The organism is Pseudomonas sp. LBUM1653 (assembly GCF_059716115.1).
The window spans coordinates 6,226,981-6,456,161 of the sequence record NZ_CP166803.1; the positions used below are offsets into that span (position 1 = coordinate 6,226,981).

Consider the following 229,181-nt stretch of genomic DNA (forward strand, 5'->3'; position numbering starts at 1 on the left):
TCTGGCCGGTGAAGCTGATCGACCTGTCGCTCAAGGGCTTGCTGATTGAGCGACCGGACCCCTGGCTGGGCGATCCGCAGGAGGACTTTTTTGTCGACATCCATCTGAGCGAAGACATCGACATCGAAATGGATGTGCAGTTGACCCATCAAGACCATGGGCAATTGGGTTTCGTGTGCAGGCATATCAGCCTGGAGTCGATTGAACGTCTGCGCCGATTGATCGAATTCAATCTGGGTGATCCGCTAGAGCTTGAGCGGGAACTGGGCGCCCTCATCGAAATCTGAATGCACCCCTGTAGGAGCGAGCATGCTCGCGAAAAACGCATCGGCGACGCGGGCAACCAGAAGCACTGCGTTATCGTTGACGTTTTTCGCGAGCATGCTCGCTCCTACAGGGGACTGGTGTTATTCGAAGAGGGCGTCGAGTGCCTGCTCCAGACGGGTGACCGCGATGATCTGCAAACCCGGCGGCGCCTCTTTCGGTGCATTGCCCTTGGGCACGATGGCACGTTTGAAGCCATGTTTGGCCGCTTCCTTCAGGCGCTCCTGACCACTTGGCACCGGACGCACTTCGCCGGACAGACCGACCTCACCGAACACCAGCAGATCATGGGGCAGCGGCCGGTTACGCAAACTGGACATGACGGCTGCCATCAATGCCAGGTCAGATGCCGTTTCCAGTACTTTCACCCCACCGACCACGTTGAGAAACACATCCTGGTCGTGGGTGGGTATGCCGCCGTGCCGGTGCAAGACTGCCAACAACATTGCCAGCCGGTTCTGATCCAGGCCCAGTGTTACCCGGCGCGGATTGGCCAGGTGACTGTCATCTACCAGCGCCTGGACTTCCACCAACATCGGCCGTGTGCCTTCCCATGTCGCCATGACCACACTGCCTGGGACTTCTTCCTGGGCACGGGTCAGAAAAATTGCCGAAGGATTGGAGACTTCCTTCAGGCCCTTGTCGGTCATCCCGAACACGCCCAGTTCGTTAACTGCGCCGAAACGATTTTTTACCGCCCGCAACAAGCGCAGGCGCCCGTCTGATTCGCCTTCAAAATACAGCACGGTGTCGACCATGTGCTCCAGCACTCGGGGCCCCGCCAGGGCGCCCTCCTTAGTCACGTGCCCCACAAGGAAAATCGCGGTGCCGCTCTGCTTGGCATAACGCACCAACAGCGCCGCGCTTTCGCGAACCTGAGACACACCACCCGGTGCCGATTGCAGTTGCTCGGTGAAAATCGTCTGGATCGAGTCGATCACCATGACCCGGGGCTTTTCCAGCCGGGCGGTAGCAATGATGGTTTCAATGCAGGTTTCGGTCATGACCCGCAGCTGATCCTGTGGCAGCCCCAGGCGTCTTGCGCGCATGGCCACCTGCTGCTGCGACTCTTCACCCGTGACATACAGCGCCGGCATGCTCTTGGCGAGATTGCACAAGGTTTGCAGCAGAATGGTGGATTTGCCGATGCCGGGATCACCGCCGATCAGCACCACCGAACCGTCAACCAGGCCGCCACCCAGCACCCGGTCAAGCTCACTGGAAGCCGTGGAGAAACGCGGGACTTCCTCGACACTCACTTCAGCCAGGGTCTTGATTTGCGCCTGCTGGCCGGTCCAGCCGGTGCGACCGCTGGGCGCCGCCGCCCCGCCGCTTTCCACCATGGTTTCAGTGAGTGTGTTCCAGGCGCCGCACTCGCCACATTGTCCGGCCCATTTCGGAAAGGTTGAGCCGCACTCAGTGCAGCCGTACATGCGCTTGGCCTTGGCCATCTGAACTCCCGGCAAAAACCGCGATGATAGCTCAGGTCGGCCGTCTCGGTATGTCGCGATTGATGCCAAGCAGTCTTAAGCGAATAATTCAATCTCAACACTTATAATCTTGGTCGATGGCCCTCAAACACTGGCTATAAAGTACACGACCAACATTGAAACAAAGCAGAAGTTATTGTTTTGCATATAAACACACCAGAACACCTGCCCCGCCCAACAACTCTAGCAAAAAACCTATACAAAAATTAACCATTCAATATCCAGACGTACAGCTATACCCTTGAAAAACAGTCATACAAATATAAACACGTAGTTTTTTGCCGACTGAATTTGACTGTCAAATTGGCGCCTGCTCTAAAAACCAGAATACCTCCTATAAGACTTATGACTGGCGGGCATCGAAACCCTCAAATCACATAGTGCAACCCACAGCGACTTTCTCGTATACCACTCACCTGATTGCCAAGCGCCGAGAGGCAGCTGCGAAGAAATGACCTCGCGTGGCGAAGAAGTATTTTAGTAAACTTTTTACCACTGGTCCGGTCGATTGCAGGCGGCCCCCGCAGGCAGTCGTTTCGAGCAGGATGCGATTTGCTGATTTACACTGCGTTCACCAACCTCATCTGTAACAAGGAAATGACCTATGGGCGTGATAAACGAGTTCAAGGCCTTCGCGGTCAAAGGGAATGTGATCGACATGGCCGTCGGTATCATCATCGGCGCTGCTTTCGGCAAGATCGTAACGTCGTTTGTTGGCGATGTGATCATGCCCCCTATCGGCTTGCTGATCGGCGGGGTGGACTTCAGCGACCTGGTCATTACGCTCAAGGATGCCCAAGGCGATGTCCCGGCAGTGGTCCTGGCGTACGGTAAATTCATTCAGACCCTGATTGACTTCATCATCGTCGCCTTCGCGATCTTCATGGGCGTCAAGGCCATCAACCGCCTCAAGCGCGAAGAAGCCGTCGCGCCCACCCTGCCTCCGGTTCCGACCAAGGAAGAAGAGTTGCTCGGTGAGATTCGCGACTTGCTCAAGTCCCAGAACAATCGACCCTGAATCCAACGGCGCCTTCAAAGCGCCGTTTTTTTTTACCAGAAGTTCTCCACCGCCACCTGACCGGGCCGCCGGCTGAGGCTCAAGTGCATGTCTCGCTGCTTGAGCAATTTGCGCGTGTCTTCAATCATCTGCGGGTTTCCGCACAACATCACTCGCGAATGTTCAGGCGTCAGCGCAACGCCAGCCTCCCGCTCCAGTTCGCCGTTTTCAATCAGGGTGGTGATCCGTCCGTTCAGGGCACCCGGGTGCCGCTCGCGAGTCACGGTGTTGATGAGCTGCAACTTGTGGGCAAATTCCATCAAATAGTCGCGCTGCGCCAATCCGGAGATCAGTGCCTGATAGGCCAGCTCTCTGGACTCCCGGACGCTATACACGAGGATGATTCGCTCAAATTTTTCCCAGACCTCGAAGTCCTGCAGGATCGATAGAAACGGCGCCAGCCCAGTACCTGTGGATAACAGCCACAAATCACGCCCATCGACGAAGCGGTCGAGTGTCAGGTACCCGAAAGCCTGCCGATCGACCAACAGCGTGTCGCCAATGCCCAGCCGGCTCAGCTCGCTGGTGAATTCGCCGCCGGGCACGACGATGGAAAAGAACTCGAGAAACTCGTCGTAGGGTGAAGACACCATGGAATAGGCGCGCCACACCGTACTGCCGTCTGCCTTGACTACGCCCAGCCGGGCGAATTGCCCTGCGCGAAAGCGAAAGCCCGCGTCCCTCGTAGCGCGCAGGGTGAACAGGTTCGGCGTCAACGGCTGGACGTCGAGCAAGGTCTGACGGGTAAATTTCTCTTCACTGGCGGTCATGGGGTGCTCCCTTCAACACATAACCGAAGTGTCTCGCAAAGCGGTTCGCAGAAACACCGGCGATTTGTAGTGTCTTTAGAGAAACATTATCGATTGCATGATTACCCCAATCACCTCCCAAACTTAACTACTTAGTTACCACAACAAAAACATAATGCAATCACATTAACATCAACATCAACATTCAATACATATTTCAAACTGAATCACATTAGAACCAGAAACTTTATTAAGAAATTGGATAAAAACAAAAAATTCTCACCGCCCTGTATGAAATATCCTACACTCCGTGCCTATTGGACATTGGATCCATACGCCCCCCCCGAGCTGATAAAAAGCGAGCCAGAAGATGGAAAGGTGGAAGGAGTCACAACTCAGAGAGATAGCCTGCGCAAAGGAGATAGACACCGCCTATCAGGTATCGCTCCGTTTCGCAAAAAACATAGGTTATAAATTTTTCGACTTTTCAGTCACTTACAAAACCAGATCTGATCAAGTAAATACACTGAAACTCAATAATTACCCTGCAAGCTGGAACACCGAATATGATCAAAAAAAGTTTAGAGACATCGACCCAATAGTGGCTCATTGCAATCAAACTATGTTGCCAATTCTTTGGAGTGAAGAGCTCTTTTCCAAGGTCCCAGCGATGTGGGAAGCGCTTGGGCTGCAAGGATTTCAGCACGGCTGGTCGCAATCGGTACATGATGATGAGAGCGGTCTGTGTAGCATCCTGAGCCTGGCCAGGAGCCATTGTCCAATCAGTGCGTTTGAGTTGTACGAGAATCTCGGTTTTTCCGTCTTCATGGGACGGCATCTGCATGCACTGGTTGCACAATCGCTTCCAAAACGCTCGCCAGAACTGGCTACTTCGCATTTGTCGTTGCGGGAAATCGACGTGCTGAAACTCGCAGCCGATGGCAAGACGGCCTTCGAGAGCGCCAGGATTCTCAATCTCAGTGCACGCACCGTCAATTTCCATGTGCAGAGTGCGATTGGGAAACTGGGCGTCAATAACAAGATTTCGGCAGTCATTGCTGCGGTCAAGGCCGGTTATCTCAGCAGCGGCGCGCTGCGCTGATCACAAAAACCTGCGAGTAATCCAAAAGAAAAAAACGTACCATTTGCATCCTTCTTGAGTGTTGACGTGTAAAACATCATGCCGCAGTTCACTCGGACGGTCCCGCCCGCAACAACGCCTCAGGGCCGCGGAACATTCTTGTACATCTATTATTCAGAGCCTCCTGCCCGATGCCCTTGCTCGAAACCCCGTTCGCCCAGCTCGACCTGATCCGCCAGCCCGAACAGCAAAACGAACCGCTGCAAGCTTTTGATGCTGCAGATGAGTACTTGCTCAATCATCTGGCTGAACAGCTGCCCACGGCGAATACGCGGGTGCTTGTGCTGAACGACAGTTTTGGTGCATTGGCCGTCAGCCTGGCAGGCAAGGTCAATGTGACCAGCAGTGGCGATTCTTTCCTGGCCTTGCAGGGGCTGGAAAAGAACCTGGCCCGTAATGGCCAGGCGTTTGATGCCGTGCCCCACGTATCGGCCAGTGAACCCTTCACGGGGCCGTTCGACCGAGTGCTGATCCGGGTACCGAAGACACTGGCATTACTGGAAGAACAACTGATCCGCCTGCAAGGCCAATTGGCTCCCGGCGCCCAGGTGATTGCCGGGGCAATGATCAAGCATTTGCCGCGTGCGGCCGGCGACCTGCTTGAGCGCTATATCGGCCCGGTGCAAGCTTCGTTGGCGGTAAAAAAAGCCCGGCTGTTGATCGCCACAGCCCAAGCCAAAGCCGCCGTGGTGTCCCCCTACCCGACCCGCTACCGACTGGATGATCCTGCGATCGAACTGCTCAATCACGCCAACGTGTTCTGCCGTGAAGGCCTGGACATCGGCACGCGAGCCTTCCTGCCACACCTGCCGAAGAACCTCGGCAGCGCAAGGGTCGCCGATCTCGGTTGCGGTAACGGCGTGCTGGCCATCGCCAGTGCCCTGCAAAACCCCGAAGCCCGCTACACGCTGGTCGATGAATCCTTCATGGCGGTGCAATCGGCCGCCGAGAACTGGCGCGCCACGCTAGGTGAACGGCAGGCGATCGTGCGGGCGGGCGATGGCTTGGCCGGGCAGGAACCCCAGTCGCTGGATGTGGTGCTGTGCAATCCACCGTTTCACCAACAACAGGTCGTCGGCGACTTCCTGGCCTGGCGGATGTTTCAGCAAGCCCGGGAGGCGCTGGTGGTGGGCGGTGCACTGTACATCGTCGGCAACCGTCATTTGGGCTACCACAGCAAGTTGGCGCGGTTGTTCCGCGGGGTCGAGCAAGTGGCGGCCACCCCGAAATTCGTGATCCTCAAGGCTCGCAAGTAACGCGCAAAAAAAACCCTCCAGCTCAGGAGGGTTGTAAGTCCGCGCCTGAGGGCTGCGCGATGGGATGTCGTTTCTTTCAGTGAGTGCTCAGGCCTGCGGCGTTCATGAACATCCGCATCAGGCTGGCCACAATGAACAGCGCACCGACGCTGCCAGCCCAGATCATGGCCAACCAGCCGAGCCGCTGCCACAGCGGCTTTTTTTCGGCTTCTTCAATGTCGTGCAAGGAATGTTTACCGGTCATTGCTTCGATCTCCTTCCGATCGATGGCGCCGTGGCTGACGCCAACGCGGGTGCGTGACTAGTGGTAACCGTCTTCATGGGTGACCTTGCCGCGGAACACGTAATAGCTCCAGAAGGTGTAACCCAGTATGAACGGGATGATGAACAGCGTACCCACCAGCATGAAGCCTTGGCTTTGCGGTGGTGCAGCAGCGTCCCAGATCGAGATCGACGGCGGCACAATGTTCGGCCACAGGCTGATGCCCAGGCCGCTGTAACCGAGGAAGATCAGCACCAGTGTCAGCAAAAATGGCGTGTAGTGCGCGTTGCGGGCCACGGCACGGATCAGGCCATAGAGCGTCACCAACACCAGGATCGGCACGGGCAGGAACCAGAACAGGTTCGGCAAGGTGAACCAGCGGGCTGCGATCTCGGCGTGGGCCAGAGGGGTCCAGATGCTGACGATACCGATCACCGCCAACAACACGAACGCCAATGGTCGCGCCAGGTCGTGCATCTGTTCCTGCAACTTGCCTTCGGTCTTCATGATCAGCCAGGTGCAACCGAGTAGCGCATACGCCACCACCAGTGCCGCGCCGCAGAACAGGGTAAAGGGTGTCAGCCAATCCAGCGAGCCGCCGGCAAACTGCCGATCGACCACCGGCAAGCCATCGATGAACGCCCCCAGGGCCACACCCTGGAAGAACGTCGCGGCAATCGAACCACCGATGAATGCCTTATCCCACAAGTGACGCTTGTCATCCTTGGCCTTGAAGCGGAACTCGAACGCCACGCCGCGGAAAATCAGCCCGATCAGCATGAAAATCAACGGTAGGTACAACGCCGAGAGCACCACCGAATAGGCCAGCGGGAAAGCCCCGAACAACGCCGCACCGCCCAGTACCAGCCAGGTTTCGTTGCCGTCCCAGACCGGGGCGACGGTGTTCATCATTACGTCGCGGTCGGTCTTGCCGGGAATGAACGGGAAGAGAATGCCAATGCCCAGGTCAAACCCATCCATGACTACGTACATCATGATGCCGAAGATGATGATCACGGCCCAGATCAGCGGAAGATCAATACCCATGATTCAATTCTCCTTGGTCACGATGTGGTCGGCATCGGCATGATCGTCGTCAGCTGCAGAGAGCGGACGTGCCGGCGTACGTTTCTGCCCGGGACCACCGTCGTTGGTTTCCTTGCCTTCGTCGATCTTCGGCCCCTTGCGCACCAGGCGCATCATGTAACCGAGGCCGGCACCGAACAGGGCGAAATACACCACGACGAACAAGATCAAGGTGATGCTCATCTGCATGAAACTATGATTGGAGGACGCATCCGCCGTGCGCATCAGACCGTAGACCACCCACGGCTGACGACCGATTTCCGTGGTGAACCAGCCGGCGAGGATCGCGATCAGGCCGGACGGCCCCATCCACAATGCCAGGTAGAGGAAAGGCCGCGAGGTGTACAGCTTGTCGCGCTTGCGCAGCCACAGGCTCCACAAACCGGTGAAGATCATCAGGAAGCCAAGGCCGACCATGATCCGGAACGACCAGAACACAATGGTCGAATTCGGTCGGTCCTCGGGTGGGAATTCCTTGAGCGCCGGCACCTGCTTATCCAGCGAGTGAGTCAGGATCAGGCTGCCCAGGTACGGAATCTCGACGGCGAACTTGGTTCTCTCTTCTTTCATGTCCGGCCAGCCGAACAGGATCAGCGGCGTCGGCTCGTTGCCGTGGTTCTCCCAGTGCCCCTCGATCGCGGCGATTTTGGCCGGCTGATGTTTCAGTGTGTTGAGACCATGGAAGTCCCCGATAACGGCCTGGATCGGTGCGACGATCAGCGCCATCCACATCGCCATGGAAAGCATCTTGCGGATTGCCGGGTTGTCCTTGCCGCGCAGCAAATGCCAGGCCGCCGAGGAGCCAACGAAGAACGCCGTGGCAACAAATGCCGCCGTCGCCATATGCATAAGGCGGTACGGGAACGACGGGTTGAAGATCACCGCCAGCCAGTCGGTGGGAATGACCTGGCCGTTGATGATTTCAAACCCCTGAGGCGTTTGCATCCAGCTGTTGGAGGCGAGAATCCAGAAAGTCGAGATCAGCGTGCCAATGGCCACCATGACCGTGGCGAAGAAGTGCAGGCCGCGTCCGACCTTGTTCCAGCCGAACAGCATGACGCCGAGGAAACCGGCTTCGAGGAAGAATGCCGTGAGCACTTCGTAGGTCAGTAACGGACCGGTCACCGAGCCGGCGAAGTCCGAGAAGCGGCTCCAGTTGGTACCGAACTGATAGGCCATGACCAGTCCGGAGACCACACCCATGCCGAAGTTGACGGCAAAGATCTTCGACCAGAAATGGTAGAGGTCTCGGTAGGTGTCGTTATGGGTTTTCAGCCATAAGCCTTCGAGTACCGCCAGGTAACTGGCCAGGCCGATGGTGATGGCTGGAAACAGGATGTGGAACGAGATAGTGAACGCGAACTGAATTCGGGCGAGATCAAGTGCCTCTAAACCGAACATAAGTCTTCCTCTGTCAGGTAGTACGGCTGCGGGCTCGAAGCCTGCACCCACGGCCCCCACGGATATGGAGTGTGGCGATTCTCTGTTTGTTCTTTTTTTGCTCGCATCACAACGCAGGGAGTCTGGCCAACCGGCCGCCGGATCAATTCCTTCTGTGGGTTTTGATCTGGATCAAGCAACGATGAAAGAGTAGTCCCATTTGCAGGGATGACCCGCGTGGTCTTTTGCCGCGTGACAAGTTGCCTCACGGTTTCAGTCACAGGTTGAAATGAATTCCCGGGGAGGCAGTCAGCAACCAGCCAGTGAAATCGATGCTTGGCTAACGAAATTTTCTCCCGCGGCAACTTCCTGTTACAGGTTGGTGATAGTCTCGCCCTTTCCCTCCCCAGACTTGCCTTCAAATGCCCAGCCAAGAGCCCTTACTGTTACGTCGCCATCGCCCTTTCATCGCCTTCTGGCTGGCCCGGGTTTTTACCGCAAGCGGTTTTCAGATGCTCACCGTGGCCATTGGCTGGAACCTCTACCAACTGACCGGCAACGTGCTTGACCTGGGCCTGGTCGGGCTCGTGGAGTTCGCTCCGCGCGTGCTGTTCATGCTGCACACCGGGCATGTCGCCGATCGCTACGACCGGCGCAAGGTCGCGGCCATCTGCCAGTCGCTGCAAGCGCTGATCGCCCTGTCGCTGGCGATCGGCAGCGCGACCGACCATGTCACCCGGGAAATGATCTTCATCCTCGCGTTCCTGCTCGGCGCCGCACGCTCATTCGAAATGCCGACCACTCAAGCCTTGCTGCCGAGCATCGTGCCCAGCGCACTGTTTCCCCGGGCCGTGGCCGCCGCGCAGTCGGCCCAGCAATCGGCGACCATCGTCGCCCCGGCCCTCGGTGGCTTGCTCTACGCCTTCGGCAGCGTCTGGGTGTATGGCCCGACGGTGATCCTGTACATCATCGCCTGCGCGCTGATGCTGAACCTGCCCGCCCGGCAAACACCCCTGAACAAGGGCAAGGCCACACTGGACTCACTGTTGGCGGGCATCCGTTTCATCCGCAGTCGCCCGGACATTCTCGGGGCCATTTCCCTTGACCTGTTCGCTGTCCTGCTGGGGGGTGCGACGGCGTTGCTGCCGGTGTTCGCCAAGGACATTCTGCTGACCGGTCCCTGGGGGCTTGGCCTGCTGCGATCGGCACCGGCGGTGGGTGCGCTGCTGATGTCGCTGTTCCTGGCGCGGTTTGCCGTGGAACGCAATGTCGGACGGGTGATGTTCACCGCTGTGGGTGTGTTCGGCGTGGCGACGATCGCCTTCGGCCTCTCGACCTCGTTCTGGTTTTCGTTGGCCGTGCTGGTGGTGCTGGGCGCGGCCGACATGATCAGCATGGTGATCCGCGCATCCTTCGTGCAACTGGAAACCCCGGACGAAATGCGCGGCCGGGTGAGCGCTGTGAACGGTCTGTTCATCGGGGCTTCGAACCAATTGGGCGAATTCGAATCCGGCCTGACTGCCCACTGGTTCGGCACCGTGCCGGCAGTCGTTATGGGAGGGATTGGCACTCTGGTGGTGACCGGGACCTGGATCAAATTGTTCCCGACCCTGGCCAACCGCGACCGTATGCATGTGCCAGTGGAAGAGGCGAAGGCCTGAGGCTGATCACAAATTTGCCGACCAGGTGCAATACATAGTTAACGCATAGGGTGTAATGTATCGCCTTACACTTCCCCCATGATCAAATCCTTTCAGCACAAAGGCCTTCGTGGCTTCTATGAAACAGGTTCGACTCGGGGGATTCTTGCAGATCATGCGAAACGTCTGGGCCGCATGCTGCAATTCATGGAGCGCGCAGTGGTACCCGGCGACCTCGACCTTCCAGGGTGGCGGTTACATCCACTCAAGGGAGAGTTGGCCGAATACTGGTCACTGACCGTTTCCGGAAACTGGCGGGTTATCTTTCGTTTTATCGGGTCGGATATCGAACTGGTCGACTATCTGGACTACCACTGACAGGAGGCAGGACATGCCCATGCACAACCCGCCGCACCCTGGCGAAACACTGTTGATGGATGTATTACCAGAGCTGGGCATCAGCGTCGCGGAACTCGCCCGGCACCTTGGGTTTGCACGCCCGCATCTGTCGCGGGTACTGCATGGACATGCGCCAGTCAGCCCGGATTTGGCCGTGCGTCTGGAACGCGCTGGAATCGGCAAGGCCCGCATGTGGTTAGGGGTTCAGACCGACTACGATCTGTGGCAAGCGGAGCAGCGTGAGCAACCGCCCATCAAACCCATCGCCGCTCACGCCTGACGCCGTCTAAACCACCAACTCCCCCGCCACCATCGCCCGCGTGGCTTTGCCGCACAGCTGTTCCACCAGCGTCAGCGCAAATGCCAAAGCGCCACCCGAGCCTTGGGCGGTGATGCAATTGCCGTCGACCACCACCGGTTGATCGACGAAGTTGCAGCCCGACAATTGATGGCTGGCCGAGGGCAGGCAAGTCATGCGGCGCTGGCGCAGCACGCCGAAGGTTTGCAGGGCTATCGCGGGCGCTTCGGCAATGCCGGCGAACAGGCGTCCCGCCGCGGCCTGGTCCTTGATCAATTGTTGCAGGGGTTGGTGGGCGGTCAGATGTTGCGCCCCTACGGCTCCGCCAGGCAGGACGATCAGATCGAACGGCTGGGCCAGCAAATCCACCAGCATCGCATCGCACGTCAAGCGCGTGCCTCGGGCACAAGTGAGCATGCGCCGCCCCTCGATGCTGGCCACTACCACTTCGACCTTGGCGCGGCGCAATACATCGATCAAGGTCACTGTCTGCAGGTCATCAGCGCCCTCAGCGAGGGTAATCAAGGCTCGAAAGGTCATGGGAACAATCCACGGAAGGGTTCCTAAAGCGTAGTCAGCTTTCCTGACGCTTGTTCGGGCCCCTGTGGTTACTTGATGTAAAGCTGGGTCGACATCGTGTTGCCCGGCGCGTTGATCGAGGTGTTGCTGAAGGTGAATGTACCTTCCTGCTTACCCGCCAGATTGAAAATGTACAGGTTGCCGACGACCTTGGTCCTTTGCGAGCAGTCGGTCAGGTTGCCGTTGTCATAGGCACATACCGGCGTACGGGTGCCATCCACTTCGAAGCCATCCAGCGCGACATGGGGCTGGCTGCGACCGTAGCCCACTTCCAGCACGTAGATCCTGATGTTCGGGCCCGCGTGGTTGCAGCGGGTCTGCGCCTGCCCTTCGTCAATCGTCTCAAAACCACAGCCTGGCGACTCGACCTTGAGCACTTTTACCTGGGTCAACGGCGGTGCCGAAGCCGCCGAGGCCGATTGTGCGGCCAGCGACAACGCCATCAAGACACCAGACATGATCGTCAGACGCTTTTTCATCCAGTTACCACCGCAAAAAACCAGCGCGCAGTATGGCTGGTTTGGACTAAACGCAAAACATCGACGACGATCACCGCCATAAGCAGCCATAACCCCACGCTGCTGGTATGATGCGCGGCTTTTTCCGGCCCACAGTATTTTCCCAGGCGCGTTCAGCGGTCTGTGCTTTGCTGTTGAGGTCGATACATTCACGGCGCCGGGCGCGCCACGGGGAGCAGACATGCTGGAAAGGCTGTTTCAACTCAAGGCACACAACACCAACGTGCGAACCGAGATTCTGGCGGGCGTCACGACCTTCTTGGCCATGGCCTACATTCTGTTCGTCAACCCGAGCATCCTCGGCGAGACCGGCATGGACAAAGGCGCCGTGTTCGTCGCCACCTGCCTGGCGGCAGCCATCGGCTCCACAACCATGGGCCTGATCGCCAACTACCCGATCGCGCTCGCGCCGGGTATGGGCCTGAACGCATTCTTCACCTACACCGTGGTCCTGCACATGGGCCATACCTGGCAAGTGGCGCTGGGTGCGGTGTTCATCTCGGCCGTGTGCTTCTTCCTGCTGTCGATCTTCCGCATCCGTGAATGGATCATCAACAGTATCCCGCTGCCGTTGCGCTCGGCCATTGCCGCCGGTATCGGCCTGTTCCTGGCGCTGATCGCCCTGCACAACGCCGGCATCGTGGTCAGCAACCCGGCGACCATGGTCGGCCTCGGCGACCTGAAACAACCGGCACCGATCCTCGCCACCCTCGGCTTCGCCCTGATTGTTGCCCTTGAAGCCCTCGCCGTACGCGGTGCAGTGCTGATCGGCATTCTGGTAGTGACCACTGTTTCCATCGTGATGGGCTTCACTCCGTTCGGCGGCGTGATGTCGATGCCGCCGTCGCTGGCCCCGACCTTCCTGCAACTGGACATCAAGGGCGCACTGGACATCGGTCTGGTCAGCGTGATTTTCGCCTTCCTGTTCGTCGACCTGTTCGACAACTCCGGCACCCTGATCGGCGTCGCCAAGCGCGCCGGGCTGATGGGCAAGGACGGCCACATGCCTAAGATGGGCCGCGCGCTGATCGCCGACAGTACCGCCGCGATGGCCGGCTCCCTGCTGGGCACCTCGACCACTACCAGCTACATCGAATCCGCCGCAGGCGTGAGTGCCGGCGGCCGCACCGGCCTGACAGCTGTCGTCGTGGCGATCCTGTTCCTGCTGGCGCTGTTCTTCTCGCCGCTGGCCGCCAGCGTTCCCGCGTTCGCCACGGCACCGGCGCTGCTGTTCGTCGCCGTACTGATGACATCCGGCCTGGCCGAAATAGACTGGGACGATATCACCGTCGCCGCACCGGTCGTAATCACCGCGCTGGCCATGCCGTTTACTTATTCCATTGCCAATGGCATCGCCTTCGGTTTCATTGCCTGGACCGCCATCAAGCTGATGTCCGGTCGTGGCCGTGAGCTGAATCCGGCGCTGGTGATCCTGTCGATTCTGTTCGTGATCAAGCTCGGTTGGTTCAACGCATGACTTTTGATTCCCAGGCCTACACCGTCCAGCTCGAAGACAAGGTCACGCGCCTGCGTGACCTGCTGGCCCCGTTCGACGCACCCGAGCCGGCCGTCTTTGACTCGCCGCTGCAAAACTTCCGCCTGCGCGCCGAATTCCGCCTGTGGCGCGAAGCCGGCGAGCGCCACTACGCGATGTTTTCCCAGGAAGACAAACGCACGCCGATCCTGATCGAAGAGTTCCCGATCGCCAGCCAGCGCATCAATCAGTTGATGCCGCAGCTCAAGGCCGCCTGGCAAGCCAGTGCCGCCCTGAGCCACAAGCTGTTTCAGGTGGAGTTCCTGACCACCTTGGCCGGCGATGCGATGATCACCCTGTGCTACCACCGCCCGCTGGACGAGCACTGGCACACAGCGGCCTCGAAACTGGCTGCCGATCTTAACGTCAGCGTGATTGGCCGCTCGAAGGGCAAGCGCGAAGTCATTGGTCACGATTACGTAGTCGAGAAACTTGAAGTCGGCGGCCGCACCTTCAGCTATCGCCAGCCCGAAGGCGCCTTCACTCAGCCAAATGGCACCGTGAACCAGAAGATGCTCAACTGGGCGTACGATGCGCTTGGTGATCGCCCGGACGATTTGCTGGAACTGTATTGCGGCAATGGCAACTTCACCCTGCCACTCGCCACCCGCGTGCGCAAAGTGCTGGCGACCGAAATCAGCAAGACCTCGGTCAATGCAGCGCTGAGCAACCTCAGTGAAAACGCTGTGGATAACGTCACCCTGGTGCGCCTGTCCGCCGAAGAACTGACCGAAGCGCTGAACGAAGTGCGACCGTTCCGCCGCCTGCACGGCATCGACCTCAAGAGCTACGAGTTCGGCAGTGTCTTCGTCGACCCGCCCCGCGCCGGCATGGACCCGGACACCTGCGAGCTGACCCGACGCTTCGACAACATCCTCTACATTTCCTGCAACCCGGAAACCCTGGCGGCCAACATCGCCCAACTGCACGACACCCACCGCATCACCCAATGCGCGATGTTCGACCAGTTCCCGTGGACGCATCACATGGAATCCGGGGTGCTGTTGACTCGGCGGTGATTGCAGAGGCCACAAACAAATCAGCCGTCATCACGACGGCTTTTTTGTGCCTGCTCAAAGGACAACGTCGACCTTGCGTGGACGTCCACCCTTCCTGCCGTTGGCCCGCGCAGCCTCGGCCTTGGCGGCGCTGCTCTGGCGGCCATTGCGCGAGGCAATTACCGATGCGGCCATGGCCATCAATGGCTTGCTCGCCGAGATCATGCCGGCGAGAGATACATGCAGATCCTTTCCTTCATGGCACAGTGCGGTACCCGCGTAGCCAACGGTCAGGCCTGCGAAATCCTCGACGTCGTAACCATCGAATTCAGGATAATTCACCACGGGCAGCAATACGCCGCTGCCATCCTCGAAGCTTACCGCCAGACAAGGTGCCAGGAAGGTAACTGCCGTCGCGTGAAGACTGTTGTTCCTGCGTAATTTCCCACGCTCAATCGCTTCGTCCAGGCTACGTTCCGTTATCGGGGTGTCTGCCTGGGCCTTGGCTTTTACCGTTTTCATAACTCGATCTCCACAGCTTCCCGTGTACTTATCAGGAATAACCGCGTCTTGTTCGTTTCAGGTTCGTAGCAAGCCGAGCCAATCATGTTGGTTGTGCTGGCAATCCTTTTCACCACAACGATTTCGTTGCTTTGCCAGTCCCACAATTGATTATCAAGGCAGACCGTGTGCAGTTTTCTCCACCAGATGCCACGGGCACGCAGCAAATGGACAGGTTGCTTGAGCGACTGACATAACCCTTCCAGCACCGCCAACGTCGGCCGGCGCGAGAGTGGAACAACGTCCCAGAGCTCAACGCCGTTGTGCCAGAAGCTGAACTTGAATCGAGCATTCCAGCCTCCTCCATCGACATGCGCATGGGGCGGACAATGCTCGTCACGCAACATGATCTCCACCGAGAGCCCTTTGTAGCTGCATACTTTCATGCTAACCCATCCGTTAGGTTATTGAGTCGAAAGATTCGACATTCCCTGGAAAACCTGACGACCGGCGCGACGCACCCAATCGTCAACACGCCTCTGAGACTAGCGCTCAGCAGCGCCTGGTACCGACAGCGGCCCCGGCAAAATCGTAAGCATTGCTTTCACCACACCCACAAAAAAGCCGTCGTTCAGACGGCTTTTTGTTTTTCGTGAAATCATCCCGGCAGGTTTTTTCGATACTCAGTCGTGGTAATCCCCTTATACCCCCAGTTATCGGTGTCGACTTCCTCGATCACGATGTGGGTCAGCTCCGGCGGCTTGCCGAGCACGCGCTGCAAGGTCTCGGTGATTTCGGCGATAACCTGGGCTTTCTGCTCCCGGGTTACGCCGTCTCGGGTGATGCGTACGCTGACGAAAGGCATGCTGCTTCTCCTGCTCGCTCATTAAGTAAGGCTGACTGTATCTGCGTGCGGGCATTTGATAAATACTGATTCACAGACTTCATTTGATCCCCGGTGTAATCAATCATGCAGCGACAATTCGACGATCTCCAACTGGGCAGCATCGAGCTGTTTTGCCTGGCCGCCGAAGCCGGCAGCTTCACTGCCGCAGCGCTGGTGGCGGGTGTCACGCCGGCCGCGGTGAGCCGCTCGGTGTCGCGCATGGAAGAACGTCTGGGCGTGCGGCTGTTTGCGCGCACCACCCGCAGCGTAAAGCTGACCGACAGTGGTCGCCGCTATTACGAAGAGTGCCGCCAGGCGCTGGCGCAACTGGTTGAAGCCCAGCGCGAAGTCATGGGTCAGCAGCAAGTGCCCTCCGGGACCTTGCGCATCAGTATTCCGACCACCTACGCCCACCATCGCATCCTGCCGTTGCTGCCTGAGTTTCGCGCGCGTTTCCCGGCGGTGAAGGTCGAGTCGCACATCAGCAATCGCAATATCGATTTCGTCGGTGAAGGTTATGACATGGCCATCCGTGTGCGGGCGATTCCAGATTCCGGCCTGATCGCCCGGCAACTCGAAGACGCCGCGCTGGTGATGATTGCCAGCCCTGATTACCTCAAGCGGGCCGGGACGCCGCAAACTCTCGATGACCTGCAACAACACGAATGCATTCAGTACGAACTGCCCAGCAGCGGGCGGCGCATTGCCTGGTTGTTCAATGACAATGGCGTGCAACGGGAGATTCTTGCCGAGGGAAACTTCAGTTGTTCCGACGATGTATTGGGTGGCGTGACCTTGGCGAAACATGGTGCGGGATTGTTTCAGACCTATCGATTTATCGTCGAGAAGGAACTGGCCGATGGCTCGCTGGTGGAAGTGCTCAAACCTTATGGGGGGCGTTCGCGGCCGTTTACCCTGCTCTACCCGCAAAGTCGGCATATGCCCTTGCGGCTGCGGGCATTCATCGATTTTTTGGTCGAACATTTGCCTCGTTAAAAGACCGTCCGATCACCGCACACAATCCGCCCACTAGCCAGCTGTCCAATTGACCAAATTAACCATCTAGTACATTTTATCTCCACAGGCTGAAACCTCGGCCATGCCAAAAATAATAAGTGGAGAAACCTTGATGTCCCCTATCATTCTGGTGCTCAACGGCCCCAACCTGAACCTGCTTGGCACCCGTGAACCGGCGACTTACGGCCACGAAACCCTGGCTGACATTTCCGCCATGTGCGGTCGAGCCGCCGAAGAGTTCGGACTGGCAGTGGAGTTTCGCCAGACCAACCATGAAGGCGAACTGCTCGACTGGATTCATGCCGCCCGCGGCCGTTGCGCCGGGATCGTGATCAACCCGGCTGCCTGGACGCACACCTCGGTGGCGATCCGCGACGCGCTGGTCGCCAGCGAACTGCCGGTGATCGAAGTGCACCTTTCCAACGTGCATGCCCGTGAACCGTTTCGGCACCACTCCTTTGTCTCGGCCATTGCCACTGCGGTAATGGCCGGCTTCGGCAGCCATGGTTATCGCCTGGCCCTGGAGCACTTCAGCCAACGTCTGAAGGGGTGAGCATCATGAACAAGAATCAAACGGTACTGGCCGGCCTGATCGGCGCCGGCATCCAGGCTTCCCGCACCCCTGCCCTGCACGAGCATGAAGGCGATGCCCAGGATTTGCGTTATCTCTATCGCCTGATCGATCTCGATCAACTGCAACTCGACACCGACGCCCTGCCCGAGCTGCTGCTGGCCGCCGAGCGCATGAACTTCACCGGCCTGAACATCACCTTTCCGTGCAAGCAGGCGATCATCCCGCTGCTTGACGAGTTGTCGCCAGAAGCCCGGGGTATTGGCGCGGTGAACACCGTGGTGCTGAAGGACGGCAAACGCATTGGCCACAACACCGACTGCCTGGGCTTTGCCGAGGGTTTTCGTCGTGGCTTGCAGGGCGTTGCCGTTGAGCACGTCGTACAAATGGGCGCCGGTGGCGCTGGTGCGGCGGTGGCTCACGCGCTATTGAGCGAAGGCGTACGGCAACTGAGCATTTTCGATGTGGAAATCAACCGCGCACAGAGCCTGGCGGACAATCTCAATCAACATTTCGGCAGTAACCGCGCGGTGGCCGGTCATGATTTGGCACTGACCCTGGCCGAGGCTGATGGCCTGGTCAATACCACGCCCATGGGCATGAAAAAACTGCCAGGCATGCCGGTGCCGGTCGAGTTACTGCGGGCTGAGTTGTGGGTGGCGGAGATTGTTTATTTCCCGCTGGAAACTGAACTGCTGCGCAATGCCCGTGCGCTGGGTTGCCGCACGCTCGATGGCGGCAACATGGCGGTGTTCCAGGCGGTGAAGGCGTTCGAATTGTTCAGCGGCGTGGTACCGGATGCGCAGCGGATGCTGGCGCATTTTCAGAGCATGAATGGTTGATGCAATATGTAGGAGCCGGCTTGCTGGCGATGGCGATCGTATAGACGCTATCGCCATCGCCATCGCCAGCAAGCCGGCTCCTACAAAGGCGATTCACCCAGCTGAATTACGCTTGCAGGTATCGCAAAACCGACTCGCAAATCATCTCTCGATGGCGCTGCTTGATGCTTTCGTCCGGCAAGTCGATCTGAAAGATCTCGCCGAAGGTGTGGCGGTTCGACACGCGATAGAAGCAGAACGAACTGATCAGCAAGTGCACATCCAACGGTTCAAGGCCGGCGCGGAACAGCCCTTGCTCGGCACCGCGACGCAGGATCTCGCCCAGTGAGTCGAGGATGGTGTTGTTCATTGCCTTGATCGCATCGGAGCGTTTCACAAATTCGGCGTTGTGAATGTTCTCGATGCTGACGATGCGCACGAAATCGACGTTGCGGTCATGGTGATCGAAGGTGAACTCCACCAGCCGCCGAATCGCTTCCACCGGCGCCAGCTCCGCCAGGTGCAGACGGTTTTCGGTGTTGCGGATATCGCCGTAGAGCTTTTCCAGCACCTCGACGTAGAGCTGTTCCTTACTGCCGAAGTAGTAATAGATCATGCGCTTGGACGTGTGGATGCGCTCGGCGATGGCATCGACGCGAGCCCCGGAAAGCCCTTGCTGAACGAACTCGACTATCGCTTCTTGCAGGATGTTCTCGCGAGTTTTTTCCGGATTGTTCTTGCGACTCTTGCGCGGCTCGGCAATCGGTTGATCAGGTGCTGCGGAGAGTTCTGAAGTCATAGTCATTGCGGGCTCACGGCCATCACTGCACAGGCTGGCGATTATGAGCCGCGCCGCACAGTGAAGGAAGCCGTGCGGCAGCGGTTTCTCTACGTGATTACGATTTTCCTACAACTTTGTCTGACGTACGGCACCACTTCGGGACTTTGCCATTGCCGCCAGGCGTACCGCGACGTTGGCCGCGCCGTAACCGGCATAGCCGTTCTTGCGCTGGATGATCTCGAAGAAGAACCGCCCTTCGAACGGCTCAGTGTACACATGGAAAAGCTCACCGCCCTGGGCATCGCGGTCGTACAGCACGTTGTAATAGGCCAGTTCGCTGAGGAATTCGTCGTCGAAATCGAAGCGTGCCGCCAGGTCATCGTAGTAGTTGAGCGGAATATCCAGCAGCGGGACGCCCGCCTCCTTGGCGCGACTGACTTCGGCAAAGATGTCGTCGCAATCAAACGCAATGTGGTGCACGCCGGAGCCGCGATAACTCGACAACGCGTGTGAGATGGCGGTGTTGCGGTTCTCGGAAATGTTCAGCGGCAAGCGGATCGAACTGTCACGGCTGCGCAGCGCGCGGCTCTTCACCAGACCATAGGGATCAGGCAGCACCACTTCGTCATCGGCCTCGAAATCCAGCAGGCTCTTGTAGAACAGCACCCAACTGTCGAGGCTGTCGGCGGGCAGCGCCATGGCCATGTGGTCGATGCGCTTGAGGCCGCCGCTGCTCACCGCGGTCGGCTGCAGGTTGAAGTCGGTACCATAGACATCGGCGTCTTGATCGACGAGGTAAATCAGGCTGCCATCCGGCGCGCGCACGGCGGCCAGCTCCAGCTCATTGGGGCCGACCAATCCGCGATATGGCTGGCCTTTGTAGGCCACCGCCCGGGCCAGCGCGCTGGCACTGTCCTTGACTCGCACGGCAGTGGCGCACAGCGATGGACCATGCGCCTCGAAGAAACTGTGGCCGAACGAGTAAGGTTCGGAGTTGAGGATCAGGTTGATATCGCCCTGGCGCAGCAGGCTGACGCTCTTGGAGCGATGCTGACCAGCCTTGACGAAACCCAGCCGCTCCAGCCAATGGGAGAGCTTGGCGCCGAGGCTCTCGTCCACGGCAAATTCGAGAAACTCGATGCCGTTGTATTCGCTGGCCTTCGGCGTCTCGAACAGAATCTCGGGATTGGCGGTTGGCTTGGCCTCCTGGGCCAGGCGCTCGCGGGTTTTTTCTTCCAGGTACAACAACGAGCGCAAACCGTCAGCAGCGTTGGCCCGTGGCGGCGCGGCGCGGAAACCGTCGTTGAAGATCTCCAGCGACAGCGGCCCGGTGTAGCCACTCTTGATGATCGGCGCGAGGAAGCCAGGCAAATCGAATTCGCCCTGGCCCGGGAAGCAACGGAAATGCCGGCTCCACTCAAGCACATCCATGGCCAGGATCGGTGCATCGGCCATTTGCACGAAGAAAATCTTGTCGCCGGGAATCTCGGCGATAGCGCTCGGGTCGCCCTTGAGCGACAAGGTGTGGAAACTGTCGAGCAATACACCGAGGCTCGGATGATCGGCCTGACGGACGATGTTCCATACCTGTTGCCAGGTATTGACGTGACGCCCCCAGGCCAGCGCTTCGTAACCGATACGCAGGCCTCGCGCACCGGCGTGCTCAGCCAGCAGGCGCAAGTCGTCGACTAGAATCTGTTCATCACCGATGGAATCGGCCGAGGCGTTGCTGCACACCAGCACCAGATCGGTGCCCAATTCCTGCATCAGGTCGAACTTGCGTTCGGCCCGCTCCAGGTTGCGTGACAGACGGTCACGGCGGCAGCCTTCGAAGTCCCGGAACGGTTGAAACAGGGTGATGGCGATCCCGAGATCGGCGCACATCTGTTTAATTTCTCGCGGGCTGCCGTCGTAGTAGAGAAGGTCGTTCTCGAAGATCTCTACGCCGTCGAAACCGGCGGCGGCAATGGCTTCGAGTTTTTCCGGCAGGGTACCGCTCAAGGACACGGTGGCAATGGAACGCTGCATTTTTCGACTCCCGGTGGTGGAGGCAATCTTGTTTGGGGCACTGACAATCCCTGTAGGAGCCCGGCTTGCCGGCGATCTCGCGGACGCCATCGCCGGCAAGCCGGGCTCCTACAGGGATCGCGTTTAGCTTTGAGTGAATTATTGGCTGCGCGACCCCACACAGCAATTCAAAGTGTACTACCCAGTTAGTTTTGCGTGCGATTATCGAACACAATGGCCTTTGACGAATTGACGATTTTTTGCTCAATGCGCAACATCAACACCACATTGAGTCCGGTCATGAACCGCCGGCCTCAGTTACCAAAGACCCTGAACACCACATAAAAATTTCAAAAACCGGGTATATGCTCATGCGCTCATTCAACGCCTTGCTCACTCGAACCACCGTCATTACGCCCTGCCTGGCGTCCATCCGAACCTTGCGCACCGCCGGCATCCCCGTGCCGCTCGCTGAATAAACCGTCAGACGACGAAACCAGCCGATCAGTCCTGCGCCCATCGCCATCGATTGATCACGCGCCCTTGAAGTCCCGACGAGCTTTGCTTGTCAGTCATTGAACGGATGGCACACATGAATCCTACACCTAGCTCACGCATGGCTCCGGCCATGAGCGCTGCCTCTGGCGGCATCGGCGACAAAATCCGCGGCGCCATGGCTGTCGGCAAAACCCGTTGGGGCATGCTGGCGCTGGTGTTTTTCGCCACCACCCTGAACTACATCGACCGCGCCGCTCTCGGCGTCATGCAGCCCATCCTGGCCAAGGAAATGAGCTGGACGGCGATGGACTACGCCAACATCAACTTCTGGTTCCAGGTCGGCTACGCCATCGGTTTCGTGATACAAGGCCGCTTGATCGACCGGGTCGGCGTCAAGCGCGTGTTCTTCTGCGCCGTGCTGCTCTGGAGCCTGGCGACCGGTGCCCACGGGCTGGCCACTTCGGCGTTCGGCTTCATGGTCTGCCGCTTCATTCTCGGCCTGACCGAAGCCGCCAACTACCCAGCCTGTGTGAAAACCACGCGCCTGTGGTTCCCGGCCGGCGAGCGCGCCGTGGCCACCGGTATTTTCAACGCCGGTACCAACGTCGGTGCCATGTTCACCCCGATGCTGTTGCCGCTGATCCTCCACGTCTGGGGCTGGCAGGCGGCGTTCCTGTGCATGTCGGCATTGGGCGGGATCTGGCTGGTGTTCTGGGGTCTGAAGTACTTCAACCCGGAAGATCACCCAAGCGTCAAACAGTCGGAACTGGACTACATCCAGAACGAAGTGGAACCGGAACAAGCTCGCGTACCGTTCTCGAAAATCCTGCGCATGCGCGGCACCTGGGCCTTCGCCCTCGCCTACTCGATCACAGCGCCAGTGTTCTGGTTCTACCTGTACTGGCTGCCACCGTTCCTCAATCAGCAATACAACCTGGGCATCAACGTGACCCAGATGGGCATTCCGCTGATCATCATCTACCTCACCGCCGACTTCGGCAGTGTCGGTGGCGGGATCCTGTCCTCGTTCCTCATCGGTCGCGGCGTCAACCCGATCAAGGCGCGACTGATGTCCATGTTCCTGTTCGCCTGCTGCATCATCGGCGTGATCATGGCGGCGGGCTCCAGCAATCTGTGGGTCGCTGTGGCCGCGATTTCCCTGGCCATTGGCGCGCACCAGGCCTGGACCGCGAACATCTGGAGCCTGGTGATGGACTACACGCCCAAGCACATGATGAGTACGGTGTTCGGTTTCGGCGGCATGTGTGCGGCGATTGGCGGGATGTTCATGACCCAGTTGGTCGGCCACATCCTGACCGTCACCAACAACAACTACACGGTGCTGTTCACCCTGATCCCGGCGATGTACTTCATCGCGCTGATCTGGATGTACTTCATGGCACCGCGCAAGATTCCGAAAGTAGAAGACTGATGTTCCCTCGGCGCAGGCCCGGTTTCGGGCCTGCGCTTTTTTTGTGCCTGTTTTTTATGAATTCATGAATGTTCACTCATGCCAAGGAGGTCAAACCATGTCGCCAGGTCACCTGAGCATCGCCAAGCGCGCCATGATCAGCTTCGGCCTCATCGCCTTGCTGGTCCTGTTGCAAGGTTTGTTCGCCCTCAAGCAAGTGGCCGAAGTGCGTGCCACCGGCCAGCACACCGAAAACGTTTCCCTGCCCAGCACCCGTTATCTGGGAGAAATTCGCGACTACGTCCTGAGCATTCGCGTGCTCAGCCTGCGCATGGCGCTTAATCGTGAGCCCAAGGTGCTCGACGCGACCGTCACACGCCTGCATCAAGTGCAGGGCTGGCTTGCACAAGCACTGGACAAGTTCACCCCGCTCGTAGGTGACTACAACCGGGTCCCGTACGAAAATTTCGTTGCGACGGTCACCCGCTACCGTCAGGCGCTGGCGCAATACGAAAGCCTGTCGCAGGCAAACCGCCTCGAAGAAATGACCGCGCTGCTCAATGGCAAAATCCAGGATTACTCGACCCAGACCGGAGACCAGTTCGCCGAACTGGTGGCGCTCACCGCCAACGAAGTCAGTCAGTCAGCAGCGCAAGCCGACACGCTCTATGGCCAGGTGAAGGTCACGGTGTTCGGGGCCTTGCTTGGCGTGTCACTGCTGACCGCGCTTCTCGCCTGGCTGTTGATTCGCAGCATCGTGGTGCCCATCCGCCAGGCAGTGGAAGTGGCCGAGCAAGTAGCCGCCGGCGATCTCGGCACGCCGATACAGAGCCAGGGTAGCGATGAAACGGCGCGCTTGCTCACTGCCCTGTCGATCATGCAGAGCAGCTTGCGCGACACCCTGCAACGGATCAGCGCCGCATCGAAGCAACTGAACGCAGCTGCCGAGCAAATGAACCAGAGCACTCATCAGGATTCCGGGCGACTGCAGCAGCAACACAACGAAATCGAACAAGCCGCCACCGCGGTCAACGAGATGACGGTTGCCGTGGAAGAAGTCGCACGCAATGCAGTCTCGACGTCTGACAGCACACGCCAGTCGACACAGCAGGCCAGTCAGGGCCAGGCGCGAGTCATCGAGACACTGGACTCGATTCAGGCAATGAGCGCCGATGCCGGCACGGCCCTGCAACAAGTGCAAACCCTGGCCGAGCAATCCCGGGAAATCGGCAAGGTGCTGGACGTGATTCGCGCCATCGCCGAGCAGACCAACCTGCTGGCGCTCAATGCCGCGATCGAAGCGGCCCGGGCCGGGGAAGCCGGGCGTGGTTTTGCGGTGGTCGCTGATGAAGTGCGCGCACTGGCCCATCGCACCCAGCAATCGACCCGGGAAATCGAACAGATGATCGGCCGGGTTCAGGGTGATACCGAGAGTGTGGTGTTGTCGATGCACAGCAACAGTCAGCGCGTCGCCCAGACCCTGTCGATCGCCGAACAGGCCGGCATCGCCTTGGCGCAAATCACCCGGGCCATGGAGCAGATCCACGAGCGCAACCTGGTGATCGCCAGCGCATCGGAAGAGCAAGCCGCAGTGGCCCGCGAGGTGGACAGGAATCTGCTGAACATCCGCGACCTGTCACTGCAAAGTGCTGATGCCTCTACCCGTACCAGCGCCACCAGTCAGGAGTTGTCGCAATTGGCCGCGGGCCTGCAAAATCTGGTGGTGCGCTTCAGGTTTTGAGTGACCTCAGCGGCGGCTTTGTTGCCATGCCGCCGCCAGGCCACTGCAGCAAATAATGGCGATCCCGACGATAGTGGTCAGGGTTGGCGTGTGGGAAAACAGCAGCCAGCCCAGCAGGCCGGCGAACACGATCTGGCAATAGCTGAAGGGCGCCAGCAAGGCCGGCGCCGCATGGCGGAAGGCCTGGGTCAAGAACAGGTGCGCCGTCATCCCACAGGCGCCCAGCGCCAGCATCATTGCGCCGTGCAGCAAAGTCGGCACCTGCCAGAAGAACGGCACCAGCGCACTCATTATCAGGGTGTTGCACAGCCCGGCAAAGAAGTTGCTGGTGGTAGGGCTGTCGATCTCACTGAGCTTGCGAGTCAGCAGTTGGTAGAAGCAGAAAAACAACGCCGAGCACAGCGGCAGTAGCACCGCCGGAGTGAATAAATCACCACCGGGGTGAACGATGATCAGCACCCCGATAAACCCGCAAATCACCGCCAGCCACTGGCCCCGCGTCACCCGTTCCTTGAGCAGCGGCACCGACAACGCCGTGACCAGCACCGGTGCGAGGAAGTTGACCGACGTTGCCTCGGCCAGCGGGATGTACATCAACCCGGTGGTAAAGAACAGGCTGGTACCCAACAGGCATAACGCCCGAATCAGCTGCAGCAGCGGCCGCTTGGTACGCAGCACGCGCAGCCCGGATTGCGGCAGGAATATCCCGGCCATCAGCAAGGTATGCACCACATAACGCGCCCAGACCACCATGACGATCGGATAGAACCCGGAAAGGTACTTCGACAATGCGTCATGGCTGGAAAACAGGAAGGTTGCGACAACGATCAGCAGGATCCCTTTGAAGGGCTGATTGACGCCGGAAAGCGGGGTGCTGACGGTCATTGGGGTTCCTTGTTCAAAATCAAAAGCTTCGCGGGACCTAGGTCAGCCGCGCGAGCAATTCCCGGGTTTTACTCAATGCCATCTGCGCCCGGTCCAGCCCACTCACGCCCTGCTCCAGCAGTTGCACGGTGGGAATCTCCAGGCTCAATGGAATGTTAGCCGGCAAACACCGCAACAGCCCCGGCAGATCACAATCGCCATCGCCGGGAAAACGCCGTTCATTACGCGCCTGCCGCAAGATCTCGGCCATGTCTTGCGGCCTGGGCCCCGCCACGTCACACAACTGCGCATACCGTAACCGTGAGGGGCCAACCCTGGCCAGATCTTCCAGCCGCGACCCAGAGCGATCGAAGTGAAAGGCGTCGACCAGCACCGCCGCGTTTTCACGCTCGGCCTTTTCAACGATGCGCACGGCTTGCTGCAAATCGCGCGCGTCGGTCCAGGGCATGAACTCCAGGTGCGGATGCAGCCCGTAAGGCGCCGCCAGATCACATAGCCTTGCAAAATTTTCCGTCAGCCGCTGCTCGTCAGGATCGTTACCCGCCACCAGCAACTCACTGGCACCGAATTCGGCACCCACTGCCAGCACCTGCTCGAAATCGGCAACAACGGTGTCCGGTTTAAGCCGCAGGATTTCAACATCCAATACACGAATGCCGGTATCGCGCAGACGCGCCAGGGTCTGGCGCCGCAGATCGTCATCTGCCAACAGCGCGAAATGGTGTTCCTGCGGCGTCGCCGGCACCAGGCGCAAGCCGACATGGCTGTAACCGGCTCGTGCCGCGACCTCGACCATGTCCGGCGGTGACAACTCCAGCACGGTCAGACTGGCCAGGGAAAAGATTCGTTCACTCATGGTCAACCCTCGATCCAGGATGGTGCGCAAGCGCGGCCGGTTTCGGCGGCCTCGCGGATGGCTTCGATCAAAGCCAGAGTACGGGCGGCATCGGCAACACTCACCAACGGCTCGACTTCCCGGCGCGCGACGCGCACGAAGTGTTGCAACTGCAAACGCAAGGCTTCATCGCCACTGAAACTTTCCTGAGTCTGCACCAACGACTCATGCCATCCACCATCAGCTTCTGCGTAATGCCAACGCTTGAGTTGCGGAATACTCAACGCCCCGCCGGTCCCGGCCAGCAAGTAGCAGGGTTGGTCGTCCTGACGCGGGTAAACCGGGTTTTCCCCGGAGTCCAGCTCCCAACTCCAAGGTGCCGCCACCGCATCGGACCCGGTCAGACTGCCCAGCGCACCGTTGTCGAATTGCAGTAGCACTGCCGCGCAATCTTCATTGGCAAACCCGCGTACCGCGTTGCTGGTGATGGCCTGAACCTGCCGCACTTCGCCGCACAAGTGCCGCAGCAGATCGAGGTCGTGAATCAGGTTGGTCAGCAACATTCCCGCACCGGCCTCGCGGCGCCAGGGTGTTTCGAAGTAGCTGTCGGGCTTGCGCAACTGCCAGAGCGCCGTCACCGTGGTCAGTCGACCCAGTGCACCACTGTGGACAAGTTCATGGGCGCGGACGATCAACGGATTGTGGCGACGGTGATGGCCCACCAGCACGGGTACGCCCGTGGCTTTCGAAGCCGCCACCAGCTCGCGGACTTCATCCATGTGCACGCCCACCGGTTTTTCCAGAAGCACCGGCACGCCCGCAGCGAGGCAGTCGAGGGCAGTGCTGACGTGAAGGGTATTCGGATTGGCGACAATGACGGCGTCTGGCTTTGCCTGCTCCAGCATCTGACGATGATCGGCGAAATACCCCACGCCCCATTCAGCCGCGAGACCTGCCGCTTGCGGACCCGGATCGGCCACAGCGCACAGGGTCCCATCAGTCAGGGATTTGAGATGCTGGTAATGCTGCTGGCCCATGTTGCCAGCGCCGATCAGGGCAATTCGAAGGGGCGAACTCATGGAGCGGTCCTCTTGTGGTTATTGTTGGAGGATGAATTCCGACAATTTAGAACCTGGTTCCAGATTCTTACACAAGCGTGCATTGAAAGTGTTCGAACAGCGCACAGCTTTAGCAAGCTCACCCCCTATCAAATGTGGGAGCGAGCCTGCTCGCGAAGACGGAGCGTCAGTCGAAATCAATGCCAGCTGTTACACCGCTTTCGCGAGCAGGCTCGCTCCCACAGGGGTTTTGTGCAGGACTCAGCTGAATAGCTCCGACGCCAGACTCGCCGCCGACAACTCATCGGTAAACGCCAACAACAACGGCGCCAGTTCGTGCAGCCGCGCCCCTGGCATCCGCGCACTCGGTCCGGCGATGCTGAGCACGCCGATCACCCGACCATCACCGGGATGGCGCACCACCGCGGCAATCGCCGAGGTGCCTACCGCCGAACTTTCCTCGACACAGGCGTAGCCCTGCTCCCGTGCCAGGCGCAAGCGTTCAAGCAATTCAATGTTGGACCTTGGGGCATTTGGGCCCAGATCCAAAGGCCGGTCCGCCGCCTGGCGTTCCACCAGCGACAAGGCTTCGGCATCGCTCATGCACGCCAGCCAGGCATGACCGGAGGCGGTGTAGAACAGCGGTGCATCTCGGCCCATGTCCGGGTCATAGCGCAGCCCGGAACGAGCCCCCTGAGACTTGGCGATCCAGGTCTGGCGCTCACCTTCGATGACCCCCAGGCGCACCAGTTCGCCGGTTTCCTGAGCCAGCCGGTCGAGCACCGGTTGCACGATATCGGCACCGCTGCTCGACAAATAACGGAAACCCATCGCCACCAGCCTGGTCGACAAGTGATAACGCAAGTTGTCCGGATTCTGCCGTACATAGCCGAGCCGGATCAGCTCGGCAAGTAACCGGTGAGTGGCACTTTTGGGGATGCCCAGTTGCTCCGCCAGCACCTGCATCGGCAGGCCACGAGGGTCGCTGGTAAGGCTTTCAAGCACACTGAAAACACGTTCGATCTGACTGCCGGCCATGGGGATATCCACACAAAATTTGCTCGATTCTAGAAGACAACGTCAGGAATGCGAAATCTGGAACTGCCTGTCCGATTACCGCCCGCTTTACGCAGCCTCGACTTGCCGGCCCTCTTCCGGCCTCATATATTTTCTGGAACCAGATTCCAAAATAATAAACCCCGGAGCTTAAACCATGCCTGCCCAACCGTATTGCCCTCCCGACATCGACTGCGATGTGCTGATCGTCGGCTCCGGTGCGGCCGGACTGGCAACGGCCGTGACGGCGGCATGGCATGGCCTGAAAGTGATAGTGGTGGAAAAAGACCCGGTTTTGGGCGGTGCCACCGCCTGGTCCGGTGGCTGGGCGTGGGTACCGTGCAATCCCCTGGCCCGACGCGCAGGCATCGTCGAAGACGTTGAACAACCGCGCACTTACTTGAAACACGAACTGGGCGATCGGTATGACCCTTTGATGATCGATGCCTTCCTGGAAGCCGCTCCGCGCATGGTGGCGTTCTTTGAACAACACACCTCGCTGCAATTCGCCGACGGCAACGCGATTGCCGACATTCATGGCGACACGCCGGGCGCCGGTACCGGTGGGCGTTCGGTGATCGCTGCACCCTATGACGCGCGCAATGTCGGCAAGCTGCTCAAGCGACTGCGTAAAACCATGCGCGAAACAGCCTTCATGGGCATGCCGATCATGGCGGGCGCAGACCTTACCGCGTTTCTCAACCTGACCCGTTCGTTGTCGGCGACCTGGCACGTTACACAGCGTTTCACTCGCCATTTGCTCGACCTCGCCGTGCATGGTCGGGCGATGCAACTGGTCAACGGCGTGGCGCTGGTAGCGCGCCTGGCGAAATCCGCCGACGATCTTGGCGTGTTGCTGTGGGAGTCGGCACCGGTTACCGAGCTGTTGCGCGAGAACAATCAGGTTCAAGGTGCGGTGGTTCGCACCGCCAAAGGTTCGATTCGCATCAAGGCACGCAAGGCCGTGGTGCTTGCGGCCGGCGGTTTCGCCAATGACATCGAACGGCGCAAGGCTCTGTTCCCCCGCACGCCGACCGGACACGAACACTTGGCACTGCCGCCCCTCGGTGTGTCCGGCGATGGCCTGCGGCTTGGCGAGAGCGTCGGCGCCCGAGTCGACACCAACCAGGCATCGCCGGTGGCCTGGGCACCGGTTTCACGAGTGCCACACCGTGATGGCAGCAGCGGCCACTTCCCGCACATCATCGAGCGCGGCAAGCCGGGGATCATCGGCGTGCTGAGCAACGGCCAGCGTTTCGTCAACGAAGCCAACGGCTACTACGACTATGTGACGGCCATGGTCGCCTGCGCCCCGCCCGGGGAAGAAGTGGCCTCCTGGCTGATCTGCAGTCATGGCTTTCAGCGACGTTATGGCCTGGGCATTTCCCGGCCGTTTCCGGTACCGCTGTCATCCTTTATCCGCAGCGGTTATCTCAAAACCGGCAAGACCCTGGAGGAATTGGCACAGGCCTGCGGAATCGACCCGGTCGGCTTGCGCACGACCGTGGCGGACTACAACCGATACGCGCGTAACGGCCAAGACCCGCAGTTCGGCCGCGGGTCAACGCCCTACAACCGCAAACAGGGTGATGCGCTGCAGCAGCCCAACCCCTGCGTCGCGCCGATCGAACAAGGGCCGTTCTATGCCGTGAAAGTCGAACCGGGTTGTTTCGGCACCTTTGCCGGGCTCAAGGTCAATCAACACGCCCAGGTCCTCGACGACTCGGGCCAGGCCATCACCGGCCTGTATGCGGCGGGAGGCGACATGGCCAGCATCATGGGCGGCCACTACCCCGCTGGCGGCATCAACCTGGGGCCGGCGCTGACTTTCGGCTACATCGCCGCGCGCCATATCGCCGGCATCACTGCTTATGAAAAGGAGATCGACCATGACGCACATCGTTAATGCCCAGGGTTTGAACATGCCCAAGCTCGGCCTCGGCACCTGGCCAATGCTTGGTGAGGAATGCACCCGAGCCGTGGAACAGGCCCTGGCGATGGGTTATCGACACATCGATACCGCTGCGGCCTACAACAATGAGGACGCTGTCGGTCAGGCGCTGGTGAACAGCCCGACACCCCGCGAACACGTCCATGTCACCAGCAAAGTCTGGTGGGACCAGCTGCAACCCGACGCCATGCGACATTCCATGGACCGCAGCCTCAAGGCTATGCGCAGCGATTACGTCGACCTCTTCATGATCCATTGGCCCAGCACCGATTGGGACTTGCCGCGTACGATCGAAACCCTGGTGTCATTCAAGGAGCAGGGGCTGGCGCGCAATATCGGCGTGGCGAATTTCCCGCTGCCCCTGCTGCGCACAGTAGTCGAGGAACTGGGCGCGCCGCTGTCAGCCATTCAGGTCGAGTACCACGTGCTGCTTGGCCAAAACGCTCTGCTGGACTACGCCCGTCAACAGGATCTGGCACTGACGGCCTATTCGCCGCTGGCACGCAATAAGGTGTCGGATGTTCCGGTTATCCAGCAGATTGCCGCCAAACACGGGGTATTGCCGACCCAGGTCGCACTCAAATGGCTGCTGGATCAATCGAATGTGGCTGCTATCCCCAAGGCCAGCAGCGAGGCAAACCAATTGGCTAACCTGGCAGCGCTCACCGTCAACCTGGATGATCAGGATCGTGCGCTGATCGCCGGCCTGTCCAAGCGCGAGCGCCAAGTCAGTCCGGAGTTTGCACCCGTGTGGGACGCGTTCGATCGATAACCGCGAAAGGGCCACTTTCGATGTGCGACAGCCATCGCATTGACTGTGGCCTTACCAAACCTTACACATTTCACCCACACGCCTTTGCCAGTGCGGTTATTCATAGACTTGGCTACACGCCCCATCAATCTATGAGAGACCGCTAACATGCTATGGAACAAGGCAAGACGCAGCAAAAACGTGGACGACACACGCGAGGGCAAGGATGCCCGCATGCTTACAGGGACAACATTGGCTGCCGGGCTGGCCGCCGTCGCCCTGGCCAGCGCAGGACTTTATTCGACACTTGAAACGTCACCGGACGCTCCTGCGCTCGCGCCCTCCTACACCCTGAACCGCCCCCTCCCTCAACCATCGATAGAGCCTGAAGAAGATCTGCAGCTGATGTTTGTTCAGTCAGTGTTGGGCGATACCGAAGACACCTGGGACCAACTGTTTGCGCAAATGGGCCGGCACTATCCACACCCCACCCTGACGCTGTTCAACAACGGCGTGGTCTCGGGCTGTGGTTTCGCCAGTTCCAGCAGTGGCCCGTTCTATTGCCCGAGCAATCAGCAGGTGTATCTCGACCTCGAGTTTTTCAGCACGCTGGAGCAGCAGTTTTCAGTGGTTGGTGACTTCGCACGGGCCTACATCATCGCTCACGAAATCGGGCATCACGTACAGCTTGAACTAGGCCTCTCCGAACCCTTCGAAAAAGCCTTGCTCGAGCAACAACCCGTCAGCGGCGATGGCGGACTGGAAGTCCGCGCGGAGTTGCAGGCCGACTGCCTGGCCGGTGTCTGGGCTCACCATGCGCAACAGCGCCTGGACTGGCTGGAGCCGGGGGATATAGATGCCGCCCTGCATGCCGCGGCAACGTTCGGTGACGACCACCTGCAAGGATCGCGCAATGCCCAGGTTCGGCCAGAGACATTCAGCCACGGTACTTCCCGGCAGCGCGTGAACTGGTTCAAGACCGGATTTGCCACAGGCCTGGCGGAGGCCTGTGACACCTTCACCGCCGATGTCCTGTGATACCCGCCCGCCAATGAAGCCTCAAATGTCACTGCCTGGATAGAACCGCTGCCACTCATGGCTGTCTGACGACCGGACTGGCGCCGCTCCCACTGAGCAGCAACACTCATCCCACGGTTCTTTACCCGCAACATCAGAGGATTCCCACATGCTATGGAAAAAAGGTCGACGCAGCGACAACGTGGTCGATGCCCGTGGCGATGATGTCGGAGGCGGTGGCGGCGGGATGCGTTTTGGTGGCGGCAAGGGCCTGAGCCTGACGGCGATCGTGCTGATCGTAGGCATCGGCTGGATCACAGGCCAGGACCCGATGCAGATTCTCGGACAACTGACCGGGCAGATGGGTGAACAATCGGCGCCGACCACGTCCCAGACGCGCAAGGCGCCACCGGCCAATGATGAAGGGGCCGAGTTCGTCCGCTCGGTTCTCGGCGATACCGAAGATACCTGGCGTCAGATTTTCCAGCAGGCGGACCGGCAATATAAGGATCCGACCCTGGTGCTGTTCAGTAACCGGGTCAATTCGGCCTGCGGACTGGCAACATCGGCGACTGGTCCCTTCTATTGCCCCGCAGACCAGAAGGTTTATCTGGACATGGCCTTCTTCCAGGAGATGTCCCAACGCTTTGCTGCCGCGGGCGATTTCGCCCAGGCCTACGTGATCGCTCACGAAGTCGGACACCATGTACAAACCTTGCTCGGTGTTTCGGCGAAGATGCAGGTCGCCCGCCAGCAAGGCCGGCAGATGGAAGGCGATGGTGGTTTGCTGGTGCGCCAGGAGCTGCAGGCCGACTGCCTGGCCGGGGTCTGGGCCAACAATGCGCAGAAGCGTCTGAACTGGCTGGAGCCGGGCGATATTGAAGAAGCGTTGAACGCTGCGAACGCCATTGGCGACGATCGCTTGCAGCAAAAGGGTCAGGGCCGTGTGGTGCCGGACTCATTTACCCATGGTACGTCAGCGCAACGGGTGCGCTGGTTCAAAACCGGATTCGCCCAGGGCCAGGTTGGCCAGTGCGATACCTTTGCGGCGAAAAATCTGTAAATGAAGAAGTGGTGGTTAGTCGTACTGTTCACCTGCGTAACGTCCCAGGCTGCGGAGCACGGGGTCAAGGAAATCAGCCCCGGGCGCCTGCTGTTGAAATCCGGTGAGATCGCGGTGGGCATAAGCCCGGCCCCGGCAAAAATCGAGCGCGTATTGATCATCGTCCATGGTCGCCTGCGCAATGCGCAAACCTATCTCCAGACCGCCGAACACGCGGCCGAACTGGCCGGGCAAAGCGCTACGACCCTGGTGATCGCCCCGCAATTTCTCAATGAAACCGACGTTGCGCAGCACCCGGTGGCGGACACCGTTTTACGCTGGCAGGGTAATGAGTGGATGGCCGGCGGTGAATCCACAGCGCCATTTCGTCTGAGCACCTACGACGCGCTGGACGAAATCGTCGCCCGCCTGGGTGATCGTCAGCAGTTTCCGGATGTGAAGCAAATCGTCATTGCCGGTCACTCGGGGGGCGCTCAAGTGGTTCAGCGCTACGCTTTGCTGGGCCACGATCAGTCGGCCCTGGAAGCCGCCGGCGTGCAGATGCGCTATGTGATCGCCAACCCCTCTTCCTACACCTATTTCGATGAGCGTCGGCCAGTGGCCTTCAGTCATGCAGGGTGTCCGCAATTCAACCGTTGGAAGTACGGGCTGACAGATTTGCCTGCGTACGCAGAGGGACAAACTGCCGCGCTGCTGCAGGAAAAGTACCTCAAGCGCGACATCGTTTATCTGCTGGGGCAGAAGGACGTCGATCCGAACCATCCAGCGCTGGATAAAACCTGTGAGGCAAAGGCCCAGGGTCCGTATCGATTGGCCCGGGGACGCTACTACTTCGCTTACCTGAAGCGGCTGCAACCGCAAGGGTTGCAGCAGCAACTGGTTGAAGTGCCCGGTGTCGGGCATAACGGGGACGGGATGTTTACATCGCCGCAGGGGCAGCAGGCGTTGTTTCCGTAGCAACGAGGGCGGCGCCCGCGCAGGGCCCTCAAGCCGACAGCATCTGCCGCAACTCGACACAATCCGCCGCATGCCAATCGGTCAGCTCCGGCCACGGATTATCCGGCAGATTGACCAACACCGTCCGCGCTCCCGCCGCACGTCCGCAATCCAGGTCAAAACGGTAATCACCGACCATCACCATCTCGCTGGCCGACACATTCCAGGCTTCGGCCAGTTTCAGCAATCCACCAGGATGCGGCTTCGGTGGCGCCTCATCGCGGCCCAGCACATCGTCTACCGCAAAGCAGTCGGCCAGGCCGATAGCCTCCAGCGTGACATGCGCCAGTTCGCGGGCATTGCGCGTGAGAATGCCCAGGCGATAACCGCGGCCGGCCAATTCACGCACCAGCTCCACAGCCCCCGGTGCCGGTTTCGAACCTAGCGCCAGATCTCGCTCGTGCTCGAGCAACCAGGCGTGTTTGGCGTTGGCTTCATCGACCGGCAGTGCCGCCAGATGCGTCAGGATGTCGGCTTCAGCCGGGATCGCCAACGCTACGCGAATCGCCGCGAAATCATGCACAGCCACCGTCAGGGTGCCGTCCATGTCGAACACCCAGTGGCGCACATCGGCCAGGCTCATGCCCAATCCTTGCGATGGCGAATCAGGCCTTCCTGGGTGACCGAGGCCACCAGTTGCCCGGCGCGGTTGAATACGCTGCCACGGGAGAACCCGCGGGAATTGCCGGCCCATGGGCTGTCCATTGCGTACAACAACCAGTCATCGGCGCGCAGGTCAGCGTGGAACCACAACGCGTGGTCGAGGCTGGCGACCTGCATGTCCTTGTGCCAAACCGATTTGCCGTGGGGCTGCATCGAAGTGGTCAGCAGGCCGAAGTCCGACGCATAGGCCAGCAAATACTTGTGCAATGCCGGGGAGTCGGCCAAGGCGCCGTCGGCGCGAAACCAGACGTATTTGATCGGATCGCTGGCTGTCGGGTTGTAGGGATCTTCCTCAGCGACTGGCCGGAATTCGATCGGTTTCGGGCACAGCAGTTTTTCACGCATGTGCTCGGGGATCAGGTGAGCGCGTTGCTGGGTCAGCTCCAGTTCCGATGGTAGGTTTTCCGGCCCGACCACTTGCGGCATTTGTGTCTGGTGCTGGAAACCTTCTTCGTCGTACTGGAACGAGGCGCTGCAGGTGAAGATCGGCTGACCCTTCTGGATCGCCGTCACCCGGCGTGTGCTGAAACTGCCGCCGTCGCGCACCCGGTCAACGGAATAAACCACTGGCAACTTGGCATCACCAGGGCGCAAGAAATAGCCATGCATCGAATGCACATGACGCGCCTCTTCAACGGTCTGACTGGCCGCCGACAGCGACTGACCGAGCACCTGGCCGCCAAACAGCTGACGAAATCCCAGGTCCTGGCTGCGGCCACGGAACAGGTTTTCTTCGATCGGTTCCAGGCTCAGCAGGTCGACCAGATCATCCAACACTTGGCTCATTCAGACTCTCCTCACACAACGCAATGCCGCGCAGTCCTGGCTGCGTCGGTCGATTCAGTTTCTGGCCGGTGCCAACATAGGGGCCATTGTAAACGTCCGTGCCAGGTTATCCATGCAAGGTTTGCAGCCATTGTTCACGGCTGATGCGATACAGCACGTGATGACGCAGGGAATGATCGAGGGCAAGCCTGGGATGATCGAAGTCATCGGCCGGATCGTGATGCATGCCGATCGCCTGCATGACTTTCTGCGACGGCAGGTTGCTGACCGCGGTAAAGGACACGACTTCATTCAGTACCAAGCGATCAAACCCGCAGCGCAGAGCGGTCCATGCCGCTTCGCTGGCATAACCCAGCCCCCAGTGCTCGCGCGCCAGGCGCCAGCCGATTTCAATGGCCGGGGTGAAAGGCGCGTCGAAACCGACCACGCCCAGACCGGTAAAACCGATGAACTGGCCGGTGTCTTTGCGCTCTAGCGCCCAAAGGCCAAAGCCATGCTCGGCAAAGTGCTCGCGAACCCTGCCAATCAACGATGCACTTTCCGATCGGCTCAAGGGTGCCGGAAAATAGCGCATGACCTGCGGATCGGCGCACATCGCGGCAAACTCCGGCAAGTCCTCATCACGCCACTGCCGCAACAGCAATCGCGCGCTCGCCAGTTCCAGTATCGGCTCCATCGTCCCCCTCCCCCAATTCCATGCCGTCAGTCTACAACGCTGGTAGGATCCTTCACTCATTCCGAAACGAAATCATCATGCCGCTGCCGCTGATCTACCACGAAGACTACAGTCCCGAGTTTCCGGCGGATCACCGCTTCCCCATGGACAAGTTTCGCTTGCTGCACGATCACCTGGTGGACAGCGGCCTGACTCGCGACGCCGACCTGCTGCGTCCACAGTTGTGCCCACCGCAGATTCTCGCCCTCGCCCATGACCCTTCGTATATCGAGCGCTATATGAGTGGCGATTTGTCCCGCGAGGACCAGCGACGCCTCGGCCTGCCCTGGAGCGAAGCCCTTGCCCGGCGCACGGTGCGCGCGGTCGGCGGTTCGCTGCTGGCGGCGGAGCAGGCGCTGGAGCATGGCCTGGCCTGCCACCTGGCTGGCGGCACGCACCATGCGCATTACGATTACCCCGCCGGGTTCTGCATCTTCAATGACCTGGCGGTGATCAGCCGTTTCCTGCTGGAGAGTGGTCGGGTGAATCGGGTGCTGATCTTCGACTGCGATGTGCATCAGGGTGACGGGACTGCACGAATTCTGCACAACACTGCGGATGCTGTGACCGTTTCCCTGCACTGCGAGAAGAACTTTCCTGCACGCAAAGCCGAAAGTGATTGGGACATCCCACTGCCCAACGGCATGGGCGATGCCGATTACTTGAAGGTGGTAGACGATGCGCTCAACTACCTGTTGCCCCTCTATCAGCCGGACCTGGTGCTGTATGACGCCGGTGTCGATGTGCATAAGGACGACGCGCTCGGTTACCTGAAGCTGACAGATCAAGGCGTCGCCGCTCGCGATGAAGCCGTCATGCGCCATTGCCTGGGCCGAGACATTCCGGTGGTCGGAGTGATCGGTGGCGGCTACAGCAAGGACCGTAAGGCTCTCGCCCGCCGTCATGGCATCCTCCATCACAGCGCCCAGCGGGTCTGGCAGTCATCAGGCTGTCACTGAGTTGTGGATGCTTTACCCACAATGCCTGTGGAACCGCCTGTGGATAACCTGCGGGAAAGGGACTGCAGGCCATGTGCCGTATAGGCTACAGCGTGGCGGTTGTTTTTTGATCAGCTCTTGAATACACCGATGCCCCCTGTGGGAGCGAGCTTGCTCGCGATAGCAGTGTGTCAGATACATACAGGCTGAATGTGCCGCCGCCATCGCGAGCAAGCTCGCTCCCACAGGGATTTGGGCTGATAGAATGCCCGGCTTCATTCCGCCAATCCGCAGCCCACGCCATGACCCAGCACTCAACCTCCTCCCCTTCCAATGTCGCCATCATCGGCGGCGGCCCCGCCGGCTTGATGGCGGCTGAAGTGTTGAGTCAGTCCGGGATCAAGGTCGACCTGTACGACGGCATGCCTTCAGTGGGGCGAAAATTCCTCCTGGCTGGCGTCGGCGGCATGAACATCACCCACTCCGAAGCCTACCCGGCCTTCCTCTCGCGCTATGCCGAACGCGCACCGCAGATTGCGCCGCTGCTGCGCAGCTTTGGCGCCGATGCGTTGTGCCAGTGGATACATGACCTGGGCATCGAAACTTTTGTCGGCAGTTCCGGCCGGGTATTTCCAACAGACATGAAAGCCGCGCCGCTTTTGCGCGCTTGGCTCAAGCGCTTGCGCGATAGCGGCGTAGTTATCCACACCCGCCACCGCTGGCTCGGCTGGGATGATCGCGGCGGTTTGCGCATCGACAGCCCCGATGGCGAAAAAACCATTCAAGCCGATGCCATACTGCTTGCCCTCGGTGGCGGTAGTTGGTCGCGCCTGGGATCGGACGGCGCGTGGATGCTGCCACTGGAGCAACGCGGTGTAGGACTCGCGCCCCTGCAACCGAGTAATTGCGGCTTCGAGGTGCAGACCTGGAGTGATTTGATGATCAGCAAATTCGCCGGCGCGCCGCTGAAAAACATTGCCATCGGCCTCAATGATGACGTGCCAAGGCTGGGTGAATGTGTGATCACTGCGACCGGGATTGAAGGTAGCTTGATCTACGCCTTGTCGGCACTGATCCGTGAAGCAATCAACCAGCACGGCTCGGCGACCATTCATCTCGACCTTCTTCCAGGCCGACCTGTGGATAAAATCCAGACTGCATTGAGCAAGCCGCGTGGCTCACGCTCGATGGCTAAACATCTGCACAGCCAGTTGGGTATCGACGGGGTGAAAGCGGCGTTGTTGCGAGAGCTGACATCTGCCGAAACCTTTACCGACATGGCATTGCTGGCCAAAGCGATCAAGGCGTTGCCAATGACACTGGTGAAAACCCGACCGCTGGATGAAGCCATCAGCAGTGCTGGTGGTGTGTTGTTCGAAGCAATGGATGAACGATTGATGCTCAAGCAAATGCCTGGCGTGTTTTGCGCGGGCGAGATGCTGGATTGGGAAGCGCCAACGGGCGGCTATCTGCTGACTGCGTGTTTCGCCAGTGGGCGAGCGGCGGGAATGGGGATTGTTGAATGGCTGCAGCGCACGGGCTGAAGACCGAGTTGAACCCTTCGCGAGCAGGCTCGCTCCCACATTTAATCTTTGGTGCTCACAAATAGTGTGTTCACAGAGATCCACTGTGGGAGCGAGCCTGCTCGCGAAGGCGGCCTACAAGACGCCGCCGCTAATCAAGGTTTGCGCTTACGCGGCCCAGTGTTGAACACCGGTACCTTGCGCACAGGCTTGATCGAAGGCTCCGCTGGCGCAGCTTCCCCGCTATCCACCCACTTGCCGAGATTGCGTTTACCGCCACCACCCGACGCTTTGGGCTTCTTCGGTTTCTTCGGCTTCTTCATCACCTGACCACTGGCATCGGTGTCCGGCACGCGATGCTCTGGCTCGAAGTCCGGCTCGTTCTGACGCTTGAGTGTCTGACGGGTCAACATCTCGATGGCCGACAGCAGATTCACTTCATCGGCGCACACCAGGGAAATCGCCTCGCCGGTCGCCCCCGCGCGCCCGGTACGACCGATGCGGTGGATGTAATCTTCGGCCACGATCGGCAAATCGAAATTGACCACCAATGGCAGGTCTTCGATATCCAGGCCTCGGGCCGCGACGTCGGTGGCGACCAGGATCTGCACTTCACTGAGCTTGAAGCGGTCCAGCGCACGCTGACGGGTCGCCTGGGGCTTGTCGCCGTGGATGCCATCGGCGTTGATGCCCAGGCCCTGGAGTTTTTCCACCAGCGCGTCCACGCCGTTGCGGGTCTTGGCGAACACCAGCACCTGCTTCCACTTGCCCTTGCGCATCAAGTGCACGAACAGTTCTGGCTTGCGCTTCTTGTCCACCGTCACGATCCATTGCTTGACCGTATTGGCAGCGACGTTGCGCGGGCTGACTTCGATGCTCAGCGGGTCGTTGAGCATCTGCCCGGCCAGCAGGCGGATATCGTCGGAGAAGGTGGCGGAGAACAGCAGCGTCTGGCGCTTCTTTGGCAGCGCCTTATAGATATTCGCCAGTTCCTCGGAGAAACCCAGGTCGAGCATGCGATCGGCCTCGTCCAGCACCAGGGTTTGCAGCTGATTGAACTTCAGTGCGTTCTGGCGGAACAGGTCGAGCAAGCGGCCTGGGGTCGCCACCAACAGGTCGACGCCGCTGCGCAGCTTCATCATTTGCGGGTTGATGCTGACGCCGCCGTACACCGCGTAGGTACGCAGCGGCAGGTTCTCGGCATATTGGCGCACCGCTTCGTGAACCTGCTCGGCCAGTTCTCGGGTCGGCACCAGAATCAGCGCACGCACCGAGTTGGCGGTGACTTTCGGCCCTTCCATGGCCAGCAACTGCAGGAGCGGCAAGGCGAAACCGGCGGTCTTGCCGGTGCCGGTCTGGGCGGCGGCCATCAGGTCGCGACCGGCCAGCACCGCCGGAATGGCTTGTGCCTGAACCGGCGTCGGAGTCTGGTAGCCGAGCGTCTCAAGGGAGCGCAGCAAGGGTTCGATCAGGCCAAGGGTGGCGAAAGTCATGGGAGTACCGTAGGAAAATTCAGCGCGATTGTGCGAAACAGGTGTGCAATGGCGCGCAGTTTACCCTAATTCACACGAGATTCTGTCGGCACCACCGTCACCACTGGCCGTTGCGGTGTGCGGCGCCATTGCGGCAGGCCAATCAGCACCACGGCACTGATGATCACCAGCATGGCCAGCGCTTCCTCGATGCCAATGGTCTCGCCGACAAACACGATCCCCAGCAACACGGCCACCGCCGGATTGACGTAGGCATAACTGGTGGCCGCCGCCGGACGCACATGCTTGAGCAGATACATGTAGGCATTGAAGGCAATGATCGAACCGAACACGGTCAAGTACGCCAGCGCCGCCCAGCCCTCGATGGGTGGGACCTTCTCCAGGTGTTCACCGCTCACAGCGCTACCGATCAGCAACACTACGCCGCCGACCAACATTTCCACGGCACTGGCCATTGCGCCTTGAGGCAACGGCAGGTGTTTGCTCCACACCGAACCGAAGGCCCAGGTTGCCGCGGCAAAGATCAGCAACGCCGCACCCAGCGGACTCGATTGCAGGTTGGAGCCGAGGTTGAGCATGGCAATGCCGATCATCCCGAGCGCAATCCCGGCCCATTCGAGACGGGTATTACGCGCGCCCCAGAAATATCCACAGAGCAAGGTAAACAGCGGCACCGTCGCCACTGCCAACGCAGCGACACCGGAGGCCACGCCCGTGTGTTCAGCCACGCTGACCGCACCGTTACCGCAGGCCAACAGCAAGACGCCGATGATCCCGGCGGCTTTCCATTGCACCCAGGTCGGGGCCGGCGCCCCGCGCCAGCGCAGGAAGGCGTACATCAAGGTCCCGGCGATGACGAAGCGAATCCCCGCAAGCAGCAACGGCGGCCAGTACTCCACACCGATGCGAATCACCAGGTAGGTCGAGCCCCAAATCACGTACAGCGCGAAAAAGGCAGCGATTAACGGCAAGGGAAAGCGACGTAGACCAGGCATGGGGGGGCAGCTCACAGGCAAGACAAGTGAACGGCTATTCTAGAAAGGCTGACGCCGGAAAATAAGTTACAAAACCTGTTTAAAGCGTCGGTACACTTTTCAAAACACGGAGTTCGGCGCTATAAACCGTGTTTTCGAAAGTCCGTCATTTTCAGGAGTTGCCTCGATGGATAAGTACGACCGCATGCTGCTCAGCGCCCTGCTGGAAAACGGTCGCGCGTCCTACGCCGACCTGGCGCGCAAGGTCAACCTCTCCGCCCCGGCCGTGGCCGAACGCGTAGCCAAACTCGAATCCAGCGGCGTGATTACCGGTTACCAGGCGAAGGTCGACATGGCCAAGCTTGGCTTGCCGATCCAGTGCGTGATCGAACTGCGCTTGAACCAGCACGGCAACCAGAAAGCCTACGACGACCTGATCAAGATCCCGCAGCTGACCGAATGCCACCGCGTGACCGGTGACCCGTGCGTGATCATGCAGGCGGCGGTGGGTTCGATGCCGGAGCTGGAAGATTTGATCAACCGGATTGCCACGTTTGGCTTCAGCAAGACGTCGATTGTGTTGTCGAGTGCCATCGAAAAGCGGGTGCCGTTGGGGCAGTTGGAAAGCAATGGCAAGGCGATTTAATTGTTGTAGGTGATCCCCTGTGGGAGCGAGCCTGCTCGCGAAAGCAATTGATCATTCAACATTGATGTCGACTGACACTCCGCTTTCGCGAGCAGGCTCGCTCCCACAGGGGAATCGTGTCGCGGTCAGAATCCGCGATGCCGCTTCAGATGCTCATTGACCTTCGCCGCCGGCACTTTCTGCAACTTGCACAACAGATCATGGGACAACTCGCGCAACCCATGCTTCTGTCGCAACTCCTCGGCCAGGTGCGCCGTCAGGTTAGCCGCCATCTCGGCATCGGCCATGGCCCGGTGGGCCTTGCCGGTGTGGGGCAGGTTGGCGAAGGTGGTGAGGGTGCCGAGTTTGTGGTTCGGCGCGGCGGGCATCAGGCGCCGGGCCAGCAGCAGCGAACAGGCAAAATTCTGCAGGCGCGTGCGTTTGATCCGCCCCAGTTCAAAGTCCCAGAACTTCTGGTCGAACGCGGCATTGTGGGCCAGCAAAGGCGTGCAGCCGACGAACTCGTTGACCTCATTCATCACCTGCTCGGCCGAAGGCGCGGTGCGCAGCATGGCGTTGCTGATTCCGGTCAGTTGTTCGATGAAGCCCGGGACGCGCACGCCGGCGTTCATCAGGCTCTGGTAACGCTCGACGATGCGCCCTTGCTCAAGGATCACCACGGCAATTTCCGTGGCCCGGCAACTGCTGCTCGGCGAGATCCCGGTGGTTTCAAAGTCGATGACTGCTATGCGTTCCAAACCTGTTTCAACTCCGTAAAAATCAATTCTTGAGCAGCAACGCGCCTTCGATCGGCACGTAGCGGCTGGCGGCGCGGATCAGCGAGTTGGCCGTCAGGCCCGGTACCCCGTAGGCCACCGCTTGCACGCCGTGCTTGCTGATGATGCGTTCCAGCAGCATGTCGAAATCACCGTCGCCAGAGGCCAGCACCACTTCATCGACATGGTCGGCCGCGTCCATGATGTCGAGGGTGATACCCACGTCCCAGTCGCCCTTCGCCGAGCCGTCGCTGCGCTGGATATAGGGCTTGAGCTTCACGGTGAAACCGAGGTTGCGCAGGATCTGCTGGAACTGCTGCTGTTTGCTGTCGCCACGATCGATCGCGTAGGCGTAGGCCTCGACGATCTCGCCTTGCTTGCTGATGTCAGCCCACAACGCGGCATAGTTGAAATGGCAACCATAAGCCTGGCGCACGGTGTAGTAGAGGTTCTGGACATCGGCGAACACTGCGATTTTTTTCACCGGACACCTCATTAACGCGCAGGCAGGATCAGGCACCAGGCCCGAAAAGTCGCCCAGTATGCCAGCCAAAAGGAGTGTTTCGCGAATAATCGGCCCGAAGCGCCGCAGCGCCCCGGACGAATGGCGTATCAGACGAAGGAGTCGTCGCCATCGAAGAACGATGAGCTGTCATCGCTGTAGTCGGCGTCGGCAAGACCGCCCTGGTCGTTGGCATAGGAATCGTTGCCGGCCACGCGCTGGTCATCGCCCCAGCCATTGTTGCCCTGGTCGTTGACCTGGGCCGGTTCTTCCTTGATGACTTCGACGATTTCCTGCGCCGGCTGATTGTGCTGGAACAGACTGCTGATGCCTTGTGCCAACATCACGCCACCCGCCACGCCGGCCGCGGTTTTCAGCGCACCACCGAGAAACCCGCTGCCCGGTGCTGCCGGGGCCTGTTGCTGGGGTGCATAGCCCTGCTGTGGAGACCCACCGAAGTTCTGCTGCGGCGGCTGCGAGTTGAACGATGGACGCGCCGGCTCACGCCAGCCGCCCCCACTCGACGCCACCGGTTGCGCGGGCGCAGGCTGCGGATCACGACTGCCGCCACCAAAGATGCTCGACAAAAAGCCACCGCTGTTCGGCGCTGCAGTCGCCGTTTGCGCCTTGGCTTGCTGCAGTTCGGCCTGCAATTGCTGGATTTGCGCAGTCAGTTGCTTGTTCTGCCCGTCGAGGCTCTTGATCGCCGCCTCTTGCACCAGAATCGCCTGGGTCATGAAATAACCTGCCGCCGGTTGGCGTGTCAGGTGTTCCTTGATCCGCGCCTCGGCCCGGGCATCGCGCGGGGCTGAGTCCGTCTCGGCCTGTTGCAGCCGGGAAAACAGTCCATCGATCAGGGTTTGTTCTTCGCTGTTCATGGCGACCTCGTAGATTGCCGGGAAAATCGTTGCCTTTATCCACAAAGGATAAGGTGCTCGACCTTAATGGAGGCTGAAACAAGTTGTTTCAATGACCTTTACCGAACGTTTACGTTTGCGTCCTCCCGCGCATCATCGGTTAAAGTGGGCAACTGCTTTCAACCTGCGATACCAACTGATGAATCCGTTAGATGTACTGCGTGACTCCTTGTATTTCTTCAAGCGCAATCTGCGCCAGATCGTGCAGCTGTGCCTGCCACTGGTGATCATTGAGGCCCTGTTGCAACAAGTGGTCGACCACTCCACCGAGCCGGACAGCTTCCCGGGTATCAGTGTGATCGTCGGTTTGCTGGTCTATCCGCTGTACACCGCCGCCCTGATCCTGTTCCTCGACGCCCGCAGCCGTGGCGAATCGCCCAGTAATCGCGAGCTGCTGTCGAGGTCCGCCTATTTGTGGCCGCGTTTCGCCTTGCTGACCGCCCTGAACACCCTGCTGATTCTTCTGGGCTTGTCGCTGTACTTCCTCCCGGGCATCTGGCTGATGGTGACCCTGGCTTTCGGCGAGTACCTTCTGGTGCTGCGGGGCCTGGCGCCGTTGCAGGCCATGAAGGAAAGCCTGCGTCTGACCCGTGGCCATTTCCTGCGCATCCTGGTGTGCATCCTGTGTGTGATGGGGCCTTTGTGGTTGCTCAAGGGCGCAACGTTGGCGGCGTACCCCGAGCCGCAGAACCCGGCGATCTCGCTGCTGATCGACAGTGCCCACAGCTTCCTGCAGCTGTTCACCAGCGTGGTGCTGTTCCGCCTGTTCATGCTGATCAGCGAAGTGCCGGAAAAAATCGATGGCCCACGATGACCGTGGGCGACCGCCCGTCAGTCGGGTATGCTCGGGGTCAACTTCCGTAACGCGATAAGCCGAGCCATGACCCGACTGCTGCGCTACACCTTGCTGGGATTGTTGATCGTCATCGGCTTGGCTTGGGTGATGGTCTACAGCCTGACCTGGCGCCCCGAGGCCAAGGAAGTGATTGCGGCCAGTTGCAGCACCCAGGCACCGACGCTCGCCCCGGGCCAGGCGCTGAAGGTCATGACCTGGAACGTCCAGTACCTGGCGGGCAAGCGCTATGTGTTCTGGAATGACCTGGCCGCAGGCGCCGACGATTCCCCCACGCCGGAAGACATGGCCTTCAGCCTCGACGAAGTGGCGCGGGTCATCCGCGACGAGCAACCGGACGTCGTGCTGCTGCAGGAACTCGATGACGGTGCCAAGGCCAGCGACTACCAGAACCAGCTCAAACTGCTACAGGAGCGGCTCGCCGACCTGTATCCGTGCAGTGCCCATGCCTTCGACTGGAAGGCTGACTTCGTGCCGGATCCGCACATTTTCGGCAGCGTCGGCCGGCAACTGGCGACCCTGAGCCGCTATCAGATCGAGCACGCCGAGCGTGTGCAATTGCCGATCGCATCGGCCAACCCGATCAGTCGCCAGTTCCAACCGAAAAACGCCTTGCTGGTGACCTACCTGCCATTGAGCGACGGTGCCCAGCTCGCTGTCCTCAACACCCATCTGGACCGAGTGACTCAACCTGACGAGACGTTGCAAGCCCAGGTCGCGGCTGTGGCCAAGGCCCTCGACAAGTTCGAAAGCCGCGGTACGCCCTGGCTGATCGGTGGCGACTTCAATCTGCTGCCGCTGGGGCAATACCAGCGCCTGCCCAGCGAACAGCGCACCCCCTACTCCGCCGACAGCGCCCTGCATGTGTTGTGGGACAAGTACCCGATGATCCCCACCAACAACGAATCCGGCGGGATCGACCGCGCGCGCTGGCTGACCCATTACCCGAACGATGCCGGTTTGAACGGCCCGGACCGGACCGTCGACTATCTGTTCTACAGCCCGCGGATCAAACGGGTCGAGGCGATGGTCCGGCAAGACGATACCCTGCGCATCTCCGATCACCTGCCGGTGATTGCGCGGTTTCTGCTGCCCGCCGCGCCGTAGATCGCGGCGTCATTGCTTGCGCGGCTTGATCCGTGCCGTGGCTTCGGCCACCAGCGGGTCGTCCGGCCAGTAATGTTTCGGGTAGCGTCCCTTCAGGTCTTTTTTCACCTCGGCGTAGGTGCTGCGCCAGAAATTCGCCAGGTCCTGGGTCACCTGCACGGGCCGCCGCGCCGGGGACAGCAAATGCAGCTTGACCACTTGCCGGCCACCGGCGATGCGTGGGGTTTCGGCCAGGCCGAACAGTTCCTGCAAGCGCACCGCCAGGATCGGCGGCTGTTCGCTGTAATCCAGACGAATCGATGAACCCGATGGCACGCTCAAGTGGTGGGGCGCCAACTCGTCCAGCCGTTGCGGCAGTGGCCATGGCAACAGGTTGTGAACGATGCTCGAGAGGTCGAGATTGGCGAAATGACTGAGCCGCGAGACTTTGCCCAGATACGGCATCAGCCAGTGCTCAAGGTTGTTCAGCAGAGCAGCGTCGCTGACATCTGGCCAATCGCTTTCGCCCTTGCTACCCAGGTCCAGTTGGCGCAACAACGACACCCGTGCCTGCCACTGACGCAACTCCGGGGTCCACGGCAACAGCTCCAGGCCTTTGCGCCGCACCAGATTCACCAATGCCTGACTGCGGGCGTTTTCATCGAGACCGGTGAGCGGTTCGCGGCTGAGGATGAGCTCGCCAACCTTGCGTTGGCGCTCGGCCCGCAGCACACCTTCGCGCTCATCCCAATCCAGTTGATCGACGCAACGCACCTGTTCGGCCAGTACCGAGTCGAACAACGCCGGATCGAAATCCGCCGCCAGATAAATCCGCTCTTCACGCTGGCCCTGACGGCTGCCGAGATCGGCGATCACTAGCCACGGCTGTTTCATCAGGCTGTCGGCTTCGGCAAACAGCGCGGCGCGACCGTTGGCCAAGCGGTACTCGGCGCCACCGGCACGGCGCTGCTGGGCGACGCGGTCGGGATAGGCCAACGCCAGCAACGCACCGAGCCAGCGAGGATGGTCGGGATCGCTGACCGGCTCCGACGCCTTGCCGCGCAAATAGCCGCGATATTGCCGCGCCAGTTGCCGGACTCGTTGTACGCCGCCCTGAGCACCACGAGCGCCGCGCGCTTCGCCGGACAACAGCGCCAATCGGCTGTGCAAATCGGCGCCAGCGCCACGCAGGATATCGCGCTCGCCGAGCAATGCCGCAACATCGCAGGCCATGTCGGCCAAGCCGAGCGCCTGTCCGCGTAACAACAAGTGCGCAATACGTGGATGCGCCGGCAGTTCGGCCATGGCCTGGCCGTGACGGGTCAGCGCTTCGCCATCCAATGCGCCAAGACGAACCAGCAAGTCCTGAGCCTGTGCATAAGCGGCTGTCGGAGGCACATCAAGCCAAACCAATTGGCCCGGTGTCACACCCCAACGACCCAACTGCAGCGCCAACCCGGCGAGATCCGCCGATAGAATTTCCGCACTGCCATATGCCGCTAATTGTTCGTGCTGATCCTGCGACCACAAGCGATAGCACACACCCGGTTCCAGTCGCCCTGCCCGGCCCGCACGCTGGGTAGCGCTGGCCTTGGAAATACGCTGGGTGTCGAGGCGGGTCATGCCGCTGCCGGGATCGAAACGCGGCACCCGCGCCAACCCGGCGTCGATCACCACCCGCACGCCGTCGATAGTCAGGCTGGTCTCGGCGATATTGGTGGCCAGCACCACTTTGCGTTTACCCGGCGGCGCCGGATCAATCGCCGCACGTTGCGCGGCGAGGTCCAGTTCACCGTGCAACGGACAGAGCAAGACCTGAAGGTTATCGCCCAGCGCATCGGCCAGTTGTTGATGCACGCGACGGATCTCGGCCTGCCCCGGCAGGAACACCAGCACGCTGCCGGTTTCATCGCTCAAGGCTTCGAGGATGGTCTGCACCAGCCGTGGCTCGATGAATTCGCCTGCCTGGAATGGCCGGCCCCAGCGCATCGCCACCGGGTACATACGGCCTTCGCTGCGCAGGATCGGCGCGTCGTCCAGCAACCCGGCCAGCCGTTCGCCTTCCAGGGTGGCCGACATCAGGAGGATTTTCAGTGGCTGATCGTCGCGGAACAGTTCCCGGCCATTCAGGCTCAGGGCCAGCGCCAGATCGGCGTCGAGACTGCGTTCGTGGAACTCGTCGAAGATCAACAAGCCCACGCCTTCAAGCGCCGGATCGTCCTGCAAACGCCGGGTGAGTATGCCTTCGGTGACCACTTCGATACGGGTGTTGGGGCCGACCTTGCTGTCGAGCCGAATGCGATAACCCACGGTTTCACCGACCTTTTCGCCCAGCTCACTGGCCAAGCGCTCCGCTGCCGCCCGCGCGGCCAAGCGGCGCGGTTCGAGCATCAGGATGGTCTGCCCGGCCAGCCACGGCTCGTTGAGCAATGCCAGGGGAACACGGGTGGTCTTACCGGCGCCGGGCGGTGCTTCGAGCACGGCTTCGTGGCGTGTCGCCAGGGCGTCACGCAGGGCGGGTAAAACTTCATCAATCGGCAAAGAAATCATGCTGGCTCCAAAACAGAGGGCCGAGTATAACGGCGAACTGCTGGACGTTAGTCAGGGTCTTAATTCATACCGACGACGTTTCGTTTTCCAGAAGACTCAGGAGATTTCATATGCGTGTTCCCTTTCGCCTGATTGGCGGTGTTTTGGTCGCGACCCTGCTGACTCAGGTCACCGCGTGCGGGTCGATTTTCTACCCCGATCGCCGTGGCCAGATCGATGGCAAGATCGACCCGGCCATCGCCGTGCTCGACGCCGTGGGCCTGCTGTTCTACGTCATCCCCGGCCTGATCGCCTTCGCCGTGGACTTCGCCACCGGGGCAATTTACTTCGAACCGGGCAAGACTGCCCAGGTCGACCCGGAAAAACTCAAGGAAGCCATTGGCGCGGACGGCAAGGTCGATAACCTCAAGTTGCAGACTATTCTGCAGCGTGAACTGGGCCGCAGCTTGCCGCTGGACGATCCACGCCTGATCCAGCACAAGGGCAGCACCCAGCAACTGGCCATGTTCGGCCTGCAACCCGCCGCGTAACCGGGGCACGCCAAGGAAAATCCGCACCCATGATCACAAGCGTCGAACACGCCCGCCTGCTGCGGCTGGCGACCCGTGCCTCGGTGGCGGTGGCTTGCACCCTGATCATCGCCAAAGCCATCGCCTGGTGGCTGAGCGGCTCGGTGAGCATGCTCGCCGGGTTGACCGACTCCGCACTCGACGGCGTGACTTCGCTGCTCAACCTGCTGGCGGTGCACTACGCCTTGCGCCCGGCCGACGACGATCATCGCTATGGGCATGGCAAGGCCGAGTCTCTGGCCGGCATGGCCCAGGCGCTGTTCATCGGCGGCAGTGCGGTGTTGATTGCACTGCAGGCATGGGACCGGCTCAAGCATCCGGAACCGGTGGGCGCACCGTGGATCAGCATCGGGGTAATCGTGTTCTCGCTGGGCCTGACCCTGGCGCTGCTGATGTTGCAGCATCGAGTGGTCAAGGCCACCGGTTCCAACGCTGTGCGCGCCGACGCCCTGCATTACCGTTCGGACATGCTGCTCAATGGCAGCATCCTGGTGGCGCTGGTGCTCGCCGGGTTTGGCTGGCATCAGGTCGACGCCTGGTTCGGATTGGGGATTGCCGCCTACATCTTTTGGAGCGCGGTTACGATCGCCCGGGAAAGTTTTGCGGTATTGATGGATGAGGAACTGCCGCCGGACGTCAGCCAGCACATGCTGGAACTGGCTTGCAGTGTGCCCGGGGTGTTGGGCGCACATGATTTGCGTACGCGGATTTCCGGCAACCAGTGGTTTGTGCAGTTGCACCTGGAATTGCCGGGGGAACTGACCCTGTCAGTCGCCCACGGCATCAGCGATCAGGCCGCCGATGCGATTCATGCCGCCTACCCGCGGGCCGAAGTGCTGGTACACGCCGATCCGCAGGAAGTCGTCAAAGCCGCTCAAAACGTCACCCGATAACCGCGACTTGCCAGGCAACCGCCCTGGGCCTGACGGTAGGTCTGCAGCACCGCCGGGTCGGGTTGATAGGTATCGACCCGCGGGTCAAAACCACTCTGCTCGACCGCCCAGCGGTAGCAATCGTAGCCATCCTGGTTGACCTGCCCCGGTGACTGGCCGTTGGCCGGATAAGCCTCCACGTCGTAGCCATTGCCGGTCGCCAACGGTTGGCCGGGCGGCTCGACCACCACGTAATCCTGAGTGCTTTGCTGATAGGCGTAGTAGGAACCAGCCGCCAGGAACAACAACGAACCCCCGATCCAGACTTCACGGGCATAATCGGGCAGGTACTGGACGCGAATCCCGCGCGGCGGCTGCACCACCACATAACGCGAGCCTTGTGGGCGATACCAGTAGCCACCGGAGTAGTAGTAATCCCGGCCACCATAGGGCACGCGGTAGTCGCGCTCCGGGAAGCGGTCGATCACGTGCCCTGGACGATACTGCGGGCCAGGCCCCCAGCCATTGCCGTGGCCGCTGGGACGACCCTGCCAATGGTTGTTGTCATTGGACGGTGCGCCGATATAGCCATTCCAGTGCGGGTTAGGATCATTGCGCCGCGGCTCGTCCTGATAGTGACCACGCCGCGCTGGCTGAGTCTGTTGCACAGTGTCGGGTCGAGGCTGGATGGGCAAGTCATTGGCCGGCAGTTGCGGCGGTGGTGGCGGCGAGCGCACCCGGCTGTTGTAATCCGGAGGTGGACGGTTCTGCGGCTGGTCGGCTTGCGATTGCGCATTGACACTCACCTCTATACCGACAATCAGCAAACCAACACCGGCCAAACGCCAGATGCGCGATCTCATGCTTTTCCTCAATGCGGGTCAGGGCCTGTAGGTAAGACTGAAAATGCAAAGGCCGGTTCTGCAACAGGTTATCAGTCGCGAAACTTATTTATTGAGGGCAGGTGGCAAATTGCGGGCAAGAAAAAGGGGAGACCCGTCGGCCTCCCCTTGAGAACTTCGTCCGTGCTCGACGCTTTTGACGTCGGCTCACCTCACGCCGTCTTCTGGACAGTGTGCAGCTCGGGGGCCAGCACATCCCCTGTGGGGGTGGCGACCGCGGCGGGCCTGATTCGGCGGGCCGCATTGGACTGTTTGTCCGAGCAGTGATTCTGGTGATAAGAATAGGCTCGGAGCGCCAGCAGAGGATTGCGAAGATTGCTCAAATAAACATCACTTGCGCAATTTTTAACCCTGGATAGATAATCTGTCGCAATAGTTATGACAAGGGACCGTTTGATGAGCAAACTTGACCGATATGACCTGAGCATTCTGGCTGAATTGCAGCGCGACGCGCGCATCTCCAATCAGGAGCTGGCCGAACGCATCGGCCTGTCGCCTTCCCCCTGCTCACGACGGGTCAAGCAACTGGAAGACGATGGCTACATTTCCCGCCAGGTCGCCCTGCTCGACCGCAAGATGCTTGGCCTGAGCCTGACGGCGTATGTACTGATCGGCATGGACCGGCACACGCCGGAGCGATTCGAAAATTTCGAAGCCGCCATTCGTACCTTGCCGCAGGTACTGGAATGCAGTCTGGTGACCGGGATGGATGCCGATTATCAACTCAAGGTCGTGGTGCCGGACATGGACCATTATCAGAAATTGCTGCTGGGGCATCTGACGCGGATTGAAGGGGTGACCAGTGTGCGGTCGAGTTTTGTACTCAATCAGGTTTTGAACAGCACCGAACTGCCTTTGACACATCTGCGCAGCTGAGGACGCCTTCGCGAGCAGGCTCGCTCCCACAGGGATCTCACATGCGCTGGGGATTCACTGTGGGAGCGAGCCTGCTCGCGAAGGGGCCGGCACAGGCGACGAATAGCTGCGACACACCGCCGCAGGTCAATACTTCGTGAAGACGGCGTGACGTATACTCGCCGCGCCCTTTTAGCCTCGCCCGCGCCGGAGATGTTCAATGGATCCTGCAGTATTCGAAGAGTGGATGATGACCGCCCTGGTCAGCATCCTGATCATTTTCATGGGTTTCATCGTCTGGGATTTGGCGAAGAAGTCCAAGGCCGGACGCTTTGGCTCATTCATTCTGTTCTTCGTGCTGGGCCTTGGCGTCGCTGCATTTGTGATCAAAAGCGTGGTGATCGGCCTGATCGAATCCGGCACTTTATAAGCGCGCCGGCACCTCCTTCCACTGGCCCTGCTCGAGCCCCTCGATCGACCAGTCTCCGATCCTGACCCGCACCAGCCGCAACGTCGGCAGTCCGACCGCCGCCGTCATGCGGCGCACCTGCCGATTACGGCCTTCGCGAATCACCAGCTCCAGCCAATGGGTCGGCACACTTTTACGAAAGCGTACCGGCGGGTTGCGCGGCCACAATTGCGGTTCATCCAGTTGCCGCGCCTCGGCAGGCAGGGTCATGCCATCGTTCAATTCGACACCGTCACGCAAGCGCTGCAATTGCTCAGCGCTAGGCTCGCCTTCGACCTGCACCCAGTAGGTCTTGGCCAGCTTATGTTTCGGGTCGGCGATGCGTGCCTGGAGCTGACCGTCGTTGGTCAGCAGCAGTAGACCTTCGCTGTCGCGGTCCAGCCGTCCTGCGGGGTAGATCCCCGGAACATCGATGTAGTCCTTGAGGGTCGCGCGCCCTTCTGCGTCGCTGAATTGCGTCAACACATCGAAGGGTTTGTTGAACAGGATCAGCTTGGGCGCGGCCGGTGGCGCCTTGGCGATACGGCGCGGGGCTGCAGGGGATGGCTTTGCGCCAGGGCGGCGGGAAACAGGACGTTGTGGACGGGACATGGCGAAAGAACATCTAACGGTCAGGGCTGCTAATGCTAGTAGCCCGACCGTTAAATGACCATCGCCAAATCAGCGGAACGGCGGCTCGTCGAAGCTGCGCAGTTTTCGCGAGTGCAACGAGTTGAGCTCGGTGCGCAGCAAATCCACGGCTTCGATACCGATTTTCAGGTGCTGGCTAACCGCGCGTTCATAGAAGGCATTGGCCGAACCTGGCAACTTGATCTCGCTGTGCAGGGGTTTGTCCGACACACAGAGCAGCGTGCCGTAAGGCACCCGCAAGCGATAACCCTGGGCCGCGATCGTGCCGCTTTCCATGTCCACCGCCACTGCGCGGGACAGGTTGATCAGCGGCCGCTCCTGGGCCCAGCGCAGCTCCCAGTTACGGTCGTCGTAAGTCAGTACGGTGCCGGTGCGCAGGCGCTTTTTCAGCTCGTCGCCCTTCTCGCCGGTGATGTTCGCCGCCGCTTGCTGCAAGGCCATCTGCACTTCAGCCAAGGCCGGAATCGGGATGTTCGGCGGCACGACCCGGTCAAGAATTCCGTCACGGCGCATATAGGCGTGGGCCAGCACGTAGTCGCCAATGGTCTGCGACTGACGCAGGCCGCCACAGTGGCCGATCATCAGCCAGCAATGCGGACGCAGCACCGCCAGGTGGTCAGTGATGTTCTTGGCGTTGGACGGCCCGACGCCGATATTGACCAGGGTCACGCCGTGACCGTCAGTGGCGATCAGGTGGTAGGCCGGCATCTGGTAGCGATGCCAGACCACTCCTGCGGCAATCGCCGAGGCTTCGCCGTGATCCATGCTCTTTTCGATGATCACGTTGCCCGGCAGCACCATGCGCACGAAGCGCGGATCTTTGCGCAATTGCTCCAGGCCATGGACGATGAACTGGTCGACGTAACGGTGATAGTTGGTCAGCAGGATCCATGGCTGCACATGCCGCCAGTCACTGCCGGTGTAATGCACCAGTCGGCGCAGGGAAAAATCCACCCGGGCCGCATCGAACAGCGCCAAGGGCAGCGGATCTGTGTTTTCCCAATCGTACAAACCGTCGGCAATACCGTCGGTCGCCGCCGACAGGTCAGTACTCGGGAACACCCGCGCCAGCACGGCGGCGGTGACACCGGAACCGGCCAACTCATCGCCCTGCTCGACCACGTACGGATAAGGAATGTTCTGCTGGCTGACACCGACCTCTACCGTCACGGTGAAGTCGTGCATCAACGGCACGAGTTGCTCCAGCAGGTATTTACGGAAGGCGGCGGGATGGGTGACGGTGACGCTGTAGGTGCCCGGCAACTGGACCTTGGCGTAGGCGCGCGTGGTCTGCGGGACTTCGCCCTGGCAGTGGTAGGTCAGACGCAGTTCGGGATAACGAAACATCGCCCGTTGTTCGGCGTCCGGCTCGACACGATCCTTGAGATATTGCTTGAGCGCCTGGCTCAGTGCGGTGGTTGCACGATTGTGCAAGAGCGCAAGCCGGTCTACAGCTTGCTCGGCGGTTTGAACGACAATAAAAGCTTCGGTCACGATCAGCATCCTGTGTTCTGACTTGCAGGCCTTCATCTTGCCTGTATCGTCGCTTCACGGGAACAGTGGTGACACAAATGCAGGATGCACCGCAGCTCCACTGTGGGAGCGAGCCTGCTGTGGCGAGGGGATTTATCCCCGTTCGATTGCGAAGCAATCGTAGTCCAGTCAGCGTGTTCTCATTCAAGAACGCGCTGACTGGATTCAGGGGCGCTTCGCACCCCAACGGGGATAAATCCCCTCGCCACAGCTCGCTCCCACAGGGGACGGTGTCGTTCAGAAACCTTGCGGGGTCGAACGAGCAACAATCGCCTCCACATCCACCCCCCGCGGCAACGCACCATACGCCCGGCCACCACCATTCAGACGACTGGCGATAAACCCATCACTCACCGCCGCATTCCCCGCCTCCAGCAGCAGTTTGGCCTGCAACCCCAAGGCGATGTCTTCGGTCAGTTGCCGGGCCCGGTATTGAATGTCGCTGGTGTCCTTGAAAGCGCTCTGCAGCTGGCTAATGTGCGCGGCCAGGCGTTTGTCGCCATGACCATCGCCCAACTCGCTGAACAACGCATCGAGCACACCCGGCTCCTTGGACAGGGCTCGCAGCACATCAAGGCATTGCACGTTGCCAGAGCCTTCCCACGTAGAATTCACCGGTGCCTCGCGGTAAAGGCGCGGCAAGATGCTGTCTTCGACGTATCCCGCCCCGCCCATGCATTCGGCGGCTTCGTTGATCATGGCCGGCGCGCGTTTGCAGATCCAGTACTTGCCCACCGCCGTCACCAGTCGGGCGAACTTGGCTTCCTGGGCGTCGTCCAGATGATCGAGCGCCCGACCCATGCGCAGGCTCAAGGCCAGGGCGGCTTCGCTTTCCAGCGCCAGGTCCGCCAGCACGTTCTGCATCAGGGGCTGTTCGCTGAGCAACTTGCCGCCAACCCTGCGGTGGGCGCAGTGATGGCTGGCCTGGGTCAGTGCCTGGCGCATCAACGAACTTGAGCCGACCATGCAATCGAAACGGGTCATGGCGACCATCTCAATGATCGTCGGCACGCCGCGCCCCTCCTCACCGACCATCCACGCCAAGGCACCGCGAAACTCCACTTCGCTGGAAGCGTTGGAACAGTTGCCGAGTTTGTTTTTCAGGCGCTGGATGTAGAACTGATTGCGCGTGTCGTCCGGACGATGCCGCGGCAGCAGGAAACAGGTCAGACCCTTGTCCGTCTGCGCCAGTGTCAGGAAGGCATCGCACATGGGCGCCGAACAGAACCACTTGTGCCCCACCAGTTCGTACGCCTGGCCCGGACCGCTGGCTCCCACCGGATAAGCCTTGGTGGTGTTGGCGCGGACATCGGTGCCGCCCTGCTTCTCGGTCATGGCCATGCCGATCGTGACGCCGGCCTTGTGGGCCATGCCGACATTGCGCGGGTCATACTCGGTGGACAGAATCTTCGGCAGCCATTGGTCCGCCAGGTCCGGTTGCAGGCGCAGTGCCGGGACGCTGGCAAAGGTCATGGTCAACGGGCAGCCGCTGCCGGCCTCGGCCTGGCTATGCACGTAGGTCATGGCGGCGCGGGCGACATGCGCGCCGGACTGCGGGTGTGCCCAGGGCAACGAAGTCAGGCCATGCTCGATCGCCGTGCGCATCAGTTCGTGATAGGCCGGGTGAAATTCCACCAGGTCGATGCGATGACCATAGCGATCATGACTGCTGAACACCGGCTTGTTCTGATTGGCCAGGAACCCCGCCGCCATCAGCGGTCCACCGGCGAGAGCGCCGTATGCATCGATCCGCGATTCGGCCCAACCGGCCCCGAAACGCCGCGACCACTCCTGCAGGGGCAAGTCAATGCGATACAGGTTGGCGCCGTCCAGCGAGGGTGGCTGGTTAGTGACTTCGTGGGTTTCGGCGAACTGATGCAGGTTCATGACGGGGCTTCTTTGGTCAGCCAAGGGACTTCAGTTAAGCACCGCCCCCTGGCCGATCAAAGTGTCATATCTGCCTAACTGTCGGCGCTTTCGCCCTGCTCAGAACAGAGCACTCGACGATAAAGCGCGACCTGCAAGTCCTCGAATTTTACCGGCTTGCTCAAATGGTCAATCATTGCGCCGCTCGGGCAGCGCTCCCGGTCAGTACCCAGGGCGATCATGAACACCGGCACTTGCGCGCAACCGGGCAACGCCCGGATCTGACACCACACGGAAACACCGTCCAAGGCCTGCAACTGACAATCGACCAGCACCGCATCGAAGGTTTCGCGATGCAGCAGATCGAGCGCGGCGAGACCGCTGTCAGCTGTGCGCACGCGGAACCCGAGCTTGAGCAACATACCGCGCATCACCAATTGATTGACGTTGTTGTCATCCACCAGCAATACGCTGCAATCCTGAGGCAGACGCAGTTGTGACAACTGCCGCGTCGCGAGCGGCGTGGCAGGTCGCTGCGCTGCTGGCATGTCAAACTCGACGTCAAGCTGGAAACGGCTGCCACGCCCCGGCTCGGAGCGGTGTGTCAGGCGCCCGCCGAGCAGCTCCACCAGTTGCCGGCAGATGGCCAGGCCGACACCCAGGCCGCCGTACTCGCGCGTCATCGAACCGTCGAGCTGGAAGAAGCGCTGATACATCGTCGCCTCCCCAAGGTCGGTGAAGCCGATGCCGGTGTCGATCACCGCAAAGGACAACGCCATTCGCTCGGGGTTGACTGTTTTCCCGGTGACCCGCAGCGCCAGTCCGCCGACTCGGGTGAACTTGATTGCGTTATCCAGCAGGCACTCCAGGCATTGCGCCAACTTGGCGCTGTCGCCGTGCAGGCGATCCGGCACACCCGGTGCCACATCGACCTTGAAGTCCAGCGACTTGCTCGTGGCATTGCCGTAGAACTGGGCGCGCAATGCGTCCATAACGGCACGCAAACTGAAGGTGGCCGGGGTCGCCTTGAGCTTGCCCGCCTGCAGCTCGGTCAGGGTGAGAATGCCATTGACCATGCGCATCATGTCCCGCGCCGATCCCGCGGCCGTTTGCTGATATTGCTCCAGCTCAGGGTCCATCTCGACGGTCTGCATCAGCTCCAGCGAACCGATCACACCATTCATGGGCGTGCGCAACTCGTGGGTCAGGGTGGCGAGGAATTCGTCCTTGAGCTTGTTGCTGTGTGCCAGTTGCTGGTTGAGCACCTCAAGCTTTTGTCCCGCGTCGAGCAGGGTTTGCGCCTGCTGCTCGCGCATGGCGTTGATGCGGTCGGCCAGGGCCATGGACAGCAGCGCCACTTCGATGGCCGAGCCAATCTGGCTGGAGTACATGGTAAGGAACACATTCGGCAGGTAACCCAGCACCATCAATGTATTGATGATGCCGCCGAGCAGGAACGCCGACCAGGCAATGATGAAATAACGCGCGACCCGCAGGCCACGCAGCCAGGCAAAAATCCCCGCGGCAAAGATCACCACCGTGAAGGTCAGTGCCAGGGTCGTGGCCAGGCGCAAGGCCAGGGCGTAGCTGGTCATCAGGGATAACCCGACCACCAGCGCGCCAAATGCCACCAATGTCAGCAGCAAGCGGTCCATCCAGCGGCTGAGGGTGGCGGTCTGCAGGAAGCTGCGGGCGAACTGGCTACCGAACAACCCGGCACACCCGATGAAAAAGGGCGTCGAGGCGTTGGCCCACCAGGGATTGTCTGGCCAGAAGTACTGCACGGCGGCGCCGTTCACCGACAGCTGATACAAACCGAACGAGGCGATGTAGAAGATGTAGTAGAGATAGCTGGTATCGCGCACGCTGAGGTAGATGAACAGGTTATAGACCAGCATCCCCAGCAATACACCGTAGATCAGCCCCAACACATAGAGGCGTACCGGCTGGTCTTCGAGGTACGCAGTACTGGACCACAACGTGACCGGCGCCTGGATCGACCCCTGGCTTTGCAGGCGCAGATACAGGGTTTGCGCCTGGTCAGGGGTAAAGTCCAGCGTGAACAGGTAGTTGTTCTGGCGGATTTCGCGACTGGCGAACGGCAAGGCATCGCCGGTCTGCCTGGCCAATTGATAGTTGCCGCTTGCATCAGGCAGATACAGATCAAGGTGATCGAGCGGCGGGTAAGCCAGTTCCAGCAGCCAGGTCCGTTGCGCAGCCGGATTTAGAGGGCGGTAATGCAGATCGATTTTCAGCCAGAACACCGAACGCGAATAGCCAGCGTTGAGGGTGGCTTTATCATGCGCCTTGAAGTTGCCGGCCGCCGCCTGCGCACGGACATCCGCGACAGTCGCCTGACCACCCACGTCTTCAAACACTTGCAGGGTTCGTCCGAGGGGAAGGCTTTGGGTGAGTTCATTGAACTCAACGGCGTTCGCCAAGAGGGGCAAATACAACATAAACATCAACAAATAGCGCATTTATGCCCCAGCGTGGCCCGTCCGGTTTTGTCAGGAAGCCCCCCATTCCTTTTGAGTAGACGTAAAACCGGTGATACCTGTTATTGATTTGGATCCACTCTAGCATAGCCGTTGATGGCTAATGAGCACTACAGAAACTTTTCGCACAAAGGCTCTAGAACGGGCGTTCCAGCGAAGATTATTGAGATAGAGCTGTTCTGTCGAACAGAGAGCGACAAGTGCTCGAACCCAAGCGTAATTTCCCGCATCACCGTTTATTGGCCGACGCCCGAAAAAAGATGTTTGGTGGTAAGCTCGCGCACCATGAATATCTACAGCTCTCGCCCCGTTGTCCTCTGTCTCTCCGGCCACGACCCAAGTGGTGGCGCCGGCTTGCAGGCAGATATCGAAGCCCTGCTCGCTCAGGGTTGCCATGCGGCTCCGACCGTCACCGCCCTGACCGTGCAAGACACCGTCAATGTCACTGACTTCCGCGTCCTCGACCGTGAGTGGGTGTTGGCCCAGGCCAATGCCGTGCTCAACGATTCCGAAGTCGCGGCCGTCAAGCTCGGCATGCTCGGTTCCCTGGAAATGGTCGACACCGTGGTCGAACTGCTTTCGGCGCACCCGCACTTGCCGGTGGTCTGTGACCCGGTGCTGCGCGCCGGTGGTGGTGGTCGCCTGGGCAAGGACGAAGTCGGCTATGCCATGCGCGAACGCCTGCTGCCGCTCTCGATCATCGCCACCCCCAACCTTCCCGAAGCCCGGATCCTCGCCGAACTGCCTGAAGGCACCGCGGACCAGTGCGCTGAAAAACTCCTGCCGTTCGTCAAACACCTGCTGATCACCGGCGGCCATGGCGATGAAACCGAAATCCACAACCGCCTGTACAGCCGCGATGGCTTGCGCGAAACCTACACCTGTCAACGCCTGCCTGGCAGCTATCATGGCTCGGGCTGCACCCTGGCCAGTGCGCTTGCCGGCCGTCTGGCCCAAGGTGAAAACCTCGCCAGTGCGGTACAGACAGCGCTTAACTACACGTGGCGCACCCTGCGCGATGCGGAGCAGCTGGGCAAAGGCCAATTCGTGCCTCGCCGCCTGCCACTGGACTTCTGTTCGTAACTATCTATCAGCACTGCGGTGAGGCTTGTCCGATGAAACTACGTGGCCTGTACGCCATTACCGACAGCCAGTTGCTGGCCGGTAAATTTCTTTCGTACGTGGAGGCGGCGCTGGAAGGCGGCGTCACCCTGCTGCAATACCGCGACAAGAGCAACGATGAGGCCCGTCGTCTGCGCGAGGCCGAAGCCCTGCGCGATCTGTGCGAACGCTACAAGACCCAGTTGATCATCAACGACGACGCCGAGCTGGCGGCACGCCTGAACGTCGGCGTGCATCTGGGTCAGACCGATGGCCCGCTGTCGCCGACCCGCGCCCTGCTCGGCTCCAAAGCGATCATCGGCTCGACCTGCCACGCGCAACTTGAACTGGCCGAGCAAGCGGCAAAAGAAGGCGCCAGTTACGTCGCCTTCGGCCGCTTCTTCAATTCCAACACCAAGCCCGGCGCACCGACCTGCAGCCTCGGCCTGCTCGACCAGGCCCGTAAGCAGTTGCACCTGCCGATCTGCGCGATCGGCGGCATCACCCTGGACAACGCCGCCCCGCTGGTGGCCCACGGCGTCGATCTGCTCGCCGTGGTGCATGGCCTGTTTGGCGCCGAGAGCACGGCTGAAGTGACCCGCCGCGCCCGCGCATTCAACGAATTACTAAAAGTCTGAGAGCCCGATCATGTCTCGTTCCGAAACCCTGTTTGCCAATGCCCAGAAACACATTCCCGGTGGCGTGAACTCGCCGGTCCGCGCGTTCAAGAGCGTTGGCGGCACGCCGCTGTTCTTCAAGCACGCCGAAGGCGCCTACGTCACCGACGAAGACGACAAGCGTTATGTGGACTACGTCGGTTCCTGGGGCCCGATGATCCTCGGCCACAGCCATCCGGACGTCCTGGACGCCGTACGCAAGCAGCTTGAGCACGGCTTGTCCTACGGCGCGCCGACCGAGATGGAAACCCAGATGGCGGATCTGGTCTGCTCGCTCGTACCCTCGATGGAAATGGTGCGCATGGTCAGCTCCGGCACCGAAGCGACCATGAGCGCGATCCGCCTGGCCCGTGGTTTCACCGGTCGCGACAGTATCATCAAGTTCGAAGGCTGCTACCACGGTCACTCCGACAGCCTGCTGGTCAAGGCCGGCTCCGGCGCCCTGACCCAAGGCGTGCCGAGCTCGGCGGGTGTGCCGGCGGCGTTCGCCAAACACACGCTGACCCTGCCGTTCAACGACATCGACGCGGTCGAGGCCATGCTCGCCGAAGTTGGCCAGGACGTCGCATGCATCATCGTCGAGCCGGTCGCAGGCAACATGAATTGCGTGCCGCCGGCCCCAGGGTTCCTCGAAGGCCTGCGGACCCTGTGCGACAAGCACGGCGTGGTGCTGATTTTCGACGAAGTGATGACCGGCTTCCGTGTTGCCCTCGGCGGCGCCCAGGCTCACTACGGCGTGACACCGGACCTGACCACCTTCGGCAAAATCATTGGCGGCGGCATGCCGGTGGGTTGCTTCGGCGGCAAGCGCGAAATCATGTCGCGAATCGCCCCGCTGGGTCCGGTTTACCAGGCCGGCACACTGTCGGGTAACCCGCTGGCGATGGCGGCGGGCCTGACCACCTTGCGCCTGATCAGCCGTCCGGGCTTCCACGACGAACTGACCGACTACACCACTCGCCTGCTCGACGGCTTGCAAGTGCGTGCCGATGCGGCAGGTATTCCGTTCGTGACCACCCAGGCCGGTGGCATGTTCGGCCTGTACTTCAGTGGCGCCGACGACATCGTGACTTTCGATGACGTGATGGCCAGCGACGCAGCCTTGTTCGGCCGCTTCTTCCACCTGATGCTGGAAGGTGGCGTGTACCTGGCGCCTAGCGCTTTCGAAGCCGGCTTCACCTCGATCGCCCACGGCGACGCCGAGTTGAAACTGACCCTGGATGCCGCCGAACGCGCATTTGCTGCACTGAAGTAACGCCGTAGCGCTGACGCTGGCCATTGCCGGCGTCAGCCTGCACTCCTGCCCTTTTTCCTCCTCATCTGCTAATAATCCCCGTTCAGTGGCCGATATATTTCCCGCGCAGCAGAAAAACGAGTAAAGACTTTGTAAGGTTGGCCCTGCTTATTTCATAATGCGCGCTTATTGGATCCCCTCGATGGGTCCGCGCGCCCCTCAGAGGTAAGTCGATTCCCATGAACCGCACCGGCCGCGCCCTTTCACTGGGCTGCCTGTTGCTCCTTCAGCCCCTGCTCGCGCTCGCACAAGCAGGCGGTAACTCGTTGTTAATCCCAGCGATGGGTCGCTGCACCCTCAATACCCAGCCGCAAGACCTGGCCCAGGCACTGGCTGCCTGCCAGAAAGCGTCGGATGAAGGGGATGCTCAAGCGCAATACGAGTTGGGTGAGTTCTACTACGAGGGTAAAAACGCGCCGCGCGATCTCAACAAAGCCCTGAACTACTTCGAAAAGGCCTCGCTGCAAGGTCACGCCCAGGCACAATTCAAACTCGGCACCATGTTCTTTCACGGCGAAGGCGTACCGGCCAATAACATCCAGGCGTATATCGTGCTGAAAATGGCGGCGGTCAACGGTGCGGAAGAAGCGCTGGACACTGCCGACGAAGTCGCCGAGAAAATGCCGCGCCAGGAACTGGAAGTCGCCACTCAGGTGCTGGGGCAGATTTTCCGCAAATACCTGATGGAATTGCAGAGTGCCGATGGGCGTACGCCGTTCGCGCCGCTTCCCTGATTCTCATATCGCTCTGGCTGCCCCTTTTCGCGAGCAGGCTCGCTCCCACAGTTGATCTATTGCGTTCACAACATGTGTGTCCAACGGTGATCTATTGTGGGAGCGAGCCTGCTCGCGAATGGGGCAACTAGGTCTTGAGGCCTACTTCTCAGGCATCGGCACCGGAAACGGCATCACATTGCCGACCGTGCCGCGGGCTTCGCTGATTTTCGGTGTGCCCAGGCGCTCGACCTCGTCGATGCGCACGATCGAATGCATTGGCACGAAACTGCGCACGACCCCTTCGAATTGGGCCTTGAGCTTCTCTTCGCTCGGGTCTACGACTACCTGTGTGCGCTCGCCAAAGACGAACTCTTCCACTTCCAGGAAGCCCCACAGATCGCTCTGATAGATCTGCTTGGCGTACATTTCGAACACCTGGCCCTGATTGAGGAAAATCACCTTGTAGATTGGAGCTTCACGTTTGGTCATGGTGGGCGAGCAACACATCGGGGGATAAAAATGAGGGCGCGAACTATAGCATAGCCGCTGGACGCGCAGCGGTAGGAACCTGAGTACATGTTCCCTATAATGCGCGGTTCTTTGAATCACGTGATGACTCTGTCCATGGCCAAGAAGCTTTACATCGAAACCCACGGTTGCCAGATGAACGAGTACGACAGCTCGCGCATGGTCGATCTGCTGGGCGAACACCAGGCCCTGGAAGTCACCGCGCGCGCTGAAGACGCCGACGTGATCCTGCTCAACACCTGCTCGATCCGCGAGCGCGCCCAGGACCGTGTCTACTCCCAACTGGGCCGCTGGCGCGAACTGAAGCTGGCCAACCCGGACATGGTGATCGCGGTCGGCGGCTGCGTGGCCAGCCAGGAAGGCGCCGCCATTCGCGATCGCGCGCCCTATGTCGACGTGGTATTCGGCCCGCAAACCTTGCACCGCCTGCCGGAAATGATCGACGCTGCGCGCATCACCAAGCTGCCGCAAGTCGACGTCTCATTCCCCGAAATCGAAAAATTCGACCACTTGCCCGAGCCGCGTATCGACGGCCCGAGCGCCTACGTATCGGTGATGGAAGGTTGCAGCAAATACTGCACGTTCTGCGTGGTGCCCTATACCCGCGGTGAAGAAGTCAGCCGCCCGTTCGACGACGTGATTGCCGAAATCATTCACCTGGCCGAACACGGCGTGCGCGAAGTGACGCTGCTCGGGCAGAACGTCAACGGTTATCGCGGCACGACCCACGATGGTCGCCTGGCGGATCTGGCCGAACTGATTCGCGTGGTCGCCGCGGTCGATGGCATCGACCGCATCCGCTACACCACCTCGCACCCGCTGGAATTCTCCGACAGCCTGATCCAGGCCCACGCCGACGTGCCGGAGCTGGTGAAACACCTGCACCTGCCGGTGCAATCGGGCTCGGACCGAATCCTCGCGGCGATGAAGCGCAACCACACAGCGCTGGAATACAAATCCAAACTGCGCAAGCTGCGCGCTGCTGTGCCGGGCATCTGCATCAGTTCGGACTTCATCGTTGGCTTCCCCGGCGAGACCGAGAAAGACTTCGAACAGACCATGAAGCTGATCGAGGACGTCGGCTTCGACTTCTCCTACTCGTTCGTCTACAGCCAGCGCCCGGGCACACCCGCCGCCGACCTGGCCGATGACACGCCGGAAGTACTGAAAAAAGAACGTCTGAACGCCCTGCAACATCGGCTGAACCAGCAAGGTTTCGAGATCAGCCGACAAATGGTCGGTTCGATTCAGCGGATTCTTGTAACCGATTATTCGAAAAAAGACCCCGGCGAGCTGCAAGGCCGGACCGAGAATAACCGTATCGTCAACTTCCGCTGCGACAATCCAACCCTGATCGGCCAGTTCGCCGACGTGCATATTGATGCCGCGCAGCCACACTCGCTGCGGGGCTCGCTGATCCCGTAACCCCGCAATACCCTGTGGGAGCGAGCTTGCTCGCGATGACGGTCTGACATTCAACATATGAATCGCCTGACCTGACGCCATCGCGAGCAAGCTCGCTCCCACAGGGATCGTTGTTTGACCCAGGGTTATTTAAGAGCTTTCGCACCCGCGCCACTGGCGCTATCCTTGAATCATCCCAATTGCCCCAGGGCGGCTAAATACGACCTTGAACGCACCCATCGAACCACATCGTTTCATCCTCGAGCCTTTTGAGGCTCGCCGCTTCGCCAATCTGTGCGGGCAATTCGACGAGCACCTGCGCTTGATCGAACAACGCCTGACCATCGAGATCCGCAATCGCGGAAACCAGTTCGAACTGATCGGCGAGCCCAAACACACCACCTCCGCGGAAAACCTCCTGCGCCGCCTGTACCGGGAAACCAAGGGTACCGAGCTGTCGCCGGACCTGGTTCACCTGTTCCTGCAGGAATCCGCCGTCGAAGAGCTGGACAACCACTCGCCCGCCGAAGCCAGCGTCGCCCTGCGCACCAAAAAAGGCATGATTCGCCCTCGCGGCTTGAATCAGCTGCGCTACGTGAAGGAAGTCCTCGGCAACGACATCAACTTCGGCATCGGCCCGGCCGGTACCGGCAAGACCTATCTCGCCGTCGCCTGCGCAGTGGACGCCCTGGAACGCGAACAGATCCGGCGCATCCTGCTGGTGCGTCCGGCGGTCGAAGCCGGTGAAAAACTCGGTTTCCTGCCCGGCGACCTGTCGCAGAAAATCGACCCGTATTTGCGCCCGCTCTATGACGCGCTCTACGAAATGCTCGGTTTCGAACACGTCGCCAAGCTGATCGAGCGCCAGGTGATCGAAGTCGCGCCACTGGCCTACATGCGCGGCCGCACGCTGAACAACAGCTTCATCATCCTCGACGAAAGCCAGAACACCACGGTTGAACAGATGAAAATGTTCCTGACCCGGATCGGCTTCGGCTCCACGGCCGTCATCACCGGTGACATCACCCAGGTCGACCTGCCGAAAGGCACCAAGTCCGGGCTGCACCACGTGATCGAAGTGCTGAAAGATGTTCCGGGTATCAGCTTTACCCATTTCATGCCCAAGGACGTCGTGCGTCACCCGCTGGTGCAGCGCATTGTCGAGGCCTACGAGCGCTTCGAAAATCGTGCCACCGATGAAGCGCCAAAGGACAGCCGACGCGATGCTTGAGCTTGATCTGCAAATCGCGACCCAAGCGCCTGCCCCCAGCGAAGCCGAGTTCCGCCAATGGTGCGAACTGGCCCTGCGCCAGCGCACCGCCGACTCCGAGATGACCATTCGCCTGGTCGACGAAGCCGAGGGCCGCGAACTGAATAACACCTGGCGGCAAAAGGATTACGCCACCAACGTCTTGTCGTTTCCTGCCGATGTGCCAGACGAGTTTCTCGACATCCCGCTGCTGGGCGACCTGGTGATCTGCGTGGCGGTGGTCGAGCGTGAAGCCGCCGAGCAGGGCAAGGAACTCAAGGCCCATTGGGCGCATCTGGTGATTCACGGCTGCTTGCATCTGCTGGGTTACGACCACATAGATGATGACGAAGCCGAAGAGATGGAAGCACTGGAACGAACGTTGCTTGCAGAACTGGGCTATCCCGATCCGTACGCGGACGACGAAATCGAAGTCCCCCCTACCGAAACAACAAAGGATTCAGAGTAATCGCTATGAGCGAAGATCGATCGAGCAACGGGCAGAAGTCTTGGCTGGGTAAGCTCACCCAGGCTTTTGCCCACGAGCCGAAGAACCGCCAGGAGCTGCTGGAGCTGCTGCGCGATGCACACCAGAACAAACTGCTGGACAGCGAAGCGCTGGCCATCGTCGAAGGCGCTATCCAGGTTGCCGACCTGCAAGTACGGGACATCATGGTTCCGCGTTCGCAGATGATCAGCATCAAGGCGACCCAGACACCTCGCGAGTTCCTGCCTGCCGTGGTCGACTCGGCCCACTCCCGCTACCCGGTGATCGGCGAAAGCCACGATGACGTGATGGGTGTGTTGCTGGCCAAGGACTTGCTGCCTTTGATCCTCAGGGAGAACGGCGACAGTTTCAACATCAAGGACCTGCTGCGCCCGGCCACCTTCGTGCCGGAGTCCAAGCGCCTGAACGTGTTGTTGCGCGAGTTTCGCGCCAACCACAATCACATGGCCATCGTCATTGACGAATACGGCGGCGTGGCGGGCCTGGTGACCATCGAAGACGTGCTGGAGCAGATCGTCGGCGACATCGAAGACGAGCACGACGTCGAAGAAGACAGTTACATCAAGCCACTGCCCAGCGGCGACTTTCTGATCAAGGCCCTGACGCCGATCGAGAACTTCAACGAGTTCTTCGACAGCGAGTTTTCCAACGACGAGTTCGACACCGTTGGCGGCCTGGTGATGAGCGCGTTCGGGCACTTGCCAAAACGCAACGAAATCACTGAAATCGGCGCCTATCGCTTTCGCATCCTGAACGCCGACAGTCGGCGGATTCATTTGCTGCGACTGACACCTATCGCCCGGTAAAAATCTAAGGACTGAAATGCGCTGGACAACCCGCCCCGGCTGGCCCGGTAACCTGCTGGCCGTGGCGGCCGGTGCAATCACCACCCTGGCCTTGGCGCCGTTCGATATCTGGCCGCTGGCACTGCTGGCGGTCGGGCTTTTCTATGCCGGTTTGCGTGAACTGAATCCACGCCAGGCCCTGGGGCGTGGCTGGTGTTTCGGCTTCGGCCTGTTTGGTGCCGGCACCAGCTGGATCTACTACAGCATCCATCACTTCGGTGGCGCGTCGGTGCTGCTGGCTGGCTTCCTGATGCTGATCTTCACGGCGGCGATAGCCTGGTTCTTCGCCCTGCCCGCCTGGATTTGGGCGCGCTGGCTGCGGCGCAACGAAGCACCGCTGGCGGACACCCTGGCATTCGCGGCGCTGTGGGTCGGCCAGGAAGCGTTTCGCGGCTGGTTCCTGACCGGTTTCCCATGGCTCTACTCCGGCTACAGCCAGCTTGACGGCCCGCTGGCCGGTCTCGCGCCTGTCGGCGGGATGTGGCTGATATCCTTCACCCTGGCCCTGACTGCCGCATTGCTCTACAACGCCATGCGCCTGGTGCGCACGGGACGTAAAGGCTTTATCGCCGTGGGCGTCTTGCTGCTGGCAGGCCCGTGGGTGGCTGGCATGGCGCTCAAGCAACATGCCTGGACCAGCCCCTCCGGTGCGCCGCTGAGCGTCGCGGCGATCCAGGGCAACGTCGAACAAAGCATGAAGTGGGACCCGGCGCAGCTCAACGCGCAACTGGAGCTGTACCGCGACATGAGCTTCAGCTCGAAACGGGTCGACTTGCTGATCTGGCCGGAAACCGCGGTCCCGGTGCTCAAGGAGTCTGCCCAGGGCTACCTGGACATGATGGGGAAATTCGCCGCCGAGCGGGATTCGGCCATGATTACCGGCGTGCCGATCCGCGAAGTCGTCCACCAGCAGAAACGCTTCTACAACGGCATTACCGTGCTCGGCGAAGGCGATGGCACTTACCTCAAGCAGAAGCTGGTGCCGTTTGGCGAGTACGTGCCGTTGCAAGACGTGCTGCGTGGCCTGATCGCGTTCTTCGACCTGCCCATGTCGGACTTTGCCCGCGGCCCTTCCGACCAGGCCATGTTGCAAGCCAAGGGTTACCAGATTGCGCCGTATATCTGCTACGAAGTGGTATATCCGGAGTTCGCCGCCGGCCTTGCCGCGAAAAGCGACCTGCTGCTGACCATCAGCAACGACACCTGGTTCGGCACGTCCATCGGCCCGCTGCAGCACTTGCAGATGGCGCAGATGCGCGCGCTCGAGGCCGGCCGCTGGATGATCCGCGCCACCAACAATGGCGTGACCGGCCTGATCAACCCGTTCGGCCAGATCACCACGCAGATCCCGCAGTTCGAACGCGGCATCCTGTACGGCGAAGTGGTGCCGATGCACAACCTCACACCGTACCTGCAATGGCGGTCGTGGCCGTTGCTCATTGTTTGTGTGTTGTTATTTGGCTGGGCATTGATTGCCAGCCGGATGGCCAAGACCGTTTAAGTTTCGCGGCGCCACGCAAAAGATCGCAGCTTTCGGCAGCTCCTACAGTGGATTGCATTCCAATTGTAGGAGCTGCCGAAGGCTGCGATCTTTTGATTTTCAGCGGTAGAAAAGCGAATACCCGATCTGCCCCGCCGCCTCATTCAACAACTGCCCGCTACGCCAGATTGCCTTGAACTCGGGCATCCAGCCGCCCAGTGGCTCGGCGTTGTCCACGCTCAAAAACCCCACTGGCGCGGGTACCACTTCAAACCCGGCCTTCTGAAAACTCCAGACCGCTCGCGGCATGTGCCAGGCCTGGGTGACCACTACTACGCGCTTGATACCTTCAGGCAACAAGACCTCGGCACTGAATGTCGCGTTCTCCCAGGTGGTTCGACTTCGCCCTTCCTGCCAACGCACCGCCACGCCGAAATCATCACGTAATGAGTCAGCCATCAGTTTGGCCTCGCTCGGCGGCGTGCCGTAATGCAAACCGCCACTGGTCAGGATCGGCAAGCCCGAGGCCTTTGCCAGGCGAGCGGCATATCGCTCACGCTCCAGAGCCACCCCGGTGGGTTGATCGCTGCCCCAGGCCAGATCACCCCGTTCGCGCCCGGCCCCCAGCACCACGATCGCATCGGCGCGCCGGGCCAACGTTGCCCATTCGTCGCGAGCCAACGGCGCTTCACGCTCAAGAAGCCCGGCGCCCCACTGCACCATCACCGGCAGGCTCATCAGCCAGAAGCCACCCACGCCCAGCGCAAAGCACCAACCGGCAAGCCGCGGTCTTGAGCGGCGCCACCACCAGGCGAGCACCAGCAACAGGATAAGAATGCCGGGCGGCATCAAAAGGTGTTTCACGAAATAGCGAAAAGGCATCGGGCATCTCCTTAAAGATGCCCGAAGCCTAAGTGGGTTGACGCAATGGGACAATAAATACGGAAGGACTATGCTACAAAAAACCGTGGAGCATGGCTCTATGCGTTATTTGCACTGCAGGGACCGGACCTTTACCGCATCTCTGCCAGCTACTTTGTCCTTGAGCCAGATGATCTTGGCCGAACGTGGTGCGTCGAGTTGCTTCACTGCTTCAGACAAGCATCCCTGCGTTTCACGCTCACTGCGATCGAGGTACGCCTTGACCAGTGCAAACTCTGCGGGGCTCAGGCCACGCAACTCCAGTTCCAAAGGGCGTTCGTCGCGCAGCCGACCAGCTGTTTTGGCTGCATCAAGGGCCATGCCCAAACGATCGATCAGTCTTTCGTACAACTCCGGTTTTGTAACTTTTTGCCGTGACTCAACCATCCCTCACCTCATTGGAAGATAAGACCTACTCCCCAGTTAGAGCTTAGCTTCCATCGACAAACCGGCTGGACGCCGCGACCAACGGCCCTCGCAGCGGTTTTCACGAGACGCGCGGCAGTAATCAGGGTTTCCCTCGATAGAGTGCGGTCATGTATGCTACGGCGCTTCCTGTAACTCCACTTCCAGCTCCTCTGGACACCGAAACGCCGAATTGGCGTGTTCACCGTCCAGCGTCGCATTGAAGAGGATTAGGCCACCCCTATTCAGTTCAAAAGTAGCCATGCACGAACAATATCAGCCCCGTGAAATCGAAGCCGCCGCCCAGTCGTTCTGGGACGAGCAAAAGTCCTTTGAAGTCAGTGAACAGCCAGGCAAGGAGACTTTCTACTGCCTGTCGATGTTCCCTTACCCCAGCGGCAAGCTACACATGGGGCACGTGCGCAACTACACCATCGGCGACGTGATCTCCCGCTACCAGCGCATGCAAGGCAAGAACGTCCTGCAACCCATGGGTTGGGACGCCTTCGGCATGCCGGCGGAAAACGCCGCGATGAAGAACAACGTAGCGCCCGCCAAGTGGACCTACGAAAACATCGCCTACATGAAAAGCCAGTTGCGCAGCCTGGGCCTGGCGGTGGACTGGTCACGCGAAGTGACCACCTGCAAACCCGATTACTACCGCTGGGAACAATGGCTGTTCACTCGCCTGTTCGAAAAAGGTGTGATCTACAAGAAAAGCGGCACCGTGAACTGGGACCCGGTCGACCAGACCGTCCTGGCCAACGAGCAAGTAATCGACGGTCGCGGCTGGCGTTCCGGCGCGCTGATCGAAAAGCGCGAAATCCCGATGTACTACTTCAAGATCACCGCCTACGCGGATGAGCTGCTGGAGAGCCTCGACGAACTGACTGGCTGGCCTGAGCAGGTCAAGACCATGCAGCGCAACTGGATCGGCAAATCCCGCGGCATGGAAGTGCAGTTCCCGTACAACGTCGATTCCATCGGCGAAGCCGGTGCACTGAAAGTCTTCACCACCCGTCCGGATACCCTGATGGGCGCGACCTACGTCGCCGTGGCCGCCGAGCACCACCTGGCCACCCTGGCCGCGCAAAACAACCCTGAGCTGCAAGCGTTCATCGCTGAATGCAAGGGCGGCAGCGTCGCCGAAGCCGATGTCGCCACTCAAGAGAAAAAAGGCCTGCCGACCGGCCTGTTCGTCGAGCACCCGCTGACCGGCGAAAAACTGCCGGTATGGGTCGCCAACTACGTACTGATGCACTACGGCGACGGCGCGGTCATGGCTGTTCCGGCCCACGATGAGCGCGATTTCGAGTTCGCCCACAAGTACAACCTGCCGGTCAAATCGGTGGTACGCACCAGCTCGGGTGAAACCAACCCGGCACCATGGCAAGACGCCTATGGCGAATACGGCACACTGATCAATTCCGGCGAGTTCGACGGCCTCGACTTCGCGGGTGCCTTCGACGCCATCGAAGTCGCGCTGATCAAGAAAGAACTCGGCGCCTCGCGCACCCAGTTCCGCCTGCGCGACTGGGGCATCAGCCGTCAACGCTACTGGGGCTGCCCGATTCCGATCATCCACTGCACTGCCTGCGGTGACGTGCCGGTGCCGGAAGATCAATTGCCAGTCGTACTGCCGGAAGACGTCGTACCCGATGGCGCCGGTTCGCCACTGGCGCGCATGCCCGAGTTCTACGAGTGCAGCTGCCCGAAATGCGGCCAGCCTGCCAAGCGTGAAACCGACACCATGGACACCTTCGTCGAGTCCTCGTGGTACTACGCCCGCTACGCCTCGCCGCACTTTGAGGGTGGCTTGGTAGAAAAATCCGCGGCCGACCACTGGTTGCCGGTGGATCAGTACATCGGTGGCATCGAACACGCGATCCTGCACCTGCTTTACGCGCGCTTCTTCCACAAGCTGATGCGCGACGAAGGCCTGGTCAGCTCCAACGAGCCGTTCAAGAACCTGCTGACCCAAGGCATGGTGATCGCCGAAACTTACTATCGTCGTGAAGCCAACGGTGCCTACACCTGGTTCAACCCGGCAGACGTCGAACTCGAACGCGACAGCAAGGCCAAGGTCATCAGCGCCAAACTGATCGCAGACGGCCTGCCGGTGGAAATCGGTGGCACCGAGAAGATGGCCAAGTCAAAGAACAATGGGGTTGACCCACAGTCGATGATCGACCAGTTCGGCGCCGACACCTGCCGCCTGTTCATGATGTTCGCCTCGCCTCCTGACATGAGCGCGGAATGGTCCGACTCTGGCGTAGAGGGCTCGCACCGCTTCCTCAAGCGCGTCTGGCGTCTGGCTCAAGCGCACGTGACCCAAGGCTTGCCGGGGAAACTGGACGTTGCCAGCCTGAACGACGAGCAGAAAGTCATTCGCCGTTCGATCCACCAGGCCATCAAGCAGGCCAGCCACGACGTCGGCCAGAACCACAAATTCAACACCGCCATCGCCCAGGTGATGACGCTGATGAACGTGCTGGAAAAAGCCGCGCAAGGCACCGAACAGGATCGCGCGCTGGTTCAGGAAGGCCTGGAAACCGTGACACTGCTGCTGGCGCCTATCACCCCGCACATCAGTCACGAGCTGTGGCATCGCCTGGGTCACGCCGATCCGGTAATCGACGCCGGCTGGCCGGTGCTGGACGAGAGCGCGCTGGTGCAGGACAGCCTGACGCTGGTCATCCAGGTTAACGGCAAACTGCGCGGCCAGATCGAAATGCCGGCCAGCGCCACTCGCGAAGAAGTCGAAGCCGCCGCTCGGGCCAACGAGAACGTGCTGCGCTTCGTCGATGGTCTGACCATTCGCAAAGTGATCGTGGTGCCCGGAAAATTGGTCAACATCGTCGCCAGCTAATTGGATCAGGCGCCCGGCCACGCCGGGCGCCGAATAAAACCTTTCGGGCCGTTTGATTGGCCCACATGGTTTCAAGGGGAGCAACACAATGATCAAACGCAACTTGCTGGTGATAGGCCTCGCGGTCTTGTTGAGCGCCTGCGGCTTCCAGCTGCGTGGTACCGGCACCACCGACCTGGCGCTCAAGGAACTAGACCTGAGCGCCCGCGACGCTTACGGCGAAACCGTGACGCAACTGCGCCAGATGCTGACAAGCAGCGGCGTCAAGGTCTACAACGGCGCGCCTTACAAACTCATCCTGACCGACCAGCAGGAATCCCAGCGCATCCTCAGCTACGCAGGCGCCGGTCGCACTGGCGAATATCAACTGAGCACGGTGCTCAGCTATGACATTCGCGGCCAGGGCAACCTGCCCCTGCTGAGCGACAAACTCGAAGTGCAGAAGGTGTTCATCCATGACGGCAACAACCTGGTAGGTTCCGACCAGGAGGCTAGCGATGCCCGCAAGGAAATGCGTCGCGAGCTGGTTCAACGCATGATGTTGCGCCTGCAGCAATTCACCCCGTCCCAGCTGGACCAGTTGCAGCAAACCGCCGAAGCCAAGGCCAAGGCGGAAGCCGCGGCACTGGAAGCGGCGCAGAAGGCTGAGGCAAACACGCCGCGTCAGTCGCCAATCGAACTGCCTCGGCAGTAAGACTTACGGGGCGCTCTGGCGCCCCGTTTGCCCTCTCTTATGAAGCTCGCTCCCGCCCAACTCGCCAAACACCTGCAAGGCGCCCTCGCGCCGGTCTACGTCATCAGTGGCGATGATCCCTTGCTGTGTCAGGAAGCCGCCGATTCCATTCGCGCGGCCGCACGCCAACAAGGCTTCGACGAACGCCAGGTGTTCGCCGCCGACGCCAGTTTCGACTGGGGTACGTTGCTGCAAGCCGGCGCCAGCATGTCGCTGTTCGCCGAAAGACGCTTGCTGGAATTGCGCCTGCCTTCCGGCAAACCCGGCGATAAAGGTGCCGCCGCGCTCATTGAGTACTGCTCGCGACCGGCCGAAGACACGGTGCTGTTGATCAGCTTGCCGAAGCTCGATGGCAGCGCGCAGAAAACCAAATGGGGCAAGGCGCTGGTCGAAGGCCAACAGACCCAGTTTGTACAGATCTGGCCGGTGGATGCCAACCAGTTGCCCAGCTGGATCCGTCAGCGCCTGTCCCAGGCCGGGCTATCCGCCAGCCAGGACGCCGTCGAGCTGATCGCCGCCCGGGTCGAGGGCAACTTGCTGGCCGCCGCCCAGGAAATCGAAAAACTCAAGCTGATGGCCGAAGGCGGCCAGATCACCATTGAAACCGTACAAGCCGCGGTGGCCGACAGTGCGCGCTTCGACGTTTTCGGCTTGACCGACGCCATTCTCAATGGCGAAGCCGCCCATGCACTGCGCATGCTCGAAGGGCTTCGCGGTGAAGGTGTCGAGCCTCCGGTGATTCTCTGGGCCCTGGCCCGGGAACTGCGTCTGCTAGCCAACATTTCGTTGCAATACAGCCAGGGCACGCCGCTGGACAAAGCCTTCAGCCAGGCCAGGCCGCCGGTGTGGGACAAGCGTAAACCGCTGATGAGCAAAGCCCTGCAACGCTATTCGGCGCAACGCTGGGCGCAATTGTTGCTCGAAGCCCAGCGCATCGACGCACAAATCAAGGGTCAGGCGGCGGGTTCGCCTTGGATGAGCTTGAGTCGCCTGACATTGTTGATGGCTGGGCAGAGATTGTCGTTGCCTGCCGAGTAAGGCGTTAGACCGTGGCATGTTCGCTCCCTGTAGGAGCGAGCATGCTCGCGAAGAACTCAAGGACACTGCTGGCTTTCAGGATGCCCGCGTCATCGTTAACGTCCTTCGCGAGCATGCTCGCTCCTACAGGGAAGGCGTCCGAAAGGTCCTACATACTGTAGGGGCTAGACAGCCCCCTAATTCTCGCCGATGATTTGCCCCGCAAAAACCACTCACTTGCGAGAGCCCATCATGAGCAAAAAGCCATCTAAACATGGCCCCAACAAGGCCAAATCCATTGTCGCCCAGCCATTGTTCCGCAGCCGCCAGGAACGAGCCGGCAAGGGCAAAGGCAGCTACCGCCGCGAAGCCTTCCAGTCTGACAACTGGGAGGCTTCTTACTTTCTGGCGGCCTGAAAGGCAAGCATTCGCTCAACATGTTAAGGTCTGTACCTGATTCGTTTTCCCTGGACCCGTGCATGCCCTTTTGTCTTTCCCGTCGTTGGCAGTTTCGCCAACTGATTGCTGCCTCCAGCCTCATTTTGCTAGTCGCCTGCGCGGAAAAACCCACCGCCGCCGACGCCCAGCCGATTCAGACCCTACCTGTCGCCACCGCCCCCGCGGTCATCGCGCCCGTGGTTCCGAGCGGCGAAAACCTCGACATCCAGCCAACCCAGACCTTCGCTGAATGGCAGGCGGGTTTTCGCAAGGACGCCCTGGCCGCCGGTATCCGTGCCGACCTGTTCGACCGCGCCTTCGCCAATGTCAGCCTCGACCCAAGCGTGATCCGCGCCGACCGCAGCCAACCGGAATTCGCAAAACCGGTGTGGGAGTACCTCGACGGTGCCCTGTCACCGCTGCGGGTTCGCAAGGGCCAGGCATTGGTCGACGAGTACGCCGGCATCCTGCAAAGCATCGAACAGCGCTACGGCGTCGATCGCCAGGCGCTGGTCGCGGTGTGGGGCATGGAGAGCAACTTCGGCCAGTTCCAGGGCAGCAAGTCGGTGATCAACTCACTGGCAACCCTGGCCTACGAAGGCCGCCGCCCAGGCTTCGCTCATGCGCAATTGATCGCCGCCCTGCAAATCCTCCAGCAAGGCGATATCGAACCCGACAAAATGCTTGGCTCCTGGGCGGGCGCCATGGGCCAGACCCAGTTCATCCCGACGACCTACAACACCCATGCCGTGGACTTCGATGGCGACGGTCGCCGCGATATCTGGGGTAGTGCCACCGACGCCCTGGCGTCGACCGCGCACTACCTGCAAAGCTCCGGCTGGCAAAAAGGCCAGCCGTGGGGCTTTGAAGTGCAGTTGCCGGGCAGTTTCAACTACATTCTCGCCGATGGCTCGATTCGCAAGAGCGTTGCCGAATGGCGGCAACTGGGCGTGGTGCTGCCCAACGGCGGCCAGTTCCCGGCAGGCTCCGAGCAACTGTCCGCGGCGCTGCTGTTGCCGGCGGGCTATCGCGGCCCGGCATTCCTGGTACTCGACAACTTCCGCGCGATTCTCAAGTACAACAACTCGTCGTCCTACGCCCTGGCGGTGAGTCTGCTGTCCGAGCGCTTCAATGGCGCAGGGCTGATCAGCGGCACGTGGCCCAAGGATGATCTACCCCTGAGCCGCACCGAGCGGATCGAACTGCAAAACCTGCTGAGCGCGCAGAACTATGACGCGGGCGCTGCCGATGGGATCATCGGCGCCAATACCCGCAAGGCGATCCGCAGCGCCCAGCAGTCGTTTGGCTGGCCGGCGGATGGTTATCCGACGCACAAGTTGCTGGATGGATTGCGCAACCGCTGATGCTTCCCTGTAGGAGCGAGCATGCTCGCGATGGTCGACAACGATAACGCTTGTTTACTGGCTAAACGCAGCGTTCTTGAGTCCATCGCGAGCAGGCTCGCTCCCACAAGGGCGAGGAGTTTCTAGCGCCTGACGACATTTTGTTCCAGCACCAGCTGCTGGCTACCCGCATCCAGCTTCACCAGCGCCCCCATCGGCAGCGTCAGGTTCGGATTGCAGTGCCCGCTGCGCCAGCCGGACAGCACCGGGATGCACAAGGGTTCCAGGGTCTGCTTGAGCAATCGGTCCAGGGCCTGTGCCTCTACCCCCGCTATATCACCCACCAGAACCCCGCGCAGCTTGTGCATCACGCCCGCCAGGCGCAGATGGGTCAACAGCCGGTCGATGCGATACAGCGGCTCGTTGATGTCTTCGATAAACAGAATGACACCCGCGGCATCAATCTCGAATGGCGTGCCCATGGTCGCGGCAATCATCGACAGGTTACCGCCTAGAAGGCGTCCATGAGCGACACCCGGCACGATCGTCGTCAAGGGGCGGCCAACCGGATGGGGAAGCACGCTTCCGGCCCTGTACTGCCCCCTGAGCATGTTGAAGAATGAGGACTCGGTCGGTGGCAGCCGCTCACCCAGCAGATCGGCGTTGAGCAGCGGGCCATGGAAGGTTACGAAACCCGCGTAGCGGCTGATCGCCAAATGCAGCGCGGTGATGTCGCTATAGCCGATGAATGGCTTGGCGTTGTGGCGCAGCAGCTGAAAATCGATACGATCAAGCAGCCGCGGCGTACCGTATCCGCCACGCAGGCAAATAATGGCATCGACCTCAGGGTCAGTGAACGCGGCGTGCAGGTCATTGAGTCGCACCTCGTCGCTGCCGGCCAGGTAGCCGTCCTTCTCGAACACGCCGGGAAATATCCGCAGCGAATACCCACGAGCACGCATCCAGGCAATGGCTTTATCGGTGTCCAGCGCTGCCGGACCTGCGGGCGCGATAACAGCGATCAGCCCTTGCATCGGCAAGGCCGGTACAGGCGTGTGAGGCATGAGCGTCGGGTCAGGTCTTGCGGTCATCCATGGATCTCCCTGCATGAAAGCATCGAGCACACATTAGTCAGGAAACGCCGACAAACAGAAGCGGATCAAGCATAGCGCTGTCGCAGGAAAAGACTGATTTCCTTGTGAGACAGGCAAAAAAAGCCCGCAAGGCCGATTGAACGTTGCGGGCTGTTTCTTTCATGGTCGGATCAGGACGACATCAACTCGGCCTTGACCAACTTCGCCTGCTCGTCGGCGTGGTATGAGGAGCGTACCAGCGGACCGGAAGCAACGTTCTTAAAGCCCATTTTGTAACCTTCCTCGGCGAACCAGGCGAAGGTGTCCGGGTGCACGAAACGCTGCACCGGCAAGTGGCTGCGCGACGGTTGCAGGTATTGGCCCAAGGTCAGCATATCGATGTCGTGCTCGCGCATGCGCTTCATGACTTCGATGACTTCTTCGTCGGTCTCGCCCAGGCCCAGCATCAGGCCGGACTTGGTCGGGATGTGCGGCATCATCTGCTTGAAGCGTTGCAGCAGAGTCAGCGACCACTGGTAGTCCGAACCCGGACGCGCGGCCTTGTACAGGCGCGGCACGGTCTCCAGGTTGTGGTTGAACACATCCGGCGGCTCGGCCGCGGTGATTTCCAGGGCGATGTCCATGCGGCCACGGTAATCCGGAACCAGGGTTTCAAGCTGCACGTTCGGCGACAGTTTGCGGATTTCACGGATGCAGTCGGCAAAGTGCTGGGCACCGCCGTCACGCAGGTCATCGCGGTCCACCGAGGTGATCACCACGTACTTCAAACGCAGGTCGGCGATGGCGATGGCCAGGCTTTCCGGCTCATTGACGTCCAACGGTTTCGGACGCCCGTGACCGACGTCGCAGAACGGGCAGCGACGGGTGCAGATGTCACCCATGATCATGAAAGTCGCGGTGCCGCCGGAGAAGCATTCGCCCAGGTTCGGGCAGGAAGCTTCTTCGCACACGCTGTGCAGCTTGTGTTTGCGCAACAGGGCCTTGATGCGGTCGACTTCCGGAGAGACCGGAATACGCACACGAATCCAGTCAGGCTTCTTCGGCAGCTCGGTGGTCGGAATGATCTTTACCGGGATGCGTGCAACCTTCTCGGCGCCGCGCAGCTTGACGCCGGCTTCAACCTTGGGACGCGGGGCCGGGCGCTCGGAGACATCGAGCGTCGGGATCATGGTTTGCACTGCATCAGTAGTCATATCAGTCGATTCCGCCCGTGAGGGTCGTCTGCTCAGCATAGTCGAGGTGTTTGACGAGCTGCGCGCGCAGCCGGGCACTTACCTCGGCAAATTCAATCGATCCTGCGTGATCGCTCAGCTGGGTCATCGCCAGCCCGGCGTAGCCGCAGGGATTAATCCGTCGAAACGGTTCCAGGTTCATGTCCACGTTCAGGGCCAGGCCATGAAAGGAACAACCGTGGCGGATCCGCAGCCCCAGGGAGGCGATTTTCGCGCCATCGACGTACACGCCCGGAGCATCCGGCTTGGCCGCAGCAGTCACACCGTAACTGGCAAGCAGCTCGATCAGGCATGACTCCATGCGACTCACCAGGTCTCGTACGCCGAAACCCAGCTTGCGCACGTCCAGCAACAGGTAGGCCACCAGTTGCCCGGGGCCGTGATAGGTCACCTGGCCACCGCGATCGACCTGCACCACCGGGATATCTCCCGGCAGCAGCAAATGTTCGGCCTTGCCGGCCTGGCCCTGGGTGAAGACCGGCGGGTGCTCGACCAGCCAGATCTCGTCGGCTGCATCGCTGCCGCGTTCGTTGGTAAAGCGCTGCATGGCGTGCCAAACGGGCTCGTAAGCCATCTGGCCAAGCTCGCGAAAGCCCAGCGTGCCGGACATCACAGCACCATGTGCACGAAACCGGTGGCCCGCAGTTCGCTGTTGATGTTGTACAGCTGGTCCTGGTCGGTCGCGACGATGTGCAACTGGATAGTGGTGTATTTGCCGTTGCTGCTTTGACGCTCGTCCACACGCTCATCGTTGATCTTTGCGTGTTTGCGGACGATGTCGATGATCTTGTCCTTGTTGCCCACACCCGTATCGCTGATCACCTTAACCGGATAATCATTGGCAGGGAATTCAATCTTTGGCGCCTTTACTTCGGTATCGGTCATGGCGTAACGGCCTCGTAAGCGTAAGCCGTGGCGACGGCAAAGCCCCGCGCCGGGTCAGCGCGGGGCCTTGCAGGAGCACACTATCAGTTGAACAAGCCGTAGAAGAATAGACGGATGCTATCCCACATGCGACGGAAGATACCACCCTCTTCGACGCCATCCAGAGCGATCAGGTCGGCGCTGTGCACCACCTTGTCTTCCAGTTTGACTTCGACTTTACCGATCACGTCGCCCTTGGCGATTGGCGCGATCAGTTGCGGGTTCATGGTCATGCTGGCAGCGAGCTTTTTCAGCTGGCCTTTTGGCAGGGTCATGGTCAGGTCTTCAGCCAGGCCGGCCTTGACTTGATTGGTGGAGCCTTTCCAGACAGGCGCCTGAGCCAGCTCGGCACCTTTCTGGTAGAAGGTCTGGGTTTCGAAGAAACGGAAACCGTAGGTCAGCAGTTTCTGGGTCTCGGCAGCGCGAGCCACTTCGCTGTTGGTGCCGAACACCACGGCGATCAGGCGCATGCCGTCACGTACGGCCGAAGACACCATGCAGTAGCCGGCTTCGTCGGTGTGACCGGTTTTCAGGCCATCGACGGTCTTGTCGCGCCACAGCAGCAGGTTGCGGTTCGGTTGCTTGATGCCGTTCCAGAAGAACTCTTTCTGCGAGTAGATCGCGTAGTGAGCCGGGTCTTCGTGGATGATCGCGCGAGCCAGCACAGCCATGTCGTGGGCCGAAGAGTAGTGCTCAGGGTTCGGCAGGCCGGTCGGGTTCATGAAGTGGCTGTTGGTCATGCCCAGGTCAGCCACGGTCTTGTTCATCATGTCGGCGAACGCGTCTTCGCTGCCGGCGATGTGCTCGGACAGTGCAACGCTGGCGTCGTTACCCGACTGGATGATGATGCCGTGCAGCAGGTCGCTGACGGTCACTTGCGAGCCGACCTTGATGAACATCCGCGAACCGCCGGTACGCCAGGCGTTTTCGCTGACGGTCACCGGATCGTTTTCACCGATCTGGCCGCGACGGATTTCGAGGGTCGCGATGTACGCGGTCATCAGCTTGGTCAGGCTGGCTGGCGGCAGACGCTGGTCACCATTGTTTTCGACCAGCACGTTGCCGCTGCTGGCGTCCATGAGCACGTAGGCCTTGGCGGCCAGTTGCGGTGGCGACGGCATCATCTCGACCGCGAATGCGGCAGGCGAGAGGAGCAGCGGGACTAGAAGGCACAGGCGTTTGGCAAAGGTGGTGATGTTCATCCGTCTCTCGAAATCGCTAATGGAAACTGCCCAAGGGCAAAACTAATCAGATGACTCTCTAACGAGTCATCGCGTGTTCAGCTGCTCACTCTGTAACCCTTGCCGGGCTTTTGTTCTTCAAAGAGCCAACAACCTGGTCCACCCCCCAAAACCGCAGATGAACCGTCAATCAAGTTCTACGTATTACTCAGTGGCTTACTCAGTCACGACGCTCGGCGAACCGAGGTTGGCCAGGCGCACACTGTTCTGTACTTGCTGGATTTCACCCGGCGAACCGATCGGCCCCAGGCGCACCCGATGCAGGGTCTGCTGATTGCGCACGATCGAGCTGATGAACACCGGAGCGCTCACCATCCCGCTGAGCTTGGACCTCAGCAGTTCGGCAGCGTCCGGGTTGGCGAACGCGCCCACCTGCAGATACTGGCCAGAGGCTGGTGCAGAAGCGTTTTTTTTTGCATCCAGTTGTACCGGGATAACGGGGGCGGCATGTTGCTGCGGCGGTGGCGTCCATTGCTCGACGGTGCCGGCCGAGGCCGTTAGCACCGGGGCGCTATTCTGCGCGACTTTCGGCTCATTGAGCATCAATGGCGCCGGACGGCCTTTGGCGGCCCACCATTGCTGCGGGTCGATGCCTTCGACCTTGACCCGCGCGGTGCCGGTTTCGGCGTAGCCGAGCTTCTTGGCGGCCGCGTACGACAGGTCGATGATCCGGTCCGAATAGAACGGACCGCGGTCATTGACCCGCAGGATCACAGTCTTGTTGTTGTCCAGGTTGGTCACCCGGACGTAACTCGGCAGCGGCAAGGTCTTGTGCGCAGCACTCATACCATACAAGTCATAGACTTCACCGTTGGCGGTGTTCTGGCCATGGAACTTGGTGCCGTACCAGGACGCCGTGCCCGACTGCACGTAGGTCTTGGACTCTTGCAACGGAAAATAGCTTTTGCCCAGTACCGAGTAAGGGGCGGCCTTGTACGGGCCGGTGTGCAGGGTCGGCGTGGCGTCCGGGATGCGCGATACATCAACGTCCCACCACGGCGCGCCATCCTTGTGCGCGCGGTTGATGTCCAGCCCCGGCGTCGAGCGCACGGCGGTGGAAGTCTTCTGCGCTGGCGCGCGGCTGGTTGAACAACTGGCGACCAGCACTGCCAACGCGGCAAATGCCATCAGCTTCAGGGGTTTATTCATAGGCAATGCCCGCATTACTTGACGCCCCGTGCTTGGACCAGCTGTTCAGACAGTTGATGTACGGCCATGGCGTACATCACGCTGCGGTTATAACGCGTAATCGCGTAAAAATTCTTCAGGCCCATCCAGTATTCCGGGCCATTGTCGCCTTCCAGGCGGAATGCGGTAACCGGCATATCATCGCGCAGCGCATCATGACTTGACCAGCCCAGGGCCCGCAACTCTCCAACGGTTTTAGTCGGCTCGATCCCGGTGGTCAAACCTTCGTCCACCTGTTCGCCGCGCACATCGGCGCGGCTGACCACCGGCTCGCCGGCGACCCAGCCGTGTCGTTTGAAATAGCTGGCGACGCTGCCGATGGCATCGTCCGGGTTGTTCCAGATATTGATGTGGCCGTCACCGTCGAAGTCCACCGCGTAGGCGCGAAAGCTGCTGGGCATGAACTGCGGCAAGCCCATGGCGCCGGCGTAGGAACCCTTGAGGGTCAGCGGATCGACCTGCTCTTCCCGGGCCAGCAGCAGGAACTCACGCAATTCCTTGCGGAAAAATTCGGCACGGGGAGGATAGTCGAAACCGAGGGTCGACAAGGCGTCAATTACCCGAAAATTGCCGGTATTACGGCCAAAAAAGGTTTCAACGCCGATAATCGAGACAATCACCTGCGCCGGGACGCCGTATTCCTGCTCGGCACGGGCCAGCACGGCCTCATGCTGACGCCAGAAGTCGACGCCACGGGCAATTCGCGCATCGGTGATGAACATCGGCCGGTATTCGTTCCATTGCTTGACCCGCTCGGCGGGTTTCGAAATGGCATCCAGGATCGATTGCTTGCGCTGCGCCTCGCGGAACACGCCCATCAGCTGCTCACCGGCGAAGCCATAGTCGCGGGTCATTTCGCCGACGAACTCGGCCACTTGGGGCGAGCCTTCGTAATCGCCGGCCAACGCATACTGCGCAGTACCAAGGATGCTTACCAGGCCGACCCATGGCGCGAATCGAGTCGCCCAGCCACGCATTACTTGCATTGAACTCTTCACCTTATTCAAACCTGCGCGATCCACTTGCGATGGGTATGGATCGACATCAAAACCCCAAACGCTGACAGCAGCGTCACCAGCGAAGTTCCTCCGTAGCTAATGAACGGCAACGGCACCCCCACCACCGGCAACAGGCCGCTGACCATACCGATGTTGACGAAAACATACACAAAAAACGTCATGGTCAAGGCGCCCGCCAGCAGCTTGCCGAACAATGTCTGCGCCTGAGCGGTAATCACCAGCCCACGACCGATCAACAGTAGGTAGATCAGCAGCAGCGCACAAATGCCCACCAGGCCGAACTCTTCCCCCAGCACCGCGATAATGAAGTCGGTGTGGCTTTCCGGCAGGAAATCCAGGTGGGACTGGGTGCCCAGCAACCAGCCCTTGCCGAACACGCCGCCGGAACCGATCGCGGCCTTGGACTGAATGATGTTCCAGCCGGTACCCAGTGGATCGCTCTCTGGATCGAGGAACGTCAGGATTCGCTGCTTCTGGTAGTCGTGCATGATGAAGAACCACATGGCGATAGCCACGGGCACGGCGGCCGCCAGCACACTGAGAATCCAGCGCCAGCGCAGGCCACCCATGAACAGTACGAAGGCGCCGCCCGCCAGAATCAGCAGCGACGTGCCGAGATCGGGCTGGCGCACGATCAGAATGAACGGCACGCCAATCAGCATCAGACTGACACCCACGTGCTTGAGCTGCGGCGGCAGCGTGCGCTTGGACAGGTACCAGGCGATGGTCGCCGGCATGAGGATCTTCATGAACTCCGAAGGCTGGAAGCGGACGACCCCGGGAATGTTGATCCAGCGTGTGGCACCCATGGCGTTATGCCCCATGATGTCCACCACCAGCAGCAGCATCACCCCGACCACATACCCCAGCGGCACCCAGCGCGCCATGAAACGCGGCTCGAACTGGGCGATGACGATCATCGACACCAGGCCGATACCGAACGAAGTGGCTTGCTTGGCCAGCAGATCCCAGCTTTTGCCACTGGCCGAATACAACACGAACAGGCTGCCGGCGGCGAGTGTCAGCAGCAGGATCAACAACGGTCCATCGATGTGCAAGCGCTGCAACAGCGTGGCACGGCGGCGCATCACATCCTCGCTGGAGAGCATGCGATCGAAATTATTCATCACGGGCGGTAGCCTCTGCGGTGTTAGGGCTGGCGTATTCGGCCTTGAGATGACCACTCTGATCCAGCAGCCAGGCGTCCATGATTTGACGCACCACCGGCGCGGCCACGCCCGAGCCGGATTCACCGTTCTCGACCATTACCGACACCACGATCTTCGGATCGTCGGCCGGCGCGAAGCCAACGAACAGGGCGTGGTCTCGATGACGCTCCTGCACCTTGGATCGGTCGTACTTCTCGCCTTGCTTGATCGCAACCACCTGGGCTGTACCACTTTTGCCGGCAATCCGGTACTGCGCGCCGATCGAAGCCTTGCGCGCGGTGCCTCGGGCACCGTGCATGACCTGCTGCATGCCATGGTTGACCCGCGTCCAGTCCGACGGATCGCGCAGGATGATGTCCGGCATCGGGTTCTCATCCACTGGCTTTTCGCCTTCGATGGTCTTGGCCAGGTGCGGACGGTTCCAGACGCCTTTGTTGGCCACCAGTGCCGTTGCCTGGGCCAGTTGCAATGGCGTCGACTGCATGTAGCCCTGCCCGATCCCCAGAATCAGTGTTTCACCCGGGTACCATGCCTGCCGACGGGTCGCACGCTTCCATTCCCGGGTCGGCATCAGCCCCGGCGATTCTTCGAACATGTCCAGGGAGACCTTCTGGCCAATGCCGAACTTGCTCATGTACGCCGACAACCGATCGATCCCCAGCTTGTGGGCCAGGTCATAGAAGTAGGTGTCGTTGGAGCGCATGATCGCCGTGTCGAGATCGACGAAGCCGTCACCGGTACGGTTCCAGTTGCGGTACTTGTGATCATAGTTGGGCAGCATGTAGTAGCCAGGGTCGAACACCCGGGACGAGGCAGTCACCACGCCCGCATCCAGACCGGCAATCGCCACCGCCGGCTTGATGGTCGAGCCTGGCGGGTACAGACCGCGCAGCACGCGGTTGAACAGGGGCCGGTCAATGGAGTCGCGCAGTTCGGAATAGGCCTTTGAACTGATCCCGGTCACGAACAGGTTCGGATCGAAGCTCGGCTGACTGACCATCGCCAGGACCTCGCCGGTTTTCGGGTCCAGGGCCACCACCGCACCACGACGACCACCGAGCGCGGCTTCAGCAGCTTCCTGCAATTTGATATCCAGGCTCAGGACGATGTCCTTGCCGGAAATCGGTTCAGTACGCTTGAGTACCCGCAATACACGGCCCCGAGCGTTGGTCTCGACTTCCTCGTAACCCACCTGACCGTGCAGCTCCGGCTCGTAGAAGCGCTCGATGCCGGTTTTGCCAATTTGATGGGTGCCGCTGTAACTCACCGGATCCAGAGACTTGAGCTCTTTCTCGTTGATCCGCCCCATGTAACCCACCGAGTGCGCAAAGTGCGCGCCCTGCGGATAGTGACGGACCAGCTGCGCGACCACTTCCACCCCGGGCAGGCGGAACTGGTTCACGGCAATACGGGCGATCTGCTCTTCGGTCAATTCAAACAGGATCGGCACCGGCTCGAACGGCCGTCGCCCCTGACGCATGCGTTTCTCGAAAATCACCCGGTCCTCGGGCGTCAGCTCCAGCACCTCGACGATCACATCGAGCGCTTGCTGCCAATCGCCAGAGCGCTCGCGAGTCATGCTCAGGCTGAAGCTGGGCCGGTTGTCGGCAATCACCACGCCGTTGCGGTCGAAAATCAATCCGCGAGTCGGCGGAATCGGCTGCACATGAACGCGGTTGTTTTCCGACAGGGTCGAGTGGTATTCGTACTGGATGACCTGCAGGAAATACAGACGCGCGATCAGCACACCAATCAGCACCACCACTGCAATGGCCCCGAACACGACGCGGCCACGCACCAGACGGGCGTCTTTTTCGTGGTCCTTGATGCGGATCGGTTGGGACATGAGGGCAGAACTACTTGTGGTAAGGGTGGCCGGACAAGACTGTCCAGGCACGATACAGCTGCTCGCCGATGAGGATTCGCACCAGCGGGTGCGGCAACGTCAGCGGTGATAGCGACCAGCGCTGATCGGCACGGGCGCAGACTTCCGGTGCCAGCCCTTCGGGGCCGCCGACCATGAAATTCACTGTGCGCGAGTCCAGCCGCCAGCGATCGAGCTCGACCGCCAGTTGCTCGGTACTCCAGGGCTTGCCGTGGACTTCGAGGGTGACAACGCGCTCGTTCGGCCCGACCTTGGCCAGCATGGCTTCGCCTTCCTGACGGATGAAGCGCGCCACGTCGGCGTTCTTGCCACGGGTATTGAGCGGTATTTCCACCAGTTCCAGCGCCAGTTCGGACGGAAGACGCTTGGCATATTCATGCCAGCCTTCTTCCACCCACTTGGGCATGCGTGAACCGACGGCGATCAGTCGCAGTCGCACAGCCGTTCCTTATTCCTGGTCTTTGTTGAGCTTGGTGAAATGCTCATGACCGACTTCAGGGCTGTGGTGTTTGCCATCAGCGGCACGGCTCTGCTCGGCACCTTTCCACAAGCGCTCCAGGTCGTAGAACTGGCGGGCATTGGAGGTCATCATGTGGACGATCACGTCGTCCATGTCCAGCAGTACCCAGTCGCTGTCGCCCTTGCCTTCTTCACCCAGCGGCTTGATGCCCAGGGCCTTGACTGCTTCGCGGACCTTGTCCAGCATCGCGCCGATCTGGCGGTTGGAGGTACCCGTGGCGATGATCATGTAGTCGGTGATGCTCTGCTTGTCGCGAACATCGATGACCAGCACGTCCTGGGCCTTGACGTCTTCCAGGGCGGCTACGGCGATCTTGACCAGTTCGTCGCCTTTAGGCGGCTCGGCAGCCAGGACCTTCTCAGGCAGCGGGGCACTCTTGAATGTGCCTTTGCGCTTAACTTTGTTTACTTCGTTGTTCGTCATATAAAACTCGTTTTGCTCGTTTGTTCGGGCGCTTCAATACACGTTGTTGCCACGTGCCTTGAGGCACTCCTATTCAGTTCGACGCACGGTAAAGTCCGTGCGCATCGATGTAGGCCAGGACCGCGTCGGGCACCAGGAAACGTACCGACTTACCGCTGGCCAGCAGTTGACGGATCTGGGTGGCGGATACCGCGAGCGGCGTCTGCCAGACGAATGCAATCTGTCCGCTCGACCCCTTGAGGGCCAGCGGGTCGCTCACCGAGCGCGCTGCCAGCAGGTTGCGCAAGGCATCCGGCGGTTCGCTGTCGGCATCCGGGCGTTGCAACACCAGGATATGGCAATGCTGGAGCAACTCTTCCCAGCGGTGCCAAGTGGGCAGGCCGCAAAATGCGTCCCAGCCCAAAAGCAGAAAAACCTGGTCATCCGCGGCCAGTTCGGCGCGCATCAGTTCCAGGGTATCAATGGTGTAGGACGGTTTGTCCCGCTGCAATTCGCGGTCGTCCACCACCAACGGCGCCACTCCGGCCACCGCGCACTCGACCATCGCCAGCCGGTCCTTCGCCGACACCTGCGGCGTACCCCGATGGGGTGGCCTGGCACTGGGCGTCAGGCGCAGCTCATCGAGCGCCAGCGATTCGGCGACTTCCAGCGCACCACGCAAATGGCCCACATGCACCGGGTCGAAGGTCCCGCCCAGTACGCCGATGCGTCGAGGTGAAGGCGCGCTGGCGGTTACCGGGGCTGACGGGTCGAGGTCGCCCAAGTCAGACCGGCTCCTGTCCGCGCAGCTGGCCATCACCGACCACCACGTACTTCTCGCAGGTCAAACCTTCGAGACCGACCGGTCCACGGGCGTGCAGCTTATCAGTAGAAATGCCAATCTCGGCACCCAATCCGTATTCGAAGCCATCGGCGAAGCAGGTCGGGGTGTTGATCATCACCGACGAAGAATCGACTTCAGCCACGAAACGCCGGGTGTCGCCCTGGTGTTCGCTGACAATCGAATCGGTGTGATGGGAGCCGTAATGGTTGATGTGCTCGATGGCCTGGTCAAGCCCGTCGACCACGCGGATCGACAGGATGGGCGCCAGATACTCGGTGCTCCAGTCCTCTTGCGTGGCCGGCACGGCATCGATGATTGCCCGGGTGCGTTCGCAGCCGCGCAGTTCGACGCCTTTTTCGCGGAACTGGGCCGCCATCGCTGGCAGGAAATCTTTGGCAACGGTTTGATCGACCAGCAGCGTTTCCATCGCACCGCAGATGCCATAGCGGTAGGTCTTGGCGTTGAACGCGATGCGCTGGGCTTTCGCCAGGTCGGCATGCTCGCTCACGTAAACGTGGCAGATACCGTCCAGATGCTTGATCACCGGTACCCGGGCGTCACGACTGACGCGCTCGATCAGGCCACGGCCACCACGGGGCACGATGACGTCGACATATTCAGGCATGCTGATCAGTGCGCCGACGGCAGCGCGATCGGTGGTTTCGACCACTTGCACCACGGCGGCCGGCAGATCGGCCTCGGCCAGGCCGCGCTGGATGCAGGCGGCGATGGCACGATTGGAATGAATGGCTTCGGAGCCGCCGCGCAGGATAGTCGCGTTGCCGGACTTCAGGCACAGGCTGGCCGCATCGATGGTCACATTCGGCCGTGACTCGTAGATGATCCCGATCACGCCCAGCGGCACGCGCATCTTGCCCACCTGGATACCCGACGGACGATAACTCATGTCGCGGATCGCGCCGACCGGGTCGGGCAGCGCCGCGACCTGACGCAGGCCAACGATCATGCCGTCGATACGCGCCGGGGTCAGCGCCAGGCGCTCGAGCAGGGCCGGCTCCAGACCATTGGCGCGGCCAGCCGCCAAGTCCAGCTCATTGGCAGCGGTCAATTCGCCGCGGGCAGCATCCAACGCATTGGCAGCCGCCTGCAACGCGCGGTTTTTCTGCGCGGTGCTGGCACGGCCGATGACGCGGGAAGCCTCGCGGGCAGCGCGACCCAAACGGGTCATGTAGTCAAGAACGGACTCAGTCATGGTCTGGAGTGGTCTTTGATAGGTCTTGGTAAAGAGTAAAGCGGCAGATTATAGCTGTCGTGTCCGCCGACTAACAGCAGTGACGGGCGGATGGTCGAAATCGAGGGCAATTTGCCGACATTCAGTCGGGATTAAGCTGCAAATTGTTATCATCACGACTCACTCAGCCTTGATATACGCTGCCCATCATGTCCAACCTGACTGTTCGTGCGCCTTCCGCGAGCCTGCCCAAGGGCCTCCCAGACGCGTTTTTCGACCGCGATGCGCAAATTCTTGCCCGGGAATTGCTGGGTAAAGTCATCCGTCATCGGGTCGGCGATCTGTGGCTCAGCGCCCGGATCATCGAGACAGAAGCCTACTATTGCGCAGAAAAAGGCAGCCACGCCTCCCTCGGCTATACAGAAAAGCGTAAGGCTTTGTTTCTGGACGGCGGGCACATCTATATGTATTACGCCCGTGGCGGCGACTCGCTGAACTTCAGCGCCCAGGATCCGGGTAACGCGGTGCTGATCAAGTCCGCCTACCCCTGGGTCGATGAATTGAGTGGTCCTTCGAGCCTGGCGCAGATGCTGCTGAACAACCCCGACGCCCAAGGCCGCCCTCGCCCGTCGCAAAAACTATGCGCGGGGCAAACTCTGCTGTGCAAGTCCCTGGGCCTGAAGGTGCCGGTCTGGGACGCCAAGCGCTTCGACCATGAGGTGCTGCTGGTGGAAGACGTCGGCCAGACGCCCTCCCATGTTATCCAGGCCGCGCGCCTGGGCATTCCCCATGGGCGCGACGAACACCTGATGTACCGCTTTGTCGACGCGGCCTATGCGGCTTATTGCACGCGGAACCCGCTGCGACGGGGCCAGGTCGAAGGTCGTGATTATTTTGTATTGTCCTGACCTGGCCCGAACTTGAACCAGAAGGAATTCCCTGTGGGAGCGAGCCTGCTCGCGAAGAGGCCCTGTCAGCAAACATTAATGTTGAATGACACACCGCTTTCGCGAGCAGGCTCGCTCCCACAAGGGGCATTTGAACATTCAATGGAGTTGTTTTTATGGGCCCATGGCTCGATAGCGTGACCGGTTGGTTGACGGTCAACCCGCAATGGCTGGCGGCAGCGGTATTCATCGTGGCCTTTGTGGAATGCCTGGCGATTGCCGGTCTGATCGTGCCTGGCACGGTGTTGCTGTTCGCCGTGGCGGTACTGGCCGGCAGCGGCGCACTGTCGTTGAGTGAAACGCTGCTGCTGGGATTTCTCGCCGGCGTGCTTGGCGATGTGGTCTCGTATTTCCTCGGCCGGCATTTCCATCAGAACATCCGGCGCCTGCCAGGCTTGCGTCATCACCCGGAATGGATCGCCGGTGCTGAGGCGTATTTCCAGCGTTACGGCATCGCGAGCCTGCTGGTCGGACGCTTCATCGGCCCCTTGCGCCCCATGCTACCGATGGTCGCCGGGATGTTCGACATGCCATTCCCGCGATTCTTCGCGGTCAGCCTGCTGGCCGGCGCGGGTTGGTCGGTGGCGTACCTGCTACCGGGCTGGGCCACGGGCGCGGCGATTCGCCTGCCACTGCCCGAAGGCTTCTGGCCTGAGGCCGGCATCGTTGCCGGCAGCATTGCGCTCATGGTCGGATTGAGCGCAACCAGCAGCCTGCGCCGCCATCGCAAGGCCACGGTGTTCATTGCCGGCATGAGCCTTCTGATCCTGGCAGGCCTGTTTATCGGCTATCCGCACCTGAACGCACTCGACCAGGGGCTGATGACCCTGGTGCAGGAACACCGCAGCCCGATGCTCGATGAGGTGGCGGTGGTCTTTACCCTCATTGGCGAATTCCGCAACATGCTGATCTTCAGCGCCTTGCTGGTGGTGCTGCTGCTGATTACACGGCAATGGCGGCAGCTGATCTTCGCCACCACCACCCTGCTCTGCACCGCGCTGGGCAACACTCTGACCAAACACTTCTTTGCCCGCGTGCGCCCGGAGGTATTGAGCGACCCGCTCACCAGCTACAGCATGCCCAGTGGCCACGCATCCGGGTCGTTCGCGCTATTCCTTACCCTCGCCGTACTGGCCGGCCGCGGACAACCCCCGCGCATGCGCCTGACCTGGTTGTTGGTGGCGTGCCTGCCGGCGCTGGCGATTTCCCTGTCCCGGGTATACCTCGGCGCGCACTGGCCGACGGACGTGCTGGCGGGCGCAATGCTGGCGTCGTGCGTCTGCGCGGCGAGCCTGTGGCTCAGCCAGCGCCAGACCTCGCTCAACGCCATGCCGCCAAAAGTCTGGTGGCTGGTGCTGCCGTCGCTGGTGGCATTGTTCGGGTTCTTCGTATTAAGGCATTTGCCGCATACGATGTTGCGGTACGCGTATTAGCCAAATACGGGACATGCGTTCACCCGAGATCAGGCCGGCCGGTCGGCCGCCTCGCTCTTGCTTTGGCTTTGGCTTTGGCTTTGGCTTTGGCTTTGGCTTTTGATTTTGATTTTGATTTTCTTGCCCCCTCGAGAGGCCGAGTGGAGGTTCTGCGCAGTGGGCAACCCGGCATGGATGCCGGGTTAGCCGCGCACGGCCATGGATGGCCGATCGCGGCGGGCCCTGTAGGAGCGAGCATGCTCGCGATGGAGGTCAACGATGACGCGGGGAGCCTGACTCCCCGTGGTGCTCTCAGGTTTATCGCGAGCATGCTCGCTCCTACAGGGCTCTTCCAAGTGACTCGCCGTAAGGGCGAAACCGTAGGTGGCCGTTACCGCAGGAATGGATATGTACTCAGTCAACAAACAATAGGTCGGCTGTCAGGCCGCCTTCGTCGGAACGCCGCCCGGAGCAAGCCCGCTCCCACAGTTGATTCGAGTACATCCGTCATAGCCAGGACGGCTGTAAGGCCGCCATCGCTGGCAAGCCAAGTCACCTGAGCGAATTTCAGGCAAACAACTCACCCTGCAATTCATCGAGCAACGCCTGAATCGCATCCAGCCGCTGCTGCGGATCATCGAGTTGCAACAGGTCGATCTTGTCCACTTCAGCGAACGGCAACAGGTACGCCAACTGATTGGCCAGTGATTGCTGCCCAGCCGCTTCGGTGCCCATGTTCAACGCCTCCACCATCGGGTGCTCGGCCAGGGCCTTGAGCAAAGCCACCAGATCGGCGTCTTCATCCTGCAGCGGTTGCTCGGGTTCGTCCTCCAGCCATTCGACCTCGGCGAGGATCAACTGGTCTCGCTGGACTTCGGTCGTCAACACGTTGAACCGTCGCCCGCCCTCAACCCGAATCCCCAGCAGGCCGTTGTCCTGCTGCTGAAAATCGGTGATACGCGCTTCACAACCGACCAAGGCAAAGCCCTGCGGCGCGATACCGACTTCACTCCCCTCAAGGATGCACACCACGCCGAAGCCGCCGCCCTGTTTCATGCAGCGACTGATCATGTCCAGGTAACGCGCCTCGAAGATCTGCAGGTCGAGGATGCAACCAGGAAACAGCACCGTGTTCAGCGGAAAAAGCGGCAGACTCATAGACATATTCCTTACACCACCATCGACACCGCCAACGGCAGGAATACCGCCGTGGCCACGCCCATCAAACTCATCGCCAGCGCCGCGAAGGCGCCACATTCGTCACTTTCCTGCATCGCCACCGCAGTGCCTACCGCGTGGGCGGTCATGCCCAGTGCCATGCCGCGGGCCTCGGGGCTGTGGACACCGAGCCGAGTCAACAGAGTCGGGCCGAAGATTGCCCCGATCACCCCGGTGATCAGCACGAACACCGCCGCCAGCGCGGCGACGCCGCCAATCTGCTCGGCCACCAGCATGGCGATAGGCGATGTCACCGATTTCGGCGCCATGGTCATCAGGATCATGTGTTCGGCCCCGAACCACCAGCCCAACAGCACCCCCATGCACGTGGCGACCACACCGCCTATCACCAGCGTAGTAAATATCGGCCAGAACAACTGTCGAATCCGCCGTAGATTCAGGTAAAGCGGCACGGCCAACGCGACCGTCGCGGGGCCGAGCAGAATGCTGAGGATCTCGGTGCTCTTGCGATACTCGGCGTAGGTCAGGCCGCAGCCTACCAGCACACCGATCACCAGCAACATGGAGACCAGCACTGGCTGCAAAAAGATCCAGCGGGTTTTCTCGAACGCCGCCAGCACCAGCTGATAGGCACCGAGCGTGATGCCGATGCCGAACAATGGATGATGAATCACCGACGTCCAGGCGCCATGCCAGTCAAGGATCATTGGCCGTCCTCAGGGTGAACATGGCGCCTGACCATGCGCTGCATGAGGACGCCGGCGAACGCCATCGACAGCAACAATGACAACACCAGCGCGCCGACAATGGCCCAGAAATCGGCAGCGATATCCGCGGCGTACACCATCACCCCCACGGCCGGAGGCACCAGCAGCAACGGCAGGTAGCGCAGCAGGCTGCTGGCTGCAAGGTTCAGCGGCTCGCCGACCTGACCACGACCGATCAGAAATATCAGCAACAGCAGCAGACCGATAATCGGCCCCGGCAGGAAGGGTAAAAACAAATGGTTGATCGCGGTGCCGAGCAATTGGAACAGCACCAGCCAGGTCAGGCCACGTAACAACATCAATGATCTCCCGCAAAATCCGTCACCCGCATTGGCCCAAGCATTATAAGCACGCTTGCGCTATGGATCGGCATTCGCCATAAGCATGTTCAGTTGACTGCGGCGTTTTGCCATGTTGATCTAAAGTGGTAATCCGGGAGGTCAAATCCCCCCACCTAAAAACTATAAAACCGATGAACCCAAGGAGAGTCTCAATGCCCTTTGTACCTGTTGCAGAGCTCAAAGATTATGTCGGCAAGGAACTCGGACGTTCCGAATGGCTCACCATCGATCAGGAACGCATCAACCTGTTCGCCGAAGCCACCGGGGACTATCAGTTCATCCACGTCGACCCGGTCAAAGCCGCGCAAACGCCATTTGGCAGCACCATTGCCCACGGTTTCCTGTCGTTGTCACTGATTCCAAAATTGATGGAAGACATCCTTGTCATGCCAGAAGGCTTGAAGATGGTGGTCAATTATGGCCTGGACAGCGTGCGGTTCATTCAGCCGGTCAAGGTCGACTCGAAGGTGCGCCTCAAGGTCGAACTGTCCGAAGTCACCGAGAAAAAACCCGGCCAATTGCTGCTCAAGGCCATCGCCACACTGGAAATCGAAGGCATGGACAAACCGGCGTACGTCGCCGAATCCCTGTCGCTCTGCTTCGTGTAAGCCCGCCCGGATGCGAAGCAGCACATGCTGTTTCGCACCTGCTGCTTTTCTACCGGCTGTATATGGACACATAGCTGCGGCATACTCGGTCGCCTAATTGCCCGGAACCCGCTATGCGCCCATTTGCACTCCTCGCCTTGACCCTGATGCTCACCGCTTGCGGCGACGGCGAATCGCTATTGCCCGCCGACGCCCGCCTGCCGGACGGTGGACGCTATCGCGGTGACCTGGTCAACGGATTGCTGCAGGGCCAGGGCCGCATCGACTACCCGAACGGCAGCTGGTACGCCGGCGAGTTCGACCAGGGCCAATGGCATGGCCAGGGGGAGTGGCATGGCAGCAATGGCGAGGTCTATCGCGGCCAGTTCAAGCAAGGCCTGTTCGATGGCCAGGGGACCCTGACCACCAGCGGCGGCAGCTACAACGGCGGCTTCAAGCTTGGCCGACGCGACGGCGAAGGCACCCTCAAAGAACACGGCATGCTCTACCGCGGCGAGTTCAAGGCCGATCAATACTCAGGGCTCGGCCGCCTGGAACTCGAAGATGGCAGTGCCTATCAGGGCCAGTTTGCTCACGGTAAGCCCCACGGCGAAGGCCAACGCAGCGACGGCAGCGGCAATCAATTCACCGGACACTTCGTCGACGGTCAGCTGGAAGGTAACGGAACCTTCAACAGCGCTGAAGGTGACATCTATGTCGGCGGGTTCAAAAACAACCAATTGCACGGCAAAGGTCGTTATGAAAACGCCGACGGCGACGTATGGCTGGGTCAATTCAAGGAAGGCTCGCTCAACGGCAAGGGCGAATTGATCGGTGCCGACGGCAGCCATTACATCGGCCACTTCAGCGACTGGCGCTTCACCGGCCAAGGCCGCTTGAACCTGGCCGACGGCAGTTTTTACGTCGGCCAGTTCGACAATGACAGTTACTCCGGGCGCGGCACCCTGGTCCTCACCGACGGCGCTGTGCTCAGTGGCACCTGGATCAACGGCCAGCGCGTGCGCGACGCCGAGGGCAAATTGCTGCCTGACGCCCTCGAGCTTGGCTTGCTGGCCCAGGGGCGCTTGCTCGAGGAGGCGTTCACCAACGTTCCAGCCTCGACCCCGGCGGTGGAGCTGTTCACCCTGACCCTTGGTGGCGATGGCAAGCAGAGCGTGTTCCTGCGCGAATCCGACTATGTCGCGAACATGCTCACCAGCCGCTTCGGCGCCTATGGCCAGATCCGCCTGGTGAACCATCGTGACCACCTTGGCGACCGACCGATGGCCACCCGGGAAAACCTGCGACGCGCCGCCCTGACGCTGGCCGAACGCAGTGGCCCGGAAGACCTGATTTTCATCTATCTAACCAGCCACGGCACCAGCGAGCACGAACTGGTGCTCGACCAGCCGCGCATGGAACTGGCCGACCTGCCGGCCGACGAGCTTGCCGCCGTCCTTGCGCCACTGAAAAATCGCGACAAGATCATCGTGATTTCGTCCTGCTACTCCGGCGGCTTCATCCCCGCCCTGAAGGACGAGCGCACCCTGATCATGACTGCCTCGCGAGCTGACCGCGTGTCTTTTGGCTGTTCCGAGGAAGCCAACTTCACCTACTTCGGCGATGCCCTGTTTGCCCGGGCGCTGAACCAGACCGATGATCTGGAGCAAGCCTTCAAACTGGCCAAGGCCACCGTCGCCGAGCGCGAGCTGGCGGACAATTTCGAAGCCTCCGAACCGCAGATCTGGGCGCCTAAAACCGTGCTCTCCCACTGGCAACTGTTACGTAAGCAGCAGGCACGAAAAGCCCTGCAAAGTGTCTCCATTGACAGCAAGGATGCAAAGAACAACTAAGCTGAACAGTATCAAGGGAGAAACACTATGTACTTGACGCCTCAGCACGTGTTGCTTGCCGGAGCCACCGGTTTGACCGGTGAACACCTACTTGATCGCTTGCTCAACGAGCCAACGATATCGCGAGTATTGGCCCCCTCGCGCCGGCCATTGGCCGAGCATCCCCACCTGGAAAACCCGGTGGGCGACCCCACTGAGTTTCTGCCGCAATTGAACGGCCGCGTCGACATCGCCTACTGCTGCCTGGGCACCACCATCAAGCAGGCCGGCTCGGAGCAGGCGTTTCGCGCGGTGGACCTGGACATGGTGGTGGCTTTCGCCAAACGTGCCCGGGAGATGGGCGCACGGCACCTGATCGTGATCAGCGCCTTGGGGGCCGATCGCAGATCCTCGATTTTCTACAACCGGGTCAAAGGCGAGATGGAACATGCATTGCGCGCGCAGGACTGGCCGCAGCTGACCATCTGCCGTCCGTCGTTGCTGCTGGGCGAACGTACCGAGCCACGCCTGGGCGAGCAGTTCGCCGGCCCCTTGTCGAAACTGATTCCCGGCAAATACCGAGGCATAGAAGCCTGCCAATTGGCCCGCGCGATGTGGCGCCTTGCTCTGGAGGAGCAGGATGGCGTGCGGATTGTCGAGTCGGATGAGTTGAGGAAGTTAGGCAAATAAATCAAAAGATCGCAGCCTGCGGCAGCTCCTACAGGGTGTACACCTACCCAATGTAGGAGCTGCCGCAGGTTCGGGCCGCGTTCGGACGATCTTTTGTCTTTTTACAACCCACCCGTCGCCTGAAAGCTGACCCCGATAACCGTCAGCAACGACAACGGCAACAGCAACGTGTCAAGCAACGCACTGGCCGGCAAATCAACGCCCGGATAGCTCGGTGCCTCGGCGCCGAAACGGTCTTTCGCGCAACAACCGCCATTCAGCGCATACAAATCAAGCCGCGTCCCGGAGTACACCACTGGCGCCCCCGGCTTGGCCGCATCCAGCGTACGCGCCGTGGCACATCCCGCCAGCTGTAGCGCCAGCACAATCACCCACAACTTATTCATCACTGCTCAGATGGTATTCGCCCCAACGCGGCAGCATGTCCTGAGGAATGTTCAGCAGATTGAGGATGCGCGCCACGACGAAATCGATCAGGTCGTCGATGGTTTGTGGCTGATGATAGAACCCCGGCGATGCCGGCAAAATCGTCACGCCCATGTTCGACAACTTGAGCATGTGCTCCAGGTGAATGCTCGAGTACGGCGCTTCACGGGGCACCAGAATCAGCTGGCGGCGCTCCTTGAGCGTGACATCGGCGGCACGTTCGATCAGGTTGTTGCAAGCCCCCGTCGCGATGGCCGACAGGGTCCCGGTAGAGCATGGCACCACCACCATCGCCGCCGGCGCGCCGGAGCCCGAGGCCACCGGCGACATCCAGTCTTCCTTGCCGTAGACCCGGATCTGTCCAGCGGCGGCACCGGTGTACTCAGTGAGGAAGGCTTGCATCGCCTGTGGCTTGGCCGGCAGCGTGACGTCGGTTTCGGTGGCCATCACCAGTTGTGCGGCCTTGGAAATCAGGAAGTGCACTTCGCGCTCTTCGCGCACCAGGCAATCGAGCAGGCGCAAACCGTACTGGGCGCCGGAAGCGCCAGTCATCGCCAGCGTGATGCGATCCGGGCCGTTACTCATTTAAGCGCCTCGGCCAGCTTGCCGTGCAGGCCGCCGAAGCCGCCATTGCTCATGATCACCACGTGGGTGCCCGGCTGGGCCTGGCTCTTGACCCGCTCGATGATGCCTTCCAGCGAGTCGCTGACTATCGACGGTACCGTGCAGAGCGCGGCGGTGCCTGCCAGATCCCAGCCGAGATTGGCCGGTGCGTACCAGATCACCTGGTCGGCATCGACGACGCTCTCCGGCAAACCGTCACGGTGCGCGCCAAGCTTCATGGAGTTGGAGCGCGGTTCGATGATCGCAATCAACGGCGCATCGCCAATGCGCTTGCGCAGGCCGTCGAGCGTGGTGGCAATGGCCGTCGGATGGTGTGCGAAGTCGTCATAGATGGTAATGCCACGCACCTCGGCGACTTTTTCCATCCTTCGCTTCACGCTCTTGAAGGCGCTCAATGCGGCGATGCCCATGGCCGGCACCACGCCAACATGGCGCGCCGCGGCCAAGGTGGCCAATGCGTTGGCCACGTTATGCTGGCCGGTCATGTCCCAATCGACCACACCTTGAGCGACGCCTTCGAACATCACTTCGAACTTCGAGCCATCGTCGCTGAGCAGTTTGACCTGCCATTGCCCGCCCGCACCCGTGGTTTGCACCGGGGTCCAGCAACCCATCTCGATGACGCGCAGCAAGGCCGGTTCGGTGGTCGGATGAATCACCAGGCCTTCGCTCGGGATGGTCCGCACCAGATGGTGGAACTGCCGCTCGATCGCCGGCAGATCCGGGAAGATATCGGCGTGGTCGAACTCCAGGTTGTTGAGGATCGCCGTGCGCGGACGGTAGTGAACGAACTTGGAGCGCTTGTCGAAGAACGCGCTGTCGTACTCATCGGCCTCGATCACGAAAAACGGCGTGTCGCCCAGGCGCGCCGACACCGAGAAATTCTGCGGTACACCGCCGATCAGGAAGCCCGGGCTCATGCCCGCGTGCTCCAGCACCCAGGCGAGCATGCTGCTGGTGGTGGTCTTGCCATGCGTACCGGCGACCGCCAATACCCAGCGACCTTGCAGCACGTGGTCGGCCAGCCATTGCGGGCCGGAGACATAAGGCAGGCCTTTGTTCAGCACGTACTCGACCGCCGGGTTGCCTCGCGACATGGCGTTGCCGATGACCACCAGATCAGGGGCCGGGTCCAGTTGCGCCGGGTCGTAGCCCTGGGTCAACTCGATGCCCTGCGCCTCGAGCTGAGTGCTCATCGGCGGGTAGACGTTGGCATCGGAGCCGGTCACGTGATGGCCGAGCTCTTTGGCCAAAACCGCCATCGAACCCATGAAAGTGCCGCAGATACCCAGAATATGAATGTGCATAATCGACCTCGTAAAACATGGCCGCAGGTTAGCGTAGGGAGGGGGAAATCGCACCTTGTGTTTGAGCTGACCTATGCTGCTTTCCCATACGCTATTGCAACATCCGGAATCACCTGGCATCAGAATGCGCTGTTGCAGGCTGGATTTGCCTTGATAATGGCGCTCATTCCTTGAACGTTCAGTTGGAGCAGTTCGTGAAAAACAACACTTCTCAGATCAACATCGCAGCTGCCTCAGGCACGAAAAAACTGTCCGCCGGACAGCGAAAATTCAACGGTCTCATCAAGAAGATCGAAAAACAACGCCTGGTGCTTCAGGAATGGCAAAACGCTACTCCCCTGTATATCGAACGTTGGCATCTCGAGTTCGCCCCCCGACTTGACCAATATCATCAAGGCAATGTTGAGCTTGTGCATGTCCTGGACCATCTCAGCGAACGGATCAGGCTTTCGAAAATCGATCGCCAGACCCTGATTCAGGAGATCCTGGACCAAGCTTACTCGTTGATCGATAGCGGCTGTAACGAGGAGCAGGAAGCCGCTTTGAAAGCGCTGTACAACAAGCATAGCGGTGGTGACTTCGACGCAGATGAGCGTGAAGGAGACGAGTTGCTCAAACTCGGCCTGAAAGACATATTCGGTGTTGAGTTGGACGATGTCGACATGCAGTCCCCTGAAGACATTGCGCAGAAAATCCTCGAACAGCAGCAAGCCGAACAAACCGCACAGCAGCAAAAACCGGGTAAAAAAAACGTACGCCAGCAACGCCTGGAAGCGGATGCCGCTCAAGTGAGCCAATCTTTGCGTGAGGTTTACCGCAAACTGGCCAGTGCCCTGCACCCCGACCGGGAAACCGATCCGGACGAGCGCAAACGAAAGACATCGCTGATGCAGCGCGTCAACCGAGCTTATAGCGAACGGAACTTGCTTGACCTGCTGCAACTGCAGTTGGAAATCGAGCACATTGATGCGGCCACTCTTGAAACACTTTCCGCTGATCGACTCAAGCACTACAACCAGGTCCTGACCGAGCAACTGCATGAGTTGGAACTGGAAGTGCTCAACCTGGAGATGTCTTTCAGGCAGCAATTCAATCTCGAGCCGTTCGATGAGTTATCCGTTCAGAACCTGCCTGACATCTATCAACACCAACTCGACATACTGAACGTTGACATCCAAGAGCTTAGCGCTCTGCGTGAGGAGCTCGAGGATCCTAAAACCCTGAAATCATGGCTCAAGGAAATACGGCAATATGAGAAGGCCATGGAACTGGATGACGGTCTGTTCGACGACTTCCCGGATACATTTTTTCGCTGAGCCTCCGTCGTTTAGTTTTACTCAAACACATATTCCCTGACGGGAAATCCCGTGCTTGCGCAACTTCCTGTAGAGGGTGTTGCGGCTGACGCCAAGCTGTTCAGCCGTATTCGTCATATGCCACCGCGTGTGCTCCAGCGCATTCAACAGCGCCAGGCGCTCGGCATCTTCCAGTGGATGTTCGCAAGGCTCTTCAATTTTCGGCATGACGACCGGCCGCGCCTGGCGAATCATCGCCGGCAGATCCTCCAGTCCGATCCGCCCGCCGTCACACAACGCCGCCAACGTACGCAACACATTGCGCATCTGCCGCACGTTGCCCGGCCAGGCAAATCCCAACAACGCCTCTCGCGCCGGCCCGTCGATCAGCACGGTTTCCCCGCGCGCCTCTTCGGCCAGCAAGAAGTCGAGCAACTGCGATTTATCACCGCGCTCGCGCAACGCCGGCAACGCGACTTCCAAGCCATTGAGCCGGTAATACAGGTCCTCGCGGAAACTGCCGTCCTGTACCCGCCCCAGCAGATTGCGGTGCGTGGCACTGATGATCCGCACGTTGACAGACTCCGGCTCGCCACCGATTGGCACCACTTGCCGATCTTCCAGCACGCGCAGCAAACGGGTCTGCAATGCCAGGGGCATGTCGCCGATTTCGTCGAGGAACAAGGTCCCGCCATCGGCCTGCTGCAGCTTGCCGCGCATGCCCTCCTTGCGCGCGCCGGTGAAGCTGCCGCCGCGATAGCCGAACAGCTCACTCTCGATCAGGCTTTCGGGGATAGCCGCACAATTGAGGGCGACGAAGGCTTTTTCCGCGCGCTGGCTGGCATGGTGCACCGCCTTGGCGAAGGCTTCTTTGCCCGAACCGGTTTCGCCGTTGATCAGCAATGGCACGTCCCGCTCGTACACACGCAGGGCCTTGCGGAAATCCGCCTGCAACGTCGGATCGCCCAGGCAGATGCCCAACAAGCGCGGACGCTCTTCAACCAGCGGGCCTGGCACCAGCGGCACAGATACTTTTCGCGATTGCCCGCGTAACACGGCGAACAGGTTGCGTCCGTCCCGGGTACGCAGTGGCCAGCTGGCGCTGGCATTGACGCTCGCGCGGCCAAGCAGTTCGTCCAGCGAGCAGTCGAAAAACGCCTCCACCGGTTTGCCCAGCAAGCCGCCACGGATATGCCCGAGCAGATTCAATGCACTCTGATTGACCGCGCAGATCCGCCCTTCGCCGTCGAACGCCAGCAGCCCTTCGCTGAACAAACCGACGGACTCGGCCTGCAGATGAAAACGCAGCAGCCATTGATTATCGAAACAACGCAGGAAATAGCAGCTCTCGATCATCTTCGCCGACAGATTGACCAAGGCCATGGTATGAAACTGACTTTGGCGCGATACCTCGTGCCGGGCAGAGGACACGTCGAGTACCGCCAGCAGCTCGCCGTGCGGATCGAATACCGGGCTGGCCGAGCAGGTCAGGCCAGTGTGTCGGCCACGGAAATGTTCGTCCTGATGAATGGTCAGCGACTGGCGCTCCACCAGGCAGGTGCCGATGCCGTTGGTGCCTTCACAGGCCTCACTCCAGTCGGCACCCAGCCAGAGGCCAGCACGCTCGAAAATCTTGCGTTCGGCCGGTGCCGTCACGCAATTGAGGATCACGCCGCGAGCATCGGTCAAAAGTACGGCGTGGCCGGCACCGGAGAGCTGCTGATGAAGACTGGTCATTTCATTGCCGGCGATGTGCAGCACCTGCTGCAAGCGTTCGCGGCTTTCCAGGACGCGACCATGCTCCAGCACCGTCGGCGCCATGTTCAGGGCCGGGTCGAGGTGATAGTCCTCCAGACAGCGCAGCCAGGAGCGGGCGATGGATGGGTCGCTGCCCGGGCCGTGCAGGTGGGCTTTGCCCTGGGTTACGGTCAATACCTGCTGGGCATGGCGACTCAAATGATTGTCGTGCATTTCTTATTATTCTCCCCAGGGCTCGGCGACCGATGCATGCGGTGATGCCGAGCATCCTCCAGCCTGGGCTGCATTGCAATGCTGGCAAGACCAGTCAGTCACAGCCTGTGCCAGAACCGGTACAAAGTGTCACGGGGACTGTACCGAAAGCGTCACAGAGGCCACCCGCCCGTCCGACAAAAACCGCGCAAGGCCTTGATTTACCTGACTTGCAAGGCAGTGGCCCGACCTTTGCTCTACGCTTAAAGCAAGCGCACACGCGCGTCTTCCTTATAAGCACAAGAACCCAAGGAGAAACCATCATGCGTTACGCTCACCCCGGTACTGAAGGCGCAATCGTTTCGTTCAAGAGCAAATATGGAAATTACATCGGCGGCGAGTTCGTCGCGCCTGTCAAAGGTCAGTACTTCACCAATACCTCGCCAGTAAATGGCCAACCGATTGCCGAATTCCCGCGCTCCACGGCTGAAGACATCGACAAAGCCCTGGACGCTGCCCACGCGGCCGCCGATGCCTGGGGCGCCACGTCCGCCCAGGCGCGCTCGCTGGTCCTGCTGAAAATCGCCGACCGCATCGAACAGAACCTGGAACTGCTGGCAATCACCGAATCCTGGGACAACGGCAAAGCCGTGCGTGAAACCCTCAACGCCGACATCCCGCTGGCGGCCGACCACTTCCGCTACTTCGCCGGCTGTATCCGCGCCCAGGAAGGCAGCGCTGCCGAAATCGACGGCAACACCGTGGCCTATCACATCCATGAACCCCTGGGCGTGGTCGGGCAGATCATCCCGTGGAACTTCCCGATCCTGATGGCCGCGTGGAAACTCGCCCCGGCCCTGGCCGCCGGTAACTGCGTGGTGCTCAAGCCTGCCGAGCAAACCCCGCTGGGCATCACCGTGCTGGTCGAACTGATCGGCGACCTGCTGCCGCCCGGTGTGCTGAACATCGTGCAAGGCTACGGCAAAGAAGCCGGCGAAGCCCTGGCCACCAGCAAGCGCATCGCCAAAATCGCCTTCACCGGCTCGACCCCGGTCGGTTCGCACATCATGAAATGCGCGGCCGAGAACATCATTCCGTCCACCGTGGAGCTGGGTGGCAAGTCGCCGAACATCTTCTTCGAAGACATCATGCAGGCCGAACCGTCCTTCATCGAAAAAGCCGCTGAAGGCCTGGTGCTGGCGTTCTTCAACCAGGGCGAAGTCTGCACCTGCCCTTCCCGCGCCCTTGTGCAAGAGTCGATCTACGACGAATTCATGCAAGTGGTGATGAAGAAGGTCCTGCAAATCAAGCGTGGCGACCCGCTGGACACCGACACCATGGTCGGCGCCCAGGCGTCCGAGCAGCAATTCGACAAAATCCTTTCGTACCTGGAAATCGCCAAGGGCGAAGGCGCCGAGCTGCTGACCGGCGGCAAGATAGAAAAACTCGAGGGCAGCCTGGCGACGGGTTATTACATCCAGCCGACCCTGCTCAAGGGCACCAACAAAATGCGCGTGTTCCAGGAAGAAATCTTTGGCCCGGTGGTGAGCATCACCACCTTCAAGGACGAAGCCGAAGCCCTGGCCATCGCCAACGACACCGAGTTCGGCCTCGGCGCCGGCCTCTGGACCCGCGACATCAACCGCGCCTACCGCATGGGCCGCGCGATCAAGGCCGGTCGTGTCTGGACCAACTGCTACCACCTGTACCCGGCGCACGCCGCGTTCGGCGGATACAAGAAGTCCGGTGTCGGTCGTGAAACCCACAAGATGATGCTCGACCACTATCAGCAGACTAAAAACCTGCTGGTGAGCTACGACATCAATCCGTTGGGCTTCTTCTAAAAAACTGGGGCGGCACGGGATTTCCGTGCTGCCCTTCCCACCGCCTTCGCGAGCAGGCTCGCTCCCACAGGGGTTTTGTGGGGCCGCCCCCGCTCACTGTGGGAGCGAGCCTGCTCGCGAAGGCGTCCTTAATGACACCGCATAACTACCCTGGCCGCTCTGGCACGGGCTTTGCGTGCCCGCAGTACACGCAAATGCAGCTCCCGAAAGTCCAACAGATCAAAAAATAAAAAGACAGCGAGGACTTATGACTTCTTCAACACAGCTCAAACCTACACTCGGCACCCTGCATCTATGGGGCATTGCCGTTGGCCTGGTGATCTCCGGCGAGTACTTCGGCTGGAGCTACGGCTGGGGCACGGCCGGGACCCTGGGGTTCCTCGTCACCGCCCTGATGGTGGCAACGATGTACACCTGCTTCATCTTCAGTTTCACCGAATTGACCACGGCCATTCCCCATGCCGGCGGGCCGTTTGCCTATAGTCGGCGGGCCTTCGGTGAAAAAGGCGGGTTGATCGCCGGCATCGCCACCCTGATCGAGTTTGTTTTCGCGCCCCCGGCCATCGCCATGGCCATCGGCGCCTATCTCAATGTGCAATACCCGGAACTGGACCCGAAAATCGCCGCGGTTGGCGCCTACTTCGTGTTCATGACCCTCAATATTCTCGGCGTCAGCATCGCCGCTACCTTCGAACTGGTGGTGACCGTGCTGGCCGTTGCCGAATTGCTGGTATTCATGGGCGTGGTCGCTCCAGGCTTCAGCTTCAGTAACTTCGTACTCAATGGCTGGTCAGGCGCCAACGAATTCACGATGGGCTCGATTCCCGGCATTTTCGCGGCCATTCCCTTCGCCATCTGGTTCTTTCTCGCCATCGAAGGCGCGGCCATGGCCGCCGAGGAAGCCAAAGACCCGAAACGCACGATTCCCAGGGCATACGTCAGCGGCATCCTGACCCTGGTGTTCCTGGCCATCGGCACAATGGTGATGGCCGGTGGCGTCGGCGACTGGCGTCAATTGGCAAACATCAACGACCCACTGCCTCAGGCCATGAAAGCGGTGGTCGGCAACAATTCCACCTGGATGCACATGCTGGTCTGGATCGGCCTGTTCGGCCTGGTGGCGAGTTTCCACGGGATCATTCTTGGCTACTCGCGGCAGTTCTTCGCCCTGGCCCGCGCCGGTTACCTGCCGCGCAGCCTGGCCAAGCTTTCGCGCTTCCAGACGCCACATCGAGCAATCCTGGCCGGTGGTGTGATCGGCATTGCGGCCATCTACAGCGATGGCCTGGTCAACCTGCAAGGCATGTCGCTGACGGCGGCAATGATCACCATGTCGGTATTTGGTGCCATCGTGATGTACATCATCAGTATGCTGAGCCTGTTCAAACTGCGTAAAACCGAGCCGAACCTCGAGCGCACCTTCCGCGCACCGGGCTATCCGATCGTACCGGGGATTGCGCTGTTTCTGGCGGTGGTGTGCCTGGTCGCGATGGCGTGGTTCAACACCTTGATCGGCCTGGTCTTCCTCGGCTTCATGGCCGCCGGCTACCTGTATTTCCAACTGACCGCGCGGCAACGCTCCGAAGCACCGGCGGACGCTATGCTCGAAGGAGCTTGAGTTGCACTGGCGCCGGGCTTCAAACCTGGCGCCTGCCCTATTTGGGGTCGAAAAACCCGCCCCAGGGTTCAACATTCAATCAGGAGGACACCGCCCATGGCCGTATATGCCCATTCCGTCGGCGCCCAGACCTACCGCTTCGAGAACCTCAAGGAAGTGATGGCCAAGGCCACCCCGGCACGCTCCGGGGACTATCTGGCCGGCGTCGCCGCCCTCAATGACGGCGAGCGTGTCGCTGCGCAGATGATGTTGGCCGACATCCCGCTGAGCCACTTCCTGCAGGAAGTACTGATTCCCTACGAGGCCGATGAAGTCACCCGCCTGATCATCGACACCCACGACAAACAGGCTTTCGCGGTGGTCAGCCACCTCACCGTCGGCGGTTTTCGCGACTGGCTGCTCAGCGACGCCGCCGACGAACAGGTGCTGCGCGCCCTCGCCCCCGGCCTGACCCCGGAAATGGCGGCTGCGGTCTCGAAGATCATGCGCGTTCAGGACCTGGTGCTGGTGGCGCAGAAGATTCGCGTCGTCACGCAGTTTCGCGGCACCCTCGGCCTGCGCGGCCGCCTGTCCACCCGCCTGCAACCCAACCACCCGACTGACGAGCCAGCCGGCATCGCTGCGAGTATTCTCGACGGCCTGCTGCACGGTAACGGTGATGCCATGATCGGCATCAACCCGGCCACCGACAGCATCGCCTCGATCTGCGCCATGCTGGACATGCTCGATGCGATCATCCAGCGCTACGAAATCCCGACCCAGGCCTGTGTGTTGACCCATGTCACCACGTCAATCGAAGCGGTCAATCGCGGCGTACCACTGGACCTGGTGTTCCAGTCGATTGCAGGCACCGAAGCGGCAAACGCCAGCTTCGGGATCAATCTGAATGTGCTCAAGGAAGGTTACGACGCCGGGTTGAGCCTCAATCGCGGCACACTCGGCAAGAACCTGATGTATTTCGAAACCGGTCAGGGCAGCGCCCTGTCGGCCAATGCCCACCACGGCGTCGACCAACAGACCTGCGAAACCAGGGCCTACGCCGTGGCCCGCCATTTCAATCCGTTCCTGGTGAACACTGTTGTAGGATTCATCGGCCCCGAATACCTCTACAACGGCAAACAGATCATCCGTGCCGGCCTCGAAGACCACTTCTGCGGCAAGCTGCTGGGCGTGCCGATGGGCTGCGATATCTGTTACACCAACCATGCCGAGGCCGACCAGGATGACATGGACACCCTGTTGACCCTGCTCGGGGTCGCCGGAATCAACTTCATCATGGGTATCCCCGGTTCCGACGACATCATGCTCAACTACCAGACCACGTCGTTCCACGATGCGCTTTACGCCCGGCAGACGTTGGGGCTCAAGCCTGCGCCGGAGTTCGAGCAATGGCTGGCGAAAATGGGCATCTTCACTCAGCCGGACGGCAAGGTCCTCTTCGGTAACAGCCTGCCGCCGGCCTTCCGCCAGGCCTTGGCGCAATTGGGATGAGTGTCGATATGGAAAAACCACCCTTTGATCCGCACAACCCATGGCTGGAGCTGCGACGCCTGACCCCCGCACGAATTGCCCTGGGCCGCACCGGCACCAGCCTGCCCACCCGTGCCCAGCTGGACTTTCAGTTTGCCCACGCCCAGGCGCGAGACGCGGTGCACTTGCCGTTTGATCATGCCTCCCTCAGCGAGCAACTGGCCGAATGCGGCCGTGACAGCCTGTTGCTGCATAGCGCCGCGCCTGATCGCAACAGCTACCTGCAGCGCCCCGATCTGGGGCGCAAATTGAGCGTGGAGTCGGCAAAAAAACTGCGCGAATACGCCGCGGCCCATCCTGCCGGGGTCGATCTGGCCATCGTGGTCGCCGATGGTTTGTCGGCATTGGCTGTCCATCGCCATACACTGCCGTTCCTGACGCGCTTTGCAGAGCAGAGTTCAACCGACGGATGGGCCATGGCGCCCGTGGTACTGGTGGAACAGGGCCGGGTCGCGGTAGCCGACGAGATCGGCGAACTGTTGGGCGCAAAAATGACCGTGATCCTGATCGGCGAACGCCCTGGCCTGAGCTCTCCAGACAGCCTGGGATTATATTTCACCTACAATCCAAAGGTCGGCCTGACCGATGCCTATCGCAACTGCATCTCGAACGTGCGCCTCGAAGGCCTGACTTACGGCATGGCGGCACACCGTTTGCTGTATTTGATGCGCGAGGCATGCCGGCGACAGTTATCCGGCGTCAACCTGAAGGACGAAGCGCAGGTGCAAACACTGGAGTCAGACGCCGGAACGGACATTAAAGGAAATTTCCTACTTGATTCACCGCAATCCTGAACCGCTTCCGCATTGCGCTTTCTGAGCCTTTTCAGGCAGGATCGACGCACGGCTGCCAGTGAGTACCCTTTGCCGCCAAAGCACGTAAAGACAGCCACTTGAAGACGAGACCTACCATGCGGATTATTCAAGCGACCCTCGAACACCTGGACCTGCTGACCCCGTTGTTCGTCAAATATCGCGAGTTTTATGGCTCCCTGGCGTATCCGGACTCGTCCCGGGCGTTCCTAGAGAAACGTCTGCGTCGCAAGGAATCGGTGATCTACCTGGCCCTGTCCGAGGACGGCAACAACAAACTGATGGGTTTCTGTCAGCTCTACCCCAGCTTTTCTTCGCTTTCGCTTAAACGCGTGTGGATCCTCAACGACATCTACGTCGCCGAAGACGCCCGCCGCCAACTGGTGGCCGACAACCTGATCCGCACCGCGAAGAAAATGGCCAAGGAAACCAACGCTGTGCGCATGCGTGTGTCCACCAGCAGCAACAACGAAGTGGCGCAGAAAACCTACGAATCCATCGGATTCAAGGAAGACACCGAGTTCAAAAACTACGTGTTGCCGATCAGCGACGAGTTGTAAGGTCAAAAAAGATCGCAGCTTTCGGCCGAGGGCTGCGATCTTGTGCTCAATACACTCCGAAATTCCCTGCTACAAACCCCACACGCTTTTCACCTCCCAGCCCGTATAATTCCCTTCTTTCCGGCTTGTAAGAAAAACTACCTCCTGTCTGTAGTCTTACGCGAAGTCATCCGCACAGGCCTGCCGAATCGGGCCGTTACCACAGGTGCCGTCCATGGATTTCAACCCGCTCGATCTCGTCCTGCATCTCGATGTCTACCTCGATTTGCTGGTCACCAACTACGGGCCATGGATTTACGCCATTCTGTTTCTGGTGATCTTCTGTGAAACCGGCCTGGTGGTCATGCCCTTCCTGCCGGGCGATTCCCTGCTGTTCATCGCTGGCGCCGTCGCGGCCGGTGGCGGCATGGACCCGGTGTTGCTGGGCGGTTTGCTGATGCTCGCGGCGATCCTAGGTGACAGCACCAACTACATCATCGGACGAACGGCCGGCGAGCGGTTGTTCAGCAACCCGAACTCGAAGATCTTCCGGCGCGACTACCTGCAGCAAACCCACGACTTCTATGACAAACACGGCGGCAAAACCGTGACCTTGGCGCGTTTCCTGCCGATCATCCGCACTTTTGCCCCCTTCGTCGCCGGCGTCGCGAAAATGCCTTACCCGCGTTTCTTCGCCTTCAGCGTGCTGGGCACGATTCTCTGGGTTGGTGGCCTGGTCACCCTGGGTTACTTCTTCGGCAACGTACCGTTCATCAAGTCGAACCTGTCGCTGTTGGTGGTCGGCATCATCCTGCTGTCGCTGGTGCCGATGATCATTGGCATTGTGCGCAGCCGTTTTGGCGGTTCGAACTCCAAAACCGCATCGCGCTGAACGATGTGGTCCCTTGGCGCCTGGCGACGTCGGCGCATCCTGGCCAGGCACCCGATAGCCGACGAAATGTGGCAGCAGGTGCGCCATCACCTGAGCTTTCTGGATGGCATCAGCGCCGCCGAAGACCAATGGCTGCGCGAAGCCTGCGTACTGTTTCTGCAAGACAAACACCTGTCCGCCCTGCCCGGTGTCGAGCTGCATCAGGAACAACGCCTGCTGCTGGCCGCCCAGGCGCAATTGCCGTTGCTGCATCTGGGTGACCTGAACTGGTATCAGGGTTTTCACGAAATCGTTCTCTACCCCGACGACTTCATAAGCCCCCAGCGCCATCGTGACGCCAGTGGCGTCGAGCACGAATGGGACGGCGAGCACAGCGGCGAAGCCTGGCAGCAAGGGCCGATCATCCTCGCTTGGCCCGGCGTCATGGCCAGCGGCAGCTGGGAAGGCTACAACCTGGTGATCCACGAACTGGCGCACAAGCTCGACATGCTCAACGGCGACGCCAACGGCTTGCCACCGTTGCACGCGGACATGCGGGTCAGCGACTGGGCCAGGGTCATGCAAGAAGCCTACGACGACCTCGACCGCCAACTGGACCGCAATCCGGACGCCGAGACCGCCATTGATCCGTATGCAGCAGAAAATCCTGCCGAGTTCTTCGCCGTCACCAGCGAATACTTCTTCAGTGCCCCGGATTTGCTGCACGAGGCTTATCCACAGGTCTATGAGCAACTGAAGCTGTTCTATCGTCAGGACCCGCTGGCGAGGCTGCGGCAACTTCTGGCCGAGAACCCGGTCTATCAGGCACACGACTAAGGTCTACACGACCTCTGGTACGTGGCGTCGACGTAGGAATATGCCTATAATCGCCGCCACTTTTTGGTCAATCCGGCCAAGTGTTTCTGGTCAACTAACGGGGGCAACGCCCAATGAGCTACAGCAAGATTCCGGCTGGCAAAGACCTGCCGAACGACATCTACGTCGCGATCGAGATTCCGGCCAACCACGCGCCGATCAAATACGAAATCGACAAAGACAGCGATTGCCTGTTCGTTGACCGTTTCATGGCCACCCCAATGTTCTACCCGGCCAACTACGGTTACATCCCGAACACCCTGGCAGACGACGGTGACCCCCTCGACGTGCTGGTCGTAACCCCTTATCCGGTAGCTCCAGGTTCGGTGATCCGCGCTCGTCCGGTCGGCATCCTGAACATGACCGACGATGGCGGCGGCGATGCCAAAGTGATCGCGGTTCCACACGACAAGCTGTCCCAGCTGTACGTCGACGTGAAGGAATACACCGACCTGCCAGCGCTGCTGATCCAGCAGATCGAGCACTTCTTCGCGAACTACAAAGATCTCGAAAAAGGCAAATGGGTGAAGATCGAAGGCTGGGACGGCGCAGACGCCGCCCGTGATGCGATCATGAAGTCGGTTGCTGCCTATAAAGGCTAAGAGCAGCTGCCGGCTTTGAGCCGTAAGCTTCGAGAAGAACCCCGGTTGATCCGGGGTTTTTTTTGGGCGCCTGCAAAGCCGCTTTAAACAATTCGTTTAACGCGCGGTATTTCCGGGTTTTCCTGTTTATTTTTTACCCAACGCGTCTCACATCCAGTCGTAAATTTCCCTCGAAATTTGAACGGTCCGTTTATTCAAACCCCTGACCGGCGCCAGTAGACTCCCGTTCATGAAAAAGAACACTAGCGGCCCACGGTTTAAAGCGCTCCTTGAAGCAGCGAACATCACGACAACAGGATTTGCCGAATTCCTGGATACGGCTCCGCAAAATGTACACAACTGGTACACCCGCGGCGTCCCCGCCCATTGCATGGAAGAAGTCGCCAGGAAACTCTCGGTCAACAGCGACTGGCTGAAAACCGGCGAAGGCTCAAAAGACGCCAGGCACCTGCGCCTGGTCGACGACACCGGCTACACCTTCGACGCCCAGGCGATCCGTGGTGTCTACACGGTGGTTGAGCCCACCGACATCGATTTGCCCTTCTACAAGGAAGTGATCAAGGCCCCCGGCTCCAACAAAACCCACGTCATCGAAGACCGTGAACAATGCTTGCGCCTGCCCCGCAACCACCTCGATTCCCTGGAAATCAATCACGCCGACGCCATCGGTGCCGCCATGATCGGCAACAGCATGGCCGAGAAAATCGATGACGGCTCCACCCTCGCGATCGATCGCGGGCTGACCCAGATTATCGATGGCGAGATCTACGCGATCGAACATGACGGCATGCTGCGCATCAAATACCTGCACCGAATGCCGGGCAACTCCCTGCGCTTGCGCAGCCATAACCGCGCGGATTACCCGGACGAAATCTTCAGGCCCGCGCAAATCGAAGAACAGAACATCAGGGTACTGGGCTGGGTGTTCTGGTGGTCGACACTGAACAAACGACGGCCACCGCTACCGTTTCTGTGACAACGTGGCGCTTTCATCGCGGGCAAAAACTTACTCCCGTAGGAGCGAGGCTTGCCCGCGAATGCGCCAGTCAATTCACCAAAAAACGCCGATCCGATCCCGTTACCCGAGCAACCCAGGCACCCCAACTCACACACCAAGCTGGGAATTCTGCAAAAAAATCAGTATGCTGCGCCCCACATTTGCGCATCAACCCGCCAAGCGGCCCTGATCGCACCGACAAGGCAGATGACTTTCTCGCCGAGTCCCACAGCCGGACGCAAGATCCGGGTGTACGTTTTGAAGGCTGGCGCGGTTTACCAAAAATGAACCAAGCCAGTCCCCGAGAAGCCGGCCACAAGCCGGCTTTTTAATGCCTGATATCCCCGTAAAAACGGGCTCTAATACTCTCCCGCCCCAGTCGACCCACACTTAGACCCACACTCCCATACCGTGCGCCCTCCCCATAGATCGTTTGATTCTTCCGCCAGTCCGCAAAGGGGACGCGGAAGGCTCTCTTGATGATAGGGAAAGCCTGAAGGACGAAACCCAAGGGATATCCCCGGATTTAAGGAGGCGTGCCTATGCCATTTGAACCACTACGTTTCCCGCCTCCCTCCTAGATTGTGCTCGGTTCAACCTGATTGAGAATGGCACCGCCCACCCCTTTCAGCGCCACCGCCGGAGGACGACTCTGGGTATTGCAGGTATCATGCGCCCCTAAATGCAGATTGAAATTTATCGAAATATTGATGGTAGGCTAAATGAATTCATCGAACAGGACTAACCCACGACCTATCGGCATCGATCTGTTTGCGGGCGCCGGTGGGTTGTCCCTCGGTTTCGAGCAAGCTGGGTTCGACGTAGCCGCAGCGGTAGAGATTGACCCTATCCATTGTGCAACTCACGAATACAATTTTCCGAATTGCAAGACCATCTGTGCCAGCGTTACTGATGTGACCGGCAGCGAGATTAGGCGCCTAGCAGGAATTGGCGACAAAGAAATCGATGTCGTGTTCGGCGGTGCGCCATGCCAAGGTTTCTCGATGATCGGAAAACGCGCACTGGACGACCCCAGAAACCAACTCGTATTTCACTACGTCAGAATCGTGGAAGAGCTTCAGCCAAAATACTGTGTCTTCGAGAACGTCAAGGGCCTTACGCTTGGCAAGCATGCTGATTTTTTGAACGAGTTGATTGCCGCTCTTGGCGATGCTGGCTATGACGTACTGCTACCTTATCAAGTGCTTAATGCTGCTGATTACGGTGTACCGCAGGATCGCAAGCGACTCTTTTTGGTTGGAACACGCCGTGGGCTCAACATTCCTTACTACCCATCCCCTTTGACACATCGGGTAACCGTCGAGGAGGCCATCGGTGATTTGCCAGACGCGAATTCGTTCGACGAACTGGTATCCGGCGACACCGTTAGCGCTAGATGGACAACCAATTCACCTTATGCACAACGACTTCGAGACTTACAGAAAGATCCCGGTGACTTCAGCTACAAGCGTGACTTCAACCGGGACATGCTCACTTCCAGCCTACGCACCGAGCATACGGCCTTGTCCCAAGAGCGCTTCATGGCTACCGCGCACGGTAAGACCGAACCAATTAGCCGCTTTCGCAAGCTGCCACCAGAAGGCCTCTGTAACACCCTTCGTGCAGGGACTGATAGCGCTAGAGGAGCATTTACCTCTCCTCGACCAATACACCCTCACCAGCCAAGAGTAATCACTGTGCGGGAAGCCGCCCGCCTGCACTCGTTCCCAGACTGGTTCCGCTTTCATACCACTAAGTGGCATGGCTTTCGCCAAATCGGCAATAGCGTTCCCCCGCTGTTAGGCCGCGCCATTGCATCATCTATAGTCAATGCGCTGGGGATAGAGCCTACAAAGCCCAAGAAAATCCTAGCCCAGGGCTCACCTTCGTTGCTCGGCCTCGATATGGGGAATGCGGCACGTTACTTTGACGTACCTCGCGACACTATTGCCCAGCGCACTCGAAAGATCTCCACGGATTTACTTATGGAAGAGAACAATGCCTGAACCAAAGAAAGCGCGAACAATTGGAAGCTACGAACAAATTATTGAGAACGTATTTTTCAATAATTACAAGAAAGGAAACACACAGTTCGAGTTTTCACGCACAGAGTTTGCGCCGATTGCAAAAAAACTAGGGATCAATCTCCCCAAAAACATTGGTGATATCCCTTACTCTTTTCGCTATCGAAAGGAACTACCTGACTCGATCAAAAAAACGGCCAAAGCTGGAATGGAATGGATCATCAAAGGGTCTGGCACAGCCCTTTATACATTCAAGCAGGTAAAGCTTAATCGAATAGTACCCAGGGAAGAACTTTTAACAGTTAAAGTTCCAGACTCCACACCAGAGATAATTGAAGCGTACTCATTGAGCGATGAACAGGCGCTACTCGCAAAAGTCCGTTACAATCGACTGATCGATATTTTTCTTGGAGTTACGGCCTACTCATTACAAAACCATCTGCGCACCCAACTTAAAGAGATTGGCCAAATCGAAATTGACGAAGTATATGTTGGGATCGACAAGCACGGGCGTCAATTTGTAGTACCGGTTCAGGCAAAAGGTGGTAACGACAAGCATGGAGTAGTGCAAACCGAGCAAGATATTCTGTTTTGTCAACAGCGATTCCCCGATCTCGTCTGCAGGGCCGTTTCTGTACAATTCATGACAAACGGTCGAATCGCCATGTTCGAACTAATCGTCCAAGATGATGAAATAAAAGTAGTTGAAGAGAGGCATTATCAATTGGTGATGGCTTCAACAATTTCCGTTACAGACTTGCGAACTTATGTCGCCCACGGATCGTAGTCAATCGGCGCAACTTCTTCAGCACACCCTCGCAACCATGCACTCCGCACCTATTTAATTGCTTCTCAAATAGGTGCCTCTTCTCTAAAAAGAGCCTTAAAGTCCAGCGAAACGCTGGCCCACCAAACGAAGTTTGTGTAGTGGGTTACACAAAGTGTTGCTTTGCTCTTTGCTCCATAGGCAAACTACAACTAGAACAACAATAAGACGGGGAAACCGCCGCTATGCAAAGCGCTATCTTTTTGACCACCGATCAAAAGACGATGTGGGCCGAGGCTGGTACTACCTTCCCGGGTGAACAACTCAATCAAGTAGTTCAGCGAGCTTTGACTGACTTACCTAAAGATCACCAGCAAACCGACTTTTATGAGATTCGCCGGTTCGATGCCCCCCATGCTTTCGATGCACTCCTGAAGCTGCAAAACACAGGGTCAGCGAGTCGGCATGTTGAAGTCGATGAGGATGAATGCCGAGAGGTTTTACGCGTCGAAGCAACGCTTTTTGATTTGATCATGCAGGCTATTGCGATGCTTCTGGACGTCTTTTTACGTGTCCTCGGGGGAGCGTTAAAGAGCCCTTCGACTCGCTCGATAGAACCACCACCAGAGCCACCTATGGTGGCGCCCATCCCGCAAAAATACGTCCCATCATGGCAAAAGCATCTGCCCCAGATCGAGCACGATGATGACAGGTACACCCGATGAATTTTGTGATCATCCGTGCCAAAAAGTTGAAGTCGTTTGGCGCTGTGGCGCGCTCCGGAAAACACACTTTTCGTGAACAGCCAACGCCGAACGCTGACCCCGCGATGACCCCAAAAAACAGGGTCGTGGGGGCGAAAAACACTGAAGATCTCAAAGCACGGCTAAGGCACCGACTACCTGAAACTATCAAGGCCCGATCGGTGCTCTGCATTGAATACTTGATCACAGCCTCTCCGGAAGCTTTTAAGCGCCACGGTGGTCGGTTGGACGATATGGGGGACGGGTACTTCAGCGACGCTCTGGCGTGGCTTCAGCATCGTCACGGGAAAGAGAATGTCATCTGCTCGGCAGTGCACCTAGACGAGACCACTCCGCACCTTGTCGCGTACGTTGCTCCAATGACCAGCGACCTGCGTTTGTCATGCCGGGACTTTCTCGGCGGCAAAGAAAAAATGAAACAACTGCAGACCGATTTCCATGTTGCGTGCGGCAAAAAACGCGGACTTGATCGTGGCATTGAAGGCAGCAGGGCAAAGCACCAGGACATTAAAAAATTCTATGCCGCACTAAGCGCGGCAGGAGCCGCACCAAAGCTCGATGCCAAGGATTACGCAGCAGCAGCTGTAGGAATCAAGACTGCGGCTTGGAGACGAGCACAGGTGGTTGCAGAGGTAAATACGAAGGGAATCGCTGCGGTGCCCGCGATCAAAAAAGCGCTGGGCCGGAGAGGGAAGTTTCTCGCTGCTAAAACGACAGAAATTGATGAACGCATGCAAGCCATCAAGCATCGTCAACTGTTGCTGAAAGAGGCTGAACAAGAGTTTGTTAAACGCGCTGAGGCGCTCGCTGAGCGTGAACGAAAGGTCAGCGCTGATGCGCATAAAGTCATCGAACTGGAGGCCGAGCGCGATGCTCTGGAGCGACGGATAGAGATGATCGAGGAGCGTAAGGCTATACAGAATATAGCCCCTACTCGGGGCCAGGTGAGGAACTTCTCCGACGGCAATTCTTTAAAGACTTGAGGTCACGCGGTCTGAGTCCAGAGATCGTGCATGGCATCCAGAAGGCCGCCGAGAACGGCGTAGAGCTCTGCGTACGTCTCATAGTCCTCTTTCATATTCTCTGAAAAGAGCACATCGCCGTTGAAGAAGTCTTCAACACCGGCAAACCCACCCTTGCCCACCTCACCGAAAAATCGGAACGCTGCCGCTGGGTCAAAACCCTTGGTCTTCCACAGGTCGAGCATGTGTACGAGTTCGTAATTTGGAACGATTTTGAACTTAGGGAAACTCATGCCTGCCAGCTCCAACCACGCCGCGTCAGCTCGGCCTGAGATTTCTTACAGCCGCGTTTAGCCATCTCCACGAGCCTTTCCTTGCAGTTCGCTGCGATGCGCTCACACTCGGCAATCATCGCGGCCACCTTCTTCTCTTCCGTCATATCGGTAGTCCCTCTTGAATAATTAACAATAATTGCGTTCTGGCCTTCTCAACCACCAGTTTTGATTTTCTCGCCTAATTCTGCGTCAATATCCTCACACAACCCGGAAATTGCCACTGAAGACATGTCATCTTGATGCTTGATCCCGACAATCTTTTCTATACGTTCGCCAAAGGAGTTCAGCCCAAACTCCTTAATGAAATGAACCTTACTTGCCTCACCTAGAAAGAATTCCACCCTTGCTTCCAACTGAATTTCATTTCGACCCTCAACACCCTGGTCAACGTGCAGACGATTGGCCAGCTTAAGAATATTCTCTGGACATCCTGACAACCGCTTTACTTTCGCCAGAGCCCTCAGCTTTCCGCGAGCCCCTTTGACTCCAAATGGTTGATATTGCCTGCCACCCATAGCTTTGATAGCGCACTGGTATTTATGCGCAGTGCTAGAGTTTCCACCACTGCCTTCACCGCCTGAAAGCGCGAAAGCCAAATACGCGTAGATGTAGGTTGCAGCGCTGGCCGCCGATGCGTTTTCTTTAGGTGCCCCAATACGGATAATATTTTTTTTGTTATTTTCAAAGTATGAAGGTGGCCTATTAGAATAAATCCGCCTGATAGCTTTTTCGACTACCGTTTCTACCCCTGAGGTGTGAAAGACGAGAATGTGCCAGTGCGGACAACCATCTTCGTGCACCTCTGTAACTCTGAATCCGAAATAACTCTCAGAGGGCTTAAACCCTTGCTCCTTGAGCGCCCCCCCTATTGCTTTCCAATCCTGCCCTATAGATTTATTAGCATCACGGGGGCTAAGATTTTGGTTATAGCTGTTTTTTCCCATAGCCGGATTCGAGTGATACTCACTTGGTGCCGTAAGAGTAATGAACATCCACCCCCACCCCTTATCGGTCGCGATTTGCTCCATGGCTTTGATGTCCACGTATAGCTCGTTGACCCGATTGGCCTGTTGAGCCCGAGCTACTTCTAACAACGAAAACACCACTGGGCGATCATGCTCGACCGTTCCACTTACCACTTTATAAGCTCGGCTCAAAAATTTATCTGTTTTTGATTTCCTGGCTTTCATCACGGCCATAGTTGCGTCACTACAGCACTGCTCACGAGCAAATTTACCTAGCTGCCGTCTCACCTGCGCCAGGTGCTCTCGTCTTTGATCTGCTAGTCGATTGATCTGTCGTCGCCACCAGCGGGAATCGCTAAGCCTGCCAACCAAACCATCCAGGGTCGAGTGTTTTGTAACTCGCACCCTCACACCAAAAGCATGCGCCGACCGCACATGAGAATTTTTTTCTAATGGAGAGGCATTTTTCAAATACTGGTTATGAGATAAGGCGATTACTTGCGCCAGTTGCGTTAACTCGGCTTCATCATTGCCCGCAATTTGATCGAGGGGAGAGTCCAGGCTAGGCAGAATCGAAAGATAAATATCATCGTCCCATCCTTCAAAATAACCATACTCACATTTGGTTTCGAAATAAAAACCAAGCTGAGGTTTAGTTGGGAAAAGATCTTCAAAAACATCCGCAGGAGTGACTGGAGGAACGGAAAAGCCCTTCATGCAATGACATTCGCATCAAGACGGGCATCAACCCAAGCTTGGATCTCTACAGAACTCCATCCTACAGCACGTCCGCCAATTGATTTGGCTTGAGGGAACGTTCCTTTCTGCATCAGCTCATAAATTGAGGAACGCTTATAACCAGTAGCTTGCATTACTTCAGGTAAACGCATGACACGACGATTCACGATCAGGCTCCAGGGCTCTTTCGAAGCTAGGGTTGGTGACCGCGAACTCTAAGGATTTCTTGAAGCTTGAAAACTCCCAGCCGTATCGGTAATACCTATATCCGTTACGTTCTTGATGATTTTTTACGTCCAGGTTTTAGGGCGTACTCCGGGGCCTCCGGCTTGATCCACTTCTTCAGGCGGTCAGGTGAGCCAGGCAAGAACTCGAGCAAATTAAGGCTGATCATCGCTTTGTAGACCTTATCAGCCATTTCTCCGCTCCGGATCTCTTGTAGCGTATCAGCGGCCCAGAGCTCGCGCGCCTTCGCCCTCGCAAGACTTATGATGAATTCTTTCTCCTCGTTTTGACGCGCGAGCGGAGCCATCCTTGCGACTTCAACATCGATGCGGTCACTCGCAATTACGATGGCGATATTGCACATAGCAATCAGGATCTTCTGCGCCCCATACGCAATTTCTTTGGCCGAATCAGGGCTATCATATGCAGCCATCTCAAGCTTAAAAAATCCCTCAGAGAAACCCTTCAAGGCCATGCATTTTGCATCCTCATTACCAATCAGGAGGCATATTGCCTCGGCCATATCATTCAATCGTGCAAAACCAAGCGGTTTATCTGAAACACGCAACTCTTCGTCGATCTCGTTTGTCAATTTCAACAGAGCAGAACCAACAGACTTATAAGTCGGGGTGGATATAGCTTTCATAGCTCAAGCCCTACGTTCAGCGTTGGAATATTTTTCTCACCGGTAGCAAATTTCGCCCAAGTGCTCATCAGATTTCGACGCTTATCAAAAAAATCCGTCCGGGAATAGGCACCCTCCGTTTGGGTACGCTCATCATGCGCCAATGCCATCTCACAAACTTCGTGTGGGAAATCCGTAGACTCTCCAGCCCAGTCTCTGAAAGAACTTCGAAAGCCATGCCTGGTGATATCTTCATACCCTAACTTATGAAGTAAATTCCTGATCGCATTCGCATGCATTGCTCCGCTCTTCCCCCGCCCAGGAAATAAAAAGTTAGTATCAGCGTTCTTTTTTAACTCCGTTAAAAGCCCCACCACTTCATCTGCCAGCGGAACTTTAAATGCTACTTTCATCTTCATTCTTTCTGCCGTTAATGACCAGACTTTTATATCCAAGTCAAATTCATCCCATGTAGCCAAACGAACCATGTGGCTACGTGCGCCAGTGAGAATCAGTAACCGGGCTGCGTGGGCATCACGAGATGATATCTCGGAGAGCTGGGACATTAGAGTCGGTACGCTCATCCAGTCCAGAGCGGCAAAATGCTCCCGTTTCCTAGCTTTCTTTTTCTCATTATTATCTAGAAGGTTGACGAGATGGCCGCGCCATCTGGCAGGATTATCACCATGTCGCCAGCCCAACGCCTTCGCGGCATCAAGTATTAGCTCAATCTGTCCCCGAACCTCGTCAGCCGTGCGCGTCTTATCCGCCCAAATGGGAGTTAGTATTTTCAGCACCGTATCTGTATCAATCTCTCCAACTGGCATCGCACCAGCAAGTGGAAAGGCGTAAAGCTCTAGCTTCCTCCACCACCCCCGAAACCATTTATCAGACCACGCGCCGCCATGTCTTTGGCGGTAGCCCTCCGCCGCCGCCATGAATGTTACCTTTCGCGCCTCGTTGTCGCTGGCTGCTTTTCTTCGCGATTCTCTGTCAGCAGCACGCGCATCTAATGGATCTACTCCTCTGGTAATCCCGCGACGGGCGTCTTCGGCAGCTTCCCTAGCCTGAGCCAAAGAGACGGGCGGAAACGCACCCAGCCCCATATATCTTGCTCTTCCATCGATCTTGTAGCGGTAAATCCAGCTCACTCCCCCAGTTTTACTGACTTGCAAATAGAGTCCCTTACCGTCACCGGTCATCCCCGGCATCGCCGCTTTCGCCAGGCTTTTGATCTTTGCAGTCGTCAACTTTGCCATCTACCTCACCACCCACACTCTGACCCACACCAAAACACCAGATTTCAGCGCATCGCACTGGACGTTAGTGGACGGATACTACCTTCAAACCCCCATAAAACAAACGGATAGCTGGTAGATAATGAACCTTAATGGACATCAGAAAAGCCGGCCACAAGCCGGCTTTTTAATGCCTGCAAGAACATGATCCGACGGTTCCCCTCACGGATAACTAAACGATTTCACCAACGTCAACTCCCCCACCGCCCGCATCGGCACCAAAAAAAACTCCATCTTCTCGCTCGGCGTCCCTTTCTCGGTAATCACGGTTACCTGCGCCGTCGTCAGCGGTTGAACCGCGGCCTCGCCCTTTTTCATCGCTGCGATACCCGCCGCCGAAGTAGTTCACATACACCAGATACTGCCCCTTGATCAGCGCTTTGATGGCGAAATTTTTTCGGGCCGTAGCCGGTGGTGACGTCGATGTCCCGGGCCGCACCATTAAGAGCAAGCGGTAGCGGTACCAATGCGGGCGCCATTGCCAGCGGTAAAGCCGAACAAGGTACCGATCTAAAGCCAAAGTCACGAATGGTTACCATTTGTATATAGCGCCGAAAATTTGTATGGATGTACAGTTACCTGGCTTGATTATTCGTACCACTACCTAAATCAAGTATTCGCAGCCTGATTCCACCTGCGGCGTTACAGAAGTAGGGGAACCTAAAATTTGTACGGCTGCTCTCACGCACCATATCAAAATAATTAATATAAAAAAGGAATCTCATATGTCTGGAGCAGGAAGATATTTAGGGCCACATGTACAAACGGGACCAAACTCGTACGTATTGAGCCCGATACCTATCAAGGCACTCAGGCTGCCCTCATTTAGCGGGAGTAAAGGCCTATATATAAACACTGGTATAAATGATGAAGGTCGCAGAGGGAGCAGTTTAGGCAAAGACAAACTTAGCCCCCTGACACCTTACATATGGGATGACTTCATAGGAGAACATCGCCTTAACCAATCAATTATCGATAATGAATACAACGAGATTTTTGGTAAAATTACAAACACCACTAACAATGAAATCGAGCAAAGAAAACAAGGCGCTAAGGCTGGCCAACAACTCACTCAAATAGGTGCAACCAAAAAAGATCGAGAGACAACTGTTAACACCATCCTTCTTAAGGAAAAAGAGTATCAATCTCAAACCGAGAGCGCACACTCGCTCTATGGACATAATCCATTTTTTCTAATGAAAGAACTGCCCTTCCGAAAAGTGGTAGATGGTGTAAATTCGGTCCCCCCTGATTTACTGGGAGCCTATGCCGCGATAGACAGAGCATACCGCTCAGCACTAGAGCTCAAACGAATCTCACTAGAAAACAATATTCTGGCTAGTCAGCTTGCCAGTCTGGCTCAAAAAATCGATCAAGCTGAAACCGAGTCTCAAACCGACACAACGCAAATGTCGAGCTGGTTGGCGGATAGGCTCTATTCGGTGAACACTGAAAAAGACATTCGCATTCAGTTACTCGCCTATTTCCTTCAAGAAGAGATAGTGACGGCAACAGGCTCAGTAGAAGGGCTCACTCATTCTCAATCGCTAGAAAAGTACAAAGCCGTAATAGATAGCATAATCGATCGAAACAAGTCTGCAGTTGGTACCTATCTAACTGCCAACCCTAACATACAAACTCCACTCAGCAAGCCTGAGCTTGAGGCCCTTAGAAATCTTGTCAATCTACAGGCTACGACTGATCTTGGCAAACGGTGGGATGCCTACCACATATCACTTCTTCACTCTGAAACTGCTCGACAACTGACAGACGCTACGAATGCTTTCGGAGAGCTTATCGCACGTGCTAAAGAGGCAGAGAGTTCGCTAGAACAAATTCGACTTGCAGCAGAGGCTGAAGCCAGGCGGATTGCTCATGAGCAAGCACGCATTGCAGCAGAAGCGGAAGCTCAACGAGTAGCAGCCGAAGCTGCGGAACAAGCCCGAGCCGCCGCCGAAGCAGAAGCAGAAGCTCAAAAAATAGCTTTAGAAGCCGCAGCAGCCCAAGCCGAAGAAGCCGCCTATAAAGAAGCAGTAAGCTTCCTGGCAGATACCAATAAACACATTCTGGAAAAATACGGCGCCAATCTGAGTAAAACGGCTAAAGACCTGCAAACTAATATTTTGGGAAAGAAGATCAGAAGCTACAACGAAGCATTAGCCTCCTTTGAAAAGATCAACGCCAACCCAAATTTAAAGCTGAATGCTAAAGACACCCAGGCTGTAGTCGATGCTCTCAATGCGTTAGATAAAGCCACCCTCGCGGACAATGTAAACCGCTTGGGAAAAGCATTTGGTGTTGTTGGGAAAATTGTTCAAGCAGAGGCCATTCGCGAGAAGACTGTTATCGGTATTCAAACCGGGGATTGGAAACCGCTGGGGTTAGAGGTTGAAGCAATAGCGGCTGGAACCTTGGCTGCTTATGCGACAGGGGTTCTTTTCGCTGGACTTTTCGCACTATTAAGCACACCTATTGTTTTAAGCACTCTGATCGTAGCACTACTTATGGCTTTGGCCGCATCATACTTTGACTCAGAAACAGTTGACGAGATAAATAACTTTATTATAAATTCCACCCAACACAACCCTGAAAACCAACTACAAAATTAAATAGCTATTAATTATCGCCCTCAGCACGACCCAGGTGCAGGGGGCTTTATATACTGGAAACTTTAATGCAGAAGCTTGGTATAAAATTTAAAAAAATGAATATCCCATACTTATTCATGACAGCCACCTGCATTCCGATTTTTTTATTTATTTACATCATCCCAAACAACGCCGACACCACCCTATTACACTCTATCGAGAAAATTATTGACCAAAATCTTTTCGGAAAAGTTGGAGCATGGTCATCAAACTTCCCTTTAACCTCAAAAATAATAACCAACTACATATGTATAACCGCCCCTATATTCGCCACAATATTCACCTATAGAACTTTAAAAAAATCAATCTTCGAACGAACAAACTACCCCCAACACTCGGTGAGAAAAGTGATTTTTTTATCACTAGGCCTCATTGCATTTTCAATTTTCATATTATTCACTTTGTACTTAGATAACACAAACCTAGCTCACGCCAGGACTCGCTACGCCATTTTTGGCGCATATAAAATTACCTACGCGTTGTATTCAGCAGGCACACTATTCGTCTTCTACATTTTAACAGTTATGAACTACCTGATTTTCAGATTTTTCCCCGCCTACATAATTCAAAGAATTCGATCAACACGATAGCCAATCATTAGAAGTAGAGTGGCCATTGAAAGCGCGGATAACGTCGGCGACACCTGAGCCAACAGTTCAAAAAGATGCCCAGAACCGAATCACGGATAACTAAACGACTTAACCAAAGTCAACTCCCCCACCGCCCGCATCGGCACTAGAAAAGTCTCCATCCTCTCGCTCGGCGTCCCTTCCTCGGTAATCACCGTCACCTGCGCCGTCGTCAGCGGTTGAACCGGATCCTCCTGTCCCTCTTCATCACCGCGATAACCACCGCCGAAGTAATTCACATACACCAGATACTGCCCCTTGATCGGCGCAGGCATGGCGAAGATTTCCGGGCCGTAGCCGGTGGTGACGTCGACATCGAGTGCAGCGCCGTTTGCCACGGCGCGGTCGCCGTACCAGATGTGGGCGCCGTCAGGGGTGATCAGGTGCAGGTCGAGGTCGGTGCCGTCGCTGTCCCAGGCCAGCAGTACCCGCAGTTTGGCTGGAGTTGCTCCACCACTGGCGTTGAGGAATTGGGTTCGGCGGCGCTGCTGGCCGTCAGGGCTGCGGACTTCGACGCTGTTGCTGCCGTTGGGGAATGAGAACGGCCGATCGTAGCCACCCGCTGGATCGATTTTCAGGGGCATGCTGACGCCGTTGACGATCAGCCGGCCGGGTTCGCCGTTCTTCGGCGCTGCTTTGATCTGACCGGCGATGCGCGCGGTGTTTGCCTGTCCCGCCGGGGTGTTCACCGACGATGCGGGATAGTTGACGACCTGGCGAAAATTTTCGCCTTCACCTTCGGCGGCGCCGGTTCGCCAGCCGCCAGAGGGGGTGTCGAGTTTGACACTGTCGGCGGCGGTTGCCGGGGATAGCACGGCAAACGCGCAGAGCAACAGCAAGACCTGTGGATAACGATCTGTCATGGCCTATTCCAGCAAGAGGTGGCGGGCGAGCCCTTCGATGTAGGTTTCATCCTGGCCGTTGGGGTGCGCTTCGAAGGCCAGGTGCAGGTATTCGTGGGTCAGGTCGAGGCGGTCCTGCAGCGAGAGCACGCCGCGTGCGTAGATGCGCTGGCGTTCGCGGTCGACGAAGGGGCGGCCGAAAGCCAGGCGGCATACGGCGAAGGTGCTGACTTCGTTGTAGCCGGCTTCACCTTCCAGACGGGCGCGCCAGCCGCGGCGCTGCTTTTGCAGCCAGTCTTGCGCGGCGGGCAGCGCTTCGCAGGAGGCAACTGGATTGTCCCAGCGGCTGAGGCTGGCGCGTGGGTAAGCGTGGAGCAGGATGGCGTCGTAACGCTGGCCGGCGTTGGCTTGTTCCACGGCTTGTTGCCAGGACATTCTGTCGAGGCCAGGCTGATTGGAGTGGTAGGTCACGGTGCTGCCGGCGAGTACCAGGTCGCTGGTCCAGGCGGCGATGGTGCGCGCCTGCGCCGTGGCCGGGCGTGGGGCGACGCGTTGGCGCTGACTGCTGTCGTCGATGCTCAGGCAATCACCGTGGCGCGTGGCGTTTTGCAGCAGGTAGGTGCGGATGGCCACGGCCAGGGCCTTGGCGGCTTCAGCGGGTTCAGCGCTGGCTTCACGCTGGAGCACACGGGCAACATACTCTTCGCGATCCAGACGGGCGACCAGCTTTGGTGAGGGGCTGTCGTTGAGTAAATACAGCTCGCCGTCACTGTGGATATCCAGTTGGTTGCCGTTGACGAACTCGACGCGGTAGTCGCCCTGCAACTGGCCGGACGACATGACACGGTCACCTGAGAATACCCGCTGCAGTGGATAACGGGAGAACAGATCGACCTCGACACACTTCCCCGTATCTGCTGGCCAGGACGTCGGCACCACCGCCGACAACGCCTGGGCGTAATCGCCCAGGACCCGCTGGCTGGTTCCGCGCCCTCCCGCCCAGATCGGCGTGCCATCCGCCGTCCATCCGGCGAATCCACCCTGACGCGACGCCGCATCCCGATCCCCCAGCCAGCTCCAGGTCTTTACCCGCAAGCGGCTGCCGAGCTCGCCCACGACGTTGCCATCCGCCGCGTTCAACAGCACATCCAGCAACACGCGACGAGCCTGGTCCTGCGCTGGCATCACCGCCAACATGCGCAACAATTCAACCACCGAAACCTGAGTAGCTGGCTGCAATGACGACAAGTCCAGCAGCCACTCCGGTGCCTGTCGTGCCTGCCAATATTCACGCCAGGCGCCAGGATCGAGCGCAAGGCGCGCCGGCTCGAAATACAGCCCACAGGACTTCACCAACGCCTGATCCCGCTCGATCTTGCCACCGGCGGCGCAGCAATAGACTTCCTCTTTCGACTGCCCGCGACAGGTGTACGCCGGCTCACGTGCGCCGGTATCCACCAGCCAGCCGTACACAAACAGCTTCCAGACACTGCCCAAGGGTGCCTGCAGACTGTCGGATAACGGTTCGCGCGACAGCAACTGCGTGCGACTCACCGTCAGCAATTGGTCCTTGAAAGCCAGCCGCAACGGTTCTTCCTGCGCTGTTGCCAACGCGGGAATCAGACTCAGCAGCAACCAGACCCAGGGCCGATACATGTCAGTGAACCGTCACCTGACCGAGCGCCGGTTTTTGCTCCTGAGCCTGGTGCTGCGGCGCGTACACCTGGGTGAAGCGCGCCGGCGGCAAGCTGAACTGGCCTTTCTGCGAGAAACGCACCAGGTGACGCAGACGCAGTTCGCCGCTCAAGGCATCCACCGGCACGGCGTAGGCCATTTGTCCCGGTTCGAAACGAGCCTTCTCCAGGGCCGTCGGTTCGGTCCCGGCCTTGCCCATGAGCTTGATGCCCCAAGTTGTGCGTTCGACATCCGCGCCCGGTGGCAGCGGCACTTCGAGCAGGCCATAGCGCAATGGCTTGGCGGCTTTGCTGGTCAGGATCACTTCGTCGAGATACAGGTTGTCGCTGGACAACGGGGCATTGCCAACCGGCTGCAGCTTGAAGGTGAACGCTTCATCGCCCGGCACCAGTCGCGACAGGCGACGGGTGATGGTCACAGGCAGCGGATCGACCGCTGGCTGTTTACTCTGGAAGCTCAACGCGGCGCTCAGTGGACGTTCTTGCGCCCCAGTCAGCGACAATACGTTGGGTACCTGTGCGCCTTGCCATGCCCAATAGACTTCACCCGTCGCGCCCTGCTCCTGCTTCCAGCCGTCACCCGGTTTCAGGGCCACGGCCGGCGCGGCCTGTTCGATGCTGCGTTGCAACCAGGTCAGAGCCAACGCGCGTTCCAGGGTGGATTGCTGTGGCAGTAAACGTAGCAACAGCGCTTGCGCATGCGCTTGGTCGAAAGGTTGCAGCGATGCATTCAGCGCCTCGGCAAATGGCTCGGAGCTGGTGGCCAGTCGCTGCTGCGCGTCGGTCAGTTGCCGCTGGAACGCGTCCGGCAGAGCGACCTTCGATTGCCTGGCCAGCGAGGCGGTCAATGCCCGCGCAGCGGCCAGGCCCAGTGCCGAATCCGGATCCGTCATGACCAGGCTATCGCCAGTCACGTCCATGACGTTTGCGGTAGTCCCCTCACCTGCTTGCGCCAGATCCTCCATCAATCCGCTGAGCAAGGTGTCGACCGGCAATTGCATCTGTTTGGCAAACGACAGAATCAGGGCCCGTTGCAACAGCGGTGTGTTCTTCGCCTGTTTCGCGTACACCTCCAGCACTCGCTGCCAGTGCTCCGGCGGCAGGCTGAGTTCCAGCACCCGGCTGGCGTGCCAGTCGGCGTAATACGCGTAGGCGGTGAGAAACGCGTCCGGCTCGCCGTCCATGCCCCACCAGGTAAAGCTCGCCAAAGGTCCGGCCATTTGCACCAGGCGCAGGCGACTGTTCTGCATGATCAGGCGCAAGCGATCGCGGACTTGCGGGTTCGACGACAAGGCTGGATAGGCGATGCTCAACGGCAGCAAACGACTGGCGGTTTGCTCGACGCCGCCGTACGGGTAGCTCAGCAGATCATCGAGGGCAGAACGGAACAGCGCTTGCGGGCTGTCATCCAGACGCAGACGAATATCCGATGCATCCGCCGGCAGGGTCAACGGCGTATCGGCGCTGGCCACGTCCAGGCGTTGGCTTTGCGTGACTTGCCAACCTTCGCCGGTTGCGCTCAGCTGCACGGCCAAAGCATCGGCGGTTTTGCCGTCCTGCACCAGTTCGGCGGTCCACTCGCCATTGACCAACCCGAACGCCGGCAGCGGTATGTAGTTGATGCCGCTGTTGAGCGTAACGGGAACGCGTTGATCGCTGCCCGCGTAATGAATCACCAGTTCAGCCTTGACCTGGTTTTGCGCCTGGCTGAAAGCAAACACACCGAGATCCGGTTTGTCGCCGGCGCGGAATCGGGTCGGCCCGCTCCACTTCAGGTACAGCGGTTTCTCCGAGCGCACGAACTGCTTCTTCTGCCCGACCTGGCCGTCATCAGCGATGGCTCGGGCGGTGATGCGCCAGCGGGTCAGCGAGTCCGGCATCTTGAAGGTGAAACGGGTTTTGCCGCTGGCGTCGGTCAGCAATTCCGGTTGCCAGGCGGCGGTGTCGACGTCTTCGCGACGCGGCCGCTCCAGCACTTTCACTCCGCGCTCGCTGCGATTGGCTTTGCCCGGCGCGCCGGGGCTGCCGGGCAACGCCACGTCGTAGCTGATGAACGACAGACTGGCGCTGGTGCGCACGTTGTTACGGCGCGGATGGTAGAAGAACTGGTCGATGGTCGGGGCGATTTCCGGCTGCAAGGCATAGACCATTTCGTCGACCACACTGACCGTCAGATGCGCCGGGATCGGCTTGCCCTCGAACTGCGTGGTCAGGTCGACCGACACGGTGTCGCCGGGTCGGTAGGCCTCTTTGTCAGTGACGAGGGCCACGTCGATCTGCGGCGTGATCACCTTGATCCCGGCGTTCTGAAAACTGTACTGACCACCCTTGGTGTACAGCACCGAGAACGTCAGGTTCGGCGCGAAGCTGTCCTGCACTGCAATGCGCGCGCGGTATTGGGTGTCGCTGAGTTTTTCCAGCTTCAGCCAGTCGCCGCCCTTGGACAGCAGCGCCGTGGCCTCGACCTTGTCGCGCTCCAGCGACAGCAGCGCATCGCTGATCGGCTCGGGGAAGGTGATCAATACCAGCGCTTCGTCGCCGGCCTTGTACTCGGGTTTGTCGAGGACGATTTCCACGGTGCCGGGCACCGCTTTGACGCCCTCACCGGTGACGGAATGGCCGGTGGCGCCGAGGGTGCGGCCATGATCATCCTTGAGCGTCAGGTTGTAGGTGCCCGGGCGCTCGAAGGCCAGGGTGAAGCCCTTGTCGGTTGCCGCGAGTCGGCTTTCGCCAGTGCTTTGATCCTCCAGGCGAACCCAGCTATAGCTGCCTGGCGTGACTGCCTCAGTCTGCTCGCTTTGGTTGACGTAGCTGAACGCAACCTTGTCGCCCACCGCACTGAAGCGCTGCGGAGCACTCAAGCGAAAATTCGCCGCGCCGCGATCGATGAGGATTTCCTTGGTGGTCTTGACCCGATACGCCGCACCATCGCTGGCGAACACGGTGAGCATGTAGCGACTCGGTTTGTCGGCTGCCGGCAAATCGAGAACTGCGTTGCCTTTGGCGTCGGTGGTCAGTTCGGTGCTGGTCAGTTCCACCGGGAATTGCCCGAGGTATTGCAGCTCGTTGTCGACCATCGACAGTTGCTGGGCACGCAGGCTCAGGCTCAGCTTGGCGTTGGCCACCGGCTTGCCGTCCGGATAGAGCAGCACCAGGTTGCCCTTGACCGGTTCGCCAGTGCGGTAATCCTGCTTGGCCAGATTCAGCGAAATTTCGAAGTGCGGCTTGATGTATTCAGCCACCCGAAAGGCGCTGCTGTAGGCCTGATCCTTGTAGTTGAAACGCAGCTCGTAACCACCGGCGACCGCATTGTCGGGCAACTGGAAACGGCCTTGAGTGCCGGCCTTGGAGTCGAGTTTCAAGTCCAGGCTTTGCAGCGCCGTACCGGTCGCATCGAGCACTGTCACATTGACCTCGGCAGCGGCTGGCTGCACTGAATCCCGGGCGTTCTTGAACTCGCGCCCGACGATTTTCAGCGACACCCAATCCCCCGGCCGATACAGCGGGCGATCAGTGAAGGCAAAGAGTTTGGTGTCGTAGATTTCGCTGTCGTAGTAGAAGTTTTCCGAGACAAAAACGCCGCCCTCTTCATCCTCACCGATCACGAACGAACGCTCGGGGCTGACGTGTTTCAGGCGCAGCAAACCATCGGCATCGGTCGCCCCGCTGCTCATCACACCAAGGCCATCGGTCCACAGCACGTTGACCTTGGGCACCGAACTGCCCTCGTGTTTACGCGCGGCCCACACCAGCAATTCATCCCCGGCAATCTTGCTCACGGCCACGGTGTTGGAGACGAAGACCATGGTGGTCGCACGGTACTTGCCGATCAGCGCTTCCACCAGATACAGGCCCGGTTTCAAGTTGCCCAAAGGGATGTAGACGTTGCCCGGCGCAACACTGACGAACTCACTGGAAGACCCGGCGAGGTTCACGCCCTCAGGCGGTTGGATCGGCTTGGCTTGCCACAGCGGATAGCGAAACTGGCTGACCACCGGCAGGCCCGGGATCAGTGCGAATTGCGGCTGCGCGTCGTAGGGCGTTGGCGCGGCCATGGCATTGCCCATTTTCAGTTCCGGTACTTCCTCGGTGACTTGTTTACGCGACTCGTAGGAAAACGCCCGCTGCATCACCCGACGGGATTTTCGGTACCAGTTGTCCCACAAGTAGGCGAGCGTATTCGACAGGCCTTCGCCCTTGAACTGGCCGTCACTGACCACCCGGTGCAGGTTCTTCTGGCGCTTGAGAAAGTCCAGCGGCTTGTCGATGCGATACACCCGAATGTCGGCGCCGCCGTAGGGTTCCATGCGCAAGCGGCGGTAGTCGCGACCCGGTGCTTCAAGGCGCACCATTGCCTGTTCATCGCTGGCAAAACTGCTGTCGGCCAGCAGGAAAAAACTTTCTCCGGCCACCGGCGCGTAGCCACTCGGCTCGACAGTGTCTTCGGCGTTGACCGTCGAAAAAGGCAGCACCAATACCAACAGCAGAGACAGAAAGCGCAGCATGCGGGCACCGGTCATTGGGAGAGAAAATTCAGTCGATAGACGCCGATGAAGTTGGGGTTGGCTGCATCGGGTATCCATCGGGTGTCCTTCCATGTCATGAGTTGTTGCAGGCTTGCCGAGCGCATGCCGTTGTCGGTGGGAGTAGTGCTGCCGGTGTGATAGGCGATGTAGCGGCCCATCCAGATCATCAGGTGCTGGTCGTCACCCTGGTCGAAAAACATCAGGTCGCCGGGACGCGCCTGTGCGACATCTCGGCCAATCAACTGGCTGTTGAACTGGATCAGCTTGATCGCGTTGACGTAGGGTCCGACCTTGCCGCCACCTTGCTGCCATTGCTGGGCCAAGCCGCGTTGCGCAGCACTCAGTTGCAGTTCCGGGGGCAGGTAGCGGTTGGACAGGCCATTGCTGCGCAGCCATTTGTCGTCATGGACTTTCAGCGCTTCGTTGGCGGCGAAACGCACCAGCCCCGCGCAGTCCTGCTGATACCAGCGCGGGCTCGGGCCTTGGCTCAGTTGCTCCTGGGCGATGCGCACGAACCAGGCGCGGAACACCTGGGATTGCTGCGGATCCAGCGCCGGTGTTTCGATGGCCAAGGCGCCCGCGCTCAACAGTAACGCGAGCACTCCGAGGCTGCGGATCAGTACGTTCACAGCGCTTTCCATTGCAGCGGCAGCCATTGCCAGTGGCCATCGGGTTCGCTGCCCTCGGGCAGGGTCAGGGCGTACTTGCCGTAACCGCCGAGCTTGCGCAGTTTCGGGATCAGGTAGGTTTGCGCAGCGTTGTAGAACACCGGTTCCATGTCTTGCGGCAGGCTGTCGAGGGTTTCGCGCTGCATCAGTTGCGCCATGGCGTCCGGGCCGAAATACACCGGCATCAGCAGGTCTTTGGGCACCACGTCGGCCATCGGCGGGAAGCGTTTGTCGAGGGTGCCAAGGGCCTTGTCCAGCAGTTTGTCATCGAGGGAAAACAGCAGCGTCGAACCGTGACGCGCCAGGCTGACATTCATGAATGCCTTGCCGGTGATCGCATCGGGATCAGCCGCATCCTTGGCCGCATACGGACCGAAACTGGAGCTAACCTGACGCTGCCATTGGCGGTTGTTACCTTGCTGTTTCTCGACCACCGGGAACGCGTGCTCATCGACCTTGCTTTCATAGGCGCCGACCATCGAGCCGAACAGCTTGCCCAGTTCGCCATCAAGACTGGCGCTGTCTTCATCCTTGAGGCTTGCCACCAGCAGCGGCGTGTACAGCCGCGAATCGGCGTACCAGCACAGGCCCGCCGCTCCAGCCATGTGCTCGGTCAATGCCTGGGCGGCGGTCTCGTCAGCACCGAGCTTGAGCAGCAACGGCTGCTGTTGTTCGGCGGCCAGCGGCAGGGCCACGCAAGCGCTGGCGCCCATGGGCATGGCCTGCCAGATCGGTTTGAAATCGAAGTCCGGCTGGTTGTCCAGCTCATCCATGGCGAGGAAGCTGTGCCAGCCCTTATCGTCCATGTCGAAACGCAACCCGGCGAAATTCGGGATGAAGCGCTGATACCCCATGGCCAGCACGCTGGCATTCACCGATAGCCGCTGTTTCACCTCTGGCGCGCGGGGCTGCAGGCCAAAGGCTTCGGGGAACAGTTTGTCGCCGTTGAGCAGCGCAGCAAGGGCTTGGGTCGAGACGCTGCCCGATTCCTGCGTCGCCCCACTTTGCGGATCGTAGAGCTTGGTCGGATTCGACAGCACCACCAGTTTGTCGCCATGGGAAGCAAACAGCAGCGCCTTGCTGGCGTTGTAGGTGAGCTGATAAAGCGCCACGTCGTCGTTGCCGACTTTTACCTCAGCGAGTTTGCTCAACTGCGAATCATCCAGCGCCACCTTGGCTAGCGGCTCCAGCACCTTGGCCAGGCCACCGCGATCCATCACCAGCAGGAAATCCTTGAGCCGGCCATCCGCCCCGCGCCACATCGCAACGTCCGCCGGTTGATCGAAGAGTTGCTCGATCAGCGTGTCCTGCAACTTCAGGTCATGTTCGTAGATGATCCGCCGCAGGCTGCCGATCAGCCCTAGGCGATCGGCGTGGGTTTCGTAATAGAAAACGAAATCTTCGGTCAGGGTTTCCTTGAGGAACGGCACCGCCAGCAGGTCCTTGGGCAACTGGCTCAGGGAGTGGGTTTCGAGCAAGCCATCGGGGCGGCTCATGCCGAGTTTTTCAGCCGCCAGTTGCGGTGCCGGGGCTTTGCTTTTCTGCATCAGCCAGCCCATACCAGCGGCTACGCCGACGACCAGACACAGCCCGGCCACAATGAACGGCCAACGGCGGGACGGCTTGGCGCTCGGTGTTTCGGCCGCCGGTAAAACAGTGCTATCGCTCATTTCACAAAACCCAGTTCATCCGTGGAGCGGGATGCTTAATAGTTGAAAGTCTTGACCAGCAGCAGATCCCCGATCGCACGCAGAGGCACGATGAAGGTTTCGCGTTTTTCGTCGACGGTGTTTTCGTTGAGCACCAGGTTGATCTGCGAGGTGATGACCTCGTTCTGGTTGCTGGTCTCATCGAAGTTATAGCCGCCACCACCGAAGTTGCCCCAATAGTTGACGTAAACCAGATAGGTGCCATGCAGCGGCGCGGTCATGGTGAACATTTCCGGGCCAGGGCCGTCGACGCCATCCGGGTCCAGGCCGCCGCCATTGCTCATAGCCGGCCGTGCCCAGAACGCGTGCTGGCCGTCGGGGGTAACGATGTGCAGGTCGAGTTCGGCTTTCGGATCGTCCCAGCCCAGCACCACGCGAATCCGCGCCGGCGTGCGCAGGTTGTTGGCTTCATAGAACTGCACGCGTTTGAGCGACTTGCCTTCGGCACTGCGCACTTCGACGCTGTTGGAACCGGCACCGAACGCATACGGCCGGGCGAAACGCCCCTGGTCGTCGGTGTACAGGTTCAGGGGATTGCCGTTGACCGCCAGGGTGTGCGGGCCGCGTTGTGTGCCGATGGCCTTGAGCTGACCCTGGATCATCGTGCGATTGCGCTGCACACCGCGGTCGATGGGTGGCGTGGGATAGGCGACTTGCGGATTTTCCGTACGGTCCAGCAAACCGTTGAAGCGCCAGCCGCCCACCGGTTCCGACAATTCGGCACTCGGCGCAGCCAGGGCGGGCGCACAGACCCACCCGATCAACAGCAAAAGAAATGAGCGCATGTGACGCCTCCTGCCATGCATGACGAAACCTTGCGCCTGATCCTCGGCGCGTTACAGATGCGGATACTGCGTTTCGTCTGAAAGACCCATGACTGTCGAGTCGTAGATGGCGCGAAGGTTAGACGCTCAGTCGGCGCCTAACAATCAGATCCGTCTGAAAATGCGGTGGGAATCACACGGGTGGCTGGACGGTGAGCCGAATAGGGATCATATTCGGCTCACTATATGAGCCGAATAGCGTTTTTAATCGGCTCACACCTTCAAGAGCATCGAATACATGGCGCCTCACTGGATCTGGCAGCAGCCCGAGTGGCCGAATTTCATCTGGCAAGCTGAACGCTTGGCGCCGCTGCTGCGTGAGTGCGTTCAGGCACAAGGTCGATTGATGGGCATGGCCAGTTCCGTGGGCAGTTCGCTCAGTGCGCAAAGTGAACTGGATGCATTGCTGCAAAACATCGTCACCTCGTCCGCCATCGAAGGTGAGCAGCTGAATGTCGGTTCGGTGCGTTCTTCATTGGCGCGACGGCTGGGGCTGGAGCAGCTTGATGGCAACCATGTCAGCCAGCGCAGCGAAGGCCTGGCGCAGTTGATGCTCGATGCCACACAGCATTTCGCTGAGCCACTGACACTGGAACGATTGCTGGGTTGGCATGAATGGTTGTTTCCTGATCTAGACACCGACCTCGCCGCCCGGAGCATGCGTGTCGGCGCATTGCGCGGCGATGATCCGATGCAAGTAGTGTCCGGTCGCCTCGACAGGCCGACCGTTCACTTCGAAGCGCCACCACGCCATGGCCTTGAGCGCCAGGTCGATGGCTTCCTCGGCTGGTTTGAAAGCAGCCGGAATGTGGCGGGACTCGATCCGTTACTGCGGGCCGGGATCGCGCACTTCTGGTTCGTCACGCTTCACCCTTTTGATGACGGCAATGGCCGTCTGACGCGAACCATCACCGACCTTGCACTGGCTCAGGGCGAGGCTCAGGCGATTCGCTTCTACGCCATGTCGGCGAGCATCCTGGAAGATAGCTCTGGCTATTACCGCGTGTTGGAAAACAGCCAGAAAGCCACCCTGGACATCACCGAATGGCTGGCTTGGTTTCTACAGACCTTGTTGCGCAGCTTGCAGCAGGCCATGACGCGGATCGAGTCGGTGCTGGGCAAGGCCCGCTTCTGGCAGGCGCATCGGCAATCCGGGCTGTCGGTCGAACAGATCAAGGTACTGAATCGCTTACTGGATGGCGGGGAGCGAGGATTCGAGGACGGGATCAGCGCCGCGCAATATCAAACTGTGGCGAAAGTATCCAAGGCGACCGCGACCCGTCACTTGACTGAACTGCTGGCAAAGGGCTGCCTGAAACGACTACCGGGTGGCGGGCGCAGCACCCGGTATCAGATCAATTATCCTGCACTGTAGGAGCTGCCGCAGGCTGCGATCTTTTGATCTTGATTTTAAAAGCCAAATCAAGAGATCGCAGCCTGCGGCAGCTCCTACAAGGGGGGTTGCGGCGCCGGTGAGTTTGCCCATAAACCCCCTATCTGCTAGTGTCGCGCCGGTTTAACGTCAACCGGAAATCGCCGCCATGGCCCGCAAAAAAGCTGCACTGGATTTCGAACAATCCCTCGCTGACCTGCAAACGCTGGTAGAGCGTCTGGAGAATGGCGAATTATCGCTGGAAGACTCGCTGACCGCTTTCGAGCAAGGCATCGGCCTGACTCGCGATTGCCAGGCGGCGCTGGCCCAGGCCGAGCAAAAGGTTCAGGTGCTGCTCGAGCGTGACGGCGAGTTGGCCGAGGAACCCTTCGACGCGGATCAACCAGAATGATTGCAGCGTATTCGGCAACCAGCCAGGCCCGCGTCAACGCCGCCCTGGAAACCCTGTTCATTGCGCCAGGCCCTGAACTGGCGCGCTTGTACGAGGCCATGCGCTACAGCGTGATGAACGGCGGCAAACGGGTGCGCCCGCTATTGGCCTACGCCGCGTGCGAAGCGCTGGGTGGCAAGGCCGAGCAAGCCAACGGCGCAGCCTGCGCGGTGGAGCTGATCCACGCCTATTCGCTGGTGCACGACGATTTGCCGGCAATGGACGACGATGATCTGCGTCGTGGCCAGCCGACTACGCACAAGAAATTCGATGAAGCCTGCGCGATCCTCGCCGGCGACGGTTTGCAGAGCCTGGCGTTCAGCGCCCTGCTCGACCCACGCCTGAGCAATGCCGACGCAGAGATCCGCCTGCAAATGGTCAGTGCGCTGGCATTGGCGGCAGGTCCGGCGGGCATGGTTGGCGGTCAAGCGATCGACCTCGGCTCGGTCGGCCTGAAGCTCGACCAGAAAGCCCTCGAATACATGCACCGGCACAAGACCGGCGCGCTGATCGAAGTCAGCGTCAAGCTTGGAGCCCTGGCCAGTGGTCGCGCCGAGAAGGACGAACTCAAATCCCTGCAGACTTATGCACAGGCCATCGGCCTGGCATTCCAGGTCCAGGACGACATTCTCGACGTCGAAAGCGATACCCAAACCCTCGGCAAACGCCAAGGCGCCGACATTGCCCGCGACAAGCCAACCTACCCGGCGCTGCTCGGCCTCGACGCCGCCAAGGCCTACGCTCTGGAACTGCGCGATCAGGCGCTGCATGCGCTGCGACCGTTTGACGCGGCTGCCGAGCCACTGCGCGACCTGGCCCGCTACATCGTCGATCGACGCAGCTGACGGCGTATCCGCCAAAAAAGACCAACGCGTGGGCAGGGGCCGATGCATCAGGTAAACTGCCGCATCTTTTATACCTATAACGATTCGCCTGATGCCCACGACGTTTCATGAGATTCCCCGCAAGCGCCCGACCACGCCCCTGCTCGACCGCGCGAATACGCCGGACGGCCTGCGCCGGTTAGGCGAAGCCGAGCTGGAAACCCTGGCCGATGAGTTGCGCCTGGAATTGCTCTACACGGTCGGTCAGACCGGTGGGCATTTCGGTGCAGGTTTGGGCGTCATCGAGCTGACCATCGCGTTGCATTACGTTTTCGACACCCCGGACGACCGGCTGGTGTGGGACGTGGGTCATCAGGCTTATCCACACAAGATCCTCACCGGTCGTCGCGAGCGCATGGGCACCCTGCGCCAGAAGGACGGCATTGCCGCCTTCCCGCGCCGTTCCGAAAGCGAGTACGACACCTTTGGCGTCGGCCACTCCAGCACCTCCATCAGTGCAGCCCTGGGCATGGCGATTGCCGCCCGCCTGCAGAACAGCGAGCGCAAGGCGATTGCCGTGATCGGCGACGGCGCACTGACGGCCGGCATGGCGTTCGAAGCGCTGAACCATGCCCCGGAAGTGGACGCCAACATGCTGGTGATCCTCAACGACAATGACATGTCGATCTCGCGCAACGTCGGCGGCTTGTCAAACTACCTGGCGAAGATCCTTTCCAGCCGCACCTACGCGAGCATGCGCGAGGGCAGCAAAAAAGTGCTGTCGCGCCTGCCCGGTGCCTGGGAAATCGCCCGTCGCACCGAAGAATACGCAAAAGGCATGCTGGTACCCGGCACGCTGTTCGAAGAGCTGGGCTGGAACTATATCGGCCCGATCGATGGTCACGACCTGCCAACCCTGATCGCCACCCTGCGCAACATGCGCGATCTCAAAGGCCCGCAGTTCCTGCACATCGTCACCAAGAAAGGCAAAGGCTTCGCCCCGGCGGAAGTCGACCCGATCGGTTACCACGCCATCACTAAGCTTGAACCCTTGGACGCTCCCGCCGCTGCGCCGAAAAAGGCCAGCGGCCCGAAGTACTCCGGCGTGTTCGGCGAGTGGCTGTGCGACATGGCGGCTGCCGACCCGCGTCTGGTCGGGATCACCCCGGCGATGAAGGAAGGCTCGGACCTGGTGGCCTTCAGCGAGCGTTTCCCGCTGCGCTACTTCGACGTGGCGATTGCCGAGCAACACGCCGTGACCCTGGCGGCCGGCATGGCCTGCGAAGGCGCGAAGCCGGTGGTGGCGATCTACTCGACCTTCCTGCAACGCGGTTACGATCAGTTGGTGCATGACGTCGCGGTACAAAACCTCGACGTGCTGTTCGCCATCGATCGTGCCGGCCTGGTAGGCGAAGACGGTCCGACCCATGCCGGCAGCTTCGACCTGTCGTTCCTGCGTTGCATCCCCGGCATGCTGGTGATGACCCCGAGCGACGAAAACGAACTGCGCAAGATGCTCACCACCGGCCATCTGTACAACGGCCCGGCGGCAGTGCGGTATCCGCGTGGCAACGGCCCGAACTCGACCATCGAGAAAAACCTCGAACCGATCGAAATCGGCAAGGGCGTGGTTCGTCGTCAGGGCAGCAAGGTCGCCCTGCTGGTGTTCGGCGTGCAACTGGCCGAGGCGCTGAAAGTCGCCGAGACGCTGGACGCGACCGTGGTTGACATGCGTTTCGTCAAACCGCTGGATGAAGCGCTCGTTCGAGAAATCGCCGCCAGCCACGAGCTGCTGGTGACCGTCGAAGAAAACGCCATCATGGGCGGTGCCGGCGGCGCGGTCAGCGAGTTTCTCGCTCGGGAGAACATCCTCAAGTCGATGCTGCACCTGGGCTTGCCGGACATCTATGTCGAGCATGCCAAGCCGGCGCAAATGCTGGCTGAGTGCGGGTTGGACGAGGCTGGGATCGAAGCTTCGATCCGCGAGCGTTTGCAACTGCTCAACATTTAAACACCACCCCTTGTGGGAGCGAGCTTGCTCGCGATAGCGGACTGTCAGTCAAAATATTCTTTGGCTGACACACCGTCATCGCGAGCAAGCTCGCTCCCACAGTGGTTTTCAGCGCCTATCAAATCTGTATTCGCCGCAAGCACCAACGGATCGCCGATGAAACTCTCCCCCCTCGCCCTGACGCTGAGCCTTCTGCCGGCCGGCCCGCTCCTGGCCGATACCTTCGAACGCGACCAGGCCCTGAAGCTGCCCGATGTGCTGATCAGCGCCAACCGCCAGGTCGAGGCGCGCAACGATAGCAGCGCCGCCAACACGGTCTTCACCCGCGAAGACATCGACCGGCTGCAACCGAACAGCGTCACTGATCTGCTGCGCCGTGTACCGGGGGTGCAAGTGGCACAAACCGGGGGGCGCGGCAGCCTGCCGGGGATTTACATTCGCGGCACGCAGTCGGCCCAGAGCCTGGTGCTGGTGGACGGCCAACGGATCGGCAACTCGTCCTCCGGCGACAGCAACCTGCAACACATCAACATCGAACAGGTCGAGCGCGTAGAAGTGTTACGCGGCTCCCGTTCGGTGATCTACGGCAGCGATGCGATTGGCGGGGTGATCCAGATCTTCACCCGGCGTGGCAGCGAAGCCGGCCTGCAACCCCGGCTGCATGCAGGTTTTGGCAGCAACCAGACCTGGGAGCGCAGCCTCGGCTTGTCCGGCGGCGATGAGAAGACCCGCTTTAACCTCGGTGCCAGCCTCGACGAAACCGACGGAATCGATCGCACCCACGAGTCGTATCCCAGCGACGGCGATCACGACGCATACCGCAACAAATCCCTGAGCATGAGCCTGAGTCACGCCCTCACCGACGACGTCGAGATCGGCGCCAACCTGCTGGATAACCGTGGCAAAAGCGAATTCGACAATCCGTTCGGCCGCTTCGACCTGAACACGTTCGAGTCGGTCCAACAACAGCCCTACAACGAATTCGATGTGAGCAGTGTCAGCAGCTATGTCGACGCACGGGTCAACGACTTGTGGAAAACCCGCGTCGAATTCGGCCACAGCGAAAACCGCGAGAAGACGTTCGACAAACTCAGCGATGAGCGCAGCGTGTTCAACACCTACCGCGACTCGGTGAACTGGCAGAACGACCTCACGCTCAACGAGCGCAACAGCCTGATCCTCGGCGGCGACTGGTACGAAGACCGGGTCAACAGCAGCACGCCGTTCGACGAGGACAGTCGCTGGAACCGCGCGGCATTTATCCAGCATCGCTATCAGGCCGACAGCTTCTCCACCGAACTGGGCCTGCGTCGCGACCAGAATCAGCAGTTCGGCGGCCAGAACAGCTGGAGCGGCACCTTCACCCTGCCGCTGAACCCGGACAACGATGTGCTGCTGACCTACAGCGAAGGTTTCCGTGCACCGACCTTCAACGACCTGTACTACCCGGACTTCAGCAACCCGGACCTGAAACCCGAGACCTCGAAAAGCTATGAACTGCAATGGCGCAGCCAGTTGACCGAGAGCAGTCGCCTGGAGGCCTCGCTGTACCGCACGGACCTCGAAGACGCGATCATCTTCGGCAGTAACTCACGGCCAGAGAACGTGGCCTCGGCACGCATCAACGGCTTTGAAGCGACGTTGAAACAGGAACTGTTTGGCTGGCAGAGCAACCTCGGCGTGGCGATCATCGACCCACGGGACCGCGACACGGGGCATACCCTGGCCCGTCGTGCACGTCGTACGTTGAGCTGGGATCTGGATCGACAGTTTGACCGCTTGGGCCTGGGCGCCAGCTGGCAAGCAGTGAGCAGCAGCTATGACGACTTGAACAATCAACAGCCATTGGCTGGTTATGGATTGCTGGGATTGCGCAGCAGTTGGGCACTCAACCGTGAGGTCAGCCTGGAGCTGAAGGTCGATAACCTGCTGGACAAGGGATACAGCCGGGCGCTGTACAGCCATGAAGGCAGCCAGTATGGGTATCGCGAGGAGGGTCGGGCGTGGATGTTTGGGGTGACCTGGACGCCGGAGATCTAAAAGCGATTCGGTCACCCTGTGGTGAGGGGATTTATCCCCGTTGGGCTGCGAAGCGGCCCCAAAGCCTGCAAGCACGGGAGTGTCAGATACACCGTAATCATTGTTTTACGACTGCTTCGCAGCCGAACGGGGATAAATCCCCTCGCCACAGGTCAGCGGTCCGGCGTAATCAATTGGCACAGCTTCGCCGTCGCCTCGACCATTTGCCCGCTCGGCCGCTCCAGGCCCTTATCTAACACCAATCGCAATTGCCCCTGCCGCACCGCCGCCACCTGCGACCACAACTTCCAGGCATCAAGCTGCGCCTGATCACCAGCCAGAATCACTTCGGGATCACGCTGCAACACCGCCTCCACACTGACCTGCGGTGCCGGCAGCGTCAAATCGGCAAACACGTTTTGCGCCCCACAGACTTCAAGCGCAGCGCTGATGATCTGCCCACCGCCAACGGTGTACAGCGGACGGTCCCACACCTGATAGAACACCCGCAACGGCTGATCCCGTCGATAACGCTGACGCAGTTCATCCAGCCGCTGGCGCAATTCATTGGCCAGAGACGTCCCACGTTCAGGCCGACCAAGCTGTAAGGCAATTGCCTCGATCTGCGCGGTGAGTTGTTCGAAATCATGCGGTTCGGCGACGTAGGTCGGGATGTTCAGGCGCTTGAGTTGCTCACGCTGGGCCGGGCCGACACTGCCGGGCCAGAGCAGCAGCAAATCAGGCTTGAGGCTGAGCAAGCGCTCCATGTCCAGCTGACCGTAGCGGCCTACGGAGGGCAAGTCCTTGAGTTCGGCGGGACGCTCACCGGCGTCCAGCACGCCGACCAGCAAGTCGGCCGAACCCAGTTCGACGACCATTTCAGAGAGGGATGGGGCAAGGCTGACAACCCGTTCGACCGCCCCGATCGAGTTGCAGGTGGCCAGTAGCAACACCGCTAGCCAGGCAGGGCGCATCAACCGAGCTGGCGCGGAATACGATAGAGATAGAACAGCACCGCGGTCGACAGCGCCAACAGCACCAACGGCACCGCTTCGAGGCCGACGAATACCGCCAATGCACCGATCCAGGCCGGCAGGCCGGCCGCGAGGAATGCCGTGCGCCGCTTGGCCGCCAGATCGATCCACGCGCCGGGCTCTTCAGGGGTATCGAGGGCTTTCTGGGTGGCGATCAACGCATGTTTGTAGACGCCAAAGAACTTCAGGCTGACAAACATCGAGGCGACACCGGCGATGAACAACGGCATCGCCAGCACCGGCAGGATGGCCTCGCTCTGGCCGAACACAGCGTTGATCACGAACAGCGGCAACAAGGCCAACGCCAGGTATTGCCACCAGTTGACGGACAGACGCCGCCGCACCTGGCCGCGGGTCACGCCCGGTCTACCTCGCCCTGATGTTCGTTGCCCATCATGTGGTCGAGTTTGCTGGCCTTGGTCGCCAGGTAGAGTTTGTTGTGCGGATTGTGGCCGGTGTGCAGCGGCACGCGCTCGGCGACCGCGATGCCCATGTCGGTCAAGGCTTTGACCTTGCGTGGGTTGTTGGTCATCAGGCGCAGGGACTTCACTCCCAGGTGCTCAAGCATCGGCAGGCACATGGCGTAATCGCGCTGGTCGGCGGCAAAGCCCAGACGCTCGTTGGCCTCAACGGTGTCGGCCCCGCCGTCCTGCAGCTCATAGGCGCGGATCTTGTTCAGCAGGCCAATGCCACGGCCTTCCTGACGCAAGTACAGCAACACGCCCCGACCTTCACGGGCGATGGCCTGCAGCGCGGCCTCAAGTTGCGAGCCGCAGTCGCAACGCTGACTGAACAAGGCATCGCCGGTCAGGCATTCGGAGTGCAACCGGCCGAGTACCGGGGCACCGTCGGCGATCTCACCCAGGCTCAGCACAACGTGCTCGCGACCGGTGGCCTCATCGAGAAAGCCGTGCATGATGAATTGCGCAAAAGGCGTTGGCAGCTTGGAAGCGGCGACAAAAACGACAGGCACCGGTGTGCTCCTGATCTAAAAGTCTGAAGATTCGCAGGCCGGCATTGTAACAGCAGGTTCCAACCGACGCTTAGGCTGAATTATCGGCCATAACTATCAAAAAGTTTGATTACTGGCCGCTTAGCTGCTCATTCTCATCGAATGGATAGGGTTGCTTCCAGCGCTCGAAGATCGGTTTGAGCTCACCGCTTTTCACCAATTGCGCCATGCGCTGGTCGAACAACTCCATCAGGCTGCGGGCCGTCGGGGTCTTGGCAAAGCACAGGTACAACGGCAATTCGGCGATATGCGTGCGGCGGAACTGGGAAGGATCCTTCGCCCGCCTGAGCACCCAATCGACTTCGGTCAGTGCGTCTATGTAGAAGTCGGCGCGGTTCTGCGTCAGCATCGAAACAATGCCGGTACGCCGTAGCACTTCGTTGTAGCGGCGGATATTGGGCAGATAATCCTGATAATCGTAGCCACGCACCCATGCCAGGCGGTAATTGCCCAGGGTTTGCGGGGTCGGTTGCGGATTGCTGGCCAGACCCAGCGCATAGATATGATCGGTATCGAAGTTCCAGCGCGGATAGAGCACATCGCTGGATTCTTCATGGTAGGAGCCGACACACGCGTCGACCTCACCCCGCTCGGCCAGCCCCATTGAGCGCACATAGGGTTCGGTTCGGATGTCCAGCTTGACCCCCGCCGGCTCGAAGACTTTGCGCAACACGTCCCAGCCCAGGCCGTGGCCGTCGGCAGCGGTATAGTCTTCCCAGTCTTCGCTGGCCAGATGAATCACGGACGGCGTGGTGGGTACCTCTTCCGCCTGGGCGAGTACACCGAACAGCGCAATCACCATCGCTACCAACCAGCGTCGAGCCATCCCTAGTTCTCCCAATTAATCCCTTAGGCGAAAATCCATACCAGCCCCTGCATCGCCAACCAGGCAAATACCCCGGCCAATACATCATCGAGCATGATGCCGACGCCTCCATGCACATGCCGGTCAACCCAGTGAATCGGCCAAGGCTTGAGGATATCGAAGAAGCGGAACACCAGGAACCCCGCCAGTAACCACTGCCAGCCTTCCGGCACCAGCCAGAGGGTGATCCACATGCCGACCATCTCGTCCCAGACGATACCTTCGTGGTCGTGTACCCGCAAATCATCGGCCACCTTGCCGCACAGCCAGAAGCCGAACAGCATGGTGATACCCAGCATCAGCCAGTAACCCCAGTCGGGCAACATCTGCCATAACGGGATAAAGGGTAGCGCAACCAGCGACCCCCAGGTGCCCGGAGCCTTTGGCAAGGTGCCCGAGCCAAAGCCGAACGCCAGGAAATGCCAGGGATTGCGCCAGACCGATGGCGGTACGAACTCCGCCGGAACCTGTTTGGGATGATCTGTCACGGCGTCTCCCGAAAATGTTGATAGCCCCGGGATTGCGGGGTGATGTCTTTGCCTTCGGCGTCCAGCAGCGTCACGCCCTGCCCCGGTACCACCCGCCCAATCACATGGATCGGCCAGCCGTCGGCCAGCAACAGCGGCAACTCGACGGACGGTAAGGTGAAGGCCAGGACGTAATCGTCTCCGCCGCTCAGGGCCGCAACCTGTGCGTCCGATTGACCGAGAAAGTCGACCAGGCTCTGCGACAGCGGTAAACGATCCCGCTCGACTTCGATACCGACCTTCGAGGCCAACGCGATATGCCCGCAATCAGCCAGTAGACCGTCGGAAATATCCATTGCCGAAGTGGCTTTACCACGCAGCGCCTGCCCTAATCCGAGCTGCGGTTGCGGCGACCAGTAATGCGCCAGCAACGGTTCGGCAATGCACGCTTGGGCCGTGCGCTGGCCGAGCACCAGTGGCAAGGCACCGGCGGCATTGCCCAGGTTGCCGCCCACACACAGCAGATCACCCGGTCGCGCACCGCTGCGGGTCAGCGCCAGACCACCCGGCACGCGCCCGAACACGGTCATGGTCAGGCTCAGCGGCCCGCGGGTGGTATCGCCGCCTACCAGTGCCAGGCCGCAGTTCTGCGCCATAAGGTTCAAACCACGGGCATAGGCCTGCAACCAATCGGTGGTCACCGTCGGCAAGGTCAGGGCAAGGGTAAAGGCAACGGGTGTGGCGCCCATGGCAGCCAGGTCGCTGACGGCCACGGCCAGCGAGCGCTGACCGAGCAAAAACGGATCGCAAGGGTCGGCGAAATGCACGCCGGCCACTAACGTATCGGTAGAAATCGCCAACTGTTCCCCGGGAGGAACAGCCAGCAAGGCGCAATCATCGCCGATTCCGAGGGCAACGCCTTCGCCGCCCTGCGCACATGGCGCGACGGCGAAGAAATTGCGGATCAGCTCAAACTCGCCCATCAGGTATCCTGTCTCACCAATACTGTTCATTTTTTAGCGGCGTCTGGTGTCGCCATACTGCGTTGCCGCTCCTCGCCATAGCACGCTATGACTCGTCGCGGCGCCTTGTCTGGCAACACCAGCCACTCGCTAAAAAACGAACGTATCGGCAAGACAGGACACTCTTCAAGCGCCGATCAGCGCTTGAACGCCTTAACTTCAGCTTCACGCAGACGCGGGGCCAGCTTGTCGAGCACGCCGTTGACGAACTTGTGGCCATCGGTGGAACCGAAGACCTTGGCCAGTTCGATCCCTTCGTTGATCACAACGCGGTACGGTACGTCGACGCGCTTGAGCAGTTCCCAGGTGGACAGGCGCAGAACCGCCAGTTCAACCGGGTCCAGCTCTTCGATGGTCAAGTCCAGGCAAGGCGTGAGCGCCGTGTCGATTTCGGTCTTGAACTGCGGCACCCCGTGCAGGATCTCGCGGAAATAGGCGCCATCGACATCGGTGAAATCGTTATCGACCCGGAACTGCGCTTCGATCTCGTTCAGCGACTGCTTGGCCATGTGCCATTGGTACAGCGCCTGAGTCGCGAGCTGACGGGCTTCGCGACGCTTGACGCTTTTCGATGGCTTGCCAGCATCCGCAGGTTTTGGATCGCGCGGGTTGAAACGATCGCTTTCGTCGCTAATCACTTGGCCTCCAACTGCGCCAGCAGGCTGACCATTTCCAGAGCGGAGAGGGCAGCTTCGGCACCTTTGTTCCCGGCCTTGGTGCCGGAACGTTCAATGGCTTGCTCGATGGAATCAACGGTCAGGACGCCGAAAGCGACCGGCACGCCGAACTCCATGGACACTTGGGCCAAGCCCTTGGTGCACTCGCCAGCCACGTATTCGAAGTGCGGAGTACCGCCACGAATGACCGCGCCCAGGGCGATGATTGCCGCGAACTCGCCCTTCTGAGCGACTTTCTGCGCAACCAGCGGGATTTCGAAGGCGCCAGGAGCGCGGATGATGGTGATGTCGCTTTCGCTCACGCCATGGCGAACCAGGGCATCAACAGCACCGCTGACCAGGCTTTCAACGACGAAGCTGTTGAAACGGCCTACTACCAGAGCATAGCGGCCTTTAGGGGCGATGAAGGTACCTTCGATGGTCTTCAGGGTCATTCGATAGATCTCTTAAAGAGCCGGGACGCGTCTCGTACGCATCCCTCAGTGATATTTGAACCGCGAATACAGGGCCGGATACGACCGGTCATTATTCGGAGGGCACGTATTCTACAACTTCCAGATCGAAACCGGATATCGCATTAAATTTCATCGGTGCCGACATCAGGCGCATTTTGCGCACGCCGAGGTCGCGCAGGATCTGCGAACCGGCACCCACAGTGCTGTAGGTGGTCGGTTTTTTCACCGGCGCGTGGTCGGCGGTTTCGCGGATGTGGGCCAACAAGACGTCACCGTCGAGCGGGTGTCCGAGCAACAGCACCACACCACTGCCAGCCTCGGCAACCGCGGACATGGCGGCGCGCAGGCTCCAGCGGCCCGGTTGCTTGACCATCAGCAGGTCGCGCAGCGGGTCCATGTTGTGCACGCGCACCAGGGTCGGTTCTTCGGCGCATACATTGCCCAGGGTCAGGGCCATGTGCACGTCGCCTTCCACGGAATCACGATAGGTCACCAGGTTGAATTGGCCCAGTTCGCTGTCCAGCGGCTGCTCGGCAATCCGCTGAACGGTACGTTCGTGAATCATCCGGTAGTGAATCAGGTCGGCGATGGTGCCGATCTTGATGTTGTGTTCGGCGGCGAAAGCTTCCAGCTCGGCGCGACGGGACATGGTCCCGTCGTCGTTCATCACTTCGCAGATCACACCGCTCGGCTCGAAACCGGCCATGCGCGCCAGATCGCACGCGGCTTCGGTGTGGCCAGCACGGGCCAGGGTGCCGCCGGCCTGGGCCATCAGCGGGAAAATGTGGCCTGGGCTGACGATGTCTTCCGCCTTGGCATCACGGGCGGCAGCCGCTTGCACGGTGCGCGCACGGTCGGCCGCAGAGATGCCGGTGGTGACGCCGGTGGCCGCTTCGATCGATACGGTGAACTTGGTGCCGAAACCGGAACCGTTGCGCGGGGCCATCAGCGGCAGCTTGAGCAGCTCGCAGCGCTCGCGGCTCATCGGCATGCAGATCAGGCCACGGGCGTGCTTGGCCATGAAGTTGATGTGTTCGGGCTGGCAGCACTCGGCGGCCATGATCAGGTCGCCTTCGTTCTCGCGGTCTTCGTCATCCATGAGGATGACCATCTTGCCTTGGCGGATGTCTTCAACCAGTTCTTCGATGCTATTGAGCGCCACAAGGCACCCCCTTGGGTCAGGATTTGAGGTAGCCGTTGGCGGCCAGAAAGCTTTCGGTAATCTTGCCGGACTTTGCGGGCTCTGCGGCCTTGTCGCCCAACAGCAGGCGCTCCAGATAACGGGCCAGCAAGTCCACTTCCAGATTCACCCGGCGACCTGGCTGGTATGACGCCATGATGGTTTCGCTCAGGGTGTGCGGAATGATCGTCAACAGGAACTCGGCGCCATCGACCGCGTTCACGGTCAGGCTGGTGCCGTCGACGGTGATCGAGCCTTTATGGGCGATGTACTTGGCCAGTTCCTTCGGTGCACGAATGCGGAATTCCACGGCACGGGCGTTCTCGGTGCGGGCAACCACTTCGCCCACGCCATCGACATGGCCACTGACCAGATGCCCGCCGAGGCGAGTGGTTGGGGTCAGGGCTTTTTCCAGATTGACCGGGCTGCCGCTTTTCAGGTCGTTCATGGCGGTGCAGTCGAGGGTTTCGCGACTGACGTCAGCCGCAAAGCCGTTGCCCGGCAGTTCAACGGCGGTCAGGCACACGCCGTTGACCGCGATGCTGTCGCCCAGTTTGACGTCGCTCAAGTCGAGCTTGCCGGTTTCTACATGGACCCGCACATCTCCGCCTTTTGGGGTCAATGCACGAATACTGCCGATGGATTCGATGATGCCGGTGAACATGGAGTCCTCCTCGAGAACAGAGCCTTCGCTTGGCGCAGGCCGGGAATTATACGCTCGCTACTGGCACAGGAATGGCGATGACTCGCCAGTCATCGCCAACCGCACGAATTTCGGTAATTTTGAGCTCCGGCGCATCCTTCATTTGCGCGAGCGGCCAGTCCAGCAGCGGCCGCGCCGAAGAGCCCAAGAACTTGCCGGCGATGAAAATCTGGAACTCGTCCACCAACCCGAGTTGAGCGAAAGCACCGGCCAGCCGTGGACCGGCCTCGACCAACACCTCGTTGACGCCACGGTGGGCGAGCTCGACCAGCAACTGGCGCAGATCGACCTGACCGTCATAGCCGGGCACGATCAAGCATTCGGGGCCATTGGCGTATTGCTCTTCCACCGCTACGCAGGTGGCAACCAACGCCGGGCCGGCCTTGAAAAATGGCGCATCCAGCGGCACGCGCAGACGCCCATCGACCAGTACGCGCAGCGGCGGACGGCTCATCGCCTGCGCGGTTTGCCTGGCGTCCAGGCCCAGCTCATCGGCACGCACGGTCAAGCGGGCGTTGTCCGCCAGCACGGTGTCGGCACCGGTCAGCACCACGCTGGCCTGGGCACGCAGGCGTTGCACCGCCGAACGTGCCGCGGGCCCGGTGATCCATTGGCTTTCGCCGCTTTCCATCGCCGTGCGACCGTCCAGGCTCATGGCCAACTTGACCCGCACGAACGGCAAGCCATGTTCCATGCGCTTGAGGAAGCCCTGATTGAGCTTGCGCGCCTCACCCTCCAGCACACCACTTTCGGTGGCGATGCCGGCCTCGGCCAGGCGCTGCAGACCACGACCGGCAACTTCCGGGTTCGGGTCCTGCATCGCCGCCACGACCCGCGCCACACCGGCGTTGACCAACGCATCGGCGCACGGTGGCGTGCGACCGTGGTGACTGCAGGGTTCAAGGGTCACGTAAGCGGTGGAGCCCCGGGCCAGTTCACCGGCGGCGCGCAAGGCGTGAACTTCGGCGTGGGGCTCACCGGCGCGCTCGTGCCAGCCTTCGCCGACGATCTGCCCGTCACGCACGATCACGCAGCCGACTCGCGGGTTGGGGTGTGTCGTGTAATGACCTTTGCGCGCCAGTTCCAGGGCGCGGGCCATGTAATGGGCGTCGAGGATGGCAAGTTCTGCGGATGTGGTCATTCTTTCACCGGTTCCCGGGCCAGGCGATCGATCTCTTCACGGAACTCATTGAGGTCCTGGAAGCGGCGATACACCGAAGCGAAGCGGATATAGGCGACTTCGTCGAGCTTTTGCAGCTCGGCCATCACCAGCTCACCGACCACGAGGGACTTAACCTCGCGTTCGCCAGTGGCGCGCAGTTTGTGTTTGATGTGCACCAGCGACGATTCGAGGCGCTCGACACTCACCGGGCGCTTTTCCAGCGCACGCTGCATGCCGGCGCGGAGTTTTTCTTCGTCGAACGGCTGGCGACTGCCGTCGGTTTTGATCAGGCGCGGCAACACCAGTTCAGCGGTTTCGAACGTCGTGAAACGTTCGCCGCAGGCCAGGCATTCACGCCGGCGGCGCACCTGTTCGCCCTCGGCGACCAGACGCGAGTCGATGACCTTGGTGTCGTTGGCACCGCAGAAGGGACAGTGCATGGTGGCAGGCAACAAAAAAATGGAGGGTCATGGTAGCGCATCCGGGTGGCAAGACAAGCCATAGGGTTTGCGGTATACAGACGGGATGATCACTTGATCCATGGATTTCACCCTTCCGGAGCTGCCAATGCCGTTACGACCGCTCATCTTGCTCAGCCTTTTCAGCCTGTTGGTGGCTTGCAGCAGCGATGCTCCCCAGCCGCCAGCACCAGGCCCGGCGCCGCAGCAAGCGCAGAAAAAAGCCCGGGAGTCGGCCAACCTCGGCCCGCTGCCGGCGTATCAACGTGAATTGAGCGGAACCCTGCAAGGCGTGCCGGATGGCGCCGAAGTCGAGCTGGCGCTGCTGGTGATCGACGAAAAGGACCGCCCGCAACAATTGCTCGCCAGTTCCAATCTGATCGGCACCAATCAGGTGTTGCCGTTTCATCTGCGTTTCAATCCAGAATCGTTCCCGGCCGGTGCCCGTGTTGAACTGCGCGGCCGCGCCAGCCAGTCCGGCCAACTGATCCTGCACCTGCCGTCACAGCGGATCAATCAGCCGACCACCCAGGCGCTGGGCCAGCTGCAATTCGTCAAAGCCCCATGAAGACGCCGCTGGACCTGCAAGAGGCGTTGGGTGAATTGCTCGGAGATGCGCGACTGGTCGCCTGTGATTTGCCGGGGACTGATCTGAAGTTGTGGCTGATGGATGGCGACAACATGGACCGCGCCTTCAGCCCGGAAGAGACCCGGCGCATTCTGCATGATCCGCCGTACTGGAGTTTCTGCTGGGCCAGCGGGCTGGCCGTGGCACGCTACCTTGCCGAGAATCCGCACTGGGTGGAGGGCAAGCGGGTGCTGGATTTCGGGGCCGGCTCCGGGGTCGCGGGGATTGCCGCGGTCAAGGCCGGTGCGCTGGAAGTGGTGGCCTGCGACCTTGACCCGCTGGCGATTGCCGCCTGTCGGGCGAATGCCGAACTCAATGACGTACAGCTCGATTACTCGACGGACTTTTTCGCCGAAGACGACCGCTTTGATCTGATCCTGGTGGCGGACGTGCTGTACGACCGGGCGAACCTGCCGCTGCTCGATGAATTCCTCAGTCGTGGCCGGGAAGCGCTGGTGGCGGATTCACGGGTGCGGGATTTTCGCCATCCGCTGTATCAACGCATCGAAATGCTGGAGGCGATGACCTTGCCGGATCTGTGTGAGCCCGAAGAGTTTCGGCATGTAAGCCTGTACCACGCGCGGCGCTAGTTAAAAGCTTCGCGAGCAGGCTCGCTCCCACAGGATTTGTATTCGACACGCAACCACTGTGGGAGCGAGCCTGCTCGCGATGGCGTCCTGTCAGGCAACACACCTCTCACGGCCACCCCGCTTCCGGCCGCCCCCCGCCAGGCCGTATAGTTCACCTATTCACGCTTTTACGAGATCCCCCATGAGTCAGCAAACGCCGTACATCTTCGACGCCACGACTGCCGATTTCGACCAGTCGGTGATCGAGAACTCCTTCCACAAACCGGTGCTGGTGGATTTCTGGGCCGAATGGTGTGCGCCCTGCAAGGTGCTGATGCCGATGCTGCAGACCATTGCCGAGAGCTATCAGGGCGAGCTGCTGCTGGCCAAGGTCAACTGCGACCTCGAACAGGACATCGTCGCCCGCTTCGGTATTCGCAGCCTGCCGACCGTGGTGCTGTTCAAGGATGGCCAGCCGGTAGATGGTTTTGCCGGAGCGCAGCCGGAGTCGGCCGTGCGGGCGCTGCTCGAGCCCCACGTACAAATGCCACCACCGGCCGCTGCCGATCCATTCGAACAAGCCCAGGCCTTGTTCGACGACAGCCGCTTCGCCGATGCCGAAGCCCTGCTCAAAGTGCTGCTGGGCGAAGACAACACCAACGCCAAGGCGCTGATTCTTTACGCCCGCTGCCTCACCGAGCGTGGTGAGCTGGGCGAAGCACAAGCCGTGCTCGACGCGGTCAAGAGCGATGAACACAAGGCCGCCCTGGCCGGCGCCAAGGCGCAGATCAAGTTCCTCGGCCAAGCCAAGGATTTGCCGGATGCCGCCGACCTGAAAGCGCGCCTGGCGAAAAACCCGCAGGACGATGAAGCGGTCTACCAACTGGCCGTTCAACAACTGGCCCGCCAGCAGTACGACGCGGCGCTGGATGGACTGCTCAAGCTGTTCATCCGCAACCGCAGCTACAGAGAAGGTTTGCCGCACAAGACCTTGCTGCAGGTGTTCGAATTGCTGGGTAACGACCATCCGCTGGTCACCACTTACCGCCGCAAGTTGTTTGCTGCGTTGTATTAACAAGCCTCTGTAGGAGCGAGCATGCTCGCTCCTACAGCCAGCGATAGAGCGGCGTATCTGCGCCGCTCTCGACCTTCACGTCCGGACTATGCCGCAAGCGCACCAGCAGGCGCTTACCCGCCGCAGCACTGCCGGTCAGCCCTTCCAGTTGATCGAGTAAGTCCGGCCCGCTCAATTGCCCGGCCTTACGCAGCAAATCCCTGGCAACCTGCCACAGCGCATCGTCCTGATTCAGCGGTTTCGCCGCTGGCACACTGACCTCGGTTTTTTCCACCTGCAACTGCGCACCCAGCCGCGCCCAATCGGCGTCATCCATCTCCAGCGTCAAATCCACCGGCCAGTCGCCGATGCTTCCGCGAATTCGCAACATGAGTCAGCTCCCGAACATTTCTTCACAGCCATGCTCCCATGAGGGCTTGTGCAACGCCAAGCAGGCAGTCACACTCTGCGCACAATGTTATAAGATTACATAACATTTTCTTCATCTTGTCTTTCGGAGACTCGCCATGCGTCACCTGCTTCTCGCTCTGCCGTTTGCCTTGTTGCCGCTGGCTGTCGCCCAGGCCGCTGACGAACATAATCACGAACATGAGCACGGCAGCCTTGGCGCCCACGAGCACGGCGTCGGGCGCCTGAACGCGGCGCTGGACGGCCAGACTCTGGAGCTTGAGCTGGACAGCCCGGCGATGAACCTGGTGGGGTTCGAGCATGCCGCCACCACCAATGCCGACAAAACCAAGGTGGCTGCGGCCCGAGCTCGACTTGAGCAACCGCTGGCGCTGTTCAGTCTGCCGATTGCCGCTGGCTGTGTGTTGGAAAACCAGGAGCTGGAAAGCCCGTTGTTCGGCGACAAGCCAGATGCCGACGATGATCAAGATGAAGACGCTCACGAGCACGCCCATGACCACAGCGAAATCCACGCCCGTTACCAATTCACCTGCGCCACGCCGGGCGCGCTGAAGACCCTGGATCTGGCGAATATTTTCAACAGCTTCCCGGCGACCCAGAAAATTCAGGTACAACTGATCGGCCCGAGCGGGCAGCAAGGGGTTGAAGTGACGGCCAAGGCTGCCTCCCTCAAATTCTGAAGCTACCTCTATTCCTGTAGGAGCCGGCTTGCTGGCGATAGATACGCCGCGGTTCGTGAGTTGAACCACGTCATCGTTCATCGCCAGCAAGCCGGCTCCTACAGGTCATCACCATTCATGAAATCGGCGCTATGACCCAAGCACTCATCGAACTGTCCGACCTGGGCTTCAGCTGGCCCGGGCATCCGCCTTTGCTGGATATCCCGGCGTTTCGCCTGGAGCCGGGGGAAACCCTGTTCCTCAAGGGCCCAAGCGGCAGCGGCAAGACCACCCTGCTCGGTCTGCTCGGCGGTGTGCAAAAACCCGATCGCGGCAGCATTCGCCTGCTCGGCCAGGAGCTCACCGAACTCTCGGCCGGTGCCCGCGATCACTTTCGCGTCGATCACACCGGCTACATCTTCCAGCAGTTCAACTTGCTGCCGTTTCTGTCAGTGCGCGAGAACGTCGAACTGCCCTGCCACTTCTCGAAATTGCGCGCCGAGCGGGCGAAACAGCGCCACGGCAGCATCGATCAGGCAGCCGCTACCCTGCTCGCCCATCTGGGCTTGAAGGATGACAACATCCTCGCTCGCCGTGCCGACTCCCTGTCCATCGGCCAACAACAACGAGTGGCCGCCGCGCGCGCGCTGATCGGTCAACCGGAACTGGTGATCGCCGATGAGCCGACCTCGGCCCTCGACTACGACGCCCGGGAGAACTTCATTCGCCTGTTGTTCGCCGAATGCCGCGAAGCCGGGTCGAGCCTGTTGTTCGTCAGCCATGATCAGAGCCTGGCGCCGCTGTTCGATCGCCACCTGTCGCTGGCCGAACTCAATCGCGCCGCCACGTCTGCAGAGGTCTGAGATGTATCTGTTTCGTCTAGCCATGGCCAGCCTGGCTAACCGTCGTTTCACCGCGATCCTCACCGCGTTCGCCATTGCCCTGTCGGTGTGCCTGCTGCTGGCCGTGGAACGAGTGCGCACTGAGGCCAAGGCCAGTTTCGCCAGCACCATCAGCGGCACCGACCTGATCGTCGGCGCGCGTTCCGGCTCGGTCAACCTGCTGCTGTACTCGGTATTCCGCATCGGCAACGCCACCAACAACATCCGCTGGGACAGCTTCGAGCACTTCGCCAACAACCCGAAAGTGAAGTGGGCCATTCCGATGTCGCTCGGCGATTCCCATCGCGGATATAGGGTGATGGGCACCACCGAGGCCTACTTCGAACACTACCAGTATGGCCGCCAGCAACACCTGGAACTGGCCGAAGGTCGTGCCTTCGCCACCGACCCGTTCGAAGTGGTGCTCGGTGCCGAAGTTGCGGATGCGCTGCACTACAAACTCGGCGACAAGCTGGTGCTGGCCCACGGCGTGGCCGTGATCAGCCTGGTCAAGCATGACGACAAGCCATTCACCGTGGTCGGCATTCTCAAGCGTACCGGCACCCCGGTGGACCGCACGCTGCACATCAGCCTCGGCGGCATGGAAGCCATTCACATTGATTGGCACAACGGCGTGCCGGCCCGGGGCAACGGGCGGATCAGCGCCGATCAGGCGCGCAACATGGACCTGACGCCCCAGGCGATCACCGCATTCATGCTCGGTCTCAACAGCAAGATTTCAACCTTTGCCTTGCAGCGCGAAATCAACGAATTCCGCGGCGAACCGATGCTGGCGATCCTGCCGGGCGTTGCGCTGCAAGAGTTGTGGAGTTTGATGGGCACGGCGGAAAAAGCCTTGTTCGTGGTGTCGCTGTTCGTGGTGCTGACCGGGTTGATCGGCATGCTCACAGCGATTCTCACCAGTCTCAACGAACGCCGGCGGGAGATGGCGATCCTGCGTTCGGTGGGCGCGCGGCCGTGGCATGTCGCAACGCTGCTGGTGCTGGAGGCGTTTGCCCTGGCGCTGGCCGGCGTGGTTGCCGGCGTGGCGCTGCTTTACGTCTGCATCGCGGCGGCCCAGGGTTACGTGCAAGCCAATTACGGCCTGTTTCTGCCGCTGGCGTGGCCTAGTGAATATGAATGGACGCTGCTCGGTGGCATCCTGATCGCTGCGTTGCTGATGGGCAGCGTGCCCGCCTGGCGCGCCTATCGCCAATCCCTGGCCGATGGCCTGTCGATCCGTTTATGAGGACGTTGAAATGCCCCGCGCTGTCTTTGCGCTGTTGATGCTGGTCGCCCTGCCGTTGTGGGCGGCCGCGCCGAAAGAGCTGACCTGGTCGGAAATGATCCCGCCGGATGCGGCGCCGGAAGTGCCGAACATGACGCCGCTGCACGACCTGTCGAAGATGAGCGATGCACTGTCCGCCGAATCGGCGCCGGCAGCCAAGCAGGACATGCCCAACGCCCCTGTGGTCAAGGCCCTCGACGGGCAGAATATTCGTTTGCCGGGCTACATCGTCCCGTTGGAAGTGAGTGAAGAAGGTCGTACCACGGACTTTCTGCTGGTGCCGTATTTCGGCGCCTGCATCCACGTACCGCCACCGCCGTCGAACCAGATCGTGCACGTCAAAAGCGAAGTCGGCGTGAAGCTCGACGAACTGTATCAGCCGTACTGGATCGAGGGTGCGATGCAGGTCAGGCCATCCACCAGCGAATTGGCGGATGCCGGTTATCAGATGGAGGCGGACAAGATCTACCTGTATGAATTGCCGGAGTGAATCCGGTAGTCATGTGTTGTTTGATCGATAGACATCGCGAGCAAGCTCGCTCCCACAGGAGATTTGTATTGATGCGCAAACCAATGTGGGAGCGAGCTTGCTCGCGATGAGGCCCTCTAAACCGCCAACTAAATCCCGCCCATCACGATTTCATTGAGCTGCATCAAAAGACCAAATCGTTAGCCGCCTTACCATTGGACATCGAACATTTTTAACGTCCTCTGGAGCCCCCATGAACAAGTCCTTGCTCGGTGCCTCGCTGGTAGCGCTGGCGCTCGTAGCCCCGTTCGCCCACGCCCACGAAGCCGGCGACATCATCCTTCGTGCCGGTGCAATCACCGTCAACCCGAAGGCCGACAGTTCCACGGTCAAGGTCGATCAAGGCCCGCTGAGCGGCGCCGACCTGGGTGGCAAGGCGACCATGAGCAGCGACACGCAATTGGGCCTTAACGTCGCCTACATGCTCACCAATAACTGGGGGATCGAACTGCTTGCGGCCACGCCGTTCGAGCACGAAGTGAAACTCAAGGGCACCGCGTTGAGCGCGGCGAACGGCAAGCTCGGTTCGTTGAAACACCTGCCGCCGACCCTGAGCGTGGTGTATTACCCGCTGGAGGCGAAGTCTGCGTTCCAACCCTACGTGGGCGCCGGCATCAACTACACCTGGATCTACGATGAACACGTCGGCAGCGAAGCCAGCGCCAACGGTTTCAGCAACTTCAAGGCGAAGAATTCCTGGGGCATGGCCTGGCAGGTCGGTGCCGACTACATGCTGACCGACAACGTGATGATCAACGCCCAGGTGCGTTACATCGACATCGATACCCGCGCGACCGTGGAAAACGACGCCGTGGCGCCGGGCACCCGGGCACGGGTGAACGTGGATGTCGATCCGTTCATCTACATGGTTGGTCTGGGTTACAAGTTCTAAGCATTCACGTGGTGGTGGATTGATCGTTCCCATGGACGGGAACGATCAGCAACAAAAAAAGGCGCCTCAACAGGCGCCTTTTTCTATTGTCCCAGCAACCGCGCCAGCCCGACACTCAACGGCGTCGGCTCGGGCGCTCTGAAGCGCTCCAGCAAACGCTGGTTGTTGGCCCGTGAATGACGAATGTCACCTGAGCGTGCCGGGCCGTAGCTCACCGGTGGCAGCTTGCCAACCACTACCTCAAGGGCTGCAAGCATTTGCTTGAGACTGGTCGCCTGGTTCCAGCCGACGTTCACCGCGCCGTCTTCCACCTGTGGTTTCTCGATGGCCTGCACCAGCAAATCGACCAGATCCTCGACATAGAGAAAATCCCGCGTCTGCTCACCGTCGCCAAACACGGTGATCGGCAGGCCTTTCTGCGCGCGCTCACTGAAAATGCTGATCACCCCGGAGTACGGCGAGGACGGATCCTGGCGTGGGCCGAAGATGTTGAAGAAGCGAAAAATCACCGGTTCCAGCCCGTGCTCGCGCCGGTAGAAATCGAAGTATTGCTCGCTCGCCAGCTTGTCCGACGCGTAGGGCGTCAACGGTGCCTTGGGCGTGTCTTCATCGATCGACTCGCCTTCGCCATTGTTGCCGTACACCGCGGCACTGGAAGCGAACAGCACACGCTTGACGCCCGACTGGCGCATGGCTTCGCAGACATTCAGCGAGCCGATGAAGTTGCTCTGGTGGGTCTTGACCGGGTCGTCCACCGACGCCTGTACCGACGCCACTGCTGCCAGGTGCACCACGGCGCTGCAACCGGCCATCGCACGGGTTACCAAGGCGGCATCGGCCACGTCGCCGACGATCAGCTCGATCCTGGGATTGTCCAGCGGCAGGTTGCTGCGTTTACCGGAGGACAGATCATCGAGAATCCGTACCGAACAGCCCTTGGCGAGCAAGGCATCGGTGAGATGGGAGCCGATGAAACCGGCACCCCCGGTAATCAAAACGGGGCGATCAGCCATGACGATAGAACCTGTCCAGAAGACTCGGAAGGGCCGCACGCCAGGCGCGTGGCTTGATTCCGAAGGTGTGCAGAATTTTCTTGCAGGCCAGAACCGCGTGCTGCGGTTCTTCCGCGGCGTCCGGTCGCGCGGCATGAGCCTGGGCGGTCGGCGCTTCGATGGCCAGCGGGTGCAGGGCGCGTGCTTCGGTGAGAATCGCCTGCCCCAAGGCCAGCGGCGTGGTCGCCTCATGCCCGGCGTAGTGGTAGGTGCCCCACAGAGGCGCAGAACAATCGAGTTGCTTGAGCACCGAAATGATCACGCGGGCCGCGTCGTCCACCGGTGTCGGATTGCCCCGGCGGTCGTCGGCCAGCAGCAGCTCCTGGGGTTGCTCGGCGCGGCCGAGGAAGCGCCCGAGGGAGCCGTCGGGACTGTCATCGAGCAGCCAGCCGAAACGCAACAGCACGTGTTGCGGGCAGGTGGCGCGCACGCTTTTCTCGATTCGCCACAAGGCCTGGCCACGCAGGCCCAGCGGCATTGGCTCGTCTTTTTCGCTATAGGCCGTCGCCCGGGAGCCGTCGAACACGCGATAACTCGAGGGCTGCAACAGCACGATGTTGTGATGCTGGCACAGTTCGGCCAGGCGCTCGATTGCCCGCTCCTGCCCGGCCAGGCGCTGTTCGCTGACCGTCTCCGCCTGGAACCAGTCAAAGTAGTAGGCGAGATTGATCAACGCGTCCGGGCGGGTGTCGTCGAGCAGTTGCGTCAGGCTCGCGGCATCCCAGCCGTCTTGAGGTGGGCGGGGGGCGAGGAAACCGATGTCTTCCTCCGCACCGAGGCGAATCAGCGCCTGCCCAAGGGCATTTCCGCCGCCCAGTAACATAAGGCGCATTCGCATAGAGTCAGCAGGCCCAGTCTGATTGGAACGATGGCTGTATCGACAGCGCCCGCGGGCGATGTCGTCGATAGTTGCCGGAATCGTTGCATTTTGCGGGTTTAGTGCGCAACCGTCATCCGTAAAGTGTAGATGTCCGGGTTTTGTAGTGCTGCTAATGGCCTCTTCGCGAGCAGGCTCGCTCCCACAATGGAATTGTGTACGCCGGCCCAATGTGGGAGCGAGCCTGCTCGCGAAGGGGCCCTGAAGGCCAGCAAAGGTCTTGAGCGGTACTTGCAACTTCCCTCCCCCACCCGCATAAATTGCCCCATGAACCTGCCCATCCCCGCAGACAGTGCCCTGACCGGCTTCCACCCCGCCGTCAGCGCCTGGTTCAACAATACTTTCGCGACGGTCACCGCCGCCCAAGCCCGGGCGTGGCCGCTGATCCGCCAGCGCCGCTCGACCCTGATTGCCGCGCCCACAGGTTCCGGCAAGACCCTCACCGCCTTCCTCGCCGTGATCGACGACCTGATCCACCGTGGCCTGGAAAGCCCAGAAGGCCTGCCGGACGAAACCCTGGTGGTCTACGTCTCGCCGCTCAAGGCGCTGTCCAACGACATCCAGATCAACCTGCAAGACCCGTTGGCTGGCATCACCGAACAGTTGCGGTTGATGGGTCTGCCCGAGCTGCGGATCAGCACCGCCGTGCGCACCGGCGATACACCGCAAAAAGACCGTTCGGCGATGCGCAAGACCGCGCCGCACATTCTGGTCACCACCCCGGAATCGCTTTACGTGCTGCTCGGTTCCGACTCCGGGCGGCGGATGCTCAGCACCACCGGCACAGTGATCGTCGATGAAATCCATGCCATCGCCGCCAGCAAGCGCGGAAGCCACCTGGCGCTTAGCCTTGAGCGCTTGCAGGCGTTGTGCGCCAAACCGTTGGTGCGCATCGGCCTGTCGGCCACGCAAAAACCCATCGAGGCGGTATCGCGCTTTCTGGTGGGCCGCGATCGCCCTTGCGAGATCGTCGATATCGGCCACGCCCGCCCGCGTGACCTGGACATCGAAGTACCGCCCGTGCCGCTGTCGGCGGTGATGGCCAACGATGTCTGGGAACTGGTCTACGACCGTCTTGCCACCCTCGCCCGTGCACACCGCACCACACTGGTGTTCGTCAACACCCGGCGCCTGGCCGAACGCCTGAGCCGCCACCTGAGCGAACGCCTGGGCAAGGACGCCGTGGCCGCGCACCACGGTAGCCTGGCCAAGGAGTTTCGCCTGGACGCCGAACAGCGGCTCAAGCGTGGCGAGCTGCAAGTGTTGATCGCCACGGCGTCGCTGGAGTTGGGCATCGACATTGGCGACGTCGACCTGGTGTGCCAGATCGCCTCGCCACGCTCGATTGCCGGCTTTTTGCAAAGAGTTGGACGCTCCGGGCACCAGGTTGGCGGCACACCCAAAGGCCGCCTGTTCGCCACCACCCGCGACGACCTGATTGAATGCGTCGCGCTGCTCGACTGCGTGCGCCGGGGCGAACTCGACACCCTGCAGATCCCCGAAGCGCCGCTGGACGTCCTGGCGCAACAGATCATCGCCGAAATCAGTTGCCAGGAATGGCCAGAGGACGCGTTGCTGGCGCTGTTCCGGCAGGCCTCGCCTTACGCCGCGCTCGACGAAAAACATTATCAGGCGCTGCTGCACATGCTCGCCGAGGGCTACAACGGGCGTCAGGGTATCCGCAGCGCCTATCTGCACCGCGACGCCGTGAACCGTACCCTGCGCGGTCGCCGGGGCGCCAAACTGACGGCCGTGACCAGCGGCGGGACGATTCCGGACAACGCCGACTACAGCGTGTTGCTGGAGCCGCAAGCGCTGAATATCGGCAGCGTCAACGAAGATTTCGCCGTGGAAAGCATCGCTGGCGACGTGTTCCAGTTGGGCAATACCTCGTACCGGATCCTGCGGGTCGAAACCGGCAAGGTCCGGGTCGAAGACGCTCAGGGCCAACCTCCGACCATTCCGTTCTGGCTCGGTGAAGCACCGGGGCGCAGTGCGGAACTGTCGTTTGCCGTCGCGCGCCTGCAAGCACGTCTCGATGAGCTACTGGGCGCCACGCCCGGCAACTTGCAGCCAAGCCTCGATTGGCTGACCGACAACCTCGGCCTGAACCTGGCCAGCGCCGAACAATTGGTCGAATACCTCGCCCGTGCGCGCCAGTCCCTCGGCGCCCTGCCCTCTCAAGACACGCTACTGATGGAGCGGTTTTTCGATGAATCGGGCGGTACGCAACTGATCATCCACAGCCCGTTCGGCAGCCGCATCAACCGCGCCTGGGGCATGGCCCTGCGCAAGCGCTTTTGCCGCACCTTCAATTTCGAATTGCAGGCCGCCGCCAGCGAGGACGCTATCGTCTTGTCGCTGTCCACCAGCCACAGTTTTGAGCTGGACGACGTCTGGCGCTATCTACACAGCAACAGTGCGCAACACACGCTGATCCAGGCCGTGCTCGAGGCGCCGCTGTTCGGTGTGCGCTGGCGCTGGAATGCCGGAGTGGCGCTGGCGTTGCCGCGCTATACCGGCGGGCGCAAGGTCGCGCCGCAGATCCAGCGCATGAAAAGTGAAGACCTGATCGCCAGTGTGTTTCCCGATCAGATTGCCTGCGTGGAAAACCTGGTTGGCGAACGGGAAGTTCCCGACCATCCGCTGGTGGAGCAAACCCTCGATGATTGCCTGCACGAAGCCATGGATAGCGAAGGCTGGCTGGCGTTGTTGCGGCGCATGGAACGCGGTGAGATCCGCCTGATCAGCCGTGACCTGCCGGCGCCCTCGCCGCTCGCGGCGGAAATACTCAGCGCCCGGCCTTACACCTTTCTTGACGATGCGCCGCTGGAAGAGCGCCGCACACAAGCCGTTATCAATCGGCGCTGGAGCGACCCACAATCCACCGATGACCTCGGTGCGTTGGACGCCGAGGCGATTGCCGCCGTGCGCGATGAAGCTTGGCCGACACCCAGCGGTGTCGATGAAATGCACGAGGCGTTGATGAGCCTGGCGTGCATCACCGAGGTTGAGGCCAGCGCCAACCCCCCTTGGCTCGATTGGTTGAATACCCTGGCCGACAGCGGCCGTGCCTGCCGCATTAACCATTCACTTTGGCTGGCGCGGGAACGACTGACCTGCCTGCGGGCAATTTATCCACAGGCTGTTTTGTTGCCGGCGCTGGAGGCGTTGCCGGGGTTCGATGAAAACTGGGAAGCGGACGACGCCGTGCTTGAAGTGATTCGCGCACGGCTCAGCGCTTTTGGTCCATTGCCGCTGAAGGCGATTGCCGAACCGCTCCAACTGCCGGCGACTCAACTCATCCAGGCGCTGGCGCAACTCGAACGCGAAGGCTACGTGCTGCGCGGCCGATTTACTCCGGGCAGCACTGAAGATGAATGGTGCGAACGGCATCTGCTGGCACGGATTCACCGCTATACGGTGAAGCGCCTGCGCCGGGAAATCGAGCCGGTGGCATTGCAGGATTTCATGCGGTTTCTGTTCGACTGGCAGCATCTGTCCAGCAGCACCCGAGGCCAGGGCAGCGCGGTGTTGCCGGCGATCATCGGCCAGTTCGAAGGCTACCCTGCCGCTGCTTCGGCCTGGGACAGCGACATCTTGCCGGCCCGACTCAAGGATTATTCGCCGACATGGCTGGATGAGGCGTGTCGCAGCGGCAAACTGGTCTGGACCCGGCTCACTGCGCGCAACCGCAGCACCGGCACCGCGCTGCGCAGCACGCCGATCGTGTTGTTGCCGCGCAATCGGGTCGGTCTCTGGAGCGACTTGGCCGAGCAGACGCCGGTCAGCGTATTGTCGCCCAAAACACAGAAGGTTCACGCCGCCCTCAGCCAGCACGGCGCGCTGTTTTTTGATGAGCTGATTCACGAAGCTCATCTGCTGCGCACGGAACTGGAAATCGCCTTGCAGGAGCTGGTGGGTGCCGGGCTGGTGAACGCCGACAGCTTCGCCGGCCTGCGGGCGCTGATCACGCCGGCCAGCAAGCGCCAGCAGCGTAGTAGCCGACGCGGGCGCGGGGCCTTTGTCGGCGGCATGGACGATGCCGGGCGCTGGGCACTGTTACGACGCGGGGTTGCCGCGCCGGTTGTGGATAACCCGCGACCGACGTCAACACCCACTGACACCCTGGAACACATCGCCATGACCTTGTTGCGCCGCTACGGTGTGGTGTTCTGGCGATTGCTGGAGCGTGAGGCCGATTGGCTGCCGAGCTGGCGGGAATTGTTGCGCACCTTCCATCGGCTGGAAGCGCGGGGCGAGATTCGTGGCGGGCGCTTTGTCAGTGGGTTGGCGGGCGAACAGTTCGCGCTGCCGGAGGCGATTCCATTGCTGCGCGAAGTCCGGCGCCGGCCCCATGATGGCAGCTTGATCGCGGTCTGCGGGGTCGATCCGCTGAACCTCGCCGGCACCCTGCTGCCCGGTGCGAAAGTGCCGGCGCTGGCGAGTAATCGACTGGTGTATCGCGATGGGCTGCCGGCTGCCGCGGAGATCGCGGGTAAGCAGTGTTTCTGGCTGGAGCTGGATCAGCAGGCCATGGCTGAAGTGCAGAGCAAGCTGATCCGACACTGATGTTAGCTGGCCCGGCCTCTTCGCGAGCAGGCTCGCTCCCACATTGGCCCGGTTCACATAGATCCATCGTGGGAGCGAGCCTGCTCGCGAAGAGGCAAGCCCAGACGTCAACTTACTGGGGACGAGGCCGATCCGGCAATAACACCGCCGAATGCTCCGGCTCAACCGCCCCATCATGTACAGGCTCCGCCACCTGTCTCTGCATCAAGACCTGCTGTGGATAAGTCTGCGCGAAATGTACCCAGGGGCTGTTATCCACAAGCTTTTTCAAACGCTGGTTGAATGCCCGGCTCACCGCATACTGCCCGCCCGACACGGTGCGAAATTGTGCCGTCAACACCACGCCATTAAGGTCCATCTTGTCAACGCCGAACACATCCAGCGGCCCTTGCAGGTTGTACCTGAGGAACGGGTCGTCGCTGATCGAATGCCCAGCCTCGCGAATCAGTTCGATGGCCTTGTCGACGTCGGTGTCATAGGTGAACTGCACGGAGAAGAACGCATAGGCAAATTGCCGCGATTGGTTGGTCACGGCCTTGATCTGGCCAAACGGCACCGAGTGCACGAACCCTTTGCCGTCGCGCAGGCGCAAGGTGCGAATAGTCAGGCCTTCGACCGTGCCGGCATGTCCGGAATCTAGCACCACCCAGTCGCCAATGGACAGGGTGTCTTCGATGATGATGAACAACCCGGTGATCACGTCCTGCACCAGTTGCTGGGAACCGAAACCGATGGCCAGGCCAATGACCCCGGCACCGGCCAGGAACGGCGCAACATTGATTCCAAGATTGGCCATGGTGGTGATGGCGCAGATCACCACCAGGATGATTTTGATCGCATTGCGCAGCAACGGCAGGATGGTCTTGACCCGCGTACTCGGCTGGCGTGCCCCGCGTTTGCTGGCCGGTGGTTTCAGGGCTTCCTGGATCGCCGTGTCGAGCACCACCCAGACCATCCACGTCACCAGGAAGATCAAACCTATATGGCTCAAAGAGTCACTGATCGCCCGCCCCACGGCATTGCTCACCGCAAAATCGAACAGCGACACACCCCAGATTCGTCCGAGGATATCGATGAACACGATGGCCATGGCGATACGCAACAACGCGTGGGAGAGGCTCAGGAAGCGTTCTTTGTAGGCGCCACTGCGGCGCACGTCGGACTCGTTGCGGGACTTGAACAAGTGGTGCAGCGTGGTGCTGAGAAACACCGTCGCAATCAGCAGCACCGTGGTGAACAGCGCGCTGCGCAGCACTTGCTGGTTGTCATCGCCAATGCCGATCAGGTTGATGATAGACACCAGCACCATCAACAGAATCGGCCAGTACCAGAGCCCGGAAAAAATCCGCAAGGTTTCGCGCAAGGCTGGCTGCGCCCGCCGCTGGGCCAGCGGCAGGATGCGGATCACATGGGCGACCGGACGGCGCATGCGAATCACCAGCAAACCAAAGGAAATCGAAGCCGCCAGCCCGGTAAACACGGCGATGCTGCTGGTGAGATTGTTACCCAATTGATGCGCAATCTGCGGGCTGGTCAAGGCGTCGCTCAGGGCGACGAGGAAGCCTATCGCGAACAGCGGTCGTGGGCTGTCATGGCGAATGATCTGCACCGCCCGGCGTTTGTGCCCGACATTGAACAGCACCACCAGGGACATCACTAACGATGCCGCGAACACGCCACTGCTGGTGGCATAGGCAAAAGACAACGCCAGCGCCCGACCGGCCGACACGGGCAAAAACTGGCTGGCATAAATCGTCAGCGGCAGGCTGATCACCGCAGGGATGCTGTAGGGCAATACATAGCCAAGCAACGCCTGCCCACGCTCTCGACTGAGCAGCAAGCGATGGCGGCACAGGCGTTCGGTCAAAAACTTGCCGAACATCCAGAGCAGGCCGAAGACACCCGCCCACACCGCCGTCAGCAGCAGGAAATCCCCCGCCACGCTCCAGCTCGAACGGGCCGATGGACGATTGACCAGTTGATCCACCTCATCGGCCGCACGGTCAGCGCGAAGACGCCAGGCGTCTAGCAGGTCCTTGTTGAGATTGAGCTTGCCCTGGATGTCATCGATGCTCGAACTGATGGCGCCCAGCAACCCGCCCTGTACCAAGGGTTCAGGGTGTGCCGGCGGTGTGGCGGCGGTGGCCGCTGCCGGCACCCCCGGTATCGCCGCGGCCTCCAGTTCCTCGCTGCCGAGGAACAGCAGCGCCCCCAGTAATAACGCCGTCTTGAGCCTGATCAAGGCATCCGCTCCGTTGGATAGGACTGTAAGGAACTGATCGAGAAATGCCGGACTAGTTCGGTGCTGGCCGGCAAATGCCCGGCAATCTTTGCGCTCAAGACAAATATCAAATGCTCATCCCTGTATTTTTCCGCACAACCCAACCCCTGACACTGCGCTCCATCAAATCAACCCACCGGAGTTGCAGTCATGCCCATTGCCTTGCTCGCGCTGACCCTCAGCGCCTTTGCCATCGGGACGACCGAGTTCGTCATCGTTGGCCTGTTACCTACCATTGGCGCCGACCTCGGTGTCAGCCTGCCGTCGGCCGGGCTGCTGGTCAGCCTGTATGCGCTGGGTGTCGCCGTCGGCGCCCCGGTACTGACCGCCCTGACCTGCAAAGTCCCGCGTAAGTTGCTGCTGTTGTCATTGATGGTGCTGTTCACCCTGGGCAACCTTCTGGCTTGGCAAGCGCCAAGCTACGAGTCGCTGATCCTGGCGCGGATCGTCACCGGCCTGGCGCATGGGGTGTTTTTCTCGATTGGCTCGACCATCGCCACCAGTCTAGTGCCCAAGGAAAAAGCCGCCAGCGCGATCGCGATCATGTTCACCGGCCTGACCGTGGCCCTCGTGACTGGCGTGCCGCTGGGGACCTTCATCGGCCAGCATTTCGGCTGGCGTGAAACCTTCCTCGCCGTATCGGCGTTGGGTGTGATCGCCTTTATCGGCAGCCTGCTCTACGTGCCGAAAAACATCGCCCACAGCAAACCCGCTTCACTGTTGCAACAGTTGCAAGTGCTCAAGCAACCTCGTTTGCTGCTGGTGTACGCCATGACGGCAGTCGGTTACGGCGGTTCGTTCATCGCTTTCACGTTCCTGGCGCCGATCCTTCAAGATATCGCAGGCTTCAGCGCCAGCACCGTCAGCCTGGTGCTGCTGGTCTACGGCATCTCGGTGGCCGTCGGCAACATCTGGGGCGGCAAACTGGCGGACAAGCGTGGCCCGATCAGCGCCCTGAAAATCATCTTCGCCCTGCTCGCCGCCGTGCTGTTCGTGCTGACCTTCACCGCCGGCAACTCATGGCTGGCACTGGCTACCGTACTCGTCTGGGGCGCCGTGGCGTTCGGCAATGTGCCAGGGTTGCAGGTGTATGTGGTGCGTCAGGCTGAACATCACACGCCGAATGCGGTGGATGTGGCTTCCGGCCTCAACATCGCGGCATTCAACCTCGGTATCGCCGGGGGCGCCTGGGGTGGTGGCTTGATCGTTGCGCACATGGGGTTGATCCATACCGCGTGGATCGGTGGGTTGGTGGTGTTGGTGGCGTTGGCGTTGACTGCCTGGAGCGGACGTCTGGATCGCGGTGGGCCGGTGTATACCGAGGGCTCAACCCGGATCGTCGTGTAGGAGCTGCCGCAGGCTGCGATCTTTTGATCTTATAAAACAAAATCAAAAGATCGCAGCCTGCGGCAGCTCCTACAGGTGCGATCATCATTACCGTCCGTAGCCCCACCGAAACTTTCGTCACCGTCTGGCAGTCATCAAAAGATCAGGGGGCAGTCAGACGGGAGGCGACATGGCGGCGATTCACATCGGCATTTCAGGTTGGCGCTACACGCCCTGGCGGGGTGATTTCTACCCGAAGGGGCTGGCCCAGAAGCGCGAATTACAATTCGCCTCACGGGCGGTTAACAGTATCGAGATCAATGGATCGTTCTACGCCCTGCAACGGCCCGAACGCTACGCCCAGTGGTATGTCGAAACCCCGGCGCAGTTCGTGTTCAGTGTCAAAGCGCCACGCTTCATCACCCATATCAAGCGTCTACGTGACATCCACAAACCCCTGGCGAATTTCTTCGCCTCCGGGGTTCTGGAACTCAAGGAAAAACTCGGCCCGATCCTCTGGCAGTTCCCGCCCAACTTCAAATTCGACGCCGAACTGTTCGAGACCTTCCTCGAACAATTGCCTCACGACACCCAACAAGCCGCCGCCCTCGCCCGCCAGCACGATTCCCACGTGAACGGCCACGCCAGCCTCAAGGCGAGCAAGAAAAAGCCCTTGCGCCATGCCGTGGAAATCCGCAACGAAAGCTTCATCGATCCGGCATTTGTCCGCCTGCTCAAACGCTACAACACAGCCTTGGTCATCGCCGACACCGCCGGCAAATGGCCGTATCGCGAAGACCTCACCAGCGACTTCGTATACCTGCGCCTGCACGGTGCCGAAGAGCTCTACGCCAGCGGCTACACCCCTCAGGCATTGACGCGTTGGGGTGACCGGATCGAGGCTTGGCATCATGGGCGGCAACCGGCTGATCCCCATCTGATCGCGCCGCGCCTGAAACCCAGGGCGCGCAAATCCCGAGAAGTGTTCTGCTACTTCGATAACGACATCAAGGTCCGCGCACCCTTCGATGCGCGGCGTTTGCTGGAACGCTTCGACCTCGACAAAGACCTGCTCACCGCCCCCGGTGAGCTGGCTGCCGAAGGAGTGCTGGCATGAGCATTTCCGAACCGGTTGGCGCCACCGACGAACAGGCGACCATCGATACCACGGTGCACCGTTTCACTATACTGACGGTCAACACCCACAAGGGTTTCACTGCGTTGAACCGGCGTTTCATCCTGCCTGAACTGCGCGAAGCGGTACGTAGTGTGTCCGCCGACGTGGTGTTTCTGCAGGAGGTACACGGCACCCACGAACATCACCACAAGCGTTACGACAATTGGCCGGCGATGCCCCAGTATGAATTTCTCGCGGACTCTCTCTGGCCGCAGTTTGCCTACGGCCGCAACGCGGTCTATCCGGCAGGCGATCACGGCAATGCTTTGCTGTCGAAATTCCAGATCGTTCGGCACGACAACCTCGACGTGTCCATCAGCGGCCACGAGAACCGCGGCATCTTGCATTGCGTGCTGCGCCTGCCGGGTGAAGGCCCGGAGGTACATGCCATTTGCGTCCATCTCGGCTTGCGCGAACCCCACCGTAATGAACAGCTCAAGTTACTGCGCCGCCACCTTGAGTCATTGCCCGGCGATGCGCCCGTGATCGTGGCCGGCGATTTCAATGACTGGCGCCAACGCGCCGATGCCCTGCTCAAGCCCTGCGGTTTGCGCGAAGTGTTCGCCGAGCACCACGGCAAGCCGGCGCGCAGTTTCCCCGCGCGCTTACCGGCGCTGCGACTGGACCGCATCTACGTACGCAACCTCAAGGCCAGCCATCCGCAGGTGCTGGCGACCCGCCCCTGGTCCCACCTTTCGGATCACGCACCGTTGTCGGTGGAGATCGAGCTATGAGCATCCCGTCGATGGAAAAAACCACGGTGAAAACGATGGCCGCGCCCCCCATGAGCGCGCCGACGGCGGTCGACGTCGAGTACGGCTGGCACGGAAATAATCGGGTCGAAATGCTGGAAAACGGCGAAGCCTATTTCCCCCGGGTATTCGAGGCAATGCGCCAGGCCAAAACTGAAATCCTCCTGGAAACTTTCATTGTGTTCGAGGACAAGGTCGGCGAAGAGTTGAAAACCGTGCTCATCGACGCGGCTCAACGTGGCGTTCGCGTCACCGCCAGTTTCGACGGGTTTGGCTGCGGCGAACTGAGCGCCGCCTACCTCAGCGCCCTCAGCGGTGCCGGCGTGCACTTACAGATGTTCGACCCGGCGCCGAAGCGCCTGGGCATCCGCACCAACTGGTTCCGACGCCTGCACCGCAAGATCGTGGTGGTGGACGGGACGATTGCGTTCATTGGCGGAATCAACTTCTCCGCCGATCATCTGGCCGACTTCGGCCCCGAGGCCAAGCAGGATTACTCGGTTGAAGTACAGGGCCCGGCGGTGGCCGACATTCATCACTTCGCCCTGCTGCAATGCGGACGCCCGGCGCGCGCCAAATACTGGTGGCAACGGCGCCGGCAGCGGCGCTCGGAACTGGCTGTGACTGATCACGATGGCCAGGTGCGACTGGTGTACCGCGATAACGCCGAGCACGCGACCGACATCGAAGAGGTGTACCGCCTGGCGCTGCGCACGGCGCAGCGGCGCGTGGTCATCGCCAACGCCTACTTTTTTCCAGGCTACAGGTTACTGCGCGAGATCCGCAACGCCGCGCGCCGCGGCGTTGAAGTGCGTCTGATTCTGCAGGGGCAGCCGGACATGATGGTGGCCAAACTGGCGGCGCGCATGACTTACGATTACCTGCTCAAGTCCGGGGTGAAAATCTACGAGTACTGCGACCGGCCACTGCACGGCAAAGTCGCGTTGGTAGACGAGGACTGGAGCACCGTCGGCTCCAGCAACCTGGACCCGTTGAGCCTGTCGATGAACCTCGAGGCCAACGTGTTGATCCGTGACCGTGCGTTCAACCGTGACCTGTTCGAACGGCTCGAAGAACTCAGCGACAACCATTGCAAGGCGATGTCGGTGGACAAGGCGCCGCGCGGGCGAGTCTGGCACATGACCGTGGGTTTTCTGGTGTTCCACTTCCTGCGCCATTTCCCGGCATGGGCCGGTTGGCTGCCAGCACATAAACCACGCCTGAAAGCGTTCACCCCACCGACCGGGAGCGATCAACATGAGTCGCACTGAAGCACATGCGGCGTCCCACGCCGAGCACCCGGCGAAATCGCGCTGGAGCCGTTGGAAAAGACCGCTGACGATGCTGTTTTTCCTGGCGCTGATCGTCCTGTTGACGATGTTCGCCCAGCGCATCGAATGGAACGAAGTGTTCGACACCCTGGCCGATTTCAAGGTACGCACCTTGATCATCGCGGCCGGGCTGACCCTGGTGAGTTTTCTGGTCTACGCCTGTTTCGACCTGATTGGCCGCACCTACATCCGCCAGGACCTGACGTGGAAACAGATCCTGCCGGTGGGCATCATCAGCTACGCCTTCAACCTCAACCTGAGCGCCTGGGTCGGCGGCATTGCCATGCGCTATCGCCTGTATTCGCGGCTCGGGGTGAGCAAAGCCAACATCGCGAAAATCCTCGGCCTGAGCCTCGCGACCAACTGGTTCGGCTACATGGTGATTGCCGGCGTGGTATTTAGCAGCGGGCTGGTGCGCATGCCGCCAGGCTGGAAACTGAGCAGCGGCGCGCTACAAGCGGTGGGCGTGTTGCTGTTGTTGGTGAGTGCGGGGTATCTGGCGGCGTGCCAGTTTTCCAGGCGTCGGGAATGGGCGATCCGCGGGGTGGAAATCAACCTGCCGTCGCTGCGCATGGCGATCCTGCAACTGGCTCTCGGGGCGTTGAACTGGTCGTTGATGGCTGCGGTAATTTTCACTCTGCTACCGAGCAAACTGGACTATCCGCTGGTGCTTGGCGTGTTGCTGATCAGCGCCATCGCCGGGGTCATCACGCACATTCCGGCCGGGCTCGGTGTACTGGAAGCGGTGTTCGTGGCACTGCTGCAACACGAGGCATCGCGGGGCAGCCTGGTGGCGGGGTTACTGGCTTATCGGGCGATTTACTTCCTGTTGCCGTTGTTGATCACGCTGGTGATGTATCTGCTGGTGGAGGCCAAGGCCAAGTCGTTGCGGATCTCGAAAAAGCCCAAGTAATTGGTGGTGTTCTTTCGGACGCCATCGCGAGCAAGCTCGCTCCCACAGTGGATCTGTGGTGAACACATTATTTATGAACACCAGGGACCCTGTGGGAGCGAGCTTGCTCGCGATGGCGGCCGCATGAACACCACAAAATCATTTGGACTGAATAATGCTCAACCGCTCACCCACCACCATTTCCGTGATCCAGTCCACCAGGATCGAGGTGTAGGCCTGCTGTGAAACGGGATCGCTCAGCGCGTGATCGGCACCGTCGATGATGCGGTGGGTCAATGAGTGGGTCTGCTGGCACGCCGCGCGGTAACTCATGATGGTCGCGTGGGGTACGTACTCATCGGTTTCCGACTCCACCAACAGCACATCCCCGGTAAATCCGGAGCAGGCATGCAGCGCCCGATTGCCATCGGCGCGCACCAGCGTGCTGCGGTAATCGCGCAGATCGAGCTTGTCCAGATCGCGCTTGGGCGTGTGCCATTGGTCATCGCGGTACAGCGCCGGCACCCGCAGGGCCAGCCAGCGCACCGGCCGCAGAGAGGTCAGGATCGAGGCAAGGTAACCGCCGTAACTGGTGCCGACCACGGCAATCGCCGAGGTATCAAGCGCCGGGTGCGCGAGCAAACGGTCGTAAGCCGCCAGCAGGTCTCGCAGATTGTCTTCACGGGTTACGCGGGTCAGCGGAATACCCGTACCACCAGTGTGCCCGCGCAGGTCGAAGGTCAGGCACACACAACCCAACCCGGCGATGCCTTTCGCCCGTTCCAGGTCGCGCTCCTGGCTACCTCCCCAACCGTGCACGAATAACACGCCGGGGACTTTCGATTTGGGGCTGAGAAAAGTCCCGCTCATCTGTTCGTCGTCGATGTCGATTTGAATGCTTTCGCTTCTAGCCGTCATAGGATTTGACCGTTACGTACTTGAGGAGGAAATCACTGTTTTCTGCCGGCCCGCGGTACACCTCGATAGCGTCCGCCGGCAGCGGCTGATCGGTGTAGGTTTCCACCGAAGACACGCGAATCGCGCGCATCCCCGGATCGTTGACGAAGCTCTGCAAGGCTGCGACTTCGGCGCTGCTGGCTCCGCCCATACGCCAGGATTGCTCGAGCACGCCACTGCGTTGCTGGCCGTCGCTGGCGACACCCTGGGCGATGTCGTAATTGCGCCGTGAAGCGTAGAAACCGGGATAGGCTTCGTCTGCGGCGCCGTCAAACACCTGTGCCTGCCTGATCGCCAGTCGCACATCATCAGGCAAGTCCAGCGTCAGCAGATCGTCGTAGCTACCCTGCACCACCAGCAGGTTGGAACCACCATAGACCTCTTCGCCGAGAGCGTCTTTGGTCAAGTATTGATCACCACAGTAACTCAGCACCTTTTCGCCGATGAAACTCTGTCCGACGCTGTGGGTAATCACCTGGTCAAGGTCCTGCTCCAGCACCACGCCTTCACTGAACAGCGCTTTCGCTTCAGGGCGGGCAAGAATTTCATCAAACTGGTCGAGGCTATTGATGACTTCCTGACCGCGCCCCGCGCAGGCATGAATCGGCTTTATGCGGATCGGACCGCTGTAGAGCAGATGCTCCGCCGCCGGCCGTGCATCGTCGAAGGAGAAAACACTGAGACCGTCGAGCACCACAGTGCGCACCCGCTCGGAAAACATCGGCGCCCAGCCCTGCGGTGCATGGGCATGCCTGTTCAACAAACCATGGCTGATGGCCTTGGTGCAGATGAAATCGTGCTCGACGTAACCGCCCCACAAATCCTCTGGGCCCCTGACGCCCAACTGGAGGGCGGCAGCGGCGCCCACCAGTGTCTGGGTCGGCAACAGATAAATGTCTCGACCGCTATGCACCTGCGGGTCGTAACTGCCGCCGAATTTGAGCCCGAGGATTTGCGCCAGCCAACGGGCCAGGGCGCGATTGGTTTCGACTTCGTGCACCGGCGCATCGGGGCGCACCGAATGGGCGACTACCAGTTTCTTGCGGGTTGTTGGGGTCATGCGTCCCCCTTCAGTTGTCGCTAAATGAATGTAGCTGATGGGGTGCAGAGTTCAGGCCAAGCGCGCCTTGATCAAAACACTTTATAAATCAGTCTATTGCTGAAAGATTAATGGCACCGCGCCTGCTTTATTCTGCACGACCCCCTTCAACATTCCGGCATTTTGCACGACCCAAGCCTAACTACTCCCACAGGTTAGGAGGTGATGTTTTTTATCGGGTTGCAGCACTCGGCATCACCCCAAACCGCGCCCGATAATCACTCGGCACCAACCCGGTAATCTTCTTGAATGTCGAACGAAACGCCCCCGGGTCCTGATATCCCACGGTCCAGGCAATGTGATCGATGGTGCCGTTGGTGAACTCGAGCATTTCCCGGGCCTTGCCGACTCGCAGGTGCTGGCAGTACTCCGTGGGCTTGAGCCCGGTTGCCGCACGGAATCGGCGCAGGAACGTCCGCTCTTCCAGCCCTGCCCGCTCCGCCATCGCCGTCAGCGAGACATCGGTGGCCCCAGTGCTTTGCAGCCAGTGTTGAACCTTGAGAATCGCGGCATCGCCGTGGTTGAGAATCGGGGCGAAGTTGCTGCCGCACTCACTGGCGCTGTCGCTGTGTTCCACTACTAGAAAACGCGCAGTGCCGGTAGCAATGCTCGGGCCCAACAGACGATCCACCAGGCGCAGACCCAATTCAGACCACGCCATCAGTCCGGCAGTGGTAATCAGGTCGCCGTCATCGACGATAGGCGTATCGGCCTTGAGCTTGATCGCCGGGTAGCGCTGGGCGAAGGTTTTTGCGGAAGTCCAGTGAGTGGTGGCGCTACGACCGTCGAGCAGTCCACTTTCAGCCAACAGCAGCGAACCCACGCAGACACCGCCGAGGGTCGCGCCATTGGCGTGTTGTTGGCGAAGCCAGCGCAGCAGCGTCTGCGGCGCCTGACCTTCGGTGAACCCGGCAATCGACGGTGGAATCAATACCGCCACCAATGCGTCGTCCGTTGCGGGATGGCTGTCATAGACACGAGCTGGCGCCTGCTCGCCATCGACCTGCCAATGACTGACCCGCAGCAATGGCAAGCGCGCCTCTTGATGCTCGGCGGCGATCCGGTTGGCCACCCCGAACAGATCCGTCAATCCATGCACCGCCGCCATCTGCGCGCCGGGATAGATCAACACGCCCAGCTCGGCGATTGCCCTTTGTGCGTCCATTGTCAGTTTTCCCCCTTCTATTGTCGGTGCGGCCAATCCCCGGACGGTCTGCCAAGGCCGATACTTCATTCCACACCCAAATCGCACTTCGAGGAAACAGTCATGGCCAAGCAAGCACTCATCGTAGTCGATATCCAAAAAGACTACTTCCCCCAAGGCAAGTGGCCGCTGGCCGGCGCCGATGCCGCTGCGGACAACGCCGTTCGTCTGCTCAAAGCCTTTCGTGACGCCGGTGATTCGGTGGTGCACATCCGCCACGAATTCACCTCCGAAGAAGCACCGTTCTTCACCCCAGGTTCAGACGGCGCGAAGCTGCACCCGAAAGTCCTCAACCAGGGCAATGAGCCGGTGGTGCTCAAGCACTTCGTCAACTCGTTCCGCGAAACCGAACTGCAGTCGATTCTCGACGAGCAAGGCATCAAGGAGCTGGTGGTGGTTGGCAGCATGAGCCACATGTGTGTCGACGGCATCACCCGCGCCGCCAACGACCTCGGCTACAGCGTCACGGTGATTCACGATGCCTGTGCCTCCCGTGATCTGGAGTTCAACGGCCTCACCGTCCCGGCGGCTCACGTTCATGCGGCATTCATGTCGGCCCTGGGATTTGCCTACGCCAACGTGGTGTCCACCGACGAGTTCCTGGCTGCCAGCCACTAACCACAAAACCCGGACAACAAAAAGCCCGGCATCCTGATAAGAGTGCCGGGCTTTGATTCGATCGAAGCTATTGCTTAGAACGGAATATCGTCATCGAAGCTGTCGAAGTCCGGAGCCGGCTGAGGCGCGGCCTGCTGAGGAGCCGGGCGCGACTGTTGCGGTGCCGACTGCTGTGGACGCGGAGCCTGCTGGCGCGGAGCGGATTGCTGGTAGTTGTTACCGCCGCCCTGGCCTTGTTGGTCACCCTGTTGTGGACGACCGCCCAGCAGTTGCATGGTGCCTTGCATGTCGACCACGATTTCAGTGGTGTAACGCTTGATACCGTCTTTCTCCCACTCGCGGGTCTGCAGCTTGCCTTCGATGTAGACCTGCGAACCTTTGCGCAGGTACTCACCGGCGATTTCCGCGACCTTGCCGAACATCGACACACGGTGCCATTCGGTTTTTTCGACTTTCTGACCGGTTTGCTTGTCGGTCCACTGTTCGCTGGTTGCCAGACTCAGGTTGGTCACGGCGTTGCCGTTCGGCAGGTAACGAACTTCAGGATCCTGGCCGCAAGTGCCGACCAATATGACTTTGTTAACCCCACGGGCCATTACGTTCTCCTAGGCTACGCACGCTGCCCCGGCCGGGTTGTTCACCAGGCTTTCAAGGGTGGTGCGATCCAATAGTTCGGTGTCCAATTTGATGTAAATCGCCGCTTCGTCTGCGACTATCACTGCATCTGTTACCCCTACGACGGCCTTCAGGCGCTCGACCAGCCCCGCTTCGCGGATCGCCTCGGGCGACAATGGCAAGCGCAGGCTTGTCACGTAGGGAGGTTCACGCATGGTAACAGCAAAGGCCAGCCAGAGGGCAGCCAGACCGGCGCATCCCAGGAACACAACCGACAGACCGCCATGCTGGAACAGCCAGCCACCGAGTATCCCGCCCAGTGCCGACCCGAGGAACTGACTGGTGGAGTAGACCCCCATCGCCGTGCCCTTGCCGCCCGCCGGTGAAACCTTGCTGATCAGCGACGGCAACGAAGCTTCCAGCAGATTGAACGCCGTGAAAAACACCACGGTACCGATCACCAGAGCCCGCAAGCTGTCGCCGAACTGCCAGAAGAATAGCTCAGTGAGCATCAGCGTCACGACGGCGCCGAGTAAAACTCGTTTCATTTTGCGTCTCTTCTCGCCGTAGATGATGAACGGGATCATGGCGAAGAAGGAAATCAGTAGCGCGGTCAGGTACACCCACCAATGCTGCTCCTTGGGCAGCCCGGCTTTTTCGACTAGCGCCAGCGGCAAGGCAACGAAACTCGACATCAGCATCGCGTGCAACACAAAGATACCAAGATCCAGGCGCAGCAGGTCAGGGTGCTTGAGCGTCGGTATCAGCGCTTGGCGGGCAACGCCGGATTCACGGTGCTGCAACGGCCCCATGGAGCGCGGCACCATGAACATCACAATGACAATGCCGAACAGCGCCATGCCACCGGTGGCAAGGAACAACCCGGACAGGCCGAAAGCACGGGTCAGCAACGGCCCTACTACCATGGCGACCGCAAACGACAGACCGATCGTCATGCCGATCATGGCCATGGCTTTGGTCCTGTGCTGTTCGCGGGTCAGGTCTGACAGCAAAGCCATCACTGCCGCGGAAATGGCCCCGGCACCTTGCAGGATGCGCCCGGCGATCACGCCCCAGATAGAGTCGGCGTTGGCCGCCAGCACGCTGCCGAGGGCGAAGATGATCAGCCCCAGGTAAATCACCGGGCGGCGGCCGATGCGGTCGGAAATGAAGCCGAAGGGAATCTGGAAAATCGCCTGGGTCAGGCCGTAAGCGCCAATCGCCAGCCCGATGAGGGCCGGGGTTGCTCCTGCCAGGTCCATGCCATAGGTCGCCAGAACCGGCAACACCATGAACATGCCAAGCATACGGAAGGCGAACACCAGGGCCAGACCGCTTGCCGCGCGGGTCTCGCTGCCACTCATGCGCTCGCTGTGGGGATCGTGCATGGAAAAACCTCATGTGAACCGGCGGCGATTCTACCAGTCCCATCGATTGGCAGGGTATATCGCGACGCTTTGCCGCGTGTAGATGACAGAGCTTTCATGTAAGGCAGCAACAGCAGCATTCGATAGTGTGCATCCATCCAGTATTTGGCCGTATACTCCTACGTTTTCGACGCCCGCCGAGCGAGGCCACTTTGGACAAGATCCTGATTCGTGGGGCTCGAACCCACAACCTGAAGAACATCGACCTGACCCTGCCAAGGGACAAGCTGATCGTCATCACCGGCCTGTCCGGCTCCGGCAAGTCGTCCCTGGCTTTCGACACGCTGTACGCCGAAGGCCAGCGCCGTTATGTCGAGTCGCTGTCGGCCTACGCCCGGCAGTTCCTGTCGATGATGGAAAAACCTGACGTCGACACCATCGAGGGCCTGTCACCGGCGATTTCCATCGAACAGAAGTCGACCTCGCACAACCCGCGTTCGACCGTCGGCACCATCACCGAAATCTACGACTACCTGCGCCTGCTTTATGCACGCGTCGGCATTCCGCGCTGCCCGGATCACGACATTCCCCTGGAGGCGCAGACCGTCAGCCAGATGGTCGACCTGGTCCTCGCCGAACCGGAGGGCAGCAAGCTGATGCTGCTGGCCCCGGTCATTCGCGAGCGCAAGGGCGAACACCTGTCGGTCTTCGAAGAGCTGCGCGCCCAAGGTTTCGTCCGTGCCCGAATCAACGGCAAGCTTTATGAGCTTGATGAAGCGCCCAAGCTCGACAAACAGAAAAAACACACCATCGATGTCGTGGTCGACCGCTTCAAGGTGCGTGCCGATCTACAACAGCGCCTGGCCGAATCCTTTGAAACCGCGCTGAAACTGGCAGACGGCATCGCCCTGGTGGCGCCGATGGACGACGAGCCGGGCGAAGAGATGATCTTCTCCGCGCGCTTCGCCTGCCCGATTTGCGGGCATGCCATCAGCGAACTCGAGCCCAAGCTGTTTTCCTTCAACAACCCGGCCGGCGCCTGCCCCACCTGTGACGGCCTGGGGGTTAAGCAATTCTTCGACATAAAGCGCCTGGTCAATGGTGAATTGACCCTGGCCGAAGGCGCGATTCGCGGCTGGGACCGGCGCAACGTCTATTATTTCCAGATGCTCGGCTCGCTGGCCTCCCACTACAAGTTCAGCCTGGAAGTGCCGTTCAACGAACTGCCGGCCGATCAGCAGAAGAGCATCCTGCACGGCAGCGGTTCGCAAAACGTCGATTTCAAATACCTGAATGACCGGGGCGATATCGTCAAGCGCTCGCACCCGTTCGAAGGCATCGTGCCGAACCTGGAACGCCGCTATCGTGAAACCGAGTCGGCCTCGGTGCGCGAGGAGCTGGCCAAGTTCCTCAGTACCCAGTCCTGCCCTGATTGCCGCGGTACCCGCCTGCGTCGCGAGGCGCGGCATGTGTGGGTCGGCGAGAAAACCCTGCCGGCGGTGACCAACCTGCCCATCGGCGATGCCTGCGATTATTTCGAGGGGTTGAAGCTGACTGGCCGCCGTGGCGAGATTGCCGACAAGATCCTCAAGGAAATTCGCGAGCGCCTGCAGTTCCTGGTCAACGTCGGCCTCGATTATCTGTCGCTGGATCGCAGCGCGGACACCCTGTCCGGTGGTGAGGCCCAGCGTATTCGCCTGGCCAGCCAGATCGGCGCCGGCCTTGTCGGCGTTCTGTACATCCTCGACGAACCCTCGATCGGCCTGCACCAGCGTGATAACGACCGGTTGCTTGGCACGCTGAAACACCTGCGAGACATCGGCAACACGGTGATCGTGGTAGAGCACGACGAAGACGCGATTCGCCTGGCCGACTATGTGGTGGATATCGGCCCGGGCGCCGGGGTTCACGGCGGGCACATCGTCGCCGAAGGTACGCCGGCCGAAGTGATGGCGCATCCCGACTCCCTGACCGGCAAGTACCTGTCGGGCCGGGTGAAGATCGCGGTGCCGGCCAAGCGTACGCCGCGCAACAAGAAGCTGTCACTGACACTCAAGGGCGCCCGTGGCAACAACCTGCGCAACGTCGACCTGGAGATCCCTATCGGCCTGCTGACCTGCGTGACCGGCGTGTCCGGCTCAGGCAAGTCGACGCTGATCAACAACACGCTCTTTCCGTTGAGCGCCACGGCGCTCAACGGTGCAACCACCCTCGAAGCTGCCGTTCACGACAGCATCAAGGGCCTGGAGCATCTGGATAAGGTCGTCGACATCGACCAGAGTCCCATCGGCCGTACGCCGCGTTCCAACCCGGCCACCTACACCGGCCTGTTCACACCGATCCGCGAGCTTTTTGCCGGTGTGCCGGAGTCTCGCTCCCGCGGTTATGGCCCCGGGCGCTTCTCCTTCAACGTGAAAGGCGGACGCTGCGAAGCCTGCCAGGGCGATGGCCTGATCAAGGTGGAAATGCACTTCCTGCCGGACATCTATGTGCCGTGCGATGTCTGCAAGAGCAAGCGCTACAACCGCGAAACCCTCGAGATCAAATACAAGGGCAAGAGCATCCATGAAACCCTCGAGATGACCATCGAGGAAGCCCGGGTGTTCTTCGATGCGGTACCGGCCCTGGCGCGCAAGCTGCAAACGCTGATGGACGTGGGCCTGTCATACATCAAGCTGGGACAGTCGGCGACCACGCTGTCCGGTGGTGAGGCCCAGCGGGTCAAGCTGTCACGCGAGCTGTCCAAGCGCGACACCGGCAAGACCCTGTACATCCTCGATGAACCGACTACCGGCCTGCACTTCGCGGATATCCAGCAATTGCTGGACGTGTTGCATCGACTGCGCGACCACGGCAATACGGTGGTGGTGATCGAGCACAACCTCGACGTCATCAAGACCGCCGACTGGCTGGTGGACCTGGGGCCGGAGGGGGGTTCCAAGGGTGGGCAGATCATTGCCGTCGGTACGCCGGAAGAAGTGTCAGAGATGAAGCAATCCCATACCGGTTACTACCTCAAGCCGCTGCTGGAGCGTGACAGGGCTTAACCGGGCCCCATGAAAAAGCCCCTGTCACTTCATCAGTGGCAGGGGCTTTTTTGTATTCGCCGCAATCAGGTGTGGGATTGCAGGTAATTTTCGAGACCGATGAGCTTGATCAGGCCCAACTGCTTCTCGAGCCAGTAGGTGTGATCTTCTTCGGTGTCATGTAATTGGACCCGCAGCATTTCGCGGCTTACATAATCCTTGTGCTGCTCGCAGAGCTTGATGCCCTTGCACAGCGCAGCCCGCACCTTGTACTCCAGGCGCAAGTCCGCTTCGAGCATCTCTGTCACCGTGGTGCCGACATCCAGATCGTCCGGACGCATGCGCGGCGTGCCTTCGAGCATCAGAATCCGACGCATCAACGCATCAGCGTGCCCTGCTTCTTCTTCCATCTCGTGGTTGATTCGTTCGTAGAGCTTGGTGAAACCCCAGTCCTCATACATCCGCGAGTGGACGAAATATTGATCACGCGCGGCCAGTTCGCCGGTCAGCAACGTGTTGAGGTAATCGATAACGTCTGGGTGGCCTTGCATCGCCCTACATCTCCCTGCTTGAAAGTCTGTAGTTTGAACCAACCTGACCATATCGTCACCCGGAAGACGCAATAAAAGCGAAGATATTCTGAGAAAAGCAGCTTAAATAACGCAAAAACCGCCCTAATAAGGGCGGTTCTGCTTCTCATTTAGACTTCGTTAAGCTGTACGTTGAGCAGCGTTGCAATTGCTTCTCCATACGCCGGATCGGCCCTGAAGAAATGCTGCAATTGACGGTCGACGACGTCACTCGAAACACCTGCCATCGCTCCCGCAATGTTGCCCACCAGCAGCGCTTTCTGTTCGTCACTCATCAGGCGGAACAGCGCACCGGCGTGGCTGTAGTAGTCCGTATCCTCGCGATGATCGTAGCGATCGGCTGCACCGTTCAGGGCCAACGCAGGCTCAGCGTAACGAGGTGCTTGCTTTGGCGATTCGATATAGCTATTGGGCTCGTAGTTCGGTGCCGCACCACCATTGCTGCCAAAAGCCATCGAGCCATCCCGCTGATAGGTGTTCACCGGGTTGCGTGGAGCGTTTACTGGCAACTGCTGGTGATTTGTGCCGATACGGTAGCGGTGGGCATCAGCGTAAGCGAACACACGACCTTGCAGCATGCGATCTGGCGACAAACCTACACCTGGCACCATGTTGCTTGGGCCGAAAGCGGCTTGCTCGACTTCGGCGAAGTAGTTCAATGGATTTCGATTGAGCTCCAACTCACCGACTTCGATCAACGGGAACTCCTTCTGTGACCAGGTTTTGGTCACGTCGAACGGGTTCTCGTAGTGCGCTGCGGCCTGGGCCTCGGTCATGATCTGGATACACACGCGCCATTTCGGAAAGTCGCCGCGCTCGATGGCTTCGAACAAGTCACGCTGGGCGTAGTCCGGATCGGTACCTGCCAGGCGCGCCGCCTCTGCAGGTGCGAGATTCTTGATTCCTTGTCTGGTCTTGTAGTGCCACTTGACCCAATGACGCTCGCCCTGGGCGCTAATCAGGCTGTAGGTGTGGCTGCCGAAGCCGTGCATGTGACGGTAACCGTCGGGAATGCCCCGATCGGAGAACAGGATGGTGACCTGGTGCAGCGCTTCCGGAGAGTGCGACCAGAAGTCCCACATCGCCTGTGCGCTTTTGAGGTTGCTTTGCGGCAGACGCTTTTGGGTGTGGATAAAATCCGGGAATTTCAGCGGATCACGGATGAAGAACACCGGCGTGTTGTTGCCAACAATGTCCCAGTTGCCTTCCTCGGTGTAGAACTTGAGTGCGAATCCGCGAGGATCGCGTTCGGTATCCGCCGAACCGCGCTCACCACCGACAGTGGAGAATCGCAGAAAGGTTGGCGTTTGCTTACCGATTGCCTCAAACAGCTTGGCGCTGGTGTACTCGGTGATATCGCGAGTCACGGTAAACGTACCGTAAGCGCCAGAGCCTTTGGCGTGCACACGGCGTTCCGGGATGTTTTCGCGGTTGAAGTGGGCGAGCTTCTCGATCAGGTGGAAATCGTCGAGCAGCAATGGGCCACGAGGGCCGGCGGAGCGGGAATTCTGATTGTCGGCGACAGGAGCGCCACTGGCGGTAGTTAGCGTTTTATTTTGGCTCATGGGATTTCATCCTTTGTCAGTCTCAAACTGCCGGCTAATCGGCTGGCGTAGAGTATTGACGATCCACATGACACCTTCTAATTCATTAACTCATGACAATCGATAGAGAACGCCTAATAGAACACGGGGACTTCTGTACTTTTCTAACGCGCACAAAAAACCGGGCACTAGGCCCGGTGTTTTGTATCTGACGACTTACTCAGCGGATACAGCTTCACCGCCGGTAGCGCGATCAACCAACTCGACGTACGCCATAGGCGCGTTGTCGCCAGCGCGGAAACCGCACTTGAGGATGCGCAGGTAGCCACCCTCACGGGTAGCGTAACGCTTGCCCAGGTCGTTGAAGAGCTTACCAACGATAGCTTTCGAACGAGTACGGTCGAAAGCCAGGCGGCGGTTAGCAACGCTGTCTGTCTTGGCCAAAGTGATCAGCGGCTCGGCAACGCGGCGCAGTTCTTTAGCTTTTGGCAGAGTAGTTTTGATCAGCTCGTGCTCGAACAGCGACACCGCCATGTTTTGGAACATGGCCTTGCGGTGCGAGCTGGTGCGGCTCAGGTGACGACCACTTTTACGATGACGCATGGTTCATTCCTTACCAAACACTACGTTCGGTGATTACGACGATCAGGCAGTCGCCTTGTCGTCCTTCTTAAGACTTGCAGGCGGCCAGTTGTCGAGGCGCATGCCGAGGGACAGACCGCGGGAGGCCAGAACGTCCTTGATTTCAGTCAAGGATTTCTTGCCCAGGTTCGGAGTCTTCAACAGCTCTACTTCGGTACGCTGAATCAGGTCGCCGATGTAGTAGATGTTTTCCGCCTTAAGGCAGTTAGCCGAACGTACAGTCAGTTCCAGATCGTCAACCGGGCGAAGCAGGATCGGATCGATCTCGTCTTCCTGCTCGACAACCACTGGCTCACTGTCACCTTTGAGGTCGACGAACGCAGCCAACTGCTGTTGCAGAATGGTTGCAGCACGGCGGATAGCCTCTTCAGGATCCAGGGTACCGTTGGTTTCCAGATCAATAACCAGCTTGTCCAGGTTAGTACGCTGTTCGACACGGGCGTTTTCCACCACGTATGCGATACGGCGAACCGGGCTGAACGAAGAGTCAAGCTGCAAGCGACCGATGCTGCGGCTTTCGTCTTCATCGCTCTGACGCGAGTCTGCCGGTTCATAACCACGACCACGAGCTACTACGAGCTTCATGTTCAGGGCGCCGTTAGACGCCAGGTTAGCGATTACGTGATCGGGATTAACGATCTCGACATCATGATCCAGCTGAATATCGGCAGCGGTAACCACCCCCGAACCCTTCTTCGACAAGGTCAGCGTAACTTCGTCACGGCCGTGCAGCTTGATAGCCAGACCTTTAAGGTTCAACAGGATTTCAATTACGTCTTCCTGTACACCTTCGATGGCGCTGTACTCGTGGAGCACACCGTCAATCTCGGCCTCGACTACTGCACAGCCGGGCATTGAGGACAACAGGATGCGGCGCAGCGCGTTGCCCAGGGTGTGGCCAAAGCCACGCTCGAGAGGCTCGAGCGTGATCTTGGCGCGGGTTGGACTGACAACTTGCACATCAATGTGGCGAGGTGTCAGGAACTCATTTACCGAAATCTGCATGGATGCACCTATTTTCTAGCCCTTACTTGGAGTAGAGCTCGACAATCAGGCTTTCGTTGATGTCGGCGGACAGATCACTGCGAGCTGGAACGTTCTTGAAAACGCCCGACTTCTTCTCAGTGTCTACTTCTACCCATTCTACGCGGCCACGTTGGGCACACAGATCGAGAGCTTGGACAATGCGAAGTTGGTTTTTTGCTTTCTCGCGAACAGCAACCACGTCACCAGCACGAACCTGGTAGGACGGAACGTTAACGGTCTGACCGTTTACGCTGATCGACTTGTGCGATACCAGCTGACGGGATTCGGCACGAGTCGAACCAAAGCCCATACGGTATACAACGTTGTCCAGACGGCATTCGAGCAGTTGCAGCAGGTTTTCACCGGTTGCACCTTTCTTGCCAGCAGCTTCTTTGTAGTAGCCGCTGAATTGACGCTCGAGAACGCCGTAGATACGACGGACCTTCTGCTTTTCACGCAGTTGGGTGCCGTAATCGGACTGGCGACCGCGGCGTTGGCCGTGGATACCAGGTGCTGCTTCAATGTTGCACTTCGATTCGATCGCGCGCACGCCGCTCTTCAGGAAGAGATCGGTGCCTTCGCGACGAGCGAGTTTGCATTTTGGACCAATGTAACGAGCCATTCTTTACAATCTCCTGGATTACACGCGGCGCTTCTTCGGCGGACGGCACCCGTTGTGCGGGATTGGCGTCACGTCGGTGATGCTGGCGATCTTATAGCCACAGCCGTTCAATGCACGGACAGCAGACTCACGACCTGGACCTGGACCTTTGACGTTGACGTCGAGGTTTTTCAGGCCATATTCCAGCGCAGCTTGACCAGCACGTTCAGCAGCTACTTGAGCAGCAAACGGGGTGGACTTGCGGGAACCGCGGAAACCCGAACCACCGGAGGTAGCCCAAGAAAGCGCGTTACCTTGACGGTCGGTGATGGTCACGATGGTGTTGTTAAAAGAAGCATGGATGTGGGCGATGCCATCAACCACTGTCTTTTTAACTTTTTTACGAGGACGAGCAGCAGGTTTTGCCATGATTAATTTCCTGTCGATTCGCGTGGGCGATTACTTGCGGATCGGCTTACGCGGACCTTTACGGGTACGCGCGTTAGTCTTGGTACGCTGACCGCGTACTGGAAGACCACGACGATGACGCAGACCGCGGTAGCAACCGAGGTCCATCAAACGCTTGATTTTCATGTTGATTTCGCGACGCAGGTCACCTTCAGTGGTGAACTTCGCCACTTCGCCACGCAACTGTTCAATCTGCTCGTCGCTCAGATCTTTGATCTTTGCGGCTGGGTTTACCCCAGTCTCTGCGCAAATTTTCTGCGCAGTAGTGCGACCAACACCATAGATGTAGGTCAGCGAGATAACAGTGTGCTTGTTATCTGGAATGTTAACGCCTGCAATACGGGCCATTCAGTGGGACTCCAATTGACAGCTACCTACGCCCCGGAAGCCAAGAAATAGGGCGCGAGATAATATCGCTGTAATAACAAATAATCAACCCGGCAGCGCACTAGCTGCCGGGCTTCAAGCAGATCACACTCAGCCTTGGCGCTGTTTGTGACGCGGTTCCGCGCTGCAAATTACTCGAACAACACCTTCGCGGCGAATAATCTTGCAGTTACGGCACAGCTTTTTCACCGATGCACGAACTTTCATCACCAACTCCTCGAACCTTATGGGTCAGCGCAGCATGCCGCTGCCGTAACCCTTCAGGTTGGCTTTCTTCATCAGGGATTCGTACTGGTGCGAAACGAGGTGCGATTGTACTTGGGACATGAAGTCCATCACAACCACGACGACGATCAGCAACGAGGTCCCGCCAAGGTAGAACGGAACGTTGGCTGCAACCACCAGGAACTGGGGCAACAGGCACACGGCCGTCATGTAAAGAGCACCGAACAGGGTCAAACGAGTCAGAACGCCATCAATGTAGCGCGCAGACTGCTCTCCTGGACGAATGCCCGGAATAAAGGCACCGGACTTCTTCAGGTTCTCCGCTACGTCTTTCGGATTGAACATCAACGCCGTATAGAAGAAGCAGAAGAAAATAATCCCTGCACTAAACAGCAGAATATTCAACGGCTGACCAGGAGCGATCGACTGCGAGATGTCCTGCAACCAGCCCATACCTTCAGACTGACCGAACCAGGCACCCAACGAAGCCGGGAACAGCAAAATGCTGCTCGCGAAAATAGCCGGAATAACACCGGCCATGTTCACCTTCAGCGGCAAGTGGCTTGTCTGTGCAGCGAAAACCTTGCGGCCTTGCTGACGCTTGGCGTAGTGAACAGCAATACGACGCTGACCACGCTCAATGAACACCACGAAACCGATAATCGCTACTGCCAGCAAACCGATGGCAACCAGGGCGAAGATGTTGATATCACCCTGACGCGCAGACTCGAAAGACTGCCCGATCGCTCTCGGAAGACCGGCGACGATACCCGAAAAAATCAACATCGAGATACCGTTGCCAACACCACGCTCAGTAATCTGCTCACCCAGCCACATCATGAACATCGCACCAGCCACAAAAGTGGATACCGCGACGAAATGGAAGCCAAAGTCACCAGTGAACGAAACGCCCTGCCCTGCCAGACCAATGGACATGCCAATGGCCTGGACAAGAGCAAGAACGACGGTGAGGTAGCGGGTGTACTGGCTGATCTTGCGACGGCCAGCTTCACCTTCCTTCTTCAACTGCTCCAGCTGCGGGCTGACGGCGGTCATCAGCTGCATGATGATCGATGCCGAAATGTACGGCATGATCCCCAATGCAAAGATGCTCATCCGTTCCAGCGCGCCGCCGGAAAACATGTTGAACAAGCTAAGAATGGTCCCCTCATTCTGTCGAAACAGGTCCGCGAGTCGGTCCGGGTTGATACCTGGAACCGGGATGTGTGCGCCTATTCGGTAGACGATAATCGCCAGGAACAGAAAACGCAGACGAGCCCAGAGTTCAGACATACCGCCTTTGCCGAGCGCAGAGAGAGCACCTTGCTTAGCCATTTATTCCTCGAACTTGCCGCCAGCTGCTTCGATAGCCGCACGCGCACCTTTGGTGGCGCCGATTCCCTTGCCGATAGTGACAGCGCGAGTCACTTCACCGGACAGCATGATTTTCACACGCTGTACGTTGACGTTGATCACGTTGGCATCTTTCAGGGACTGCACGGTGACGATGTCGCCTTCCACTTTAGCCAGCTCGGACAGACGCACTTCTGCGCGGTCCATGGCTTTCAGGGAAACGAAACCGAACTTCGGCAGACGACGATGCAGCGGCTGTTGACCGCCTTCAAAGCCTGGAGCAATGGTGCCACCGGAGCGGGAAGTCTGACCTTTGTGACCACGGCCACCAGTCTTACCCAAACCACTACCGATACCACGGCCCGGACGATGCTTTTCGCGACGGGAACCCGGCGCTGGACTCAGATCATTGAGTTTCATCGATTAACCCTCGACACGCAGCATGTAGTAAGCCTTGTTGATCATCCCGCGATTCTCGGGAGTATCCTGGACTTCTACAGTGTGACCGATGCGACGCAGACCCAGACCCTTAACGCACAGTTTGTGGTTAGGGATGCGGCCGGTCATGCTTTTGATCAGCGTTACTTTAACGGTAGCCATGATCAGAAGATCTCCTTGACGCTTTTGCCACGCTTGGCGGCAATGGATTCAGGAGATTGCATAGCCTTCAGACCCTTGAAAGTGGCGTGAACCACGTTTACCGGGTTAGTCGAGCCGTAGCACTTGGCCAGAACGTTCTGAACGCCAGCAACTTCGAGAACGGCACGCATTGCGCCGCCAGCGATGATACCGGTACCTTCAGAAGCAGGCTGCATGTACACCTTCGAAGCGCCATGGGCGGACTTCATTGCGTACTGCAGGGTGGTGCCGTTCAGATCAACCTGGATCATGTTGCGGCGAGCAGCTTCCATTGCCTTCTGGATCGCAGCAGGCACTTCACGCGACTTGCCACGGCCGAAGCCAACACGCCCTTTACCATCACCCACCACGGTCAACGCGGTGAAAGTGAAGATACGGCCGCCTTTAACGGTTTTGGCTACGCGGTTAACTTGAACCAGCTTCTCGATGTAGCCTTCGTCGCGCTTTTGGTCGTTATTTGACATAACTTAGAACTCCAGCCCAGCTTCACGAGCAGCATCAGCCAGCGCTTTAACGCGGCCGTGGTACTTGAAGCCAGAGCGGTCGAAAGCCACTTGCGAGACGCCAGCGGCCTTAGCACGCGTAGCGACCAGCTGGCCAACCTTAGTGGCCGCGTCGATGTTGCCAGTGGCGCCATCACGCAGTTCTTTATCCAAAGTCGAGGCGCTTGCCAGGACTTTGTTGCCGTCGGCCGAAATGACCTGGGCGTAGATGTGCTGCGACGAGCGGAACACGCAGAGACGCACGACTTCGAGTTCGTGCATTTTCAGGCGTGCTTTGCGAGCGCGACGCAGTCGAGTAACTTTTTTGTCGGTCATTTGCTATGCCCTACTTCTTCTTGGCTTCTTTACGACGGACGACTTCGTCCGCGTAGCGCACACCTTTGCCTTTGTACGGCTCTGGTGGACGGAAGTCGCGGATCTCGGCGGCCACTTGACCTACCAGCTGCTTATCGATGCCCTTGATCAGGATATCGGTCTGGCTAGGAGTCTCAGCGGTGATGCCTTCCGGCAGTTCATAATCCACTGGGTGCGAGAAGCCAAGAGCCAGGTTCAGCACTGTGCCTTTTGCTTGCGCTTTGTAACCAACACCGACCAGCTGGAGCTTGCGCTCGAAGCCTTGGCTTACGCCTTGGACCATGTTGTTTACCAACGCACGAGTGGTACCAGCCATTGCGCGAGTTTGTTGATCGCCATTGCGAGCAGCGAAACGCAGCTCACCAGCTTCTTCAACGATCTCAACGGACGAATGGATGTTCAGTTCGAGAGTGCCCTTGGCACCCTTCACCGAAAGCTGTTGGCCTGCGAATTTTACTTCGACGCCGGCTGGCAGCTTAACGGGGTTCTTAGCGACGCGAGACATGCTTATCCCCCCTTAGAACACAGTGCAAAGAACTTCGCCGCCGACACCGGCAGCGCGCGCAGCACGATCAGTCATCACACCTTTGTTGGTGGAGACGATAGACACACCGAGACCGCCACGAACTTTTGGCAGATCATCGACGGACTTGTACTGACGCAGGCCTGGACGGCTAACGCGCTTCACTTCTTCGATAACCGGACGGCCTTCGAAGTATTTCAGCTCGATAGACAGCAGTGGTTTGGTTTCGCTGCTGATCTGATAACCCGCGATGTAACCTTCGTCCTTCAGGACTTTGGCAACAGCTACCTTCAACGTGGAAGATGGCATGCTTACGACGGACTTTTCAGCCATCTGGGCATTACGGATTCGAGTTAGCATGTCCGCTAACGGGTCCTGCATACTCATGGGCTAGACGCTCCTAATACAGAAAAATTAGCCTTGCGGCTACTACGTGTCGCCGAGAATCTCCGGGTAGAAAAAACACGGGCTCAGGCGAGCCGGGTATTCTAGACACACCCCAGAAATGAATCAAGCCCCAAAAGGGGCTTGATCCAGATTCAAGGCCACCGGTGGTCAGGTTCTCGCGAACCTTTGCACCGATACTTTGAAAGTACTTACCAGCTGGCTTTAACCAGACCTGGTACGTCACCACGCATTGCCGCTTCACGCAGTTTGTTACGGCCGAGGCCGAACTTGCGGTAAACGCCGTGTGGACGACCGGTCAGGCGGCAGCGGTTACGCATGCGCGAGGCGCTTGCGTCACGTGGCTGCTTCTGCAGAGCTACTGTCGCTTCCCAACGTGCTTCTGGACTTGCGTTCAGATCAACGATGATAGCTTTCAGTGCTGCACGCTTCTTGGCGTACTTGGCAACCGTGAGCTGACGCTTCAGCTCGCGGTTTTTCATGCTCATCTTGGCCATGGTCCTACTCCAATCAGTTGCGGAACGGGAATTTGAACGCACGCAGCAGAGCGCGGCCTTCATCATCGTTCTTGGCAGTGGTGGTCAGGGTGATGTCCAGACCGCGGAGAGCATCGATCTTGTCGTAGTCGATTTCCGGGAAGATGATCTGCTCTTTCACGCCCATGCTGTAGTTGCCACGACCATCGAAGGACTTGGCATTCAGGCCGCGGAAGTCGCGAACCCGAGGCAGGGAGATCGACAGCAGACGATCCAGGAACTCGTACATACGCTCACGGCGCAGGGTCACTTTGACGCCGATCGGCCAACCTTCACGGACTTTAAAGCCAGCGATGGATTTGCGAGCGTAGGTCACAACGACTTTCTGGCCGGTGATCTTTTCCAGGTCAGCAACAGCGTGCTCGATGACTTTTTTGTCGCCGACCGCTTCGCCCAGACCCATGTTCAGGGTGATCTTTGTAACGCGTGGAACTTCCATCACGTTCGAAAGCTTAAGTTCTTCCTTAAGCTTCGGTGCGATTTCTTTCCAGTAAATCTCTTTTAGTCGTGCCATGGTCTCATCTACCTAGCAGTGTTCAAGCATCAACCGCTTTTTGGGTCGACTTGAAGACACGAATTTTCTTGCCGTCTTCTACTTTGAAACCAACGCGATCAGCCTTGTTGGTTTCGCCGTTGAAAATGGCGACGTTAGAAGCGTCCAGTGGAGCTTCTTTTTCGACGATACCGCCTTGTACGCCCGACATCGGGTTAGGCTTGGTATGACGCTTGACCAGGTTCAGACCGCCGATAACCAAACGGTTATTAGCGAGAACCTTAAGCACCTTACCGCGCTTACCTTTGTCTTTGCCGGCGATCACGATGATCTCGTCGTCACGACGAATCTTTTGCATGTCGGATCTCCTTACAGCACTTCTGGGGCGAGCGAGACGATCTTCATGAACTTCTCAGTACGAAGCTCACGGGTCACTGGCCCAAAGATACGGGTGCCGATCGGCTCTTGCTTGTTGTTCAGAAGAACAGCAGCGTTGCCATCAAAGCGGATAATGGAGCCATCAGCACGACGTACGCCGTGACGAGTGCGGACTACAACAGCAGTCATCACTTGGCCTTTTTTCACTTTACCGCGAGGAATTGCTTCCTTCACGGTAACTTTGATGATGTCACCGATACCAGCGTAACGACGATGGGAGCCACCCAGCACCTTGATGCACATAACGCGGCGAGCGCCGCTGTTATCGGCCACATCGAGCATGGATTGAGTCTGAATCATATAATTTCTCCGACCCCTAGTCCTTAGACTTCCACAGCGCGTTCGAGAACATCAACCAGTGCCCAAGACTTGGTCTTGGCCAGCGGACGAGTTTCACGAATAGTGACCTTGTCGCCGATGTGGCACTGATTGGTTTCGTCGTGCGCGTGCAGCTTAGTCGAACGCTTAACGTATTTACCGTAGATCGGGTGCTTAACGCGACGCTCGATCAGTACGGTGATGGTTTTGTCCATCTTGTCGCTGACAACACGGCCAGTCAGCGTACGGACAGTTTTTTCGGCTTCAGCCATGATTACTTACCTGCCTGCTGGTTAAGCACAGTCTTCACGCGAGCGATGTCACGTTTAACTTGCGAGAGCAGATGAGACTGCCCCAACTGGCCAGTTGCTTTCTGCATACGCAGATTGAACTGGTCGCGCAGCAGGCCGAGCAGTTGCTCGTTCAGCTGCTGTGCGGATTTTTCACGAAGTTCATTCGCTTTCATCACATCACCGTCCGTTTAACAAAGGCGGTGGCGAGCGGCAGCTTTGCAGCAGCCAGGGCAAAAGCCTCACGCGCCAGCTCTTCAGTAACACCCTCGATTTCATACAGGACTTTGCCTGGCTGAATCTGGGCAACCCAGTATTCCACGCTACCTTTACCTTTACCCATCCGAACTTCGAGTGGCTTCTTGGAAATAGGCTTGTCCGGGAATACACGGATCCAGATCTTGCCGCCACGTTTAACGTGACGGGTCAGTGCACGACGCGCTGACTCGATCTGACGAGCGGTGAGACGACCACGAGCTACAGACTTCAGCGCATATTCGCCGAAGCTGACTTTGCTACCGCGCTGAGCCAAGCCACGGTTGTGGCCTGTCATCTGCTTGCGGAACTTCGTACGCTTTGGTTGCAACATTTGGCGTACCCCTTACTTAGCAGCTTTTTTACGAGGCGCTGGTGCTTGTGGTTTCAGTTCTTCTTGGCGACCACCAATTACTTCGCCTTTGAAGATCCAAACCTTTACACCGATCACACCATAAGTGGTGTGAGCTTCGTAGTTGGCATAGTCGATGTCGGCACGCAGGGTGTGCAGTGGCACACGACCTTCGCGATACCATTCAGTACGTGCGATTTCAGCACCGCCGAGACGACCGCTCACTTGGATTTTGATGCCTTTGGCACCAATGCGCATGGCGTTCTGTACAGCGCGCTTCATAGCGCGACGGAACATTACGCGACGCTCCAGCTGCTGAGCTACGCTCTGCGCAACCAACATACCGTCGAGTTCCGGCTTGCGGATTTCTTCGATATTGATGTGCACAGGCACACCCATTTGCTTGGTCAGGTCCTGACGCAGTTTCTCAACATCTTCACCTTTCTTCCCGATAACGATACCTGGACGAGCGGTGTGGATGGTGATACGTGCTGTTTGAGCCGGACGATGGATATCGATACGGCTTACGGACGCGCTTTTTAGTTTGTCTTGGAGATACTCACGCACCTTCAGATCAGCGAACAAATAGTCCGCATAAGTCCGACCGTCTGCGTACCAGACGGAGGTGTGCTCCTTGACGATTCCCAGGCGAATGCCAATGGGATGTACTTTCTGACCCATCTCTTCGACTCCGTTACTTGTCAGCAACCTTGACAGTGATATGGCAAGACCGCTTGACGATGCGATCAGCACGGCCTTTGGCACGTGGCATGATGCGCTTCAGCGAACGCCCTTCGTTGACGAAAACGGTGCTGACCTTAAGGTCATCAACGTCTGCGCCTTCGTTATGCTCGGCGTTGGCTACGGCCGACTCCAGCACTTTCTTCATGATCTCGGCGGCTTTCTTACTGCTGAAAGCCAACAGGTTGAGCGCTTCGCCCACCTTCTTCCCGCGGATCTGGTCGGCGACCAAGCGGGCTTTCTGGGCGGAGATTCGAGCGCCCGACAACTTAGCGGCTACTTCCATTTCCTAACCCCTTAACGCTTGGCTTTCTTGTCTGCCACGTGCCCGCGATAAGTGCGGGTACCGGCGAACTCGCCCAGTTTGTGGCCGACCATGTCTTCGTTAACGAGAACTGGGACGTGCTGACGACCGTTGTGTACTGCGATGGTCAAACCGACCATTTGTGGCAGGATCATCGAACGACGCGACCAGGTTTTCACCGGTTTGCGATCGTTCTTTTCCGCCGCCACTTCGATCTTCTTCAGTAGGTGAAGATCGATAAAAGGACCTTTTTTCAGAGAACGTGGCACTGTCGTATCCCTCTATTTACTTGCGACGACGGACGATCATTTTGTCGGTACGCTTATTACCACGAGTCTTCGCGCCCTTAGTCGGGAAGCCCCATGGCGATACCGGATGACGACCACCAGAGGTACGACCTTCACCACCACCATGCGGGTGGTCAACCGGGTTCATGGCAACACCACGAACGGTTGGGCGAACGCCACGCCAGCGTTTGGCACCAGCTTTACCCAGCGAACGCAGGCTGTGCTCGGAGTTCGAGACTTCGCCCAGGGTCGCACGGCATTCAGCCAGGACTTTACGCATTTCACCGGAACGCAGACGCAGGGTCACGTAGACACCTTCACGAGCGATCAGCTGAGCCGAAGCACCAGCGGAACGAGCGATTTGCGCGCCTTTACCTGGCTTCAATTCGATGCCGTGTACGGTGCTACCAACTGGAATGCTGCGCAGTTGCAACTGGTTGCCTGGCTTGATCGGAGCCAAAGCACCCGAAATCAGCTGGTCGCCAGCGTTCACGCCTTTAGGGGCGATGATGTAACGGCGTTCGCCGTCTGCGTACAACATAAGAGCAATGTGAGCAGTACGGTTTGGATCGTATTCGATACGCTCGACAGTGGCTGGAATGCCATCTTTGTCGTTGCGACGGAAATCGACCAGACGATAATGCTGCTTATGGCCACCACCGATGTGACGAGTGGTAATACGACCATTGTTGTTACGACCACCAGACTTCGATTTCTTCTCGAGCAGCGGTGCGTGAGGAGCGCCTTTATGCAGCTCCTGGTTGACCACCTTGACCACATGACGGCGGCCAGGGGAAGTCGGTTTGCATTTAACGATTGCCATGATGCACCCCTTCCTTACTCAGCACTGCTGCTGAAATCGAGATCTTGGCCTGGCTGAAGGGAGATAACTGCCTTCTTCCAGTCATTACGCTTGCCCAGACCGCGAGCAGTGCGCTTGCTCTTACCCAGAACATTCAGGGTAGTAACACGCTCTACTTTCACGCTGAACAGGCTTTCGACGGCCTTCTTGATTTCCAGCTTGGTTGCATCAGTAGCAACCTTGAAAACGAACTGGCCTTTCTTGTCTGCCAGAACCGTAGCCTTCTCGGAAACGTGCGGGCCAAGCAGAACTTTAAATACGCGTTCCTGGTTCATCCCAGCAGCTCCTCGAATTTCTTCACGGCCGACACGGTGATCAACACCTTGTCGTATGCGATCAGACTAACTGGATCGGAACCTTGCACGTCACGTACATCTACGTGTGGCAGGTTACGAGCAGCCAGGTACAGGTTCTGATCAACAGCGTCCGACACGATCAGAACGTCGGTCAGGCTCATGTTGTTCAGCTTGCCCAGCAGGTCTTTGGTTTTCGGCGTTTCAACGGCGAAATCCTGAACCACGACCAGACGATCAGTACGCACCAGCTCAGCAAGGATGGAACGCATTGCTGCGCGATACATCTTCTTGTTCAGCTTCTGGGAGTGATCCTGAGGACGAGCTGCGAAAGTGGTACCGCCGCCACGCCAGATTGGGCTACGGATAGTACCGGCACGAGCACGGCCAGTACCTTTCTGACGCCATGGGCGCTTACCGCCACCACGAACGTCGGAACGGGTCTTCTGCTGCTTGCTACCCTGACGGCCGCCGGCCATGTAGGCCACGACTGCTTGGTGAACCAGCGTCTCGTTGAATTCGCCGCCAAATGTCAGTTCGGAAACTTCGATCGCTTGAGCGTCATTTACATTTAATTGCATGTCAGCTTCCCCTTAACCGCGAGCCTTGGCTGCTGGACGTACAACCAAGTTGCCGCCAGTAGCGCCAGGAACAGCGCCCTTGACCAACAACAGATTGCGTTCAGCGTCCACGCGCACTACTTCGAGGGACTGCACGGTCACGCGCTCAGCGCCCATATGACCGGACATTTTTTTGCCCTTGAATACACGACCAGGAGTCTGGCACTGGCCGATAGAGCCTGGAACGCGGTGGGATACGGAGTTACCGTGGGTGTTATCTTGCCCGCGGAAATTCCAACGCTTGATCGTACCCTGGAAGCCTTTACCCTTGGACTGACCGGTTACATCAACCAGTTGACCAGCGGCGAAGATTTCAGCGTTGATCAGATCGCCGGCCTGGTACTCGCCTTCTTCAAGGCGGAATTCCATTACGGTACGACCAGCGGCAACATTCGCTTTAGCGAAGTGGCCAGCCTGAGCTGCTGTTACACGCGAAGCACGACGCTCGCCGACAGTGACTTGCACTGCACGATAGCCATCGGTCTCTTCAGTTTTGAACTGGGTGACGCGATTCGGTTCGATCTCAATGACCGTAACCGGAATGGAGACACCTTCTTCGGTGAAAATACGGGTCATACCGCATTTACGACCGACTACACCAATAGTCATGTTGTAAACCTCATGAGTGTACGGGGCTTTCACCCGCTATGGCCGCCCATTTCAGAGCGTTACACGACTAAGACCGAGTCTTAGCCGAGGCTGATCTGCACTTCCACACCGGCCGCAAGATCAAGCTTCATAAGTGCGTCAACGGTTTTATCCGTTGGCTGGACGATGTCCAGAACGCGCTTATGAGTACGGATCTCGTACTGGTCACGCGCGTCTTTGTTGACGTGCGGGGAGACCAGAACGGTGAACCGCTCTTTACGGGTAGGCAGTGGAATTGGACCACGCACTTGAGCACCAGTACGTTTCGCGGTTTCCACGATTTCCTGGGTGGATTGGTCGATCAGGCGATGGTCAAAAGCCTTCAACCTGATACGGATTTGCTGATTTTGCATTGGATTTCAGACTCCGGCTGCTATTCCCACCGAGCGCAATACGCCCGTTAAAAGGAGGCGCAATTCTATAGACGCCCCATATAGGTGTCAACCCAATAAAAAAAGCCCCCGCTGAGCGGGGGCCTTTTCAAAGCATCGAAGCTATCTCAAAAGAGATGCTTACTCGATGATTTTAGCTACAACGCCAGCACCAACGGTACGGCCGCCTTCACGGATAGCGAAGCGCAGACCGTCTTCCATTGCGATGGTTTTGATCAGGGTAACGGTCATTTGAACGTTATCACCTGGCATTACCATTTCAACGCCTTCTGGCAGCTCGCAGTTACCGGTCACGTCAGTAGTACGGAAGTAGAACTGTGGACGGTAGCCTTTGAAGAACGGAGTGTGACGGCCGCCTTCTTCCTTGCTCAGAACGTAAACTTCTGCGGTGAACTTGGTGTGCGGCTTAACCGAACCTGGCTTAACCAGAACCTGACCACGCTCAACGTCGTCACGCTTGGTGCCACGCAGCAGAACGCCGCAGTTCTCGCCAGCACGACCTTCGTCGAGCAGCTTGCGGAACATTTCAACACCGGTGCAGGTGGTGACGGTAGTGTCACGCAGACCAACGATTTCCAGTGGATCTTGAACGCGAACGATACCGCGCTCGATACGACCAGTCACAACAGTACCACGACCCGAGATCGAGAATACGTCTTCGATTGGCATCAGGAATGGCTTGTCGATCATACGAACTGGTTCTGGGATGTAGCTGTCCAGAGTCTCTACCAGCTTCTTAACAGCGGTAGTACCCATTTCGTTGTCGTCTTTGCCTTCCAGCGCCATACGAGCAGAACCGATGATGATCGGAGTGTCGTCGCCCGGGAAGTCGTAAGTGCTCAGCAGGTCGCGCACTTCCATCTCAACCAGTTCCAACAGCTCAGCGTCGTCTACCAGGTCAGCCTTGTTCAGGAAGACCACGATGTACGGAACGCCTACCTGGCGGGACAGCAGGATGTGCTCACGAGTTTGCGGCATCGGACCATCAGCAGCCGAGCAAACCAGGATCGCGCCGTCCATCTGAGCAGCACCGGTGATCATGTTCTTCACGTAGTCAGCGTGACCTGGGCAGTCAACGTGAGCGTAGTGACGAATGGCCGAGTTGTACTCAACGTGAGCGGTGTTGATCGTGATACCACGAGCTTTTTCTTCTGGCGCGCTGTCGATCTTGTCGAAGTCAACGATTGCCGAACCGAAAACCTCGGAGCAAACACGGGTCAGAGCAGCAGTCAGAGTGGTTTTACCGTGGTCAACGTGACCGATGGTGCCAACGTTGACGTGCGGAAGGGAACGATCAAATTTTTCTTTAGCCACGACAATTAACTCCTAGCCTAAAGGGGCTGAATCAGCCTTGTTTTTTGGTAACGGTTTCGACGATGTGCGACGGAGCCGTATTGTATTTTTTGAATTCCATAGAGTAGCTAGCGCGACCCTGGGACATGGAACGAACGTCGGTCGCATAACCGAACATCTCGCCCAACGGAACTTCAGCACGGATAACCTTACCGGAAACCGTATCTTCCATACCCAGAATCATGCCGCGACGACGGTTAAGGTCGCCCATCACGTCACCCATATAGTCTTCAGGCGTAACAACCTCTACCGCCATGATCGGCTCGAGCAACTCACCACCGCCCTTCTGGGCCAGCTGCTTGGTCGCCATGGAAGCAGCCACCTTAAACGCCATCTCGTTCGAGTCGACGTCGTGGTAAGAACCATCAAACACGGTAGCCTTCAGGCCGATCAGCGGATAGCCGGCAACAACGCCGTTCTTCATCTGCTCTTCGATGCCCTTCTGGATAGCCGGGATGTATTCCTTAGGAACCACACCACCCACCACTTCGTTCACGAATTGCAGACCTTCCTGACCTTCGTCAGCAGGAGCAAAGCGGATCCAGCAATGGCCGAACTGGCCACGACCGCCGGACTGGCGAACGAACTTGCCTTCGATCTCACAGTTCTTCGTGATGCGCTCACGATAGGAAACCTGAGGCTTACCGATGTTGGCTTCGACGTTGAACTCACGGCGCATCCGGTCAACCAGGATGTCCAGGTGCAACTCGCCCATGCCAGAGATGATCGTTTGACCAGTCTCTTCATCAGTCTTGACACGGAAAGAAGGGTCTTCCTGAGCAAGCTTGCCCAGTGCGATACCCATTTTTTCCTGGTCATCCTTGGTCTTAGGCTCTACGGCAACCGAAATAACCGGCTCCGGGAAGTCCATGCGAACCAGGATGATTGGCTTGTCAGCGTTGCACAAGGTTTCACCAGTGGTGACGTCCTTCATGCCGATCAGGGCCGCGATGTCGCCAGCGCGTACTTCCTTGATCTCTTCGCGGGCGTTTGCGTGCATTTGCACCATACGACCCACGCGCTCTTTCTTGCCTTTAACCGAGTTGATCACGCCGTCGCCGGAGGCCAACACGCCCGAGTAAACGCGGACGAAGGTCAAGGTACCCACGAATGGGTCAGTAGCGATCTTGAACGCCAGAGCCGAGAACGGCTCGTTGTCGTCTGCATGACGCTCCATCTGCTTTTCCTCGTCATCCGGGTCAGTACCCTTGATGGCAGGAATGTCGGTTGGAGCCGGCAGGTAGTCGATAACGGCGTCGAGAACCAGGGGAACACCCTTGTTCTTGAAGGAAGAACCGCAAACAGCCAAGACGATCTCACCAGCGATGGTACGCTGACGCAGAGCGGCCTTGATTTCCTCGATGGAAAGCTCTTCGCCTTCGAGGTACTTGTTCATCAGCTCTTCGCTGGCTTCGGCCGCAGCCTCAACCATGTTGCTGCGCCACTCTTCAGCCAGTTCCTGCAGTTCAGCAGGGATGGCTTCGCGACGTGGAGTCATGCCCTTGTCAGCATCGTTCCAGTAAACCGCTTCCATGGTCAACAGATCGATCTGACCCTGGAAGTTGTCTTCGGAACCGATAGCCAACTGGATTGGCACCGGGGTGTGACCCAGACGCTGCTTGATCTGAGCGATCACGCGCAGGAAGTTCGCACCGGCACGGTCCATCTTGTTCACGTAAACGATACGTGGAACACCGTATTTGTTGGCTTGACGCCATACGGTTTCGGACTGAGGCTCAACGCCGGAAGTGCCGCAGAACACAACGACCGCGCCGTCGAGTACACGCAGGGAACGTTCAACTTCAATGGTGAAGTCTACGTGGCCCGGGGTATCGATGACGTTGAAGCGGTATTGGTCCTTGTGCTGCTTCGCAGAACCCTGCCAGAAGGCGGTAATAGCAGCAGAAGTAATGGTAATACCACGCTCCTGCTCCTGAACCATCCAGTCGGTGGTCGCGGCGCCGTCATGCACCTCGCCCATCTTGTGGCTTTTGCCAGTGTAAAAAAGGACGCGCTCGGTGGTGGTGGTTTTACCAGCATCCACGTGAGCAACGATACCAATGTTACGGTAGCGGTTAATCGGTGTAGTACGAGCCATAAAGCCCTCGCAAATTGAGTGACGCTAAAATTAGAAGCGGTAGTGCGAGAAAGCTTTGTTAGCTTCAGCCATACGGTGCACGTCTTCACGCTTCTTAACTGCAGCACCTTTACCTTCGGCAGCGTCCAACAGTTCGCCAGCCAAACGCAGAGCCATAGACTTCTCGCCGCGCTTACGGGCGAAGTCTACCAACCAGCGCATTGCCAGAGCGTTACGACGGGACGGACGAACTTCAACCGGAACCTGGTAAGTAGCACCGCCTACACGGCGCGACTTTACTTCGACCAGCGGAGCGATGGCGTCGAGAGCTTTCTCGAAGATTTCCAGGGGGTCGCTGTTCTTGCGTTCTTTAACCTTTTCCAGCGCGCCATAAACGATACGCTCGGCAACGGCTTTCTTGCCGCTTTCCATCACGTGGTTCATGAACTTGGCCAGGATCTGGCTGCCGTATTTTGGATCGTCAAGCACTTCGCGCTTGGCTGCTACGCGTCTTCTTGGCATGGATAAGCCCTCAAACGGTCTTCAGGTTCGCTCGGAATCGGTGCCCATTACGGGACGCCTCCGACCTTACTCTTATCGACTCAGAAAAATAGAAATCAGTTTTTTGCAGCAAGCGACCATTACTTCGGACGCTTGGTACCGTACTTCGAACGACCCTGGTTACGACCTTTAACGCCGGAAGTATCCAACGAACCGCGAACGGTGTGGTAACGAACACCTGGCAAGTCTTTTACACGACCGCCGCGGATCAGTACCACGCTGTGCTCTTGCAGGTTGTGGCCTTCACCGCCGATGTACGAGGAAACCTCGAAACCGTTGGTCAGGCGCACACGGCATACTTTACGCAGTGCCGAGTTAGGTTTTTTCGGCGTGGTGGTGTACACACGGGTGCACACGCCACGACGTTGCGGGCAGTTCTGCAGCGCAGGCACGTCGGATTTCTCGACGATACGCTTACGCGGCTGACGTACCAGCTGGTTGATAGTTGCCATCTACTAGCTCCACTGTTGTCTTGCGACGCTATTGTCTTGCAAGAAAAGCAAAATGGCAGGAACGAATTCCCGCCAAATTTAGGGGTACAAGAGTCTAAAGAGGATCTTGTCCCCAGTCAAGGCAAGGCCCCGACCTCCCCACCCATCAAACCTCGACAAATTGTCTCGATTCGATGAACGGAGCGACCAGGGCCTCAGCTCATTTACCGCAGAACTCAGTTACCGCTCGAGTTCAGCGCTTCGGTCAGTGCAGCTTCCACTTCACTGGCGCTCACGCGCAACGGCTTGTCTGCATCACGGCGACGCTTACGCTCGCTGTGATAAGCCAGACCGGTACCAGCCGGGATCAGACGACCCACGACCACGTTTTCTTTCAGGCCGCGCAGGTAATCGCGCTTGCCGGTTACCGCCGCTTCGGTCAGTACACGGGTGGTTTCCTGGAAGGAAGCCGCCGAGATGAACGATTCGGTGGACAACGACGCCTTGGTGATACCCAGCAGAACGCGAGTGAACTTGGAGACGAATTTGTCGTCGCCGCTCAAACGCTCGTTCTCTACCAGAACGTGAGTCAATTCCATCTGGTCGCCCTTGATGAAACTGGAATCGCCGGATTCAGCGATCTCAACTTTACGCAGCATCTGACGCAGGATGGTCTCGATGTGCTTGTCGTTGATCTTCACGCCTTGCAGACGGTAAACGTCCTGGATCTCGTTGACGATGTACTTGGCCAGCGCACTCACACCCAGCAGACGCAGGATGTCGTGTGGATCGCTCGGGCCGTCGGAGATAACTTCGCCGCGGTTTACCTGTTCGCCTTCGAACACGTTCAGGTGACGCCACTTCGGAATCAGCTCTTCGTACGGATCGCTACCGTCGTTCGGAGTGATAACCAGACGGCGCTTGCCCTTGGTCTCTTTACCGAACGCGATGGTGCCGCTGACTTCAGCCAGAATCGAGGCTTCTTTCGGACGACGGGCTTCGAACAAGTCGGCAACACGCGGCAGACCACCGGTGATGTCACGGGTCTTCGAAGTCTCTTGCGGAATACGAGCGATAACATCACCGATCGCGATTTTCGCGCCGTCCGCCACACCGACCAGGGCGTTGGCTGGCAGGAAGTACTGAGCGATAACGTCAGTGCCTGGCAGCAACAGATCCTTGCCGTTGTCATCAACCATCTTCACAGCAGGACGGATATCTTTACCGGCAGCTGGACGGTCTTTGGCGTCGAGTACTTCAATGTTGGTCATACCGGTCAATTCGTCAGTCTGACGCTTGATCGTGATGCCTTCTTCCATGCCCACGTAGGTCACGGTACCTTTCATTTCGGTAACGATTGGGTGAGTGTGCGGATCCCACTTGGCCACGATTGCGCCAGCGTCGACCTTGTCACCTTCTTTAACCGAAATCACAGCACCGTACGGCAGCTTGTAACGCTCGCGCTCACGACCGAAGTCATCAGCGATCGCCAGCTCACCCGAACGGGATACAGCAACCAGGCAACCATCCACTCGCTCAACGTGTTTCAGGTTGTGCAGACGGACGGTACCGCCATTCTTCACCTGAACGCTGTCGGCTGCGGAGGTCCGGCTTGCCGCACCACCGATGTGGAACGTACGCATCGTCAGCTGGGTACCCGGCTCACCGATGGACTGGGCAGCGATAACGCCGACCGCTTCACCGATGTTCACCTGGTGACCACGAGCCAGATCGCGGCCGTAGCACTTGGCGCAGATGCCGAAGCGGGTTTCGCAGCTGATCGGCGAACGCACGATCACTTCGTCGATGCTGTTTAGCTCGATGAACTCGACCCACTTCTCGTCGACCAGGGTGCCGGCCGGAACGATGACGTCCTCGGTGCCTGGCTTGAATACGTCACGGGCGATAACACGACCCAATACGCGCTCACCCAACGGCTCTACAACGTCACCGCCTTCAATGTGCGGAGTCATCAGCAGACCGTGTTCGGTGCCGCAATCGATCTCGGTTACAACCAGGTCTTGCGCCACGTCTACCAGACGACGGGTCAGGTAACCGGAGTTCGCCGTTTTCAACGCGGTATCCGCCAGACCTTTACGAGCACCGTGAGTGGAGATGAAGTACTGGAGTACGCTCAAACCTTCACGGAAGTTCGCAGTAATCGGTGTTTCGATGATGGAGCCGTCCGGCTTGGCCATCAGGCCACGCATACCGGCGAGCTGACGGATCTGCGCAGCAGAACCCCGTGCGCCCGAGTCGGCCATCATGTACATCGAGTTGAAGGATTCCTGGTCGACTTCGACGCCATGACGGTCGATGACTTTCTCTTTCGAGAGGTTGGCCATCATCGCCTTGGAAACTTCGTCGTTCGCCTTGGACCAAAGGTCGATCACTTTGTTGTACTTCTCGCCCTGGGTTACCAGGCCGGAGGCGTACTGACTTTCGATCTCTTTCACTTCGTCGGTGGCAGCACCGATGATGCGGGCTTTTTCATCCGGGATAACGAAGTCGTTAACGCCGATGGAAACGCCGGAAATGGTCGAATAGGCAAAACCGGTGTACATCAACTGGTCAGCGAAGATCACGGTCTCTTTCAGACCAACCACGCGGTAGCACTGGTTGATCAGCTTGGAGATCGCCTTTTTCTTCATCGGCAGGTTCACGACGTCGTACGACAGACCTTTTGGCACAACTTGATACAGCAACGCACGGCCAACAGTAGTGTCGACGATACGAGTGCCGCTCACGCTGCCACCGTCACGGTCGTTGACGGTTTCGTTGATCCGCACTTTGACTTTGGCGTGCAGTGCGGCTTCGCCGGCACGGAACACACGGTCAACTTCCTGCAGATCCGCGAACACGCGACCTTCGCCCTTGGCGTTGATCGCTTCACGAGTCATGTAGTACAGACCCAATACAACGTCCTGCGACGGAACGATGATTGGCTCACCGTTGGCTGGCGACAGAATGTTGTTGGTCGACATCATCAACGCACGCGCTTCGAGCTGGGCTTCCAGCGTCAGCGGTACGTGCACGGCCATTTGGTCGCCGTCGAAGTCGGCGTTGTACGCAGCACAGACCAGCGGGTGAAGCTGAATAGCCTTACCTTCGATCAGTACCGGTTCAAACGCCTGGATACCCAGACGGTGAAGGGTCGGTGCACGGTTGAGAAGAACCGGGTGTTCGCGAATCACTTCAGCGAGGACGTCCCAAACTTCCGGCAGCTCGCGCTCGACCATCTTCTTGGCAGCTTTGATGGTGGTAGCAAGACCACGCATTTCCAGCTTGCCGAAAATGAACGGTTTGAACAGCTCGAGAGCCATCTTCTTCGGCAGACCGCACTGGTGCAGACGCAGGGTCGGACCTACGGTAATTACCGAACGACCGGAGTAGTCAACACGCTTACCGAGCAAGTTCTGACGGAAACGACCCTGCTTACCCTTGATCATGTCAGCCAGGGATTTCAGAGGACGCTTGTTGGAACCGGTGATAGCGCGACCACGACGACCGTTGTCGAGCAGTGCGTCGACAGCTTCCTGCAACATACGCTTTTCGTTGCGCACGATGATGTCCGGAGCGGACAGATCCAGCAGGCGCTTCAAGCGGTTGTTACGGTTGATCACTCGACGATACAGATCGTTGAGATCGGAAGTCGCGAAGCGACCGCCATCCAGCGGGACCAGTGGACGCAGATCTGGCGGCAGAACCGGCAGAACGGTCAGCACCATCCACTCTGGCAGGTTGCCGGAACCCTGGAAGGCTTCCATCAACTTCAGACGCTTGGACAGCTTCTTGATCTTGGTTTCGGAGTTGGTTTGCGGAATTTCTTCGCGCAGACGGCCAATCTCGTGTTCCAGGTCGATAGCGTGCAGCAGTTCGCGGACAGCTTCGGCACCCATGCGGGCATCGAAATCGTCGCCAAACTCTTCCAGCGCTTCGAAGTACTGCTCGTCGTTGAGCAGTTGACCTTTTTCAAGGGTGGTCATGCCTGGATCGATAACGACATAGCTCTCGAAGTAGAGAACGCGTTCGATATCACGCAGGGTCATGTCCATCAGCAAGCCGATACGGGACGGCAGCGATTTCAGGAACCAGATGTGGGCAACTGGCGAGGCCAGTTCGATGTGCGCCATGCGCTCACGACGAACTTTTGCCAGCGCGACTTCAACGCCGCACTTCTCGCAGATCACACCACGGTGCTTCAAGCGCTTGTACTTACCGCACAGGCACTCGTAATCCTTTACCGGGCCAAAGATCTTGGCGCAGAACAGGCCGTCACGCTCAGGTTTGAACGTACGGTAGTTGATGGTTTCCGGCTTTTTAACTTCACCGAACGACCACGAACGGATCATCTCAGGCGATGCCAATCCGATACGGATGGCGTCGAACTCTTCGACTTGACCCTGGTTTTTCAGCAAATTCAGTAGGTCTTTCAAGGCCTTTCCTCCTGGCGGAGCAGAGAGCGGGCAATCCTGCCCCGCTCTCGATTCGCGTCACGTGTTATTCGGTTTCCAGATCGATATCGATGCCGAGGGAACGAATTTCCTTGATCAACACGTTGAAGGACTCGGGCATGCCCGGCTCCATACGGTGATCGCCATCCACGATGTTTTTGTACATCTTGGTACGGCCGTTCACATCGTCCGACTTCACTGTGAGCATTTCTTGCAGAGTGTAAGCGGCACCGTATGCTTCCAGTGCCCAGACCTCCATCTCCCCGAAACGCTGACCACCGAACTGCGCCTTACCACCCAGCGGCTGCTGGGTAACCAGGCTGTACGAACCGGTAGAACGAGCGTGCATCTTGTCGTCTACCAAGTGGTTCAGCTTCAGCATGTACATGTAGCCAACGGTAACCGGACGCTCGAACTTGTTGCCGGTACGGCCGTCGGTCAGCTGCATCTGGCCGCTTTCTGGCAGGTCTGCCAGTTTCAGCATGGCCTTGATTTCGCTTTCCTTGGCGCCGTCGAACACTGGAGTGGCCATCGGAACGCCGCCACGCAGGTTTTGAGCCAGATCCAGGATTTCCTGGTCGGAGAAGTCATCGAGGCTTTCCTGACGACCGCCGATCTCGTTGTAGATCTCGTGCAGGAACTTGCGCAGCTCGGCAACTTTACGCTGCTCTTCAACCATGCGGTTGATCTTCTCGCCCAGACCTTTGGCCGCAAGGCCCAGGTGGGTTTCGAGGATCTGACCGACGTTCATACGCGAAGGTACGCCCAACGGGTTGAGGACGACGTCGACCGGGGTGCCATTGGCATCGTGCGGCATGTCTTCAACCGGCATGATCACGGAGACCACACCTTTGTTACCGTGACGACCGGCCATCTTGTCGCCCGGCTGGATGCGACGACGGATTGCCAGGTAAACCTTGACGATTTTCAGCACGCCTGGAGCCAGGTCATCGCCCTGCTGCAGTTTGCGCTTCTTGTCTTCGAACTTGTCGTCCAGCAGACGGCGACGATCAACGATGTAGGCCTGGGCCTTCTCGAGCTGCTCGTTCAGAGCATCTTCAGCCATGCGCAGTTTGAACCACTGGCCGTGCTCAAGACCGTCGAGAACTTCGTCGGTGATGTCCTGACCTTTCTTCAGACCGGCGCCGCCTTCGGCTTTGTGGCCGACCAGAGCGGAACGCAGACGTTCGAAAGTAGCACCTTCGACGATGCGGAACTCTTCGTTGAGGTCCTTGCGGATCTCGTCCAGCTGGGACTTCTCGATCGACAGAGCACGAGCATCACGCTCAACGCCATCGCGGGTGAAGACCTGCACGTCGATGACAGTACCTTTGGTACCGGTAGGTACACGCAGGGAGGTGTCTTTAACGTCGCTGGCTTTCTCACCGAAGATCGCACGCAGCAGTTTTTCTTCCGGAGTCAGTTGGGTCTCGCCTTTCGGAGTGACCTTACCGACCAGGATGTCGCCTGCGCCAACTTCAGCACCTACGTAAACGATACCGGCTTCGTCCAGCTTGTTCAGTGCAGCCTCACCCACGTTCGGGATGTCCGCAGTGATTTCCTCTGGCCCAAGCTTGGTGTCACGGGCCACACAGGTCAGTTCCTGAATGTGGATCGTGGTGAAACGGTCTTCCTGAACAACACGCTCGGACAGGCAGATGGAGTCTTCGAAGTTGAAGCCGTTCCATGCCATGAACGCGATGCGCATGTTCTGACCCAGTGCCAGTTCACCCATATCGGTGGACGGACCGTCGGCCATGATGTCGCTACGCTGAACCCGATCACCTTTACGCACCAGCGGACGCTGGTTGATGCAGGTGTTCTGGTTGGAGCGGGTGTACTTGGTCAGGTTGTAGATGTCGACACCAGCTTCGCCGGTTTCAACTTCGTCATCGGCAACACGAACCACAATACGGCTGGCGTCGACGGAGTCGATCACGCCGCCACGACGAGCCACGACGCAAACGCCGGAGTCACGGGCTACGTTACGCTCCATGCCGGTACCTACCAGCGGCTTGTCAGCGCGCAGGGTCGGTACAGCTTGACGCTGCATGTTCGAACCCATCAACGCACGGTTGGCGTCGTCGTGCTCGAGGAACGGAATCAGCGACGCAGCAACCGAAACTACCTGCTTCGGCGATACGTCCATCAAGGTGACGTCTTCCGGCGCCTTGACGGTGAATTCGTTCAGGTGACGAACAGCTACCAGCTCGTCGATCAGGACTTTCTTGTCGTTCATCGTGGCCGAAGCCTGAGCGATCACGTGATCGGCTTCTTCGATGGCGGACAGGAACACGATCTCGTCGGTGACCAGAGCGTCTTTCACCACACGGTACGGGCTCTCGAGGAAGCCGTACTGGTTGGTGCGCGCATAGGCAGCCAGGGAGTTGATCAGACCGATGTTCGGACCTTCCGGCGTTTCGATCGGGCAAACACGACCGTAGTGCGTCGGGTGTACGTCACGAACTTCAAAGCCGGCACGCTCACGAGTCAGACCGCCAGGGCCGAGTGCAGAGACACGACGCTTGTGCGTGATCTCGGACAGCGGGTTGTTCTGGTCCATGAACTGGGACAGCTGGCTGGAACCGAAGAACTCTTTCACCGCCGCAGCCACTGGCTTGGCGTTGATCAAGTCTTGCGGCATCAGGCCTTCGCTTTCTGCCATCGACAGACGCTCTTTGACCGCACGCTCAACACGTACCAGGCCAACGCGGAACTGGTTCTCGGCCATTTCGCCTACGCAGCGAACACGACGGTTACCCAGGTGGTCGATGTCATCGACGATGCCTTTACCGTTACGGATGTCGACCAGGGTCTTCAGTACCGCGACGATGTCTTCCTTGCACAGCACGCCCGAACCTTCGATCTCGGTACGACCGATACGACGGTTGAACTTCATCCGGCCGACCGCAGACAGGTCGTAGCGCTCAGGGCTGAAGAACAGGTTGTTGAACAGGGTCTCGGCAGCGTCTTTGGTTGGCGGCTCGCCAGGACGCATCATGCGATAGATCTCGACCAGCGCTTCCAATTGGTTGCTGGTGGAGTCGATCTTCAGCGTGTCGGAGACGAACGGACCGCAGTCGATATCGTTGGTGTACAGAGTTTCGATGCGAACAACCTGAGCCTTGGCGATTTTTGCCAGGATCTCGGTGTTCAGCTCGGTGTTGCACTCTGCCAGGATTTCGCCGGTTGCCGGATGCACGATGACCTTGGCGGTTGTGCGACCCAGGACGTAGTCCAGAGGCACATCCAGCTCTTTGATCCCGGATTTTTCCAGCTGGTTGATGTGGCGAGCAGTGATACGACGACCTTGCTCGACAATAACCTTGCCTTTTTCATCCTGGATATCCAGGACAGCGATTTCACCGCGCAGGCGCTGAGGCACCAGCTCCAGGCTCAGGGTCTCGCCCTTAACGTGGAATACGTTGGTGGTGTAGAACGCGTCCAGCACTTCTTCAGTGGTATAGCCGAGCGCGCGCAGCAGTACCGATGCAGGCAGCTTGCGACGACGGTCGATACGCACGAATACGCAGTCTTTCGGGTCGAACTCGAAGTCCAGCCACGAACCGCGGTAAGGAATGATGCGCGCGGAGTACAGCAGTTTACCGGAGCTGTGCGTCTTGCCACGGTCGTGGTCGAAGAACACGCCCGGAGAACGGTGCAGCTGGGAAACGATTACACGCTCGGTACCGTTGATTACGAAGGTACCGTTCTCAGTCATCAGGGGGATTTCACCCATGTAGACTTCTTGCTCTTTGATGTCCTTGATCGCTTTGTTCGACGATTCTTTGTCGAAAATGATCAGGCGCACTTTTACCCGCAAAGGTACGGCGTAAGTTACACCGCGCAATACGCATTCTTTGACATCAAATGCCGGTTCGCCCAGGCGATAACCGACGTACTCCAGCGCAGCATTGCCGGAGTAGCTGATGATCGGGAAAACGGATTTGAAGGCCGCATGCAGGCCCACGTCGCGGAACTGATCTTTAGTCGCTCCCGCTTGCAAGAATTCACGATACGAATCCAGCTGGATGGCCAGGAGGTACGGCACATCCATGACGTCCGGCAACTTGCTAAAGTCCTTGCGGATACGTTTTTTCTCAGTATATGAGTAAGCCATCAGCGTTCCCCAGCTTGGTCACCTGCTTGTTTGGCCCCTCCCGACGGGAGCAGCCAGAAAATCGTGCAAACCCCTTGGTTTGCGCCACCGCATCGGGTGGTTACAGCTCGTTACCGGCACCGACCCAGTCGGCTGCCAATAACGGAAAAAGGCCGGTGGCAAGAGCCACCAGCCATCAGCCTGTCGCTTAACGCTCGGGCTGGAGACGCAAAGTCGATGCTTACTTCAGCTCGACTTTAGCGCCTGCTTCTTCCAGAGTTGCTTTGGCTTTGTCAGCTGCGTCTTTGGCAACAGCTTCCAGAACCATGGCAGGAGCGCCGTCAACTACAGCCTTGGCTTCTTTCAGGCCCAGACCGGTCAGTTCACGTACTGCCTTGATCACGTTAACTTTCTTCTCGCCAGCTTCCAGCAGCATGACGTTGAATTCAGTTTGCTCTTCAACAACGGCAGCAGCAGCGGCAGGACCTGCCGATGCAGCAGCAGCGGTAACGCCGAATTTTTCTTCGAAAGCTTTGATCAGCTCAACAACTTCCATTACGGACATGTTGCCAACTGCTTCAAGGATATCGTTCTGAGAGATAGACATGAATCTAATTCCTGATATTGGGGACGGCCTACGCGACCATCGAAAAAAACAAAAAACGCGAGAAGTTGACGAGCCTTAGGCTGCAACAGCTTCTTTCTGGTCGCGAATTGCCGCCAGAGTACGAGCCAATTTGCTGGTAGCGCCTTGAATCACGCTCATCAGCTGAGAAATTGCTTCGTCACGGGTCGGCAGAGTTGCCAGTACGTCGATTTGGTTAGCTGCGAGGAACTTGCCCTCGAACGCAGCTGCCTTGATCTCGAACTTGTCCTGACCCTTTGCGAACTCTTTGAAAATCCGGGCAGCAGCGCCTGGATGTTCCTTGGAGAAGGCAATCAGGGTAGGGCCAGTGAACACGTCGTTGAGGACACTGAATTCAGTGTCAGCAACGGCGCGCTTGAGCAGGGTGTTACGTACAACACGTACGTAAACGCCAGCTTCACGAGCCTCTTTACGGAGTCCGGTCATCGCGCCTACTGTTACGCCACGGGCATCAGCCACGACAGCGGACAGAGCGACTTTGGCAGCCTCGTTGACTTCAGCGACGATGGCCTTCTTGTCTTCGAGTTTAATTGCCACGGGTTTAACTCCTGCTTGTTACCGTTTCATTCGATCGAAACCGAATGTCGTTTTGGTGTCTGATTCGGTAAGGAACCGGGAGCACCATCTGCGTAGGCTTGTGGTTTAAGACTTGCGTCGCCTACGGTCTTGGATAGCCCCCGCCAGGCAGGGACCCCAATTTTTCAATTGGCGCAATCGCTTGCGCCAATTTGTGTCTTACGCGTCCAGCGAGCTCTGGTCGATGACCAGACCTGGGCCCATAGTGGTGCTCAGGGTAACGCGCTTGACGTAGATGCCTTTCGAGGAAGCTGGCTTGATACGCTTCAGGTCAGCGATCAGGGCTTCAACGTTTTCCTTCAGCTTGACGGCGTCGAAGCCAATCTTGCCAACGGAAGTGTGGATGATGCCGTTTTTGTCGGTGCGATAACGAACCTGACCAGCCTTGGCGTTTTTAACCGCGGTAGCTACGTCTGGCGTTACGGTGCCGACTTTAGGGTTAGGCATCAGACCACGTGGACCGAGGATCTGACCCAGTTGACCTACAACGCGCATGGCATCCGGGGATGCGATCACTACGTCGTAGTTCAGGTCGCCGCCTTTCATTTCGGCAGCCAGGTCGTCCATGCCTACACGGTCAGCGCCGGCAGCCAGAGCGGCTTCAGCAGCTGGACCCTGGGTGAACACAGCAACGCGAACGGTCTTGCCAGTGCCGTGTGGCAGCACAGTAGCGCTACGAACGACCTGGTCGGATTTACGCGGGTCAACACCCAGGTTTACAGCAACGTCGAACGACTCGCTGAACTTGACAGTCGACAGCTCAGCCAGCAGAGCAGCAGCGTCTACAAAGTTGTAGGCCTTGCCTGCTTCGATTTTGCCGGCGATAGCCTTTTGACGCTTGGTCAGCTTAGCCATTACACACCCTCCACGTTAAGGCCCATGCTACGAGCAGAACCGGCGATAGTACGCACGGCTGCGTCCATATCAGCTGCAGTCAGATCCGCGTTTTTGGTTTTCGCGATTTCTTCCAGCTGAGCACGGGTTACAGTGCCAACCTTAACGGTGTTCGGACGAGCGGAACCGCTGGTCAGACCGGCCGCCTTCTTCAGCAGAACCGAAGCAGGGGTGGATTTGGTTTCGAACGTGAAGCTACGGTCGCTGTAGACAGTGATGATCACTGGAGTCGGCAGACCTGGCTCAAGACCCTGAGTACGGGCGTTGAAAGCCTTGCAGAATTCCATGATGTTCACGCCGTGCTGACCCAAAGCAGGACCAACAGGTGGGCTTGGGTTAGCCTGAGCGGCCTTCACTTGCAGCTTGATGTAAGCGGTAATCTTCTTGGCCATGAGGCACTCCAATTACGGGTTCAAACGCCTCGAAAGGCTCCCCGGTTACTTGCGCGTTTATCCCAGTGACGACAAAACCCCACAGCCTAAGGCTGCGGGGTTGGGATGCTTGCTCAGCTAGACCTTTTCGACCTGACTGAACTCCAACTCTACCGGGGTAGAGCGTCCGAAAATGAGCACCGCGACCTGGATCCGGCTCTTTTCGTAGTTGACCTCTTCGACCGTGCCGGTGAAATCGGCGAACGGACCGTCGTTGACACGCACCGACTCGCCTGGCTCGAACAACGTCTTCGGCTTAGGCTTGTCACTACCATCGGCGACGCGACGCAGAATCGCTTCTGCCTCTTTATCGGTAATCGGTGCCGGCTTATCGGCAGTACCGCCGATGAAACCCATCACACGAGGAGTGTCCTTGACCAAGTGCCAAGTACCCTCGTTCATATCCATCTGGACCAGCACATAACCAGGGAAGAACTTACGCTCGCTCTTGCGCTTCTGGCCATTACGCATTTCAACCACTTCTTCAGTGGGAACCAGAATTTCGCCGAAGCCATCTTCCATGCCAGCCAGCTTTACGCGCTCGATCAGCGAGCGCATGACATGCTTCTCGTAACCGGAGTAAGCATGCACAACGTACCAACGCTTAGCCACGGGACACCCTTAGCCGACAATCAAGGAAACAAGCCAGCCGAGCAGGGAATCAAGACCCCACAACAGCAACGCCATAACCAGAACAACAGCCACAACGATCAACGTGGTCTGCGTGGTTTCTTGGCGAGTTGGCCAAACGACTTTACGAATTTCAGTGCGCGCTTCCTTAACCAGTACAAAGAAAGACTTGCCCTTGACCGTCTGCAGGCCTACAAAGGCAGCTACGGCAGCAATAGCAAGCAATGCGAGTACGCGGTACAGGATCGGCGAAGCAGAAAAGTACTGATTGCCAACAACGCCAACAACCACCAAAGCGACTACTACTAGCCACTTGAGCAGATCGAAGCGCGAGCCTTGAGCTTCAGCTTTAGGAGTCATCTATGAAGATCCTGTGAAAAGAAAGCCAGACACACCGAGTGAATCTGGCAGGTCAGGAGGGAATCGAACCCCCAACCTACGGTTTTGGAGACCGTCGCTCTGCCAATTGAGCTACTGACCTAAAACAAAATCAGGCCGACCATTATGCCGGCCCGAAAAAGACTTTACAACAATTTACTCAATGGTCTTTGCGCTTCACCAGCACCGAGGCCCAACAGCAGCCCCGAACAACGAAACACAACCAGACCATTAAAACAAAGGCAGATATTTTCATATCTGCCTTGTTATATGGAGCTCTTGAGCGGATTTGAACCGCTGACCTCACCCTTACCAAGGGTGTGCTCTACCAACTGAGCTACAAGAGCGTAACACTGTGCAAAACCTGCAAACTTGGAGCGGGTAGCGGGAATCGAACCCGCATCATCAGCTTGGAAGGCTGAGGTTCTACCACTAAACTATACCCGCGAGGCTTGCAGCTCTCGCTAAAAATGGTGGAGGGGGAAGGATTCGAACCTTCGAAGTCGTAGACGTCAGATTTACAGTCTGATCCCTTTGGCCGCTCGGGAACCCCTCCTAAGCGAGCCGGCATTCTACATCATGCCAGCCTTCTGTCAAGCATTTTTCTCATTAAAATCCTGAGCTTATCTGCGTTGACCTCGCCTCACCTCGTTGACCGCTTTAGGTCTTCGCTGTGGAGCGGGCGCCATTCTATGCAAACTATTCGGTGGGTGCAACCCCCCCACACGGCATTATTTTATGTTTTAACTCATTGAATTCTTTAGAAAGGTTTATCAGCTGCAATGCATCCAGCCAACGCTTGCTTTCAGGGGCCACACGAACCCAGTACGCCGGGGGCTCAGCCGGACTTCCAGGCAGCGTCTGATACTTCACGCCCATGCCTGTCAACCTGCGCTCAAGTGCTTGCTCGACATCCTGACGAACAAAACCACCCAGATAAAGGCAATCCGCCTCTGCCTGCACCACCTTTCCTTTATCACTGGCCGCATCCGTCGCCTCACTCAAGAGACGAATGTCCTGCTGGGAGCCGCGATACAGGCTCAAGGGCGTTACGTCCTTGGCACGCAGGGGCGCCTCCTGTTGATGCCAGATGTAATAAAACACATTGAGAACGAGCAGCAGCAGAAACAACCAACGCATAAAGACCTCAGGACAAAGGGCATGCCATCGCCAAGCCGACGAACACCAGATCCGGAACCACCCGGGCCTCAGGCACTATCTCGGAGACCAACGCCGCGTCGCCACCGGTGAGGAATACCGTAAAGCTCTCCCCCCAATAACCACGCGCCATCTCCAGCTGCGTCAGCACAAACCCCCGAAGCATCAGCAGGCACCCGCGCTCAACCGCCTCGACCGTCGTGCGCCCCGGAACAAGACGCTCCAAAGCGCGCTCAGCGGCTAGATCGCCATAACGAATCTTGCGGGTATGGGTGCGCAACTGGTTTCGCATCAACGGCATCCCAGGGCATATGAAACCACCGAGATGCTCTCCGTCACCGGAAACGAAGTCCGCGGTCACCGCAGTACCGAAATCAAGCACCAGGCACGCGCCAGAAGCCAGATGAAACCCTCCGAGCAGCGCCAGCCAGCGATCGAGGCCGAGCCGCTCGAATTCTTCATAGCCGTTACGAACACCGGCCATTCCCTCGGCTGGCGCGGCACAGACCACGGAAATATCGAAGGCCGCCTTCAGCCGGGCAATCAATTCGCCGGTTTCTTCGGCAGTCCTGACACTCACCAGCCGACAGAACTTCAGCGCAAGACCATGAATCTCTTTTACACCCTCAAGCAATGCCAGATCGGAATCGACAACACCCTCTCCCACCACCTGACGGGCGTTCGCCTCGAGCACACGCCACTTGATGAAACTATTTCCGCAGTCGAGCTCAAGAATCATCACGCAACCTCAGACTCAGCTCACCGCCACTGAAGACTTTCTCCACACCACCCACCTTCAAGCGCAGCGCACCCTGACTATCGATGCCCAGCACTTCGCCATCTATTTGGTTTGCACCCGCAATCAACGACACCGCACGCCCCTGCCACAGGTGATGTTGCTCCCACTCAGCCTGGATCGCCGAAAATCCATCGGCCTGGTGGCGAGCCAGGTACTTCTGCAGCATCTCCCCCAGCTCCGCGACCAGGCGATTGCGATCAAACGCCTTGCCCGACTCCAGGCGCATGGACGTCCATTGCTGGTCGACCTCATCGGTCATCTGCATGTTTACATTAATTCCGACACCCAGCACCACGTGACAGACGTCGGCAGGATCCCCCACCAGTTCAAGCAGTATTCCGGCGATCTTCTTTTGCCCTACCAGAACGTCATTGGGCCATTTCAAACCCACACCGGGAACACCAAGCTCGCGCAAGGCCTGCATGACGGCGAGCCCCACCACAAGGCTCAAGCCTTCCAGCTGGCGCATCCCTCCTTCAACCCGCAACACCAGGCTGTAATAGATATTCTCCGCGAACGGACTGACCCATTTTCGCCCTCGGCGCCCGCGCCCCGCAGTTTGCCGCTCGGCAAGCACCAGAAAAGGTGCAGCCTGGTGCCGCTCGATGGCGCGCAGGGCTTCGGCATTGGTGGAGTCAATAGAGTCGAAGACCAGGACCGGCCAGTTACAAGTCGGAGCCAGTTGCCCTATCTCCACAGGATCAAGCAGCGTCAACGGTGCAGCCAATTGATAGCCGCGCCCTCGAACCTTGTGAATGGACAACCCCAACTCAGCCTCAAGATGCTGAAGCTGCTTCCACACAGCACTGCGGCTGATACCCAGGGCAGCGCCCAATGCTTGACCCGAATGGAATCGGCCATCCTTTAGAAGCTTTAACAACGTCAGCATGCAAGTCTCGCCTCACAATGAGGCCCGCATGATAGCCACGCCCTGAGCCGTTGCATAGAAACCCGAGGAGACAGATTTTCCTGCGGACAAAAACAAAACCCCTACCTGCATGCGCAGATAGGGGTTTTGGAATTTAATCTTGACGATGACCTACTCTCACATGGGGAAACCCCACACTACCATCGGCGATGCATCGTTTCACTGCTGAGTTCGGGATGGGATCAGGTGGTTCCAATGCTCTATGGTCGTCAAGAAATTCGGGTACTGAGTCGTGACCAGTTGGCCTCGCTTCAGCAAATTGGGTATGTGATAGCTTTGGTGTTTTGTGAGTATCTCGAACTTTCGGTTCGTTTCGTCTTCACACACCGCAATCTGGCCTCTTTCGTCTTTTCAACTAAGAGCAGCAAATTGCTTGGGTGTTATATGGTCAAGCCTCACGGGCAATTAGTATTGGTTAGCTCAACGCCTCACAGCGCTTACACACCCAACCTATCAACGTCGTAGTCTTCGACGGCCCTTCAGGGGACTCAAGGTCCCAGTGAGATCTCATCTTGAGGCTAGTTTCCCGCTTAGATGCTTTCAGCGGTTATCTATTCCGAACATAGCTACCCGGCAATGCCACTGGCGTGACAACCGGAACACCAGAGGTTCGTCCACTCCGGTCCTCTCGTACTAGGAGCAGCCCCTCTCAAATCTCAAACGTCCACGGCAGATAGGGACCGAACTGTCTCACGACGTTCTAAACCCAGCTCGCGTACCACTTTAAATGGCGAACAGCCATACCCTTGGGACCGGCTTCAGCCCCAGGATGTGATGAGCCGACATCGAGGTGCCAAACACCGCCGTCGATATGAACTCTTGGGCGGTATCAGCCTGTTATCCCCGGAGTACCTTTTATCCGTTGAGCGATGGCCCTTCCATACAGAACCACCGGATCACTAAGACCTACTTTCGTACCTGCTCGACGTGTCTGTCTCGCAGTCAAGCGCGCTTTTGCCTTTATACTCTACGACCGATTTCCGACCGGTCTGAGCGCACCTTCGTACTCCTCCGTTACTCTTTAGGAGGAGACCGCCCCAGTCAAACTACCCACCATACACTGTCCTCGATCCGGATAACGGACCTGAGTTAGAACCTCAAAGTTGCCAGGGTGGTATTTCAAGGTTGGCTCCACGCGAACTGGCGTCCACGCTTCAAAGCCTCCCACCTATCCTACACAAGCAAATTCAAAGTCCAGTGCAAAGCTATAGTAAAGGTTCACGGGGTCTTTCCGTCTAGCCGCGGATACACTGCATCTTCACAGCGATTTCAATTTCACTGAGTCTCGGGTGGAGACAGCGCCGCCATCGTTACGCCATTCGTGCAGGTCGGAACTTACCCGACAAGGAATTTCGCTACCTTAGGACCGTTATAGTTACGGCCGCCGTTTACCGGGGCTTCGATCAAGAGCTTCGCGTTAGCTAACCCCATCAATTAACCTTCCGGCACCGGGCAGGCGTCACACCCTATACGTCCACTTTCGTGTTTGCAGAGTGCTGTGTTTTTAATAAACAGTCGCAGCGGCCTGGTATCTTCGACCGGCGTGGGCTTACGCAGTAAATGCTTCACCCTCACCGGCGCACCTTCTCCCGAAGTTACGGTGCCATTTTGCCTAGTTCCTTCACCCGAGTTCTCTCAAGCGCCTTGGTATTCTCTACCCAACCACCTGTGTCGGTTTGGGGTACGGTTCCTGGTTATCTGAAGCTTAGAAGCTTTTCTTGGAAGCATGGCATCAACCACTTCGTGTTCCAAAGGAACACTCGTCATCAGCTCTCGGCCTTAGAATCCCGGATTTACCTAAGATTCCAGCCTACCACCTTAAACTTGGACAACCAACGCCAAGCTGGCCTAGCCTTCTCCGTCCCTCCATCGCAATAACCAGAAGTACAGGAATATTAACCTGTTTTCCATCGACTACGCTTTTCAGCCTCGCCTTAGGGACCGACTAACCCTGCGTCGATTAACGTTGCGCAGGAAACCTTGGTCTTTCGGCGTGGGTGTTTTTCACACCCATTGTCGTTACTCATGTCAGCATTCGCACTTCTGATACCTCCAGCAAGCTTCTCAACTCACCTTCACAGGCTTACAGAACGCTCCTCTACCGCATCATCCGAAGATGATACCCGTAGCTTCGGTGTATGGTTTGAGCCCCGTTACATCTTCCGCGCAGGCCGACTCGACTAGTGAGCTATTACGCTTTCTTTAAAGGGTGGCTGCTTCTAAGCCAACCTCCTAGCTGTCTAAGCCTTCCCACATCGTTTCCCACTTAACCATAACTTTGGGACCTTAGCTGACGGTCTGGGTTGTTTCCCTTTTCACGACGGACGTTAGCACCCGCCGTGTGTCTCCCATGCTCGGCACTTGTAGGTATTCGGAGTTTGCATCGGTTTGGTAAGTCGGGATGACCCCCTAGCCGAAACAGTGCTCTACCCCCTACAGTGATACATGAGGCGCTACCTAAATAGCTTTCGAGGAGAACCAGCTATCTCCGAGCTTGATTAGCCTTTCACTCCGATCCACAGGTCATCCGCTAACTTTTCAACGGTAGTCGGTTCGGTCCTCCAGTTAGTGTTACCCAACCTTCAACCTGCCCATGGATAGATCGCCCGGTTTCGGGTCTATTCCCAGCGACTAGACGCCCTATTAAGACTCGCTTTCGCTACGCCTCCCCTATTCGGTTAAGCTCGCCACTGAAAATAAGTCGCTGACCCATTATACAAAAGGTACGCAGTCACCCAACAAAGTGGGCTCCCACTGCTTGTACGCATACGGTTTCAGGATCTATTTCACTCCCCTCTCCGGGGTTCTTTTCGCCTTTCCCTCACGGTACTAGTTCACTATCGGTCAGTCAGTAGTATTTAGCCTTGGAGGATGGTCCCCCCATATTCAGACAAAGTTTCTCGTGCTCCGTCCTACTCGATTTCATGACTAAGAGATTTTCGCGTACAGGGCTATCACCCACTATGGCCGCACTTTCCAGAGCGTTCCGCTAATCTCAAAGCCACTTAAGGGCTAGTCCCCGTTCGCTCGCCACTACTAAGGGAATCTCGGTTGATTTCTTTTCCTCAGGGTACTTAGATGTTTCAGTTCCCCTGGTTCGCCTCTTGCACCTATGTATTCAGTACAAGATAACCATCTTATGATGGCTGGGTTCCCCCATTCAGACATCTCCGGATCAAAGTCTGTTTGCCGACTCCCCGAAGCTTTTCGCAGGCTACCACGTCTTTCATCGCCTCTGACTGCCAAGGCATCCACCGTATGCGCTTCTTCACTTGACCATATAACCCCAAGCAATCTGGTTATACTGTGAAGACGACATTCGCCGAAAATTCGATAATACTCAATTAAGAGCAACTCACAAATTTTACCTTAGCCTGATCCGTTACCAGTGAAAGTAACGTTCAGTCTATCTTTCTATCACATACCCAAATTTTTAAAGAACGAACTAGTCAAAGACTAGAAATCAACATTCACCATCGAACCGATGGAATGCTCATTTCTAAGCTTTATACAATCAGAAGCAGTAGTGGTGGAGCCAAACGGGATCGAACCGTTGACCTCCTGCGTGCAAGGCAGGCGCTCTCCCAGCTGAGCTATGGCCCCGTATTTCTACAGGTTTCCCACACAAAATTGGTGGGTCTGGGCAGATTCGAACTGCCGACCTCACCCTTATCAGGGGTGCGCTCTAACCAACTGAGCTACAGACCCAATTTCGAGCTGCTAAGGCCGACCTCACCCTGCTCTTAACCACAGAGCATGGGGTGCGCTCTAACCAACTAAGCTACAACCCTTTAGGCTGCTTCTTATCGTCTTCTTCAATGAATCAAGCAATTCGTGTGGGAGCTCATGGAGCAGCTGAGTCGTCGATTAAGGAGGTGATCCAGCCGCAGGTTCCCCTACGGCTACCTTGTTACGACTTCACCCCAGTCATGAATCACACCGTGGTAACCGTCCTCCCGAAGGTTAGACTAGCTACTTCTGGTGCAACCCACTCCCATGGTGTGACGGGCGGTGTGTACAAGGCCCGGGAACGTATTCACCGCGACATTCTGATTCGCGATTACTAGCGATTCCGACTTCACGCAGTCGAGTTGCAGACTGCGATCCGGACTACGATCGGTTTTCTGGGATTAGCTCCACCTCGCGGCTTGGCAACCCTCTGTACCGACCATTGTAGCACGTGTGTAGCCCAGGCCGTAAGGGCCATGATGACTTGACGTCATCCCCACCTTCCTCCGGTTTGTCACCGGCAGTCTCCTTAGAGTGCCCACCATTACGTGCTGGTAACTAAGGACAAGGGTTGCGCTCGTTACGGGACTTAACCCAACATCTCACGACACGAGCTGACGACAGCCATGCAGCACCTGTCTCAATGTTCCCGAAGGCACCAATCCATCTCTGGAAAGTTCATTGGATGTCAAGGCCTGGTAAGGTTCTTCGCGTTGCTTCGAATTAAACCACATGCTCCACCGCTTGTGCGGGCCCCCGTCAATTCATTTGAGTTTTAACCTTGCGGCCGTACTCCCCAGGCGGTCAACTTAATGCGTTAGCTGCGCCACTAAGAGCTCAAGGCTCCCAACGGCTAGTTGACATCGTTTACGGCGTGGACTACCAGGGTATCTAATCCTGTTTGCTCCCCACGCTTTCGCACCTCAGTGTCAGTATCAGTCCAGGTGGTCGCCTTCGCCACTGGTGTTCCTTCCTATATCTACGCATTTCACCGCTACACAGGAAATTCCACCACCCTCTACCATACTCTAGCTTGTCAGTTTTGAATGCAGTTCCCAGGTTGAGCCCGGGGCTTTCACATCCAACTTAACAAACCACCTACGCGCGCTTTACGCCCAGTAATTCCGATTAACGCTTGCACCCTCTGTATTACCGCGGCTGCTGGCACAGAGTTAGCCGGTGCTTATTCTGTCGGTAACGTCAAAACAGCAACGTATTAAGTTACTGCCCTTCCTCCCAACTTAAAGTGCTTTACAATCCGAAGACCTTCTTCACACACGCGGCATGGCTGGATCAGGCTTTCGCCCATTGTCCAATATTCCCCACTGCTGCCTCCCGTAGGAGTCTGGACCGTGTCTCAGTTCCAGTGTGACTGATCATCCTCTCAGACCAGTTACGGATCGTCGCCTTGGTGAGCCATTACCTCACCAACTAGCTAATCCGACCTAGGCTCATCTGATAGCGCAAGGCCCGAAGGTCCCCTGCTTTCTCCCGTAGGACGTATGCGGTATTAGCGTCCCTTTCGAGACGTTGTCCCCCACTACCAGGCAGATTCCTAGGCATTACTCACCCGTCCGCCGCTGAATCAGAAAGCAAGCTCTCTTCATCCGCTCGACTTGCATGTGTTAGGCCTGCCGCCAGCGTTCAATCTGAGCCATGATCAAACTCTTCAGTTCAAACATCTTTGGGTTTTGAGAAAACCCTAAACTTGGCTCAGCAATCGTTGGTTACATCTTTGATTTCTCGCGGAGTAACTTGTGATGCTGATAATCTGTTGACTAGCAGTCTGACTCCACAAGCACCCACACGAATTGCTTGATTCAGTTGTTAAAGAGCGGTTGGTTAAGAGCTTTGTCTCAACCGAGGCGCGCATTCTACAGCAGCCTCATTTGCTGTCAAGTGGTATTTTTCAGAAGTTTTCAAGGAATCCTTAACAACTTCAACCACTTGCGCTTCAGATCTCTCATCAGCGGGAGGCGAATTCTACAGCGTTACACGCTGCTGTCAACACCTCTTTTTCAACTTCCTTCGCGCTTCGATGAACTGAAGCAACCTGCTGTCGAAAACAGCGTAACTCATTGTTTACCAAGGAGTTTTCCGTTTCGACTGCGCCGGAAGTGAGGCGAATTATAGGCTTCTAGAATTCGCCGTCAACCTTTTGTTTCAGGTTTATTCGGATTTGAGCGTAATACGCGCAAATGCCTTCTTCCCAGCCTGGCAAACGTGGGTCGCGCCCAGTACGTATATAAAGGAGCGATCGACAACCTCGCCATCGATGCGCACACCACCAGAACCGAGCAGATCACGAGCCACAGCCGAATTCTTCACCAGCCCTGCCTTATTAAGGACAGCAGCGATCGGCATATCTTCGGCAGCAGTCAACTCGATCTCAGGCAGATCGTCTGGCAACTCGCCATCCTTCATACGGTTACCTGCCGCACGATGAGCGTTGGCCGCAGCCTCCTCACCATGGAAACGAGCAACGATCTCTTCAGCCAGCTTGATCTTGATGTCACGCGGATTGGCACCCGCCTCAACATCGGCACGCAAAGCATTGATCTCATTCATGGAACGGAAGCTGAGCAGCTCGAAGTAACGCCACATCAGCGCATCAGGAATGGAGACCAGCTTGCTGTACATCACACCCGGTGCTTCCTGGATGCCGACGTAGTTGCCCAAGGACTTGGACATCTTCTTCACCCCATCCAGACCTTCGAGCAATGGCATGGTCAGAATGCACTGGGCTTCCTGGCCGTAACCACGCTGCAGCTCACGCCCCATCAACAGGTTGAACTTCTGGTCGGTACCACCGAGCTCGACATCCGCGCGCAAGGCGACCGAGTCGTAACCCTGAACCAGCGGATAAAGGAACTCGTGAATGGCGATCGGCTGATTGGTCGTGTAGCGCTTGTCGAAGTCATCGCGCTCGAGCATGCGAGCCACGGTGTACTGCGAAGTCAGGCGAATGAAGTCGGCCGGCCCCATCTGATCCATCCAGGTGGAGTTGAACGCCACTTCGGTTTTGGCCGGATCGAGAATCTTGAACACCTGAGTCTTGTAGGTCTCGGCGTTTTCGAGAACCTGCTCGCGAGTCAGCGGAGGACGTGTTGCGCTCTTGCCGCTCGGATCACCGATCATCCCGGTGAAGTCGCCAATCAGGAAGATCACCTGGTGACCCAGCTCCTGGAACTGGCGCAGCTTATTGATAAGTACGGTGTGACCCAGGTGCAAATCCGGGGCGGTCGGGTCAAAGCCGGCCTTGATACGCAGCGGCTGGCCACGCTTGAGCTTTTCGATCAGCTCGGACTCGACCAACAGTTCTTCCGCACCACGTTTAATCAGCGCTAGCTGCTCTTCAACCGACTTCATAACAGACCCGCAAGGCTCGAATTCAAAGAGGACCAACCATACAAGATCGCGCGTCAAATACAAAGTTTGGCCGGCGCAATGACGCCAATCCGCTGGCAGAGCATGCCCGGACTTGCTTCAGGGATGATTTGGTTATATTTTATACAGTTATTTCATCTTCATCATGTCATTCATCTTTTCCAATTCATCTTTTTCAAAGTCAAAACACTACTTATGACCAAAGAATCGTCTAAAGCGCCACCGCTTTACCCGAAGACCCACCTGCTCGCAGCCAGTGGCATCGCCGCCCTGCTGAGCCTGGCGCTTCTGGTATTTCCTTCCAGTGATGTCGAAGCCAAAAAGACAACCCTGAGTCTTGAACTGGAAAGCCCTGCTGAACAACTGATACAAGAACAAGACGCTGCGGACGTCGTCCAAGCCACAAATGAGCCGGTCGTGCCTCCTTTTGCGCAGATCGAGGACGGCGCGCAAGAGCCCCAGGAAATCGCGCAAGTCGCACCAGCACCAGCACCAGTCCCTGCGCCGGTCGCCGAAGAAAAGAAGGCGCCGAGCCACAGGGAAGTGATCGTCGCCAAGGGCGACACGCTCTCCACGCTGTTCGAGAAAGTTGGCCTCCCAGCCACCTCAGTGCATGACGTGCTGGCCAGCGACAAACAGGCCAAGCAATTCAGCCAGCTCAAGCATGGGCAGAAACTCGAATTCGAACTGGGTCCGGACGGCCAATTGACCAACCTGCACAGCAAGGTCAGCGACGTCGAGACCATCACCCTGACCAAGAACGACAAGGGTTACAGCTTCAACCGCGTTACCGCCAAGCCCACCGTGCGCTCCGCCTACGTGCATGGCGTGATCAACAGCTCGCTGTCACAGTCCGCTGCGCGCGCGGGCCTGTCGCATCGACTGACCATGGACATGGCCAGCGTGTTTGGCTACGACGTCGACTTTGCCCAGGATATTCGCCAGGGCGACCAGTTCGATGTGATATATGAACAGAAAATGGTTAACGGCAAGGCGGTCGGCGACGGCCCGATCCTGTCTGCGCGCTTCACCAACCGCGGCAAGACCTACACCGCTGTGCGCTATACCGACAAGCAAGGCAACAGCAGCTATTACACGGCTGACGGCAACAGCATGCGCAAGGCATTCATCCGCACCCCGGTGGACTTCGCCCGCATCAGCTCGAAATTTTCCATGGGCCGCAAGCACCCGATCCTGAACAAGATCCGCGCCCACAAAGGCGTGGACTACGCAGCACCGCGCGGGACGCCAATCAAGGCGGCCGGCGACGGCAAAGTATTGCTGGCGGGTCGTCGCGGCGGTTACGGCAACACCGTAATTATCCAGCACGGTAATACCTACCGCACGCTGTACGGCCACATGCAGGGCTTCGCGAAAGGTGTCAAGACTGGAGGCACGGTCAAACAAGGCCAGGTCATCGGCTATATCGGCACTACCGGCCTGTCCACCGGTCCGCACTTGCATTACGAGTTCCAGGTCAATGGCGTACACGTCGATCCGCTGGGCCAGAAAGTAGCGATGGCTGACCCGATTTCCAAAGCCGAACGCGCCCGTTTCCTGGCGCAGAGCCAGCCACTGATGGCCCGCATGGACCAGGAAAAATCCACCCAACTGGCTTCGGCCAAGCGCTAAGCCATGGCGCTCTATTTAGGTGTGATGTCCGGGACCAGTCTTGATGGCCTGGACATAGCGCTGATCGAGCAAGCGCCGGCGATCAGGCTGATCGCCACCCAGTACATCCCGATGCCCGACTCCCTGCGCGCCGAGCTGCTTGGCTTGTGCGCCAGCGGTCCGGACGAGATCGCGCGCTCCGCCATCGCCCAACAGAACTGGGTGAAGCTGGCGGCGCAGGGCGTTCATGCCCTCCTTGCCCAACAACACCTCAAGCCTGAAGACATTCGCGCGATTGGCAGTCACGGCCAGACCATTCGCCATGAACCCGCGCGCGGCTTCACGGTGCAAATCGGTAATCCGGCGCTGCTGACCGAGCTGACCGGCATCACGGTGGTCAGTGATTTCCGCAGCCGTGATGTCGCCGCTGGCGGGCAAGGCGCGCCACTGGTTCCAGCCTTTCACGAAGCGCTTTTTGAAGAACGGTCCGGCAACCGCGCCGTGCTGAACGTGGGTGGTTTCAGCAACCTCAGCCTGATTGAGCCCGGCAAGCCTGTTGCGGGTTTCGACTGCGGCCCGGGTAATGTGTTGCTGGACGCCTGGATTCACCAACAGCGCGGTGACAACTTTGACCGTGATGGCCAATGGGCTGCCAGCGGCAAGATCGAGCCGATACTATTAAAGGCACTGCTCGCCGACCCCTTCTTTGTGACAAAGGGCCCGAAGAGTACCGGCCGGGAAGTCTTCAATCTGCCATGGCTGACCCGGCATCTGGCAGAGCTGCCGACCTTCGCTGCCGAGGATGTTCAGGCAACGCTGCTGGAACTGACGGCATTGACCATCATCGAGTCGCTGCAAAGTGCCCAGGCAGATACTCAGGAGCTGCTGGTCTGCGGCGGTGGCGCGCACAACGCCGCGCTGATGAAGCGCCTGACCAGCCTGCTACCGAATGCGGCGGTCAGCAGCACCGCCACTCACGGCGTAGACCCGGACTGGGTCGAAGCCATGGCCTTCGCCTGGCTGGCCCACTGCTGCCTGGAAGGTATCGCGGCCAATCGCCCGAGCGTCACCGGTGCCCGTGGGCTGCGCGTACTCGGCGCTATCTACCCCGCATAAACGCCAGACAGCAAAACGCCGCAGGACCGTGAGGCCATGCGGCGTTTTGATGATACAGACGCGCTGATCAGATCGAGAACGAAGAGCCACAGCCACAGGTGGTGGTAGCGTTCGGGTTCTTGATGACGAAACGCGAGCCTTCCAGACCTTCCTGATAATCCACCTCGGCTCCTGCCAGGTACTGGAAGCTCATCGGATCGACAACCAGACTCACACCTTCGCGTTCAACGATGGTGTCGTCATCGGCCACTTCTTCATCGAAAGTGAAGCCGTACTGAAAACCTGAACAACCGCCGCCCGTAACGAATACGCGCAGCTTCAAGCGATCATTGCCCTCTTCATCGACCAGGCTCTTCACCTTGTGCGCGGCACCGTGGGTGAATTGCAAAGCCGTGGGGGTGAAGGATTCGACGCTCATGCTGACTATCTCCCGGCGTTACGCCGCCATATTGCGTGATGACGCGCATTATCCGCTTCTCCTAGAAAAGCGGTCAACTATTGTTATGGTATATCAACCAACCCAACCGCCCGCCCTGAAATGCAAAAGGCCCGTTCAACGGGCCTTTTGCTGTGCGCGATACAGCCTTACGGCAACATGCCCGCATGGGACAGACCCAGGCGTTCATCCAGACCAAACAGGATGTTCATGTTCTGTACAGCCTGACCCGACGCACCTTTGACCAGGTTGTCGATCACCGACAACACGACCACCAGATCGCCGTCCTGTGGACGGTGCACGGCAATACGGCACACGTTGGCGCCGCGCACACTGCGGGTTTCCGGGTGGCTGCCGGCTGGCATGACGTCGACGAACGGTTCGTTGGCATAACGCTTTTCAAACAACGCCTGCAAATCCACCGAGCGATCCACGACGGTCGCGTAGAGCGTGGAATGAATGCCACGGATCATCGGCGTCAGGTGAGGTACGAAGGTCAGGCCAACGTCCTTGCCCACGGCACGACGCAGACCCTGGCGAATTTCCGGCAGGTGGCGATGCCCTTTGACGGCATAAGCCTTCATGCTTTCCGACGTCTCGGAATACAGCGAACCTACGGCAGCACCACGACCGGCACCGCTGACGCCGGACTTGCAGTCGGCGATCAGGCGCGAAGCATCGGCCAGACCCGCTTCGAGCAACGGCAGGAAACCCAATTGCGTAGCAGTCGGGTAGCAACCCGGCACGGCGATCAGGCGCGCCTTCTTGATCTGCTCGCGATTGACTTCCGGCAGACCATAGACCGCTTCATCCAGCAGCTCCGGCGCACCGTGTGGCTGGCCGTACCATTTGGCCCATTCGTCGGCATCCTGCAGGCGGAAGTCCGCAGACAGGTCGATGACCTTGGTGCCTGCCGCCAGCAGTTCACCCGCCAGGGCGTGCGCGACGCCGTGAGGAGTTGCAAAGAACACTACATCGCAGGCGCCCAGGGTCTTGATGTCCGGAACGCTGAACGCCAGGCCGTCGTAGTGGCCTCGCAGGTTCGGATACATGTCGGCCACAGCCAGGCCGGCCTCGGATCGGGAAGTGATGACGACCACTTCTGCTTGCGGATGCTGTGCCAACAGACGCAGCAGTTCGACACCCGTGTAACCCGTGCCGCCGACGATACCGACCTTGACCATAAACCTGCCCTCAACGAACCCACTGGAAAGCCGTCGATAATAGGGGCCGCAAGCCCCTGCGACAACCGTCAAGGTGACGTGCGGGCGCTCTACCCTCTACTATCTTCGCTACTGTGAACCTGGGAATAACCAAAAATGCTTTATCTGTGGCTCAAAGCTTTCCACATCATCAGCGTAGTTTGCTGGTTTGCCGGCCTGTTCTACTTGCCGCGCCTTTTCGTCTACCACGCCCAAAGCGAGGACACGGTCAGCAAGGAGCGCTTCAGCATCATGGAGCGCAAGCTGTACCGGGGCATCATGGGACCGGCGATGATCGCCACGCTGATCTTCGGTGGCTGGCTCATCTACCTCAATCCAGGCATCTTCAGCCAGGGCGGCTGGATCCACGCCAAGCTGACCTTGGTGGTGTTGCTGATCGGCTACCACCACATGTGCGGCGCCCAAGTAAAACGATTTGCCCGTGGCGAGAACACCCGCTGCCATGTCTTTTATCGCTGGTTCAATGAAGTGCCGGTCCTGATATTGCTGGCTATCGTAATTCTGGTCGTCGTCCGGCCGTTTTAAATCAACAGGCACAAATCACCGGGGTATTTCCAATGTCGCTGCCCGCTCTGCTCGAACAACGTTTGCGTCTGCCCGTGGTGGCGGCGCCGATGTTCCTGATATCCAACCCGCAACTGGTACTTGCCTGCTGTCGCAACGGCGTAGTGGGCAGTTTTCCTGCGCTGAATCAGCGTGAGAGCAGCGGCTTCAAGGCCTGGCTGGAGGAGATCGAGGCAGGGTTGGCGACCCTGGAGAACCCCGCGCCCTACGCGGTGAACCTGATTGTGCACAACAGCAATCCGCGATTGCAGGCGGACCTGGACATCTGCATTGAACACAAAGTCCCGATCGTGATCACCAGCCTCGGCGCCGTGAAGGAACTGGTCGACGCAGTCCACGGCTATGGCGGCCTGGTGTTCCATGATGTGACGACCCGCCGCCATGCCGAGAAAGCCGCCGAGGCGGGTGTGGACGGGCTGATCGCCGTCGCTGCGGGTGCCGGCGGGCATGCCGGGACCTGGAGCCCGTTCTCGCTGATCGCCGAGATCCGCCAGTTTTTCGACAAGACCCTACTGCTGGCCGGGTGCCTGAACCACGGCCACGAAATTCTCGCCGCGCAATTGCTCGGTGCGGACCTGGCCTACTTCGGCACACGATTCATTGGCACCACCGAAAGTCACGCGCCTGACGCCTACAAGGAGATGCTGCTGACATCCAGAGCGGCAGACATCATCCATACTCCAGCGGTGTCTGGTGTACCGGCGAGTTTCATGCGCCAGAGTCTGGAGGCCGCCGGTTTCGACTTGGCAGCGCTGCAAAACAAGGGCGAGGTCAATTTCGGCTCCAAGCTCAAACCCATCAGCGATGAAGCCAAAGCCTGGAAAACCGTGTGGTCCGCGGGCCAGGGCGTGGGTGAAATCGATGACTTGCCGAGCGTCGAGCAGCTGGTAGCGCGCCTCGACGCCGAGTACCGCACGGCACAGGAACAAGCAGCACAGTTGCGCCAACACTGGCCGCGCTAAAAACCGGGCCAACCGCGGTTGGCCATTCGTATCGATGACTCGCGACAAGGATGCCTCGGCAATGAGCGAAAACCGTTACAAGATCGTGTTCGACGGCGCTCTGTTGCCGGGTGTTGATATCAACACCGCCAAACTCAATCTCGCTGCGCTGTTCAATAGCGACGTCGGCGCCATCGAACGCCTG

Annotated in this window: 221 protein-coding genes, 6 tRNA genes, 3 rRNA genes and 3 pseudogenes (2 of these 233 only partly in view); 89 read left to right on the top strand and 144 right to left on the bottom strand. The window is 59.0% G+C overall.

The window, feature by feature from the left end:
- Positions 1-287, top strand: partial view of a PilZ domain-containing protein gene (locus ACA054_RS28090; protein WP_497687096.1) — the 3' portion only. The gene continues 82 nt to the left of window position 1, outside the view; the window shows 287 of its 369 coding nt (coding positions 83-369); its start codon lies off the left edge, out of view; its stop codon occupies positions 285-287.
- Between the two features lie 120 nt (positions 288-407).
- Here the strand turns inward: ACA054_RS28090 and radA are convergent, their stop codons facing one another.
- Positions 408-1,775, bottom strand: a complete 1,368-nt coding sequence (radA, locus tag ACA054_RS28095) for a DNA repair protein RadA (protein ID WP_180204530.1) — start codon at positions 1,773-1,775, stop codon at positions 408-410.
- 643 nt (positions 1,776-2,418) lie between these two features.
- Between radA and mscL the strand changes: the two genes are divergently transcribed.
- Complete coding sequence (mscL, locus tag ACA054_RS28100) at positions 2,419-2,832, top strand: large-conductance mechanosensitive channel protein MscL (RefSeq protein ID WP_497687097.1); 414 nt, start codon at positions 2,419-2,421, stop codon at positions 2,830-2,832.
- A 32-nt stretch (positions 2,833-2,864) separates the two neighbouring features.
- Here mscL and ACA054_RS28105 read toward each other — a convergent pair whose 3' ends face one another.
- Positions 2,865-3,641, bottom strand: coding sequence for a ferredoxin--NADP reductase (locus tag ACA054_RS28105; protein ID WP_497687098.1), 777 nt, complete (start codon positions 3,639-3,641; stop codon positions 2,865-2,867).
- Positions 3,642-3,990: 349 nt separating this feature from the next.
- On the opposite strand from ACA054_RS28105, the gene ACA054_RS28110 reads away from it, so the two are divergent.
- Both ACA054_RS28110 and ACA054_RS28115 read left to right on the top strand, forming a co-directional pair.
- Complete coding sequence (locus ACA054_RS28110; protein WP_497687099.1) at positions 3,991-4,722, top strand: helix-turn-helix transcriptional regulator; 732 nt, start codon at positions 3,991-3,993, stop codon at positions 4,720-4,722.
- Between the two features lie 170 nt (positions 4,723-4,892).
- A complete protein-coding gene (locus ACA054_RS28115) occupies positions 4,893-6,017 on the top strand; it encodes a methyltransferase (protein WP_497687100.1) in 1,125 nt (374 codons plus the stop codon).
- 76 nt (positions 6,018-6,093) lie between these two features.
- Here the strand turns inward: ACA054_RS28115 and ACA054_RS28120 are convergent, their stop codons facing one another.
- From ACA054_RS28120 to ACA054_RS28130, 3 genes are read right to left on the bottom strand one after another with little or no spacing between them, the layout of a single operon-like run.
- Positions 6,094-6,261 (bottom strand): DUF2474 domain-containing protein, encoded by a 168-nt coding sequence (locus ACA054_RS28120; protein WP_497636663.1) that lies wholly within the window; start codon positions 6,259-6,261, stop codon positions 6,094-6,096.
- Positions 6,262-6,318: 57 nt separating this feature from the next.
- Complete coding sequence (gene cydB / locus ACA054_RS28125; RefSeq protein WP_008066100.1) at positions 6,319-7,326, bottom strand: cytochrome d ubiquinol oxidase subunit II; 1,008 nt, start codon at positions 7,324-7,326, stop codon at positions 6,319-6,321.
- Positions 7,327-7,329: 3 nt separating this feature from the next.
- Positions 7,330-8,766, bottom strand: coding sequence for a cytochrome ubiquinol oxidase subunit I (locus tag ACA054_RS28130; protein ID WP_497687101.1), 1,437 nt, complete (start codon positions 8,764-8,766; stop codon positions 7,330-7,332).
- A 401-nt stretch (positions 8,767-9,167) separates the two neighbouring features.
- Here ACA054_RS28130 and ACA054_RS28135 point away from each other — a divergent pair, with 401 nt between their 5' ends.
- From ACA054_RS28135 to ACA054_RS28145, 3 genes are all read left to right on the top strand, one after another.
- Positions 9,168-10,406, top strand: a complete 1,239-nt coding sequence (locus ACA054_RS28135; protein ID WP_497687102.1) for an MFS transporter — start codon at positions 9,168-9,170, stop codon at positions 10,404-10,406.
- Between the two features lie 78 nt (positions 10,407-10,484).
- Positions 10,485-10,763, top strand: coding sequence for a type II toxin-antitoxin system RelE/ParE family toxin (locus ACA054_RS28140; protein WP_497687103.1), 279 nt, complete (start codon positions 10,485-10,487; stop codon positions 10,761-10,763).
- A 13-nt stretch (positions 10,764-10,776) separates the two neighbouring features.
- Positions 10,777-11,064: a HigA family addiction module antitoxin gene (locus ACA054_RS28145; RefSeq protein WP_180204523.1), complete on the top strand. Its 288-nt coding sequence runs from the start codon at positions 10,777-10,779 to the stop codon at positions 11,062-11,064.
- 6 nt (positions 11,065-11,070) lie between these two features.
- On the opposite strand, the gene ACA054_RS28150 is transcribed toward ACA054_RS28145, so the two are convergent.
- Positions 11,071-11,622, bottom strand: coding sequence for a DJ-1 family glyoxalase III (locus ACA054_RS28150; RefSeq protein WP_497687104.1), 552 nt, complete (start codon positions 11,620-11,622; stop codon positions 11,071-11,073).
- 68 nt (positions 11,623-11,690) lie between these two features.
- Positions 11,691-12,140: a DUF4879 domain-containing protein gene (locus ACA054_RS28155; protein ID WP_497687105.1), complete on the bottom strand. Its 450-nt coding sequence runs from the start codon at positions 12,138-12,140 to the stop codon at positions 11,691-11,693.
- A gap of 220 nt (positions 12,141-12,360) precedes the next feature.
- Here ACA054_RS28155 and ACA054_RS28160 point away from each other — a divergent pair, with 220 nt between their 5' ends.
- Together ACA054_RS28160 and trmA are read left to right on the top strand one after the other, a co-directional pair.
- Positions 12,361-13,656 carry an NCS2 family permease gene (locus ACA054_RS28160; protein WP_497687106.1) on the top strand — a complete coding sequence of 432 codons (1,296 nt, stop codon included), beginning with the start codon at positions 12,361-12,363 and terminating at the stop codon, positions 13,654-13,656.
- Positions 13,653-14,732 (top strand): tRNA (uridine(54)-C5)-methyltransferase TrmA, encoded by a 1,080-nt coding sequence (gene trmA, locus ACA054_RS28165; protein WP_497687107.1) that lies wholly within the window; start codon positions 13,653-13,655, stop codon positions 14,730-14,732. The genes ACA054_RS28160 and trmA overlap by 4 nt, the downstream gene beginning before the upstream one ends.
- Positions 14,733-14,786: 54 nt before the next feature.
- Here trmA and ACA054_RS28170 read toward each other — a convergent pair whose 3' ends face one another.
- From ACA054_RS28170 to ACA054_RS28180, 3 genes are all read right to left on the bottom strand, one after another.
- Positions 14,787-15,233: a DUF2442 domain-containing protein gene (locus ACA054_RS28170; protein WP_497687108.1), complete on the bottom strand. Its 447-nt coding sequence runs from the start codon at positions 15,231-15,233 to the stop codon at positions 14,787-14,789.
- Positions 15,230-15,658: a DUF4160 domain-containing protein gene (locus ACA054_RS28175; RefSeq protein WP_497687109.1), complete on the bottom strand. Its 429-nt coding sequence runs from the start codon at positions 15,656-15,658 to the stop codon at positions 15,230-15,232. The genes ACA054_RS28170 and ACA054_RS28175 overlap by 4 nt, the downstream gene beginning before the upstream one ends.
- 212 nt (positions 15,659-15,870) lie before the next feature.
- Positions 15,871-16,077 (bottom strand): tautomerase family protein, encoded by a 207-nt coding sequence (locus ACA054_RS28180; protein ID WP_008066080.1) that lies wholly within the window; start codon positions 16,075-16,077, stop codon positions 15,871-15,873.
- 105 nt (positions 16,078-16,182) lie between these two features.
- Between ACA054_RS28180 and ACA054_RS28185 the strand changes: the two genes are divergently transcribed.
- From ACA054_RS28185 to ACA054_RS28195, 3 genes are all read left to right on the top strand, one after another.
- Positions 16,183-17,094 carry a LysR family transcriptional regulator gene (locus tag ACA054_RS28185; RefSeq protein WP_497687110.1) on the top strand — a complete coding sequence of 304 codons (912 nt, stop codon included), beginning with the start codon at positions 16,183-16,185 and terminating at the stop codon, positions 17,092-17,094.
- A 133-nt stretch (positions 17,095-17,227) separates the two neighbouring features.
- Positions 17,228-17,668, top strand: a complete 441-nt coding sequence (gene aroQ / locus ACA054_RS28190) for a type II 3-dehydroquinate dehydratase (protein ID WP_497636674.1) — start codon at positions 17,228-17,230, stop codon at positions 17,666-17,668.
- Between the two features lie 5 nt (positions 17,669-17,673).
- Positions 17,674-18,528, top strand: a complete 855-nt coding sequence (locus ACA054_RS28195) for a shikimate dehydrogenase (RefSeq protein WP_497687111.1) — start codon at positions 17,674-17,676, stop codon at positions 18,526-18,528.
- 106 nt (positions 18,529-18,634) lie between these two features.
- On the opposite strand, the gene ACA054_RS28200 is transcribed toward ACA054_RS28195, so the two are convergent.
- Positions 18,635-19,312, bottom strand: a complete 678-nt coding sequence (locus ACA054_RS28200; RefSeq protein WP_497687112.1) for a TetR/AcrR family transcriptional regulator — start codon at positions 19,310-19,312, stop codon at positions 18,635-18,637.
- A 102-nt stretch (positions 19,313-19,414) separates the two neighbouring features.
- A complete protein-coding gene (quiC, locus tag ACA054_RS28205) occupies positions 19,415-21,316 on the bottom strand; it encodes a 3-dehydroshikimate dehydratase QuiC (protein ID WP_497687113.1) in 1,902 nt (633 codons plus the stop codon).
- 571 nt (positions 21,317-21,887) lie between these two features.
- Here quiC and ACA054_RS28210 point away from each other — a divergent pair.
- The 3 genes and pseudogenes from ACA054_RS28210 to ACA054_RS28220 all read left to right on the top strand — a co-directional run.
- Positions 21,888-23,225 carry an MFS transporter gene (locus ACA054_RS28210; protein ID WP_497687114.1) on the top strand — a complete coding sequence of 446 codons (1,338 nt, stop codon included), beginning with the start codon at positions 21,888-21,890 and terminating at the stop codon, positions 23,223-23,225.
- Positions 23,226-23,322: 97 nt separating this feature from the next.
- Positions 23,323-24,090, top strand: a pseudogene (locus ACA054_RS28215) (MCP four helix bundle domain-containing protein); the annotation flags it as partial.
- A 357-nt stretch (positions 24,091-24,447) separates the two neighbouring features.
- Positions 24,448-24,945 (top strand): annotated as a pseudogene (locus ACA054_RS28220) (methyl-accepting chemotaxis protein); the annotation flags it as partial.
- Between the two features lie 6 nt (positions 24,946-24,951).
- Here the strand turns inward: ACA054_RS28220 and ACA054_RS28225 are convergent.
- The 4 genes from ACA054_RS28225 to ACA054_RS28240 form a co-directional block, all read right to left on the bottom strand.
- On the bottom strand, positions 24,952-25,830 hold the full coding sequence (locus ACA054_RS28225; RefSeq protein ID WP_497687115.1) for a DMT family transporter: 879 nt from the start codon (positions 25,828-25,830) through the stop codon (positions 24,952-24,954).
- Between the two features lie 37 nt (positions 25,831-25,867).
- Complete coding sequence (locus ACA054_RS28230; RefSeq protein ID WP_497687116.1) at positions 25,868-26,686, bottom strand: sugar phosphate isomerase/epimerase family protein; 819 nt, start codon at positions 26,684-26,686, stop codon at positions 25,868-25,870.
- A gap of 2 nt (positions 26,687-26,688) precedes the next feature.
- Complete coding sequence (locus ACA054_RS28235; RefSeq protein ID WP_497687117.1) at positions 26,689-27,744, bottom strand: Gfo/Idh/MocA family protein; 1,056 nt, start codon at positions 27,742-27,744, stop codon at positions 26,689-26,691.
- Between the two features lie 240 nt (positions 27,745-27,984).
- A complete protein-coding gene (locus tag ACA054_RS28240) occupies positions 27,985-28,761 on the bottom strand; it encodes an IclR family transcriptional regulator (RefSeq protein WP_497687118.1) in 777 nt (258 codons plus the stop codon).
- A 175-nt stretch (positions 28,762-28,936) separates the two neighbouring features.
- On the opposite strand from ACA054_RS28240, the gene ACA054_RS28245 reads away from it, so the two are divergent.
- From ACA054_RS28245 to ACA054_RS28265, 5 genes are all read left to right on the top strand, one after another.
- Positions 28,937-30,685, top strand: a complete 1,749-nt coding sequence (locus ACA054_RS28245) for an FAD-dependent oxidoreductase (RefSeq protein WP_497687119.1) — start codon at positions 28,937-28,939, stop codon at positions 30,683-30,685.
- Positions 30,669-31,502 (top strand): aldo/keto reductase, encoded by an 834-nt coding sequence (locus ACA054_RS28250; RefSeq protein ID WP_497687120.1) that lies wholly within the window; start codon positions 30,669-30,671, stop codon positions 31,500-31,502. The genes ACA054_RS28245 and ACA054_RS28250 overlap by 17 nt, the downstream gene beginning before the upstream one ends.
- A 147-nt stretch (positions 31,503-31,649) precedes the next feature.
- Entirely contained in the window at positions 31,650-32,519 is an 870-nt protein-coding gene (ypfJ, locus tag ACA054_RS28255) for a KPN_02809 family neutral zinc metallopeptidase (protein WP_497687121.1), read from the top strand.
- A 148-nt stretch (positions 32,520-32,667) separates the two neighbouring features.
- On the top strand, positions 32,668-33,561 hold the full coding sequence (gene ypfJ, locus ACA054_RS28260) for a KPN_02809 family neutral zinc metallopeptidase (RefSeq protein ID WP_497687122.1): 894 nt from the start codon (positions 32,668-32,670) through the stop codon (positions 33,559-33,561).
- The gene (locus ACA054_RS28265; protein ID WP_497687123.1) at positions 33,562-34,518 is read left to right on the top strand and encodes an alpha/beta fold hydrolase; all 957 of its coding nucleotides are present in this window, start codon (positions 33,562-33,564) and stop codon (positions 34,516-34,518) included. It abuts the gene before it with no gap.
- 28 nt (positions 34,519-34,546) lie between these two features.
- On the opposite strand, the gene ACA054_RS28270 is transcribed toward ACA054_RS28265, so the two are convergent.
- From ACA054_RS28270 to ACA054_RS28280, 3 genes are all read right to left on the bottom strand, one after another.
- Entirely contained in the window at positions 34,547-35,140 is a 594-nt protein-coding gene (locus ACA054_RS28270; RefSeq protein WP_497687124.1) for an HAD family hydrolase, read from the bottom strand.
- On the bottom strand, positions 35,137-36,006 hold the full coding sequence (gene tesB / locus ACA054_RS28275; protein ID WP_497687125.1) for an acyl-CoA thioesterase II: 870 nt from the start codon (positions 36,004-36,006) through the stop codon (positions 35,137-35,139). Before tesB ends, ACA054_RS28270 begins: the two co-directional genes overlap by 4 nt.
- A gap of 106 nt (positions 36,007-36,112) precedes the next feature.
- Positions 36,113-36,682 carry a GNAT family N-acetyltransferase gene (locus ACA054_RS28280; RefSeq protein ID WP_497687126.1) on the bottom strand — a complete coding sequence of 190 codons (570 nt, stop codon included), beginning with the start codon at positions 36,680-36,682 and terminating at the stop codon, positions 36,113-36,115.
- A 77-nt stretch (positions 36,683-36,759) separates the two neighbouring features.
- Here ACA054_RS28280 and ACA054_RS28285 point away from each other — a divergent pair, with 77 nt between their 5' ends.
- Both ACA054_RS28285 and ACA054_RS28290 read left to right on the top strand, forming a co-directional pair.
- Positions 36,760-37,680 carry a histone deacetylase family protein gene (locus ACA054_RS28285; protein ID WP_497687127.1) on the top strand — a complete coding sequence of 307 codons (921 nt, stop codon included), beginning with the start codon at positions 36,760-36,762 and terminating at the stop codon, positions 37,678-37,680.
- 281 nt (positions 37,681-37,961) lie between these two features.
- Positions 37,962-39,203, top strand: coding sequence for a TIGR03862 family flavoprotein (locus ACA054_RS28290; RefSeq protein ID WP_497687128.1), 1,242 nt, complete (start codon positions 37,962-37,964; stop codon positions 39,201-39,203).
- Between the two features lie 134 nt (positions 39,204-39,337).
- On the opposite strand, the gene rhlE1 is transcribed toward ACA054_RS28290, so the two are convergent.
- Both rhlE1 and yedA read right to left on the bottom strand, forming a co-directional pair.
- Complete coding sequence (gene rhlE1 / locus ACA054_RS28295; RefSeq protein WP_497687129.1) at positions 39,338-40,675, bottom strand: RNA helicase RhlE1; 1,338 nt, start codon at positions 40,673-40,675, stop codon at positions 39,338-39,340.
- Positions 40,676-40,740: 65 nt separating this feature from the next.
- On the bottom strand, positions 40,741-41,670 hold the full coding sequence (yedA, locus tag ACA054_RS28300; protein ID WP_497687130.1) for a drug/metabolite exporter YedA: 930 nt from the start codon (positions 41,668-41,670) through the stop codon (positions 40,741-40,743).
- A 166-nt stretch (positions 41,671-41,836) separates the two neighbouring features.
- On the opposite strand from yedA, the gene ACA054_RS28305 reads away from it, so the two are divergent.
- Positions 41,837-42,295: an Lrp/AsnC family transcriptional regulator gene (locus ACA054_RS28305; RefSeq protein ID WP_497687131.1), complete on the top strand. Its 459-nt coding sequence runs from the start codon at positions 41,837-41,839 to the stop codon at positions 42,293-42,295.
- Between the two features lie 125 nt (positions 42,296-42,420).
- Here ACA054_RS28305 and ACA054_RS28310 read toward each other — a convergent pair whose 3' ends face one another.
- The 3 genes from ACA054_RS28310 to ACA054_RS28320 form a co-directional block, all read right to left on the bottom strand.
- The gene (locus tag ACA054_RS28310) at positions 42,421-43,032 is read right to left on the bottom strand and encodes a 3'-5' exonuclease (RefSeq protein ID WP_497687132.1); all 612 of its coding nucleotides are present in this window, start codon (positions 43,030-43,032) and stop codon (positions 42,421-42,423) included.
- A 22-nt stretch (positions 43,033-43,054) separates the two neighbouring features.
- Positions 43,055-43,534: a LabA-like NYN domain-containing protein gene (locus ACA054_RS28315; protein ID WP_007946629.1), complete on the bottom strand. Its 480-nt coding sequence runs from the start codon at positions 43,532-43,534 to the stop codon at positions 43,055-43,057.
- Between the two features lie 128 nt (positions 43,535-43,662).
- Positions 43,663-44,430, bottom strand: a complete 768-nt coding sequence (locus ACA054_RS28320) for a DUF2076 domain-containing protein (RefSeq protein WP_497687133.1) — start codon at positions 44,428-44,430, stop codon at positions 43,663-43,665.
- A gap of 178 nt (positions 44,431-44,608) precedes the next feature.
- Between ACA054_RS28320 and ACA054_RS28325 the strand changes: the two genes are divergently transcribed.
- Positions 44,609-45,283, top strand: coding sequence for a YciC family protein (locus ACA054_RS28325; RefSeq protein ID WP_497687134.1), 675 nt, complete (start codon positions 44,609-44,611; stop codon positions 45,281-45,283).
- 66 nt (positions 45,284-45,349) lie between these two features.
- Positions 45,350-46,429 carry an endonuclease/exonuclease/phosphatase family protein gene (locus ACA054_RS28330; RefSeq protein WP_497687135.1) on the top strand — a complete coding sequence of 360 codons (1,080 nt, stop codon included), beginning with the start codon at positions 45,350-45,352 and terminating at the stop codon, positions 46,427-46,429.
- A 9-nt stretch (positions 46,430-46,438) separates the two neighbouring features.
- Here the strand turns inward: ACA054_RS28330 and hrpB are convergent, their stop codons facing one another.
- On the bottom strand, positions 46,439-48,958 hold the full coding sequence (hrpB, locus tag ACA054_RS28335; RefSeq protein ID WP_497687136.1) for an ATP-dependent helicase HrpB: 2,520 nt from the start codon (positions 48,956-48,958) through the stop codon (positions 46,439-46,441).
- A gap of 110 nt (positions 48,959-49,068) precedes the next feature.
- Between hrpB and pmcY the strand changes: the two genes are divergently transcribed.
- Together pmcY and ACA054_RS28345 are read left to right on the top strand one after the other, a co-directional pair.
- A complete protein-coding gene (pmcY, locus tag ACA054_RS28340; RefSeq protein WP_497687137.1) occupies positions 49,069-49,488 on the top strand; it encodes a periplasmic Zn2+ metallochaperone PmcY in 420 nt (139 codons plus the stop codon).
- Between the two features lie 29 nt (positions 49,489-49,517).
- Positions 49,518-50,420 carry a cation diffusion facilitator family transporter gene (locus ACA054_RS28345; protein WP_497687138.1) on the top strand — a complete coding sequence of 301 codons (903 nt, stop codon included), beginning with the start codon at positions 49,518-49,520 and terminating at the stop codon, positions 50,418-50,420.
- On the opposite strand, the gene ACA054_RS28350 is transcribed toward ACA054_RS28345, so the two are convergent.
- A complete protein-coding gene (locus ACA054_RS28350) occupies positions 50,402-51,262 on the bottom strand; it encodes a DUF6515 family protein (RefSeq protein ID WP_497687139.1) in 861 nt (286 codons plus the stop codon). The genes ACA054_RS28345 and ACA054_RS28350 overlap by 19 nt on opposite strands.
- A 435-nt stretch (positions 51,263-51,697) precedes the next feature.
- Between ACA054_RS28350 and ACA054_RS28355 the strand changes: the two genes are divergently transcribed.
- Together ACA054_RS28355 and ACA054_RS28360 are read left to right on the top strand one after the other, a co-directional pair.
- On the top strand, positions 51,698-52,177 hold the full coding sequence (locus tag ACA054_RS28355) for an Lrp/AsnC family transcriptional regulator (protein WP_007937367.1): 480 nt from the start codon (positions 51,698-51,700) through the stop codon (positions 52,175-52,177).
- Positions 52,178-52,376: 199 nt separating this feature from the next.
- Positions 52,377-52,586, top strand: coding sequence for a DUF2788 domain-containing protein (locus tag ACA054_RS28360; protein WP_401315516.1), 210 nt, complete (start codon positions 52,377-52,379; stop codon positions 52,584-52,586).
- Here ACA054_RS28360 and ACA054_RS28365 read toward each other — a convergent pair.
- From ACA054_RS28365 to ACA054_RS28380, 4 genes are all read right to left on the bottom strand, one after another.
- Positions 52,581-53,147, bottom strand: a complete 567-nt coding sequence (locus tag ACA054_RS28365) for a pseudouridine synthase (RefSeq protein WP_497690388.1) — start codon at positions 53,145-53,147, stop codon at positions 52,581-52,583. The two genes, ACA054_RS28360 and ACA054_RS28365, sit on opposite strands and share 6 nt — an antisense overlap.
- Before the next feature lie 138 nt (positions 53,148-53,285).
- Positions 53,286-54,785: an AMP nucleosidase gene (gene amn, locus ACA054_RS28370; protein ID WP_497687140.1), complete on the bottom strand. Its 1,500-nt coding sequence runs from the start codon at positions 54,783-54,785 to the stop codon at positions 53,286-53,288.
- 240 nt (positions 54,786-55,025) lie between these two features.
- Positions 55,026-56,675 (bottom strand): acyl-CoA dehydrogenase family protein, encoded by a 1,650-nt coding sequence (locus tag ACA054_RS28375; protein ID WP_497687141.1) that lies wholly within the window; start codon positions 56,673-56,675, stop codon positions 55,026-55,028.
- A gap of 74 nt (positions 56,676-56,749) precedes the next feature.
- The gene (locus tag ACA054_RS28380) at positions 56,750-59,134 is read right to left on the bottom strand and encodes a 7TM diverse intracellular signaling domain-containing protein (protein ID WP_497687142.1); all 2,385 of its coding nucleotides are present in this window, start codon (positions 59,132-59,134) and stop codon (positions 56,750-56,752) included.
- A 303-nt stretch (positions 59,135-59,437) separates the two neighbouring features.
- Here ACA054_RS28380 and ACA054_RS28385 point away from each other — a divergent pair, with 303 nt between their 5' ends.
- The 4 genes from ACA054_RS28385 to ACA054_RS28400 all read left to right on the top strand — a co-directional run bounded on the left by ACA054_RS28385 (position 59,438) and on the right by ACA054_RS28400 (position 62,958).
- On the top strand, positions 59,438-60,235 hold the full coding sequence (locus tag ACA054_RS28385; protein WP_497687143.1) for a hydroxymethylpyrimidine/phosphomethylpyrimidine kinase: 798 nt from the start codon (positions 59,438-59,440) through the stop codon (positions 60,233-60,235).
- A gap of 32 nt (positions 60,236-60,267) precedes the next feature.
- Positions 60,268-60,891 carry a thiamine phosphate synthase gene (gene thiE, locus ACA054_RS28390; protein ID WP_497687144.1) on the top strand — a complete coding sequence of 208 codons (624 nt, stop codon included), beginning with the start codon at positions 60,268-60,270 and terminating at the stop codon, positions 60,889-60,891.
- A gap of 10 nt (positions 60,892-60,901) precedes the next feature.
- Entirely contained in the window at positions 60,902-62,185 is a 1,284-nt protein-coding gene (gene hemL / locus ACA054_RS28395) for a glutamate-1-semialdehyde 2,1-aminomutase (protein WP_497687145.1), read from the top strand.
- Between the two features lie 218 nt (positions 62,186-62,403).
- Complete coding sequence (locus tag ACA054_RS28400) at positions 62,404-62,958, top strand: tetratricopeptide repeat protein (RefSeq protein WP_497687146.1); 555 nt, start codon at positions 62,404-62,406, stop codon at positions 62,956-62,958.
- Positions 62,959-63,099: 141 nt separating this feature from the next.
- Here the strand turns inward: ACA054_RS28400 and ACA054_RS28405 are convergent, their stop codons facing one another.
- Positions 63,100-63,429: a DUF1820 family protein gene (locus tag ACA054_RS28405; protein WP_008066015.1), complete on the bottom strand. Its 330-nt coding sequence runs from the start codon at positions 63,427-63,429 to the stop codon at positions 63,100-63,102.
- 135 nt (positions 63,430-63,564) lie between these two features.
- On the opposite strand from ACA054_RS28405, the gene miaB reads away from it, so the two are divergent.
- The 5 genes from miaB to lnt all read left to right on the top strand — a co-directional run bounded on the left by miaB (position 63,565) and on the right by lnt (position 68,975).
- The gene (miaB, locus tag ACA054_RS28410) at positions 63,565-64,893 is read left to right on the top strand and encodes a tRNA (N6-isopentenyl adenosine(37)-C2)-methylthiotransferase MiaB (protein ID WP_497687147.1); all 1,329 of its coding nucleotides are present in this window, start codon (positions 63,565-63,567) and stop codon (positions 64,891-64,893) included.
- 205 nt (positions 64,894-65,098) lie between these two features.
- The gene (locus ACA054_RS28415) at positions 65,099-66,103 is read left to right on the top strand and encodes a PhoH family protein (protein WP_497687148.1); all 1,005 of its coding nucleotides are present in this window, start codon (positions 65,099-65,101) and stop codon (positions 66,101-66,103) included.
- Complete coding sequence (gene ybeY, locus ACA054_RS28420; protein WP_008066008.1) at positions 66,096-66,590, top strand: rRNA maturation RNase YbeY; 495 nt, start codon at positions 66,096-66,098, stop codon at positions 66,588-66,590. The genes ACA054_RS28415 and ybeY overlap by 8 nt, the downstream gene beginning before the upstream one ends.
- Before the next feature lie 5 nt (positions 66,591-66,595).
- The gene (locus ACA054_RS28425) at positions 66,596-67,435 is read left to right on the top strand and encodes a CorC family transporter (RefSeq protein ID WP_497687149.1); all 840 of its coding nucleotides are present in this window, start codon (positions 66,596-66,598) and stop codon (positions 67,433-67,435) included.
- Between the two features lie 16 nt (positions 67,436-67,451).
- Positions 67,452-68,975 (top strand): apolipoprotein N-acyltransferase, encoded by a 1,524-nt coding sequence (lnt, locus tag ACA054_RS28430; protein ID WP_497687150.1) that lies wholly within the window; start codon positions 67,452-67,454, stop codon positions 68,973-68,975.
- Between the two features lie 99 nt (positions 68,976-69,074).
- Here lnt and ACA054_RS28435 read toward each other — a convergent pair whose 3' ends face one another.
- Positions 69,075-69,836, bottom strand: a complete 762-nt coding sequence (locus tag ACA054_RS28435) for a YdcF family protein (RefSeq protein WP_497687151.1) — start codon at positions 69,834-69,836, stop codon at positions 69,075-69,077.
- Between the two features lie 105 nt (positions 69,837-69,941).
- Complete coding sequence (locus tag ACA054_RS28440; RefSeq protein ID WP_401315495.1) at positions 69,942-70,262, bottom strand: hypothetical protein; 321 nt, start codon at positions 70,260-70,262, stop codon at positions 69,942-69,944.
- Positions 70,263-70,542: 280 nt separating this feature from the next.
- Here ACA054_RS28440 and leuS point away from each other — a divergent pair, with 280 nt between their 5' ends.
- The 5 genes from leuS (at position 70,543) to ACA054_RS28465 (ending at position 76,701) form a co-directional block, all read left to right on the top strand.
- On the top strand, positions 70,543-73,149 hold the full coding sequence (gene leuS, locus ACA054_RS28445) for a leucine--tRNA ligase (RefSeq protein ID WP_497687152.1): 2,607 nt from the start codon (positions 70,543-70,545) through the stop codon (positions 73,147-73,149).
- An 88-nt stretch (positions 73,150-73,237) separates the two neighbouring features.
- On the top strand, positions 73,238-73,843 hold the full coding sequence (locus ACA054_RS28450) for an LPS-assembly lipoprotein LptE (protein WP_497687153.1): 606 nt from the start codon (positions 73,238-73,240) through the stop codon (positions 73,841-73,843).
- 39 nt (positions 73,844-73,882) lie between these two features.
- The gene (gene holA, locus ACA054_RS28455) at positions 73,883-74,920 is read left to right on the top strand and encodes a DNA polymerase III subunit delta (protein WP_497687154.1); all 1,038 of its coding nucleotides are present in this window, start codon (positions 73,883-73,885) and stop codon (positions 74,918-74,920) included.
- A gap of 231 nt (positions 74,921-75,151) precedes the next feature.
- Positions 75,152-75,316, top strand: a complete 165-nt coding sequence (gene arfA, locus ACA054_RS28460) for an alternative ribosome rescue factor ArfA (protein WP_008065994.1) — start codon at positions 75,152-75,154, stop codon at positions 75,314-75,316.
- Positions 75,317-75,378: 62 nt separating this feature from the next.
- Positions 75,379-76,701: a lytic murein transglycosylase gene (locus ACA054_RS28465; protein ID WP_497687155.1), complete on the top strand. Its 1,323-nt coding sequence runs from the start codon at positions 75,379-75,381 to the stop codon at positions 76,699-76,701.
- Between the two features lie 122 nt (positions 76,702-76,823).
- Here the strand turns inward: ACA054_RS28465 and ACA054_RS28470 are convergent, their stop codons facing one another.
- From ACA054_RS28470 to ACA054_RS28530, 13 genes are all read right to left on the bottom strand, one after another.
- Positions 76,824-77,771, bottom strand: a complete 948-nt coding sequence (locus ACA054_RS28470) for a S66 peptidase family protein (RefSeq protein WP_497687156.1) — start codon at positions 77,769-77,771, stop codon at positions 76,824-76,826.
- Between the two features lie 173 nt (positions 77,772-77,944).
- Positions 77,945-78,943, bottom strand: a complete 999-nt coding sequence (gene lipA / locus ACA054_RS28475) for a lipoyl synthase (protein WP_162130451.1) — start codon at positions 78,941-78,943, stop codon at positions 77,945-77,947.
- A gap of 25 nt (positions 78,944-78,968) precedes the next feature.
- Positions 78,969-79,616 (bottom strand): lipoyl(octanoyl) transferase LipB, encoded by a 648-nt coding sequence (lipB, locus tag ACA054_RS28480; protein WP_034148130.1) that lies wholly within the window; start codon positions 79,614-79,616, stop codon positions 78,969-78,971.
- Positions 79,616-79,891 (bottom strand): DUF493 domain-containing protein, encoded by a 276-nt coding sequence (locus ACA054_RS28485; protein WP_077045559.1) that lies wholly within the window; start codon positions 79,889-79,891, stop codon positions 79,616-79,618. The genes lipB and ACA054_RS28485 overlap by 1 nt, the downstream gene beginning before the upstream one ends.
- An 83-nt stretch (positions 79,892-79,974) precedes the next feature.
- The gene (locus ACA054_RS28490) at positions 79,975-81,132 is read right to left on the bottom strand and encodes a D-alanyl-D-alanine carboxypeptidase family protein (protein WP_497687157.1); all 1,158 of its coding nucleotides are present in this window, start codon (positions 81,130-81,132) and stop codon (positions 79,975-79,977) included.
- Positions 81,133-81,327: 195 nt separating this feature from the next.
- Entirely contained in the window at positions 81,328-82,335 is a 1,008-nt protein-coding gene (locus ACA054_RS28495; protein WP_497687158.1) for a septal ring lytic transglycosylase RlpA family protein, read from the bottom strand.
- Positions 82,335-83,345 (bottom strand): lytic murein transglycosylase B, encoded by a 1,011-nt coding sequence (gene mltB, locus ACA054_RS28500; RefSeq protein ID WP_497687159.1) that lies wholly within the window; start codon positions 83,343-83,345, stop codon positions 82,335-82,337. The genes ACA054_RS28495 and mltB overlap by 1 nt, the downstream gene beginning before the upstream one ends.
- Before the next feature lie 17 nt (positions 83,346-83,362).
- The gene (rodA, locus tag ACA054_RS28505; RefSeq protein WP_050511646.1) at positions 83,363-84,466 is read right to left on the bottom strand and encodes a rod shape-determining protein RodA; all 1,104 of its coding nucleotides are present in this window, start codon (positions 84,464-84,466) and stop codon (positions 83,363-83,365) included.
- A 31-nt stretch (positions 84,467-84,497) separates the two neighbouring features.
- Positions 84,498-86,393: a penicillin-binding protein 2 gene (gene mrdA, locus ACA054_RS28510; protein WP_497687160.1), complete on the bottom strand. Its 1,896-nt coding sequence runs from the start codon at positions 86,391-86,393 to the stop codon at positions 84,498-84,500.
- A gap of 10 nt (positions 86,394-86,403) precedes the next feature.
- Positions 86,404-86,871, bottom strand: a complete 468-nt coding sequence (gene rlmH, locus ACA054_RS28515; RefSeq protein WP_007937439.1) for a 23S rRNA (pseudouridine(1915)-N(3))-methyltransferase RlmH — start codon at positions 86,869-86,871, stop codon at positions 86,404-86,406.
- Positions 86,872-86,880: 9 nt separating this feature from the next.
- Entirely contained in the window at positions 86,881-87,375 is a 495-nt protein-coding gene (gene rsfS, locus ACA054_RS28520) for a ribosome silencing factor (RefSeq protein ID WP_497687161.1), read from the bottom strand.
- Positions 87,376-87,448: 73 nt separating this feature from the next.
- Positions 87,449-88,171, bottom strand: coding sequence for a nicotinate-nucleotide adenylyltransferase (gene nadD / locus ACA054_RS28525; protein WP_497687162.1), 723 nt, complete (start codon positions 88,169-88,171; stop codon positions 87,449-87,451).
- Entirely contained in the window at positions 88,140-89,411 is a 1,272-nt protein-coding gene (locus tag ACA054_RS28530; protein ID WP_497687163.1) for a glutamate-5-semialdehyde dehydrogenase, read from the bottom strand. Before ACA054_RS28530 ends, nadD begins: the two co-directional genes overlap by 32 nt.
- 188 nt (positions 89,412-89,599) lie before the next feature.
- Here ACA054_RS28530 and ACA054_RS28535 point away from each other — a divergent pair, with 188 nt between their 5' ends.
- Positions 89,600-90,298, top strand: a complete 699-nt coding sequence (locus tag ACA054_RS28535) for a DNA-3-methyladenine glycosylase (protein ID WP_497687164.1) — start codon at positions 89,600-89,602, stop codon at positions 90,296-90,298.
- A 155-nt stretch (positions 90,299-90,453) separates the two neighbouring features.
- On the top strand, positions 90,454-91,770 hold the full coding sequence (locus tag ACA054_RS28540; RefSeq protein WP_497687165.1) for a bifunctional DedA family/phosphatase PAP2 family protein: 1,317 nt from the start codon (positions 90,454-90,456) through the stop codon (positions 91,768-91,770).
- Positions 91,771-92,316: 546 nt separating this feature from the next.
- Here ACA054_RS28540 and ACA054_RS28545 read toward each other — a convergent pair.
- Genes ACA054_RS28545 through ACA054_RS28555 form a run of 3 tightly spaced genes read right to left on the bottom strand, consistent with a single transcriptional unit; the run spans position 92,317 to position 93,994 of the window.
- Positions 92,317-92,907, bottom strand: coding sequence for an LON peptidase substrate-binding domain-containing protein (locus ACA054_RS28545; RefSeq protein WP_497687166.1), 591 nt, complete (start codon positions 92,905-92,907; stop codon positions 92,317-92,319).
- 11 nt (positions 92,908-92,918) lie between these two features.
- Entirely contained in the window at positions 92,919-93,635 is a 717-nt protein-coding gene (locus tag ACA054_RS28550) for an LrgB family protein (RefSeq protein ID WP_497687167.1), read from the bottom strand.
- Positions 93,632-93,994 (bottom strand): CidA/LrgA family protein, encoded by a 363-nt coding sequence (locus tag ACA054_RS28555; protein WP_497687168.1) that lies wholly within the window; start codon positions 93,992-93,994, stop codon positions 93,632-93,634. Before ACA054_RS28555 ends, ACA054_RS28550 begins: the two co-directional genes overlap by 4 nt.
- Positions 93,995-94,188: 194 nt before the next feature.
- On the opposite strand from ACA054_RS28555, the gene ACA054_RS28560 reads away from it, so the two are divergent.
- From ACA054_RS28560 to ACA054_RS28570, 3 genes are all read left to right on the top strand, one after another.
- Positions 94,189-94,644, top strand: a complete 456-nt coding sequence (locus tag ACA054_RS28560) for a MaoC family dehydratase (protein ID WP_497687169.1) — start codon at positions 94,189-94,191, stop codon at positions 94,642-94,644.
- A gap of 113 nt (positions 94,645-94,757) precedes the next feature.
- On the top strand, positions 94,758-96,476 hold the full coding sequence (locus tag ACA054_RS28565) for a C13 family peptidase (protein ID WP_497687170.1): 1,719 nt from the start codon (positions 94,758-94,760) through the stop codon (positions 96,474-96,476).
- 27 nt (positions 96,477-96,503) lie between these two features.
- On the top strand, positions 96,504-97,145 hold the full coding sequence (locus tag ACA054_RS28570) for an oxidoreductase (protein ID WP_497687171.1): 642 nt from the start codon (positions 96,504-96,506) through the stop codon (positions 97,143-97,145).
- 101 nt (positions 97,146-97,246) lie between these two features.
- Here the strand turns inward: ACA054_RS28570 and ACA054_RS28575 are convergent, their stop codons facing one another.
- Genes ACA054_RS28575 through mpl form a run of 3 tightly spaced genes read right to left on the bottom strand, consistent with a single transcriptional unit; the run spans position 97,247 to position 99,502 of the window.
- Entirely contained in the window at positions 97,247-97,531 is a 285-nt protein-coding gene (locus ACA054_RS28575; RefSeq protein WP_497687172.1) for a YceK/YidQ family lipoprotein, read from the bottom strand.
- The gene (ubiX, locus tag ACA054_RS28580; protein WP_497687173.1) at positions 97,524-98,156 is read right to left on the bottom strand and encodes a flavin prenyltransferase UbiX; all 633 of its coding nucleotides are present in this window, start codon (positions 98,154-98,156) and stop codon (positions 97,524-97,526) included. The genes ACA054_RS28575 and ubiX overlap by 8 nt, the downstream gene beginning before the upstream one ends.
- On the bottom strand, positions 98,153-99,502 hold the full coding sequence (gene mpl, locus ACA054_RS28585; protein ID WP_497687174.1) for a UDP-N-acetylmuramate:L-alanyl-gamma-D-glutamyl-meso-diaminopimelate ligase: 1,350 nt from the start codon (positions 99,500-99,502) through the stop codon (positions 98,153-98,155). Before mpl ends, ubiX begins: the two co-directional genes overlap by 4 nt.
- A 194-nt stretch (positions 99,503-99,696) precedes the next feature.
- Here mpl and ACA054_RS28590 point away from each other — a divergent pair, with 194 nt between their 5' ends.
- Positions 99,697-100,818, top strand: coding sequence for a J domain-containing protein (locus ACA054_RS28590; protein WP_497687175.1), 1,122 nt, complete (start codon positions 99,697-99,699; stop codon positions 100,816-100,818).
- A 21-nt stretch (positions 100,819-100,839) separates the two neighbouring features.
- Here the strand turns inward: ACA054_RS28590 and ACA054_RS28595 are convergent, their stop codons facing one another.
- Positions 100,840-102,768 (bottom strand): sigma-54-dependent Fis family transcriptional regulator, encoded by a 1,929-nt coding sequence (locus ACA054_RS28595; protein WP_497687176.1) that lies wholly within the window; start codon positions 102,766-102,768, stop codon positions 100,840-100,842.
- A 302-nt stretch (positions 102,769-103,070) separates the two neighbouring features.
- Here ACA054_RS28595 and exaC point away from each other — a divergent pair, with 302 nt between their 5' ends.
- From exaC to mobV, 13 genes are all read left to right on the top strand, one after another.
- Entirely contained in the window at positions 103,071-104,591 is a 1,521-nt protein-coding gene (gene exaC / locus ACA054_RS28600) for an acetaldehyde dehydrogenase ExaC (RefSeq protein WP_497687177.1), read from the top strand.
- A 247-nt stretch (positions 104,592-104,838) separates the two neighbouring features.
- Positions 104,839-106,209, top strand: coding sequence for an ethanolamine permease (eat, locus tag ACA054_RS28605; protein WP_497687178.1), 1,371 nt, complete (start codon positions 104,839-104,841; stop codon positions 106,207-106,209).
- A 96-nt stretch (positions 106,210-106,305) separates the two neighbouring features.
- On the top strand, positions 106,306-107,700 hold the full coding sequence (locus tag ACA054_RS28610) for an ethanolamine ammonia-lyase subunit EutB (RefSeq protein WP_497687179.1): 1,395 nt from the start codon (positions 106,306-106,308) through the stop codon (positions 107,698-107,700).
- Between the two features lie 8 nt (positions 107,701-107,708).
- On the top strand, positions 107,709-108,533 hold the full coding sequence (gene eutC / locus ACA054_RS28615; RefSeq protein WP_497687180.1) for an ethanolamine ammonia-lyase subunit EutC: 825 nt from the start codon (positions 107,709-107,711) through the stop codon (positions 108,531-108,533).
- 116 nt (positions 108,534-108,649) lie between these two features.
- Complete coding sequence (locus ACA054_RS28620; RefSeq protein WP_497636744.1) at positions 108,650-109,111, top strand: GNAT family N-acetyltransferase; 462 nt, start codon at positions 108,650-108,652, stop codon at positions 109,109-109,111.
- 214 nt (positions 109,112-109,325) lie between these two features.
- Positions 109,326-109,982 (top strand): DedA family protein, encoded by a 657-nt coding sequence (locus ACA054_RS28625; protein WP_497636745.1) that lies wholly within the window; start codon positions 109,326-109,328, stop codon positions 109,980-109,982.
- Positions 109,983-109,985: 3 nt separating this feature from the next.
- Positions 109,986-110,798, top strand: coding sequence for a M90 family metallopeptidase (locus tag ACA054_RS28630; protein WP_497687181.1), 813 nt, complete (start codon positions 109,986-109,988; stop codon positions 110,796-110,798).
- Between the two features lie 113 nt (positions 110,799-110,911).
- Entirely contained in the window at positions 110,912-111,439 is a 528-nt protein-coding gene (gene ppa, locus ACA054_RS28635) for an inorganic diphosphatase (RefSeq protein WP_497636747.1), read from the top strand.
- A gap of 229 nt (positions 111,440-111,668) precedes the next feature.
- Positions 111,669-112,415, top strand: a complete 747-nt coding sequence (locus ACA054_RS28640) for a S24 family peptidase (protein WP_497687182.1) — start codon at positions 111,669-111,671, stop codon at positions 112,413-112,415.
- 743 nt (positions 112,416-113,158) lie between these two features.
- Positions 113,159-114,442: a DNA cytosine methyltransferase gene (locus ACA054_RS28645; RefSeq protein WP_497687183.1), complete on the top strand. Its 1,284-nt coding sequence runs from the start codon at positions 113,159-113,161 to the stop codon at positions 114,440-114,442.
- On the top strand, positions 114,435-115,247 hold the full coding sequence (locus ACA054_RS28650) for an endonuclease (RefSeq protein ID WP_497687184.1): 813 nt from the start codon (positions 114,435-114,437) through the stop codon (positions 115,245-115,247). Before ACA054_RS28645 ends, ACA054_RS28650 begins: the two co-directional genes overlap by 8 nt.
- Before the next feature lie 224 nt (positions 115,248-115,471).
- Positions 115,472-115,951, top strand: coding sequence for a hypothetical protein (locus ACA054_RS28655; protein WP_497687185.1), 480 nt, complete (start codon positions 115,472-115,474; stop codon positions 115,949-115,951).
- Positions 115,948-116,973, top strand: coding sequence for a MobV family relaxase (gene mobV, locus ACA054_RS28660; protein ID WP_497687186.1), 1,026 nt, complete (start codon positions 115,948-115,950; stop codon positions 116,971-116,973). The genes ACA054_RS28655 and mobV overlap by 4 nt, the downstream gene beginning before the upstream one ends.
- A 2-nt stretch (positions 116,974-116,975) precedes the next feature.
- On the opposite strand, the gene ACA054_RS28665 is transcribed toward mobV, so the two are convergent.
- The 7 genes and pseudogenes from ACA054_RS28665 to ACA054_RS28695 all read right to left on the bottom strand — a co-directional run.
- A complete protein-coding gene (locus ACA054_RS28665; protein WP_497687187.1) occupies positions 116,976-117,245 on the bottom strand; it encodes a hypothetical protein in 270 nt (89 codons plus the stop codon).
- Positions 117,242-117,391, bottom strand: coding sequence for a hypothetical protein (locus tag ACA054_RS28670; protein ID WP_497687188.1), 150 nt, complete (start codon positions 117,389-117,391; stop codon positions 117,242-117,244). The genes ACA054_RS28665 and ACA054_RS28670 overlap by 4 nt, the downstream gene beginning before the upstream one ends.
- 48 nt (positions 117,392-117,439) lie before the next feature.
- A complete protein-coding gene (locus tag ACA054_RS28675) occupies positions 117,440-118,969 on the bottom strand; it encodes a replication endonuclease (protein WP_497687189.1) in 1,530 nt (509 codons plus the stop codon).
- Complete coding sequence (locus tag ACA054_RS28680; protein WP_497687190.1) at positions 118,966-119,157, bottom strand: helix-turn-helix transcriptional regulator; 192 nt, start codon at positions 119,155-119,157, stop codon at positions 118,966-118,968. The genes ACA054_RS28675 and ACA054_RS28680 overlap by 4 nt, the downstream gene beginning before the upstream one ends.
- A gap of 104 nt (positions 119,158-119,261) precedes the next feature.
- On the bottom strand, positions 119,262-119,861 hold the full coding sequence (locus ACA054_RS28685) for a hypothetical protein (protein ID WP_497687191.1): 600 nt from the start codon (positions 119,859-119,861) through the stop codon (positions 119,262-119,264).
- Complete coding sequence (locus tag ACA054_RS28690) at positions 119,858-121,099, bottom strand: tyrosine-type recombinase/integrase (RefSeq protein ID WP_497687192.1); 1,242 nt, start codon at positions 121,097-121,099, stop codon at positions 119,858-119,860. Before ACA054_RS28690 ends, ACA054_RS28685 begins: the two co-directional genes overlap by 4 nt.
- Before the next feature lie 201 nt (positions 121,100-121,300).
- Positions 121,301-121,590: pseudogene (locus tag ACA054_RS28695) on the bottom strand (YfaP family protein); the annotation flags it as partial.
- A 273-nt stretch (positions 121,591-121,863) separates the two neighbouring features.
- Here ACA054_RS28695 and ACA054_RS28700 point away from each other — a divergent pair.
- A complete protein-coding gene (locus ACA054_RS28700; protein WP_497687193.1) occupies positions 121,864-123,747 on the top strand; it encodes a colicin-like pore-forming protein in 1,884 nt (627 codons plus the stop codon).
- A 718-nt stretch (positions 123,748-124,465) separates the two neighbouring features.
- Here the strand turns inward: ACA054_RS28700 and ACA054_RS28705 are convergent.
- The 6 genes from ACA054_RS28705 to ACA054_RS28730 are packed head-to-tail and all read right to left on the bottom strand — an operon-like array spanning position 124,466 to position 134,639.
- On the bottom strand, positions 124,466-125,278 hold the full coding sequence (locus tag ACA054_RS28705) for a YfaP family protein (RefSeq protein ID WP_497687194.1): 813 nt from the start codon (positions 125,276-125,278) through the stop codon (positions 124,466-124,468).
- A 3-nt stretch (positions 125,279-125,281) separates the two neighbouring features.
- Positions 125,282-126,913: a DUF2300 domain-containing protein gene (locus ACA054_RS28710; protein ID WP_497687195.1), complete on the bottom strand. Its 1,632-nt coding sequence runs from the start codon at positions 126,911-126,913 to the stop codon at positions 125,282-125,284.
- A gap of 1 nt (position 126,914) precedes the next feature.
- On the bottom strand, positions 126,915-131,471 hold the full coding sequence (locus ACA054_RS28715; protein WP_497687196.1) for an alpha-2-macroglobulin family protein: 4,557 nt from the start codon (positions 131,469-131,471) through the stop codon (positions 126,915-126,917).
- The gene (locus tag ACA054_RS28720) at positions 131,468-132,118 is read right to left on the bottom strand and encodes a DUF1175 domain-containing protein (protein WP_497690389.1); all 651 of its coding nucleotides are present in this window, start codon (positions 132,116-132,118) and stop codon (positions 131,468-131,470) included. Before ACA054_RS28720 ends, ACA054_RS28715 begins: the two co-directional genes overlap by 4 nt.
- Positions 132,103-133,815, bottom strand: coding sequence for a DUF2138 domain-containing protein (locus ACA054_RS28725; protein WP_497687197.1), 1,713 nt, complete (start codon positions 133,813-133,815; stop codon positions 132,103-132,105). Before ACA054_RS28725 ends, ACA054_RS28720 begins: the two co-directional genes overlap by 16 nt.
- A gap of 35 nt (positions 133,816-133,850) precedes the next feature.
- Entirely contained in the window at positions 133,851-134,639 is a 789-nt protein-coding gene (locus tag ACA054_RS28730) for a YfaP family protein (protein ID WP_497687198.1), read from the bottom strand.
- A 277-nt stretch (positions 134,640-134,916) separates the two neighbouring features.
- Between ACA054_RS28730 and ACA054_RS28735 the strand changes: the two genes are divergently transcribed.
- From ACA054_RS28735 to ACA054_RS28755, 5 genes are all read left to right on the top strand, one after another.
- Positions 134,917-136,053 (top strand): Fic family protein, encoded by a 1,137-nt coding sequence (locus ACA054_RS28735; RefSeq protein WP_497687199.1) that lies wholly within the window; start codon positions 134,917-134,919, stop codon positions 136,051-136,053.
- A gap of 166 nt (positions 136,054-136,219) precedes the next feature.
- Positions 136,220-136,462 (top strand): exodeoxyribonuclease VII small subunit, encoded by a 243-nt coding sequence (locus tag ACA054_RS28740; protein WP_007894317.1) that lies wholly within the window; start codon positions 136,220-136,222, stop codon positions 136,460-136,462.
- Complete coding sequence (ispA, locus tag ACA054_RS28745; RefSeq protein ID WP_497687200.1) at positions 136,459-137,346, top strand: (2E,6E)-farnesyl diphosphate synthase; 888 nt, start codon at positions 136,459-136,461, stop codon at positions 137,344-137,346. The genes ACA054_RS28740 and ispA overlap by 4 nt, the downstream gene beginning before the upstream one ends.
- 91 nt (positions 137,347-137,437) lie before the next feature.
- Positions 137,438-139,336, top strand: coding sequence for a 1-deoxy-D-xylulose-5-phosphate synthase (gene dxs, locus ACA054_RS28750; protein WP_497687201.1), 1,899 nt, complete (start codon positions 137,438-137,440; stop codon positions 139,334-139,336).
- Between the two features lie 156 nt (positions 139,337-139,492).
- Complete coding sequence (locus ACA054_RS28755; protein WP_497687202.1) at positions 139,493-141,376, top strand: TonB-dependent receptor domain-containing protein; 1,884 nt, start codon at positions 139,493-139,495, stop codon at positions 141,374-141,376.
- Between the two features lie 152 nt (positions 141,377-141,528).
- Here the strand turns inward: ACA054_RS28755 and ACA054_RS28760 are convergent, their stop codons facing one another.
- The 12 genes from ACA054_RS28760 to nrdR all read right to left on the bottom strand — a co-directional run bounded on the left by ACA054_RS28760 (position 141,529) and on the right by nrdR (position 150,372).
- Positions 141,529-142,329, bottom strand: coding sequence for a cobalamin-binding protein (locus ACA054_RS28760; RefSeq protein ID WP_497687203.1), 801 nt, complete (start codon positions 142,327-142,329; stop codon positions 141,529-141,531).
- A complete protein-coding gene (locus tag ACA054_RS28765) occupies positions 142,329-142,748 on the bottom strand; it encodes an MFS transporter (protein ID WP_497687204.1) in 420 nt (139 codons plus the stop codon). The genes ACA054_RS28760 and ACA054_RS28765 overlap by 1 nt, the downstream gene beginning before the upstream one ends.
- Complete coding sequence (gene ribA, locus ACA054_RS28770; RefSeq protein WP_008059515.1) at positions 142,745-143,362, bottom strand: GTP cyclohydrolase II; 618 nt, start codon at positions 143,360-143,362, stop codon at positions 142,745-142,747. The genes ACA054_RS28765 and ribA overlap by 4 nt, the downstream gene beginning before the upstream one ends.
- A gap of 109 nt (positions 143,363-143,471) precedes the next feature.
- Positions 143,472-144,227 (bottom strand): substrate-binding periplasmic protein, encoded by a 756-nt coding sequence (locus ACA054_RS28775; protein ID WP_497687205.1) that lies wholly within the window; start codon positions 144,225-144,227, stop codon positions 143,472-143,474.
- Between the two features lie 23 nt (positions 144,228-144,250).
- Positions 144,251-144,754, bottom strand: coding sequence for a phosphatidylglycerophosphatase A family protein (locus ACA054_RS28780; RefSeq protein WP_046815881.1), 504 nt, complete (start codon positions 144,752-144,754; stop codon positions 144,251-144,253).
- Positions 144,751-145,716, bottom strand: a complete 966-nt coding sequence (gene thiL, locus ACA054_RS28785; protein WP_497687206.1) for a thiamine-phosphate kinase — start codon at positions 145,714-145,716, stop codon at positions 144,751-144,753. The genes ACA054_RS28780 and thiL overlap by 4 nt, the downstream gene beginning before the upstream one ends.
- Positions 145,717-145,892: 176 nt before the next feature.
- Positions 145,893-146,393 (bottom strand): transcription antitermination factor NusB, encoded by a 501-nt coding sequence (gene nusB / locus ACA054_RS28790; protein ID WP_008053839.1) that lies wholly within the window; start codon positions 146,391-146,393, stop codon positions 145,893-145,895.
- Positions 146,390-146,866: a 6,7-dimethyl-8-ribityllumazine synthase gene (ribH, locus tag ACA054_RS28795; RefSeq protein WP_003228649.1), complete on the bottom strand. Its 477-nt coding sequence runs from the start codon at positions 146,864-146,866 to the stop codon at positions 146,390-146,392. Before ribH ends, nusB begins: the two co-directional genes overlap by 4 nt.
- Before the next feature lie 91 nt (positions 146,867-146,957).
- Positions 146,958-148,049 (bottom strand): bifunctional 3,4-dihydroxy-2-butanone-4-phosphate synthase/GTP cyclohydrolase II, encoded by a 1,092-nt coding sequence (ribBA, locus tag ACA054_RS28800; protein ID WP_497687207.1) that lies wholly within the window; start codon positions 148,047-148,049, stop codon positions 146,958-146,960.
- Between the two features lie 16 nt (positions 148,050-148,065).
- Positions 148,066-148,731 (bottom strand): riboflavin synthase, encoded by a 666-nt coding sequence (locus ACA054_RS28805; RefSeq protein WP_497687208.1) that lies wholly within the window; start codon positions 148,729-148,731, stop codon positions 148,066-148,068.
- Between the two features lie 46 nt (positions 148,732-148,777).
- Entirely contained in the window at positions 148,778-149,911 is a 1,134-nt protein-coding gene (gene ribD / locus ACA054_RS28810; protein WP_497687209.1) for a bifunctional diaminohydroxyphosphoribosylaminopyrimidine deaminase/5-amino-6-(5-phosphoribosylamino)uracil reductase RibD, read from the bottom strand.
- Positions 149,908-150,372 carry a transcriptional regulator NrdR gene (gene nrdR / locus ACA054_RS28815; protein WP_003228656.1) on the bottom strand — a complete coding sequence of 155 codons (465 nt, stop codon included), beginning with the start codon at positions 150,370-150,372 and terminating at the stop codon, positions 149,908-149,910. The genes ribD and nrdR overlap by 4 nt, the downstream gene beginning before the upstream one ends.
- Before the next feature lie 127 nt (positions 150,373-150,499).
- On the opposite strand from nrdR, the gene ACA054_RS28820 reads away from it, so the two are divergent.
- The 3 genes from ACA054_RS28820 (at position 150,500) to trxA (ending at position 152,662) form a co-directional block, all read left to right on the top strand.
- Complete coding sequence (locus ACA054_RS28820) at positions 150,500-150,958, top strand: YbaY family lipoprotein (RefSeq protein WP_497687210.1); 459 nt, start codon at positions 150,500-150,502, stop codon at positions 150,956-150,958.
- Entirely contained in the window at positions 150,955-151,608 is a 654-nt protein-coding gene (locus ACA054_RS28825; protein WP_497687211.1) for a class I SAM-dependent methyltransferase, read from the top strand. Before ACA054_RS28820 ends, ACA054_RS28825 begins: the two co-directional genes overlap by 4 nt.
- A gap of 181 nt (positions 151,609-151,789) precedes the next feature.
- Positions 151,790-152,662 carry a thioredoxin gene (trxA, locus tag ACA054_RS28830; RefSeq protein WP_497687212.1) on the top strand — a complete coding sequence of 291 codons (873 nt, stop codon included), beginning with the start codon at positions 151,790-151,792 and terminating at the stop codon, positions 152,660-152,662.
- 31 nt (positions 152,663-152,693) lie between these two features.
- Here the strand turns inward: trxA and ACA054_RS28835 are convergent, their stop codons facing one another.
- Complete coding sequence (locus ACA054_RS28835; protein WP_497687213.1) at positions 152,694-153,032, bottom strand: hypothetical protein; 339 nt, start codon at positions 153,030-153,032, stop codon at positions 152,694-152,696.
- A 136-nt stretch (positions 153,033-153,168) separates the two neighbouring features.
- Here ACA054_RS28835 and ACA054_RS28840 point away from each other — a divergent pair, with 136 nt between their 5' ends.
- The 5 genes from ACA054_RS28840 to ACA054_RS28860 all read left to right on the top strand — a co-directional run bounded on the left by ACA054_RS28840 (position 153,169) and on the right by ACA054_RS28860 (position 157,319).
- The gene (locus ACA054_RS28840) at positions 153,169-153,750 is read left to right on the top strand and encodes a DUF2796 domain-containing protein (protein ID WP_497687214.1); all 582 of its coding nucleotides are present in this window, start codon (positions 153,169-153,171) and stop codon (positions 153,748-153,750) included.
- 131 nt (positions 153,751-153,881) lie between these two features.
- Positions 153,882-154,592 carry an ABC transporter ATP-binding protein gene (locus tag ACA054_RS28845; protein WP_497636764.1) on the top strand — a complete coding sequence of 237 codons (711 nt, stop codon included), beginning with the start codon at positions 153,882-153,884 and terminating at the stop codon, positions 154,590-154,592.
- Between the two features lies 1 nt (position 154,593).
- Positions 154,594-155,859, top strand: a complete 1,266-nt coding sequence (locus ACA054_RS28850; RefSeq protein ID WP_497687215.1) for an ABC transporter permease — start codon at positions 154,594-154,596, stop codon at positions 155,857-155,859.
- A 10-nt stretch (positions 155,860-155,869) separates the two neighbouring features.
- Complete coding sequence (locus tag ACA054_RS28855) at positions 155,870-156,388, top strand: DUF3299 domain-containing protein (RefSeq protein ID WP_497687216.1); 519 nt, start codon at positions 155,870-155,872, stop codon at positions 156,386-156,388.
- 232 nt (positions 156,389-156,620) lie between these two features.
- The gene (locus ACA054_RS28860; RefSeq protein ID WP_497687217.1) at positions 156,621-157,319 is read left to right on the top strand and encodes an OmpW/AlkL family protein; all 699 of its coding nucleotides are present in this window, start codon (positions 156,621-156,623) and stop codon (positions 157,317-157,319) included.
- Between the two features lie 83 nt (positions 157,320-157,402).
- Here the strand turns inward: ACA054_RS28860 and pgnE are convergent, their stop codons facing one another.
- Together pgnE and ACA054_RS28870 are read right to left on the bottom strand one after the other, a co-directional pair.
- Positions 157,403-158,332 carry a UDP-N-acetylglucosamine epimerase PgnE gene (gene pgnE, locus ACA054_RS28865; protein ID WP_497687218.1) on the bottom strand — a complete coding sequence of 310 codons (930 nt, stop codon included), beginning with the start codon at positions 158,330-158,332 and terminating at the stop codon, positions 157,403-157,405.
- Positions 158,325-159,209, bottom strand: coding sequence for a sugar nucleotide-binding protein (locus tag ACA054_RS28870; RefSeq protein WP_497687219.1), 885 nt, complete (start codon positions 159,207-159,209; stop codon positions 158,325-158,327). The genes pgnE and ACA054_RS28870 overlap by 8 nt, the downstream gene beginning before the upstream one ends.
- Before the next feature lie 306 nt (positions 159,210-159,515).
- Here ACA054_RS28870 and ACA054_RS28875 point away from each other — a divergent pair, with 306 nt between their 5' ends.
- Positions 159,516-163,820 carry an Lhr family helicase gene (locus ACA054_RS28875; RefSeq protein WP_497687220.1) on the top strand — a complete coding sequence of 1,435 codons (4,305 nt, stop codon included), beginning with the start codon at positions 159,516-159,518 and terminating at the stop codon, positions 163,818-163,820.
- 112 nt (positions 163,821-163,932) lie between these two features.
- On the opposite strand, the gene ACA054_RS28880 is transcribed toward ACA054_RS28875, so the two are convergent.
- On the bottom strand, positions 163,933-166,062 hold the full coding sequence (locus ACA054_RS28880) for a mechanosensitive ion channel family protein (RefSeq protein WP_497687221.1): 2,130 nt from the start codon (positions 166,060-166,062) through the stop codon (positions 163,933-163,935).
- 189 nt (positions 166,063-166,251) lie between these two features.
- Here ACA054_RS28880 and ACA054_RS28885 point away from each other — a divergent pair, with 189 nt between their 5' ends.
- From ACA054_RS28885 to ACA054_RS28905, 5 genes are all read left to right on the top strand, one after another.
- A complete protein-coding gene (locus ACA054_RS28885) occupies positions 166,252-167,448 on the top strand; it encodes an MFS transporter (RefSeq protein WP_497687222.1) in 1,197 nt (398 codons plus the stop codon).
- 169 nt (positions 167,449-167,617) lie between these two features.
- Complete coding sequence (locus ACA054_RS28890; RefSeq protein ID WP_497687223.1) at positions 167,618-168,544, top strand: DUF72 domain-containing protein; 927 nt, start codon at positions 167,618-167,620, stop codon at positions 168,542-168,544.
- Complete coding sequence (locus ACA054_RS28895) at positions 168,541-169,338, top strand: endonuclease/exonuclease/phosphatase family protein (protein WP_497687224.1); 798 nt, start codon at positions 168,541-168,543, stop codon at positions 169,336-169,338. The genes ACA054_RS28890 and ACA054_RS28895 overlap by 4 nt, the downstream gene beginning before the upstream one ends.
- Positions 169,335-170,627 (top strand): cardiolipin synthase ClsB, encoded by a 1,293-nt coding sequence (gene clsB, locus ACA054_RS28900; RefSeq protein ID WP_497687225.1) that lies wholly within the window; start codon positions 169,335-169,337, stop codon positions 170,625-170,627. Before ACA054_RS28895 ends, clsB begins: the two co-directional genes overlap by 4 nt.
- A complete protein-coding gene (locus ACA054_RS28905; protein ID WP_497687226.1) occupies positions 170,614-171,600 on the top strand; it encodes a lysylphosphatidylglycerol synthase domain-containing protein in 987 nt (328 codons plus the stop codon). The genes clsB and ACA054_RS28905 overlap by 14 nt, the downstream gene beginning before the upstream one ends.
- Before the next feature lie 138 nt (positions 171,601-171,738).
- Here ACA054_RS28905 and ACA054_RS28910 read toward each other — a convergent pair whose 3' ends face one another.
- The 3 genes from ACA054_RS28910 to ACA054_RS28920 all read right to left on the bottom strand — a co-directional run bounded on the left by ACA054_RS28910 (position 171,739) and on the right by ACA054_RS28920 (position 174,800).
- The gene (locus ACA054_RS28910) at positions 171,739-172,497 is read right to left on the bottom strand and encodes an alpha/beta hydrolase family protein (RefSeq protein WP_497687227.1); all 759 of its coding nucleotides are present in this window, start codon (positions 172,495-172,497) and stop codon (positions 171,739-171,741) included.
- On the bottom strand, positions 172,487-173,596 hold the full coding sequence (locus ACA054_RS28915) for a DUF3182 family protein (protein WP_497687228.1): 1,110 nt from the start codon (positions 173,594-173,596) through the stop codon (positions 172,487-172,489). The genes ACA054_RS28910 and ACA054_RS28915 overlap by 11 nt, the downstream gene beginning before the upstream one ends.
- A 211-nt stretch (positions 173,597-173,807) precedes the next feature.
- Entirely contained in the window at positions 173,808-174,800 is a 993-nt protein-coding gene (locus ACA054_RS28920; protein ID WP_497687229.1) for a GlxA family transcriptional regulator, read from the bottom strand.
- Between the two features lie 102 nt (positions 174,801-174,902).
- Here ACA054_RS28920 and ACA054_RS28925 point away from each other — a divergent pair, with 102 nt between their 5' ends.
- Positions 174,903-175,457, top strand: a complete 555-nt coding sequence (locus tag ACA054_RS28925) for a cysteine hydrolase family protein (RefSeq protein ID WP_497687230.1) — start codon at positions 174,903-174,905, stop codon at positions 175,455-175,457.
- Between the two features lie 74 nt (positions 175,458-175,531).
- Here ACA054_RS28925 and ACA054_RS28930 read toward each other — a convergent pair whose 3' ends face one another.
- Both ACA054_RS28930 and ACA054_RS28935 read right to left on the bottom strand, forming a co-directional pair.
- Complete coding sequence (locus ACA054_RS28930; protein WP_020799826.1) at positions 175,532-176,053, bottom strand: single-stranded DNA-binding protein; 522 nt, start codon at positions 176,051-176,053, stop codon at positions 175,532-175,534.
- A gap of 9 nt (positions 176,054-176,062) precedes the next feature.
- Positions 176,063-177,460, bottom strand: a complete 1,398-nt coding sequence (locus tag ACA054_RS28935) for an MFS transporter (protein WP_497687231.1) — start codon at positions 177,458-177,460, stop codon at positions 176,063-176,065.
- 191 nt (positions 177,461-177,651) lie between these two features.
- Between ACA054_RS28935 and uvrA the strand changes: the two genes are divergently transcribed.
- Positions 177,652-180,486, top strand: coding sequence for an excinuclease ABC subunit UvrA (gene uvrA / locus ACA054_RS28940; RefSeq protein WP_497636781.1), 2,835 nt, complete (start codon positions 177,652-177,654; stop codon positions 180,484-180,486).
- Between the two features lie 65 nt (positions 180,487-180,551).
- On the opposite strand, the gene bfr is transcribed toward uvrA, so the two are convergent.
- The 55 genes from bfr to tyrS all read right to left on the bottom strand — a co-directional run bounded on the left by bfr (position 180,552) and on the right by tyrS (position 223,067).
- Positions 180,552-181,016 carry a bacterioferritin gene (bfr, locus tag ACA054_RS28945; RefSeq protein WP_008053867.1) on the bottom strand — a complete coding sequence of 155 codons (465 nt, stop codon included), beginning with the start codon at positions 181,014-181,016 and terminating at the stop codon, positions 180,552-180,554.
- A 149-nt stretch (positions 181,017-181,165) separates the two neighbouring features.
- Positions 181,166-182,620, bottom strand: a complete 1,455-nt coding sequence (locus tag ACA054_RS28950; protein WP_497687232.1) for a catalase — start codon at positions 182,618-182,620, stop codon at positions 181,166-181,168.
- Between the two features lie 195 nt (positions 182,621-182,815).
- Positions 182,816-183,202: a 50S ribosomal protein L17 gene (gene rplQ, locus ACA054_RS28955; protein ID WP_110965127.1), complete on the bottom strand. Its 387-nt coding sequence runs from the start codon at positions 183,200-183,202 to the stop codon at positions 182,816-182,818.
- 42 nt (positions 183,203-183,244) lie between these two features.
- On the bottom strand, positions 183,245-184,246 hold the full coding sequence (locus ACA054_RS28960; RefSeq protein WP_007970428.1) for a DNA-directed RNA polymerase subunit alpha: 1,002 nt from the start codon (positions 184,244-184,246) through the stop codon (positions 183,245-183,247).
- A gap of 22 nt (positions 184,247-184,268) precedes the next feature.
- Positions 184,269-184,889: a 30S ribosomal protein S4 gene (gene rpsD / locus ACA054_RS28965; protein WP_003176404.1), complete on the bottom strand. Its 621-nt coding sequence runs from the start codon at positions 184,887-184,889 to the stop codon at positions 184,269-184,271.
- A gap of 18 nt (positions 184,890-184,907) precedes the next feature.
- A complete protein-coding gene (gene rpsK / locus ACA054_RS28970) occupies positions 184,908-185,297 on the bottom strand; it encodes a 30S ribosomal protein S11 (protein WP_002555466.1) in 390 nt (129 codons plus the stop codon).
- 30 nt (positions 185,298-185,327) lie between these two features.
- Positions 185,328-185,684 carry a 30S ribosomal protein S13 gene (rpsM, locus tag ACA054_RS28975; protein ID WP_009045849.1) on the bottom strand — a complete coding sequence of 119 codons (357 nt, stop codon included), beginning with the start codon at positions 185,682-185,684 and terminating at the stop codon, positions 185,328-185,330.
- 129 nt (positions 185,685-185,813) lie between these two features.
- Positions 185,814-185,930 (bottom strand): 50S ribosomal protein L36, encoded by a 117-nt coding sequence (gene rpmJ / locus ACA054_RS28980; RefSeq protein ID WP_002555468.1) that lies wholly within the window; start codon positions 185,928-185,930, stop codon positions 185,814-185,816.
- A 24-nt stretch (positions 185,931-185,954) separates the two neighbouring features.
- Positions 185,955-187,283 carry a preprotein translocase subunit SecY gene (secY, locus tag ACA054_RS28985; protein ID WP_497687233.1) on the bottom strand — a complete coding sequence of 443 codons (1,329 nt, stop codon included), beginning with the start codon at positions 187,281-187,283 and terminating at the stop codon, positions 185,955-185,957.
- Positions 187,284-187,721: a 50S ribosomal protein L15 gene (gene rplO, locus ACA054_RS28990; RefSeq protein ID WP_003228720.1), complete on the bottom strand. Its 438-nt coding sequence runs from the start codon at positions 187,719-187,721 to the stop codon at positions 187,284-187,286. It lies immediately after the preceding gene.
- Positions 187,722-187,724: 3 nt separating this feature from the next.
- Positions 187,725-187,901 (bottom strand): 50S ribosomal protein L30, encoded by a 177-nt coding sequence (gene rpmD / locus ACA054_RS28995; RefSeq protein ID WP_003176408.1) that lies wholly within the window; start codon positions 187,899-187,901, stop codon positions 187,725-187,727.
- A 2-nt stretch (positions 187,902-187,903) separates the two neighbouring features.
- Complete coding sequence (gene rpsE / locus ACA054_RS29000) at positions 187,904-188,404, bottom strand: 30S ribosomal protein S5 (protein WP_003186035.1); 501 nt, start codon at positions 188,402-188,404, stop codon at positions 187,904-187,906.
- 3 nt (positions 188,405-188,407) lie between these two features.
- Entirely contained in the window at positions 188,408-188,758 is a 351-nt protein-coding gene (gene rplR, locus ACA054_RS29005) for a 50S ribosomal protein L18 (RefSeq protein ID WP_003186037.1), read from the bottom strand.
- Positions 188,759-188,768: 10 nt separating this feature from the next.
- Positions 188,769-189,302: a 50S ribosomal protein L6 gene (gene rplF / locus ACA054_RS29010; RefSeq protein WP_003176412.1), complete on the bottom strand. Its 534-nt coding sequence runs from the start codon at positions 189,300-189,302 to the stop codon at positions 188,769-188,771.
- A gap of 12 nt (positions 189,303-189,314) precedes the next feature.
- Positions 189,315-189,707, bottom strand: a complete 393-nt coding sequence (gene rpsH, locus ACA054_RS29015) for a 30S ribosomal protein S8 (protein WP_008065722.1) — start codon at positions 189,705-189,707, stop codon at positions 189,315-189,317.
- Between the two features lie 209 nt (positions 189,708-189,916).
- Positions 189,917-190,222 carry a 30S ribosomal protein S14 gene (gene rpsN, locus ACA054_RS29020; RefSeq protein WP_003176414.1) on the bottom strand — a complete coding sequence of 102 codons (306 nt, stop codon included), beginning with the start codon at positions 190,220-190,222 and terminating at the stop codon, positions 189,917-189,919.
- 13 nt (positions 190,223-190,235) lie between these two features.
- Positions 190,236-190,775: a 50S ribosomal protein L5 gene (rplE, locus tag ACA054_RS29025; RefSeq protein ID WP_003176415.1), complete on the bottom strand. Its 540-nt coding sequence runs from the start codon at positions 190,773-190,775 to the stop codon at positions 190,236-190,238.
- A gap of 22 nt (positions 190,776-190,797) precedes the next feature.
- Positions 190,798-191,112, bottom strand: coding sequence for a 50S ribosomal protein L24 (gene rplX / locus ACA054_RS29030; RefSeq protein WP_003176416.1), 315 nt, complete (start codon positions 191,110-191,112; stop codon positions 190,798-190,800).
- 11 nt (positions 191,113-191,123) lie between these two features.
- Positions 191,124-191,492, bottom strand: a complete 369-nt coding sequence (rplN, locus tag ACA054_RS29035; RefSeq protein ID WP_002555479.1) for a 50S ribosomal protein L14 — start codon at positions 191,490-191,492, stop codon at positions 191,124-191,126.
- A 23-nt stretch (positions 191,493-191,515) separates the two neighbouring features.
- On the bottom strand, positions 191,516-191,782 hold the full coding sequence (gene rpsQ, locus ACA054_RS29040) for a 30S ribosomal protein S17 (protein WP_003176419.1): 267 nt from the start codon (positions 191,780-191,782) through the stop codon (positions 191,516-191,518).
- Positions 191,783-191,784: 2 nt separating this feature from the next.
- Positions 191,785-191,976 (bottom strand): 50S ribosomal protein L29, encoded by a 192-nt coding sequence (gene rpmC / locus ACA054_RS29045; protein ID WP_002555481.1) that lies wholly within the window; start codon positions 191,974-191,976, stop codon positions 191,785-191,787.
- Positions 191,976-192,389, bottom strand: a complete 414-nt coding sequence (gene rplP, locus ACA054_RS29050; RefSeq protein WP_045057467.1) for a 50S ribosomal protein L16 — start codon at positions 192,387-192,389, stop codon at positions 191,976-191,978. The genes rpmC and rplP overlap by 1 nt, the downstream gene beginning before the upstream one ends.
- A 12-nt stretch (positions 192,390-192,401) precedes the next feature.
- The gene (rpsC, locus tag ACA054_RS29055) at positions 192,402-193,088 is read right to left on the bottom strand and encodes a 30S ribosomal protein S3 (protein ID WP_003176422.1); all 687 of its coding nucleotides are present in this window, start codon (positions 193,086-193,088) and stop codon (positions 192,402-192,404) included.
- A gap of 13 nt (positions 193,089-193,101) precedes the next feature.
- Positions 193,102-193,434 carry a 50S ribosomal protein L22 gene (rplV, locus tag ACA054_RS29060; RefSeq protein WP_003103908.1) on the bottom strand — a complete coding sequence of 111 codons (333 nt, stop codon included), beginning with the start codon at positions 193,432-193,434 and terminating at the stop codon, positions 193,102-193,104.
- An 11-nt stretch (positions 193,435-193,445) separates the two neighbouring features.
- The gene (gene rpsS / locus ACA054_RS29065) at positions 193,446-193,721 is read right to left on the bottom strand and encodes a 30S ribosomal protein S19 (RefSeq protein ID WP_002555486.1); all 276 of its coding nucleotides are present in this window, start codon (positions 193,719-193,721) and stop codon (positions 193,446-193,448) included.
- Between the two features lie 16 nt (positions 193,722-193,737).
- Positions 193,738-194,562, bottom strand: a complete 825-nt coding sequence (rplB, locus tag ACA054_RS29070) for a 50S ribosomal protein L2 (RefSeq protein ID WP_008030897.1) — start codon at positions 194,560-194,562, stop codon at positions 193,738-193,740.
- A gap of 14 nt (positions 194,563-194,576) precedes the next feature.
- Positions 194,577-194,876 carry a 50S ribosomal protein L23 gene (rplW, locus tag ACA054_RS29075; RefSeq protein WP_002555488.1) on the bottom strand — a complete coding sequence of 100 codons (300 nt, stop codon included), beginning with the start codon at positions 194,874-194,876 and terminating at the stop codon, positions 194,577-194,579.
- Complete coding sequence (gene rplD, locus ACA054_RS29080; RefSeq protein WP_003228735.1) at positions 194,873-195,475, bottom strand: 50S ribosomal protein L4; 603 nt, start codon at positions 195,473-195,475, stop codon at positions 194,873-194,875. The genes rplW and rplD overlap by 4 nt, the downstream gene beginning before the upstream one ends.
- A 12-nt stretch (positions 195,476-195,487) precedes the next feature.
- Entirely contained in the window at positions 195,488-196,123 is a 636-nt protein-coding gene (gene rplC, locus ACA054_RS29085) for a 50S ribosomal protein L3 (protein WP_003186059.1), read from the bottom strand.
- 80 nt (positions 196,124-196,203) lie between these two features.
- Entirely contained in the window at positions 196,204-196,515 is a 312-nt protein-coding gene (rpsJ, locus tag ACA054_RS29090) for a 30S ribosomal protein S10 (protein WP_003186070.1), read from the bottom strand.
- Positions 196,516-196,674: 159 nt separating this feature from the next.
- A complete protein-coding gene (gene tuf / locus ACA054_RS29095) occupies positions 196,675-197,868 on the bottom strand; it encodes an elongation factor Tu (RefSeq protein ID WP_497636784.1) in 1,194 nt (397 codons plus the stop codon).
- A gap of 31 nt (positions 197,869-197,899) precedes the next feature.
- Positions 197,900-200,005: an elongation factor G gene (fusA, locus tag ACA054_RS29100; RefSeq protein ID WP_497636785.1), complete on the bottom strand. Its 2,106-nt coding sequence runs from the start codon at positions 200,003-200,005 to the stop codon at positions 197,900-197,902.
- 30 nt (positions 200,006-200,035) lie between these two features.
- Complete coding sequence (gene rpsG / locus ACA054_RS29105; protein ID WP_002555493.1) at positions 200,036-200,506, bottom strand: 30S ribosomal protein S7; 471 nt, start codon at positions 200,504-200,506, stop codon at positions 200,036-200,038.
- A gap of 119 nt (positions 200,507-200,625) precedes the next feature.
- Positions 200,626-200,997: a 30S ribosomal protein S12 gene (gene rpsL / locus ACA054_RS29110; RefSeq protein WP_003186084.1), complete on the bottom strand. Its 372-nt coding sequence runs from the start codon at positions 200,995-200,997 to the stop codon at positions 200,626-200,628.
- A 215-nt stretch (positions 200,998-201,212) separates the two neighbouring features.
- Positions 201,213-205,412 (bottom strand): DNA-directed RNA polymerase subunit beta', encoded by a 4,200-nt coding sequence (gene rpoC, locus ACA054_RS29115; protein ID WP_497687234.1) that lies wholly within the window; start codon positions 205,410-205,412, stop codon positions 201,213-201,215.
- Between the two features lie 64 nt (positions 205,413-205,476).
- A complete protein-coding gene (gene rpoB, locus ACA054_RS29120) occupies positions 205,477-209,550 on the bottom strand; it encodes a DNA-directed RNA polymerase subunit beta (protein ID WP_497687235.1) in 4,074 nt (1,357 codons plus the stop codon).
- 220 nt (positions 209,551-209,770) lie between these two features.
- Positions 209,771-210,136: a 50S ribosomal protein L7/L12 gene (gene rplL, locus ACA054_RS29125; RefSeq protein WP_122846051.1), complete on the bottom strand. Its 366-nt coding sequence runs from the start codon at positions 210,134-210,136 to the stop codon at positions 209,771-209,773.
- Between the two features lie 75 nt (positions 210,137-210,211).
- The gene (gene rplJ, locus ACA054_RS29130) at positions 210,212-210,712 is read right to left on the bottom strand and encodes a 50S ribosomal protein L10 (protein ID WP_421137846.1); all 501 of its coding nucleotides are present in this window, start codon (positions 210,710-210,712) and stop codon (positions 210,212-210,214) included.
- A 198-nt stretch (positions 210,713-210,910) separates the two neighbouring features.
- Complete coding sequence (rplA, locus tag ACA054_RS29135; RefSeq protein WP_003186095.1) at positions 210,911-211,606, bottom strand: 50S ribosomal protein L1; 696 nt, start codon at positions 211,604-211,606, stop codon at positions 210,911-210,913.
- Positions 211,606-212,037 (bottom strand): 50S ribosomal protein L11, encoded by a 432-nt coding sequence (gene rplK, locus ACA054_RS29140; RefSeq protein ID WP_003176435.1) that lies wholly within the window; start codon positions 212,035-212,037, stop codon positions 211,606-211,608. The genes rplA and rplK overlap by 1 nt, the downstream gene beginning before the upstream one ends.
- A 117-nt stretch (positions 212,038-212,154) precedes the next feature.
- Entirely contained in the window at positions 212,155-212,688 is a 534-nt protein-coding gene (gene nusG, locus ACA054_RS29145; protein ID WP_007933727.1) for a transcription termination/antitermination protein NusG, read from the bottom strand.
- Between the two features lie 9 nt (positions 212,689-212,697).
- Positions 212,698-213,066: a preprotein translocase subunit SecE gene (gene secE / locus ACA054_RS29150; RefSeq protein ID WP_007984402.1), complete on the bottom strand. Its 369-nt coding sequence runs from the start codon at positions 213,064-213,066 to the stop codon at positions 212,698-212,700.
- 45 nt (positions 213,067-213,111) lie between these two features.
- Positions 213,112-213,187 (bottom strand) — tRNA-Trp (locus ACA054_RS29155).
- 168 nt (positions 213,188-213,355) lie between these two features.
- Positions 213,356-213,431 (bottom strand) — tRNA-Thr (locus ACA054_RS29160).
- Positions 213,432-213,457: 26 nt separating this feature from the next.
- Positions 213,458-213,531: transfer RNA gene (locus ACA054_RS29165), tRNA-Gly, on the bottom strand.
- 24 nt (positions 213,532-213,555) lie between these two features.
- Positions 213,556-213,640: transfer RNA gene (locus ACA054_RS29170), tRNA-Tyr, on the bottom strand.
- Positions 213,641-213,783: 143 nt separating this feature from the next.
- Positions 213,784-214,224, bottom strand: coding sequence for a hypothetical protein (locus ACA054_RS29175; protein WP_497687236.1), 441 nt, complete (start codon positions 214,222-214,224; stop codon positions 213,784-213,786).
- A gap of 7 nt (positions 214,225-214,231) precedes the next feature.
- Positions 214,232-214,981: a pantothenate kinase gene (locus ACA054_RS29180; RefSeq protein ID WP_497687237.1), complete on the bottom strand. Its 750-nt coding sequence runs from the start codon at positions 214,979-214,981 to the stop codon at positions 214,232-214,234.
- Entirely contained in the window at positions 214,971-215,930 is a 960-nt protein-coding gene (birA, locus tag ACA054_RS29185) for a bifunctional biotin--[acetyl-CoA-carboxylase] ligase/biotin operon repressor BirA (protein ID WP_497687238.1), read from the bottom strand. The genes ACA054_RS29180 and birA overlap by 11 nt, the downstream gene beginning before the upstream one ends.
- 137 nt (positions 215,931-216,067) lie before the next feature.
- A 5S ribosomal RNA gene (gene rrf / locus ACA054_RS29190) occupies positions 216,068-216,183 on the bottom strand.
- A gap of 170 nt (positions 216,184-216,353) precedes the next feature.
- Positions 216,354-219,247, bottom strand: a 23S ribosomal RNA gene (locus ACA054_RS29195).
- Between the two features lie 249 nt (positions 219,248-219,496).
- Positions 219,497-219,572, bottom strand: a tRNA-Ala gene (locus ACA054_RS29200).
- Positions 219,573-219,600: 28 nt separating this feature from the next.
- Positions 219,601-219,677, bottom strand: a tRNA-Ile gene (locus ACA054_RS29205).
- A 160-nt stretch (positions 219,678-219,837) separates the two neighbouring features.
- A 16S ribosomal RNA gene (locus ACA054_RS29210) occupies positions 219,838-221,374 on the bottom strand.
- The 16S, 23S and 5S rRNA genes sit together here with 2 tRNA genes alongside, the layout of an rRNA operon.
- Positions 221,375-221,867: 493 nt before the next feature.
- Positions 221,868-223,067 (bottom strand): tyrosine--tRNA ligase, encoded by a 1,200-nt coding sequence (gene tyrS / locus ACA054_RS29215; protein ID WP_497687239.1) that lies wholly within the window; start codon positions 223,065-223,067, stop codon positions 221,868-221,870.
- Between the two features lie 213 nt (positions 223,068-223,280).
- On the opposite strand from tyrS, the gene ACA054_RS29220 reads away from it, so the two are divergent.
- Both ACA054_RS29220 and ACA054_RS29225 read left to right on the top strand, forming a co-directional pair.
- Positions 223,281-224,717 carry a peptidoglycan DD-metalloendopeptidase family protein gene (locus tag ACA054_RS29220; protein WP_497687240.1) on the top strand — a complete coding sequence of 479 codons (1,437 nt, stop codon included), beginning with the start codon at positions 223,281-223,283 and terminating at the stop codon, positions 224,715-224,717.
- A gap of 3 nt (positions 224,718-224,720) precedes the next feature.
- The gene (locus ACA054_RS29225; RefSeq protein ID WP_497687241.1) at positions 224,721-225,812 is read left to right on the top strand and encodes an anhydro-N-acetylmuramic acid kinase; all 1,092 of its coding nucleotides are present in this window, start codon (positions 224,721-224,723) and stop codon (positions 225,810-225,812) included.
- A gap of 67 nt (positions 225,813-225,879) precedes the next feature.
- Here ACA054_RS29225 and erpA read toward each other — a convergent pair whose 3' ends face one another.
- Both erpA and argC read right to left on the bottom strand, forming a co-directional pair.
- Positions 225,880-226,230 carry an iron-sulfur cluster insertion protein ErpA gene (gene erpA, locus ACA054_RS29230; RefSeq protein WP_007906865.1) on the bottom strand — a complete coding sequence of 117 codons (351 nt, stop codon included), beginning with the start codon at positions 226,228-226,230 and terminating at the stop codon, positions 225,880-225,882.
- A gap of 167 nt (positions 226,231-226,397) precedes the next feature.
- Positions 226,398-227,432, bottom strand: coding sequence for an N-acetyl-gamma-glutamyl-phosphate reductase (gene argC, locus ACA054_RS29235; protein WP_497687242.1), 1,035 nt, complete (start codon positions 227,430-227,432; stop codon positions 226,398-226,400).
- Positions 227,433-227,567: 135 nt separating this feature from the next.
- On the opposite strand from argC, the gene hemJ reads away from it, so the two are divergent.
- The 3 genes from hemJ to ACA054_RS29250 form a co-directional block, all read left to right on the top strand.
- Complete coding sequence (gene hemJ, locus ACA054_RS29240; RefSeq protein ID WP_497687243.1) at positions 227,568-227,996, top strand: protoporphyrinogen oxidase HemJ; 429 nt, start codon at positions 227,568-227,570, stop codon at positions 227,994-227,996.
- 32 nt (positions 227,997-228,028) lie between these two features.
- Complete coding sequence (locus tag ACA054_RS29245) at positions 228,029-228,997, top strand: NAD(P)H-dependent flavin oxidoreductase (RefSeq protein WP_497687244.1); 969 nt, start codon at positions 228,029-228,031, stop codon at positions 228,995-228,997.
- A 61-nt stretch (positions 228,998-229,058) separates the two neighbouring features.
- Positions 229,059-229,181: the beginning of a DUF805 domain-containing protein gene (locus tag ACA054_RS29250; protein ID WP_497687245.1), read on the top strand. The gene runs 825 nt beyond the window's last position; only the first 123 of its 948 coding nucleotides appear in the window; its start codon is at positions 229,059-229,061; its stop codon lies off the right edge, out of view.

Coding starts and splice junctions, on each gene's coding strand:
- radA (WP_180204530.1), bottom strand. CDS start 1,775: ATGGCCAAGGCCAAGCGCATGTACGGCTGCACTGAGTGCGGCTCAACC.
- mscL (WP_497687097.1), top strand. CDS start 2,419: ATGGGCGTGATAAACGAGTTCAAGGCCTTCGCGGTCAAAGGGAATGTG.
- ACA054_RS28105 (WP_497687098.1), bottom strand. CDS start 3,641: ATGACCGCCAGTGAAGAGAAATTTACCCGTCAGACCTTGCTCGACGTC.
- ACA054_RS28110 (WP_497687099.1), top strand. CDS start 3,991: ATGGAAAGGTGGAAGGAGTCACAACTCAGAGAGATAGCCTGCGCAAAG.
- ACA054_RS28115 (WP_497687100.1), top strand. CDS start 4,893: ATGCCCTTGCTCGAAACCCCGTTCGCCCAGCTCGACCTGATCCGCCAG.
- ACA054_RS28120 (WP_497636663.1), bottom strand. CDS start 6,261: ATGACCGGTAAACATTCCTTGCACGACATTGAAGAAGCCGAAAAAAAG.
- cydB (WP_008066100.1), bottom strand. CDS start 7,326: ATGGGTATTGATCTTCCGCTGATCTGGGCCGTGATCATCATCTTCGGC.
- ACA054_RS28130 (WP_497687101.1), bottom strand. CDS start 8,766: ATGTTCGGTTTAGAGGCACTTGATCTCGCCCGAATTCAGTTCGCGTTC.
- ACA054_RS28135 (WP_497687102.1), top strand. CDS start 9,168: ATGCCCAGCCAAGAGCCCTTACTGTTACGTCGCCATCGCCCTTTCATC.
- ACA054_RS28140 (WP_497687103.1), top strand. CDS start 10,485: ATGATCAAATCCTTTCAGCACAAAGGCCTTCGTGGCTTCTATGAAACA.
- ACA054_RS28145 (WP_180204523.1), top strand. CDS start 10,777: ATGCCCATGCACAACCCGCCGCACCCTGGCGAAACACTGTTGATGGAT.
- ACA054_RS28150 (WP_497687104.1), bottom strand. CDS start 11,622: ATGACCTTTCGAGCCTTGATTACCCTCGCTGAGGGCGCTGATGACCTG.
- ACA054_RS28155 (WP_497687105.1), bottom strand. CDS start 12,140: ATGAAAAAGCGTCTGACGATCATGTCTGGTGTCTTGATGGCGTTGTCG.
- ACA054_RS28160 (WP_497687106.1), top strand. CDS start 12,361: ATGCTGGAAAGGCTGTTTCAACTCAAGGCACACAACACCAACGTGCGA.
- trmA (WP_497687107.1), top strand. CDS start 13,653: ATGACTTTTGATTCCCAGGCCTACACCGTCCAGCTCGAAGACAAGGTC.
- ACA054_RS28170 (WP_497687108.1), bottom strand. CDS start 15,233: ATGAAAACGGTAAAAGCCAAGGCCCAGGCAGACACCCCGATAACGGAA.
- ACA054_RS28175 (WP_497687109.1), bottom strand. CDS start 15,658: ATGAAAGTATGCAGCTACAAAGGGCTCTCGGTGGAGATCATGTTGCGT.
- ACA054_RS28180 (WP_008066080.1), bottom strand. CDS start 16,077: ATGCCTTTCGTCAGCGTACGCATCACCCGAGACGGCGTAACCCGGGAG.
- ACA054_RS28185 (WP_497687110.1), top strand. CDS start 16,183: ATGCAGCGACAATTCGACGATCTCCAACTGGGCAGCATCGAGCTGTTT.
- aroQ (WP_497636674.1), top strand. CDS start 17,228: ATGTCCCCTATCATTCTGGTGCTCAACGGCCCCAACCTGAACCTGCTT.
- ACA054_RS28195 (WP_497687111.1), top strand. CDS start 17,674: ATGAACAAGAATCAAACGGTACTGGCCGGCCTGATCGGCGCCGGCATC.
- ACA054_RS28200 (WP_497687112.1), bottom strand. CDS start 19,312: ATGACTATGACTTCAGAACTCTCCGCAGCACCTGATCAACCGATTGCC.
- quiC (WP_497687113.1), bottom strand. CDS start 21,316: ATGCAGCGTTCCATTGCCACCGTGTCCTTGAGCGGTACCCTGCCGGAA.
- ACA054_RS28210 (WP_497687114.1), top strand. CDS start 21,888: ATGAATCCTACACCTAGCTCACGCATGGCTCCGGCCATGAGCGCTGCC.
- ACA054_RS28225 (WP_497687115.1), bottom strand. CDS start 25,830: ATGACCGTCAGCACCCCGCTTTCCGGCGTCAATCAGCCCTTCAAAGGG.
- ACA054_RS28230 (WP_497687116.1), bottom strand. CDS start 26,686: ATGAGTGAACGAATCTTTTCCCTGGCCAGTCTGACCGTGCTGGAGTTG.
- ACA054_RS28235 (WP_497687117.1), bottom strand. CDS start 27,744: ATGAGTTCGCCCCTTCGAATTGCCCTGATCGGCGCTGGCAACATGGGC.
- ACA054_RS28240 (WP_497687118.1), bottom strand. CDS start 28,761: ATGGCCGGCAGTCAGATCGAACGTGTTTTCAGTGTGCTTGAAAGCCTT.
- ACA054_RS28245 (WP_497687119.1), top strand. CDS start 28,937: ATGCCTGCCCAACCGTATTGCCCTCCCGACATCGACTGCGATGTGCTG.
- ACA054_RS28250 (WP_497687120.1), top strand. CDS start 30,669: ATGACGCACATCGTTAATGCCCAGGGTTTGAACATGCCCAAGCTCGGC.
- ypfJ (WP_497687121.1), top strand. CDS start 31,650: ATGCTATGGAACAAGGCAAGACGCAGCAAAAACGTGGACGACACACGC.
- ypfJ (WP_497687122.1), top strand. CDS start 32,668: ATGCTATGGAAAAAAGGTCGACGCAGCGACAACGTGGTCGATGCCCGT.
- ACA054_RS28265 (WP_497687123.1), top strand. CDS start 33,562: ATGAAGAAGTGGTGGTTAGTCGTACTGTTCACCTGCGTAACGTCCCAG.
- ACA054_RS28270 (WP_497687124.1), bottom strand. CDS start 35,140: ATGAGCCTGGCCGATGTGCGCCACTGGGTGTTCGACATGGACGGCACC.
- tesB (WP_497687125.1), bottom strand. CDS start 36,006: ATGAGCCAAGTGTTGGATGATCTGGTCGACCTGCTGAGCCTGGAACCG.
- ACA054_RS28280 (WP_497687126.1), bottom strand. CDS start 36,682: ATGGAGCCGATACTGGAACTGGCGAGCGCGCGATTGCTGTTGCGGCAG.
- ACA054_RS28285 (WP_497687127.1), top strand. CDS start 36,760: ATGCCGCTGCCGCTGATCTACCACGAAGACTACAGTCCCGAGTTTCCG.
- ACA054_RS28290 (WP_497687128.1), top strand. CDS start 37,962: ATGACCCAGCACTCAACCTCCTCCCCTTCCAATGTCGCCATCATCGGC.
- rhlE1 (WP_497687129.1), bottom strand. CDS start 40,675: ATGACTTTCGCCACCCTTGGCCTGATCGAACCCTTGCTGCGCTCCCTT.
- yedA (WP_497687130.1), bottom strand. CDS start 41,670: ATGCCTGGTCTACGTCGCTTTCCCTTGCCGTTAATCGCTGCCTTTTTC.
- ACA054_RS28305 (WP_497687131.1), top strand. CDS start 41,837: ATGGATAAGTACGACCGCATGCTGCTCAGCGCCCTGCTGGAAAACGGT.
- ACA054_RS28320 (WP_497687133.1), bottom strand. CDS start 44,430: ATGAACAGCGAAGAACAAACCCTGATCGATGGACTGTTTTCCCGGCTG.
- ACA054_RS28325 (WP_497687134.1), top strand. CDS start 44,609: ATGAATCCGTTAGATGTACTGCGTGACTCCTTGTATTTCTTCAAGCGC.
- ACA054_RS28330 (WP_497687135.1), top strand. CDS start 45,350: ATGACCCGACTGCTGCGCTACACCTTGCTGGGATTGTTGATCGTCATC.
- hrpB (WP_497687136.1), bottom strand. CDS start 48,958: ATGATTTCTTTGCCGATTGATGAAGTTTTACCCGCCCTGCGTGACGCC.
- pmcY (WP_497687137.1), top strand. CDS start 49,069: ATGCGTGTTCCCTTTCGCCTGATTGGCGGTGTTTTGGTCGCGACCCTG.
- ACA054_RS28345 (WP_497687138.1), top strand. CDS start 49,518: ATGATCACAAGCGTCGAACACGCCCGCCTGCTGCGGCTGGCGACCCGT.
- ACA054_RS28350 (WP_497687139.1), bottom strand. CDS start 51,262: ATGAGATCGCGCATCTGGCGTTTGGCCGGTGTTGGTTTGCTGATTGTC.
- ACA054_RS28355 (WP_007937367.1), top strand. CDS start 51,698: ATGAGCAAACTTGACCGATATGACCTGAGCATTCTGGCTGAATTGCAG.
- ACA054_RS28360 (WP_401315516.1), top strand. CDS start 52,377: ATGGATCCTGCAGTATTCGAAGAGTGGATGATGACCGCCCTGGTCAGC.
- amn (WP_497687140.1), bottom strand. CDS start 54,785: ATGAAGGCCTGCAAGTCAGAACACAGGATGCTGATCGTGACCGAAGCT.
- ACA054_RS28375 (WP_497687141.1), bottom strand. CDS start 56,675: ATGAACCTGCATCAGTTCGCCGAAACCCACGAAGTCACTAACCAGCCA.
- ACA054_RS28380 (WP_497687142.1), bottom strand. CDS start 59,134: ATGCGCTATTTGTTGATGTTTATGTTGTATTTGCCCCTCTTGGCGAAC.
- ACA054_RS28385 (WP_497687143.1), top strand. CDS start 59,438: ATGAATATCTACAGCTCTCGCCCCGTTGTCCTCTGTCTCTCCGGCCAC.
- thiE (WP_497687144.1), top strand. CDS start 60,268: ATGAAACTACGTGGCCTGTACGCCATTACCGACAGCCAGTTGCTGGCC.
- hemL (WP_497687145.1), top strand. CDS start 60,902: ATGTCTCGTTCCGAAACCCTGTTTGCCAATGCCCAGAAACACATTCCC.
- ACA054_RS28400 (WP_497687146.1), top strand. CDS start 62,404: ATGAACCGCACCGGCCGCGCCCTTTCACTGGGCTGCCTGTTGCTCCTT.
- ACA054_RS28405 (WP_008066015.1), bottom strand. CDS start 63,429: ATGACCAAACGTGAAGCTCCAATCTACAAGGTGATTTTCCTCAATCAG.
- miaB (WP_497687147.1), top strand. CDS start 63,565: ATGGCCAAGAAGCTTTACATCGAAACCCACGGTTGCCAGATGAACGAG.
- ybeY (WP_008066008.1), top strand. CDS start 66,096: ATGCTTGAGCTTGATCTGCAAATCGCGACCCAAGCGCCTGCCCCCAGC.
- ACA054_RS28425 (WP_497687149.1), top strand. CDS start 66,596: ATGAGCGAAGATCGATCGAGCAACGGGCAGAAGTCTTGGCTGGGTAAG.
- lnt (WP_497687150.1), top strand. CDS start 67,452: ATGCGCTGGACAACCCGCCCCGGCTGGCCCGGTAACCTGCTGGCCGTG.
- ACA054_RS28435 (WP_497687151.1), bottom strand. CDS start 69,836: ATGCCTTTTCGCTATTTCGTGAAACACCTTTTGATGCCGCCCGGCATT.
- ACA054_RS28440 (WP_401315495.1), bottom strand. CDS start 70,262: ATGGTTGAGTCACGGCAAAAAGTTACAAAACCGGAGTTGTACGAAAGA.
- leuS (WP_497687152.1), top strand. CDS start 70,543: ATGCACGAACAATATCAGCCCCGTGAAATCGAAGCCGCCGCCCAGTCG.
- ACA054_RS28450 (WP_497687153.1), top strand. CDS start 73,238: ATGATCAAACGCAACTTGCTGGTGATAGGCCTCGCGGTCTTGTTGAGC.
- holA (WP_497687154.1), top strand. CDS start 73,883: ATGAAGCTCGCTCCCGCCCAACTCGCCAAACACCTGCAAGGCGCCCTC.
- arfA (WP_008065994.1), top strand. CDS start 75,152: ATGAGCAAAAAGCCATCTAAACATGGCCCCAACAAGGCCAAATCCATT.
- ACA054_RS28465 (WP_497687155.1), top strand. CDS start 75,379: ATGCCCTTTTGTCTTTCCCGTCGTTGGCAGTTTCGCCAACTGATTGCT.
- ACA054_RS28470 (WP_497687156.1), bottom strand. CDS start 77,771: ATGACCGCAAGACCTGACCCGACGCTCATGCCTCACACGCCTGTACCG.
- lipA (WP_162130451.1), bottom strand. CDS start 78,943: ATGATCCCGACGCTCGATGTCTCCGAGCGCCCGGCCCCGCGTCCCAAG.
- lipB (WP_034148130.1), bottom strand. CDS start 79,616: ATGTCCGGCACGCTGGGCTTTCGCGAGCTTGGCCAGATGGCTTACGAG.
- ACA054_RS28485 (WP_077045559.1), bottom strand. CDS start 79,891: ATGACCGATACCGAAGTAAAGGCGCCAAAGATTGAATTCCCTGCCAAT.
- ACA054_RS28490 (WP_497687157.1), bottom strand. CDS start 81,132: ATGAACATCACCACCTTTGCCAAACGCCTGTGCCTTCTAGTCCCGCTG.
- ACA054_RS28495 (WP_497687158.1), bottom strand. CDS start 82,335: ATGCGGGCATTGCCTATGAATAAACCCCTGAAGCTGATGGCATTTGCC.
- mltB (WP_497687159.1), bottom strand. CDS start 83,345: ATGCAAGTAATGCGTGGCTGGGCGACTCGATTCGCGCCATGGGTCGGC.
- rodA (WP_050511646.1), bottom strand. CDS start 84,466: ATGCGCCGCCGTGCCACGCTGTTGCAGCGCTTGCACATCGATGGACCG.
- mrdA (WP_497687160.1), bottom strand. CDS start 86,393: ATGTCCCAACCGATCCGCATCAAGGACCACGAAAAAGACGCCCGTCTG.
- rsfS (WP_497687161.1), bottom strand. CDS start 87,375: ATGACGAACAACGAAGTAAACAAAGTTAAGCGCAAAGGCACATTCAAG.
- nadD (WP_497687162.1), bottom strand. CDS start 88,171: ATGGCCAGCTGCGCGGACAGGAGCCGGTCTGACTTGGGCGACCTCGAC.
- ACA054_RS28530 (WP_497687163.1), bottom strand. CDS start 89,411: ATGACTGAGTCCGTTCTTGACTACATGACCCGTTTGGGTCGCGCTGCC.
- ACA054_RS28535 (WP_497687164.1), top strand. CDS start 89,600: ATGTCCAACCTGACTGTTCGTGCGCCTTCCGCGAGCCTGCCCAAGGGC.
- ACA054_RS28540 (WP_497687165.1), top strand. CDS start 90,454: ATGGGCCCATGGCTCGATAGCGTGACCGGTTGGTTGACGGTCAACCCG.
- ACA054_RS28545 (WP_497687166.1), bottom strand. CDS start 92,907: ATGAGTCTGCCGCTTTTTCCGCTGAACACGGTGCTGTTTCCTGGTTGC.
- ACA054_RS28550 (WP_497687167.1), bottom strand. CDS start 93,635: ATGATCCTTGACTGGCATGGCGCCTGGACGTCGGTGATTCATCATCCA.
- ACA054_RS28555 (WP_497687168.1), bottom strand. CDS start 93,994: ATGTTGTTACGTGGCCTGACCTGGCTGGTGCTGTTCCAATTGCTCGGC.
- ACA054_RS28560 (WP_497687169.1), top strand. CDS start 94,189: ATGCCCTTTGTACCTGTTGCAGAGCTCAAAGATTATGTCGGCAAGGAA.
- ACA054_RS28565 (WP_497687170.1), top strand. CDS start 94,758: ATGCGCCCATTTGCACTCCTCGCCTTGACCCTGATGCTCACCGCTTGC.
- ACA054_RS28570 (WP_497687171.1), top strand. CDS start 96,504: ATGTACTTGACGCCTCAGCACGTGTTGCTTGCCGGAGCCACCGGTTTG.
- ACA054_RS28575 (WP_497687172.1), bottom strand. CDS start 97,531: ATGAATAAGTTGTGGGTGATTGTGCTGGCGCTACAGCTGGCGGGATGT.
- ubiX (WP_497687173.1), bottom strand. CDS start 98,156: ATGAGTAACGGCCCGGATCGCATCACGCTGGCGATGACTGGCGCTTCC.
- mpl (WP_497687174.1), bottom strand. CDS start 99,502: ATGCACATTCATATTCTGGGTATCTGCGGCACTTTCATGGGTTCGATG.
- ACA054_RS28595 (WP_497687176.1), bottom strand. CDS start 102,768: ATGCACGACAATCATTTGAGTCGCCATGCCCAGCAGGTATTGACCGTA.
- exaC (WP_497687177.1), top strand. CDS start 103,071: ATGCGTTACGCTCACCCCGGTACTGAAGGCGCAATCGTTTCGTTCAAG.
- eat (WP_497687178.1), top strand. CDS start 104,839: ATGACTTCTTCAACACAGCTCAAACCTACACTCGGCACCCTGCATCTA.
- ACA054_RS28610 (WP_497687179.1), top strand. CDS start 106,306: ATGGCCGTATATGCCCATTCCGTCGGCGCCCAGACCTACCGCTTCGAG.
- eutC (WP_497687180.1), top strand. CDS start 107,709: ATGGAAAAACCACCCTTTGATCCGCACAACCCATGGCTGGAGCTGCGA.
- ACA054_RS28620 (WP_497636744.1), top strand. CDS start 108,650: ATGCGGATTATTCAAGCGACCCTCGAACACCTGGACCTGCTGACCCCG.
- ACA054_RS28625 (WP_497636745.1), top strand. CDS start 109,326: ATGGATTTCAACCCGCTCGATCTCGTCCTGCATCTCGATGTCTACCTC.
- ACA054_RS28630 (WP_497687181.1), top strand. CDS start 109,986: ATGTGGTCCCTTGGCGCCTGGCGACGTCGGCGCATCCTGGCCAGGCAC.
- ppa (WP_497636747.1), top strand. CDS start 110,912: ATGAGCTACAGCAAGATTCCGGCTGGCAAAGACCTGCCGAACGACATC.
- ACA054_RS28640 (WP_497687182.1), top strand. CDS start 111,669: ATGAAAAAGAACACTAGCGGCCCACGGTTTAAAGCGCTCCTTGAAGCA.
- ACA054_RS28645 (WP_497687183.1), top strand. CDS start 113,159: ATGAATTCATCGAACAGGACTAACCCACGACCTATCGGCATCGATCTG.
- ACA054_RS28650 (WP_497687184.1), top strand. CDS start 114,435: ATGCCTGAACCAAAGAAAGCGCGAACAATTGGAAGCTACGAACAAATT.
- ACA054_RS28655 (WP_497687185.1), top strand. CDS start 115,472: ATGCAAAGCGCTATCTTTTTGACCACCGATCAAAAGACGATGTGGGCC.
- mobV (WP_497687186.1), top strand. CDS start 115,948: ATGAATTTTGTGATCATCCGTGCCAAAAAGTTGAAGTCGTTTGGCGCT.
- ACA054_RS28665 (WP_497687187.1), bottom strand. CDS start 117,245: ATGAGTTTCCCTAAGTTCAAAATCGTTCCAAATTACGAACTCGTACAC.
- ACA054_RS28670 (WP_497687188.1), bottom strand. CDS start 117,391: ATGACGGAAGAGAAGAAGGTGGCCGCGATGATTGCCGAGTGTGAGCGC.
- ACA054_RS28675 (WP_497687189.1), bottom strand. CDS start 118,969: ATGAAGGGCTTTTCCGTTCCTCCAGTCACTCCTGCGGATGTTTTTGAA.
- ACA054_RS28685 (WP_497687191.1), bottom strand. CDS start 119,861: ATGAAAGCTATATCCACCCCGACTTATAAGTCTGTTGGTTCTGCTCTG.
- ACA054_RS28690 (WP_497687192.1), bottom strand. CDS start 121,099: ATGGCAAAGTTGACGACTGCAAAGATCAAAAGCCTGGCGAAAGCGGCG.
- ACA054_RS28700 (WP_497687193.1), top strand. CDS start 121,864: ATGTCTGGAGCAGGAAGATATTTAGGGCCACATGTACAAACGGGACCA.
- ACA054_RS28705 (WP_497687194.1), bottom strand. CDS start 125,278: ATGACAGATCGTTATCCACAGGTCTTGCTGTTGCTCTGCGCGTTTGCC.
- ACA054_RS28710 (WP_497687195.1), bottom strand. CDS start 126,913: ATGTATCGGCCCTGGGTCTGGTTGCTGCTGAGTCTGATTCCCGCGTTG.
- ACA054_RS28715 (WP_497687196.1), bottom strand. CDS start 131,471: ATGACCGGTGCCCGCATGCTGCGCTTTCTGTCTCTGCTGTTGGTATTG.
- ACA054_RS28720 (WP_497690389.1), bottom strand. CDS start 132,118: ATGGAAAGCGCTGTGAACGTACTGATCCGCAGCCTCGGAGTGCTCGCG.
- ACA054_RS28725 (WP_497687197.1), bottom strand. CDS start 133,815: ATGAGCGATAGCACTGTTTTACCGGCGGCCGAAACACCGAGCGCCAAG.
- ACA054_RS28730 (WP_497687198.1), bottom strand. CDS start 134,639: ATGCGCTCATTTCTTTTGCTGTTGATCGGGTGGGTCTGTGCGCCCGCC.
- ACA054_RS28735 (WP_497687199.1), top strand. CDS start 134,917: ATGGCGCCTCACTGGATCTGGCAGCAGCCCGAGTGGCCGAATTTCATC.
- ACA054_RS28740 (WP_007894317.1), top strand. CDS start 136,220: ATGGCCCGCAAAAAAGCTGCACTGGATTTCGAACAATCCCTCGCTGAC.
- ispA (WP_497687200.1), top strand. CDS start 136,459: ATGATTGCAGCGTATTCGGCAACCAGCCAGGCCCGCGTCAACGCCGCC.
- dxs (WP_497687201.1), top strand. CDS start 137,438: ATGCCCACGACGTTTCATGAGATTCCCCGCAAGCGCCCGACCACGCCC.
- ACA054_RS28755 (WP_497687202.1), top strand. CDS start 139,493: ATGAAACTCTCCCCCCTCGCCCTGACGCTGAGCCTTCTGCCGGCCGGC.
- ACA054_RS28760 (WP_497687203.1), bottom strand. CDS start 142,329: ATGCGCCCTGCCTGGCTAGCGGTGTTGCTACTGGCCACCTGCAACTCG.
- ACA054_RS28775 (WP_497687205.1), bottom strand. CDS start 144,227: ATGGCTCGACGCTGGTTGGTAGCGATGGTGATTGCGCTGTTCGGTGTA.
- thiL (WP_497687206.1), bottom strand. CDS start 145,716: ATGGGCGAGTTTGAGCTGATCCGCAATTTCTTCGCCGTCGCGCCATGT.
- ribH (WP_003228649.1), bottom strand. CDS start 146,866: ATGACCCTGAAGACCATCGAAGGTACCTTCATCGCCCCTAAAGGCCGC.
- ACA054_RS28805 (WP_497687208.1), bottom strand. CDS start 148,731: ATGTTCACCGGCATCATCGAATCCATCGGCAGTATTCGTGCATTGACC.
- ribD (WP_497687209.1), bottom strand. CDS start 149,911: ATGACCACATCCGCAGAACTTGCCATCCTCGACGCCCATTACATGGCC.
- nrdR (WP_003228656.1), bottom strand. CDS start 150,372: ATGCACTGTCCCTTCTGCGGTGCCAACGACACCAAGGTCATCGACTCG.
- ACA054_RS28820 (WP_497687210.1), top strand. CDS start 150,500: ATGCCGTTACGACCGCTCATCTTGCTCAGCCTTTTCAGCCTGTTGGTG.
- ACA054_RS28825 (WP_497687211.1), top strand. CDS start 150,955: ATGAAGACGCCGCTGGACCTGCAAGAGGCGTTGGGTGAATTGCTCGGA.
- trxA (WP_497687212.1), top strand. CDS start 151,790: ATGAGTCAGCAAACGCCGTACATCTTCGACGCCACGACTGCCGATTTC.
- ACA054_RS28835 (WP_497687213.1), bottom strand. CDS start 153,032: ATGTTGCGAATTCGCGGAAGCATCGGCGACTGGCCGGTGGATTTGACG.
- ACA054_RS28840 (WP_497687214.1), top strand. CDS start 153,169: ATGCGTCACCTGCTTCTCGCTCTGCCGTTTGCCTTGTTGCCGCTGGCT.
- ACA054_RS28845 (WP_497636764.1), top strand. CDS start 153,882: ATGACCCAAGCACTCATCGAACTGTCCGACCTGGGCTTCAGCTGGCCC.
- ACA054_RS28850 (WP_497687215.1), top strand. CDS start 154,594: ATGTATCTGTTTCGTCTAGCCATGGCCAGCCTGGCTAACCGTCGTTTC.
- ACA054_RS28855 (WP_497687216.1), top strand. CDS start 155,870: ATGCCCCGCGCTGTCTTTGCGCTGTTGATGCTGGTCGCCCTGCCGTTG.
- ACA054_RS28860 (WP_497687217.1), top strand. CDS start 156,621: ATGAACAAGTCCTTGCTCGGTGCCTCGCTGGTAGCGCTGGCGCTCGTA.
- pgnE (WP_497687218.1), bottom strand. CDS start 158,332: ATGGCTGATCGCCCCGTTTTGATTACCGGGGGTGCCGGTTTCATCGGC.
- ACA054_RS28870 (WP_497687219.1), bottom strand. CDS start 159,209: ATGCGAATGCGCCTTATGTTACTGGGCGGCGGAAATGCCCTTGGGCAG.
- ACA054_RS28875 (WP_497687220.1), top strand. CDS start 159,516: ATGAACCTGCCCATCCCCGCAGACAGTGCCCTGACCGGCTTCCACCCC.
- ACA054_RS28885 (WP_497687222.1), top strand. CDS start 166,252: ATGCCCATTGCCTTGCTCGCGCTGACCCTCAGCGCCTTTGCCATCGGG.
- ACA054_RS28890 (WP_497687223.1), top strand. CDS start 167,618: ATGGCGGCGATTCACATCGGCATTTCAGGTTGGCGCTACACGCCCTGG.
- ACA054_RS28895 (WP_497687224.1), top strand. CDS start 168,541: ATGAGCATTTCCGAACCGGTTGGCGCCACCGACGAACAGGCGACCATC.
- clsB (WP_497687225.1), top strand. CDS start 169,335: ATGAGCATCCCGTCGATGGAAAAAACCACGGTGAAAACGATGGCCGCG.
- ACA054_RS28905 (WP_497687226.1), top strand. CDS start 170,614: ATGAGTCGCACTGAAGCACATGCGGCGTCCCACGCCGAGCACCCGGCG.
- ACA054_RS28910 (WP_497687227.1), bottom strand. CDS start 172,497: ATGACGGCTAGAAGCGAAAGCATTCAAATCGACATCGACGACGAACAG.
- ACA054_RS28915 (WP_497687228.1), bottom strand. CDS start 173,596: ATGACCCCAACAACCCGCAAGAAACTGGTAGTCGCCCATTCGGTGCGC.
- ACA054_RS28920 (WP_497687229.1), bottom strand. CDS start 174,800: ATGGACGCACAAAGGGCAATCGCCGAGCTGGGCGTGTTGATCTATCCC.
- ACA054_RS28925 (WP_497687230.1), top strand. CDS start 174,903: ATGGCCAAGCAAGCACTCATCGTAGTCGATATCCAAAAAGACTACTTC.
- ACA054_RS28930 (WP_020799826.1), bottom strand. CDS start 176,053: ATGGCCCGTGGGGTTAACAAAGTCATATTGGTCGGCACTTGCGGCCAG.
- ACA054_RS28935 (WP_497687231.1), bottom strand. CDS start 177,460: ATGCACGATCCCCACAGCGAGCGCATGAGTGGCAGCGAGACCCGCGCG.
- bfr (WP_008053867.1), bottom strand. CDS start 181,016: ATGCAAGGCCACCCAGACGTTATCGATTACCTCAACACGTTGCTGACC.
- ACA054_RS28950 (WP_497687232.1), bottom strand. CDS start 182,620: ATGAGCCAAAATAAAACGCTAACTACCGCCAGTGGCGCTCCTGTCGCC.
- rplQ (WP_110965127.1), bottom strand. CDS start 183,202: ATGCGTCATCGTAAAAGTGGTCGTCACCTGAGCCGCACCAGCTCGCAC.
- ACA054_RS28960 (WP_007970428.1), bottom strand. CDS start 184,246: ATGCAGATTTCGGTAAATGAGTTCCTGACACCTCGCCACATTGATGTG.
- rpsD (WP_003176404.1), bottom strand. CDS start 184,889: ATGGCTCGTTACATTGGTCCAAAATGCAAACTCGCTCGTCGCGAAGGC.
- rpsK (WP_002555466.1), bottom strand. CDS start 185,297: ATGGCAAAACCTGCTGCTCGTCCTCGTAAAAAAGTTAAAAAGACAGTG.
- rpsM (WP_009045849.1), bottom strand. CDS start 185,684: ATGGCCCGTATTGCAGGCGTTAACATTCCAGATAACAAGCACACTGTT.
- rpmJ (WP_002555468.1), bottom strand. CDS start 185,930: ATGAAAGTTCGTGCATCGGTGAAAAAGCTGTGCCGTAACTGCAAGATT.
- secY (WP_497687233.1), bottom strand. CDS start 187,283: ATGGCTAAGCAAGGTGCTCTCTCTGCGCTCGGCAAAGGCGGTATGTCT.
- rplO (WP_003228720.1), bottom strand. CDS start 187,721: ATGAAACTCAATGATCTGAGTCCAGCGCCGGGTTCCCGTCGCGAAAAG.
- rpmD (WP_003176408.1), bottom strand. CDS start 187,901: ATGGCTACCGTTAAAGTAACGCTGATCAAAAGCATGACCGGCCGCATC.
- rpsE (WP_003186035.1), bottom strand. CDS start 188,404: ATGTCAAATAACGACCAAAAGCGCGACGAAGGCTACATCGAGAAGCTG.
- rplR (WP_003186037.1), bottom strand. CDS start 188,758: ATGACCGACAAAAAAGTTACTCGACTGCGTCGCGCTCGCAAAGCACGC.
- rplF (WP_003176412.1), bottom strand. CDS start 189,302: ATGTCTCGCGTCGCTAAGAACCCCGTTAAGCTGCCAGCCGGCGTCGAA.
- rpsH (WP_008065722.1), bottom strand. CDS start 189,707: ATGAGTATGCAGGACCCGTTAGCGGACATGCTAACTCGAATCCGTAAT.
- rpsN (WP_003176414.1), bottom strand. CDS start 190,222: ATGGCCAAGATGAGCATGAAAAACCGCGAGCTGAAGCGTCAGCTCACG.
- rplE (WP_003176415.1), bottom strand. CDS start 190,775: ATGGCACGACTAAAAGAGATTTACTGGAAAGAAATCGCACCGAAGCTT.
- rplX (WP_003176416.1), bottom strand. CDS start 191,112: ATGCAAAAGATTCGTCGTGACGACGAGATCATCGTGATCGCCGGCAAA.
- rplN (WP_002555479.1), bottom strand. CDS start 191,492: ATGATTCAGACTCAATCCATGCTCGATGTGGCCGATAACAGCGGCGCT.
- rpsQ (WP_003176419.1), bottom strand. CDS start 191,782: ATGGCTGAAGCCGAAAAAACTGTCCGTACGCTGACTGGCCGTGTTGTC.
- rpmC (WP_002555481.1), bottom strand. CDS start 191,976: ATGAAAGCGAATGAACTTCGTGAAAAATCCGCACAGCAGCTGAACGAG.
- rplP (WP_045057467.1), bottom strand. CDS start 192,389: ATGTTGCAACCAAAGCGTACGAAGTTCCGCAAGCAGATGACAGGCCAC.
- rpsC (WP_003176422.1), bottom strand. CDS start 193,088: ATGGGTCAGAAAGTACATCCCATTGGCATTCGCCTGGGAATCGTCAAG.
- rplV (WP_003103908.1), bottom strand. CDS start 193,434: ATGGAAGTAGCCGCTAAGTTGTCGGGCGCTCGAATCTCCGCCCAGAAA.
- rplB (WP_008030897.1), bottom strand. CDS start 194,562: ATGGCAATCGTTAAATGCAAACCGACTTCCCCTGGCCGCCGTCATGTG.
- rplW (WP_002555488.1), bottom strand. CDS start 194,876: ATGAACCAGGAACGCGTATTTAAAGTTCTGCTTGGCCCGCACGTTTCC.
- rplD (WP_003228735.1), bottom strand. CDS start 195,475: ATGCAATTAAATGTAAATGACGCTCAAGCGATCGAAGTTTCCGAACTG.
- rplC (WP_003186059.1), bottom strand. CDS start 196,123: ATGACTATTGGTGTAGTCGGTCGTAAATGCGGTATGACCCGTATTTTC.
- rpsJ (WP_003186070.1), bottom strand. CDS start 196,515: ATGCAAAATCAGCAAATCCGTATCAGGTTGAAGGCTTTTGACCATCGC.
- fusA (WP_497636785.1), bottom strand. CDS start 200,005: ATGGCTCGTACTACACCGATTAACCGCTACCGTAACATTGGTATCGTT.
- rpsG (WP_002555493.1), bottom strand. CDS start 200,506: ATGCCAAGAAGACGCGTAGCAGCCAAGCGCGAAGTGCTTGACGATCCA.
- rpsL (WP_003186084.1), bottom strand. CDS start 200,997: ATGGCAACTATCAACCAGCTGGTACGTCAGCCGCGTAAGCGTATCGTC.
- rpoB (WP_497687235.1), bottom strand. CDS start 209,550: ATGGCTTACTCATATACTGAGAAAAAACGTATCCGCAAGGACTTTAGC.
- rplL (WP_122846051.1), bottom strand. CDS start 210,136: ATGTCTATCTCTCAGAACGATATCCTTGAAGCAGTTGGCAACATGTCC.
- rplA (WP_003186095.1), bottom strand. CDS start 211,606: ATGGCTAAGCTGACCAAGCGTCAAAAGGCTATCGCCGGCAAAATCGAA.
- rplK (WP_003176435.1), bottom strand. CDS start 212,037: ATGGCCAAGAAGATTACCGCTTACATCAAGCTGCAAGTGAAGGCCGCT.
- secE (WP_007984402.1), bottom strand. CDS start 213,066: ATGACTCCTAAAGCTGAAGCTCAAGGCTCGCGCTTCGATCTGCTCAAG.
- ACA054_RS29175 (WP_497687236.1), bottom strand. CDS start 214,224: ATGCGTTGGTTGTTTCTGCTGCTGCTCGTTCTCAATGTGTTTTATTAC.
- ACA054_RS29180 (WP_497687237.1), bottom strand. CDS start 214,981: ATGATTCTTGAGCTCGACTGCGGAAATAGTTTCATCAAGTGGCGTGTG.
- birA (WP_497687238.1), bottom strand. CDS start 215,930: ATGCTGACGTTGTTAAAGCTTCTAAAGGATGGCCGATTCCATTCGGGT.
- tyrS (WP_497687239.1), bottom strand. CDS start 223,067: ATGAAGTCGGTTGAAGAGCAGCTAGCGCTGATTAAACGTGGTGCGGAA.
- ACA054_RS29220 (WP_497687240.1), top strand. CDS start 223,281: ATGACCAAAGAATCGTCTAAAGCGCCACCGCTTTACCCGAAGACCCAC.
- ACA054_RS29225 (WP_497687241.1), top strand. CDS start 224,721: ATGGCGCTCTATTTAGGTGTGATGTCCGGGACCAGTCTTGATGGCCTG.
- erpA (WP_007906865.1), bottom strand. CDS start 226,230: ATGAGCGTCGAATCCTTCACCCCCACGGCTTTGCAATTCACCCACGGT.
- argC (WP_497687242.1), bottom strand. CDS start 227,432: ATGGTCAAGGTCGGTATCGTCGGCGGCACGGGTTACACGGGTGTCGAA.
- hemJ (WP_497687243.1), top strand. CDS start 227,568: ATGCTTTATCTGTGGCTCAAAGCTTTCCACATCATCAGCGTAGTTTGC.
- ACA054_RS29245 (WP_497687244.1), top strand. CDS start 228,029: ATGTCGCTGCCCGCTCTGCTCGAACAACGTTTGCGTCTGCCCGTGGTG.